This is a genomic window from Massilia sp. Mn16-1_5, assembly GCF_004798585.1.
Lineage (GTDB): Bacteria > Pseudomonadota > Gammaproteobacteria > Burkholderiales > Burkholderiaceae_D > Telluria.
Genome location: NZ_PPXQ01000004.1, coordinates 1 through 225,468 on the forward strand (window position 1 = coordinate 1; position 225,468 = coordinate 225,468).

General features: G+C 66.7%; 212 protein-coding genes (1 of these 212 only partly in view). 115 read left to right on the top strand and 97 right to left on the bottom strand.

Going from position 1 to position 225,468, the window contains the following annotated elements:
- The 5 genes from C2862_RS05330 to C2862_RS05350 form a co-directional block, all read left to right on the top strand.
- Window positions 1-311 (top strand): aldehyde dehydrogenase family protein (locus tag C2862_RS05330; RefSeq protein ID WP_136219079.1); only part of this gene is annotated, 311 nt, incomplete at its 5' end.
- Window positions 312-344: 33 nt separating this feature from the next.
- Complete coding sequence (locus tag C2862_RS05335) at window positions 345-731, top strand: DUF779 domain-containing protein (RefSeq protein WP_136219080.1); 387 nt, start codon at window positions 345-347, stop codon at window positions 729-731.
- A 29-nt stretch (window positions 732-760) separates the two neighbouring features.
- Window positions 761-2,509: a PQQ-dependent methanol/ethanol family dehydrogenase gene (locus C2862_RS05340; protein ID WP_267873521.1), complete on the top strand. Its 1,749-nt coding sequence runs from the start codon at window positions 761-763 to the stop codon at window positions 2,507-2,509.
- Window positions 2,510-2,603: 94 nt separating this feature from the next.
- A complete protein-coding gene (locus C2862_RS05345) occupies window positions 2,604-4,706 on the top strand; it encodes a 4Fe-4S binding protein (RefSeq protein WP_229467299.1) in 2,103 nt (700 codons plus the stop codon).
- Window positions 4,706-5,683 carry an FAD:protein FMN transferase gene (locus C2862_RS05350; protein ID WP_136219082.1) on the top strand — a complete coding sequence of 326 codons (978 nt, stop codon included), beginning with the start codon at window positions 4,706-4,708 and terminating at the stop codon, window positions 5,681-5,683. The genes C2862_RS05345 and C2862_RS05350 overlap by 1 nt, the downstream gene beginning before the upstream one ends.
- Window positions 5,684-5,688: 5 nt before the next feature.
- Here C2862_RS05350 and C2862_RS05355 read toward each other — a convergent pair whose 3' ends face one another.
- Window positions 5,689-7,605 (bottom strand): sigma-54-dependent Fis family transcriptional regulator, encoded by a 1,917-nt coding sequence (locus C2862_RS05355; RefSeq protein WP_229467300.1) that lies wholly within the window; start codon window positions 7,603-7,605, stop codon window positions 5,689-5,691.
- A gap of 218 nt (window positions 7,606-7,823) precedes the next feature.
- A complete protein-coding gene (locus C2862_RS05360) occupies window positions 7,824-8,729 on the bottom strand; it encodes a LysR family transcriptional regulator (RefSeq protein WP_136219359.1) in 906 nt (301 codons plus the stop codon).
- Between the two features lie 120 nt (window positions 8,730-8,849).
- Here C2862_RS05360 and C2862_RS05365 point away from each other — a divergent pair, with 120 nt between their 5' ends.
- From C2862_RS05365 to maiA, 8 genes are all read left to right on the top strand, one after another.
- Window positions 8,850-9,836, top strand: a complete 987-nt coding sequence (locus C2862_RS05365) for an FAD-binding oxidoreductase (protein WP_136219083.1) — start codon at window positions 8,850-8,852, stop codon at window positions 9,834-9,836.
- A gap of 25 nt (window positions 9,837-9,861) precedes the next feature.
- Entirely contained in the window at window positions 9,862-10,905 is a 1,044-nt protein-coding gene (gene gtdA, locus C2862_RS05370) for a gentisate 1,2-dioxygenase (protein WP_373888247.1), read from the top strand.
- Window positions 10,906-10,926: 21 nt separating this feature from the next.
- Entirely contained in the window at window positions 10,927-11,637 is a 711-nt protein-coding gene (locus C2862_RS05375) for a fumarylacetoacetate hydrolase family protein (RefSeq protein ID WP_136219084.1), read from the top strand.
- A 22-nt stretch (window positions 11,638-11,659) separates the two neighbouring features.
- Window positions 11,660-12,925 carry an aromatic ring-hydroxylating dioxygenase subunit alpha gene (locus tag C2862_RS05380; protein ID WP_136219085.1) on the top strand — a complete coding sequence of 422 codons (1,266 nt, stop codon included), beginning with the start codon at window positions 11,660-11,662 and terminating at the stop codon, window positions 12,923-12,925.
- Window positions 12,926-12,928: 3 nt separating this feature from the next.
- Window positions 12,929-13,405, top strand: coding sequence for an aromatic-ring-hydroxylating dioxygenase subunit beta (locus tag C2862_RS05385; protein ID WP_136219086.1), 477 nt, complete (start codon window positions 12,929-12,931; stop codon window positions 13,403-13,405).
- Window positions 13,406-13,415: 10 nt separating this feature from the next.
- Window positions 13,416-13,727 (top strand): non-heme iron oxygenase ferredoxin subunit, encoded by a 312-nt coding sequence (locus C2862_RS05390; protein ID WP_136219087.1) that lies wholly within the window; start codon window positions 13,416-13,418, stop codon window positions 13,725-13,727.
- A gap of 217 nt (window positions 13,728-13,944) precedes the next feature.
- Complete coding sequence (locus C2862_RS05395) at window positions 13,945-15,300, top strand: MFS transporter (RefSeq protein WP_136219088.1); 1,356 nt, start codon at window positions 13,945-13,947, stop codon at window positions 15,298-15,300.
- A 15-nt stretch (window positions 15,301-15,315) separates the two neighbouring features.
- Window positions 15,316-15,954, top strand: a complete 639-nt coding sequence (gene maiA / locus C2862_RS05400; RefSeq protein ID WP_136219089.1) for a maleylacetoacetate isomerase — start codon at window positions 15,316-15,318, stop codon at window positions 15,952-15,954.
- Here the strand turns inward: maiA and C2862_RS05405 are convergent, their stop codons facing one another.
- Window positions 15,955-16,530, bottom strand: a complete 576-nt coding sequence (locus C2862_RS05405) for a YceI family protein (protein WP_168710008.1) — start codon at window positions 16,528-16,530, stop codon at window positions 15,955-15,957. It abuts the gene before it with no gap.
- A 212-nt stretch (window positions 16,531-16,742) separates the two neighbouring features.
- On the opposite strand from C2862_RS05405, the gene C2862_RS05410 reads away from it, so the two are divergent.
- From C2862_RS05410 to rnk, 3 genes are all read left to right on the top strand, one after another.
- Window positions 16,743-18,866 carry an FUSC family membrane protein gene (locus tag C2862_RS05410; protein ID WP_136219090.1) on the top strand — a complete coding sequence of 708 codons (2,124 nt, stop codon included), beginning with the start codon at window positions 16,743-16,745 and terminating at the stop codon, window positions 18,864-18,866.
- Window positions 18,867-18,971: 105 nt separating this feature from the next.
- Window positions 18,972-19,178, top strand: a complete 207-nt coding sequence (locus C2862_RS05415; RefSeq protein WP_136219091.1) for a hypothetical protein — start codon at window positions 18,972-18,974, stop codon at window positions 19,176-19,178.
- A gap of 28 nt (window positions 19,179-19,206) precedes the next feature.
- Complete coding sequence (rnk, locus tag C2862_RS05420) at window positions 19,207-19,614, top strand: nucleoside diphosphate kinase regulator (protein WP_136219092.1); 408 nt, start codon at window positions 19,207-19,209, stop codon at window positions 19,612-19,614.
- Here the strand turns inward: rnk and C2862_RS05425 are convergent.
- Both C2862_RS05425 and C2862_RS05430 read right to left on the bottom strand, forming a co-directional pair.
- Window positions 19,602-20,210 carry a response regulator transcription factor gene (locus tag C2862_RS05425; protein WP_136219093.1) on the bottom strand — a complete coding sequence of 203 codons (609 nt, stop codon included), beginning with the start codon at window positions 20,208-20,210 and terminating at the stop codon, window positions 19,602-19,604. The two genes, rnk and C2862_RS05425, sit on opposite strands and share 13 nt — an antisense overlap.
- Window positions 20,200-21,795 carry an ATP-binding protein gene (locus tag C2862_RS05430; RefSeq protein WP_136219094.1) on the bottom strand — a complete coding sequence of 532 codons (1,596 nt, stop codon included), beginning with the start codon at window positions 21,793-21,795 and terminating at the stop codon, window positions 20,200-20,202. The genes C2862_RS05425 and C2862_RS05430 overlap by 11 nt, the downstream gene beginning before the upstream one ends.
- 172 nt (window positions 21,796-21,967) lie before the next feature.
- Here C2862_RS05430 and C2862_RS05435 point away from each other — a divergent pair, with 172 nt between their 5' ends.
- From C2862_RS05435 to yddG, 5 genes are all read left to right on the top strand, one after another.
- Window positions 21,968-22,348 carry an HPF/RaiA family ribosome-associated protein gene (locus tag C2862_RS05435; protein WP_136219095.1) on the top strand — a complete coding sequence of 127 codons (381 nt, stop codon included), beginning with the start codon at window positions 21,968-21,970 and terminating at the stop codon, window positions 22,346-22,348.
- Between the two features lie 27 nt (window positions 22,349-22,375).
- Window positions 22,376-23,074, top strand: coding sequence for a universal stress protein (locus C2862_RS05440; RefSeq protein ID WP_136219096.1), 699 nt, complete (start codon window positions 22,376-22,378; stop codon window positions 23,072-23,074).
- 124 nt (window positions 23,075-23,198) lie between these two features.
- Window positions 23,199-23,387, top strand: coding sequence for a hypothetical protein (locus C2862_RS05445; RefSeq protein WP_136219097.1), 189 nt, complete (start codon window positions 23,199-23,201; stop codon window positions 23,385-23,387).
- Between the two features lie 205 nt (window positions 23,388-23,592).
- Window positions 23,593-25,800, top strand: coding sequence for an OsmC domain/YcaO domain-containing protein (locus tag C2862_RS05450; protein ID WP_136219098.1), 2,208 nt, complete (start codon window positions 23,593-23,595; stop codon window positions 25,798-25,800).
- Window positions 25,797-26,708: an aromatic amino acid DMT transporter YddG gene (gene yddG / locus C2862_RS05455; RefSeq protein WP_136219099.1), complete on the top strand. Its 912-nt coding sequence runs from the start codon at window positions 25,797-25,799 to the stop codon at window positions 26,706-26,708. Before C2862_RS05450 ends, yddG begins: the two co-directional genes overlap by 4 nt.
- A gap of 574 nt (window positions 26,709-27,282) precedes the next feature.
- Here yddG and C2862_RS05460 read toward each other — a convergent pair.
- Window positions 27,283-27,645, bottom strand: a complete 363-nt coding sequence (locus C2862_RS05460; RefSeq protein ID WP_168710009.1) for a TIGR01244 family sulfur transferase — start codon at window positions 27,643-27,645, stop codon at window positions 27,283-27,285.
- Between the two features lie 100 nt (window positions 27,646-27,745).
- Here C2862_RS05460 and C2862_RS05465 point away from each other — a divergent pair, with 100 nt between their 5' ends.
- Genes C2862_RS05465 through C2862_RS05485 form a run of 5 tightly spaced genes read left to right on the top strand, consistent with a single transcriptional unit; the run spans window position 27,746 to window position 30,519 of the window.
- Window positions 27,746-28,078 carry a metalloregulator ArsR/SmtB family transcription factor gene (locus C2862_RS05465; RefSeq protein ID WP_136219101.1) on the top strand — a complete coding sequence of 111 codons (333 nt, stop codon included), beginning with the start codon at window positions 27,746-27,748 and terminating at the stop codon, window positions 28,076-28,078.
- Entirely contained in the window at window positions 28,075-28,506 is a 432-nt protein-coding gene (locus C2862_RS05470; RefSeq protein ID WP_136219102.1) for a YeeE/YedE family protein, read from the top strand. Before C2862_RS05465 ends, C2862_RS05470 begins: the two co-directional genes overlap by 4 nt.
- An 18-nt stretch (window positions 28,507-28,524) precedes the next feature.
- A complete protein-coding gene (locus tag C2862_RS05475) occupies window positions 28,525-28,962 on the top strand; it encodes a DUF6691 family protein (RefSeq protein WP_136219103.1) in 438 nt (145 codons plus the stop codon).
- Window positions 28,963-28,990: 28 nt separating this feature from the next.
- Window positions 28,991-29,782: a sulfite exporter TauE/SafE family protein gene (locus C2862_RS05480; protein WP_136219104.1), complete on the top strand. Its 792-nt coding sequence runs from the start codon at window positions 28,991-28,993 to the stop codon at window positions 29,780-29,782.
- 35 nt (window positions 29,783-29,817) lie between these two features.
- The gene (locus C2862_RS05485; protein ID WP_136219105.1) at window positions 29,818-30,519 is read left to right on the top strand and encodes an MBL fold metallo-hydrolase; all 702 of its coding nucleotides are present in this window, start codon (window positions 29,818-29,820) and stop codon (window positions 30,517-30,519) included.
- Between the two features lie 336 nt (window positions 30,520-30,855).
- On the opposite strand, the gene C2862_RS05490 is transcribed toward C2862_RS05485, so the two are convergent.
- From C2862_RS05490 to C2862_RS05525, 8 genes are all read right to left on the bottom strand, one after another.
- Window positions 30,856-31,557: an ABC transporter ATP-binding protein gene (locus tag C2862_RS05490; RefSeq protein WP_136219106.1), complete on the bottom strand. Its 702-nt coding sequence runs from the start codon at window positions 31,555-31,557 to the stop codon at window positions 30,856-30,858.
- 23 nt (window positions 31,558-31,580) lie between these two features.
- Window positions 31,581-32,336 carry an ABC transporter ATP-binding protein gene (locus C2862_RS05495; protein WP_136219107.1) on the bottom strand — a complete coding sequence of 252 codons (756 nt, stop codon included), beginning with the start codon at window positions 32,334-32,336 and terminating at the stop codon, window positions 31,581-31,583.
- The gene (locus tag C2862_RS05500; protein WP_136219108.1) at window positions 32,333-33,355 is read right to left on the bottom strand and encodes a branched-chain amino acid ABC transporter permease; all 1,023 of its coding nucleotides are present in this window, start codon (window positions 33,353-33,355) and stop codon (window positions 32,333-32,335) included. The genes C2862_RS05495 and C2862_RS05500 overlap by 4 nt, the downstream gene beginning before the upstream one ends.
- A gap of 2 nt (window positions 33,356-33,357) precedes the next feature.
- Window positions 33,358-34,230: a branched-chain amino acid ABC transporter permease gene (locus C2862_RS05505; protein ID WP_136219109.1), complete on the bottom strand. Its 873-nt coding sequence runs from the start codon at window positions 34,228-34,230 to the stop codon at window positions 33,358-33,360.
- Window positions 34,231-34,294: 64 nt separating this feature from the next.
- Window positions 34,295-35,470, bottom strand: a complete 1,176-nt coding sequence (locus tag C2862_RS05510) for an ABC transporter substrate-binding protein (protein WP_136219110.1) — start codon at window positions 35,468-35,470, stop codon at window positions 34,295-34,297.
- 20 nt (window positions 35,471-35,490) lie between these two features.
- The gene (locus tag C2862_RS05515; RefSeq protein ID WP_136219111.1) at window positions 35,491-36,276 is read right to left on the bottom strand and encodes an alpha/beta fold hydrolase; all 786 of its coding nucleotides are present in this window, start codon (window positions 36,274-36,276) and stop codon (window positions 35,491-35,493) included.
- A gap of 7 nt (window positions 36,277-36,283) precedes the next feature.
- Window positions 36,284-37,873 (bottom strand): benzoate-CoA ligase family protein, encoded by a 1,590-nt coding sequence (locus C2862_RS05520; RefSeq protein ID WP_136219362.1) that lies wholly within the window; start codon window positions 37,871-37,873, stop codon window positions 36,284-36,286.
- A gap of 97 nt (window positions 37,874-37,970) precedes the next feature.
- Window positions 37,971-38,462, bottom strand: a complete 492-nt coding sequence (locus C2862_RS05525; RefSeq protein WP_136219112.1) for a DUF4863 family protein — start codon at window positions 38,460-38,462, stop codon at window positions 37,971-37,973.
- 209 nt (window positions 38,463-38,671) lie between these two features.
- On the opposite strand from C2862_RS05525, the gene C2862_RS05530 reads away from it, so the two are divergent.
- The 5 genes from C2862_RS05530 (at window position 38,672) to C2862_RS05550 (ending at window position 45,075) form a co-directional block, all read left to right on the top strand.
- Complete coding sequence (locus C2862_RS05530) at window positions 38,672-39,574, top strand: helix-turn-helix transcriptional regulator (RefSeq protein ID WP_229467302.1); 903 nt, start codon at window positions 38,672-38,674, stop codon at window positions 39,572-39,574.
- A 250-nt stretch (window positions 39,575-39,824) separates the two neighbouring features.
- Window positions 39,825-41,483: a 2,3-epoxybenzoyl-CoA dihydrolase gene (boxC, locus tag C2862_RS05535; protein ID WP_136219114.1), complete on the top strand. Its 1,659-nt coding sequence runs from the start codon at window positions 39,825-39,827 to the stop codon at window positions 41,481-41,483.
- 22 nt (window positions 41,484-41,505) lie between these two features.
- Window positions 41,506-42,933 (top strand): benzoyl-CoA 2,3-epoxidase subunit BoxB, encoded by a 1,428-nt coding sequence (boxB, locus tag C2862_RS05540; RefSeq protein ID WP_136219115.1) that lies wholly within the window; start codon window positions 41,506-41,508, stop codon window positions 42,931-42,933.
- Window positions 42,934-42,988: 55 nt separating this feature from the next.
- Window positions 42,989-44,239, top strand: a complete 1,251-nt coding sequence (gene boxA, locus C2862_RS05545) for a benzoyl-CoA 2,3-epoxidase subunit BoxA (RefSeq protein ID WP_136219116.1) — start codon at window positions 42,989-42,991, stop codon at window positions 44,237-44,239.
- 29 nt (window positions 44,240-44,268) lie between these two features.
- Window positions 44,269-45,075 (top strand): enoyl-CoA hydratase/isomerase family protein, encoded by an 807-nt coding sequence (locus C2862_RS05550; protein WP_136219117.1) that lies wholly within the window; start codon window positions 44,269-44,271, stop codon window positions 45,073-45,075.
- Window positions 45,076-45,143: 68 nt separating this feature from the next.
- On the opposite strand, the gene C2862_RS05555 is transcribed toward C2862_RS05550, so the two are convergent.
- Window positions 45,144-46,067, bottom strand: coding sequence for a LysR family transcriptional regulator (locus C2862_RS05555; protein ID WP_136219118.1), 924 nt, complete (start codon window positions 46,065-46,067; stop codon window positions 45,144-45,146).
- Window positions 46,068-46,215: 148 nt separating this feature from the next.
- Here C2862_RS05555 and C2862_RS05560 point away from each other — a divergent pair, with 148 nt between their 5' ends.
- From C2862_RS05560 to C2862_RS05570, 3 genes are read left to right on the top strand one after another with little or no spacing between them, the layout of a single operon-like run.
- Complete coding sequence (locus tag C2862_RS05560) at window positions 46,216-47,568, top strand: acyclic terpene utilization AtuA family protein (RefSeq protein WP_136219119.1); 1,353 nt, start codon at window positions 46,216-46,218, stop codon at window positions 47,566-47,568.
- On the top strand, window positions 47,555-47,917 hold the full coding sequence (locus tag C2862_RS05565; RefSeq protein WP_136219120.1) for a hypothetical protein: 363 nt from the start codon (window positions 47,555-47,557) through the stop codon (window positions 47,915-47,917). Before C2862_RS05560 ends, C2862_RS05565 begins: the two co-directional genes overlap by 14 nt.
- On the top strand, window positions 47,914-48,906 hold the full coding sequence (locus C2862_RS05570) for a tripartite tricarboxylate transporter substrate binding protein (RefSeq protein ID WP_136219121.1): 993 nt from the start codon (window positions 47,914-47,916) through the stop codon (window positions 48,904-48,906). Before C2862_RS05565 ends, C2862_RS05570 begins: the two co-directional genes overlap by 4 nt.
- Window positions 48,907-48,928: 22 nt before the next feature.
- On the opposite strand, the gene C2862_RS05575 is transcribed toward C2862_RS05570, so the two are convergent.
- A complete protein-coding gene (locus tag C2862_RS05575) occupies window positions 48,929-49,906 on the bottom strand; it encodes a tripartite tricarboxylate transporter substrate binding protein BugD (protein ID WP_136219122.1) in 978 nt (325 codons plus the stop codon).
- A 147-nt stretch (window positions 49,907-50,053) separates the two neighbouring features.
- Window positions 50,054-51,028 carry a LysR substrate-binding domain-containing protein gene (locus C2862_RS05580; RefSeq protein WP_229467303.1) on the bottom strand — a complete coding sequence of 325 codons (975 nt, stop codon included), beginning with the start codon at window positions 51,026-51,028 and terminating at the stop codon, window positions 50,054-50,056.
- Between the two features lie 88 nt (window positions 51,029-51,116).
- On the opposite strand from C2862_RS05580, the gene C2862_RS05585 reads away from it, so the two are divergent.
- Genes C2862_RS05585 through C2862_RS05600 form a run of 4 tightly spaced genes read left to right on the top strand, consistent with a single transcriptional unit; the run spans window position 51,117 to window position 55,214 of the window.
- Complete coding sequence (locus tag C2862_RS05585; RefSeq protein WP_136219123.1) at window positions 51,117-52,019, top strand: MaoC family dehydratase N-terminal domain-containing protein; 903 nt, start codon at window positions 51,117-51,119, stop codon at window positions 52,017-52,019.
- Window positions 52,016-53,176 carry an acyl-CoA dehydrogenase family protein gene (locus C2862_RS05590; RefSeq protein ID WP_136219124.1) on the top strand — a complete coding sequence of 387 codons (1,161 nt, stop codon included), beginning with the start codon at window positions 52,016-52,018 and terminating at the stop codon, window positions 53,174-53,176. The genes C2862_RS05585 and C2862_RS05590 overlap by 4 nt, the downstream gene beginning before the upstream one ends.
- A gap of 9 nt (window positions 53,177-53,185) precedes the next feature.
- Window positions 53,186-54,364 carry a CaiB/BaiF CoA-transferase family protein gene (locus C2862_RS05595; protein ID WP_136219125.1) on the top strand — a complete coding sequence of 393 codons (1,179 nt, stop codon included), beginning with the start codon at window positions 53,186-53,188 and terminating at the stop codon, window positions 54,362-54,364.
- A 16-nt stretch (window positions 54,365-54,380) separates the two neighbouring features.
- A complete protein-coding gene (locus tag C2862_RS05600; protein WP_136219126.1) occupies window positions 54,381-55,214 on the top strand; it encodes a CoA ester lyase in 834 nt (277 codons plus the stop codon).
- A gap of 18 nt (window positions 55,215-55,232) precedes the next feature.
- Here C2862_RS05600 and C2862_RS05605 read toward each other — a convergent pair whose 3' ends face one another.
- Window positions 55,233-55,589, bottom strand: coding sequence for a translation initiation factor Sui1 (locus C2862_RS05605; RefSeq protein WP_136219127.1), 357 nt, complete (start codon window positions 55,587-55,589; stop codon window positions 55,233-55,235).
- 58 nt (window positions 55,590-55,647) lie between these two features.
- On the bottom strand, window positions 55,648-57,429 hold the full coding sequence (ilvB, locus tag C2862_RS05610; RefSeq protein ID WP_136219128.1) for a biosynthetic-type acetolactate synthase large subunit: 1,782 nt from the start codon (window positions 57,427-57,429) through the stop codon (window positions 55,648-55,650).
- Window positions 57,430-57,504: 75 nt separating this feature from the next.
- Between ilvB and C2862_RS05615 the strand changes: the two genes are divergently transcribed.
- The 10 genes from C2862_RS05615 (at window position 57,505) to C2862_RS05660 (ending at window position 68,698) form a co-directional block, all read left to right on the top strand.
- Window positions 57,505-57,990, top strand: a complete 486-nt coding sequence (locus C2862_RS05615) for an Lrp/AsnC family transcriptional regulator (protein WP_136219129.1) — start codon at window positions 57,505-57,507, stop codon at window positions 57,988-57,990.
- Between the two features lie 111 nt (window positions 57,991-58,101).
- Complete coding sequence (locus tag C2862_RS05620; protein WP_136219130.1) at window positions 58,102-59,730, top strand: AMP-binding protein; 1,629 nt, start codon at window positions 58,102-58,104, stop codon at window positions 59,728-59,730.
- 3 nt (window positions 59,731-59,733) lie between these two features.
- Window positions 59,734-62,127, top strand: coding sequence for a bifunctional salicylyl-CoA 5-hydroxylase/oxidoreductase (locus C2862_RS05625; protein WP_136219131.1), 2,394 nt, complete (start codon window positions 59,734-59,736; stop codon window positions 62,125-62,127).
- 1 nt (window position 62,128) lies between these two features.
- Entirely contained in the window at window positions 62,129-62,911 is a 783-nt protein-coding gene (locus tag C2862_RS05630; protein WP_136219132.1) for an SDR family NAD(P)-dependent oxidoreductase, read from the top strand.
- 15 nt (window positions 62,912-62,926) lie between these two features.
- On the top strand, window positions 62,927-63,445 hold the full coding sequence (locus tag C2862_RS05635; protein WP_136219133.1) for a MarR family winged helix-turn-helix transcriptional regulator: 519 nt from the start codon (window positions 62,927-62,929) through the stop codon (window positions 63,443-63,445).
- A gap of 20 nt (window positions 63,446-63,465) precedes the next feature.
- A complete protein-coding gene (locus C2862_RS05640) occupies window positions 63,466-64,320 on the top strand; it encodes an enoyl-CoA hydratase family protein (RefSeq protein WP_136219134.1) in 855 nt (284 codons plus the stop codon).
- A 2-nt stretch (window positions 64,321-64,322) separates the two neighbouring features.
- Entirely contained in the window at window positions 64,323-65,495 is a 1,173-nt protein-coding gene (locus tag C2862_RS05645; RefSeq protein WP_136219135.1) for an acyl-CoA dehydrogenase family protein, read from the top strand.
- Window positions 65,488-65,934, top strand: a complete 447-nt coding sequence (locus C2862_RS05650) for a thioesterase family protein (RefSeq protein WP_136219136.1) — start codon at window positions 65,488-65,490, stop codon at window positions 65,932-65,934. The genes C2862_RS05645 and C2862_RS05650 overlap by 8 nt, the downstream gene beginning before the upstream one ends.
- A 4-nt stretch (window positions 65,935-65,938) precedes the next feature.
- Complete coding sequence (locus C2862_RS05655; protein ID WP_136219137.1) at window positions 65,939-66,343, top strand: RidA family protein; 405 nt, start codon at window positions 65,939-65,941, stop codon at window positions 66,341-66,343.
- A 102-nt stretch (window positions 66,344-66,445) separates the two neighbouring features.
- Window positions 66,446-68,698, top strand: coding sequence for an ATP-binding protein (locus tag C2862_RS05660; RefSeq protein WP_136219138.1), 2,253 nt, complete (start codon window positions 66,446-66,448; stop codon window positions 68,696-68,698).
- A gap of 290 nt (window positions 68,699-68,988) precedes the next feature.
- Here the strand turns inward: C2862_RS05660 and C2862_RS25200 are convergent, their stop codons facing one another.
- Both C2862_RS25200 and C2862_RS05665 read right to left on the bottom strand, forming a co-directional pair.
- Window positions 68,989-69,162 (bottom strand): hypothetical protein, encoded by a 174-nt coding sequence (locus C2862_RS25200; RefSeq protein ID WP_168710010.1) that lies wholly within the window; start codon window positions 69,160-69,162, stop codon window positions 68,989-68,991.
- A gap of 57 nt (window positions 69,163-69,219) precedes the next feature.
- Complete coding sequence (locus C2862_RS05665; protein WP_136219139.1) at window positions 69,220-70,734, bottom strand: FAD-dependent oxidoreductase; 1,515 nt, start codon at window positions 70,732-70,734, stop codon at window positions 69,220-69,222.
- Between the two features lie 220 nt (window positions 70,735-70,954).
- Here C2862_RS05665 and C2862_RS05670 point away from each other — a divergent pair, with 220 nt between their 5' ends.
- The 16 genes from C2862_RS05670 (at window position 70,955) to C2862_RS05745 (ending at window position 93,336) form a co-directional block, all read left to right on the top strand.
- Window positions 70,955-72,184: a zinc-dependent alcohol dehydrogenase gene (locus tag C2862_RS05670; RefSeq protein WP_136219140.1), complete on the top strand. Its 1,230-nt coding sequence runs from the start codon at window positions 70,955-70,957 to the stop codon at window positions 72,182-72,184.
- Between the two features lie 10 nt (window positions 72,185-72,194).
- Window positions 72,195-73,979, top strand: a complete 1,785-nt coding sequence (locus C2862_RS05675; RefSeq protein ID WP_136219141.1) for a thiamine pyrophosphate-requiring protein — start codon at window positions 72,195-72,197, stop codon at window positions 73,977-73,979.
- Window positions 73,980-74,094: 115 nt separating this feature from the next.
- On the top strand, window positions 74,095-75,045 hold the full coding sequence (locus C2862_RS05680; protein WP_136219142.1) for a LysR substrate-binding domain-containing protein: 951 nt from the start codon (window positions 74,095-74,097) through the stop codon (window positions 75,043-75,045).
- 115 nt (window positions 75,046-75,160) lie between these two features.
- A complete protein-coding gene (locus C2862_RS05685) occupies window positions 75,161-76,126 on the top strand; it encodes a glycoside hydrolase family 43 protein (protein WP_136219143.1) in 966 nt (321 codons plus the stop codon).
- A 66-nt stretch (window positions 76,127-76,192) separates the two neighbouring features.
- On the top strand, window positions 76,193-77,482 hold the full coding sequence (locus C2862_RS05690; protein ID WP_229467304.1) for an extracellular solute-binding protein: 1,290 nt from the start codon (window positions 76,193-76,195) through the stop codon (window positions 77,480-77,482).
- An 8-nt stretch (window positions 77,483-77,490) separates the two neighbouring features.
- Complete coding sequence (locus C2862_RS05695) at window positions 77,491-78,378, top strand: carbohydrate ABC transporter permease (protein ID WP_136219144.1); 888 nt, start codon at window positions 77,491-77,493, stop codon at window positions 78,376-78,378.
- Entirely contained in the window at window positions 78,375-79,208 is an 834-nt protein-coding gene (locus tag C2862_RS05700; RefSeq protein WP_136219145.1) for a carbohydrate ABC transporter permease, read from the top strand. Before C2862_RS05695 ends, C2862_RS05700 begins: the two co-directional genes overlap by 4 nt.
- A gap of 14 nt (window positions 79,209-79,222) precedes the next feature.
- On the top strand, window positions 79,223-80,362 hold the full coding sequence (locus C2862_RS05705; RefSeq protein WP_136219146.1) for an ABC transporter ATP-binding protein: 1,140 nt from the start codon (window positions 79,223-79,225) through the stop codon (window positions 80,360-80,362).
- Window positions 80,363-80,496: 134 nt separating this feature from the next.
- On the top strand, window positions 80,497-83,250 hold the full coding sequence (locus C2862_RS05710) for a TonB-dependent receptor (protein ID WP_136219147.1): 2,754 nt from the start codon (window positions 80,497-80,499) through the stop codon (window positions 83,248-83,250).
- 13 nt (window positions 83,251-83,263) lie between these two features.
- The gene (locus C2862_RS05715; RefSeq protein WP_136219148.1) at window positions 83,264-84,223 is read left to right on the top strand and encodes a glycoside hydrolase family 43 protein; all 960 of its coding nucleotides are present in this window, start codon (window positions 83,264-83,266) and stop codon (window positions 84,221-84,223) included.
- 73 nt (window positions 84,224-84,296) lie between these two features.
- Entirely contained in the window at window positions 84,297-85,901 is a 1,605-nt protein-coding gene (locus C2862_RS05720) for an NAD(P)/FAD-dependent oxidoreductase (RefSeq protein ID WP_136219149.1), read from the top strand.
- 1 nt (window position 85,902) lies between these two features.
- Window positions 85,903-87,684, top strand: a complete 1,782-nt coding sequence (locus tag C2862_RS05725; protein WP_136219150.1) for an amidohydrolase — start codon at window positions 85,903-85,905, stop codon at window positions 87,682-87,684.
- 166 nt (window positions 87,685-87,850) lie between these two features.
- On the top strand, window positions 87,851-88,066 hold the full coding sequence (locus C2862_RS05730; RefSeq protein ID WP_136219151.1) for a hypothetical protein: 216 nt from the start codon (window positions 87,851-87,853) through the stop codon (window positions 88,064-88,066).
- 121 nt (window positions 88,067-88,187) lie between these two features.
- A complete protein-coding gene (locus C2862_RS05735; RefSeq protein ID WP_136219152.1) occupies window positions 88,188-88,949 on the top strand; it encodes a peptidylprolyl isomerase in 762 nt (253 codons plus the stop codon).
- Between the two features lie 32 nt (window positions 88,950-88,981).
- Entirely contained in the window at window positions 88,982-92,047 is a 3,066-nt protein-coding gene (locus C2862_RS05740; protein ID WP_136219153.1) for a peptidase domain-containing ABC transporter, read from the top strand.
- Complete coding sequence (locus C2862_RS05745; RefSeq protein ID WP_136219154.1) at window positions 92,044-93,336, top strand: sigma-54-dependent Fis family transcriptional regulator; 1,293 nt, start codon at window positions 92,044-92,046, stop codon at window positions 93,334-93,336. The genes C2862_RS05740 and C2862_RS05745 overlap by 4 nt, the downstream gene beginning before the upstream one ends.
- 143 nt (window positions 93,337-93,479) lie before the next feature.
- On the opposite strand, the gene C2862_RS05750 is transcribed toward C2862_RS05745, so the two are convergent.
- The 11 genes from C2862_RS05750 to C2862_RS05800 all read right to left on the bottom strand — a co-directional run bounded on the left by C2862_RS05750 (window position 93,480) and on the right by C2862_RS05800 (window position 97,881).
- Window positions 93,480-94,235 (bottom strand): PP2C family serine/threonine-protein phosphatase, encoded by a 756-nt coding sequence (locus C2862_RS05750; protein ID WP_136219155.1) that lies wholly within the window; start codon window positions 94,233-94,235, stop codon window positions 93,480-93,482.
- Between the two features lie 28 nt (window positions 94,236-94,263).
- Window positions 94,264-94,545, bottom strand: a complete 282-nt coding sequence (locus C2862_RS05755) for a hypothetical protein (protein WP_136219156.1) — start codon at window positions 94,543-94,545, stop codon at window positions 94,264-94,266.
- Between the two features lie 86 nt (window positions 94,546-94,631).
- The gene (locus tag C2862_RS05760) at window positions 94,632-94,910 is read right to left on the bottom strand and encodes a hypothetical protein (RefSeq protein WP_136219157.1); all 279 of its coding nucleotides are present in this window, start codon (window positions 94,908-94,910) and stop codon (window positions 94,632-94,634) included.
- A 28-nt stretch (window positions 94,911-94,938) separates the two neighbouring features.
- Complete coding sequence (locus C2862_RS05765) at window positions 94,939-95,190, bottom strand: hypothetical protein (RefSeq protein WP_136219158.1); 252 nt, start codon at window positions 95,188-95,190, stop codon at window positions 94,939-94,941.
- A 68-nt stretch (window positions 95,191-95,258) separates the two neighbouring features.
- On the bottom strand, window positions 95,259-95,534 hold the full coding sequence (locus C2862_RS05770; RefSeq protein WP_136219159.1) for a hypothetical protein: 276 nt from the start codon (window positions 95,532-95,534) through the stop codon (window positions 95,259-95,261).
- Window positions 95,535-95,582: 48 nt separating this feature from the next.
- Window positions 95,583-95,864 (bottom strand): hypothetical protein, encoded by a 282-nt coding sequence (locus C2862_RS05775; protein ID WP_136219160.1) that lies wholly within the window; start codon window positions 95,862-95,864, stop codon window positions 95,583-95,585.
- A 428-nt stretch (window positions 95,865-96,292) separates the two neighbouring features.
- On the bottom strand, window positions 96,293-96,478 hold the full coding sequence (locus C2862_RS05780) for a hypothetical protein (RefSeq protein ID WP_136219161.1): 186 nt from the start codon (window positions 96,476-96,478) through the stop codon (window positions 96,293-96,295).
- A 238-nt stretch (window positions 96,479-96,716) separates the two neighbouring features.
- Complete coding sequence (locus C2862_RS05785) at window positions 96,717-96,914, bottom strand: hypothetical protein (protein ID WP_136219162.1); 198 nt, start codon at window positions 96,912-96,914, stop codon at window positions 96,717-96,719.
- Window positions 96,915-97,001: 87 nt separating this feature from the next.
- Window positions 97,002-97,253 (bottom strand): hypothetical protein, encoded by a 252-nt coding sequence (locus C2862_RS05790; protein ID WP_136219163.1) that lies wholly within the window; start codon window positions 97,251-97,253, stop codon window positions 97,002-97,004.
- A 13-nt stretch (window positions 97,254-97,266) separates the two neighbouring features.
- A complete protein-coding gene (locus C2862_RS05795) occupies window positions 97,267-97,542 on the bottom strand; it encodes a hypothetical protein (RefSeq protein WP_136219164.1) in 276 nt (91 codons plus the stop codon).
- Between the two features lie 45 nt (window positions 97,543-97,587).
- The gene (locus tag C2862_RS05800) at window positions 97,588-97,881 is read right to left on the bottom strand and encodes a hypothetical protein (RefSeq protein WP_136219165.1); all 294 of its coding nucleotides are present in this window, start codon (window positions 97,879-97,881) and stop codon (window positions 97,588-97,590) included.
- Between the two features lie 343 nt (window positions 97,882-98,224).
- On the opposite strand from C2862_RS05800, the gene C2862_RS05805 reads away from it, so the two are divergent.
- Window positions 98,225-100,276: a serine/threonine protein kinase gene (locus tag C2862_RS05805; protein WP_229467305.1), complete on the top strand. Its 2,052-nt coding sequence runs from the start codon at window positions 98,225-98,227 to the stop codon at window positions 100,274-100,276.
- On the opposite strand, the gene C2862_RS05810 is transcribed toward C2862_RS05805, so the two are convergent.
- Entirely contained in the window at window positions 100,277-101,362 is a 1,086-nt protein-coding gene (locus C2862_RS05810; RefSeq protein ID WP_229467306.1) for a formylglycine-generating enzyme family protein, read from the bottom strand.
- Between the two features lie 146 nt (window positions 101,363-101,508).
- Between C2862_RS05810 and C2862_RS05815 the strand changes: the two genes are divergently transcribed.
- The 6 genes from C2862_RS05815 to C2862_RS05840 are packed head-to-tail and all read left to right on the top strand — an operon-like array spanning window position 101,509 to window position 108,730.
- Window positions 101,509-101,994 carry a DUF4399 domain-containing protein gene (locus C2862_RS05815; RefSeq protein WP_136219167.1) on the top strand — a complete coding sequence of 162 codons (486 nt, stop codon included), beginning with the start codon at window positions 101,509-101,511 and terminating at the stop codon, window positions 101,992-101,994.
- A gap of 20 nt (window positions 101,995-102,014) precedes the next feature.
- Complete coding sequence (locus tag C2862_RS05820) at window positions 102,015-102,434, top strand: DUF4399 domain-containing protein (protein ID WP_136219168.1); 420 nt, start codon at window positions 102,015-102,017, stop codon at window positions 102,432-102,434.
- Between the two features lie 5 nt (window positions 102,435-102,439).
- Entirely contained in the window at window positions 102,440-104,401 is a 1,962-nt protein-coding gene (locus C2862_RS05825) for an HD domain-containing phosphohydrolase (protein ID WP_229467307.1), read from the top strand.
- The gene (locus C2862_RS05830; protein WP_229467308.1) at window positions 104,398-105,816 is read left to right on the top strand and encodes an efflux transporter outer membrane subunit; all 1,419 of its coding nucleotides are present in this window, start codon (window positions 104,398-104,400) and stop codon (window positions 105,814-105,816) included. The genes C2862_RS05825 and C2862_RS05830 overlap by 4 nt, the downstream gene beginning before the upstream one ends.
- On the top strand, window positions 105,816-107,348 hold the full coding sequence (locus tag C2862_RS05835) for an FHA domain-containing protein (protein ID WP_229467320.1): 1,533 nt from the start codon (window positions 105,816-105,818) through the stop codon (window positions 107,346-107,348). Before C2862_RS05830 ends, C2862_RS05835 begins: the two co-directional genes overlap by 1 nt.
- A complete protein-coding gene (locus C2862_RS05840) occupies window positions 107,345-108,730 on the top strand; it encodes an HlyD family efflux transporter periplasmic adaptor subunit (protein WP_210735894.1) in 1,386 nt (461 codons plus the stop codon). The genes C2862_RS05835 and C2862_RS05840 overlap by 4 nt, the downstream gene beginning before the upstream one ends.
- Here the strand turns inward: C2862_RS05840 and eutC are convergent.
- The 5 genes from eutC to C2862_RS05865 form a co-directional block, all read right to left on the bottom strand.
- Window positions 108,711-109,502 (bottom strand): ethanolamine ammonia-lyase subunit EutC, encoded by a 792-nt coding sequence (gene eutC, locus C2862_RS05845; protein ID WP_136219171.1) that lies wholly within the window; start codon window positions 109,500-109,502, stop codon window positions 108,711-108,713. The two genes, C2862_RS05840 and eutC, sit on opposite strands and share 20 nt — an antisense overlap.
- A 9-nt stretch (window positions 109,503-109,511) precedes the next feature.
- Window positions 109,512-110,903: an ethanolamine ammonia-lyase subunit EutB gene (locus C2862_RS05850; protein WP_136219172.1), complete on the bottom strand. Its 1,392-nt coding sequence runs from the start codon at window positions 110,901-110,903 to the stop codon at window positions 109,512-109,514.
- 87 nt (window positions 110,904-110,990) lie between these two features.
- A complete protein-coding gene (locus tag C2862_RS05855) occupies window positions 110,991-113,045 on the bottom strand; it encodes an NAD(P)-binding protein (RefSeq protein ID WP_136219173.1) in 2,055 nt (684 codons plus the stop codon).
- Between the two features lie 85 nt (window positions 113,046-113,130).
- Window positions 113,131-113,769 (bottom strand): NUDIX hydrolase, encoded by a 639-nt coding sequence (locus tag C2862_RS05860; RefSeq protein WP_136219174.1) that lies wholly within the window; start codon window positions 113,767-113,769, stop codon window positions 113,131-113,133.
- Between the two features lie 11 nt (window positions 113,770-113,780).
- Window positions 113,781-114,155 (bottom strand): group III truncated hemoglobin, encoded by a 375-nt coding sequence (locus C2862_RS05865; RefSeq protein ID WP_136219175.1) that lies wholly within the window; start codon window positions 114,153-114,155, stop codon window positions 113,781-113,783.
- Window positions 114,156-114,293: 138 nt separating this feature from the next.
- Here C2862_RS05865 and C2862_RS05870 point away from each other — a divergent pair, with 138 nt between their 5' ends.
- Together C2862_RS05870 and C2862_RS05875 are read left to right on the top strand one after the other, a co-directional pair.
- The gene (locus tag C2862_RS05870) at window positions 114,294-114,593 is read left to right on the top strand and encodes an antibiotic biosynthesis monooxygenase (protein WP_136219176.1); all 300 of its coding nucleotides are present in this window, start codon (window positions 114,294-114,296) and stop codon (window positions 114,591-114,593) included.
- A gap of 3 nt (window positions 114,594-114,596) precedes the next feature.
- A complete protein-coding gene (locus C2862_RS05875) occupies window positions 114,597-115,283 on the top strand; it encodes an SOS response-associated peptidase (protein WP_136219177.1) in 687 nt (228 codons plus the stop codon).
- An 86-nt stretch (window positions 115,284-115,369) separates the two neighbouring features.
- Here C2862_RS05875 and C2862_RS05880 read toward each other — a convergent pair whose 3' ends face one another.
- Window positions 115,370-118,918: an indolepyruvate ferredoxin oxidoreductase family protein gene (locus C2862_RS05880; RefSeq protein WP_136219178.1), complete on the bottom strand. Its 3,549-nt coding sequence runs from the start codon at window positions 118,916-118,918 to the stop codon at window positions 115,370-115,372.
- Window positions 118,919-119,064: 146 nt separating this feature from the next.
- On the opposite strand from C2862_RS05880, the gene C2862_RS05885 reads away from it, so the two are divergent.
- The 3 genes from C2862_RS05885 to C2862_RS05895 all read left to right on the top strand — a co-directional run bounded on the left by C2862_RS05885 (window position 119,065) and on the right by C2862_RS05895 (window position 123,600).
- The gene (locus tag C2862_RS05885; RefSeq protein ID WP_136219179.1) at window positions 119,065-119,532 is read left to right on the top strand and encodes an Lrp/AsnC family transcriptional regulator; all 468 of its coding nucleotides are present in this window, start codon (window positions 119,065-119,067) and stop codon (window positions 119,530-119,532) included.
- 105 nt (window positions 119,533-119,637) lie between these two features.
- Window positions 119,638-120,954 (top strand): MFS transporter, encoded by a 1,317-nt coding sequence (locus C2862_RS05890; protein ID WP_136219180.1) that lies wholly within the window; start codon window positions 119,638-119,640, stop codon window positions 120,952-120,954.
- A gap of 120 nt (window positions 120,955-121,074) precedes the next feature.
- On the top strand, window positions 121,075-123,600 hold the full coding sequence (locus C2862_RS05895; protein ID WP_136219181.1) for an EAL domain-containing protein: 2,526 nt from the start codon (window positions 121,075-121,077) through the stop codon (window positions 123,598-123,600).
- Window positions 123,601-123,607: 7 nt separating this feature from the next.
- Here C2862_RS05895 and C2862_RS05900 read toward each other — a convergent pair whose 3' ends face one another.
- Window positions 123,608-124,249, bottom strand: a complete 642-nt coding sequence (locus tag C2862_RS05900) for a hypothetical protein (protein ID WP_136219182.1) — start codon at window positions 124,247-124,249, stop codon at window positions 123,608-123,610.
- Between the two features lie 143 nt (window positions 124,250-124,392).
- On the opposite strand from C2862_RS05900, the gene C2862_RS05905 reads away from it, so the two are divergent.
- Window positions 124,393-125,337: a cupin-like domain-containing protein gene (locus tag C2862_RS05905; RefSeq protein ID WP_136219183.1), complete on the top strand. Its 945-nt coding sequence runs from the start codon at window positions 124,393-124,395 to the stop codon at window positions 125,335-125,337.
- Between the two features lie 50 nt (window positions 125,338-125,387).
- Here the strand turns inward: C2862_RS05905 and C2862_RS05910 are convergent, their stop codons facing one another.
- From C2862_RS05910 to zwf, 11 genes are all read right to left on the bottom strand, one after another.
- Window positions 125,388-126,083 carry a trimeric intracellular cation channel family protein gene (locus tag C2862_RS05910; RefSeq protein WP_229467309.1) on the bottom strand — a complete coding sequence of 232 codons (696 nt, stop codon included), beginning with the start codon at window positions 126,081-126,083 and terminating at the stop codon, window positions 125,388-125,390.
- Between the two features lie 172 nt (window positions 126,084-126,255).
- A complete protein-coding gene (mqo, locus tag C2862_RS05915) occupies window positions 126,256-127,845 on the bottom strand; it encodes a malate dehydrogenase (quinone) (protein WP_136219184.1) in 1,590 nt (529 codons plus the stop codon).
- A gap of 132 nt (window positions 127,846-127,977) precedes the next feature.
- Window positions 127,978-129,468: an MFS transporter gene (locus C2862_RS05920; protein ID WP_136219185.1), complete on the bottom strand. Its 1,491-nt coding sequence runs from the start codon at window positions 129,466-129,468 to the stop codon at window positions 127,978-127,980.
- Between the two features lie 51 nt (window positions 129,469-129,519).
- Entirely contained in the window at window positions 129,520-130,116 is a 597-nt protein-coding gene (locus C2862_RS05925) for a TetR/AcrR family transcriptional regulator (protein WP_136219186.1), read from the bottom strand.
- A gap of 49 nt (window positions 130,117-130,165) precedes the next feature.
- Window positions 130,166-130,750, bottom strand: coding sequence for a DUF308 domain-containing protein (locus C2862_RS05930; protein ID WP_136219187.1), 585 nt, complete (start codon window positions 130,748-130,750; stop codon window positions 130,166-130,168).
- Between the two features lie 45 nt (window positions 130,751-130,795).
- A complete protein-coding gene (locus C2862_RS05935) occupies window positions 130,796-131,563 on the bottom strand; it encodes a molybdopterin-binding protein (RefSeq protein WP_136219188.1) in 768 nt (255 codons plus the stop codon).
- Window positions 131,556-132,362, bottom strand: coding sequence for a cytochrome b/b6 domain-containing protein (locus tag C2862_RS05940; protein ID WP_210735896.1), 807 nt, complete (start codon window positions 132,360-132,362; stop codon window positions 131,556-131,558). The genes C2862_RS05935 and C2862_RS05940 overlap by 8 nt, the downstream gene beginning before the upstream one ends.
- A 159-nt stretch (window positions 132,363-132,521) precedes the next feature.
- Complete coding sequence (locus C2862_RS05945) at window positions 132,522-133,154, bottom strand: hypothetical protein (RefSeq protein ID WP_136219369.1); 633 nt, start codon at window positions 133,152-133,154, stop codon at window positions 132,522-132,524.
- A 129-nt stretch (window positions 133,155-133,283) separates the two neighbouring features.
- Entirely contained in the window at window positions 133,284-133,868 is a 585-nt protein-coding gene (locus C2862_RS05950) for a TetR/AcrR family transcriptional regulator (RefSeq protein ID WP_136219190.1), read from the bottom strand.
- Window positions 133,869-133,960: 92 nt separating this feature from the next.
- A complete protein-coding gene (locus tag C2862_RS05955; protein WP_136219191.1) occupies window positions 133,961-134,308 on the bottom strand; it encodes a hypothetical protein in 348 nt (115 codons plus the stop codon).
- Between the two features lie 46 nt (window positions 134,309-134,354).
- Window positions 134,355-135,833, bottom strand: coding sequence for a glucose-6-phosphate dehydrogenase (gene zwf, locus C2862_RS05960; RefSeq protein ID WP_168710011.1), 1,479 nt, complete (start codon window positions 135,831-135,833; stop codon window positions 134,355-134,357).
- 112 nt (window positions 135,834-135,945) lie between these two features.
- Here zwf and C2862_RS05965 point away from each other — a divergent pair, with 112 nt between their 5' ends.
- From C2862_RS05965 to C2862_RS05980, 5 genes are all read left to right on the top strand, one after another.
- Window positions 135,946-137,778, top strand: a complete 1,833-nt coding sequence (locus tag C2862_RS05965; RefSeq protein ID WP_136219192.1) for an acyl-CoA dehydrogenase — start codon at window positions 135,946-135,948, stop codon at window positions 137,776-137,778.
- Window positions 137,778-138,368 (top strand): hypothetical protein, encoded by a 591-nt coding sequence (locus tag C2862_RS05970; RefSeq protein ID WP_136219193.1) that lies wholly within the window; start codon window positions 137,778-137,780, stop codon window positions 138,366-138,368. Before C2862_RS05965 ends, C2862_RS05970 begins: the two co-directional genes overlap by 1 nt.
- Window positions 138,365-138,505, top strand: coding sequence for a hypothetical protein (locus C2862_RS25205; RefSeq protein ID WP_168710012.1), 141 nt, complete (start codon window positions 138,365-138,367; stop codon window positions 138,503-138,505). Before C2862_RS05970 ends, C2862_RS25205 begins: the two co-directional genes overlap by 4 nt.
- Before the next feature lie 129 nt (window positions 138,506-138,634).
- Entirely contained in the window at window positions 138,635-140,164 is a 1,530-nt protein-coding gene (locus C2862_RS05975; RefSeq protein ID WP_136219194.1) for a dienelactone hydrolase family protein, read from the top strand.
- 67 nt (window positions 140,165-140,231) lie between these two features.
- Window positions 140,232-140,840 carry a PH domain-containing protein gene (locus tag C2862_RS05980; RefSeq protein ID WP_136219195.1) on the top strand — a complete coding sequence of 203 codons (609 nt, stop codon included), beginning with the start codon at window positions 140,232-140,234 and terminating at the stop codon, window positions 140,838-140,840.
- A gap of 48 nt (window positions 140,841-140,888) precedes the next feature.
- Here C2862_RS05980 and C2862_RS05985 read toward each other — a convergent pair whose 3' ends face one another.
- From C2862_RS05985 to C2862_RS06030, 10 genes are all read right to left on the bottom strand, one after another.
- A complete protein-coding gene (locus tag C2862_RS05985; RefSeq protein ID WP_136219196.1) occupies window positions 140,889-141,596 on the bottom strand; it encodes a hypothetical protein in 708 nt (235 codons plus the stop codon).
- Between the two features lie 166 nt (window positions 141,597-141,762).
- On the bottom strand, window positions 141,763-143,103 hold the full coding sequence (locus C2862_RS05990) for an MBL fold metallo-hydrolase (protein WP_136219197.1): 1,341 nt from the start codon (window positions 143,101-143,103) through the stop codon (window positions 141,763-141,765).
- Window positions 143,104-143,169: 66 nt separating this feature from the next.
- Window positions 143,170-143,904 carry a DUF2076 domain-containing protein gene (locus C2862_RS05995; protein WP_136219198.1) on the bottom strand — a complete coding sequence of 245 codons (735 nt, stop codon included), beginning with the start codon at window positions 143,902-143,904 and terminating at the stop codon, window positions 143,170-143,172.
- Between the two features lie 77 nt (window positions 143,905-143,981).
- The gene (locus C2862_RS06000) at window positions 143,982-145,157 is read right to left on the bottom strand and encodes an acyl-CoA dehydrogenase (protein ID WP_210735898.1); all 1,176 of its coding nucleotides are present in this window, start codon (window positions 145,155-145,157) and stop codon (window positions 143,982-143,984) included.
- A gap of 24 nt (window positions 145,158-145,181) precedes the next feature.
- On the bottom strand, window positions 145,182-145,883 hold the full coding sequence (locus C2862_RS06005) for an ABC transporter ATP-binding protein (protein ID WP_136219200.1): 702 nt from the start codon (window positions 145,881-145,883) through the stop codon (window positions 145,182-145,184).
- Window positions 145,876-146,589, bottom strand: a complete 714-nt coding sequence (locus C2862_RS06010) for an ABC transporter ATP-binding protein (RefSeq protein WP_136219201.1) — start codon at window positions 146,587-146,589, stop codon at window positions 145,876-145,878. Before C2862_RS06010 ends, C2862_RS06005 begins: the two co-directional genes overlap by 8 nt.
- Complete coding sequence (locus C2862_RS06015) at window positions 146,576-147,529, bottom strand: branched-chain amino acid ABC transporter permease (RefSeq protein WP_136219202.1); 954 nt, start codon at window positions 147,527-147,529, stop codon at window positions 146,576-146,578. The genes C2862_RS06010 and C2862_RS06015 overlap by 14 nt, the downstream gene beginning before the upstream one ends.
- Window positions 147,526-148,398 carry a branched-chain amino acid ABC transporter permease gene (locus C2862_RS06020; RefSeq protein WP_136219203.1) on the bottom strand — a complete coding sequence of 291 codons (873 nt, stop codon included), beginning with the start codon at window positions 148,396-148,398 and terminating at the stop codon, window positions 147,526-147,528. The genes C2862_RS06015 and C2862_RS06020 overlap by 4 nt, the downstream gene beginning before the upstream one ends.
- Window positions 148,399-148,469: 71 nt before the next feature.
- A complete protein-coding gene (locus C2862_RS06025; protein WP_136219204.1) occupies window positions 148,470-149,627 on the bottom strand; it encodes an ABC transporter substrate-binding protein in 1,158 nt (385 codons plus the stop codon).
- Between the two features lie 121 nt (window positions 149,628-149,748).
- Window positions 149,749-150,555: an IclR family transcriptional regulator gene (locus tag C2862_RS06030; protein WP_136219205.1), complete on the bottom strand. Its 807-nt coding sequence runs from the start codon at window positions 150,553-150,555 to the stop codon at window positions 149,749-149,751.
- A 317-nt stretch (window positions 150,556-150,872) separates the two neighbouring features.
- Here C2862_RS06030 and C2862_RS06035 point away from each other — a divergent pair, with 317 nt between their 5' ends.
- The 7 genes from C2862_RS06035 (at window position 150,873) to C2862_RS06065 (ending at window position 159,255) form a co-directional block, all read left to right on the top strand.
- Complete coding sequence (locus C2862_RS06035; RefSeq protein ID WP_136219206.1) at window positions 150,873-152,984, top strand: 3-hydroxyacyl-CoA dehydrogenase NAD-binding domain-containing protein; 2,112 nt, start codon at window positions 150,873-150,875, stop codon at window positions 152,982-152,984.
- 60 nt (window positions 152,985-153,044) lie between these two features.
- The gene (locus C2862_RS06040; RefSeq protein WP_136219207.1) at window positions 153,045-154,226 is read left to right on the top strand and encodes an acetyl-CoA C-acyltransferase; all 1,182 of its coding nucleotides are present in this window, start codon (window positions 153,045-153,047) and stop codon (window positions 154,224-154,226) included.
- Window positions 154,227-154,235: 9 nt separating this feature from the next.
- Complete coding sequence (locus tag C2862_RS06045; RefSeq protein WP_136219208.1) at window positions 154,236-155,444, top strand: acyl-CoA dehydrogenase family protein; 1,209 nt, start codon at window positions 154,236-154,238, stop codon at window positions 155,442-155,444.
- Window positions 155,445-155,454: 10 nt separating this feature from the next.
- Window positions 155,455-156,597 (top strand): acyl-CoA dehydrogenase family protein, encoded by a 1,143-nt coding sequence (locus C2862_RS06050; RefSeq protein WP_136219209.1) that lies wholly within the window; start codon window positions 155,455-155,457, stop codon window positions 156,595-156,597.
- Window positions 156,594-157,391: an oxepin-CoA hydrolase, alternative type gene (locus C2862_RS06055; protein ID WP_136219210.1), complete on the top strand. Its 798-nt coding sequence runs from the start codon at window positions 156,594-156,596 to the stop codon at window positions 157,389-157,391. Before C2862_RS06050 ends, C2862_RS06055 begins: the two co-directional genes overlap by 4 nt.
- A gap of 15 nt (window positions 157,392-157,406) precedes the next feature.
- The gene (locus tag C2862_RS06060; protein WP_136219211.1) at window positions 157,407-158,612 is read left to right on the top strand and encodes a CaiB/BaiF CoA-transferase family protein; all 1,206 of its coding nucleotides are present in this window, start codon (window positions 157,407-157,409) and stop codon (window positions 158,610-158,612) included.
- 253 nt (window positions 158,613-158,865) lie between these two features.
- Window positions 158,866-159,255 (top strand): CzcE family metal-binding protein, encoded by a 390-nt coding sequence (locus C2862_RS06065; protein WP_229467310.1) that lies wholly within the window; start codon window positions 158,866-158,868, stop codon window positions 159,253-159,255.
- Window positions 159,256-159,257: 2 nt separating this feature from the next.
- On the opposite strand, the gene C2862_RS06070 is transcribed toward C2862_RS06065, so the two are convergent.
- The 5 genes from C2862_RS06070 to C2862_RS06090 all read right to left on the bottom strand — a co-directional run bounded on the left by C2862_RS06070 (window position 159,258) and on the right by C2862_RS06090 (window position 163,846).
- Window positions 159,258-160,439 carry an ABC transporter substrate-binding protein gene (locus C2862_RS06070; protein WP_136219212.1) on the bottom strand — a complete coding sequence of 394 codons (1,182 nt, stop codon included), beginning with the start codon at window positions 160,437-160,439 and terminating at the stop codon, window positions 159,258-159,260.
- 70 nt (window positions 160,440-160,509) lie between these two features.
- On the bottom strand, window positions 160,510-161,217 hold the full coding sequence (locus tag C2862_RS06075; RefSeq protein WP_136219213.1) for an ABC transporter ATP-binding protein: 708 nt from the start codon (window positions 161,215-161,217) through the stop codon (window positions 160,510-160,512).
- Complete coding sequence (locus C2862_RS06080; RefSeq protein WP_136219214.1) at window positions 161,204-161,968, bottom strand: ABC transporter ATP-binding protein; 765 nt, start codon at window positions 161,966-161,968, stop codon at window positions 161,204-161,206. Before C2862_RS06080 ends, C2862_RS06075 begins: the two co-directional genes overlap by 14 nt.
- Window positions 161,961-162,983: a branched-chain amino acid ABC transporter permease gene (locus tag C2862_RS06085; RefSeq protein ID WP_136219215.1), complete on the bottom strand. Its 1,023-nt coding sequence runs from the start codon at window positions 162,981-162,983 to the stop codon at window positions 161,961-161,963. Before C2862_RS06085 ends, C2862_RS06080 begins: the two co-directional genes overlap by 8 nt.
- Window positions 162,983-163,846 (bottom strand): branched-chain amino acid ABC transporter permease, encoded by an 864-nt coding sequence (locus C2862_RS06090; protein WP_136219216.1) that lies wholly within the window; start codon window positions 163,844-163,846, stop codon window positions 162,983-162,985. The genes C2862_RS06085 and C2862_RS06090 overlap by 1 nt, the downstream gene beginning before the upstream one ends.
- A gap of 496 nt (window positions 163,847-164,342) precedes the next feature.
- On the opposite strand from C2862_RS06090, the gene C2862_RS06095 reads away from it, so the two are divergent.
- Window positions 164,343-165,161: an IclR family transcriptional regulator gene (locus C2862_RS06095; RefSeq protein WP_136219217.1), complete on the top strand. Its 819-nt coding sequence runs from the start codon at window positions 164,343-164,345 to the stop codon at window positions 165,159-165,161.
- Window positions 165,162-165,187: 26 nt separating this feature from the next.
- Here the strand turns inward: C2862_RS06095 and C2862_RS06100 are convergent, their stop codons facing one another.
- The 5 genes from C2862_RS06100 to C2862_RS06120 form a co-directional block, all read right to left on the bottom strand.
- The gene (locus C2862_RS06100) at window positions 165,188-165,640 is read right to left on the bottom strand and encodes a PaaI family thioesterase (protein WP_136219218.1); all 453 of its coding nucleotides are present in this window, start codon (window positions 165,638-165,640) and stop codon (window positions 165,188-165,190) included.
- A 99-nt stretch (window positions 165,641-165,739) separates the two neighbouring features.
- On the bottom strand, window positions 165,740-166,861 hold the full coding sequence (locus C2862_RS06105) for a porin (RefSeq protein WP_136219219.1): 1,122 nt from the start codon (window positions 166,859-166,861) through the stop codon (window positions 165,740-165,742).
- Window positions 166,862-167,182: 321 nt separating this feature from the next.
- Complete coding sequence (locus C2862_RS06110; RefSeq protein WP_136219220.1) at window positions 167,183-168,688, bottom strand: tripartite tricarboxylate transporter permease; 1,506 nt, start codon at window positions 168,686-168,688, stop codon at window positions 167,183-167,185.
- A gap of 11 nt (window positions 168,689-168,699) precedes the next feature.
- A complete protein-coding gene (locus C2862_RS06115) occupies window positions 168,700-169,164 on the bottom strand; it encodes a tripartite tricarboxylate transporter TctB family protein (protein ID WP_136219221.1) in 465 nt (154 codons plus the stop codon).
- 133 nt (window positions 169,165-169,297) lie between these two features.
- On the bottom strand, window positions 169,298-170,272 hold the full coding sequence (locus tag C2862_RS06120; RefSeq protein ID WP_136219222.1) for a tripartite tricarboxylate transporter substrate binding protein BugD: 975 nt from the start codon (window positions 170,270-170,272) through the stop codon (window positions 169,298-169,300).
- 247 nt (window positions 170,273-170,519) lie between these two features.
- Here C2862_RS06120 and C2862_RS06125 point away from each other — a divergent pair, with 247 nt between their 5' ends.
- Both C2862_RS06125 and C2862_RS06130 read left to right on the top strand, forming a co-directional pair.
- Window positions 170,520-171,773, top strand: a complete 1,254-nt coding sequence (locus C2862_RS06125; RefSeq protein WP_136219223.1) for a sialidase family protein — start codon at window positions 170,520-170,522, stop codon at window positions 171,771-171,773.
- A 146-nt stretch (window positions 171,774-171,919) separates the two neighbouring features.
- A complete protein-coding gene (locus C2862_RS06130; protein WP_136219224.1) occupies window positions 171,920-173,320 on the top strand; it encodes a GntP family permease in 1,401 nt (466 codons plus the stop codon).
- A 25-nt stretch (window positions 173,321-173,345) separates the two neighbouring features.
- Here the strand turns inward: C2862_RS06130 and C2862_RS06135 are convergent, their stop codons facing one another.
- From C2862_RS06135 to C2862_RS06175, 9 genes are all read right to left on the bottom strand, one after another.
- Entirely contained in the window at window positions 173,346-174,506 is a 1,161-nt protein-coding gene (locus C2862_RS06135; RefSeq protein ID WP_136219225.1) for an efflux RND transporter periplasmic adaptor subunit, read from the bottom strand.
- Window positions 174,503-175,963, bottom strand: coding sequence for an efflux transporter outer membrane subunit (locus C2862_RS06140; protein ID WP_136219226.1), 1,461 nt, complete (start codon window positions 175,961-175,963; stop codon window positions 174,503-174,505). Before C2862_RS06140 ends, C2862_RS06135 begins: the two co-directional genes overlap by 4 nt.
- Before the next feature lie 5 nt (window positions 175,964-175,968).
- Window positions 175,969-177,480, bottom strand: coding sequence for a DHA2 family efflux MFS transporter permease subunit (locus C2862_RS06145; RefSeq protein ID WP_136219372.1), 1,512 nt, complete (start codon window positions 177,478-177,480; stop codon window positions 175,969-175,971).
- A 60-nt stretch (window positions 177,481-177,540) separates the two neighbouring features.
- Complete coding sequence (locus C2862_RS06150; protein WP_136219227.1) at window positions 177,541-177,987, bottom strand: MarR family winged helix-turn-helix transcriptional regulator; 447 nt, start codon at window positions 177,985-177,987, stop codon at window positions 177,541-177,543.
- A gap of 206 nt (window positions 177,988-178,193) precedes the next feature.
- Complete coding sequence (locus C2862_RS06155; RefSeq protein WP_168710013.1) at window positions 178,194-181,463, bottom strand: EAL domain-containing protein; 3,270 nt, start codon at window positions 181,461-181,463, stop codon at window positions 178,194-178,196.
- 177 nt (window positions 181,464-181,640) lie between these two features.
- Window positions 181,641-182,231, bottom strand: coding sequence for a cyclopropane-fatty-acyl-phospholipid synthase family protein (locus C2862_RS06160; RefSeq protein ID WP_136219229.1), 591 nt, complete (start codon window positions 182,229-182,231; stop codon window positions 181,641-181,643).
- Window positions 182,232-182,267: 36 nt separating this feature from the next.
- Window positions 182,268-183,662 (bottom strand): APC family permease, encoded by a 1,395-nt coding sequence (locus C2862_RS06165; protein WP_136219230.1) that lies wholly within the window; start codon window positions 183,660-183,662, stop codon window positions 182,268-182,270.
- A 203-nt stretch (window positions 183,663-183,865) separates the two neighbouring features.
- On the bottom strand, window positions 183,866-184,411 hold the full coding sequence (locus C2862_RS06170) for an FMN-binding negative transcriptional regulator (protein ID WP_229467311.1): 546 nt from the start codon (window positions 184,409-184,411) through the stop codon (window positions 183,866-183,868).
- A gap of 8 nt (window positions 184,412-184,419) precedes the next feature.
- Window positions 184,420-185,067: a LysE/ArgO family amino acid transporter gene (locus C2862_RS06175; protein ID WP_136219231.1), complete on the bottom strand. Its 648-nt coding sequence runs from the start codon at window positions 185,065-185,067 to the stop codon at window positions 184,420-184,422.
- 72 nt (window positions 185,068-185,139) lie between these two features.
- On the opposite strand from C2862_RS06175, the gene C2862_RS06180 reads away from it, so the two are divergent.
- Window positions 185,140-186,036 (top strand): LysR family transcriptional regulator ArgP, encoded by an 897-nt coding sequence (locus C2862_RS06180; protein WP_136219232.1) that lies wholly within the window; start codon window positions 185,140-185,142, stop codon window positions 186,034-186,036.
- A gap of 6 nt (window positions 186,037-186,042) precedes the next feature.
- On the opposite strand, the gene C2862_RS06185 is transcribed toward C2862_RS06180, so the two are convergent.
- From C2862_RS06185 to C2862_RS06200, 4 genes are all read right to left on the bottom strand, one after another.
- Window positions 186,043-187,620, bottom strand: a complete 1,578-nt coding sequence (locus tag C2862_RS06185; protein ID WP_136219373.1) for an aldehyde dehydrogenase (NADP(+)) — start codon at window positions 187,618-187,620, stop codon at window positions 186,043-186,045.
- Between the two features lie 29 nt (window positions 187,621-187,649).
- Window positions 187,650-188,564: a 5-dehydro-4-deoxyglucarate dehydratase gene (kdgD, locus tag C2862_RS06190; protein WP_136219233.1), complete on the bottom strand. Its 915-nt coding sequence runs from the start codon at window positions 188,562-188,564 to the stop codon at window positions 187,650-187,652.
- Window positions 188,565-188,864: 300 nt separating this feature from the next.
- On the bottom strand, window positions 188,865-189,614 hold the full coding sequence (locus C2862_RS06195; RefSeq protein WP_136219234.1) for a FadR/GntR family transcriptional regulator: 750 nt from the start codon (window positions 189,612-189,614) through the stop codon (window positions 188,865-188,867).
- 81 nt (window positions 189,615-189,695) lie between these two features.
- Window positions 189,696-194,036 carry a DEAD/DEAH box helicase gene (locus tag C2862_RS06200; protein ID WP_136219235.1) on the bottom strand — a complete coding sequence of 1,447 codons (4,341 nt, stop codon included), beginning with the start codon at window positions 194,034-194,036 and terminating at the stop codon, window positions 189,696-189,698.
- 202 nt (window positions 194,037-194,238) lie between these two features.
- On the opposite strand from C2862_RS06200, the gene C2862_RS06205 reads away from it, so the two are divergent.
- The 3 genes from C2862_RS06205 to C2862_RS06215 all read left to right on the top strand — a co-directional run bounded on the left by C2862_RS06205 (window position 194,239) and on the right by C2862_RS06215 (window position 197,225).
- Window positions 194,239-195,102, top strand: coding sequence for a creatininase family protein (locus tag C2862_RS06205; RefSeq protein WP_136219236.1), 864 nt, complete (start codon window positions 194,239-194,241; stop codon window positions 195,100-195,102).
- 86 nt (window positions 195,103-195,188) lie between these two features.
- Window positions 195,189-196,370, top strand: coding sequence for a YncE family protein (locus C2862_RS06210; RefSeq protein ID WP_136219374.1), 1,182 nt, complete (start codon window positions 195,189-195,191; stop codon window positions 196,368-196,370).
- A gap of 54 nt (window positions 196,371-196,424) precedes the next feature.
- The gene (locus C2862_RS06215; RefSeq protein ID WP_136219237.1) at window positions 196,425-197,225 is read left to right on the top strand and encodes a ferritin-like domain-containing protein; all 801 of its coding nucleotides are present in this window, start codon (window positions 196,425-196,427) and stop codon (window positions 197,223-197,225) included.
- On the opposite strand, the gene C2862_RS06220 is transcribed toward C2862_RS06215, so the two are convergent.
- Window positions 197,194-198,420, bottom strand: coding sequence for an MFS transporter (locus C2862_RS06220; protein ID WP_136219238.1), 1,227 nt, complete (start codon window positions 198,418-198,420; stop codon window positions 197,194-197,196). The two genes, C2862_RS06215 and C2862_RS06220, sit on opposite strands and share 32 nt — an antisense overlap.
- 107 nt (window positions 198,421-198,527) lie before the next feature.
- On the opposite strand from C2862_RS06220, the gene C2862_RS06225 reads away from it, so the two are divergent.
- From C2862_RS06225 to C2862_RS06235, 3 genes are all read left to right on the top strand, one after another.
- Entirely contained in the window at window positions 198,528-199,436 is a 909-nt protein-coding gene (locus tag C2862_RS06225; RefSeq protein ID WP_136219239.1) for a LysR family transcriptional regulator, read from the top strand.
- Complete coding sequence (locus C2862_RS06230; protein ID WP_136219240.1) at window positions 199,433-200,011, top strand: flavin reductase family protein; 579 nt, start codon at window positions 199,433-199,435, stop codon at window positions 200,009-200,011. Before C2862_RS06225 ends, C2862_RS06230 begins: the two co-directional genes overlap by 4 nt.
- Before the next feature lie 156 nt (window positions 200,012-200,167).
- Window positions 200,168-200,869, top strand: a complete 702-nt coding sequence (locus C2862_RS06235) for a pirin family protein (protein WP_136219241.1) — start codon at window positions 200,168-200,170, stop codon at window positions 200,867-200,869.
- 44 nt (window positions 200,870-200,913) lie between these two features.
- On the opposite strand, the gene C2862_RS06240 is transcribed toward C2862_RS06235, so the two are convergent.
- Entirely contained in the window at window positions 200,914-201,825 is a 912-nt protein-coding gene (locus C2862_RS06240; RefSeq protein WP_136219242.1) for a LysR substrate-binding domain-containing protein, read from the bottom strand.
- Between the two features lie 396 nt (window positions 201,826-202,221).
- Here C2862_RS06240 and C2862_RS06245 point away from each other — a divergent pair, with 396 nt between their 5' ends.
- From C2862_RS06245 to C2862_RS06255, 3 genes are all read left to right on the top strand, one after another.
- Entirely contained in the window at window positions 202,222-203,274 is a 1,053-nt protein-coding gene (locus C2862_RS06245; RefSeq protein ID WP_229467322.1) for a TRAP transporter substrate-binding protein, read from the top strand.
- An 82-nt stretch (window positions 203,275-203,356) separates the two neighbouring features.
- Complete coding sequence (locus C2862_RS06250; protein ID WP_136219243.1) at window positions 203,357-203,941, top strand: TRAP transporter small permease subunit; 585 nt, start codon at window positions 203,357-203,359, stop codon at window positions 203,939-203,941.
- Window positions 203,938-205,878, top strand: coding sequence for a TRAP transporter large permease subunit (locus C2862_RS06255; protein WP_136219244.1), 1,941 nt, complete (start codon window positions 203,938-203,940; stop codon window positions 205,876-205,878). The genes C2862_RS06250 and C2862_RS06255 overlap by 4 nt, the downstream gene beginning before the upstream one ends.
- Window positions 205,879-205,977: 99 nt before the next feature.
- Here the strand turns inward: C2862_RS06255 and C2862_RS06260 are convergent, their stop codons facing one another.
- Window positions 205,978-207,075: a branched-chain amino acid aminotransferase gene (locus tag C2862_RS06260; protein WP_136219245.1), complete on the bottom strand. Its 1,098-nt coding sequence runs from the start codon at window positions 207,073-207,075 to the stop codon at window positions 205,978-205,980.
- A 144-nt stretch (window positions 207,076-207,219) separates the two neighbouring features.
- Between C2862_RS06260 and C2862_RS06265 the strand changes: the two genes are divergently transcribed.
- The 4 genes from C2862_RS06265 to C2862_RS06280 all read left to right on the top strand — a co-directional run bounded on the left by C2862_RS06265 (window position 207,220) and on the right by C2862_RS06280 (window position 211,176).
- Entirely contained in the window at window positions 207,220-208,089 is an 870-nt protein-coding gene (locus tag C2862_RS06265; RefSeq protein ID WP_136219246.1) for a MaoC/PaaZ C-terminal domain-containing protein, read from the top strand.
- 81 nt (window positions 208,090-208,170) lie between these two features.
- Complete coding sequence (locus C2862_RS06270; protein WP_136219247.1) at window positions 208,171-208,647, top strand: acyl-CoA thioesterase; 477 nt, start codon at window positions 208,171-208,173, stop codon at window positions 208,645-208,647.
- Between the two features lie 185 nt (window positions 208,648-208,832).
- Window positions 208,833-210,398, top strand: a complete 1,566-nt coding sequence (locus tag C2862_RS06275; protein ID WP_136219248.1) for a S8 family serine peptidase — start codon at window positions 208,833-208,835, stop codon at window positions 210,396-210,398.
- Between the two features lie 109 nt (window positions 210,399-210,507).
- Window positions 210,508-211,176, top strand: coding sequence for a glutathione S-transferase family protein (locus C2862_RS06280; RefSeq protein WP_136219249.1), 669 nt, complete (start codon window positions 210,508-210,510; stop codon window positions 211,174-211,176).
- Between the two features lie 7 nt (window positions 211,177-211,183).
- On the opposite strand, the gene C2862_RS06285 is transcribed toward C2862_RS06280, so the two are convergent.
- Window positions 211,184-211,909, bottom strand: a complete 726-nt coding sequence (locus tag C2862_RS06285) for a siderophore-interacting protein (RefSeq protein ID WP_136219250.1) — start codon at window positions 211,907-211,909, stop codon at window positions 211,184-211,186.
- Window positions 211,910-211,944: 35 nt separating this feature from the next.
- On the opposite strand from C2862_RS06285, the gene C2862_RS06290 reads away from it, so the two are divergent.
- Window positions 211,945-212,433: a MarR family winged helix-turn-helix transcriptional regulator gene (locus C2862_RS06290; protein WP_136219251.1), complete on the top strand. Its 489-nt coding sequence runs from the start codon at window positions 211,945-211,947 to the stop codon at window positions 212,431-212,433.
- Window position 212,434: 1 nt separating this feature from the next.
- Here C2862_RS06290 and C2862_RS06295 read toward each other — a convergent pair whose 3' ends face one another.
- From C2862_RS06295 to C2862_RS06315, 5 genes are all read right to left on the bottom strand, one after another.
- Entirely contained in the window at window positions 212,435-212,806 is a 372-nt protein-coding gene (locus C2862_RS06295; protein ID WP_136219252.1) for a cytochrome c family protein, read from the bottom strand.
- Window positions 212,803-213,447: a TetR/AcrR family transcriptional regulator gene (locus tag C2862_RS06300; RefSeq protein ID WP_136219253.1), complete on the bottom strand. Its 645-nt coding sequence runs from the start codon at window positions 213,445-213,447 to the stop codon at window positions 212,803-212,805. Before C2862_RS06300 ends, C2862_RS06295 begins: the two co-directional genes overlap by 4 nt.
- A gap of 7 nt (window positions 213,448-213,454) precedes the next feature.
- Window positions 213,455-213,934: a hypothetical protein gene (locus tag C2862_RS06305; protein WP_136219254.1), complete on the bottom strand. Its 480-nt coding sequence runs from the start codon at window positions 213,932-213,934 to the stop codon at window positions 213,455-213,457.
- Window positions 213,935-214,022: 88 nt separating this feature from the next.
- Complete coding sequence (gene leuA / locus C2862_RS06310) at window positions 214,023-215,696, bottom strand: 2-isopropylmalate synthase (RefSeq protein WP_136219255.1); 1,674 nt, start codon at window positions 215,694-215,696, stop codon at window positions 214,023-214,025.
- A 375-nt stretch (window positions 215,697-216,071) separates the two neighbouring features.
- Window positions 216,072-216,422, bottom strand: coding sequence for a hypothetical protein (locus tag C2862_RS06315; protein WP_136219256.1), 351 nt, complete (start codon window positions 216,420-216,422; stop codon window positions 216,072-216,074).
- Between the two features lie 150 nt (window positions 216,423-216,572).
- Here C2862_RS06315 and C2862_RS06320 point away from each other — a divergent pair, with 150 nt between their 5' ends.
- The gene (locus tag C2862_RS06320; protein WP_136219257.1) at window positions 216,573-217,094 is read left to right on the top strand and encodes a GNAT family N-acetyltransferase; all 522 of its coding nucleotides are present in this window, start codon (window positions 216,573-216,575) and stop codon (window positions 217,092-217,094) included.
- 58 nt (window positions 217,095-217,152) lie between these two features.
- Window positions 217,153-218,280, top strand: a complete 1,128-nt coding sequence (locus C2862_RS06325; protein WP_136219258.1) for a branched-chain amino acid ABC transporter substrate-binding protein — start codon at window positions 217,153-217,155, stop codon at window positions 218,278-218,280.
- A gap of 10 nt (window positions 218,281-218,290) precedes the next feature.
- Here C2862_RS06325 and C2862_RS06330 read toward each other — a convergent pair whose 3' ends face one another.
- Entirely contained in the window at window positions 218,291-219,367 is a 1,077-nt protein-coding gene (locus tag C2862_RS06330) for a serine hydrolase (protein ID WP_168710014.1), read from the bottom strand.
- 205 nt (window positions 219,368-219,572) lie between these two features.
- Here C2862_RS06330 and C2862_RS06335 point away from each other — a divergent pair, with 205 nt between their 5' ends.
- On the top strand, window positions 219,573-221,672 hold the full coding sequence (locus C2862_RS06335) for a bifunctional diguanylate cyclase/phosphodiesterase (RefSeq protein WP_136219260.1): 2,100 nt from the start codon (window positions 219,573-219,575) through the stop codon (window positions 221,670-221,672).
- A 14-nt stretch (window positions 221,673-221,686) separates the two neighbouring features.
- Here the strand turns inward: C2862_RS06335 and C2862_RS06340 are convergent, their stop codons facing one another.
- The 3 genes from C2862_RS06340 to C2862_RS06350 form a co-directional block, all read right to left on the bottom strand.
- Complete coding sequence (locus C2862_RS06340; protein WP_229467312.1) at window positions 221,687-222,193, bottom strand: ankyrin repeat domain-containing protein; 507 nt, start codon at window positions 222,191-222,193, stop codon at window positions 221,687-221,689.
- Window positions 222,194-222,203: 10 nt separating this feature from the next.
- The gene (locus tag C2862_RS06345) at window positions 222,204-222,740 is read right to left on the bottom strand and encodes a M23 family metallopeptidase (RefSeq protein WP_136219262.1); all 537 of its coding nucleotides are present in this window, start codon (window positions 222,738-222,740) and stop codon (window positions 222,204-222,206) included.
- A 109-nt stretch (window positions 222,741-222,849) separates the two neighbouring features.
- A complete protein-coding gene (locus C2862_RS06350; RefSeq protein WP_136219263.1) occupies window positions 222,850-223,242 on the bottom strand; it encodes a hypothetical protein in 393 nt (130 codons plus the stop codon).
- A gap of 230 nt (window positions 223,243-223,472) precedes the next feature.
- Here C2862_RS06350 and C2862_RS06355 point away from each other — a divergent pair, with 230 nt between their 5' ends.
- The 5 genes from C2862_RS06355 to C2862_RS06375 form a co-directional block, all read left to right on the top strand.
- Window positions 223,473-223,829, top strand: coding sequence for a YciI family protein (locus tag C2862_RS06355; protein ID WP_136219264.1), 357 nt, complete (start codon window positions 223,473-223,475; stop codon window positions 223,827-223,829).
- Between the two features lie 108 nt (window positions 223,830-223,937).
- A complete protein-coding gene (locus C2862_RS06360; RefSeq protein ID WP_136219265.1) occupies window positions 223,938-224,372 on the top strand; it encodes a YciI family protein in 435 nt (144 codons plus the stop codon).
- A gap of 10 nt (window positions 224,373-224,382) precedes the next feature.
- A complete protein-coding gene (locus C2862_RS06365) occupies window positions 224,383-224,922 on the top strand; it encodes an SRPBCC family protein (protein WP_136219266.1) in 540 nt (179 codons plus the stop codon).
- 25 nt (window positions 224,923-224,947) lie between these two features.
- Entirely contained in the window at window positions 224,948-225,358 is a 411-nt protein-coding gene (locus C2862_RS06370; protein ID WP_136219267.1) for a VOC family protein, read from the top strand.
- A protein-coding gene (locus C2862_RS06375) for an RNA polymerase sigma factor (protein WP_136219376.1) crosses the window boundary here: on the top strand, window positions 225,358-225,468 show its beginning. The gene runs 1,161 nt beyond the window's last position; only the first 111 of its 1,272 coding nucleotides appear in the window; the start codon lies at window positions 225,358-225,360; the stop codon falls past the right edge of the window. Before C2862_RS06370 ends, C2862_RS06375 begins: the two co-directional genes overlap by 1 nt.

Genomic DNA, 225,468 nt, shown 5'->3' on the forward strand with positions numbered 1-225,468 from the left:
TCGGGCCGGTGGTCTCGGTCACGACGTTTAAAGACGAGGCCGACGCGCTGCGCATCGCCAACGACACCTTGTACGGTCTCGGCGCCGGGCTGTGGACGCGCGACGCCTCGCGTGCCTTCCGCATGGGCCGGGCGATCCAGGCCGGCCGCGTCTGGACCAACTGCTACCACCTGTATCCGGCCCACGCCGCGTTCGGCGGCTACAAGCAGTCGGGCATCGGTCGCGAGAATCACAAGATGATGCTCGACCACTATCAGCAGACCAAGAACCTGCTGGTCAGCTACGGTTCAAAGGCGCTCGGCTTCTTCTGACCAAGCCGCTTCAGGACGCTTCGGAGGCTCACCATGACGACTTCGCTCGAGCGCGTCAGCGCGACGCCGGCGGCACTCGCATTCATCGAGGAACTGCGGCAGCGCCATGGCCCGCTGATGTTCTTCCAGTCCGGTGGCTGCTGCGACGGCAGCGCGCCGATGTGCTATCCCGCGGGCGAATTCGACCTGAGCGACAGCGACGTCTATCTGGGTAATCTCGGCGGCGTCCCGTTCTACATGGGTCTCGAGCAGTTCGGCTACTGGGAGCACAGCCAGCTCACCGTCGACGTCGTGCAAGGCAAGGGCGGCATGTTCTCGCTCGATAACGGTACCGGCCGCCGCTTCCTCACCCGCTCGCGCCTGTTGACCGATGACGAATGCGCGCTGCTGCGCCTGCAGCCACCGCACCAACCTGCTTGACAAGCACCACAACAACAAAGGAGACGATCGTGCAAAAAACCATACTCGGGCTGCTCGCCAGCCTTGCGGCCTGCGGCGCCGTCCAGTCGGCCGAGGTCACCACCGCCATGCTCAACAGTGATGCGAAGGACACGAAAAGCGTCCTCTCGTTCGGTATGGGCACTGAAGGGCAGCGCTATTCGCCGCTCACCCAGGTCAACACCAAAACCGTCGCCGGGCTGGTCCCGGCCTGGTCGTTCTCGTTCGGTGGCGAGAAGCAGCGCGGCCAGGAATCACAGCCGTTGATCCACAACGGCAAGATGTTCGTCACCGCCTCGTATTCGCGCATCTTCGCGGTCGACCTCAAGACCGGCGCCAAGCTGTGGAAGTACGAGCACCGCCTGCCGGACGGGATCATGCCCTGCTGCGACGTCGTCAATCGCGGAGCCGCCCTGTACGGCAACCTGGTCATCTTCGGCACGCTCGACGCCCAGCTGGTCGCGCTGGACCAGGATACCGGCAAGGTCGTCTGGAAGGAAAAGGTCGACGACTACGCAGCCGGCTATTCGATGACGGCCGCTCCCCTGATCGCCAACGGCACGCTGCTGACCGGCGTGTCGGGCGGCGAGTTCGGCGTCGTCGGCCGGGTCGAGGCGCGCAATCCAATGACCGGCGAGCTGCTCTGGATGCGCCCGACGGTCGAGGGTCACATGGGCTACCGCTACGACAAGGACGGGAAGGAGATCGCGAACGGCGTCACCGGCACCGTCAACAAGAGCTGGCCCGGCGAACTCTGGAAAACCGGTGGTGCGTCGACCTGGATGGGCGGGACCTATGACGCCAGTACCGGCCTGGCGTATTTCGGGACCGGCAACCCGGCGCCGTGGAACAGCCACCTGCGCCCCGGCGACAACCTGTACTCGTCGTCGACGGTCGCGCTGGACGTGAAGACCGGCCAGATCAAGTGGGCCTACCAGAACACCCCGAACGACTCCTGGGACTTCGACGGCGCCAACGAGTTCGTCACCTTCGACATGAACGGCAGGCGCTATGGCGGCAAGGCCGACCGCAACGGCTTCTTCTACGTGATCGATGCCAGGGACGGCAAGCTGCAGAACGCCTTCCCGTTCGTGCGCAAGATTACCTGGGCCAGCAGCATCGACCTGAAGACCGGGCGTCCGAACTTCGTCGCCGCGAACCGCCCCAGCGACCCGACCAAGGGCAACGGCGACGGCAAGAAGGGGTCGACCGTGTTTGCCGCACCTGCCTTCCTGGGCGCGAAGAACCAGATGCCGATGGCCTACAGTCCGCAGACCGGCCTGTTCTACGTGCCTGCCAACGAATGGGGCATGGATATCTGGAACGAGCCGATCAGCTACAAGAAGGGTGGCGCCTTCCTCGGTGCGGGTTTCACCATCAAGCCGCTGTTCGACGACTACATCGGCGCCCTGCGGGCAGTCGACCCGAAGACCGGCAAGATCGTCTGGGAAGCGAAGAACAACGCACCCCTGTGGGGTGGCGTGATGACCACCGCCGGCGGCCTGGTGTTCTACGGGACCCCGGAAGGCTATCTGAAAGCGCTCGACGCGAAGACCGGCAAGGAACTCTGGAAATTCCAGACCGGTTCCGGCGTCGTGGCGCCGCCGGTCACCTGGGAGGACGGCGGAGTCCAGTATGTGGCCGTGGTCTCGGGCTGGGGCGGCGCGGTCCCGCTGTGGGGCGGCGAGGTGGCCAAGAAGGTCAACTTCCTGGAACAGGGCGGTTCTGTCTGGGTATTCAAGCTGGCCACCAAGATCTGACTACGAGTTAGTGTCTCCAAGCGCCGCCGGCATGGGCGGCGTTTCCTGACGGCTGCGGCCGTCAGCTTTTTCTCCTCGTCGCGCCGGGCGCAACATGAACAAAGAGATGGCATTGAAGCTGCTCCTGCTGTTCTGGGCGCTGCTGCTGTGCGCGCCTCGTGCGCAGGCCGGGGTCCTGTCGCGCGCGGAGCTTGCACGCCGCTTTCCAGCCCCGCTCACCGTCGGCGAGCTCGCCGCCGACCTTCCGGCCTGGCCGCTGTTCAAGCAGAACGGGACCGCGACCGAACTGGTGGGCTATGCGTTCGAGTCCATCGACCTGGCGCCGATTCCCGGTTTCGCCGGCGTTCCAATCAACCTGCTGGTGGCCATCGATCCGCAAGGGGTGTTCCTCGACGTCGCCGTGCTGTCGCAGCATGAACCGGTGTTCCTGGACGGCCTCGGCGAAGCGCCCTTGGCGCAATTCGTCGGCCAGTACAAGGGCGCGGCCCTGGCCCAGGGTATCGAGGTAGACGGTCCCGGCGGCGCTGGCCGCGTGCGCCTGGACGGCGTGTCGAAAGCCACCGCATCGGTACGCATCATCAACCAGAGCGTGCTGTCGGCGGCCTTGCAGGTGGCGCGCGCCAAACTCGGCTTCGCCGCCGGACGCGACCCGAGCAGGATCGCGCGCATCCGCACCGACCTGTTCGAGCAGATGGACCTCGAGACGCTGCGCGCGGCGGGCCTGCTTGCCCACCTGCGGGTGCGCAACCGCGATGTCGAGGCGCTGTTCGCGGGCAGCGCGGGCGAGGGCCTCGATCCGCAGGCGCTGGCAGAGCCAGACGCCGTGTTCATCGACCTTTGGCTGGCCTGGGCGTCGGTGCCGTCAGCTGGGCGCAACCTGCTCGACGCGCCCAGCTGGCGCCGGCTCGCCAATCGCCTCGAACCGCAGGATCACGCGCTGGTGGTGCTGAGCGCGGGACGCCACGGCATTCTCTCCGACGAGTTCGTGCGCGGCAGCGTGCCGGAACGCATCGTACTCAGGCAGGACCGCTTGCCCTTCGAGCTGCGCGACCTCGACCTGGACCTGAAGCCGGCGCCCTCGGCCGCGCTGCCCGCGACCGAGCTGGTCGCGCTGCGCGTGATCGCCCAGGCCGGGCTGGACCCGGCGCAGCTGCTCGAATTCGCGCTGCCGGTCACACGCAGCAAGGGGATCGTCTATCCGGAACGGATCACGCGCGAGCTGCGCCTGCGCTACCAGTTGCCGGCACGCTTTTATACGAAGCCGGAGCAGGCAGCGCCCGCGTGGCAAGCCAGCTGGCGCACCCGTTTGCCGGATCTGGCGCTGCTGGGCATCGCGCTGGTGGCGCTCGGGCTTACGCTGGCACTGCCGAGGCGTCTGGCGGCCAATGCCGCGCGCCTGGCCTGGCTGCGCCGCGGCTGGCTGCTGTTCACGGTCGTGTTCATCGGCTACCGTGCGCAGGCCCAGCTTTCCATCGTCAACATCACCGGCGTGCTGCAGGCGCTGCGCGAAGGACGCGGCCTCGGCTTCCTGCTGTTCGACCCGATGACGCTGGTGCTGGCGGGCGCCGTGCTGGTGTCGCTGCCGGCCTGGGGACGCGGCGCCTTTTGCGGCTGGCTGTGCCCCTACGGCGCGCTCCAGGAACTGACGGGACAGCTGGGCCGGCGCCTGCGGCTGCCGCAACTGCGCGCCGGCCGCCGCCTCGACCTGCACTTGAAACGCGTGAAATACGGAATGCTGGCCGCCATCGTTCTGTCGGCCCTGCTGTTTCCGGCACTGTGTACGGCGCTGGTCGAGATCGAGCCGTTCAAGACCGCCATCACGCTCAACTTCGAGCGCGCCTGGCCGTTCGTGGCCTGGGCAGCGGGGCTGCTGGTGCTGTCGATGGTCTCCTACAAATTCTTTTGCCGCTACCTGTGCCCCTTCGGCGCAGCCTTGGCGCTGCTCGGCAAGCTGCGCCTGTGGAATCCGATTGCGCGCCGCGTCGAATGTGGGACGCCTTGCCAAACCTGCCGTCACCGCTGCGCCTACGGCGCCATCGATGCAGGCGGCAAGGTGGATTACGACGAATGCTTCGCCTGCATGGACTGCGTGGCGATCCACGAAAGCGACGCGCTGTGCGCACCGCGGATTATGGAAAAGAAGCGGACACGGACGATTCCGATCGTGTCCGCCCAGATGGCAAACGGGAAAAAATGATGCGGCGACGACGGTTCATCGCAGCGGGCTTCGGGTCGATCGCGCTCGGGTCCGGGGCCACGCAGGCGGCGCATGCGCCGCAGCACAAGGCGACGGCACTTGCCTTCGGTACTACGGTCGGCATCACCTTGCGCCATCCGGATGAGCAGGTGGCGCGCCGGGCGATCGACGACGCGCTGGCGGCGGTGCGCAAGGTCGAGGGCCTGATGAGCATCTACGACCCCGACAGCCAGGTCTACCGGCTGAACCGCGACGGCTTCCTGGCGCGGCCCGACCCGCACCTGCTGGCGGTATTGCGCCATGCCCGCGACCTGTCTCGGCTGACCGCCGGCGCGTTCGACATCACGGTGCAGCCGCTGTGGCAGGCCGGACGGCGCGCCTTCGACGCCGGCATTCTGCCGTCGCCGGCGGAGCGCGAGCGCGCACGCGCGCTGGTCGGCTGGAACCTGGTCGATGCCGCGAGCGAACGCGTGATGCTGCGCAAACCGGGGATGCGGATCACGCTCAACGGCCTGGCGCAGGGGTATGCCGCCGATCTGGCGCTGCGCGCGGTGCGCGCCCGTGGCGTGGTGCACGCGCTGCTCGACACCGGCGAGTTTGCCGCGCACGGCGATGCGGGCGGACGCGACTGGCAGCTTGGCGTGCCCGACCCGCGCGTACCTGGCAGGGTGGCCGCGGCCGTTCGGGTGGACGGGCGCTGCGTCGCCACTTCGGGCGACTACGAAGCCGCGTTCACGAGCGACCGCATGCACCACCATATCTTCGATCCGGCGACGGGCGATTCGCCGCTTGAACTTGCCAGCGTCACGGTGCTGGCGCCGACGGCGATCGAAGCGGACGGCCTGTCGACCGCCTTCATGGTGCTGGGCAGCCGCTGCGCCCATGCGCTGGCGGCGCGCCTGCCGGGCGTCGACCTGCTGACGATCGACAAGCTTGGGCGCAAGCGTTGCTCGCCCTTCCTTCCGCAAGCGCTATGACGGGCCTATTTCGCCTGCGGCAGCTTGCGGTAAATGGTATTGCGCGACACGCCGAGCGCACGTGCGGTCGCCGATACGTTGCCGCCGTTTGCCTCGAGCGATCTCAGGATGGCGCTCATCTCCATCTGTTCGAGATTCGTGATCCCGGCAGGCATGTGCGCGGTGACGGCCGCCAGCGCGGCTGGCAACTCCCCATCGCCAGCGTCGCCGTTGCCGATATCGTCGAGGAAGTCGTCCGGCATGTGGCACAGGCCGATTTCGCTTTCCTCGCCAGCCATGATGACGGCCGTGCGCAGGAGATTGGTCAGCTGGCGGAAGTTGCCCGGCCATTTATGCTGGCGGAACAGGCGCAGCACCTGTTCGGAGACGGTGTAATGGCCGCCGCCGGACTCGGTCGCCAGGATCTTGCGCACGACGGTTTCCAGGTCGGTGCGCTCGCGCAGCGGCGGCAGCTTGACCACCAGGCCGTTCAGGCGGTAGTACAGGTCTTCGCGGAACAGGCCCCTTGCGATCCGCTCGCGCAGGTTGTGGTTGGTGGCGCAGATGAGTTCGACGTTGATCGGGACCGACTTGCCGCTGCCGAGCGGCGTGACCGTCCGCTCCTGCAGCACGCGCAGCAAATGCGCTTGCAGGCTGACCGGCATGTCGCCGATCTCGTCGAGGAACAGCGTGCCTCCGTTCGCCTGCAGGATCTTGCCTGTCGCCCCCTTCTTGCGCGCGCCGGTAAAGGCGCCTTCCTCGTAGCCGAACAGTTCGGATTCGATCAGCGTCTCGGGTATCGACGCGCAGTTCACCGCCACGAACGGACCCTGGGCACGCGGCGAATCGTTATGGATGGCCTGCGCCAGCAACTCCTTGCCGGTGCCGGTCTCGCCCATGATCAGGATCGGAATGTCGCGCCCGAGCACCTTGCTCACCTTGGCGATCACCTGCGCCAGCTGGGGATCGCCCGTGTCGAGGTAGCGCAGCCCGGACAGGCGCCGCGGCCGCGCAGCGGCGGGCGGAGACACCGGCGCCGCCGCTTCCTGCGGGCTGGTCAGTGCATGCAGCCCGCTGCCCAGCTGCAGCTGGGCGCGGCCACGCACGCGTACCCCATTGTGCATCGACAGGTCGAGCAGGCCCGGCGCCGCTGTGCGGTAGTGGTCGAACAGCGCCGAGACGGGCAGGCCGAACAGGGAACTGAAGGTATGCGACTGCAATGCGGGGTAGGACAGGCCGAGCTGGAACAGGCCGTTGCGGTTCGCCGCAAGGAAGCGCCCGCCCGGGCTGAACGACGCGATCCCCTCCATCAGGGTGCCGATGAATTCGGGGCGGGCGTGGAAGTGCAGGGTGATCGCATGCTCGAACGTGGCCGCGAACAGCTGGTTTTCAATCATCAGCGCCGACATGCGCACCAAGGCCATGGTGTGCTTGTGAAAGCTGCGCTGGTCGCCGCTGACGTCGAGGACGCCAACAACCCGTCCCTGGTGATCGGTGATCGGCGCGGCGGAGCAGGTCAGGAAGTGGTTGGCCGCCAGGAAGTGCTGGTCCGCATGGACCAGGGCAGGGGCTTTTTCCGCGATCGCGGTGCCGATCGCATTGGTTCCCCGGCGCTCCTCGGACCAGGCCACGCCTGGGGTCAGGGCGACGCGGTGCGCCTTTTCGAGGAAGTCGGCATCGCCGATGGAGTGCACGATGACGCCCTGGGCATCGGTCAGCAGCACCATGTTGTGGGTGTTGACGATCTGCTGGTAGAGCGTCTCCATGGTCGGCAGCGCATGGGCGTGCAGCATGCGGTTCTGCTCGACCAGCAGCGACAGGTCCTGGTGCGCGAGCGGGTCGTAATCCGGCCGGGCGCCGGGACAGAGGCCATACGCTTCCGAGCGCCGGTGCGAGGTTTCGATCACGGCGCCCATCTCCCCGTTCCAGTTGGCGACCGGCATAGGCGCGCCGGCGCCTTCCGGTCGTGATGCAGAGTATCCGTACAACATTCCATGTCTCCTTTGCGGCCCTGGCTTGCGGCTCTCGTGCTGGAATAGTGTTCCATAATGTAACACCTGTACCTGAACGGAACAACCGTCGGTCAGCTCGACCGCGCAATCGCAAGGTGGCGGCGCTACAGCCTGTCCTAAGCAAATGCAGTGCCACCAGGACCAGGGAATCAGTGCGTCTCTGCCAGCCCCGCCAATTCATTGCGCAGCCACTGGCTGCCCGGCTCCTTGTGGAACCTCGCATGCCAGAACAGGTTCACGTCGAACTCCGGGAAGGGCACCGGATGCGGCAAGTATTTCAGCCCGAATGGCTTCATACCTTCGCGCACGTAGCGCTCGGGCGCGGTCGCAATCAGGTCGGTGGTCGAGAGGATGTGGCCAAGCGCGACGAAGTGGGGCACGCTCAGGCGCACGTCGCGCTTGACGTTGCGGCGCGCGATGGTGTCGTCGACGATCGCGTGGCCGGTGCCGCCGGCCACCACGACGATGTGCTGCGCCGCTTCGAAGTCTTCCAGCGACATCGATTCCCTGTCGAGCGCATGCCCTTCGCGGAACAGGCAGACATAACGCTGGCGGAACAGCAGGCGCTGGAAGAATCCGCCTTTCAGTTGCGGCAGCAGTCCGAGCGCCAGGTCGACCCGGCCCGCTTCGAGTTCGTCCGCGAGGTTGACGGCCGTGTTCCTGACCGTGCTGATCGTGACCCCGGGCGCCACCTCGCCGAGGCGCCGCATCAGGCGCGGCAGGAAGTGGATTTCGCCGAGGTCGGTCATCGCGATCGTGAACTTGCGCGTGCTGGTAGCCGGATCGAATTCCAGCTGGCGTTCCAGCGTATCGCGGATCCGCGCCAGGGCCTCGGCGATCGGCTCGGCCAGCTGGACCGCGTAGGGCGTCGGCTCCATGCCCCGTGCGCTGCGCAGGAACAGCTCGTCGTTCATCATCTTGCGCAGGCGCGCCAGCGCATTGCTGACCGCCGGCTGGGTCAGGCCCAGCTGCTCGGCCACGACCGATACGCGGCGCTCCCGGTACAGCTCCAGGAAGACCACCAGCAGGTTCAGGTCCACGTCTCTCAGGTTCAGCATCTCGCCTCCGTCGCATTCATCAAATCTATATCGCCGATTCACGGGATTTTATATTTTTATTTTACTGCACTTCCTATAATTGACTCCATAACGAAATCATAAGATTCGGAGACAAGCATGGAGCTGCACATTCCCGCGCTCGGCCGGGTGCTACCCGCTGCACCGGGCGCCAACCTCCTCGCCACCCTGCGCGAGCACGGCGTCCCCATTTCCTACAGCTGCACCGCCGGCCGCTGCGGCACCTGCCGCTGCAAGCTCATTGACGGCAAGCTCGGCACCACCGACGGCCAGCCGGTCGCCGATGAAGAGGAAGGCGGCCGCTATGTGCTGGCCTGCACCAGCGTCCTGGTCGACTCCTGCACCATCGAGGTGCCCGAACTCGACGAAGTCATCACCCATCCTGCGCGCATCCTGAAGGCGACCGTGACCGCGGTCGACCGGCTGACCCACGACGTACGCCGCCTGCGCCTGCGTCCCGCCAAACCGCTGGCATTCTCGCCCGGCCAGTACGCGACCCTGCAGTTCACGCCGGAGCACATCCGCCCCTATTCGATGGCCGGCCTGGCGACGGACGACGAACTCGAATTCCACGTGCGCGTCGTCCCGGACGGGCGGGTCACTGGCTACATCGACCGCGAGCTGAAGGCGGGCGACACGGTGCGCGTCAGCGGCCCGCTCGGCACCTCCTACCTGCGCCGGAAACACGAAGGGCCGATGTTGTGCGTCGCCGGCGGCACGGGCCTGGCGCCGGTGCTGTCCATCGTGCGCGGCGCTTTTGAAGCCGGCATGCGCAACGACATTCACCTGTATTTCGGCGTGCGCGGCCCGCGCGACGTCTACGGTCTCGACACGCTGACCCGGTTGGCGGCAGAACACCGCAACCTGCACCTGCACGTGGTCGTCGCCGAAGGCGCTGCCGGTGAGGGCATGCGCAGTGGTCTGGTCACCGACGCCGTGGCCCAGGACTGGACCTCGCTCGCAGGCTGGCGCGCCTACCTGTGCGGTGCGCCGCCGATGGTCGATGCCGCGACCCTGGTCGCAAGCGAACGCGGCATCGCGTTCGAGCACATTTACGCCGACGCCTTCTACGCCAAGGCGGCTTGAGATAAACGGAGGAGACCGAATGGACATGAACATGAGCGGACAGGACGCGGTAAAAGAGGAACGCGCCCGGTACTACCGCCGCATCAGCGGCCAGAACATGACGCCGCTGTGGGAAGTGCTCGGCGCACTGGTGCCGAAGGCGCCGAAGTCGCCGGTGGCGCCAGCCCTGTGGCGCTATGCCGAAGTGCGCGAACACGTGATGGAAGCGGGCCGCCTGATCACGGCCAGCGAAGCGGAGCGCCGCGTACTGGTGCTGGAAAACCCCGCCATGCGCGGCAATTCCTCGATCACGCAGTCGCTGTACGCGGGCCTGCAGCTGATCATGCCGGGCGAAGTGGCCCCGGCGCACCGCCACACCCAGTCGGCCCTGCGCCTGGTGCTGGACGGCGAGGGCGCCTACACGGCCGTCGACGGCGAGCGCACCACCATGCGGCGCGGCGACTTCATCATCACCCCGTCCTGGACCTGGCACGATCACGGCAACCTCGGCACCGAGCCGGTGGTCTGGCTCGACGGCCTGGACATCCCGACGGTGCGCTTCTTCGATGCCGGTTTCGCCGAACACGGTGCGGCCGCTTCGCAGCAGACGGCGCGCCCGGAAGGCGATTCGCTGGCGCGCTACGGCCACAACATGGTGCCGCTCGACCTTGACCAGAAAGCCTCCGAGCCGACCAAGGTCTTCGTCTATCCGTTCGCGCAGACGAAGGAAGCCTTGACCGGCATCGCCCGCACCGCGCCCGACGCCCACTTCGGCCACAAGCTGCGCTACGTGAACCCGGCCACCGGCGCCTCGCCGATGCCGACCATCGGCGCCTTCGCCCAGCTGCTCCCCGGCGGCTTCGCGAGCGCGCCTTACCGCTGCACCGACGCCACCGTCTACGTCTGCCTGGAAGGCGCGGGCAGCGCCGTCATCGGCGACACGACGTATACCTTCGGCCCGAACGACGTCTTTGTCGTGCCGTCCTGGCACACCCTGAGCCTGCGTGCGGATGAAGACACAATCCTGTTCAGCTTCTCGGACCGCCCGATGCAGCAGGCGCTCGGCCTCTGGCGCGAAGAAAAAATCTAACCTACTTACCTGGAGATCATCATGGAATACGCAGTTGCGCCGGCCCCGGTGTACACCCTGCCGGTTGCCGGCAGCGAGCAGCAGTTCCCCGTCAACCGTCTCTTCTGCGTCGGCCGCAACTACGCCGCCCACGCGCGCGAGATGGGCCGCGATCCGGACCGCGAAAAGCCTTTCTTCTTCATGAAGCCGGCCAACGCCGTCGTCGCGGTCGGGAGTAATGCGGGCGAGGGCGAGGTGACGATCCCGTATCCGCCGAAGACCGCCAACTTCCACCACGAGATCGAACTGGTGGTCGCGATCGGCAAGGGTGGCGCCAACATCCCGGTCGAGCAGGCGCTCGAACACGTCTACGGCTACGCCGTCGGCCTGGACATGACCCGCCGCGACATCCAGCTCGAAGCGCGCGACAAGGGCCGGCCGTGGGAGTTCGGCAAATCCTTCGCGCAGTCGGCGCCAATTGGGCCGATCCGCCGCGCTTCCGAAGTGGGCCACGTCGTCGAAGGCGAGATCGCCCTGACGGTCAACGGCGAAGCGCGCCAGAAATCGGATGTCAGCAAATTGATCTGGTCGGTCGCCGAATCGATCGCCTACCTGTCCGAGTACGAGACCCTGGAGCCGGGCGACATCATCATGACCGGCACCCCGGAAGGCGTGAACGCGGTCCAGCGCGGCGACCTGATGGTGGGAACGGTGGCGAACCTGGACGCGATCCGCGTCCGCGTCGCCGGCTAAACAACAAAAGGAGGAGACGGCCATGGGAGACGCGCCAAAAGTATTCCCGATTCGCCCTGAGTGGGAATCGAAAGAAGCCAGCAGCCGGATTCCGTTCTCGGTCTATACCGACGACGCCATCTACAAGCGCGAACTCGAGCGCCTGTTCTACCACGGCCACTGGTGCTATGTCGGGCTCGAGGCCGAGGTGCCGAACGAGGGCGACTTCAAGCGCACCGTCATCGGCGAGCGTTCCGTCATCATGGTGCGCGGCGCCGATGGCGCGATCAACGTGGTGGAAAACGTGTGCGCCCACCGCGGCATGCAGTTCTGCCGTGAGCGCCACGGCAACAAGAAGGAATTCGTCTGCCCCTACCATCAGTGGAACTACAAGCTGAATGGCGACCTGCAGGGCGTGCCCTTCCGGCGCGGCGTCAAGCAGAATGGCAAGGTGCAGGGCGGGATGCCGAAGGAGTTCGATACCAAGGAGCACGGCTTGACCAAGCTGAAGGTCGCGGCCCGCGGCGGCGTCGTGTTCGCCTCCTTCGACCATGCCGTCGAATCGCTGGAAGACTATCTCGGCCCGGACATCCTCGGCTACTTCGACCGCCTGTTCAACGGGCGTCAACTGAAAATCCTCGGCTACAACCGCCAGCGCATTCCCGGCAACTGGAAGCTGATGCAGGAGAACATCAAGGACCCGTATCACCCGGGCCTGCTGCATACCTGGTTCGTCACCTACGGCCTCTGGCGCGCGGATAACAAGTCGCAGCTGGTGATGGACGAGCGCCACCGCCACGCGGCGATGATCTCGACCCGCGGGACCGGTGGCGCCAAGTCGGAAGTCACGGCCGGCGTCACCAGCTTCAAGGAGAGCATGGAGATCCAGGACAAGCGCCTGCTCGACATCGTGCCCGAAGCCTGGTGGGGCGGCCCGACGGCCGTGATGATGACCGTGTTCCCGAGCGTGATCTTCCAGCAGCAGGTGAACAGCGTCTCGACGCGCCACATCCAGCCGGACGGCAAGGGTTCCTTCGACTTCGTCTGGACCCACTTCGGCTTCGAGGACGACACGCCCGAGATGACCGAGCGGCGCCTGATCCAGGCCAACCTGTTCGGACCGGCGGGTTTTGTATCGGCCGACGACGGCGAGGTGATCGAGCTCTCGCAATACGGCTTCGAGCAGAAACCCTTCCACCGCGCGGTGGCGGAATTGGGCGGCCACGAGGTCGGCAACACCGACCACATGGTGACCGAGACCCTGATCCGCGGGATGTACGAGTACTGGCGCAGCGTGATGGAGGACTGAACGATGAACGACCAATTCCAGGCGCTGCTGCAGCTGGCGCAGCTGAATGCCGACTACGCGGCGGCGATCGACGCCCAGGACTGGGAGCGCTGGATCGACTTCTTCGTGGACGACTGCAGCTATAAAGTCCAGCCGCGCGAGAACCACGAACGCGGCTTCCCGCTGTGCACCCTGGCCCTGATCAGCAAGGGCATGCTGCGCGACCGCGCCTACGGCATCAAGGAGACTCTGTTCCACGATCCCTACTACCAGCGCCATGTGGTGAGCCTGCCGCGCATCCTGCGCATCGACGGCGACCTGATCGAGGCGGAGACCAACTACGCCGTCTTCCGCACGAAGCTGAGCCAGGAAACGACGGTGTTCAACGTCGGCCGCTACCTGGACCGCGTGCGCATCACGCCCGAGGGCCTAAAGTTCGAGGCACGGGTCTGCGTGTACGACACCGAGATGATTCCGAATTCCCTGATTTATCCGATTTGAAGAGGCAAAGATGAGCAATTGGTTAGAGGTGACGGCACACGACGAGGTGCCCGAAGACGACGTGATGGGCGTGCAGACGGCGGGCAAGGACCTGGCCCTGTACAGCGTCGACGGCCAGGTCTACGCGACCGACAACATCTGCACCCACGGCCACGCGCGCCTGTGCGACGGCTTCCTGGAAGGCTTCGAGATCGAGTGTCCGCTGCATCAGGGGAAATTCGATATCCGCGACGGCAAGCCGATGTGCGAACCGGTCACCGAGGCGGTGCGCACCTATCCCGTCAAGATCGAAGGGGGAAGGGTATTCGTCGACGTGGGCTGACGCTACCCTCTGGTGTTCGTCGACGCCGGCTATACCCGCCTTTGTAGGGTGGGCACTCCGTGCCCACGCGGTAGAACGCGTGCATGTCGCAAGGCGAGCTCCAAGCGGTGCGGTATGCCGAGGTACGACCGCGTGGGCACAGAGTGCCCACCCTACGAAAAACCAGCGCCAGGCAGCATAAGACCGCCGCGCTCCAAAACAACATCAGGAGATACACATGTCCAGCACAAGCAGCACAAAACGCATCGATGTCCAGCAGCTGATCGATTCCGGCCGCTTCACCGGCTACCAGTTCCTGGTCGCCTTCCTCTGCTTCGTCGTGATCGCCCTCGACGGCTTCGACACCGCCATCATCGGCTTCATCGCGCCTTCGCTGAAATCCGAATGGGGCCTGTCGCCAACCCAGCTCGGACCGCTGCTGTCCGCCGGCCTGGTCGGCCTGGCCGCCGGGTCCTTCGTTGCCGGCCCGCTGGCCGACCGCATCGGCCGCAAGATGGTGCTGGTCCTGTCCGTGCTGTTCTTCGGCATCTGGAGCCTGGCCTCGGCCTATACCGATTCGCTGGCCATGCTGGCCTTCTTCCGCTTCCTGACCGGCCTGGGCCTGGGCGGCGCGATGCCGAACGCGATCACGCTGACCTCCGAATACGCGCCGACGCGTACGAAGTCGGTGGTCGTCACCATCATGTTTTGCGGCTTCACCCTCGGCTCGGGCCTGGGCGGCGTGCTGGCCGCGCACATGATCCCGGCCTACGGCTGGCGCAGCGTGCTGCTGTTCGGCGGCTACGTGCCGATGGTGTTTGCCGTCGTGCTGCTGTTCCTGCTGCCGGAATCGGTCCGCTTCCTGGTGCTGCGCCGTCCCGGCAGCGACAAGATCAAGGCCATCATCCGCCGTATCACTCCGACGGCCAAACTGGAAGGCGCTTCCTTCTACGTTCCCGAATCGCCAAGCGCCGTCAAGCGCTCGCCGGTGGCGCAGCTGTTCGCGAAAGAGCTCAGCTTCGGCACGATGGCGCTGTGGGGCGCATTCTTCATGAGCTTGCTCATCGTCTACCTGCTGACCAACTGGCTGCCGACCCTGTTCAAGGACGCCGGCTTCCCGATCGCGAAAGCGGCGATGGTCGCCGCCATGTACCAGGTCGGCGGCACCGTCGGCGCCATCGTGCTCGGCTGGGCCATGGACCGCTACAACGCCTACAAGGTGCTGGGCATCTCCTACCTGACCGCGATCCTGTTCATTGCCCTGATCAGCTTCCAGTACACCGATCTGCTGATCCTGAATATCGCTGTCTTCGGCGTGGGCTTCTGCATCAGCGGCTCGCAGATCGGCGCCAACGCGCTGGCGGCCTCGTTCTACCCGACCAGCAACCGCGCCACCGGCGTCAGCTGGGCGCTGGGCATCGGCCGTTGCGGCGCGATCCTGGGTTCGATGATGGGTGGCGCGCTGCTCGGCGCGGGCCTCGGCTTCTCGACCATCATCATGCTGCTCGCCGTTCCGGCCCTGCTGGCATCGATCGCGATCTACGCCATGTACGGCAAATACGCCAACCAGCAGGTGCGCACCGCCGTCGCCTGATTACCTGACAAACCCATGAAACTCTACAGCTTCTTCAACAGTTCGACCTCGTTCCGCGTGCGCATCGCGCTGGCCCTCAAGGGCCTGCCCTATGAATACGCGGCCGTCAACCTGCGCGCCGGGGAGCAGGGCGCCGACGAATATCGCGCCCTCAGTCCGGCCGCGATCGTGCCGACCTTGATAGACGGCGAGGTCAAGCTGACCCAGTCGCTTGCCATCATCGACTACCTGGATGCGCGCTATCCGGAACCGCGCCTGGTGCCGCAGGACCGTTTGACGCGCGCGCGGGTGCTGGAAATCGCGCAGACGATCGCCTGCGACATCCACCCGATCAACAACATTCGGGTGCTGAAGTATTTGAGCGGACCCTTGAATGTGAGCGAGGCCGACAAGTCGGCGTGGTACGCGCACTGGGTGGAGGAGGGATTGAATGCGGTGGAGCAGCTGCTGGCGGCGGGGCCGAAGAGCAGCTATTGCGTCGGCGAGACGCCGACGCTGGCGGACTGCTGCCTGGTGCCGCAGGTGGCGAACGCGCAGCGCATGGGCTGCGACCTGTCGCGTTTCGAGAAGGTGATGGCGGTCTACGAGACCTGCATGGCGCAGCCGGCCTTCAATGCGGCCGCGCCCCGGAACCAGCCAGACTACCTTGGCTGATTACTGCTTCAGCGCTTCGACCTGGATCGCCAGCTTGACGGTCGGGTTGAAGCCCATCTGCACGCCGTAGTCGATGCCGAAGTCGCTGCGGTTGAAGGTGGCGGTCGCATCGGCACCGCAGGCTTCGCGCTTGAACATCGGGTGCTGGATGCACTTGAACTGGTTGATGCTCAGCTTCACCGGCTTGGTCACGCCGTGCAGGGTCAGTTCGCCGTCGACCGACACCGGCGTGTCGCCCTTGAAGGTGATCGACTTGGATTTATAGGTCGCGGTCGGGAATTTGGCGACGTCGAACATGTCGGCGCTCTTCGCGTGCTCGTTCATCTTGGCGTGGCCGAAGTCGATGGTGCTGGCATCGATGGTGATGTCGACCGTGCCGGTCCTGGCCTTGCGGTCGAGGGTGATGCTGCCGCTGGTGTTGGTGAACTTGCCGCGCCAGACCGACAGGCCGCCCATGTGGTCGGCTTCGAAGCTCGGGTAGGTGTGGTTCGGCTCGATGGTATAGGTGTCGGCGGCGAAGGCGCCGGCGGCCGCGGTAACGGTGGCGATGGCGGCGATGATGTGCTTGATCTGCATGCTGTGCTTTCCTGGTGAAGGTGATGCGGTGTTGACAGCCATAACTTTAACTGTTGCGGAAAGCGAGAGTAAGCCTCCGGATTGGATAACACTGTTCCATTTTCCGGTTTAATCCGGCGTCTCTCGCGTGCGGGTCCGGTCCCGGAGCAGCGTTATAATTCACTCATCATTCCCCACGCGCTGACCCGTCCGGAAAGCGAGCGATCCAACCCATGCAATACGCCCTCGCTCCCCGCACCTTCCTCTTCAGCCACTACTTCGCCACCGGATTGCGCATCGCCACCGGCATCATCGGCCTGACCTTCCTCACCTATTACGTCGCCGACCTGCCGACCGCGGTCGCCGTCGCCATGGGCGCGCTGTGTACCAGCCTGATGGACATGCCCAGTCCCTTGCGCCACAAGTTCAACGAGATGCTGGCCGGCGTGCTGCTGTGCTCCGTGGTGGCGCTGCTGGTCAGCCTGTCCTCGCAGGTTCAGTGGCTGCTGTTCACCGTGATCGTGCTGGTCTCCTTCCTGGCCAGCATGATGGTGGTCTACGGCCGCAAGGCGATGCCGCTGCAGTTCGCGGCGCTGTTCGTGATGATGCTGTCGAGCGAAGCGCCGTCCACGCCCTTGCAGGCGCTGCGCCACGGCGCGCTGTTCTTCGCCGGCGGCGCCGGCTACATGGCGTATGCGATGGTGGTGGTCTGGCGCCTGCAGCGCCGCCTCAAGCAGCAGGTGCTGGCCGAGGCGCTGTACGAGCTGGCCAACTATACGAACATGAAGGCCGGCTGCTACGACATCGAAGCCAGCCTGCCGGCGCAGATGGAAAAGCTGGTGCGCGAGCAGAGCGTGCTGGCCGAGCGCCAGCAGGCCTCGCGCGACCTGATCCTGCGCGGCAAACCGGCACCAAGCGAGGAGATCCTGGTGCAGGTGCACTACGCCATGTTCGACCTCTATGAACTGGTGCTGGCGACCCACACCGACTACGAGCTGCTGCGCCAGCATTTCGCGAAGGGCACGATCCTGCCGCTGCTGGGTGACCTGATCGGCAAGGCGGCGCGCGATATCGAGGCGGTGGCGTATGCGATGACGCGCAACCAGCCTTCGCGTCCGAACGCCGACTACGGCCCCGAGCTGGCCGCGCTCGACGCCGTCCTGCGCGACGTTCCGGTAGGCGAGGGCGAAGACTACGATGCCCAGGCCGCGCTGCGCGCCACGGCCAACAAGATTCGCGACGTGATCGCGATGATCGGGCGCCTGCATGCGGCCACCCAGGCCTCGCACGGCGCCTTGCCGCTGGTGCCGCACACCGACATGACGCCCTTCCTCACCCAGCAGCGCTACAGCCTCGGCATCCTGGTATCGAACCTGCGCTGGTCCTCGCCGGTGTTCCGCTTCGCCCTGCGGGTGGCGATGGCGATCCTGGTCGGCCTGCTGGCCTCGCGCTGGCTGCCCTACACCTCGCACGGTTACTGGACGGCGCTGACCATCGCCGTGATCCTGAAACCGAGCTTCAGTTTGACCAAGCAGCGCCGCGCCGACCGCCTGGTCGGCACCCTGATCGGCTGCCTGATCACGGCCGTGATCCTGCACTTCGTGCACACCCCGGCGATCCTGATCGGCTTCCTGTTCGTCGCGACCGCGGCAGCGCCGGCCTTTTTGTCGATCAAATACCGCTACACGGCGGTCGCCGCCAGCGTGCAGGCGCTGCTGCTGATCGGCTTGACGGTACCGCACGGCGGCACGGGTGTGAGCGAGCGCCTGCTCGACACGCTGCTCGGCACCCTGATCGCCACCTTCTTCAGCTACGTGTTGCCGAGCTGGGAGTACCAGAACCTGCCGCGCCTGGTGAATGCGGTGCTGGACGCCAACCGCAAGTACATCGACGCCGCCGCCGACCTGCTTTTACAACGCACCGGCGACGACGTCCATTACCGCATCAGCCGCAAGCGCTTCATGGACAGCCTCGCCACGCTCAGCGCGGCCCTGGGACGCATGCTCGACGAGCCTGCCGACAAGCGGCGCGCGCCCGACGAACTCAATCGCTTCACCGTGCAGAACTACCTGCTGGTGGCGCACATGGCGGCGCTGCGCCTGCTGATGCAGCGCTACGCCGAGAACCTGCCGGCCAGGGAAGTCGAGGCTGCGCTGGAGGGCATGTTTGCGCAGGTACGCGCCAGCCTGGGCGCGGCAGCCGATGCAGCCCCGGCGCAGGCGGCGGAGCAGACGACCTGGATCGCCGCATGGCCCGGCTGGGCGCCGCTGCAGCGGCGCCTGCGCCTGCTGCAGCGCGACGCCGCCCAGGTGGCGCTGAGCCGCGCCGCTATCGGCACCGCGCTCGCCCGCGACTGACAGGGGCAAGTGCCCATCAGGGAAACCCTTACGCAAGCCCCCGATGCGCCCGGCAGCACGGCCGGCCATACTCCTCCCTGAAGCCGAACCAACAGGGAGAGTCCAATGAACCGCCGCAGCCCGTCGTTCGAGCGCGACGCCGGCACCCATGCGCAGTCGCGCATGGAACGCCGCAGCAAGCGCCGTCTCGCCAAGCACCTCGTCTCGCGCGGGGTGCGCCAACGCCGCGGGCTGGCGCGCCTTGTCCTGTCCGGCGGCGCCGTCGCGGCGCTCGCCGGCGCCGCCTCGCTGTTCGAAGCCGCGCTCTGGTAGCGCGCGAAAAGTAGAAAGGAGAGACACCATGTATCACTCGAATCGCCCCATCGTGTCCTCGCACGACCTCGAACGCATCGAGGCGCTGCTGGACGCCACGCCCGAACGCACGCTGCCGGGCAAGGGCGCCCTGATCGAGGAGCTGGACCGGGCCGACATCCGCGAGCCGGACGACATCCCGCCGGACGTCGTCACCATGAACTCGACCGTCCGCTTCGCGATGGCGGTGCCGCCCAAGGAATTTTGCCTGACACTGGTGTATCCGGAAGACGCCGACGGCACCGACCGCCTCTCGGTGCTGACGCCGGTCGGCAGCGCGCTGCTCGGCCTGGCCGTGGGCGACGCGATCGAGTGGCCGCGGCCGCGTGGCGGCATGCTGCGGGTCGACGTGCTGGAAGTGCTTGCGCAGCCGGAGCGCGAGGCTTACGCGCCGTAGAGCAGGTGCTGGCGCACCAGGTCGGCCACGCTGGCCGCTTCCAGCTTTTCCATCATGCGCGTCTTGTGCACCTCGACGGTGCGCACGCTGATGCCCAGGTCGCGCGCGATCTCGCGGTTGTGGCGGCCGGCCACGACCAGCCCCATGACTTCGGCCTCGCGCGGGGTCAGGCTGGCGTAGCGCCTGGCCCAGGCCGCGTGCGCCGGGCTGGCGCGCGCATCGCTGGCCTGGCGCTGGAAGGCTTCCTCGATCGCCGCCACCAGCTGCTTTTCCTGCAGCGGCTTTTCCAGGAAGTCGACGGCTTGCGAGCGGAACGCCTCGCGCGCCGAATCGACGTCGCCATGGCCGGTGATGACCAGCACCGGCAACCGGCTGCCCATCTCGCGCAGGGTCTTCTGCAGGGTCAGGCCGTCCATGCCAGGCATGCGGATATCGAGCAGCATGCAGCCGCGCAGCAGCGGCGTCCACGCCTGCAGGAAGGCCTCCGCATCGGCGAAGAAGGCGGTCCGGTAGCCGTTCAGGCTCAATAGCAGGCCGAGCGCGTCGCGCACGGCGGCATCGTCGTCGACGATGTAGACGGTGTTTTCACTGCTCATGTTCACTCCTTCCTTGCGCCCGCGCCGGCTGCGCGGGCAATGTCATGACAAGCACCGCATGCGGGCCTGGCGCGGCAATCAGCGTGCCGCCGTGCGCCTCGACGATCGAGCGGCTGATCGCGAGGCCGAGCCCGAGACCGCTCGACTTGAGCGAGACGAAGGGCTCGAACAGGCGGTCGCGGATCTTCTCGGCGATGCCGGGTCCGGTGTCGGCGACCCGGATCCAGACCTGGCCACTCTTGACTCCCGCATCGACCATGATGCGGCGCCCTTCATCTGCGGGCGCCGCCGCCAGCGCCTGAAGGGCGTTCGCCAGCAGGTTGCGCAGGACGATGTCGAGCTGGATACGGTCGCCCAGCAGCGGCGCATCGGGAATCTCCCCGACCTGCAAAGCGACGCCTGCATCGCGCGCCTGGCCGGCGAATGCGGCGACGCTGCCGTGCACCAGTTCCGCCAGCGACAGCGCATCGAGCGCGATCGCGCCGCTGCGGAAGAATTCGCGCAGGCGTTTCAGGACGTTCGACGCGCGCTGCGACTCGGCCGCCATGGCGTCGATGGTCCGGTGCAGCAGCGGATCGCCGCCCTCGCGCAGCACCAGGCGCTGGCAGGCGCTGCCATAGGCGGAGAGGGCGGTCAGGGGCTGGTTCAGCTCGTGGGCCACGGCGGCCGCCATTTCGCCGGCGGCGGCCATGCGCAGCGAGTGGCGCAATTCCCGGCTGGCGCGGCGCGCGACGTCGACCGCGATGCCGATCAGGAAGCCGGACAGGATCAGGGTCAGCACCAGCATCTGCACGTTCGGCATATGCTCGAGGTCGGACACCGGCCACAGCGCGGCGACGGTCACGCCGGCTTCGAGCACGATGGCGGCACTGACGGCGCCCGCCATGCCCTGGCGCGAGGCGGCCCAGGCCAGCGGCAGCATCAGCAGGTAGTAGGCGAGCGAGGCGGGCGCCGGACTTTGCAGCGCGATCCCCAGCAACAGGGCGATGACGGCCGTGTAGGCGGCCGTGTCCCAGTTGCGCACGCGCTTGAGGAAGCCGGTGCGCAGCTCGGGGTCGAAGACGAAGCAGGCGGCGGGCACGATTGCCAGCATGCCGGCCGTCTCGGCAATCGCGTAGCGGCTCAGCACCTCGATCCAGGCGAGGCCGGCGGAACCGGCAGGCGTGCGCACCATCGCCGCATACAGCAGGCCGCTGGCCAGGCTGCCCAGCGCCACCACGGCGGCCCAGAGCAGCATGCCGCGGTGGCTGGCGAAGAAGGCGCCGCGCGGCAGCGTGCGCCGCGTGAACAGCGCCAGCGCCAGGTAGACCGGGACCGGCAGCAGGCCGCCCAGCAGCGACAGCGCCGGCCGCGCCGGCAGGGCGGGCGTGAGGCTGGCCGCCAGCAGGGCTGCGGCCAGCAGCGGCAGCAGGGCGCGCCGGCCGTGGCGCATCGCCGCATACAAGGCCAGGCCGGCGGCCGGATGCCAGACCGGCGCGATCGCCTGGTAGCGCGCTTCGGGGCCGCTCAGCATGTCGCAGGCCACGTAGGCGGCGACGAAGGCGCAGGCCTGCAGGAGCGGGCGGGTGGACAGTGCGTCTTTCATGAACAGGATCTGCGCAAGGGAATGGACGCATTATCGCCGCTTCGCCCTAAAAGGCTGCCAAGTACGCGAAACCCGTAGGGGACTTGGCGAATTGCCAGGCGCCGCGCGGCGGGCGAGACTGGCGCCATGCCGCCGATGTGGTGGCTGAAGCGAACGACGACAGGAGAGTCCCATGGAAGTCCATCTGCTTGCAAGACAGTTTCCCCTCACGCCAGCCCTGCGCAGCTATGCGCAGCGGCGCCTGCGCCATGCGTTTTCCTTCGCCCGCGACAAGGTGGGCGACGTGGTGGTGCGCCTGGGCGACATCAACGGGCCGCGCGGCGGGCAGGACATGCAATGCCACATCCTGGTGGCCGTCCCCGGAAGGCCAACGCTGGTGGTGCGCGACGTGCAGGACAACCTGTACACGGCGATCGACCGCGCCGTGAAGCGGGCCGCCTACAAGGTGCGCCAGGCGTTGATGCAGCGGCGCTCGCTGGAGCGCTGGGGCCGGCGCGGCCTGGCCAAGGGGCGCCGGGACACCCGGCGCGACGATCCGGACGCCGAGGCCTGAACGCGGCATTCGACAGGGAGAAGGCGCATGTTACACGGCATCCTGGTGGCGACCGCATTGTCCGGCCGGTCCGCCGATCCAACGAGAACGGACACCCTCGATCATCTGCAGGCGGCGCCGGGATGGTCCGGCCTGGTCGTGCAGGGCTGGCATGCACCGTCCTGGCTGGGCCGCCTGCGCAATGCCTGGAGCTTCGGCGCGATCGCACGGCGCACCAGCGAACCGGTGCTGGTGCTGCGAAATCGGGCACCGCGGCCGTATGCGCGGGTGCTGGTCGCGGTCGACTTTTCCGACGCCGCGCTCGAGACCGTGCGCGCGGCGGCGCGTTGCGCGCCAGGCGCGCGCTTCACGCTGCTGCACCCGCTCGACACCGGCATGGAAGGGTATATGCGCCGCGCCGCCGTGGCCAGCCGCTTCATCAAGCGGCACCGGCGCCGGCTGCAGGCAGAGGCCCGCGCAGCGTTCCGGCGCTTTGTCTATCAGCTGCGTTTGCCGGATGTGCAATTTGCGCTGCGCATGACACCGCACCCGGAACGGGTTGCCCTGCGCGTCCATGCCGCCCGCGAGAATCCGGACCTCGTTGTCGTACGGAAACCACAGGACGGCCTGCTCGGACGCTGGCTCGGGATCTCCGCCGCGCGCGAAGCCCTGGCGGCGACGCGATGCGACTTGTTGCTCGTTACCGCAGGCAGAGGCCTGTTCCGTCCACGTTCCAACGCTGCTTGACGGCGACCGCAGCGATGTTCCTTCGACAGTTATGCGCCGTATGAATGCTGATTATCTGAAACCATGATTTGATTTCTATCTGAAAGCGCCCATACTGGAGACATCACACACAGCGAGGAACATCATGAACACTCAAAAACAACAAGCTTCGAACAGCGTCCTGTCGACCTTCGCCAACTCGATCAAGCGCCTGTTCGCGCATGACGCAACGAGCGGCGGCAGCGACCTCATGCAGCTCTACCTGCTGTCGCGCGGTTCCGATTCCGTGCGTCCGGCCGTCATCCGCAAGCTGCACGCCGCCGCGCAGAACTGATTCCCGCCCGCGGCACCAGCCGCAGCGGCGAGACAGGCGGTATGCCGATGTGAGACAATGTCCGGTCTAGCGCCGGAAAGTACATCATCGGCTCGGCCGCCCAGCAGTGCGCGGGAATGCGACTTTCCATGCGACGCCTGTTTTGATCCATAAAGCCCTGTCCCGACAGGGCTTTATGTTTTTCGTATTGGATTGGAATTCTCCCATGGAAATCAAAGTCAACTTCCTCGACAAACTGCGCCTGGAGGCCAAGTTCGACGACTTCACCGTCATCGCCGACCAGCCGATCCGCTACAAGGGCGACGGTTCGGCGCCCGGCCCCTTCGATTACTTCCTGGCCTCGTCGGCCCTGTGCGCGGCCTATTTCGTGAAGTTGTACTGCAATACCCGCGATATTCCGACCGAGAATATCCGCCTGTCGCAAAACAATATCGTCGACCCGGAGAACCGCTACAAGCAGATCTTCAAGATCCAGGTCGAGCTGCCGCACGATATCTCCGAGAAGGACCGCCAGGGCATCCTGCGCTCGATCGAGCGCTGCACCGTCAAGAAAGTGGTGCAGGAAGGGCCGGAATTCGTGATCGAGGAAGTCGAGAACCTCGACGCCGACGCCCAGGCGCTGCTGACCCTGAATCCGGCCGCCGAGGCCTTGACCTATATTCCGGGTAAGGACCTGCCGCTGGAACAGACCATCGCCAACATGTCCGCGAAGCTGGCCAGCTGGGGCATCAAGATCGAGATCGCCTCCTGGCGCAATATCGTGCCGAACGTGTGGTCGCTGCATATCCGCGACGCGCATTCGCCGATGTGCTTCACCAACGGCAAAGGCGCGACCAAGGAAAGCGCGCTGGCCTCGGCGCTGGGCGAATACATCGAACGCCTGAACAACAACCACTTCTATGCCGGCGTGTTCTGGGGCGAGGACATCGCCCGCGCCGACTTCGTGCACTATCCGAACGAGCGCTGGTTCCAGCCGGGTCCGGACGATGCGCTGCCGCCGGAGATCCTCGACGAGTACTGCATCGGCATCTACGACCCGGACGGCGAACTGCGCGGCTCGCACCTGGTCGACACCAATTCCGGCAACGCCGCGCGCGGCATCGTCTCGCTGCCCTTCAAGCGCGAGTCGGACGGCGAGACCGTCTGGTTCCCCTCGAACCTGGTCGAGAACCTCTACGCCAGCAATGGCATGAGCGCGGGGAATACGCTGGCCGAGGCGCAGGTGCAGTGCCTGTCCGAGATCTTCGAGCGCGCGGTGAAGCGCGAAATCCTGGAGGGCGAGCTCGCCTTGCCCGACGTGCCGCAGGAGGTACTGGCCAAGTATCCGGGCATCGTCGCCGGCATCAAGGGCCTGGAAGAGCAGGGCTTCCCGGTCCTGGTCAAGGATGCGTCGCTGGGCGGCCAGTATCCGGTCATGTGCGTCACCCTGATGAACCCGCGCACCGGCGGCGTGTTCGCCTCCTTCGGCGCGCACCCGAGCTTCGAAGTGGCGCTGGAACGCAGCCTCACCGAACTGCTGCAGGGACGCAGCTTCGAGGGCCTGAACGACCTGCCGCAACCGACCTTCGCCAGCGAAGCCGTCACCGAGCCGTATAACTTCGTCGAGCACTTCATCGATTCCAGCGGCGTGGTGTCGTGGCGCTTCTTCAGCGCCAAGTCAGACTACGATTTCGTGGAGTGGGATTTTTCGGGCGAGGGCAAGGATTCGAACGTGCAGGAAGCGGCGACCCTGCTCGGCATCCTCGAGGACATGGGCAAGGAAGTCTACACGGCCGTGTACGACGAACTGGGCGCTGTCGCGTGCCGCATCGTCGTGCCAGGTTACTCGGAAATCTATCCGGTGGAAGACCTGGTGTGGGATAACACCAACAAGGCCCTGCTGTTCCGCGAAGACATCCTGAACATCCATCGCCTGGACGACGACGCCTTGTCCGATCTGCTCGATCGCCTGGAAAACAACGAGCTCGACGAGCATTCGGATATCGCCAGCCTGATCGGCATCGAGTTCGACGAAAACACCGTGTGGGGCCAGCTCACCGTGCTCGAACTGCGCCTCCTGATCAACCTCGCGCTGAACGAATTCGAAGCGGCCCACGAGCTGGTCGGCGCCTTCCTGCAGTACAACGACAATACCGTGGAGCGCAAGCTCTTCTACCAGGCGCTGAACGTAGTGCTGGAAGTGGCGCTGGACGAGGAGATGGAGCTGGACGACTATGTCGCCAACTTCCGCCGCATGTACGGCAACGGGCGCATGGATGCGGCGCTGGGTTTGGTGGACGGCAGCGTACGCTTCTACGGCCTCACGCCGACCAGCATGCAGCTGGAAGGGCTGGACCGCCATCATCGCCTGATCGACAGCTACCGCAAGCTGCATGCGGCGCGCGCGAAGGCGGCTGCATCGAAGCAGGCGTGACCAGGAGCAAGGCGACCCTGGTCGGGCTCCTTGCCGTCCTGCTGTGGAGTTCCATCGTCGGCCTGATCCGCAGCGTCAGCGAGCACCTGGGGCCCACCGGCGGCGCGGCCATGATGTACAGCGTGGCCTCGGTCTTCCTGCTGCTGTCGGTCGGCTGGGTCGGCCTGCCCGACTTCCCGCGCCGCTATCTTGTCTGGGGCAGCCTGCTGTTCGTGAGCTACGAGCTGTGCCTGGCGCTCTCGATCGGCTACGCGGACACGGGGCGCCAGGCGATCGAGGTCGGCATGGTCAACTACCTGTGGCCGACCTTCACCATCGTGGCCGCCATCCTGTTCAACCGCCAGCGGACCAATTACCTGATCGTGCCCGGCTTCCTGCTGTCGATCGCGGGCATCTGCCGGGTGCTGGGCGGAGAGCAGGGCTTCGATGCGGCGGGGATGCTGGCCAACGTGCGCGGCAACCCGCTCAGCTACGGCCTGGCCTTCGCCGGCGCCCTGATCTGGGCGGCCTACTGCACGGTCACGGCGCGCATCGCCGGCGGCAAGAACGGCGTGACGGTGTTCTTCCTCCTGGTCTCGATCAGCCTGTGGGTCAAGTACCTGCTCGAGGGCGGCGGCCAGATGGACTTCAGCATGGAGGCCGTGATCTACCTGGTTTTGGCGGCCGCCGCCATGGGCTTCGGTTACGGCGCCTGGAATGTCGGCATCCTGCACGGGAACGTCACGGTGCTGGCGGGTGCCTCCTACTTCATCCCGGTGTTCTCGGCGGCGCTGTCCACGCTGCTGCTGCGCACGCCCTTGTCCGGCGCCTTCTGGCAAGGCGCGGCCATGGTCTGCGGCGGCGCCATCCTGTGCTGGCTGGCGACACGCGCCAGGCGAGTCGGGCACGTGAAAGCTGTAGCGGATTAAAAACTGAAATTGCTAATAGTGCAACAATGGCGGACACTGAGCCGTTTTGACAAGCCGCTATCGGGCCAGGAGCGGACGTAGCGCAGGGTTACATCTTAATCTCGCGAGTTATTCAATCCAGGCCTTCATGGACAGGTGGCAAACACGAAGCCATTGCTGGTGCGCCGCTTGGCTCGGGGTGCAGCCAGGCGACGGCAAGGACCGATTCGATGCAGTTGGGCTTGGCAATCATCGAGATACTGAAGGCTGGTTAGCCAGCTGCGATCAGTAACATCTGCAATAGGCCCGCAACCGGTCAATAGCAGAGGTTATGGAAGCTGAACTCGACCGCAGTACTTGCTAGCTTGCTGGCGATTGGCCTTTATCCACAGCACATGAACGCAATGGTTAGCCCCAACGCACGCGTACCAGAGCCGCTTCACTCAATCGTTGACGCAGTGCCAACTTGGAGTCATCCGTGTTCGACCACTAATGCGCGCTACGAACTCTATGTACAGCAATTTACTGAACGACACCTAAGATCGCTAGCACCCTGTTGCCCAACGACGATTTCGCGACGATCCAGGCGCCAAGCTTATTGTTCTTTGATTTTTTGCGAACCATTCCGAAGGCCTTCCGAGAGCTGCCACAGGGTCTCGGCACGCAGTCCTGTTCGACAGTAGGCCAATACGGGCTTGGGCGAGTCGGCATACAGCGCGGCAAAAGCCTCGACATCGCTCGGGGTGATCTTTCCAGGCACGACCGGCAAGTAATGCGCTTGCACGCCGCACGCGGCCGCCTGCTCTGCCACCGCGGCGAACGCTGGCTGGTCGCCAGCCTCGCCGTCGGGGCGATTGCAAATGATGGTGGCAAGACCCGCGTCGCGCAGCCCAGGCAAGGATTCAGGCGACACTTGCGAGGTAATCGCAAAGTTCTTATCAAGGTAACGGATGCTCATGTGATCTCCTGTTCGTGGCATTCAACAACAATCTATTGAAATATAGATCGTCGATGCATATAATATCCCCAGGGATAACGAAACACAAGAAGGATTCACGATGAGCGATGGACAAAAACTGGACTTGCAAGCGATGCAATCTGCGGCGGCTCAAGCCTGCGGCCTGCTGAAAGTACTGGGCAACCCCGATCGGTTGCTGCTGCTTTGCCAACTGACACAAGGCGAGTTTTGCGTCAGCGAGCTCGAAACGCTGCTGCAAATCCAGCAGCCAACGCTGTCCCAGCAGCTTGGGGTACTGCGCGAGGAAGGTCTCGTCAGCACCAGGCGCGAAGGCAAGCAAATTTTCTACAACATCGACAGCCACGAAGCCACGGCGATCATGCAGGTCCTGTATGAGTTGTTCTGCCAGCCAGGCAAAGGAGAAACGAAATGACGATTGACTGGGTACATTTCACGCCGCAGGCTGCGCTTGCCGGCGGCGTGCTGATCGGACTGGCCGCGGCGGCCTTCATCCTGTTGAACGGCAGGATCGCCGGCATCAGCGGCATCTTGGGCGGTCTGCTGCGCCCGGTGCGTGGCGACATTGGCTGGCGCGTCGCCTTCCTGGCTGGCCTGATTGCCGCCCCGATCGTGTACGGCCTGTTCGCAACGCTGCCCGAGGTGACGGTCGATGCCGGCGCCGGCACGCTGGTGGCGGCGGGCCTGCTGGTCGGTGTCGGCACGCGTTACGGCGCAGGCTGCACCAGCGGCCACGGGGTCTGCGGCATTTCACGCATGTCGCCCCGATCGCTCGTCGCGACGGCGGCATTCATGTTCGCCGGCTTCGTCACGGTCTACCTCGTACGCCACGTCTTAAATTGAACATTTGAAGGAATCGACATGCAAATCTTCATGGCATTACTGGTCGGCCTCCTGTTCGGCATTGGCCTGATCGTCTCTGGCATGACCAATCCCGCCAAGGTCGTCGGCTTTCTTGACCTCGCCGGGAGCTGGGACCCGTCGCTCGGCTTCGTGATGGGTGGAGCGATCCTGGTGGGGGGGTTCGCCTTTGGCCTCGCCCGCAACCGCAAACGTTCGTTCCTTGGTGAACCAATGCGCCTGCCGACGGCGACAGCCATCGACCGCCGCCTTGTGCTCGGCTCGCTCGCCTTTGGGGCCGGTTGGGGATTGGGTGGATACTGCCCCGGTCCGGCTCTCGCGTCGCTCGCTTCCGGCGGAGACAAGGCATTGCTCTTCACCTTGGCGATGCTGGCCGGTATGGCGCTGTTCGAGGTGCTTGAGCGGATCTCCGCCGCACGCACACCGGGCAAGGCCTGAACATGAACAGGAAAAACCGGAGGCTGGCATGCTGACCAGTGTCGGACTTGGCCTGGTGGTGGGACTGATCCTCGCCCTGACCGGCGCCGGCGGCGGCATCCTGGCCGTCCCACTGCTGATTTTTGGAACGGGCGCCAGCGTTGCAGAGGCTGGGCCGATCGGGTTGATGGCGGTCGGCATGGCTGCGGCGCTGGGGGCGGTACTGGGCCTGCGTGCCGGGATCGTACGCTACCGCGCCGCGGTGCTGATCGCAGCCACCGGCATGCTGCTCTCGCCGGCCGGCCTGTGGGCAGCCCGGCAAATCGATGGCCGCTGGCTGGCCGTGCTGTTCGCGCTGGTGCTGCTGTTGGTCGCTTTAAAAACGTTCAGGCAGGCGTCCGGGAAGGGCTCTGCCACCACCGCCGAGCATGTCGTGTGCAAGCGGAACGGCGAGTCCGGCCGCTTTATCTGGACCCGCCCGTGCGCCGTGGCCATGAGCCTGTCAGGGGGCATGGCCGGCCTGCTGTCCGGGCTGCTCGGCGTAGGCGGCGGCTTCGTCATGGTGCCGGCCTTGCAACGCTATACAGACCTGCCGATGAAATCGGCCGTCGCGACCTCGCTGGCCGTCATCGCCCTGATTTCGCTGATGGGCGTGGCCACTACCGCCGCCAGCGGCCATCTGAACTGGGCGCTTGCCCTGCCGTTTTCGGCCGGTGCGCTGGCGGGAATGCTCGGTGGCCGCTCGCTTGCCTCCCGTCTCGCCGGCCCGCAGTTGCAGAAGGGTTTTGCATTCGTCTCCGCCCTTGTCGCCATCGCGATGATCGTCAAGGCAGTGTCGTAAAACAAGTCCCGTTACCATTTATCGAGGAAACCAAGATGAACCTGAATCCCATCCAGCTGTTCGATACCGAATCGTCGACCTTCACCTATATCCTGACGGCGCCGGGGTCGAACCAGGCGGTCATCATCGATCCGGTCGACCACCACTGGGAACGCGACCTGCGCCACCTGGAGCGCCTGGGACTGCAACTGGTCTATGTATTGGAAACGCATGCACACGCCGATCACGTCACTTCCGCCGGCAAGCTGCGTGAACTGACCGGCGCGCAGGCGGCGGTGCCGAGCGGCTGCGGAATCGCGCCAGCCGAACTGCAATTGAATGATGGCGACGTCATCCGCTTTGGCGAGGCCGAGGAAATCAAGGTACTGCATACGCCGGGCCACACTGCCGGCAGCATGAGCTATGTCTGGCGCGGCAACGCATTCACCGGCGATACGCTACTGATCGACGGCTGCGGCCGCACCGATTTCCAGAGCGGCAGTAGCGACGCGCTTTACGACAGCGTGACTGCGAAATTGTTTGCGCTGCCGGATGAAACGCGCATGTGGCCGGGGCACGACTACAAGGGCCAGGCAGTCTCGACGATCGGCTGGGAAAAGCGGCACAACGTCCGTCTGGCCAATCGCAGCCGCGAAGATTTCCGCAAGCTGATGAGCGAACTGAATTTGCCCAAGCCGAAGCTGATCGACGTCGCCGTGCCGGCCAACCAGAACCTCGGCCTGCCGCACGGCGCCTGACTCCAATCCATCCACGCAGGCGGTAAGGCCATGATCTTCCGCCAACGCTTCGAGGTCGTGTCCAGCATCTATAGACTATGTGCGGCAGCCAATGCATCGAAGCGGCAACTTGGCAACGTCCGCTTCGGGGCGGTTAGCGGCTTGTTTTGTGCCGTTGTGGCCCCAACGCGTCGCCTAAGTTAAATCGCGAAAAAAAAGCCCACCTTCGCGGGTGGGCTTGAATCCAATTCTTTTCTGAGGAGAGTTGGAGGAGACAGGTGCAGTATGCTGCGCCACAGCATATTCGTCCACTTTTCATTTGGAATGCCAGACATGCGTTTTGCGCATATCTCCTCCTTAGACCCCGAGATAGCGCGCCAGCGTCTCCGGCTGCGCCAGCAGATCCGCCGAGCTGCCGCCCGCCACCACCTGTCCCTTTTCCAGCACCACCGCCGAATCCGTATGCGAGAGCACGGCGTGGTAATTGCGATCCACGATCAGGGTGCTGATCCCGGTCGTGCCGATCCGGGCGATCACCTTCCAGATCTCGGCCACGATCAGCGGCGCCAGGCCTTCGGTGGCCTCGTCCAGGATCATCAGGTCGGGATTGGTCATCAGCGCGCGGCCGATCGACAGCATCTGCTGCTCGCCGCCGGAGAGCTGGTTGCCGCCGTTGTCGAGGCGCTCGGCCAGGCGCGGGAAGGTGTCCAGTACCCGCTCGTAAGTCCAATCGTTGCGGCCAGTGGGCCCGCGGCGCGCGCTCATCACCAGGTTCTCGCGCACCGACAGGTTGGGGAAAATGCCGCGGCCCTCGGGCACGTAGCCGATGCCGAGGCGTGCCATCCGTTCGGGCGGGCAGCCGGTGACGTCGCGGCCCTGCCACGCGACTTTTCCCGACGCCGCCGGCACATAGCCCATCAGCGAGCGGATCAGCGTGGTCTTGCCCATGCCGTTGCGGCCCAGCAGGCCGACGGCGGTGCCGGGCGCGATCGCCAGGTCCACGCCTTGCAGGATGTGGCTGTCGCCGTAGTATGTATTGAGTGAGCTAATCTGCAGCAAGGCGGGCCTCGTCTTCGTAAAAGTTAAGCATGGCCTTCGCCCAGGTAGGCGCGCTGCACCTCCGGGCTGGAACGTACGGATTCGGGGGAGCCGCTGGCGATCACGGCGCCGTTGACCATCACCGTGATGCAATCGGCCACGCGGAACACGGCGTCCATGTCGTGCTCGACCAGCAGGATGGCGTGATCAAGGCGCAGGCGCTCGAGCATGGACAGCATGCGTTCGCTCTCTTCAAAGCCCATCCCGGCCAGCGGTTCGTCCAGCAGCAGCACCTGGGGCGCGGTGGCAAGGCACATGGCGATCTCCAGCTGGCGCTTTTTGCCGTGGCTCATGCTGCCGGCCGGGAGGTGCTGGGCATCGGCCAGGCCGGCGGCGTCCAGCGCGGCGCGCGCCGCTTCCAGGCTGGCGCGGCAGGATTGGGCGCCTTCCCACAGTGTCCATGGGCGCTGCTGCGCGGCCTGCGCGGCGAGACGGCAGTTTTCCAGCACCGGCAAGGTCGGGAAGATCGTGGTGCGCTGGTAGCTGCGGCCGACCCCGGAACGGGCGCGGCGCGGCTGCGACAGGCCCGTAATGTCGCGGCCAGCCAGGCGGATCTCGCCCGAGGACAGCGGGATCTCGCCGGACAGCAGGTTGATCAGGGTGGACTTGCCGGCGCCATTGGTGCCGATCACGGCGTGGACCTGGCCGCGGTGCAGGTCGATCGAGACGCCGTCGACCGCAACCAGGCCGCCGAAGCGGCGTGTCAGGCCGGTCGCCTGCATCAGGGGCGTGGTGTTCATGCTTTTCTCCGCTTGAAGGTGAGACTGCGCCCGATCCCGATCAGGCCCTTCGGCATCAGCGCAACAAACGCGATCATGGTCAGGCCCAGGGTCAGCTGCCAGCGGCCGGCAATCGCAGGACCGAGCAGGGCTTCGGACGAATAGAATTCCTTCAGCAGCACGAAGGCCGCCGCGCCGATCACGGCGCCGCGCAGGGAACCGAGGCCGCCCAGGATGATCATCATCAGCACCGCGCCCGACTCGTGCCAGGACAGCAGTTCAGGATTGACCACGCCGTTCTTCGACACGTAGAGGAAACCCGCCACGCCGGCCAGCGCGCCGGCCAGCACGAAGGCCGCCAGCTTGTAGCGGTAGGTCTGGAAGCCGGCCGCGCGCATGCGCTGCTCGTTGATGCGGATGCCGGTCAGGGCGTGCCCGAAGCGCGAGCGCAGCACCAGCGCCAGGAAGGCGTAGCACAGCACCAGCAGGCCGAGCGCAACGAAGTACAGGTGGCGTGGCTGTTCGAAGTCGATCAGGGTCGTGCCGCCGACCGCCAGCACGGGACGCATCATCAGGTACATGCCGTCGCTGCCGCCGCCGATCGGCGTGTCGTGGAAGACGAAATAGGCCATCTGGGCAAAGGCCAGCGTCACCATGATGAAATACACCTCTTTCGTGCGCAGGCTGAGGGCGCCGACGAAGAGCGCATAGACGGCGGCCGCCAGCATCGCCAGGGCCAGCAGCAGGACCGGATTGCCCGCTTCGTACTGGGGCGCGGCCAGCGCGGTGACGTAGGCGCCAAGGCCGAAGAAGGCGGCGTGCCCGAGGCTGACCAGGCCCGTGGTCCCGGCCAGCAGCTCCAGGCTCAAGGCGAAGATCGCGTAGATCACGATCTTCATCACCAGGTCCTGGTAATAGGTTTCCAGCACCAGCGGCGCAAAGGCCAGCAGCACGGCGACAGCAACCGGCACCAGCCAGCCGTGCGAGCGGCGTAGCGCCGGCTGGGCGCCGGCGACGCGGGGAAGGGCGGAGGTATGCATGTTCAGAATCCTTTGTTGCGCAAGCCCTGCGGACGCCAGATCAGGATCACCGCCATCAGCACGTAGACGCCGATGCCGGCCAGCTGGGCGAAGAAGACCTTGCCGAAGGTGTCGACGAAGCCGACCAGCAGGGCCGCGATCAGGGCCCCAGAAATCGAGCCGATGCCGCCGATGACGACCACCACGAAGCACATGATCAGGACGCTGCCGCCCATGCCCGGATAGACCGAGGCGGCGGGCGCGGCGATCATGCCGGCCAGCGCGGCGAGCGCCACGCCGCCCGCGAACACGGCGCGGTAGAGGAGGCGGATATTGATGCCGAGGCCGCGCGTCATGTCGCGGTTGCTGGCGCCGGCGCGGATCATCATGCCCAGGCGGGTGCGGTTCACCACCCAATACAGGGCAAAGGCGACCACCAGGCAGGCGCCCGATGCGAACAGGTTATACACGGGATAGGTCATCACCCCGCCCAGCGAGACGCCGCCCGACAGCCACTCCGGCGCCTTCACGCCGTGCACCTCGTTGCCGACCAAAATGCTGCGCAGCTCCTCGAATACTAAAATCAAGGCATACGTCATCAGGACCTGCTGCAGGTGGTCGCGCCCGTACAGGAAGCTGAAGAAGACCCACTCGAGAAGGAAGCCGAAGATCGCGGACAGCAGCATCCCCGCCAGCAGCATGATGATGAAGTTGTCGCCGAACAGGGGCGCCAGCACATAGGCCATGTAGGCGCCGATCATGTAGAAGCTGCCGTGCGCCAGGTTGATCACGCCCATGATCCCGAAAATGAGCGTCAGGCCGCTGGCGACCAGGAACAGGAGCAGGCCGTACTGGACGGAGTTCAGGCACTGCACCAGGAAAGTCGATATATCCATCGCGTTCTTCTTGCAAGGGTTGAAGCGGCGCCGCCGCGACCTGCGCGGCGGCGGAACAACTAACTTAGAACGGACGGCAGCCGCGTGCCGGATCGGCCAGGCCCTTGATCGCCACGCCTTTCACCACGTTGTCGGTGCCCGACACCTGGCGCAGGTAGATGTCCTGCACCGGATTGTTCGCAGCCGACAGGGTGAACTTGCCGCGCGGGCTGTCGATGGTCGCCGTGTGCATGGCTTTCAGCATGGCGTCGCGCTTGCCGCTGAAGTCGCCGCCGACGCTCTTCATGCCGGTCGCGAGCAGCTGGGCGGCGTCGTAGCCCTGCACCGCGTACACGTCGCCGTCGCTCTTGTAGGCGGCCATGAAGGCCTGGCGGAAGGCGTTGTCCTTCGGGGTGTTCAGCTTGTCGGCGTAGTGCAGGGTGGTGTACAGGCCCTGGGCGGCGGCGCCTTGCGCCTCCAGCGTGCCGTCGGTCAGGAAGCCGGCGCCGTACAGCGGAATGGTCTTGTTCAGGCCCGCGGCCACGTAGTCCTTGACGAATTTGACGGCGCCGCCGCCGGCGAAGAAGACGTAGACGGCATCCGGCTTTTCGGAAGCGATCTGGGTCAGCAGCGCCTGGAATTCGACGTTCGGGAAGGGCAGCGTCAGGTTGCCCACGACCTTGCCGCCGCCCTTTTCGAACGCTTCGGCGAATCCTTTGACGGACTCCTGGCCGGCCGCGTAGTTCCAGGTGACGGTCATCGCCTTCTTGTGGCCGCGCTCGGCCATCACCTTACCCATGGCGAAGGCCGGCTGCCAGTTCGAGAACGAGGTGCGGAAGATGTTCGGGCCGCACATCGGGCCGGTGATCAGGTCGGCGCCCGCGTTCGGGATGATCAGGATGGTGTTGCTCTCCTTGGCCGCCTTGGCCATGGTCTGCGCCACGCCCGAGTGAACGGTACCGACCAGCACGTCGACCTTGTCGCGCTTGATCAGTTTATTCACGTTGTCGGCCGCTTTGGCCGGATCGGATTCGTCGTCGACCTTGAAGTACTGGACTTCGCGGCCGCCGAGCTTGCCGCCCTGTTCCTGCACGTGCAGCTTGAAGCCGTTTTCGATCATGGTGCCGAGGTTGGCATAGGTGCCGGTCGCGGGCAGCATGAAACCGACCTTGAGCGGGGCATTGCCCTGGGCGCCGGCGAGGCTGGCGGTGAACAGGGCAACCGCGGCGGCGGTCGTACGCAAAGTGGCTGAAAGGGTCATGGCGTTGTCTCCTGATGTTTTTAATGTGCCCGGTCGATGCCGGTCATGAATCGAGTGGCCGCGTCGATCAGCCTCCCGGCTTGGTCACGGTGGGGCGAGTGACCGCATTGCGGCAGCACGAGCAGTTGCGTCTGGGGCGCCAGTCTCGCGATACCGTAAATCTGTTCCAGTGTGCCATACTCGTCGTCCTCGCCCTGGATTGCCAGCAGCGGCGCCGTGATCGCGGGGAGATGCTCACGGATGTCCCAGGCGCGAAAGGCGGGATCGAGCCAGATGTCGTTCCAGCCCCAGAAGGCGGAGTCGATGTCCTCGTGGTAGCGCGCCAGGCGCTCGCGCAGGCCGCCTGCCAGATAAGCCTCGCGTGCCTGCTCGATCGACTCGACCGAGATGTCTTCGACGATGATGTGGGGCGCGGCGACGATCAGTCCCGCCACCGGGAAGCGTGCCGCATGCAGCAGCGCGATCGAGGCGCCGTCGCTGTGGCCGAACAGCCAGGGCTGGTCGATCCCGAGCTCCTGCAGCAGCGCCGGCAGCACCTCCCAGGCCTGGCGGTGCATGAAGCCGACCGGCCAGCGCTGCTCATGCGGACGCGGCGTCGAGCGGCCATAGCCTTCGCGCGAGAAGACCAGGCCGCGCATGCCGGCGGCCCGGCACAGCTGCTCGGGAAAATCCTTCCACAGCGCGATCGAACCGAGACCCTCGTGCAGGAAGACGACGGTCGGGTGCGTTGAATCGGGTACGCCGACCCACTGGTATTCAAGGCGCACGGGCGCGCCTTGGAGGCTCAGGTGCGCGAATGCAGACATGCCCGCCTCAGACCGCATTGGCTGCCGCATTGGCTTGATCGCGCAGGCGGTAGCGCTGGATCTTGCCGGTCGCCGTCTTCGGCAGGTCGGGCACGAAGACCAGCTCGCGCGGATACTTGTGCGGCGCCAGGCGTCCCTTCACGAAGGCCTTCAGTTCGTCAGCCAGGCTGTCCTCGGGCTCGCGGCCCTGGCCCAGCACCACGTAGGCCGCGGTCTTGGTCAGCCCGTCGCCATCGATCTTGCCAACGACGGCGCATTCGAGCACGGCGGGATGCGCGGTGAGCGCGGCCTCGACCTCGATCGGCGAGACGTATTGGCCGCTCACCTTCAGCATGTCGTCGCTGCGCCCGGCATAGGTGAGATAACCCTGCTCGTCGCGGCTGTACTTGTCGCCGCTTTTCAGCCATTCGCCCTGGAAGGTGCTGCGGCTCTTTTCGCGGTTGCTCCAGTAGAGCAGGGCCGCGCTGGGGCCGCGCACGTAGAGGTCGCCGATCTCGCCGGCGACGACAGGATGGTTGTCCTCGTCGCGCAGCTCGACATCGTAGCCTGGCACCGGCAGGCCGGAGCTGCCGTAATGGACGTCGCCGGCGCGGTTCGACACGAAAATGTGCAGCATCTCGGTCGAGCCGAGGCCGTCGAGGATGTCGCAGCCGAAGTGCTTGCGGAAGGCTTCGCCGACTTCGCGCGGCAGCGCTTCGCCGGCCGAGGCGCAGACGCGCAGCGCGACCTGTTCGCGCGGCGGCAGGTCCGGCGAGGCCAGCATGGCCACGTACAGGGTCGGCACGCCGGCGAAGACGGTGGCGCGGTGCGTCGTCAAGCGCTTGAACACGGCCGGCGGCGTCGGACGCTCGGCCATCAGCACCACGGTCGCGCCCACGCTCAAGGGGAAGGTCAGGGCATTGCCGAGGCCGTAGGCGAAGAACAGCTTGGCGGCGGAGAAGACGATGTCGTCCTCGCGGATGCCGAGCACCGGCTTGGCATACAGCTCGGCCGTCCAGAACAGGTTGGCGTGCGAGTGGACCGCGCCTTTCGGACGGCCGGTGGAACCCGAGGAATACAGCCAGAAGGCGAAGTCGTCGGCGCAGGTGTCGGCATAGGCTTCGGGCGCCAGCGGCGCGGTGTCGAGCATGGCGCCGACAGTCGGCAGCGAGCCGTCATGGTCTCCCGCGACGATCAGTTCGGGCTTACCGCGCGCCGCTGCCAACGCTTCACGCACGCAGGGCAGCAGCGGCGTGCTGGCGATCACGGCGCGTGCGCGGCTGTGATCGATCATGTAGGCATAGTCCGTGGCCGGCAGCAGGGTATTCACCGGTACCGGGATGACGCCGGCGAACATCGCGCCCAGCAGGGCCACCGGCAGGTCGACGGTATCCTGCATCACCAGCAGCACGCGCTGCTCGGGCTGGATGCCGCGCGCCAGCAGGGCTGCAGCAAAGCTGCGCACGCGGCGGTCGAGCTGTCCGTAGGTGATGTGCTCCCTGTCGTCGATATAGGCAAGCTTGTCGGCGCGGCCCGCGTTCAGGGCCAGGATGTGCTGCGCGAAGTTGAACTGCTGCGCGAGTTGCTGTGAACCGACACTGCTTTCGTAATCCATCATGGTCTCCTTCAGCGGGATCGCGCCGTGCACGTCCCGTGTCTTGTATGGAAAAACATGCCGGCCGGGGCCGGGTGCATCTGGTCTTGCAGCGCGCGCTTCAGGCAGCGGCGGTGTCGGATGTGCTTGCAGGTGAAAACTGGATCGCGCCCTGCGGCAGCAGGTAGAGCACCAGCGCGCGGCCGCGGGTGACGGTCGGCGCATGGGCGCTGCCGGCTTCGTACACGCACCAGCCGGCCGGGCGTCCGTCGAAGCAGGCGTCGGCGGTCAACGGCATGATCAGGTCGATCTCGCCGTTTGGATGCACGTGATGGGGGCCGGCGATGTCTTGCATGTCGACCACGTCGACGCTGAAACCGTGGGTGGCCTCGCTGGCCTTGAGCACCCGGCCGTAGCGGATGCCGCCGCCTTCGCGATTGCATAGCCAGCCGTCGCGCACACCCGCCTTGCAGGCGTCGAATAGCTGTTCGTACAGGTCGGTGCCGGCGCCGTGCTGCGCGTTGAGGTGGGATTCGAGTGCGGAACCGAGTGGGATGCCGGCGATTTCTTCCGTCACCCGCGACACCAGTTGCTGAAAAGCTGAAACGTCCATCGACAACCCCTAAGTTTGAGTGCAACAAACTGCATGTCGGAAGAAGCGGAGATATAGTGCTTTTGATCGGAGTGTAGGTGTAATATCTTGCATACGTCAAGCCTTGTTTGAGTTATATTTCATGTGCGGCCTCGTCACATGCACTCGCTTTTGCGATAATCGGCACCCTGTTCCTGCCACGGAACATTGCCCCTTCAATGGAATCGAGAATGACAGCAGCACAGCTCAGCACGGCACCAGTGTCCGAAGAAGAAAAAGATCCGTTCCTGATCGCGCTCGGCGAGCGCCTGCGCGCCTTGCGCTCGCGGCGCGGCTTGACCAGGAAAGCCCTGGCCAAGCTGGCCGACGTTTCCGAGCGCCACCTGGCGAACGTCGAGTCGGGCGTCGGGAACGCCTCGATCCAGCTGCTGCGCCAGATCACCACCGTCCTCAACTGCACGCTGGCCGAGATGATCGGCGACGAGACCGCGACCTCCCCGGAATGGCTGATGATCCGCGAGATCCTGCGCGGCCGCAGCGACGAGGAGCTGGCCCAGGCGCGCGCGGCGCTGGCCAGCCTGTTCGACGCCCCGACCAGCGAAGGCGCGCGGCGCCAGCGCATCGCCCTGATCGGCCTGCGCGGGGCAGGGAAGTCGAGCCTGGGACGCATGCTGGCGGACTACTGGATGGTGCCTTTCGTCGAGCTCGGGCGCGAGGTCGAGATCCTGGCCGGCTGCGACATCGCCGAGATTCACGCGCTCTACGGCCCGAACGCCTACCGCCGCTACGAGCGCCGCGCCCTCGAGGACATCATCGGCCGCTACCCGCGCGCCGTGATCGCCACCCCGGGCGGCATCGTCTCCGATCCGGCCACCTACAACCTGCTGCTGTCGCACTGCTACACGGTCTGGGTCAAGGCCGCTCCAAAGGACCACATGGCGCGCGTGCTGGCCCAGGGCGATACGCGGCCGATGATGGGTAATCGCGAGGCGATGGAAGACCTGAAAAGCATTCTCGAGAGCCGCGCGGCGTTTTATTCGAAGGCGGACTTGTCCTTCGATACGAGCGATATGACGCAGGAGACGGCGTATGTGGCCTTGCTGGAGCAGTTGCGGGATAACGTGATGCGCTAAAGCTCTATGCTTTCTACAGAGCCGGCCTTCGCGCCGGCTTTTTTTTGTAGGGCGGGCATGCCCGCCGGATACGCACCGGCCCCGATATCGCGCACGATGGTCTGCCCGCCACATATCACGGCGGGCATGCCCGCCCTACGGTACGCGCCAACCGACAAATGCAGTTTTTTTCTTGACATGCCCCTTGAGCTGCAATAAAGTGCATCTACCGCTTCAAGAATGCACCATATTTCACCAGGGGACATATCAAATGAGCACCTCGCCGCAAGTCGATTACGCCACTTCTCCAGAGCGCTACAAGCACTGGACCCTGTCAGTCGATGGCGAGATCGCCACCCTGACCATGAACATCAACGAGGACGCCGGCCTCAGGGAAGGCTACAAGCTGAAGCTCAACTCCTACGACCTCGGCGTCGACATCGAACTGCACGACGCCGTCCAGCGCATCCGCTTCGAGCATCCGACGGTGAAGACCGTCGTCGTCACCAGCTCGAAAGACCGCATCTTCTGCTCGGGCGCGAACATCTTCATGCTCGGCAAATCGAGCCACGCCTGGAAGGTCAACTTCTGCAAATTCACCAACGAGACCCGCAACGGCCTGGAAGACTCCAGCCGCCACGACGGCCTGAAGTTCGTCGCGGCCGTCAATGGCGCCTGCGCCGGCGGCGGCTACGAGCTGGCGGCGGCCTGCGACGAGATCATCCTGGTGGATGACCGTTCCTCGTCCGTCAGCCTGCCGGAAGTGCCGCTGCTGGGCGTCTTGCCGGGCACGGGCGGCCTGACCCGCCTGACCGACAAGCGCAAAGTGCGCCATGACCTGGCCGACATCTTCTGCACCACCTCCGAAGGCGTGCGCGGCCAGAAGGCCAAGGACTGGCGCCTGGTCGACGAAGTCGCCAAGCCGGCCCAGTTCGCCCAGGTCGTCCAGCAGCGTGCCCAGGCGCTGGCCGCAGCGAGCCGCCGTCCAAGCCAGGCCAACGGCGTGAAGCTTACTCCGCTCGAACGCACGCAGACGCCGGATGCGATCGACTATGAATACGTGAGCATCAAGATCGACCGCGCAGCCCGTAACGCGACGCTCACCGTGCGTGCGCCGAAAGCGGCCCAGCCGACGGACGCGGCCGGCATCGAAGCGGCCGGCATCAAGTGGTGGCCACTGCAGATGACGCGCGAACTCGACGACGCGATCCTGCACCTGCGCACCAACGAAACCGACATCGGCACCTGGATCCTGAAGAGCAGCGGCGACCCGCACACGGTGCTGGCCGTGGACGAAACCCTGGTCGCCAACGCCGACAACTGGCTGGTGCGCGAAACGGTCGGCCTGATGCGCCGCACGCTGGCGCGCCTGGACGTCTCCTCGCGTTCGCTGTTCGCCTTCATCGAAGAGGGTTCCTGCTTCGCCGGCTCGCTGCTGGAAGTGGCGCTGGCCGCCGACCGCATCTACATGCTGGCGCTGCCGGACGAGCCGGAAAAAGCGCCGAAGATCGGCGTGAGCGAGATGAACTTCGGCCGCCTGCCGATGGTAAGCAGCCAGTCGCGTATCGCCCGCCGCTTCTATGAAGAGGAAGCGCCGATCGCGGCGGTGCGCGCAACGCAAGGCCACCTGCTCGACGCCGACGAGGCGCAAAGCATCGGCCTCGTGACCTTCGCCAGCGACGACATCGACTGGCCGGACGAGACCCGCATCGCGCTGGAAGAGCGGGCCAGCATGTCGCCCGACGCCTTGAGCGGCATGGAAGCGAACCTGCGCTTCAACGGCCGCGAGACGATGGAAACCCGGGTCTTCGGGCGTCTGTCTGCATGGCAGAACTGGATCTTCATCCGCCCCAACGCCGTCGGCGAGCTGGGCGCACTGAAGGTCTACGGTTCGGGCAACAAGGCCCAGTTCGATTTCAACCGCGTCTGAAAACCAATCTGAGGAAATCACCGTGAGCTCGATTAACTACACCGACAAGATCCCGAACAACGTCAACCTCTCGGAAGACAAGACCCTGCAGCGCGCGTTGGAACACTGGCAGCCGAACTACCTGCAATGGTGGAACGACATGGGCCCGAACGGCTCGAACCAGATGGATGTCTACCTGCGCACCGCGGTCAGCACCACGCCGGACGGCTGGGCCCATTTCGGCCACGTGAAAATGCCGGACTACCGCTGGGGCATCTTCCTGGCCCAGGCCGAGAACGACCGCAAGATCAACTTCGGCGAAGAGAAGGGCCGCGCCGCCTGGCAGGACGTGCCCGGCGAGCACCGCGCCAACCTGCGCCGCATCATCGTCACCCAGGGCGACACCGAGCCGGCCTCGGTCGAGCAGCAGCGCCACCTGGGCCTGACCGCGCCCTCGCAGTACGACATGCGCAACCTGTTCCAGATTAACGTGGAAGAGGGCCGCCACCTGTGGGCCATGGTGTACCTGCTGCACAAGTACTTCGGCCGCGACGGCCGCGAGGAAGCCGAAGCGCTCCTGCATCGCAACTCGGGCGACCAGGACAACCCGCGCATCCTCGAGGCCTTCAACGAAGAGACGCCGGACTGGCTGGCCTTCTACATGTTTACCTATTTTACGGACCGCGACGGCAAGTTCCAGCTGAACGCCCTGGCCGAGTCGGGCTTCGATCCATTGTCGCGCACCTGCCGCTTCATGCTGACCGAAGAGGCGCACCACATGTTCGTGGGTGAATCCGGCGTGGCGCGCGTGATCCAGCGCACGGTGGACGTGATGCGCCAGCACGGCGTGGAAGACCCGGCCCAGGTGCGCGCGCTCGGCGTGATCGACCTGCAGACCATCCAGCGCTACCTGAACTTCCACTTCAGCGTGACGGTCGACCTGTTCGGCGCCGACCAGTCTTCGAACGCGGCCACCTTCTACAGCTCGGGCCTGAAGGGCCGCTACGAGGAAACCAAGCGCGACGACGACCACCTGCTCAAGGGCCAGCACTACCGCATCCTGGAAATCGCCGACGGCAAGCTGCAGGAGCGCGAAGTGCCGATGCTGAACTCGCTGAACGAGGTGCTGCGCGACGACTTCATCCGCGATTCGATCGCCGGCATCGGCCGCTGGAACCGCGTCATCGAAAAGGCCGGCCTGCCGTTCCGCCTCAGCGCACCGAACAAGGCATTCAACCGCCACATCGGCGGCTTCGCCGGCCACCGCGTCTCGCCGGACGGCCGCGTGCTGTCGGAAGCCGAATGGGCGGCGAACGAGCGCAACTGGCTGCCGAGCGAGGAAGACCGCGCCTACGTCGCCTCGCTGATGGGCCGCGTGATCGAGCCGGGCAAGATGGCGAACTGGATCGCGCCGCCGCCGGTGGGCATCAACAAGCAGCCGATCGACTTCGAGTACGTCCGTTTCAACTGAAGTGTCTGTTTTGGACCGGGCGCGACCCGGTCCGTTTTTTCGAAGCGAGCCAGCCATGAACGCACCCGTACCGATCGCCCTGATCCGCCAGCACCTGATCGATCCCGAAGTCTGCATCCGCTGCAATACCTGCGAAGAGACCTGTCCGATCGACGCGATCACCCACGACAGCCGCAACTACGTGGTCGACGCCGACATCTGCAACGCATGCGGCAACTGCGTCTCGCCTTGCCCGACCGGCGCCATCGACCACTGGCACATGGTGCCGAAGGCCGCCGCCTATCCGCTGGCGGAGCAGTTCAGCTGGGACGAGCTGCCGCCGCAGCAGTCGCATCCGGAACCGCTGCTCGAGCAGATGGAAGCGGCGAACGAGGCGGCCGGCGCGGTCGCCGAGGAAACCGTGCAGGCGAATGCCGCGACCTCCGTGTCCTCGCCGATTCCGCCCTGGTCGGCCGCCCACCCGTACGCCCACCTCTACACGCTGAAGAACCCGGTGCAGGCGACGGTCGCCGGCAACTACCGCCTGACGGCGCCGGACGCCGCCAGCGACATTCACCACATCGTGCTCGACTTCGGCACGCAGATGTTTCCGATCCTGGAAGGCCAGTCGATTGGCATCATCCCGCCCGGCGTCGACGAGAACGGCAAGCCGCACTACATGCGCATGTACTCGGTCGCCAGCGCGCGCGGCGGCGAGCGCGACGGCTACAACAACCTGGCCCTGACGGTGAAGCGCGTCGTCGAAGACCACGCCGGCCAGCCTGTGCAGGGCGTCGCTTCCAACTACCTGTGCGACCTGCCCAAGGGGGCACAAGTGCAGGTGGCCGGACCCTTCGGCGTGAACTACCTGATGCCGAACCACGCCGGCTCGAACATCATGATGATCTGTACCGGCACCGGTTCGGCGCCGATGCGCGCCATGACCGAACACCGGCGCCGCATGTACGCGGCCGGCAAACCGCATGACGGCAAGCTGATGCTGTTCTTCGGCGCCCGCAACCCGGCCGAGTTGCCGTATTTCGGCCCGCTGCTGAAACTGCCGGCCGACTTCATCGACATGCACCTGGCCTTCTCGCGCTTGCCGGACCAGCCGAAAGCCTACGTCCAGGACAAGATCCGCGCCGCCGGCCCATCGGTCGCGCAGCTGCTTTCCGGCGACACCTACCTGTATATCTGCGGCCTGAAGGGCATGGAGACCGGGGTGCTGGAAGCGTTGGGCGAGGTCTGCGCGCAAGCCGGCATCGACTGGCCGTCCCTGCAGGCGCGCATGGTGGCCGAAGGACGCTTTCATGTCGAAACGTACTGAATAAAGCCACTTATTGATGAGGAATCTGCATGAATCGTGACATCGCCGTCGATACCAAAAGCTTCCGCGTCTTCGTCGACCCGCAGGGGATCGCCCACCTCGTCTTCGGCCCCGAGGGCACGATGCCCGTCACCGACATCGCCGGCCATGCCGCGCTGGGCACGATCTGGCGCGCGCTCGATGCCGATCCCAAGGTCAAAGTCATCCTCGTGCGCAGCGAAGGCAAGGGCTTTTGCGCCGGCGGCGAGATGGCGATGGTGGAAGAAATGCTGGAATCCGAAGCGGCGCGTGCCCGCGTGATGCGCGAGGCGCGCGACCTGGTGCGCGGCATGATCGACTGCGGCAAGCCCATCGTCTCCGCCATCAACGGCGCGGCGGTCGGCGCCGGCCTGGCGGTGGCGCTGATGGCCGACATCCCGGTCGCCGCGCGCAACGCCAAGCTGATCGACGGCCACACCAAGCTGGGCGTGGCCGCGGGAGATCACGCGGTGGCGATCTGGCCCCTGCTGTGCGGGATGGCCAAAGCCAAATACTACCTGCTGCTGTGCGATGTCGTCAGCGGAGAGGAGGCCGAGCGCATCGGCCTGGTCAGCCGCGCGGTGGACGCCGAGGCATTGCAGGACGAGGCATTGAGCATCGCGCAGCGCCTGGCAAGCGGCAGCGCTTCGGCACTCGCCGGCACCAAGCGCGCGCTGAACGGCTGGCTGCATGCGGCCTGGCCCGCCTTCGAGGCGTCGCTCGGCGCCGAGTTCATGGACTTCGGCGGGCTTGACGCGCGCGAGGGCGTGGCGGCGATCAAGGAAAAGCGCAGTCCGGTCTTCGGCGGCGCCCGATGACAGTCGCCGGATCGCTGCCAGTCTCGTTCCGGTGATGGCCGTGGCCGATCCCGGGCGCCAGGGCGCATTCAGGGCGCCGTGGTCTTGCTGCGAACGGCGCCCGGCCCGATGCGCTGCTCGATCAGCTCGAGCATGCCCGCGGCCGCAATCGACAGTGTTTCGTCCTTGCGCCTGACCACCAGGATCGGACGCGTCTGCGCCTGCGTTTGCAGGGGAATGGCGGCGAGGTCCAGCAGGCGGAACTGGAACAGCGTCAGTTCCGGGACCAGGCTCACCCCGAGGCCTTGCTCCACGAGGCCTGCCACCGTCGCCAGGTGTTCCACCTCGAAGCCGGAATGCACGGCCGCCACATCGCGCAGCAGCAGGTCGACATACTGGCGTACGCTCGACGACTTGGCGAGATGGATGATGGGCTGGCCGGAGAGATCCGTCGGCCGGACGCGGCGCTTCTTCGCCAGCGGGTGGTCGCGCCGGCATACCAGGTAGAACGGATCGCTGCCCAGCACCCGCGTTTCGAACTCGGCCAACTCCGTGCCGGGCGCGGTCAGCACCAGGTCGGCCTTGCGCTGGCGTAGCAGCGACAGGCACTGGTCCGACAACGCGTCGTGCAGCGACACGGCCACGCCGGGATACAGGCGCCGGTACTCGGCAATCACCGCCGGCAGCGCGCGCGCCGCCAGCGAGGGCAGGGCCGCGATGGAGACCCGTCCGCGCTTGCGCGCGACGTAGTCAGCCATGTCGTCGAAAGCGGCTTCGATGTCGGCGATCAGCGAGTGCGCCACCTCCGAAAACAGTTCGCCTTCCGGCGTCAGCGTGACCTTGCGCGTGTCGCGCTCGAACAGCCGGGTTCCGGCCGCGTCTTCCAGCTTGCGGATCATCGCGCTGAAGGCCGGCTGCGAGGTATGGCAGCGTTCGGCCGCGCGCGTGAAGTGGCGCGATTCCTCGAGCGCCACGAAGGCGTACAGCAGCCGGGTCGAAATATTGGTCGTCATCGCAGGCACACGCTCACCCGATTCATCGGTTTATCGAATCAATCGATCCGAACTTACCATTGTACTTTATGAATCGGCGGCGCCACACTGGGACCTGCCGCTCCTGATTTGACGCAGTGGGGCGGCCTGCATATTCAGGAGAGCAGCGATGAAACGAATCAGGATCGGCGCCGGCGCCGGTTATTCCGGCGACCGCCTCGAGCCGGCCGTGGAGCTGGCGGAGAAGGGCGATATCGACTATCTCGTTTTCGAGTGCCTGGCCGAGCGCACGATCGCGCTGGCCCAGCGCGCCCGCATGCTTGACCCCGCCGCGGGCTACGATCCGCTGCTGGCGGAGCGCATGCATGCCGTGCTGCCGCTGTGCAGTGCGAAAGGCATCCGCATCGTCACCAACATGGGCGCGGCCAATCCGCTGGCCGCCGCCGCCAAGGTGCGCGAGATCGCGCGCTCGCTGGGCCTGCATGCCCTGAAGGTCGCGGCAGTCGTGGGCGACGACGTGCTGGACAAGGTGCGCGCCGGCGGCTACGCCGACGACACCGGCCAGCCGGTGGAGCGCTTCGGCGCGCGCCTGCTGTCGGCCAACGCCTATCTCGGAGCAGGGCCGCTGGTCGATGCGCTCGCCGGCGGGGCCGACGTCGTGATCACCGGGCGCGCCGCCGATCCCGCGCTGGTGCTGGCGCCCCTCATCCACGAATTCGGCTGGGCCATGGACGACTGGGAGCGGCTGGGGCAGGGCACGCTGGTGGGACATCTGCTGGAATGCGCGGGGCAGATCACGGGCGGCTATTTCGCCGATCCCGGCTACAAGGACGTCGCCGGCCTGGCGCGGCTGGGTTTCCCGATCGGCGAGGTGGGCGAAGACGGCACGGTCGTGATCACCAAGGTGCCCGGCAGCGGCGGCCAGGTCACGGCCGCCACCTGCAAGGAGCAGCTGCTCTACGAGATCCATGACCCGCGCGCCTACCTGACCCCGGACGTGGTGGCCGATTTCTCGAACGTGCAAGTCGTCGAGATCGGCCCCGACCGGGTGCGGGTCAGCGGCGCCACAGGCCATCCGCGGCCGGATACGCTGAAGGTCTCGGTCGGCTACGTCGACAGCTATGTCGGCGAAGGCCAGATGTCGTATGCCGGTCCCGGCGCCCTGGCGCGGGCGCGCCTGGCGCTGGCGATCGTCGAGGAGCGGCTGCGGATCACCGGCGTGCAGGCGAGCGAGCTGCGCTGTGATATCGTGGGCCTGAACGCCATGCACGGCGAGCGCCTGGCAGCCTCCGAGCGCGAACCGTACGAGGTGCGCATCCGCGTTGCCGGGCGCACCGACAGCCTGGGCGAAGCGGTCCGCATCGCCAACGAAGTGGAAAGCCTGTACACCTGCGGCCCGGCCGGCGGCGGCGGCGCCTTCAAGTCGGCGCGCGATATCGTCGCCGTGGTGTCGGTTTTGCTGCCGCGAGGCGCCGTCCATCCATCCGTCCACTTCGAGGAGAGCGACCATGCTGCTGCGTGAGATTGCCCATGCACGGGCCGGCGACAAGGGAAATATCTCGAATATCTCCGTGATCGCCTACGACCCGAAGGATTACCCGCTGCTGGAACACTGGCTCACCGCCGAGCGCGTGAAGGCGCATTTCGCCGGGATCGCGGCAGGCGAAGTGCGGCGCTATGCGCTGCCGGCGCTCGGCGCCCTGAACTTCGTCCTGCACCAGGCCTTGAGCGGCGGCGTCACCCGCTCGCTGGCCCTGGACGCCCACGGCAAGACCCTAAGCTCGGCAATGCTCGCCCTCGAGTTGCCCGACCAGGCAGCAGCAGAATTCACCCCACCATCACAAGAACGACTTCAAGGAGACCTGTCATGAGCTTCACCAAGCTGCCGAAGGTGGCCATCCGCGCCATCCCGGCCCTCTGCCTGGCATTCACGGCCACAGCTTCGGGCACTGCGGCCGCCGCCGGCTTCCCGGAAAAACCGATCCGCTTCGTCGTGCCCTTTGCCGCCGGCACCGCCACCGACCAGCTGGCGCGCGCGCTGGGGCAGGCGATCACGCTGGAGACGAAGCAGCAGGTCATTGTCGACAACCGGCCCGGCGGCAACGGTTTTATCGGCGCCAACGAGGCGGCGCGCGCGGCGCCGGACGGCTACACGGTCCTGATCGCGACCAACACGACCCACGCCGCGGCCGAGCACCTGTACAAATCGGTGCCCTTCGATCCGGTCAAGAGCTTCGCCCCGATCACCGCGCTCGGCAAGGGAGGGCAGATCATGGTGGTGAATGCGGCGTCGCCGGTAACCAGCGTCGGCAGCTTCATCGCCCTGGCGAAGAAGGAACCGGGCAAGGTCAGCTTCGGCAGCGGCAGTTCCTCGAGCAGAGTCGCGGGCGAACTGTTCCAGCAGATGGCCGGCGTGCAGCTGCTGCACGTGCCCTACAAGAGCAATACCTATGCGGTGACCGACCTGCTGGGCGGCCAGATCCAGATGATGATCACCGATACCGCGACCGGCCTGCCGCACATCAAGAGTGGCAAGCTGCGGGCGCTCGGCTACTCGGGCAGCACGCGCTCGCCGCTCCTGCCGGACGTGCCGACGATCGCCGAAGCGAGCGTCAAGGGCTACGACGTGGGCTACTGGTTCGCCGCCTATGCGCCGGCGAAGACGCCGCCGCCGGTGGTTGCCCGGCTCAACGAGCTGCTGACCCGCGCCGCAAAGAGCCCGACCGCGCACAGCGGCTTCTATGCGCTGAGCGGCACCAGCATCTTCCTGACCTCGCCCGAGGAGCTGACCCGGTTCCAGCTGGCGGAATCGAAGAAGTGGGGCGAGATCATCCGCAAGGCGGGGATCGAAAAGGAATAGAGAAAGGAATAGAAGCGCGGCTTCAGTCCGCGAACGCGCCCGCCTTCTTGTAGATCGGCCCCCACTTGTCGATCTCCGCCTTCAGGTGCGCCTGCAGTCCCTCGGGCGTGGCTTTTTCCGCCGGCACGGTTTCCGCGCCGAGGTCGGCGAACTTGGACTTCACGTTCGGATCGGCCAGCGCCTCGCGCAAGGCGGCGCCGAGCTTCGCGATCACCGGCTTCGGGGTGCCTTTCGGCGCATACAGGCCGTGCCACACATACATCTCGAAGCCGTTCATGCCCTGCTCGGCGAGCGTCGGGATGTTCGGCAGCGAGGCGACCCGCGCTTTCGTCGTCGCACCATACACCTTGACCTTGCCGGCGCGGATGTGCGACGTGGTCGACGTGGTCTGGTCGCACAGCAGGTCGATCGTGCCGCCCAGCAGGTCGTTCATGGCCGGTGCCGTGCCCTTGTAGGGGACGGTCGTGAGCGGCGTGCCGATCGCACTGAGGAACAGCATGCCGCACTGGTGCGAGACGGCGCCCAGGCCGGCGTTGCCCATGGTGAGCTTGCTCTTGTTCGCCTTGACGTAGTCGATCAGTTCCTTGAGGTTGTTCGGCGGCAGGTCCTTGCGCGCCACGAGCACCATCGGCACGTCGGCCACCTGCCCGACGTATTCGAAATCGGTAAGCGGATTGAAGGCCAGCTTGCGGTACATGGCGGGACTGGTGGCCATGCCGTTGTGATGCAGCAGCAGCGTGTAGCCGTCCGGCTCGGCGCGCTTGACCTTGCCGGCGGAAAGCGTGCCGCCGGCGCCGGTGGCGTTTTCGACGACGACGGGCTGCTTGAGCGACTTCGCCATGGTCTGGGCCACGATGCGGGCAATCGTGTCGGTCGGCCCGCCGGCTGCGAACGGAATGACCATGGTGACGGTCCTGTCCGGGAAATCGGCCGCCAGAAGGGAACCGGAAGCGAGCAGGGCAGTGGTGGTGGCAGCGGCGGCAATCAGTTTCTTCAACATCGGCGTCTCCTCGACAGGTTGATCGGGATCCGGGACGATCCCTTGTTACCTCTTTGTCCAACCATCGTAGGAGCTTATGGGAGCGAATGTGAAATAGCATTTCCTGATGCCAGGATCAAGGAACGGCATGGCTGCGCCGCCACCCCTTCAGCGTCCGACCCAGGCCGCGCCGGGCCAGGCCTCGGCCTGCACCATCTCCTTCATCAGCGCAACCAGCTCGGCGGCGACGGCGACACCGGCGGGCGAGGGCCGGCGCGCAGCCGAGCGGGCCAGCACGATCCGGCGCGACAGCTCGGGCGAGCCCACCGGCGCGCCCGACAGGCTGCCTTGCTCGAATTCGTCCAGCACCGCCGAGCTCGGCAGGATGGTGTAGCCAAAGCCCTTGGCCACCAGCGACTTCTGCAGGTCAAGGGCATTGGTCTCGGCCACCACATCGACCGTGATGCCGGCCACGGCGAGGGCGTGCTCGATGCTGCTGCGCAGGCCGTGCGACACGCTCGGAAACACCATCGGCCGGTCCTCCAGCGCCTTCAGCGGGAAGGGTTCGCCGGCCGCGATCTCGCCCGGCGGGCCGATCACATACAGGCGCTCGTCGAGCAGGGCCTCGACCTGCAGGCCGGTCGAGGAGCGGGTGTCGTACAGCAGTGCCAGCTCGACTTCGCCGGCCTCCAGCCACTGCACCACATTGCCCGAGTAACCGACGTTCACGCTGAGCGAGACGCGCGGATGCCGCGTGCGCAGGCGCGCCACCAGCTCGGCCGCCAGCAGCCGGCTGGTACTGGCCAGCAGGCCGATTGCCACCCGGCCTGCAATCGCGTTGGCGGCGGGCCCGATTTCGGCCCGCGCCTTGTCGAGCTCGCGCAGCGCGCGCCGTCCGTACTCCACCAGGGTGCGGCCGGCGTCGGTCAGCACCATGCCGTGCCGTTCGCGCTCGAACAAGGGCACGCCGCATTCCTCTTCGAGCATGCGGATGTGCCGCGACACCGCCGGCTGCACGAGGTGCAGCAACTCGCCGGCGCGCGTGGCGCTGCCGGTCTCGGCGATCGCGATCAGGGTGCGGATCTGCTTGATGTCCATGGGTCCGTTGAAATGGATGGCCGGGCCATGCCGGAACGTGATCATGGTATCAAAGTTTTCTATTTCACTATGCATTCCATCGAATTCTATGATGAATGAACTTTGAACAAGCGCGAGCCTGGCTCGATCGACCATGAACCCTGAAGAACTCGACGCCGGCCACCTCCAGCAGTGGGTCGGCAAGACCGAAGTGATGCACGAGGTGGTGCGCCCGGAAGTGGCGGCGGCGCTGGCGGCGACGCTCGAGCATGCGGACGTGCCGCACGCGGGCGATCCCTTGCCGCCGCTCTGGCACTGGACCAACTTCAACGCGGTCGTACCGCAGTCGCAGATCGGCGCCGACGGCCACCCGCGCCGCGGCGGCTTCCTGCCGCCGGTGCCGCTGCCGCGCCGGATGTGGGCAGGCGGTCGCTTCGTATTCCACGCGCCGGTGCCGATCGGCGCCGAATTGACGCGCACCTCGACCATCGCGAGCGTCCAGGCCAAGACCGGTTCCAGCGGCCGCCTGGTCTTCGTCACGGTGCGCCACGCCATCACCCGCGACGGCCAGCCGGCCATCACCGAGGAACACGACATCGTCTACCGCGACCTGGCGGCGCCGGGCAGCACGCCGCCGCCGCCAAAGGCCGCCCCACTCGAAGCGCGCTGGTCGCGCACGATCCACCCGGATCCGGTGCTGCTGTTCCGCTATTCGGCCCTGACCTTCAACGGCCACCGCATCCACTACGACCGCAGCTACGTCACCGAAGTGGAGGGCTATCCGGGCCTGATCGTCCACGGTCCGCTGATCGCCACGCTGCTGCTCGACCTGGTGCAGCGCGAGCTGCCGGAGCGGACGATCGCCAAATTCAGCTTCCGGGCGCTGGCGCCGCTGTTCGACACCGAGAGTTTCGACGTCTGCGGCACGCCCGCGGCCGACGGCGACACCGTCAGGCTGTGGGCCCGCAACCAGCGCGGCGAGCTGGCGATGGAGGCACAGGCCATCCTGCATCCCGCCGCCGCCCACGCAACTTCCCCCAACGGAGAACCAGCATGATCCACCAGGACCAATCGCACCAGGACATCCGCGATGCCGTGCGCGCGCTGTGCGCCGAATTCCCGGCCGAATACTTCCGCCGAATCGACGAGGCGCGTGGCTATCCGGAGGAATTCGTCGATGCGCTGACCAAGGCCGGCTGGATGGCCGCGCTGATCCCACAGGAATACGGCGGCTCCGGACTCGGGCTGACGGAAGCCTCGGTCATCATGGAAGAGATCAACCGCGCCGGCGGCAATTCCGGCGCCTGCCACGGCCAGATGTACAACATGGGGACCTTGCTGCGGCACGGTTCGCAGGCGCAGAAGGAACGCTATCTGCCGAAGATCGCCAGCGGCGAGCTGCGCCTGCAATCGATGGCCGTGACCGAACCCACTACCGGCACCGACACCACCCGCATCCGCACCACCGCCGAGCGCCGCGGCGACAAGTACGTGATCAACGGCCAGAAGGTGTGGATCTCGCGCATCCAGCATTCGGACCTGATGATCCTGCTGGCGCGCACCACGCCGCTGGACCAGGTGACGAAGAAGTCGGAAGGCATGTCGATCTTCATCGTCGACCTGGTTGATGCGATCGGCAAGGGCATGAGCGTGCAGCCGATCCTGAACATGGTGAACCATGAGACCAACGAGCTGTTCTTCGAGAACCTCGAGATCCCGGTCGAGAACCTGATCGGCGAGGAGGGGAAGGGCTTCAAGTACATCCTCGACGGCCTGAACGCCGAGCGCACCCTGATCGCGGCCGAGTGCATCGGCGACGGCTACTGGTTCATCGACAAGGTAACGAAGTACGTGAACGAGCGCGTCGTGTTCGGCCGCCCGATCGGCCAGAACCAGGGGGTGCAGTTCCCGATCGCCAAGGCCTACGTGAACCTCGAGGCGGCCAACCTGATGCGCTATAAAGCCTGCGAGCTGTTCGACGCGCACCAGGCCTGCGGGGCGCAGGCCAACATGGCCAAGATGCTGGCGGCCGACGCTTCCTGGGAAGCGGCCAACGCCTGCCTGCAGTTCCACGGCGGCTTCGGCTTCGCGGCCGAATACGACGTCGAACGCAAGTTCCGCGAAACCCGGCTCTACCAGGTGGCGCCGATCTCGACCAACCTGATCCTGGCCTATGTCGGCGAGCACGTGCTCGGCATGCCGCGCTCGTTCTAGGAGACTGCCATGAAACCCCTCGATGGCGTCACCGTCGTCACCCTCGAACACGCGATCGCCGCGCCGTTCTGCACGCGCCAGCTGGCCGACCTCGGCGCGCGCGTGATCAAGGTCGAGCGGCCGGGCGTGGGCGACTTCGCGCGCGCCTACGACGACCGCGCGCGCGGCCTGGCCTCGCATTTCGTCTGGACCAACCGCTCCAAGGAAAGCCTCAGCCTGGACGTCAAGCACGAGGAAGCCGCGCGCATCCTCGAGCAGTTACTGGGCGGCGCCGACGTGCTGGTGCAGAACCTGGCGCCGGGCGCGGCGGCCCGCCTGGGGCTGTCGTACGAGGCCCTGAAGGAACGCTTCCCGCGCCTGATCGTCTGCGACATTTCGGGTTACGGCGCGGATGGTCCCTACCGCGACAAGAAGGCCTACGACCTGCTGATCCAGAGCGAGTCCGGCTTCCTCTCGATTACCGGTTCGCCCGACGAGCCGGCCAAGGCCGGCTGTTCGATCGCCGACATCGCGGCCGGCATGTACGCCTATACGAACATCCTGGCGGCCCTGATCGCGCGCGGCCGCACCGGGCAGGGCTGCCGGATCGACGTCTCCATGCTCGAGGCGATGGCCGAGTGGATGAGCTATCCGCTGTATTACGCGATCGACGGCGCCAGCCCGCCGCCGCGCGCGGGCGCCGCCCATGCGACCATTTATCCCTACGGACCGTTCCCAGCCGGCGACGGCAAGACCGTCATGCTGGGACTGCAGAACGAGCGCGAGTGGGAGCAGTTCTGCGCCCGGGTGCTGGAGCAGCCTGCGCTGGCAAAGGACCCGCGCTTTGCCTCGAATGCCGCCCGCACCGCCGCGCGCGCCGAGCTGCGCGCCATCATCGTCGAGACCTTCTCGCGCCTCACGGCGGAGCAGGTGATCGCACGTCTCGACGCCGCCCAGATCGCCAATGCGCACATGAACGACATGCACGACCTGTGGCGCCATCCGCAACTGCAGGCGCGTGGACGCTGGACCGAGGTCGACACCCCGGAGGGCAGGATACCGGCCCTGCTGCCGCCGGGCGTCACGGACGCGCAGGCCGTGCGCATGGATGGCGTGCCGGCGCTGGGCCAGCACACCGAGGCCATCCTCGCCGAACTCGGCTACGACGGCGCGGCGCTGCAGACCCTACGCGCGGCCGGCGCGATCTGACGTGAACGGACTGCCCATGACTACCTTGCTCCCCCGTTCCTACCTGTTCGTTCCGGCCAACCGGCCGGATCGCTTCGACAAGGCCTGCCAGGCCGGGGCCGATGCGGTGATCGTCGACCTCGAGGACGCGGTGCCCTGCGCCGACAAGTCCGCGGCGCGCGCGGCGCTGGCGGCCTGGCTGGCGCCCGCGCATCCGGTCTGCATCCGCATCAACGGCGCCGACACCGAATGGTTCGCCGAGGACCTCGCCCTGTGCTCCCTGCCCGGTGTGAGCGGCGTCGTCCTGTCGAAAGCGGAAGAGGCCGGGGACCTGGCGCGGCTGCATGCCGCCGCCGCGCCCGCCGCCGCGCTCCTGCCGCTGGTCGAGAGCGCAGCCGGCATCCGCAACCTGGACGCGCTGGCGCGCGCGCCGGGCGTGCAGCGCCTGCTGTTCGGATCGATCGATTTTCAGCTCGACATGGGTATTCGCGGCGAGCGCGAGGAATTGCTGTTCTTCCGCTCGCAGCTGGTGCTGGCATCGCGCCTGGCCGGCATCGGCGCGCCGGTCGACGGCGTCACGCCGGCCATCGACGACAGCGTGCGCCTGCGCGACGATGCCGGGCATGCGCGCCGGATGGGCTTTGGCGGCAAGCTCTGCATCCACCCGCGGCAACTGGACGCAGTTCATCGCTGCTTCAGTCCCGACGAGGAAGAGCTGGCCTGGGCGGCGCGCGTGGTGGAGGCGGCCGCGCGATCGGATGGGGCGGCGGTGGCGCTGGATGGGAAGATGATCGACCGGCCGCTCATCCTGCGCGCCCGCCAGATTCTGGACGAAGCGGCGGCCCGGCGCGGCTGCCCGAACAGCGACTGAGGGCAGGCGGGGCCGGACTCAGGCTCCCGCACGCTTGGGATCGTGTCCCTGTTTCCCGAGCACCTCCATCACCAGCTCGCAGTGGTCGCCCTGGATCTCGATCACCCCGTCCTTCACGGTCCCGCCCGAGCCGCAGGCCGTGCGCAGCTGCTTGCCCAGCACGGCCAGCGCCGCCGCATCGAGCGCGACCCCTTTTACCAGCGTGACCGTCTTGCCCCCGCGGCCCTTGGACTGGCGCGAGACGCGCACCACGCCGTCGCCAACGACGGCCGGCCTGGCCTTGCACGCGCATGCCGTCACCGGCTGCGCGCATGCGGGACACATGCGTCCGTGTTCGGTCGAATAGACGAGGCCACCTTTGGCGCTGCTTTTCATGTGCTTACTCTTGCGTACGGAGATCTTGAGACCCGCGAGTGTAGCAGCAGCTGCGCCGTCACGGCAGCTCCTCGTACATGCGCTCTTTCGACAGCATGACCTCGTTGTGCGCGCGTCCCGCTGGAATCATGGGGAAGCAGTTCTCGGCCTGCTCGACCGCGACGTCGAGCAGGAAGGGACCATCGGACGACAGGCACTCGCGCAGCGCCGCTTCGAGATCGGCGGCCTGCTCGACCCGGCGCGCGCGCCAGCCAAAGGCCCGCGCCAGCGCGACGAAGTCAGGCAGCGCTTCGGACCAGCTGTGGCTGTAGCGCCCGCCGTGATGCAGTTCCTGCCACTGGCGCACCATGCCCATGCAGCCGTTGTTCGACAAAATCAGCTTGACCGGGCAGCGGTGCTGGACGGCGGTGGCAAGCTCCTGGATGTTCATCAGGATCGACGCGTCGCCGCTGACGCAGGCCACCAGCCGGCCGGGATGCGCGACCTGGGCGCCGATCGCGGCGGGCAGGCCGTAGCCCATCGTGCCGGCGCCGCCCGAGGTCAGCCAGCGGCGCGGCCGGTCGAACGGGAGGTACTGGGCCGCCCACATCTGGTGCTGGCCGACGTCGGTGGAGACGATGGCATCCTTGCCCCGCAACTGCTCCGCGAGCGCATGCATCAGCATCTGCGGCGAAATGGCCGGCGCGCCGGACGCGAAGCCGAGACAATCCGCATCGCGCCAGCGCTGGATTGTGCGCCACCAGTCGCGCAGCGCGGCCGGGTCCAGCGCGTGCGCCTGCAGCTTCCTTTCCAGTTCGCCCAGGACCGCGCCGCAATCGCCGACCAGGCCCACGTCCGCCTGCACCAGTTTGTTGATCGAGTCCGGATCGATGTCGATGTGGACGATCTTCGCGTGCGGGCAGAACCCGTCGAGGCGCCCGGTGACGCGGTCGTCGAAGCGGGCGCCCACGCACACGACCAGGTCGGCGCCGTGCATCGCCAGGTTCGCTTCGAGGGTACCGTGCATGCCCAGCATGCCGAGCCAGCGCGGATCGGAAGCGGGAAAGGCGCCCAGGCCCATCAGCGTGAGCGTGCAGGGCGCGTCCTTCATCCGGACCAGGCGGGCGAAGGCGGCGCAGGCCTCGCTGCCGGCATTGACCAGGCCACCGCCGCCGTAGAAGACGGGCCGGCGGGCCGCGGCGATCAGGGCCGCGGCCTGCGCCAGTTGTGCGTCGGCGGCCTGCGCCGGGCGCTCGGCGGGCAGGAGCGAGGAGTTGGGTGAGGTCTCTGCCTGGACGGCGAATTCCCGCGCCTGGATGTTCTTCGGCATATCGACCAGCACCGGCCCCGGCCTGCCTTGCGTCGCCTGGCGGACCGCTTCGCGCACCGTGTTCGCGATCTCGCCATAGGTCCCGATCTGCGCATTCCACTTGGTCACGCTGCGCGAAATGCCGAGGGCGTCGCACTCCTGGAAGGCGTTGGTGCCGATCAGGTTGGTAGCGACCTGTCCACTGAGGCACAGCACGGGCACCGAATCGCACAGCGCGTCGAGCAATCCGGACACCGTGTTGGCGATGCCGGGGCCGGAGGTGACGAAGACGACGCCGAGGCGGCCGGTCGACCGCGCATAGCCTTCGGCCGCGTGCACTGCGGCCTGTTCGTGCCGCACCAGTACGTGGCGCAGGCGCGGTTCCTGGTGCAGGGCGTCGTAGAGCGGCAGCACGGCGCCGCCGGGGTAGCCGAACACGGTGTCGACGCCCGCGTCGATCAGGGTGCGCAGCAGCACCTGGGCGCCGCTCAGGGTGGTGCGCTGGCCGGGCGCAGGCAAGGGAAGGCCGGGTAGGGTGGGTAAACTGGTCATGCGGAAAGTTTATCGACCCGGGCGCGGAAAGTGCTTCATAATTTCAGCCTAATTTGGCCTGAGAGTGAAAATCTTATGGAAAATAGCGAGGAATTAGGAAAATCCTTCGACCGGCTCGATCTGGCGATCTTGCGCATCCTGCTGACTGACTCGCGCACGCCCCTGCAGGAAATCGGCAAGCAGGTCGGCTTGTCGACCACCTCGTGCTGGAACCGCATCAAGCGCATGACCGATAGCGGCGCCATCGCGGCCTATACGGTCAAGGTCGACCTGGCGCAGATCGGCTACCAGGATTCGGTCATCGTCCAGGTCACGCTGGGCAGCCACAGCCAGGAAACGCTCGACGCCTTCGGGCGCGCGCTGCAATCGATCCCCGAGGTGCTCGAAGCCTTCCTGATCTCGGGCGACTACGATTACTTCATCCGGATCGCGGTGAAGGACACGCGCGACTATGAGCGGCTCCTGCGCGAGAAGCTCTACATGATTCCCGGTATCCGGCACAGCAAGTCGAGTTTCGTCTTGCGCACATTGAAGAAGGAAGACACGCCGCTGACCAGCTGAGTTCGCAGGCTTTCCGGCCACCGTCAATGAATCGCTTGCGCCGCAAACTACTTTAGGCTTAAAGTATGTGCGCAGTGTAGCAAACAATTCACCTGGCTGGCCGGAGACCCCATGAACGGAACCGCGTACCTGGACACTTTTGCGAACGACAACCTGCCGCCGCGCGAGCAGTGGCCCGAGCTGCTGTTCGAGCTCGACGAATTGCAGTACCCCGCGCGCCTGAACTGCGCGCACGAACTGCTCGATGCGATGGTCGCGCAGGGCCATGGCGAGTCGATCGCCGTCCGTGGCGCCGGCGTCAGCTGGACCTATGCCGATCTGCTGGACAAGGTCGACCGCATCGCCGGCGTCCTGCAGAAGGAACTCAAGCTAGTGACCGGCAACCGCGTGCTGCTGCGCGGCGCGAACAACCCGATGATGGCGGCCTGCGTACTGGCGGTCTGGAAGGCGGGTTATGTCGCGGTGCCGACCATGCCGCTGCTGCGCGCGAAAGAGCTGAGCACCATCATCGGGCTGGCGCGGGTGGATGCGGTGCTGTGCGCCGCCGACCTGCGTGCGGAACTCGACCAGGCCTGCAGCGAAGCCGAAGTTCCGCCGCGCGTGCTCTCCTTTAACGACGGCGGCCCCGGTTCGCTCGACGCCCTGATGGCATCGATGCCTTCACACTTCGAGGCGGTCGACACGGCGGCTGAAGACGTGTGCCTGCTCAGCTTCACCTCCGGCACCACCGGCCGCCCCAAAGGCACCATGCACTTCCACCGCGACGTGCTGGCCGTTTGCGACTGCTTCCCGCGCTCGCTGCTCGCCACGCAAGCGGACGACGTCTTCATCGGTACGCCGCCGCTCGCCTTTACTTTCGGCCTGGGCGGGCTGCTGCTGTTCCCGCTGCGGCATGGCGCCTCGACCGTGCTGCTGGAGAAGCTCACGCCCGATGCGCTGCTGGCGGCGATCGCCCAATACCGCGCCACCGTCTGCTTCACCGCGCCGACCTTCTATCGCCAGATGGCGCCGCTGGCGAGTAAATACAACCTGTCCAGCCTGACGCGCAGCGTCTCGGCCGGCGAAGCGCTGCCATTGCAGACGCGCCAGGCCTGGCAGCAGGCCACTGGCCTCGCGATGATCGACGGGATCGGCTCGACCGAGATGCTGCACATCTTTATCTCCGCCGCGGGCGAGGACATCCGCCCCGGCGCCACCGGCCGCCCGATTCCCGGCTACCGCGCCTGCATCCTCGACGACGACGGCAAGCCTGTGGAAGCGGGCGTCGTCGGCCGGCTCGCCGTCAAGGGCCCGACCGGCTGCCGCTACCTGGCCGATCCGCGCCAGCTCGACTACATCTGCAATGGCTGGAACCTGACGGGCGACGCCTACCGGATGGACGAAGACGGCTATTACTGGTACCAGGCGCGCACCGACGACATGATCATCTCGGCCGGCTACAACATCGCCGGGCCGGAGGTCGAGGACGCGCTGATGCAGCACCCGGCGGTGGCCGAATGCGGCGTCGTGGGCGCGCCCGATGCCGAGCGCGGGCAGCTGGTGCTGGCCTATGTCGTGCTGCGGCCCGGCCATGAAGGCACCCCGGAGATGGCCAAGGCGCTGCAGGACCACGTCAAGCAGACCGTCGCCCCCTATAAATACCCGCGCAGGATCGAGTTCCGCGCCGCCTTGCCGCGCACCGACACGGGCAAGCTGCAGCGTTTCAAGCTGCGCCAGGAAGCAAAGCAACTCTCGGAGTAAGCCATGAACATCGTTTGCATTGGCGGCGGTCCCGCCGGCCTGTATTTCGCCCTGCTGATGAAGAAGCAGGACCCTTCCCACGAGATCACGGTCATCGAGCGCAATCGTCCCTATGACACCTTCGGCTGGGGCGTCGTCTTCTCCGACCAGACCCTGGGCAACCTGGTCGCGGCCGACGAGCAGACCGCACGCACCATCCTGCAATCCTTCAACCACTGGGACGACATCGACGTCCACTTCAAGGGCCGCACCGTCACCTCCGGCGGCCACGGCTTCTGCGGCATCGGCCGCAAGCGCCTGCTGAACATCCTGCAAGCGCGCTGCGAAGAGCTGGGTGTGCGCCTCGTGTTCGAGACCGACGTGTGCGACGACCAGGCGCTTGCACGCCAGTACGGCGCCGACCTGGTGATCGCCAGCGATGGCCTGAACAGCCGTGTGCGCACCCGCTACGTCGACACCTACCAGCCCGACATCGATACCCGCAACTGCCGCTTCGTCTGGCTCGGCACGAAGAAGAAGTTCGACGCCTTCACCTTCGCCTTCGAGAAGACGGAGCATGGCTGGTTCCAGGCCCACTGCTACCAGTACGACGGCGACACCTCGACCTTCATCGTCGAGACCCCGGAAGAGGTCTGGCGCAAATCCGGCCTGGAGGGCATGAGCCAGGAAGAGGGCATCGCCGTCTGCGAAAGGCTGTTCGCCAAGTATCTGGACGGCCACCCCCTGATGAGCAATGCCTCGCACCTGCGCGGCTCGGCCATGTGGATCAAGTTCCCGCGCATCGTCTGCCGCGAATGGGTGCACTGGAATACCATCGATGGCCGCCGCGTGCCCGTGGTGCTGATGGGGGACGCCGCCCACACTGCCCACTTCTCGATCGGCTCCGGCACCAAGCTGGCGCTGGAAGATGCGATCGAGCTGGCGCGCTGCTTCGAGCGTGATGGCGCGGCCGGCATCGAGAAGGTATTGGAGGATTACCAGGCCGTGCGCGCGGTCGAGGTGTTGAAGATCCAGAGCGCTGCGCGCAACTCGATGGAGTGGTTCGAGAACGTCGAACGCTATACCGCGATGGAAGCAGAGCAGTTCGCCTACTCGATGCTGACCCGCAGCCAGCGCCTGTCGCACGAGAACCTGCGCGTGCGCGACGCAGCCTATGTCGGCCAGTTCGAGGAATGGATCGCCAGCCGTGCCTTCGAGCAGGCTGGGATACCAGTACCGGCGAATGCCGGCAGCATTCCGCCGATGTTCACGCCCTTCCGCCTGCGCGGCACCCTGCTGAAGAACCGCATCGTCGTCTCGCCGATGGCCCAGTATTCGGCGGTGGATGGCGTCGCGGGCGACTACCACCTGGTGCACCTGGGCGCGCGGGCGCTGGGCGGCGCGGCGATGGTGTGCGCGGAGATGACCTGCGTCTCGGCCGACGCGCGCATCACGCCGGGCTGCCCCGGCATGTATACGCCCGAGCACACGGCCGCCTGGACCCGCATCGTCGACTTTGTCCACGCCAACAGCGACGCGAAGATCGCCCTGCAACTCGGCCACGCCGGCGCCAAGGGTTCCACCAAGCGTGCCTGGGACGGCACCGACCAGCCGCTCGACGACGGCAACTGGCCGCTGGTGTCGGCCTCGCCCCAGCAATACCTGGAAGGCGTATCGCAGGTGGCGCGCGAAGCCACGCGCGAAGACCTGGAGCGCATCAAGCTCGACTTCGTGCGCGCGACCGGCGAGGCCGCCAAGGCCGGTTTCGACTGGCTCGAGCTGCACTGCGCCCACGGCTACTTCCTTTCCAGCTTCATTTCGCCGCTGACCAACCAGCGCCAGGACGAATACGGCGGCAGCGTCGAAAACCGCTGCCGCTATCCGCTCGAAGTCTTCCACGCGATCCGCGCCGTCTGGCCGGAAGACCGGCCGATCAGTGTGCGCCTGTCGGCCCACGATTGGGTCGAAGGCGGCCTGACGCCCGACGACGCCGTCGAGGTTGCGCGCCTGTTCAAGGAGGCCGGCGCCGACATGATCGACGTCTCCTCGGGCCAGGTCAGCAAGAAGGAAAAGCCGGTGTATGGACGCATGTTCCAGACCCCGTTCGCGGACCGCATCCGCAACGAGGTCGGGATTCCGACCATCGCGGTGGGCGCCATCTTCGAGGCCGACCACGCCAACAGCATCATCGCCTCCGGCCGTGCCGACCTGTGCGCGATCGCGCGGCCGCACCTGGCCGACCCGGCCTGGACCCTGCACGAAGCGGCGAAGCTGGGCTATACGCCGGTGGCGTGGCCGAAGCAGTACTACGCCGGCAAGCTGCAGCTGGAGCGCAACCTGGAACGCGAACGCCAGCTGGCCGCCGCCAGCAGCGGCCTCACGCCGCAGCAGGTCGCGGCCAAGCTGCTGGAGGGCTGAGATGAAGGCAAATGACAGCCTGGCCGGGCGCCACGCCCTGGTCACCGGCGGTGGACGCGGCATCGGTGCCGCGATCGCGGGGGCCTTGCTGGAACAGGGCGCCCGCGTCACCATCACGGGCCGCAAGCGCGAGGCGCTGGCCGCTACCGTGGCCGACCTGTCCATGCTGGGCGAGATTGCGTCAGAGGCGATGGACGTCACCAGCGCGGAGTCGGTGGCGCAGGCCTTCGCCGCGGCCGAGGCGCGCTTCGGCCCGGTGAGCGTACTGGTAAATAATGCAGGGCAGGCCGCATCCGCGCCACTGCTGAAAACCGGCGAGGACGTCTGGAACCAGATGCTGGCCGTGAACTTGACCGGCACCTGGCACTGCATCCGCGCCGCGCTGCCCGCCATGCTCGAAGCGCGCTGGGGCCGCATCGTGAACGTCGCCAGTACGGCGGGGCTGACGGGCTACGGCTACGTGTCGGCCTACTGCGCGGCCAAGCACGGCGTGGTCGGGCTGACCCGTTCGCTGGCGCTGGAAGTGGCGGCCAAGGGCGTGACCGTCAACGCGGTCTGCCCCGGCTACACCGAGACCGACATCGTGCGCGAGGCCGTGGCGAACATCGTCGCCAAGACCGGCCGCAGCGAAGAGCAGGCGCTGGCCGAACTTGCCTCCACCAATCCGCAGCGGCGGCTGGTGCAGCCGGACGAGGTAGCGAACGCCGTCGTCTGGCTCTGCATGCCGGGCGCAGGCGCGATGAATGGACAAGCAGTCGCCGTCGCCGGCGGCGAAGTCATGTAAAACGAGGAAGCAAGCATGCCACGAAAACACGCCGCATTGGCGGTCGCCACCACCGAAAACGACGAGGTGCTCGACGTCGAGAGCCGCCTGACGGACGACAATCACCAGTCCCTGAAACTCTGGCTGCGCATGCTCTCGTGTACGACCCTGATCGAGACCGAGATCCGGTCGCGCCTGCGCCTTGAATTCGGCATCACGCTGCCGCGCTTCGACCTGATGGCGCAGCTCGACCGCCATCCGGAGGGCCTGCGCATGGGCGAACTGTCGAAGCGCATGATGGTCACCAGCGCCAACGTCACCGGCATCGTCAACCTGCTCGAGCAGGAAGACCTGGTCGCGCGCGACGCGGTGCCGGGCGACGGCCGCGCCTACAGCGTGCGCCTGACGCCGGCCGGGCGCCGGAGTTTCAAACGCATGGCGGCGCGCCACGAAGCCTGGATCATCGAGCTGATGTCCGGCCTGCAGGAAGACGAACGTGCGGCGCTGATGGCGACGCTGTCCACATTGAAGCGGGGCTTGAGCGCCGCCGACTGACCAGAACACCAGGAGAAACCATGCGTTACCTACCAGGCGAACCGCAGCAACTGCCGGGCAACCGCGCCAGCTTTGGCGACCACCAGCCGCAGCACTTCCTGTTCGCACTCGAAGCCGGCGTGGCCACGATCACGCTGAACCGCCCCGAGCGCAAGAACCCGCTCACCTTCGACTCCTACGCCGAGCTGCGCGACCTGTTCCGCGCACTGGCCTATGCCGACGACGTCAAGGCGATCGTCGTCACCGGCGCCGGCGAGAACTTCTGTTCCGGCGGCGACGTCCACGACATCATCGGCCCGCTCACCAAGCTCGACATGCCGGGCCTGCTGGCTTTTACCCGCATGACGGGCGACCTGGTGAAAGCGATGCGCGCCTGCCCGCAGCCGATCGTCGCCGCCATCGACGGCGTCTGCGCCGGCGCGGGCGCGATCCTGGCGCTGTCCTCGGATATCCGCTACGGCACCGCGCGCAGCAAGACGGCCTTCCTGTTCACCCGCGTCGGCCTGGCCGGCTGCGACATGGGCGCCTGCGCGCTGCTGCCGCGCGTGATCGGCCAGGGCCGCGCCGCCGAACTGCTTTATACGGGACGCAGCCTCGGTGGCGAGGAGGCCGAGCGCTGGGGCTTCTTCAACCGCCTGTGCGCGCCCGAAAGCGTGCTGGCGGATGCGCAGGCTTTCGCCGCCTCGCTGGCGAGCGGCCCGACCTTCGCCCACGGCATGACCAAGAAGATGCTGCAGCAGGAATGGAACATGGGCGTGGACGAAGCGATCGAAGCCGAAGCCCAGGCCCAGGCCATCTGCATGGCCACCAACGACTTCCATCGCGCCTACCACGCGTTCGTGGCGAAGGAAAAACCCCAATTCGAAGGGAACTGAGCATGGCCGATCTTGAATACCTGAACTGGCCCTTCCTCGAAGGCCGCCACCGCGAACTGGCGCAGAGCCTGGACGCCTGGGCCGCGCAGCACATCCCGCAGCATCACGACCACGACGTCGACGCCGCCTGCCGCGCGCTCGTCAAACAGCTGGGTCAGGCAGGCTGGCTGAAGCACGCGATCGGCGGCACGGCCTACGGCGGCGCCAGCGATGCCATCGACACGCGCGCCGTCTGCCTGATCCGCGAAACCCTGGCGCGCCACTCGGGCTTGGCCGACTTCGCCTTCGCCATGCAGGGCCTGGGCAGCGGCGCCATTACCCTGTACGGCAGCGAGGAGAACAAGCGTGAGTACTTGACGCGCGTCGGCCGCGGCGAAGCCATTTCCGCGTTTGCGCTGTCCGAGCCGGACGCCGGCTCCGACGTGGCCGCCATGGCCTGCGCCGCCACGCTCGACGGCGACCACTATGTGCTGAACGGCGAAAAGACATGGATCTCGAACGGCGGCATTGCCGACGTGTACGTCGTCTTCGCCCGCACCGGTGAGGCGCCCGGCGCGCGCGGCATCTCGGCCTTCATCGTCGACGCCGGCCTGCCGGGATTCGAGATCGCCGAGCGCATCGACGTCATCGCCCCGCACCCGCTGGCGCGCCTGCGCTTTACGAATTGCCGCGTCCCGGTCTCGAAGCGCCTGGGCGAAGCGGGGCAGGGCTTCAAGGTCGCGATGGCGACCCTCGACATCTTCCGCACCTCGGTCGCCGCCGCCGCACTGGGCTTCGCCCGCCGCGCGCTGGACGAGGCGCTGGCCCGCACTACCAGCCGCAAGATGTTCGGCAAGACCCTGGCCGACTTCCAGCTGACCCAGGCCAAGCTGGCGCAGATGGCGACCGGCATCGACGCCGCCGCCTTGCTGACCTACCGCGCCGCCTGGCAGCGCGACCAGGGGCGCCGCGTAACGAAAGAGGCCGCGATGGCCAAGCTGACCGCGACCGAAACGGCGCAGCAGGTGATCGACGCCGCGGTGCAGATGTTCGGCGGCCTGGGCGTCGTGAGCGAACAGCCGGTCGAGCGCCTGTACCGCGAGATCCGCTCGCTGCGCATCTACGAGGGCGCGACCGAGGTGCAGCAGCTGATCATCGCGCGCGAGCTGCTGGCGGAGGCGGTGCCGCGTGGCTGACGAGCGCATCTTCGCGCGCGAGGTGCTGGTGCGCTTTGGCGACTGCGATCCGGCGGGTATCGTTTTCTATCCGCGCTACTTCGAGATGTTCAACAACCTGGTCGAGGACTGGTGCGCACAGGGCCTGGGCGCCAGCTTCCGCGAGCTGCACCAGGAGCGGGGACTCGGCGTGCCGACCGTGAGCATCCAGACCGAGTTCGTCGCGACCAGCCGGCTGGGCGACGTGCTGCGCGCCGAGCTGTCGGTCCTGAAGATCGGCGGCGCATCGATCACGCTGGCGATCCGCCTGGTGGGCGAAGACGGCGCCGATCGCGTGCGCGCGACGCTCGTACTGGTGCTGATGGAATTGACGACAAAGCGGGCCGCGCGCATTCCCGACGCCATGCGTTCGCGTATCGCCGCCTATGCACCCGCAGAACAATCTGACCAAGAAAGGTAACCCCATGGACTTCCTCCAACCAGAAGGCTGGCCCCGCCCACGCGGCTACTCCAACGGCATCGCCGCCTCGGGCCGGATGGTTTTCGTCAGCGGCATGATCGGCTGGGACGCCGACGGCGTCTTCCAGACCGACGACTTCGCCGGCCAGGTGCGCCAGGCGCTGCAGAACATCGTCGCGGTGCTGGCCGAAGGCGGTGCCAAACCTGAGCACATCGTGCGCATGACCTGGTATGTGCTCGACAAGAAGGAATATGTGGCGGCGTATCCGGAGATCGGGGTGGCCTACCGCGAGCTGATCGGGAAGCATTTTCCGAGCATGACTGCGGTGCAGGTGGCGGGGCTGGTGGAGGACAGGGCGCGGGTGGAGATCGAGGTGACGGCGGTGGTGCCACCCGAAACAACATACTGAGCATGGTCTCCTCTGTAAGCTATCGAACATAGAAGTTCATCAATTCCGGGTAGGATGAATGATTCAAAGATCAACGGGGCCGTGCGCCCCTCCCGGAACTTCATGAGTACTTCTGGTGCAACCCTCGACTTGTCCAACTGCGACAAGGAGCCGATCCGTACGCCTGGAACGATCCAGCCCCATGGATTCCTGCTGACGCTATCGGACGCGCTCGACGTTCTGCAGGCGAGCGAGAATGTCCTCGACCTGGCGGGTTGCAGCGCCGAGTCGGTCATCGGGGGTGCGCTGGATGCGGTCATTGGCGCGCCGGCGGCGCAGCAGCTGGCGCCAGGGCTGTCCGCGCAACGCGAATCCCGTCCAGCCTACGTCGGTACTGTCACCGCGACAAACGGGCGTCACTTCGACGTGACGGCGCACCGCTGGGATGCATTGCTCATCGTGGAGTTCGAGCCGGTGGGCCGGCCCGCTCCCGCCGACTTTCGCGAACTCTATCCCTTGATCGGCGACTTCCTGCTGAAGGTGAACGACACGGCGTGCCTGGAGTCGCTCGCCCGCTCGGCATGCCAGCACATTCGCGCCGTCACGGGCTTTGGCCGCGTGCTCGTGTACAAATTCGACGCCGACGGTCATGGGCACGTGACCGCCGAAGCGAAAGAAGAGAGCTACGCGTCGTACATGAACCAGCATTTTCCCGCGTCGGACATTCCCGCGCAGGCGCGCGAGCTGTATGCGCTGTCGCGGATTCGCCTGATCCAGGACGCCAACTATCGGCCTTCACCCCTGGTACCGCCGGCCAACCCCAGGACCGGGCGGCCAAACGACCTCTCGTTAGCGGTCCTGCGCAGCGTTTCTCCGTTCCATTTGCAATACATGCGCAACATGACGACGATGGCGTCGATGTCGGTTTCCCTGATGGTCAAAGGCAAGCTGTGGGGCCTGGTGTCCTGTCATAACGAGGATCCCAAACCGGTCTCTTTCGAGAAACGGACTGCGTGCGAACAGCTCGCCCAGATCCTTGCCTTGTGCATCGAGTCGCGCGAGGATGCCGCCGAACTGCAGTTCCGCCTGGACGTGCGGCGCACCATGCTGTCCGTGCTGGCCGAGCTGACGCAGAACGGCGACTTCGTCGACAACCTGTCCAGGGTGTTTCCCGACCTGCTGCGCTTTGCGCGCGCCTCCGGAGCGGCGGTGGTGGTGGACGAGCGTATCCTGACGCATGGCGACACGCCCGGGCGCGAAGAGATCCAGGGGCTGGTCGAGTGGCTGTCCGGGCACGATGGCGGCGAATTGTTTCATACCGACCGGCTTTCGGCGGTCTATGCGCCGGGCACGGCCTTGATACGTAATGCGAGCGGCTTGCTGGCCATGCCGATTTCGCGTATCCACAAGCACTACCTGCTCTGGTTCCGGCCCGAGTATGTCCATACGATCGAATGGGCAGGTTACCCGCACGACAAGCTGGTCCAGGCCGCGGCGGAACAGGAGGACTTGCCCATGCAACTGTCGCCGCGCACCAGCTTCGCTGCCTGGCGCGAGACGATCCATGGCATCAGCCGGCCCTGGCATGGCGGCGAAATCGAGCTGGCTGTGGAATTTCGTAGTGCGCTGCTCGGGATCGTCCTCGAGCGCGCCGAACAGATGGCGGCACTCGCCAGCGAGCTGGGACGCTCCAACAAGGAGCTGGAAGCCTTTTCGTATTCGGTCTCGCACGACCTGCGCGCGCCCCTGCGCCACATCGTCGGTTTCTCGGACTTGCTGCTCGAATCGGCCGGCAGCGAGGGCATGCAACAGCGGCAGCGCTTCCTTTCGAATATCAAGGAATCCGCGCGCATGAGCGGCAAGCTGGTGGACGACCTGCTGTCCTTTTCGCAGATGGGACGGGTTGCCCTCCATCCGGTGGCGGTCGACATGAACGCCATGGTGGCGCGCTGCCTGGAGAAGCTGGAGCCGGATTTCTCCGGCCGCCAGATCGAATGGGATATCGCCCAACTCCCCCGGGCGTGGGCGGACCCTGCATTTCTGGAGATGGCCGTATTCAACCTGCTGTCGAACGCGATCAAATTCACGGCGCGCAAAACGCCGGCCCGCATTCGCGTGTCGGGCGAAGACTTGCCGGACGAGACCGTTTTTCACGTCACGGACAATGGGGTCGGTTTCGATATGCAGTACGTGCATAAACTCTTCGGTGTGTTCCAGCGCCTGCACCGCATGGAGGATTTCGAGGGCACAGGTATCGGGCTGGCCAACGTGCGCCGCGCGGTGGAAAGGCATCATGGCCGTGCGTGGGCGAAATCGGAGGCGGGCGAAGGGGCGACGGTTTCCTTTGCGTTGCCAAGGCAGCCTGCTGGCGCCTGACGCTCCCTTCGCAAAGCATCGATTACCAGAAGTGAGGTACTGCTCTGGTGGGGGGGCAGGTCTGGCATGTGGACACGATCTCAACAACACAATTGCCGACGGAGACCGTAGGAATTTGGCCTGAGGTTTGCCGGTCCAGTCCTGTGACAAGCGCGCTTTCTCCCCGCCCCGGGCAACTACCGACTCGATCACCCCACTACGCGTCGAGCGCCATCACCTGCAGCGGCTCGAGCGCCGGCAGCGTGTCTTTGCCATGTCCAGCCATGGCGTGCTTTGGTGCGACCTCGCGTTTAGTGCTTGCCCGAACCGGATTTCTTCCCGCCACCCGAGATCTTGTTTTCGGTGGCCCAGGCCCGGCGCTTGGCTTCGTCCTCCGAAACGCCCTTTTTCTCGTAGCCTTCCTCGATGTGCTTTGCTTGTCGTTTCTGCTTGTCGGTGTAAGCCGATTTGTCGCCTTGGGTCATGGTGTACTCCTTTTCGGTCAACATGCTTTCGTTGGAATGGGGCCAGGCCGGTGCGGTTCAGGTCCCCTTGTTTACGTCGACGGCAACTGCCTGCAACGGCGCCAGCGCCGGCCCTTCCAGCACGGTGCCATCCGGCGCGAAGCGGCTGCCATGACAATTGCAGTCCCAGCTGCGCTCGGCGTCGTTCCAGTTGATGTCGCATCCCATGTGCGTACATTTCCCGGCCACCGCCCGTAGCGTGCCATCCGCGCTGCGGTAGACGGCGACCGGCTTGCCGGCGACCTCGATCTTGCGCGCCTGGCAGGGCGCCAGGTCCGCCAGCCCGGCCTTCTGCGCAGCGTCCAGCGCCGGCGCCGAGCCGGAGTCCGTCGGTTCGGTTTTCTCGTGCTCGAAGCCTTCGGGCCGCTCTTCCTGGGCCGCCCGTCCAACCTGGTACAGCGCGGCCCACGGGTTGTTGCGTCCCAGGATGGCATCGGTCAGCAGCATGCCGGCCAGTGTGCCGTAGGTCAGGCCGTCCCCCGAGAAGCCGGTGGCGATATAGGTGCGGGCCGCATCGACATTGAGGCCGATGTAGGGCAGCTTGTCCTTGGCGCGGTAGCGCTGGGCCGACCAGCGGTATTCGACGTCGCCGACCTGGAAGTGCTTGCGGGCGTACTGCTCCAGGTTCTGGTAGCGGTCGCGCCCGATGTCTTCGTCGCCGGTCGAGTGCGCGCTGCCGACCGCGACCAGGTAGCCGAGGCCGTGCTGGGTAAAGCCGCGCAGCGAATGGCGCTCGTCGCCGATGCTCCAGTAAATGCCCGGTGCGGGGACGGCGTCGTTGCATTGCAGGGCGACGCCGTATTCGCGCACGACTTCGAGCTTGGCCTGCACCAGATGGATGCCGACCGGGCTATGGGTGGCCAGGATCACGTGCTCCGCATGCACGCTGCCATGCTCGGTGCGCACCAGCCCGGCGGCGTCGTCGACCGCCAGTACCCGCGTGTGCTCGAAGATCAGGCAGTCCTCGCTGCCGATGTGCTGGGCCAGGTGGCGCAGGTAGGCGAGCGGCTGGAACTGAGCTTGGCCCGGCACCCGCAGGGCGCGGGCGCAGGGGACGGGGAGGACGATGCTGTCGACCAGCTCGGCGTCCAGGCCGGCGCGCTTGACGGCCGCTGCTTCCTCCTCGATCTGCTTGACGTGGGCGGCGTCGGCCGCGACCAGGTGCCAGGGCGCGCGCTGGAAGCCGCAGTCCATCCCAAACCTGCCGACCGTAGACTCGATCAAGTCGACCGCTGCCGCGCGCGAGGCTAGTACCTGGCGTGCGACCTCAAGGCCATGCGCCTGCTCCAGCGTATGCACGCCCAAGTCGAGAGTCGCATACAGGTTGCCCGTCGAGTTGCCGGTGCTGCCGTCGCCGACCTTGTCCGCTTCGAGGATGGCGACGCGCTTGCCGGCTTCGACCAGCAGCATCGCGGCGCTCAGGCCGGTGATGCCGCCGCCGACGATGGCGACGTCGACCTTCAGATCGGCCTGCAGGGTCGGCAGGCAGGCTGTCTTGGCCGCGGTGCCTTGCCAGAGCGATGAGGTATCCATGCGTGTGCCTTTCTCGGGTCAGGGACGAGCGCGACCGACGGCCGCGCACGCTCGAATGATTCCGCGAATTGCAGGCAGATGGCGCGCTGTTGACCACAATAAAGACCGACCAATTACCAGAAGTAACGTGCGGCTCGACCACAAATCCCGGTGCTAAGCTGGCCCTCCCATGCCCGCCCCGATGCCGGCGCGGCGCCATCCCACCAGCGAAAGGACCGCAATGAAAGCCGTTGTTTTCCACGATATTGGCGACATCCGCCTCGACGACGTCCCCGAACCGAAGATCGAACAGCCCCAGGACGCCATCGTCCGCATCACCACCAGCGCCATCTGCGGCACCGACCTGCACTTCGTGCGCGGGACCTTCAGCGGCATGAAGCAGGGCACCATCCTCGGCCACGAGGCGGTCGGCATCGTGGAACAGCTCGGCAGCAACGTGCGCAACCTCTCGGTCGGCGACCGCGTCGTGATCCCCTCGACCATCGCCTGCGGCTACTGCTCCTATTGCCGTGCCGGCTACTACGCCCAGTGCGACAACGCGAACCCGGGCGGCCCGACCGCTGGTACCGCCTTCTACGGTGGCCCCGAAGCGACCGGCCCCTTCAACGGCCTGCAGGCGGAAAAGGCGCGCGTCCCCTTTGCCAACGTCAACCTCGTCAAGCTGCCGGCCGAGGTCACGGACGACCAGGCAATCCTGCTGTCGGACATCTTCCCGACCGGCTATTTTGGCGCCGACATGGCCAACATCAAGCATGGCCACACGGTCGCTGTGTTCGGCTGCGGCCCGGTCGGCCAGTTCGCGATCGCGTCCGCCAAGCTGATGGGCGCGAGCCGCGTGCTCGCGGTCGACCACGTGCCGGACCGCCTCGACATGGCGCGGCGCCAAGGAGCGGAGGTGATCAATTTCGACGAGGAAGATCCGGTCAAGACCATCATGGAGCTGACCGGCGGGATCGGGGTGGATTGCGCCATCGATGCGGTCGGCGTCGATGCCCAGTGCCCACACCACGGCCCCGCGGCAGCCGAGGCGGCCAAGAAAAAGGAGCAGTTCCAGCAGGAGGTCGAGAAGGTCGCGCCCGAGCAGCATCCGGACGGCGAAAACTGGATACCGGGCGATGCGCCGTCCCAGGCCCTGCAATGGGCGGTGCAGACGCTGGCCAAGGCTGGCACGCTGTCGATCATCGGCGTCTATCCACCCGCGGACGACAGCTTCCCGCTCGGCGCCGCGATGAACAAGAACCTCACCATCCGCATGGGTAACTGCAACCACCGCAAGTACGTGCCCGACCTGGTCGAGCTGGTGCGCACCGGCGCCATCGACCCGACCGCCATCGTCACCAAGCGCGAAGAGATGGATTCGGTGATCGACGCCTACAAGGAATTCGACCTGCGCCGTCCGGGCTGGCTGAAGGTCGAGCTGATCGAATCGCGCGACGGCCGCGTCGGCTGAGGAGGCCGGCATGGCGGAACAAGAAGACAAGCAGACAGTCGGCGAATTCCTGGTCGAACGCCTTGGCGCATGGGGCGTGAACCGCATCTTCGGTTATCCGGGCGACGCCATCAACGGCATCCTCTCGGCCCTGCGCAAGCAGGACCGCATCGCCTTCGTGCAGGCCCGCCACGAGGAGCTGGCTGCCTTCATGGCCTGCGCCCACGCCAAGTACACCGGCGAGGTCGGGGTGTGCCTGTCGACCTCCGGTCCGGGCGCGATCCACATGCTGAACGGCCTGTACGACGCCAAGCTGGACCACCAGCCGGTGGTCGCCATCGTCGGCCAGCAAAAGCGCGCCTCGCTGGGCGGCGACTACCAGCAGGAAGTCGACTTGGTATCGCTGTTCAAGGACGTGGCCGGCGCTTACGTGCAGATGGCGGCCAGTCCCGAACAGATCCGCCACCTGATCGACCGCGCCTTCCACATCGCCAGGACCGAGCGCCGGCCCACTTGCGTGATCGTGCCGCACGACCTGCAGACCATGGACGCCGTACCGGTGCCGCCGCGCGAGCACGGCAGCGTCCTGTCGGGTATCGGCATGGTCGCCCGCAGCATGGTGCCGCAGCCGGATGCGCTGCGGGCTGCTGCCGACATCCTGAATGCCGGCAGCAAGGTGGCGATCCTGGCCGGTGCCGGCGCCCATGGCGCGGCTGACGAACTGATCCAGGTGGCTGAGCTGCTGGGCGCAGGCGTGGCCAAGGCCCTGCTGGGCAAGATGGTGCTGCCGGACGACTTGCCCTTCGTGACTGGTTCGATCGGCGTGATCGGCACCCAGGCCAGCTTCAGGATGATGAACGAGTGCGATACCCTGCTGATGGTCGGGTCCAGCTTCCCGTATTCGGAATTCCTGCCACCGGAAGGCAAGGCGCGCGGCGTCCAGATCGACATCGACGGCACGATGGTCAGCCTGCGCTACCCGATGGAATGCAGCCTGGTCGGCGACAGCAGGGCGACGCTGCAGGCCTTGATCCCGCTGCTGCAGCGTAAGGAGGAGCGCAGCTGGCGCAACCAGATCGAGTCGGACGTCAAGGAAAGCTGGGCGCTCCTGGAGCGCAAAGCCATGAACCCGGACGCACCCGCGGTCAATCCGCAACGCGTGTTCTGGGAGCTGTCGAAACGCCTGGCGGACAATGCCGTGCTGGCCGGCGACTCCGGCACGGTGGCCTCCTGGTACGCGCTCGACATCAAGGCCAAATCCGGCATGCTCGGTTCCCTGTCCGGCGGCCTGGCCACCATGGGTTCGGCGGTGCCCTATGCCTACGCGGCCAAGCTGGCCCATCCCGAGCGGCCGGTGATCGCCCTGGTCGGCGACGGCGCGATGCAGATGAACGGCATGAATGGCCTGATCACCATGGCGCGCGACTACAAGGAGTGGAAGGACCCGCGCATCGTCATCGTGGTGCTGAACAACCGCGACCTCAGTTTTGTAACCTGGGAACAGCGCGGCATGGCCGGCGAGCCGAAGGTCGAGGAGTCGCAGCAGCTGCCCGACGTGGCCTACGCCGACTACGCAAAGCTGCTGGGCCTCGATGGCGTGCGGGTCGAGCAGCCGGAGCAGATCGCCGCCGCGCTCGACGCCGCCTTCCGGAGCGACCGGCCCTTCGTGATCGACGTGCTGAGCGATCCCAACATGCCGCCGCTGCCGCCGCACATCACGCGCTCGCAGGCCGAGCAGTATTACAAGGCGATCGAGGCGGGGGATGCGGAAGCCGATGCGGTGCGGCGGGCGCTGGAGGTGCAGGGCGGCGAATGATATCCCTGGCGGACAGGGCGCCGGCGTTGCCGAATGGTGACACGGCACCCACGGCGATTTGACGTTTTCTGAGCGCATGCTTTATGATTTTATAAGAAAAATTTCATAATGCGGCATGCGCGATTCCTCCTCGACCCGGTTCATCCGCTTCCACCTCAAGACGCGCCACCTGGTCCTGCTGGTCGAACTCGGCCGCCATGCCTCCATCGTCCACGCCGCCGAAGCGGCAGGCCTGACCCAGCCCGGCGCCTCGAAGCTGATCGGTGAACTCGAACACGCTCTCGGCGTGACCCTGTTCGAACGCCTGCCGCGCGGCGTGGTGCCGACCTGGTATGGCGAGGTGCTGATCCGGCGGGCCGGCGCGGCGCTGGCCGAGATGGATGCGGCGCACCAGGAGATCATGATAGGCGTCGCCGGGATCGGTGGACGGGTGTGCATCGGCAGCGTGCTCGGGCCGGCGGCGTCCCTGGTGCCGCAGGCGATCAAGCTGCTCAAGGAACGCAGCCCGCGCACCCAGGTGGCGGTATCGGTCGACACCAGCAGGACCATGGTCGAACAGCTGCGCAGCGGGGAGCTGGACATCGTCATCGGCCGCGTCAATGATCCTGCCGCCGCGGCCGAACTCGATTTCGAGCCGCTCGCCGACGAACCGCAGCACCTCATCGTGCGTGCCGGCCACCCGTGGCTGGGGCGGCGCGACCTCGCCCTCGACGACCTGGCCGGCGCCGCCTGGATCCTGCCGGCGGGAGGGAGGGTGCGCGACCAGCTGATGGCGCTCTTCGTCAGCAAGGGGCTGGAGCAGCCCTTCGACATCGTCGAGACCATCTCGCTGCCGCTGGTGCCGCGCCTGCTGCTCGATAGCGACCGCATCGTCGCACTGCCACGCGAACTGGTGCAGGCGCAGCTGGAGGCGGGCACATTGGCCTTGTTACCCTTCGATATCAAGCTGCGCGCCGACGTCTATGGCATCGTGACGCGCAAGCGCCATCACCTGTCTCCCGCCGCCGAGGCGATGCTCGGGGCCCTGCGTGAAGCGGCGGCCTTCGGGCTGGTACCGGCCCGATGAATACGGAATTGGCATATCTCCCGCGCGTTTGGTTATTGGAATCCGCCTGCCGCGGATCGTATGATCTCTGCCATGACATGCGCGGCCTTGATCCGCGCGGGGGAGACCATCGTCCATGAACCGTTTTTCGATCGCGCGCGTGCCGGCTTCGTTTGCTGTGGCGCTGCTCGCCGCAGGCTGCGCAAGCACCGCTCCCCCCGCCAGCTCGCTGGGCGACTTCCCCGATCCCTTCATCCTCGCAGACGGTGGCGGCTACTACGCCTACGCGACCAATGCCAACGACAGGCACGTCCAGTTGCGGCACTCGACGGACCTGAGAACCTGGCGCGCGCTGCCCGATGCGATGCCGGCGCTGGCGTCCTGGGTGCGCCAGCCGGTGCCGCACGTGTGGGCGCCGGAGGTGATCAAGCTGGGCGAGCGCTACGTCCTGTATTACACGGCGCATGACCGCGCATCGGACCGCCAGTGCGTCGGCGCCGCCGTATCGAGCTCGCCTGCCGGTCCATTCGCCGACAGCGCCGCCAAGCCCCTGGTCTGTCAGGCCGACCTGGGCGGCACCATCGACGCCAGTCCCTTCCTCGACGGCGGCCGCCTCTACCTCTACTTCAAAAGCGACGGCAACTGCTGCGGCAAGCCGACCCACATCTTCGCGCAGGAGTTGCGACCCGACGGCCTGGCAGTTATCGGCACGCCGACCCGCCTGCTGACGAATGGCCGCACCTGGGAAGGCAAGGTGATCGAAGCGCCGACCATGGTGGTCCGCAACGGCAAATACGTCCTGATGTATTCGGCGAACGACTTCGGCGACGGCACCTACGCTGCCGGCTATGCCAGCTGCGCCGGACCGGTCGGACCCTGCGAGCCGGTCGGCGACGCGCCCTTCCTGAAGAGCATGGAGGGCAAGCTGTATGGGCCGGGCCATCAGGCCATATTCCGCGTCGGGGAGCAGGACTACATCGCCTATCACGCCTGGGAGCTGAAACCGAACGGCAAGCGCGCGGACCGGCGCTTTCTCTACATCGACAAACTGGATTGGGTGGACGGCAAACCGGTCGTACAGGGCACGACCCTGGTCAGGTAGGCGGCATAATACGCAGAAGACGGGCCGGTACAGGTCCGGCGCGACAAGACATACGGAGACAAAGTGGTGCAACGCAGACGTGTACTCGCCGCCTCGGCCCTGGCGCTGCTGACGCCCGCGGCCAGGGCGCAGCCGCGGGTGGAGGTCCGCCTGTGGACCCTGCTCAGCGGCGGCGACGGCGCGCGCATGCGGGCCCTGATCGACAGTTTCAATGCCAGCCAGCGCGGCGTGCGCGTGGTCAGCACGACCCTGAAATGGGGCGAGCCCTTCTATACCAAGCTGATTACCTCGACCGTGGTCGGGGAGGGGCCGGACATCGCCACCGTCCACCTTTCGCGCCTGCCGAACCTGGCCGGCGGCGGCGTGCTGCGTCCGATCGGCGCGCTCGAGCTGGCAGCGGCCGGCCTGCAAGGCAGCGATTATTTCCCCCGGCAGTGGGAGAAGTCGCGCTATGCGGGCGCGCCCTACGCGATACCGCTCGACCTGCATCCGCTGGTCCTCTATTACAACAAGAAGCTGGTGAGCCAGGCCGGCCTGCTCGATGCCGGCGGCCAGCTGAAGCCGATCGTCGGCTACGATGCACTGAGCGCTGCTTTCAGAGGCGTCAAGGAACGCACCGGCAAGGCCGGGCTGGCGATGGAGGCGGGGCAGGGCTCGTATGCTATCTGGCGCCTGTGGGTGTCGCTGCTGGCCCAGCGCCGGGTGCCGATCATCGAGAACGGGCGCTTCGTGTATGGCGCGGCGGGCGTCGAGGAACTGGCCAGGGTCAGCGCCTGGTTCACGCGCGGCTACGCGCCTGCGGGGCTGGACTATCCGGCTTCGACCAGCCAGTACATGGGCGGCGGCGCCGGCTTCATGATCAACGGCGTGTGGGAGGTGCCGGAAGTCGTACGCGCCACGAAAGCCGGCACGCTCGGCTTCGAGTACGGCATCGTCCCTCTGCCGCGCCTGTACCAGGACGCCAGCGTCTGGACCGACTCGCATGCCTTCGCCATCCCCGCCAATGAAGGCCGCCCGATGGCGCCGGAAAAGGTGAGGGCGGTGCTGGCTTTCGTGGCCTACGTCAGCCGCCATTCGATGGGCTGGGCCGAGGGCGGCCACGTGCCGGCCTACCGTCCCGTGGCCGAGTCGCGCGAGGCGCGCGCCCTGATGCCGAACGCGCTGTATGCGGAGGCAGCCAAAAACGTCGTCTACGATCCGGACGGCTGGTACATGGGCGCCGCCGGGCCGGTCGAGGCGATGGCCTCCAAGTTCATGCCGGGCGCCTTGTCCGGCCAGCTGACTCCGCAGGAGGCGCTCGGGATGTTCGAGCGCGAGGCCTCGCGCCTGCTGCGCAAGAAGCCGCCGCGTTATTGAGGCCCCTGATGGAGATGCCCGTCACCACCACCACCGCTTTCCGGCCCCAGGCCATGCGCGAAGGCTTGCCCGCCGCGCTGCTGCTGGCGCCGTTCGCGCTGGTTTTCCTGCTGTTCTTCCTGGCGCCGGCGGCCCAGACCTTCTATCTCAGCCTCACCGAGAGCAGCCTGACGCGCACCAGCGCCTTCGTCGGCCTGGCCAATTACGCGACCCTGGTGCAGGACCCGTCCTTCTGGGCTTCGCTCGGCACGACCTTTTATTTCGCGCTGCTGACGGTGATCCCGCTGACCGCGCTCGGCCTGGTGATGGCGCTGCTCGTGCATCGCTTCGTGCGGGTGCAGGGCTGGCTGCAGGGCGCCTTTTTCCTGCCCTATGTGCTGCCGATCTCGGTGATGACCCTGATCGCGGACTGGATGCTGCAGCCTTCGTCGGGCGTGATCAACCACCTGGTCGGCGGCCAGCGCGCCTGGCTGTCCGACGTGCACTGGGCGCTGCCGGTGGTGGCGATCGGCACCGTCTGGTGGACCGTCGGTTTCAATATGCTGATGCTGCTGGCCGGCCTGCGCAACATTCCGGCCGAGCTGTACGAAGCGGCGGCCCTGGACGGCGCACGCGGTTTTACCTTGTTCCGCGCGATTACCTGGCCGGCCCTGAAGCCGGTGGTCGGCACGGCGCTGCTGCTGCAGCTGATCGCGTCCCTGAAGGTCTTCGGCCAGACCTATATTCTTACCAGCGGCGGGCCGTACAACACCAGCCGGGTCACCCTGCACTACATGTACGAAACCGCGTTCACGCAGAGCGACGCTGGTTATGCCGCCGCCGTGGCGATGGCCTTCATGCTGGTCGTGATCGCGCTGTCGCTGCTGGCGCGCGCAGTTGCAAAGAGGGCCGCATGAACAATCGCTCCCAGCTCGGCTGGACCATTGCCGCGGTCACAGCCGCCGTACTGCTGGCGCTTCTATGGGCCTTCCCGCTGCTGTGGGCCGCGTCCACGGCGCTGCGGCCGGAGCACGAAACCGTCTCCAGCGTGTTCCACTGGCTGCCCCAGACCTGGACCCTGGATGCGTTCCGCACCACCCTCAGCGCCGGCAACATGCCGCGCTGGCTGTTCAACAGCGCGCTGGTCTCGCTGCTGGTGACGCTGGTGACGATGGCGCTGAGCCTCTGTGCGGCCTACGCCTTTTCGCAGCTGCGCTTCCGCGGGCGCGGCCTGCTGTTCGGCCTGGCGATGCTGGCCTTCCTGCTGCCCTTCGAAGCCTTGCTGGTGCCGCTGTTTCGCACGATGCACCAGCTCGGGCTGATCAACAGCTATGCCGGCCTGGTGCTGCCGCAGGTGGTGTCGCCGGTCGTGATCTACGTATTCAAGCAGTTCTTCGATGCGATTCCCGCCGACTTCCGCGAAGCGGCGGTGATGGACGGCGCCAACCCGCTGCGCATCCTGTGGAGCGTCTACCTGCCGATCTCGGGGAACATCGTGTGGGCGATGGCGATCGTCACCTTTATCGGGGCCTGGAACAACTTCCTCTGGCCCTTCATCATCGTCACCTCGAACGAGATGATGACGATCCCGCTGGGCCTGACCCAGACCTACGACGCCTTCGGCGTGCGCTACGCCCAGCTGATGGCGGCCGCGCTCCTCGGCGCGCTGCCGGTGGCGCTGGCCTACATCGCGTTCCAGCGCCGCGTAACGCAAGGCTTCCTCGCCGCGAGCGGACTCAAAGGATAAACAAGGAACAAGACATGGCATCCGTGACCCTGCGCGGCATACAAAAACAATACGATGGCAACAGCGTCATCAAGGGCATCGACCTCGACATCCTGGACGGCGAATTCGTCGTCTTCGTTGGGCCCTCCGGGTGCGGCAAATCGACCCTGCTGCGCATCATCGCCGGCCTGGAAGACATCAGCGCCGGCACGCTGGAAATCGGCGGCCGCATCAGCAACGAGGTCGAACCGGCCAAGCGTGGCATCGCGATGGTGTTCCAGAGCTATGCCCTGTATCCGCACATGAGCGTGTTCGAGAACATGGGCTTCGCCCTGAAGCTGGCCAAGGTGCCCAAGAGCGAGATCGAGGAGCGGGTGCGGCGCGCCGCCGCCATCCTGCAGATCGAGCACCTGCTGGACAGGAAGCCCAAGGCGCTGTCCGGCGGCCAGCGCCAGCGCGTTGCGATCGGCCGCGCCATCGTGCGCAAACCCGAGGTCTTCCTGTTCGACGAGCCGCTTTCCAACCTGGACGCCGCGCTGCGCGGCCAGACCCGGGTCGAACTGGCGCGCCTGCACCGGGAACTGAAAAGCACGATGATCTACGTTACCCATGACCAGGTCGAGGCGATGACGCTCGGCCAGAAGATCGTGGTCCTGAACGGCGGGCGCATCGAGCAGGTCGGCACGCCGTCGGACTTGTACGAGCGCCCGGCCAACAAGTTCGTGGCCGGCTTCCTCGGCTCGCCGCGCATGAATTTTTTCGAGGCGACGCTGGCCGGGAAGGCGGGCCGCAGCGCCAGCATCGCGCTGGCGGGCGGCGCGCGCGTGCAGGTCGCGGCCGACGTGGCGCGTGCTGCCGGGGCAGGGGAGCGTGTCACGCTCGGGGTGCGTCCGGAACACCTGCAACTGGTGCGCCCGGGGCAGGGCGACGGCATTGGCGCCACCGTGGCCCTGGTCGAGTACCTGGGCGACGTGACCCTGGTCTATGCCCAGGTCGAGGGCAGCGAGGAGATGGTGGCCGTGAAAAGCGACGCCGATACCGCGCCGCCGAGCCTGGGTAGCCGGGTCGAGCTGGTGTTTCCGGCCACGCGCGCCTTCCTGTTCGACGAAGGGGGCGACGTGTTCGCCCCCGCCTGGACCGAGAACGCGGCCGAACCGCTGGCGCGGATGCCTTGATGCGCATGCCATGACGTTTTCGGATAGCTCGCGCGCGTTTCGTTATTGGTGGCGCATGCAGTGCTCTTTTACCATGTGTCGAGGCATCTGAAGCGGCGACGACCGCTACCTTCCGACGACACCAGGAGACATGCATGACCCCATTCCAAGTCAAGCCGATCTGCGCCGCCATCATGCTGATGACGGCATACGGGGCGCCCGCGCTGGCGCAGACCACCGATACCGCCGGCACCGACGCCGCAGCCCAGCCCGCGCCCGCCGTGGTCCAGGTCACCGGGATGCGCCAGGCCCTGCGCTCGGCCGAGGCGATCAAGCGCGATTCGCTGCAGGTGGTCGACGCCATCAACGCAGACGACATCGGCAAGTTCCCCGACCGCCAGGCCGGCGACGCGCTGCAGCGCGTGGCCGGCGTGCAGGTCGGGCGCGACCGCGGCCAGACCGACGTGGTGATCATCCGTGGCCTGCGCGACGTCGCCACCACCTTCGACGGCAACGAGATCTTCACCGCCGCCGGGCGCCGCCTGTCCTACCAGGACCTGCCGGTGCAGTCGATCGGCGGCATGGAAGTCTACAAGTCGGCGACCGCCAACCAGTTCGAAGGGGGCATTGCCGGCGCCGTCAACATCCGCCTGCGTTCGCCTTTCGATGCCAAGGGCCGTACCGCCTCCGGCTACATCGAGGACCGCATCAACAAGACCAACGGCAGCAGCGAGACGGAGAACAAGCACAATCCGGGCGCCGGCTTCCTGTTCAGCGATCGCTGGCAAACCGGCATGGGCGAGATGGGCGCCCTGATCGACGTCACCTTCAAGCGCGACGATTATGCCTATCCGGTCCAATGGGTGGACCGGCCGACCAATGTCTTCTCGGTGCGCCCGGACGGCACCGCGACCCGCATCGGCAACACGCCGCCCTTCGCGGCGGCGCCGGGCGAGGTGCTGGGCCAGCTGCCGAACATCGGCGGCGTCTACTACAACGGCAAGCGCAAGCGCGAAAGCATCCACGGGGCCTTCGGTTGGAAGATCAACCCGAACCTGGAAGCGAGCGCGCAATACCTGGGCATGGGCTACCAGGGCCGCAATGCGGTCAACTACATTCTCGACATCGTCACCTGGGCGCCACGTCTCACCAACGTGGTGCTGGCGCCGCAGGGTGCCCATTGCAGCACGCCGCTGGGCACGATCTGCCCGATCCTGTCGGCGAATGCCGCTGCCGCCCAGTTCAGCCCCAACGCCTACGACTGGGACCCGTACACCGCGACCAGCACCTGGGGCGAGAACGAGCGTACCAACACCCATTACCTCGACCTCGGCCTGAAGTATTCGGACGGTCCGCTGACCGTCAATTCGCACCTGGCCTATACCCGCTCGAAGTTCGTCAACGACACCGTCATCGTCGACCAGCAGATTCCGGGCGCCAGCTCCAGCGTATACGCCTATGGCGACGACGGCCACGGCGGCTACACCTCCGTGACGACACCGACCAGCGCCAACGCCTTGCGCGACCCGAGCCAGTTCGTGCTGCGCGGCCTGGTGCAGAACTGGAACGAGCAGTCCGGCAGCCAGTTCCAGTGGCGCTCCGACGCCACCTACCGACTCGGCGGCGACAACTTCTTCACGGCCCTGTTGGGTGGCATCCGCCTGTCCTCGCGCAAGGCCAGCTACCACGGCGCGGAGGGGCACTCCGACTTCAGCGGCGCGGTCCGCCCGACCCCGGTCGGCACCTTCGGCGAGTCCTTCGAGCAGCTGGTGCCGGGCATCGACCGCCTCGGCGGCCCCTGGTACACGCCCGCGTCGGACTTCCTGATCGACCGGGCCGACGCCGTCCGTAATGCCTATGGCGCGCCGAACGGCCGGGTGCCGGACGACCCGACCCGCCTGTTCGAGCAGCGCGAGCGCAGCGCCACCCTGTACCTCTCCGGCCGCTGGAAGACGAACCTGGCCGGGGTGTCGGTGGAGGGCGAGGCCGGCGCGCGCGTGGTGCGCCTGAACCGCAAACTGCGCGGCCAGAGCCGGATCGGCGACGTGGTGAGCGACGTCGACCTCTCGACCTCCGAGACCAATGTGCTGCCGAGCGTATCGGCGATCGTGTCCTGGACCGAGCAGTGGCAGTCGCACCTTTCCGCCGGCAAGACCATCACCCGTCCGGGCTTTCGCGAGATGAATCCGGCGCTGTCGCTGGTTCCGCCGACCGTGAATGCGCCCGGCAGCGGCAGCGCCGGCAACCCGAACCTCGATCCGACCAAGTCGACCAACCTCGACGCCACGCTCGAGTATTATTTTGCGAAGAACGGCTTCGCCCAGGTTGCGCTGTTCCACCGCGATATCGACGGCTACCTGCAGAACTTTACCCAGGACGAATCGATCGGCGGGCAGACTTACCGCGTCTCGCGCCCGCAGAACTCGGGCAAGGGTACGCTCAAGGGGATGGAATTCACGACCCAGAAGTTCTTCGACTTCCTGCCCGGCCCCTGGAGCAACTTCGGCGCCCAGTTCAACTACACCTGGACCGATGGCGAGAACGAAACCAAGACGAGCCTGAACAGCAGCGCATTCACGAAGACACGCCTGATCGACGTCGCCAGGAACAGCTGGAATCTCGCATTGCTGTACGAGGGCCATGGCATCACGGGCCGCCTGGCCGCCACCCGCCGCGGGGATTACGTCGAACAGATCGCCGAGGCGCCCTTCGACCAGGACCGCGTGGTCAAGGCCACGACCTTCGTGGACCTGAGTATCGGCTACGAGCTCAATCGCAACCTGTCGCTGCACTTCGACGGCATCAACCTGACGAACGCGAAGTACGAAAGCTCGCTCGGCCCTTACCAGCCGCGCGACATTCGCTACAACTCGGCTACCTATGGCCTAAGTCTTCGCTATAAGCTGTAAAAGGGAGGCGCGCTTGGCACGCACGTACCAGAATCCGGTTTATCCGGATACCATGGCCGATCCCTTCGTTCTCAAGCACGAAGGGGTTTATTACGCCTACGGCACTGGCCCGGGCGGAACGGACGGCCGCCAGGTGCCGGTGCTGCGCTCGCGCGACCTGGTCGACTGGGAGCCGCTCGGCCACGCGCTCCTGCCGAACGGCGCCGCGCACTACTGGGCGCCGGAAGTGGCCTTCCACGAAGGGCGCTTCTACATGTACTACTCCTCGGGTTCGGCCGACGAGGGCACGGACCAGAAGCTGCGCGTGGCGGTGTCCGACGATCCGGCCGGCCCCTTTGCCGACACCGGCGCCATCCTCGTGCCCGACCAGGCGTTCTCGATCGACGCCCATCCCTATCGGCACACGGACGGCGAGTGGTACCTGTACTACTGTGTCGACTTCCTCGAGCTTGCGGACGACCACCGGATCGGCACCGGCATCGTGGTCGACCGCCTGCTGGACATGAGCACGCTGGCGGGCAATCCGCAGGTGGTGGTGCGTCCGCACCAGGACTGGCACGTGTTCCGAAAGGGCCGCAGCATGTACGGCGGCGTCTACGACTGGCACACGGTGGAGGGCGCGTCCGTGCTGGTGCATGAAGGCCAGGTCCACTGCTTTTACAGCGGTGGGGCCTGGGAGCGCGAGAACTATGGTGTCAGCTATGTGGTCGCCGAACATCCGCTCGGACCGTATCGCCGCCCCGAAGGCGGGCACGAGGCGCTGCTGATGCGCAGCCGGCCCGGCGCCGTCATCGGCCCCGGCCACAATTCCTTCACGACCTCGCCCGACGGCAGCCAGACCTGGATCGTCTACCACGCCTGGGACGTGGGGCAGACGGCACGGCGCATGTGCATCGACCGGCTGGACTGGGAGGACGGTCGGCCGGTCACCGCCGGTCCGACGCACGGACCGCAGGAAGCCCCAAGCGGCTGAACCTCTTCACACTGGCAGGTGCGCAGGCCGCCGGAGCGGCGCATAATGCTCGTGTTACCCGAGGAGGAAACAGATGCGCGACGCAATCGTGATCGGAGGGGGCCACAACGGCCTGGTCTGCGCCTTCTACCTGGCCCGCGCCGGGCTGAAGGTGACCGTGCTGGAGGCGCGCCAGGTGGTCGGCGGCGCCGCCGTCACCGAGGAATTCCACCCGGGTTTCCGTAACTCGGTCGCCGCCTATACGGTCTCGCTGCTGAACCCGAAGGTGATTCGCGACATGGACCTGGCTGCGCATGGCCTGCGCATCGTCGAGCGGCCCCTGTCCAACTTCCTGCCGCTCGAGGACGATCGCTACCTCAAGATCGGTGCCGGCCGCACCCAGGCCGAGGTGGCGAAGTTCTCCGAACGCGACGCCGCGCGCCTGGAGCCCTACAACAGCCACCTCGACAGCGCGGCCGACCTGCTGCGCGAACTGGTGCTGCAGACGCCGCCGAACCGGGTGCAGGGCAGCTGGCTCGCGGCGCTTCCGGAACTGATCAAGGCCGGCAAGCTGGGCAACCGGATGCGCGCGCTCTCGCTGTCCTCCCAGCGCGAGCTGCTCGACCTGTTCACCAAATCCGCCGGCGACTACCTCGACGGCTGGTTCGAGAGCGCGCCGATCAAGGCGGTGTACGGCTTCGACAGTGTGGTCGGCAACTACGCCAGTCCCTATGCGCCGGGTTCGGCCTACGTGCTGCTGCACCACGTGTTCGGGGAGGTCAACGGCAAGAAGGGCGCCTGGGGCCACGCGATCGGCGGCATGGGCGCGATCACCCAGGCCATGGCCAGGGCAGTGCAGCAGCTCGGCGTGGAGATCCGCACCGGCTGCGCGGTGCAGGAGGTGCTGCTGGAGAAAAGCAGCGCCAGCGGCGTCGTCACCGCGAAGGGCGAGCGACTCGCTGCGCGCGTGGTGGTGTCGAACCTGAATCCGCGTCTCCTCTACACGAAGCTGGTCGACCCCGGCGCGCTGCCCGGCGACTTCCTGCGCCGCATGCAGGCCTGGCGCTGCGGGTCCGGCACCTTCCGCATGAACGTCGCGCTGTCCGAGCTGCCCAGCTTCCGCTGCCTGCCCGGCCTGGAACCGGCCGAGCACCACGGCAGCGGCATCATCCTCGCGCCCAGCCTGCAGTACATGGAGCGCGCTTACCACGACGCCCGTAGCTTCGGTTGGTCGCGCGAACCGATCGTCGAGATGCTGATTCCATCCACCCTGGATCCGACCCTGGCGCCCCCGGGGCAGCACGTGGCGAGCCTGTTTTGCCAGCACGTTGCGCCGCAGCTGCCCGACGGGGCCAGCTGGGACGACCACCGTGAGGAAGTAGCCGACCTGATGATAGAGACGGTCGATCGATGGGCGCCGAACTTCAAGCGCTCGGTTATCGGCCGGCAGATCATGAGTCCCCTCGACCTCGAGCGGACCTTCGGCCTGGTCGGCGGCGACATTTTTCACGGCGCGTTGGGACTGGACCAGTTGTTCGCGGCGCGTCCGATACTGGGACATGCGGACTACCGCGGCCCGATTGCCGGCCTATACACCTGCGGCTCGGGCACCCATCCGGGTGGCGGCGTTACCGGCGCGCCGGGCCACAACGCCGCGCGCGAGATCTTGCGCGACTTCGGCCGGCGCCGGGCCGCCTGAGATGCTGCGGCGCGCACTGTTGCTGTTGCTGCTGTGCGCAAGCGCCGCGTCAGGCGCGGCGCAAGGTCCTGCCGATCTGGTCTACCGCAATGGCGCCGTCCATACGCTCGACAGCGCGGACAGCGTGCGCCAGGCGCTGGCCGTACGTGCGGGACGCATCGTGTATGTCGGCGACAATGGCGGCGCCGCTGCCCTGGTTGGCAAGCGCACGCGTGTGGTCGATCTGCAAGGCCGCATGCTGATGCCGGGCCTGGTCGACGCCCACATGCATCCACAATCGGGCGGGAGCCGGCTGCTGAACTGCAGCCTGGACTACCAGCGCCTGACGGTTGACGAGCTCCAGACGCGCATCCGCGCCTGCCTTGCACGCGACAAACACCAGGACCCGCGCCGCTGGCTGGTCGTGGTCAACTGGTTCCAGCAGGGCATGCAGCCGGAAGGCGCGTCCGTTACCGCGGCGACGCTGGACGCGCTCGGCACGAAACGTCCGATCCTGGTGCGCTCCTCCTTCGGGCACTCGGTCCAGCTCAATTCGAGGGGCATCGCGCTGGCCGGCATCCGGCAGGAGACGCCCGATCCGCCCGGCGGAAAGATCGTGCGCGACGCCGCCGGCCGCGCGACCGGCCTGCTCGAAGACGCCGCGCAGGATCTTGCGATGCGCCTGCTGCCGCCGCTGAGCGTGGCGGAAAACCTGGCGGCCTCGCGCGCGGCGCTGGCGGCAATGCGCGCGCAGGGCATCACCAGTTTCCTCGATGCCTGGACCGACCCGGAGACGATGACGGCCTTCAGGACGCTGCAGCGGCAGGGCAAGCTGACGGCGCGCGCCCACTTCGCGGTGCTGATCGACCTCGACAAAGGGGCAACGCCGAAAAGCGCAGTTGCGGACTTACTCGCGCAAAAACGCCGGTTCGACCAGGGGACGATCAGGACGGCGCCCTCGCTGCAGGTCCGCCACGCCAAGCTGTTCATGGATGGCGTGATCGCCGCGCCCGCGTTCACCGGCGCCATGCTCGAACCCTACCTGGTCAACAAGGGCACGGCGGAGCAGCCCGACTGGCAGCCGGGCGAAAGTAGCGGGCCAAATAGCTATTTCAGCGCCGAGGCCTTGCGCGCCACGCTGGTCGAGCTGGCAAGATGGAAGATCGATCCGCACATCCATGCCGACGGCGACCGCGCGGTGCGCGATTCGCTCGATGCGATCGACTGGCTGCGCACACTCAAGCAGGGCAGGGATGTGCGGCCGGCGCTGGCCCACGCCGAAATCGTCGCGCCGTCCGACTATCCGCGCTTCGCCGCGCTCGGCGTGACGCCCGTGCTCTCCTTCCAGTGGGCCAAGCCGGCGCCCGACACTGTCGGCGCGCTGCGCGACTACCTCGGCCCGACCCGCCATGCCTTGGTCGAGCCGCAGGCGCTGCTGCAGAGCGCCGGTGCCCGTATTGCCTACGGCAGCGACTGGCCCGTCGACCCGCTGAACGCCTGGTTCGCGCTGAAGGTGGCCGTGACCCGCAGTGCCGCGCCGGATGCGGGACCGGAATTCGCCGGCCGGTTGACGGCGCAGCCCGGCATGCCGCGCGCCGCCGCGCTGCGCGCCGCGACCATCGATGCGGCCTGGACCCTGCGCCAGGAAACGCAGGTCGGCTCGCTGGAGGTCGGCAAGCTGGCCGACTTCATTGTCCTCGACCGCAACTACTTCACCATTCCCGCCGAGGACATCGCCCGCATCCGGGTGCTGCAGACGGTCGTCGGAGGCAAGCGCGTGTACCAGGCCGGCGAACTGCGCTAGCGCCCGGTGTTGGGTGCGGCCCACCACGTCGGGCGCGCACTGTTGGTCCCGCCATCACGCCCGAATGCGTCACGCCCCGCACAAAACCTGGCACGCTCCATGCATCGCTGATGGCGAGCGCCAATCCGGCGTTCTTCCATTCAATCACCGCATCGAGGAGCACATCATGAAAACCCTGCTGATCAAGGACCTGGCCATTGTCCAAGCGTCGGGCCAGACTAAGGCCGACTCCAGCCGTTCGCTGTCGCGCGCAGAAATGCGGCGCGTCCAGGGCGGCCGCGCCATCTCCGTGCTCGTCGACGGACGGCCCGGCGGCGTGGTCGACGACTTCCAGTTGGAGATGGCGATCTTCAAGGGCGACATCGGCGTGCGCGTCGTTTAGTCCGGCACAACGAGTACGCGCATCGAACGCCCGCACGGCCGGCCGTGCGGGCGGAACAAATCCCCCGAATGGAAGTCCCATGCAAAGGGGGCACATCGACGAAACGTGTTGGGGAGAACCCATGGCTGGGATCGTACGCATCGACGATGAAGTCATCGACACCGATTACTTCATCAGGACATTGAAGCTCACCGGACAGTTCGAGGGACTCGTCGAGCAGCTGGTGCGCGAGAAGCTGACCGTGCTGGCGGCCAGGAAGAGCGGCGTGCGCCCGGCGCCCGACGAAATCCAGGAGCGCGCCGACCAGTTCCGCCGCATCCAGGGCCTGCACCGGGCGGCCGACATGAACAACTACCTGGACGCACTCGGCATCAGCCTGGACGAATTCGAGGACTTCGTCACCGATGGCCTGGTCCACGAGAAGATGATGGAGCAGGTGTGCAGCACGCAGGCGGTCGAACAGTACTTCAAGCTCAATTCGCCGCGCTTCGACAGCGTCGAGATCAGCCATATCGTGCTCGATTCCGAGGGCAAGGCGAAGGAGATGATGTCGGCCCTCGGTGACGATCCCGACAGCTTCGCCGAGATGGTGGCCGAGCACTCGGTCGGCGAGGCGCGCGAGAACGGCGGCGTGATCGGCCGTGTGCTGCGCGGTTCGCTCAGGCCCGACCTCGAGGCGCGCGTCTTCAATGCCGCGCCGGGCGACCTGCTCGGCCCGTTTCCCAGCGCCGACCGCACGCTGTTCGAAATCTACGCCGTGAACGCGCGCCATCCGGCCACGCTGGACGAGGAGACTGCAGTCGAGGTGCGGCGCCTGCTGCGCGAGGAATGGCTGGCGGCGCGCGCCCAGGAACACATCATCGAGGCCGTCACGGTGCGCTAAGCGTGCGCTGACCACTGGCGCATCCCTTCTCCATGGACGTCTCGACGGAACCGAAGCAGGGCGCGAGCGCCTTCCTGGCGAATGTCGAAATCCTGTCGGCATTCACGCCCGACGAGCTGGAGCAGCTGGCCGCGGCGATCGAAACGCGCAGCTATGCCTTCGGCGACGCCATCTGCAGCGCCGGTGACGCCGCCGAGGGCCTGGCCGTGATCAAGTCCGGCTCGGTGCGCGTGTTCGGCGAAGAGCACGGCAAGGAAATCAGCATGGGCGTGCGCAAGACGGGCGAGGTCTTCGCCGAAGTCGCCATGCTGCGTCCATACCGCCACGAGCTGTCGGCGCGCGCGGCGCTCAAGACGGAACTGTGGATCATTCCGCGCAGTGCGATCGAGCCGGTCCTGGCGCGCAATAGCGCCGCGCTCGACTTCATCAACCACTATGTGGCGATCAGCTCGGCGGGCGGCCTGGTGGCGCGCCTGTTCGACCTGCGCGGCAAGGTCGACAAGCCGGAGCTGGAGGAATTCGTGCGCAGCGTCGGCGTCAAGCGCGTCGGCCCGGGCAAGGAAATCCTCAAGCAGGATGCGCGCGACGACCGCCGCCTGTACGTGGTGCGCCAGGGCCAGGTGAAGGTCGTGCGCCGCGACGGCGAGGACGAGTTCGTGCTGGCCACGCTCGGTCCCGGCGAGATCTTCGGCGAAAAGGCGTGTTTGATGCGCCAGGAGCAGCCGGCCTCGGTCGTCGCGGCCGGCGAAGCGACCCTGCTGGTGATCCCGGAAAAGTCGGCCCAATTCATCCTCGAGCGTAACGCCAGATTCCGTGAGGTGATCGAGGAGCGCGTGCGCTTCTTCGAGCGCGAACTGCAGCGCCAGAAACGCCTGGCCGAGCGCCGCAAGCGGCCCGTGATCCTGGATCTCGCCTCGAAGCCGAAGGCGGGCGAACGCATCATCAAGCGCTTCGCCCTGGTCGAGCAGGCCGAGGAGATGGATTGCGGCGCCGCCTGCCTGGCCATGCTGTGCCGCCACTATGGCATCAACATGACACTCGGTAAGCTGCGCGAGCTGGCCAACGTCACGACCCAGGGCGCGACGCTCGACAGCCTGGCGCGCGCCGGCGAGGCGCTGGGCTTTGGCGCGCGCGGGGTGCAATGCACGTTTGACGCGCTGCTCGGCTTCGAGCTGCCCTTCATCGTGCACTGGGAGGGCTACCACTACGTCATCGTCTACGGCGTGGCGCGCGACCAGGTCTGGCTGGCCGACCCGGCGGTGGGCTTTCGCAAGATGAGTGTGGAGGAATTCGAAAAGGGCTGGAGCGGCACCTGCCTCGTCTTCACGCCCGGCCAGCAGCTGGCCCAGCAAGAAGTGGCGCGCTCGCCATGGCTGCGCTTCGTCGGCTACCTGCGGCCCTATCGCAAGATCCTGCTGCAGCTGTTTTTGGCCACCTTCGTCATCCAGATGCTGGGCATCGTGCCGCCGATGATCATCCAGAACATTTTAGATGGCGTGCTGGTGCACCAGAACATCGGCTTGCTGCACCTGCTGATCCTGGGCCTGGTGATCTCGACGGTGTTCACCCAGATCATGACGACGGTGCGCGCCTACCTGTCGAACTACATGGTGCGCAACCTCGACTTTTCGATGATGGCGCAGTTCTTCAAGCACACCATGTCGCTGCCGTACTCCTTTTTTGCCAAGCGCAAGACGGGCGACATCATGGCGCGCTTTTCCGAAAACCAGACCATCCGCGCCTTTCTCACCGAGTCGACGGTCACCACGCTGCTGAACCTGCTGATGGTGTTCATCTACTTCACCATCCTGTTTCTCTACAACGTCAAGCTGACCCTGCTGCTGATCGGCTTCGTGATCCCGATCATCGCGCTGACCGTCGTGGTGACGCCGAAGATCAAGGATTATGCGCGCGAGGTCTTCAATGCCTCGACCGACGCCCAGTCCTTTCTGATGGAGGCGCTGGGCGGCATCGAGACGGTCAAGGGCATGGGCAGCGAGCGTCCGGTGCGCCTGAAATGGGAGCGCAAGTACGTCAAGGCGCTGGAAGTGCAGTACCGTTCGCAATCCTTCAACATCGTGGTCGGGCTCGCGAGCCAGGTCCTGAACTCGGCGACCACCATCGTGATCCTGTGGGCGGGCGCCACCCTGGTACTGGCGCGCGAACTGACGATCGGCCAGCTGATGGCGTTTAACGCCTTGATGGGCAGCGTGCTGGGGCCGCTGATGGGACTGGTCGGCCTGTGGAGCCGGATGGCCGACGCCACGGTCGCCATGGAACGCCTGGGCGACGTGCTCGACATCGAGCCGGAACAAAAAACGTCCGAACTGGCCTCGCGCGTGGTCCTGCCCGACCTGCAGGGCGAGCTGAAGCTGGAGCGCCTGTATTTCCGCTATGGCGGCGAAGACACGCCCTGGGTGCTGGAAGACGTCAGCATCGACATCAAGCCGGGCGAGCTGGTGGCCATCGTCGGGCGCAGCGGCTCGGGCAAGACCACGCTGGCCAAGCTGCTGGTCGGTTTCTATCCGCCCAGCGACGGACGGATCGTGGTCGACGGCTACGAGATGGCGGCGATCGACAAGGATTACTACCGAGCGCAAGTCGGCTATGTCATGCAGAGCAACCTGCTTTTTTCTGGAACGATTGCCGAGAACATCGCCAGCGGCGACGACAGCCCGGACCGGAGACGGATCGAGGAAGTGGCGAAGATGGCCGACGCCCATGCCTTCATCAGCAAGATGCCGCTCGGTTACGAGCAGGTGGTGGGGGAGCGCGGCCTGGGCTTGTCGGGCGGCCAGGTGCAGCGCCTGTGCATCGCCCGCGCCCTGTACCACGATCCGCGCCTGCTGGTCTTCGATGAAGCGACCTCGGCGCTCGACACCCAGTCGGAGAGCAACATCATGGCGAACATGGAAGCGATTCTCGCAGGGCGCACGGCTGTGATCATTGCGCACCGCCTGAGCACGATCATGCGGGCCGATAAGATCGTGGTGCTGTACGAAGGAAAGGTGGTCGAGCAGGGACGGCACGAGGAGCTGCTGGCGTGCCGCGGCATGTACTACGAACTGGTGCAGAAACAACTGGGTGCAGCGGAATGAAACTCTACAACCCCGGCGGCGAACGCGGCTCGGCGATGTCCTACGCCGGCCTGCTGGAAAAGATCGAGATCATGCGCTCGACGCTGCGCTGGGCGACCCGCCTCGAGCGTCCGGACGTCGACAAACTGCTGCGCCAGGCGAACACGCTGCGCGACGAGGTGATGGGGCTGTCGCACAAGGAGCGCTTCGTGCAGGCGGTCAGCGGTAAGGTGCCGGTGGAGCGGCGCATTGACTCCGCCGCCGAACCCGTCGTCGAGCCGCCCACCGGCGAACGCCGCCGTGCGCTGCTGGCGCGCAGCTTCGTCTTCGAGGGTACCTTCGGCGACAACCCGAAATTGCTCGACGCCCTCGAGATCGCCGAAAAGGCGGCGCCCACCGACTTGCCGGTGCTGGTCGACGGCGAGAGCGGCACCGGCAAGGAGTTGATGGCCAAGGTGATCCACGCCAACGGCTCGCGCGCCGACAAGCCCTATGTCTCGGTCAACTGCGGCGCCATTCCCGACAGCCTGCTCGAATCGGAACTGTTCGGCCACAAGAAGGGCGCCTTCACGGGCGCGGACAAGGACCGCAAGGGCAAGTTCGAAAGCGCGCACAAGGGCACCATCTTCCTCGACGAGATCGGAGAATTGCCGCTGCCGGGCCAGGTCAAATTGCTGCGCGTGCTGCAGTCGCACGAGATCCAGCGCGTCGGTTCGGACGAGACCATCTCGGTCGATGCGCGTATCGTCGCCGCCACCAACAAGAACCTGCGCAAGCTGATCGAGCAGGGCAGCTTCCGCGAAGACCTGTTCTACCGTCTCAGCGTGATCCACGTGACCCTGCCGCCGCTACGCGAGCGCAAGGACGAGATCCCGCTCCTGATCGCCTATTACGGCGACGAGGCGGCCGAAGCTCTGAAACGGGCGCCGGTCGCCCTGACGCCGCGCCTGCGCGGCTTCTTGCTGCGCTATGCCTATCCCGGGAATATCCGCGAGCTGCGCAACATCCTGTACCGCTTGTCCTGCCTGGCCGGCGAGACGGCCGACCTGATGCACCTGCCGGAAGACATCCGGCCCGCCTTGCCTTCTGCCGCCGTGCCTGCTGCCTCGGCGGCGGCCGAATTGTCCCTGGCGGAGGCCAAGCGCGTGGCCAGCGACGAGGCCGAGCGTGGCTGCCTGGAGCGGGGCCTGCAGGAAGTCGGCGGCACGGTGGCGGAGCTGGCGCGGCGCTGGGACATGAACCGCTCGCACTTGCAGATTCTGCTGAAAAAGCATGGTCTGCATTCGAAGGACTTCCGCAAGGAGCATTGAATGTAGGGGGGCATGCCCACGCGTAAACGTCGCACGGTGTTGGCTTCGTTTGAGGAAGGACCCCGCCAACAAGATGCGAGCGTCACGCGTGGGCATGCCCGATGAGGCCGTGGGCGAGGCCATTGGCCTCGCCCACCCCTACATCACAAAGCCGGGTTGATGACCGTCTTGTCCGCCCCGAGATCGTCCACCCGCAGCACGATCACCGTGATGTTGTCGCGCCCGCCGCCGGCGAGCGCCAGGGCGATCAGCTGCTCGCAAGCCTGGGTGCAGTCGCCCGGCGCCAGCGCGGCCAGGATCGCACCTTCCCCGACCGGCGTGCTGAGGCCGTCGCTGCACAGCAGGAAGATGTCGCCGTCCTGCGCCACCAGCGTCGTCACCTCGAATTCGATGCTGTCGGCGGCACCCACGGCGCGCGTGATCATGTTCGGGCTGACGGCCGCCGCCGCCAGGTCGCCGCGCGCCTTCAGGTCCTCGACACGGCTGTGGTCGCGCGTCAGCTGCTGCAGGCGGCCCTGGCGCAGCAGGTAGATGCGGCTGTCGCCGGCCCACAGGCAGGCCAGGTCGTAGCCGCAGGCGAGCAGGGCGGCGACGGTGCTGCCGATTACCGGCACCTGGCGCGCGCTCGCTTCAAGACGCAGCGTGTCGTTCACCTCCGTGAGGCGGGCGCGGGCGAGGGCGATCAGCTCCTCGAGGGTCGCCGGCAACGGCAGGCCGGCGAGGGCATCGACGACGGCGGCGCTGGCGACATCGCCGAACGCGTGGCCGCCCATGCCGTCCGCCACCGCCCACAGGCCGCGCTGGGGCTGCGCAAGGAGGGCGTCCTCGTTGCGGCTGCGTACCAGGCCGACGTCCGTGCGTGCGGCGCAGGTCCAGTGCAATGTCGTCTCGAAGCCCATCGCAGCGTCCAGGCTGAGCCTCCGTTTGCTATAGCACCGCCTTGTTGAGGCTATTTGCGTCCACCACCACGTTCAGCGCGGCATTCGCGCACGCATTGTTTACCGAGACCGACTGGAACTGGTTGATCATCTGGTCGGCAAAATTATTGATCTGGTAGAAGTTGATCACCGGCGTGAAGCCGGGACCGGCCGCGACGAAAGGCTGGATCCAGCCGAAGACCCAGGGAGCGCCGGCGCCGCGCACGGCCGCCATCGCCTTGCGGTCGAGGGTGGCGCTGCGTGGCAGGTCGCGAATACTGATGCTGGCCATATGCGTCTCCTTGTTGATAGAGGAGCCTGCACTGGAGAGAGCGGGTGGTCCCTCCAGTGTAGACGAAATCGAGCCGCTTAGTGCCGTTAGCGCCGCACGATCTTGTTGTCGCCGCGCTGCGCGACCTTGCTGTCGACGTGCACGCCGTCGACGAAAGCCGAACCGTTGGCGGTGGCGGTGAGGACTTCCTGCATCTGCGCCAGGTTCTGGGTGGCGGTGATGGAGCTGTCCTCGCTGCCGGCAAACGTCAGGTCGTGCGACACGTAGGGCGTTGCGCCCATTTTCCAGCCGCCGCGCACGGCAGCCATGGTCGGGCGATCGAGCTGTTCGCTGCGCGCCAGGTCGGTGATGGTCAAGGTTTTCATGTCAATTCTCCTGGTATCGGCAAGGGACTCAGAACTCGAACCGGTTGTCGGCCCGTAGCGGCGCACTCAGGTCGATGTGCGGACCCTGGAAGCCGGCGCCGATCACGCCATTGTTGTTGAGGACGTTGATGCCGATTTGCTGGAACTGGGCAATCTGCTGGTTGACGTTCAGGTTGACGTTGACGTTCGGCTTTGCGCCGTTGCCGCCTGCTACCTTGGCCATGGCTTGCTGGTCGAGACGGGCGCTGTGCGCCAGGTCCTTGACGATGATGGATGACATGCTGTTCTCCTTGGATGGGGTGGGTGCTGTACGGCGGCGCATCGGTTGACGCGCCGCCGTGCGCTGCCTTAGCCGACGATCTTGTTCTCGCCGTTCTGGCGCACGTCGCTGTGCACGTCGACGCCGTGGAGGAAGGCCGAGCCGTTGGCGGTCGAGGTCAGCACGCTTTGCTGTTGCAGCAGGTTCTGCGTGGCCTTGATCGACGAGTCGGTGGACGGCATGTAGCTGACGTCGCCCAGCTTGTAGTTCGTTGCCAGCATGCTCCAGCCGCCGCGCACGTTCGTCATGGCGCTGCGATCCAGTTGTTCGGTGCGGGCCAGGTCTTTGATGGTCAGGGTTTTCATGATTTTGCTCCTTGAAAGAATGGATAAGTGATTGAATGAAGCGGTGAATCAGGAACGGCGCACGATCTTGTTTTCGCCATGCTGGTCGACGTCGCTGTGGACGCTGACGCCGCCCAGGAAGGCCGAACCGTTGGCGGTGGCGGTCAGCACCTCCTGCGCCTGCGCCAGGTTCTGGGTCGCGGTGATCGACGAGTCGAAGGACGGCGCGTAGTTCACGTTGCCGAGCGGGTAGCCGGGCGTGCCCATCTTGAAGCCGCCGCGCACGCTTGCCATGGCAGTGCGATCCAGTTGTTCGGTGCGGGCCAGGTCGGTGATGATCAAGGTTTTCATGGTGATTCTCCTGAAGGTGTGAGTGGTTTGAGTGAGGCATTTTGTTTGCGCTCGATGGACATATAGCGAGAGGCGTGCCAGGTGGCGGGGAATCGCGATTTGATCGCGCAAGTCTCTGAATTTACTAGGTATTTCCTTGGTCTCCTGCTCGGTTCGCCTGCGCGGCCCCGGACGGCGGGTGGCGGGTGCCGACCAACAGGTTTGCGCGACCTGTCCGGGGCGACGCAACAGGCAGGCGTGCCCGGACATACGGCCTGTGCGTGCGTGTGCCGGCGCCCGGGCGCGGCGCCGGTCACTTGATGCGAGAGATGAAATGCCCGGAGGCGGGCGCGGACTGCGGAGGGAAAGCGGGGGGTACTGCCAGGGAGGGGACTGCCAAGAAGGGAAGCTGCGGACAGCCGCGCAGGCGCGCGGCTGTCCACGCGCGCTCACGCCTGACGTGGCAGCGTGGGTGCGCGCACGACGACGGCGCGGGCCTCACGCACCGCGTTGTCGCGTGCCACCGAGGCCACGTTCTCGTCCGCCTCGCGCAGGCTGTCGTAGGCGAAGGTGCCGGTGGTCACGACGACGAGGGTGACGACGAAGATGGCTTCCATGTGCTTGTGGATGTTCATGATGTTCCCCTTGAATGGATGGTGGCTGAAAGTGCGGAGCGCTTGCCGGCGCTCACGGACATCAATGGAGCACGAGGCGTGCCAGCCGCCCTTACAGGGAAAAAGGGCAATAAGCACCGCAATCTGTCGGACCGGGAGCAACAGAGCGGGTATGCGTGTTGGTCCCGGTCCGTCATGAAGCCGTGTCCGCGGACAAAAAAAAGCCGTCCGGCTGGACGGCTTGTGGTGCACGCGCTGTTCAGCGTGCCGGCGGCCGCGGCGTTGCCTGTCCGGCGGCGCTGCGCCCCGGCGCCGGGTCGTACAAGCGCACCCTGCGCACGACCGGGCGCAGCACGCCGGCGCTGGCGCGAAAGCGCGCGCCGCCGGCGATCGCATGCATTGCCTGGCGATCGAGCTCGGTGTTTTCCTGCAAATCCTTGATGACGATGGTAGCCATGCTGCCTCCTGTAGTTTCAAACGTAAAACGTTAACGGACTCCATCCCGTTGCCGGGATGGAGGGGTTGGAATGGCGGGTGGCAAGCTTCAGACCACCGCCTTGTTCTCGGCAAAGAGCTTCGCGGCGACGTCGATGTCGGGACCCTTGAAGCCGGCGCCGATCACGCCGTTGTTGTTGAGGACGTTAATGCCGATCTGCTGGAACTGGCCGATCTGCTGGTTCACGTTGACATTCACGTTGACGTCCTTGCCGAAGGCGAAGCCGCCCTTGACGCGTGCCATCGCGTGGCCGTCCAGTTCGGACACGGAGGCCAGGTCCTTGACGATGATGGAAGACATGATCGTGTCTCCTTCAGCCGACGATCTTGTTCTCGCCGTTCTGGTGCACATCGCTGTGCACGTCGACGCCGTGGAGGAAGGCCGAGCCGTTGGCCGTGGCGGTCAGCACCTTCTGCTGCTGCAGCAGGTTCTGGGTGGCCGTGATCGACGAGTCGAACTTCGGTGCATAGGTGACGTCGCCCAGCTTGTAGTCCGGCGCCTGCATGCTCCAGCCGCCGCGCACATTCGCCATGTCGCTGCGATCCAGTTGTTCGGTGCGGGCCAGGTCTTTGATGGTCAGGGTTTTCATGATGATGCTCCTCTGATTCGAAATGGTGAAGTGGTGAAATCGAGTTTAGACAGCCAGGGAAGGACGGCGCACGATCTTGTTTTCGCCATGCTGGTCGACGTCGCTGTGCACGCTGACGCCGCCCAGGAAGGCCGAACCGTTGGCGGTGGCGGTCATCACCTCCTGTGCCTGCGCCAGGTTCTGGGTCGCGGTGATCGACGAGTCGAAGGACGGCGCGTAGTTCACGTTGCCGAGCGGGTAGCCGGGCGTGCCCATCTTGAAGCCGCCGCGGACGCTTGCCATGGCAGTGCGATCCAGTTGTTCGGTGCGGGCCAGGTCGGTGATGATCAAGGTTTTCATGGTGATTCTCCTGAAGTAGTGAGTGGTTTGAGTGAGGCATGTGGTTTGCGCTCGATGGACATATTGCGAGAGGCGTGCCAGGTCCGCGCGGTGTGTTGCGATCCGCTTCCAAGTCATTGAATAATTGGGGCTTTCTTTGGTGCTCGAGGTGCTGTGCGGTCGAGCCTGCGGCACGTGCCGGCAGCGCGGGTGATGGGGCCTTTCCAACTGCTTTCGAGATGATGTCGGGTCCTGCCCAACACGTGGCGTGGCCTGGCCGGATTGAGGTGCCGCAAGGGCTTGATCAATCTCCGCATCATGCTAGTCTCACCCTAAGGTCTTGGGATGTTTATATCGTCAAACCATGGACAGTTTCGCCCACGCGATCCATCAGTTGCAGAGCGGCGCCTTGCAGCATCCCGAGTTTTTCGCTCAGCTCGATCGGGTGCTCGCCAGCGCCCCGGAGAGTCCCGGCCGCCTGCTCGAGGTGCTGAGCGAAGAGCACGCGCGCCATCCCTTGCCGGCCGACCTGTACGCGCAGGTGCAGCAGCGCATCGGGCGCATGCTGGCCGCGCGCCGCCAGCAGGGTGGCGACGACACGTTTGTACAGACCGAGCCCGGCGCCGTCACCTCGCAGCAGGGGCAGCGCGGTCCGGCGCCACGTGCGGACCCATCCTTCGGCGCCGAGCCCGAGCGCATGAAAGGCGTGGGCGAAACCCTGAACGGCCGCTTCGTGCTGGAAGAGTGCATCGGCTTCGGCGGCATGGGCACCGTCTACAAGGCGCTCGATCTGCGCAAACTCGAAGCCTCCGACCGCAAGCCCTACATCGCCATTAAGGTGCTGAACGTTCAGTTCCGCGGCCATCCGAAGTCGCTCATCGCGCTGCAGCGCGAAGCGCGCAAGGCGCAGGCGCTGGCGCATCCGAACATCGTCTCCGTCTACGATTTCGATCGCGACGGTCCGATGGTCTATCTCACGATGGAGTATTTACCAGGCAAGCCCCTGAGCCAGGTGCTGCGCGCCCCCGGCTTCAACGGTTTGCCCTATGCCAAGGTGCTGCCCATCGTCACCGGCATGGCCAACGCCTTGTCCTATGCGCACGGGCGCGGTTTCGTGCATTGCGACTTCAAGCCGGGCAACGTGATCCTGACCGATTCGGGCATTGTGAAAGTGATCGATTTCGGCATCGCGCGCGTATTCCAGAAGACCGAGGAAGACGTCGACGCCACCGTCTTCGACCCGGGCAGCCTGGGGGCGCTGACGCCGGCCTACGCCAGCCCCGAAATGCTGGAGCAGCGCGACCCCGACCCGCGCGACGACATCTATGCGCTGGCATGCATCACCTACGAGTTGCTGACCGGACGCCATCCCTTCAACCGCCTGTCTTCGGCCCAGGCGCGTGGCACCGGCATGAAGCCGCTGCGTCCGCCCAATCTCGGCCGCACCCAGTGGCATGCCCTGAAATGCGGCCTGGCGCTGGAACGCGATGCGCGCACGCCGAGCGTGGCGCGTTTCCTGGCCGGCTTTGCCACCAGTGGCCTGAAGTCGCGCGCCGGCTTGGTGGCGGCGGCCAGCGTGGCCCTGCTTGCCGTCGGCGTGCTGGGCGTGGGCGGCTGGCTGTATCTGGGACGCGACAAGGCCGCGGCGCCGGCGGCGGTCGCACAACAAGAGGCGCCTGCGCCCACGCCGGCGGCCGAGCCGGCGCCGCCGGTCGAACCGATCCTGGCGCCGCCGTCCACCCAGGCGATCGCGGCGGCGCTGGGGCGTATCCCCTGTTCGGCCCTGGCCGCCATCGTGCGCGGCGACACCGTGCGGATCGAGGGCGTGGTCGGGAAGTCGCCCGGAGCGGCCGGCGTGCAGAACATGCTCGCGGCCTTGCCGGGCGTGGCGGTGGTGAAGAGCGAGGTGCGCGAGGTCGCCGCAAGCGAGTGCCGACTGGTTGCGGCGCTGGCGCCGTACTGGCTGGCGCATCGCCAGGCGGGGGGAGGCGCGGCCTTGCGCCTGGCGGGCGCCGCCGGGGTAAAAGCGGACACGCGCCTGGCCGAGGGCGACTCGCTGATTGTCGACGTGAGCACTCCGGGTGCGGAGTCGTTCATGAACGTCGACGCCTACCTGGCCGACGGCAGCGTGATCCACCTGCTGCCGAACGCGCTCGCGCTGGATAACCGGGCGCCGCCGAAACATCGCACGACCATCGGCCGTCCCGGCGACTGGCAGATCGGCAAGTCGGCAGGTTCCAGCCTGCTGGTGGTGCTGGTGACGACGCCGACGCCTCTGTTCGATACCTTGCGGCGCGAATCGGAGCCGGGCACGGATTACCTGGCCGACCTCAGCGCCAGCCTGGCCCGAATCCGCGCGCACAGCGGACCCGGCCGGATCGGTGTCGCTTTCCTGCCAGTGGCGATCAAGCGGTGATCAGAAGCTGCGCGCCACCCTGAACCCGTTCTGCGACTGGCGCACGCCGGCGTCGTACTTGAAGCGGGTGGAAGCGACCATATAGGCGGCCCCTTCGCGCCAGGAACCGCCGCGAATGACGCGCACCCGGCAACCGGGTTCTTCCCAGGAGGCGCCGTCGTTCGGGGCGCCTTTAAAATTGTTGTGCCAGCAGTCGGCCACCCATTCCCAGACGCTGCCGCTGGTGTCGTGCAGGCCAAAGCCGTTGGCGGGGAAACTGCCCACGTTCAGCGGGCGGTCGGCGTGCCAGGGCTGGCCGCAATCCTTGCAGTTCGCCTTCCCGGTGGCCATCTTGTCGCCCCACCAGTAGGGCGTCGCAGCGCCGCCGCGGGCCGCGAATTCCCACTCGGCCTCGGTCGGCAGCCGGTAGGGCTTGCCGCTGACCAGGCCGATCCACTTCACGTACTGCTGCGCGTCCTCCCAGCTGACGTCGCGCATCGGCGAGGTCGGGCCGGCATCCGGCGCCTGGGCCACGCGGGCGCAGCCGTTCGCGGTCACGCAGGCATTCCACTCCTGGACCGTGACCTCGTATTTGCCGATCGCGAAGGGCGCGTCGATGACGACCTGGTGCGCCGGCCGTTCGCTGGGATCGCTGGCATTGCTCCCCATCGTAAAGGTGCCGGCGGGCAGGGACACCAGCACCGGGCAGGACTGGCAATCGCGGATCTCGCCGCTGGCGCGCGCCCGTGCCGCTGCGATCGCCGGCGATGTCGGCTTGGCCGGGGGCGGTTTCGGCTTCGTGGCAGGCGGACTCTGCGCCGTCTGAGGGCGCGGCGCCGGCGTCGCGGCCGGTGCCTGCGCCGCGGCGGGTGGCTGCGCAGGCGCACGCAGGCGCGCGATCCGGGCTTGCGCCAGGGCGGCGAAGCGTCCCTTCGGATAGGCCTTCAGGTAGGCCTCGTAATCGCCGGCGTGGGTGCTGTCCTTGATCGAATTCCAGAACGCGAGCTCGAACTGTTCCGGACTGGCCCTGGGGACGATGCCCCCAGATTTGTTCCCGGTTGCAGGCTCTTGGGCGTGGACGAGGCCCGTGCAGGCCGTTGCTGCCAAGCTGCAAACCATCAATAGCCTCTGCCACATGTCTGCTCCCTAAGGTCTTGCGTTTGATAGGAATTGACTTGCGATCTGCCTGCGAGTGTGACAGATTTGGAGGTATCGATGCGCACCTCCGTTCGACCTGACGGGAGTTTTGCACCATGCGCCACACCATCGTCCTCGCAGCCTTGTCGGCTGTTTCTCTGGTTGCGGTCGTGCCGGCAGGCGCGGCAGGTCAGGGCGCGCAGGACAAGCCTGCGGCCCAGCCCGCCACGCAGACGTCCACCACGGCAGCAACGAATCCCTCGGCGCCCCAGGTCTACTTCATCTGGCCCTACGACGGCAGCGTCATCAATGGCGGCAAGTTCTGGGTCCGCATGGGACTGCGCAACATGGGTGTCGCACCCAAGGGGACGACGGTGCCGAATACCGGCCACCACCACCTCCTGATCGATACCGAACTGCCCTCGATGACGGAGGCGATCCCGAGCGACCGCAACCACCTGCATTTCGGCGCCGGCGAGACCGAGGCCAGGATCGAGCTCCCGCCCGGCAAGCACACGCTGCAGTTGCTGCTCGGCGACATGAACCACGTGCCGCACAAGCCGCCCGTGCTGTCGAAGAAGATCACCATCACGGTGCGTTGACCGGCCTCGGGGAGAAGCGCATGCGCACACTTCTTGCTTCCTTTGCCCTTGTGTCCCTGCTGGTTGGCGGGCAGGCCGCCGCAACCAAGGCGCCGACGAATGCCTACTGCTACATCGGCTGGCCGAACGACGGCCAGGTGCTGCAAGCCGGGAAGCCGTTCCGCGTGTGGTTCGGCCTGCGCCACATGGGCGTGGCGCCGAAAGGCGTGGCCTTCGAGAACACCGGCCACCACCATCTGCTGATCGACACCGATTTGCCGCCGGGAGGTCAGCCGATTCCGAATGACCGCAACCATCTGCACTATGGCGCGGGCGAGACGGAAACGATGATCGAGCTCCCGCCCGGCAGACACACGCTGCAGTTGTTGATGGGGGACGAGAATCACGTGCCGCACGAGCCGCCCGTCACCTCGAAGAAGATCACGATCACCGTCAAGTAGACTGTATGGAAGCGAACGCCCCTTTTGCCGACACGCTTGACTCCGCCAGCGATCCGGTGCGGGCCTATATCGAATGGGTGGGGGCGAGCACCCCGGGGCCAGCCGTGTTCCCCCTGCATGAAGAGGCGGTGTTGGGGCGCGACAAACAGGATGCGTTGGCCTCCAACCGCTACATCTGCATCCTTGACCCGACCATCAGCCGCCGCCATGCGCGCATCCGGCGCCGCGGCGCCAATTATTTCGTGGAAGACCTCCACTCGCGCAACGGCACCTTCGTCTGCGGCGAACGCCTGGCGCCCGGCGCCTGGCACCTTCTGCGCGACGGCGACGAGCTGGCGCTGGCCTCGGCCCAGCTGGTGTTCCACTCGCTGATGTTGCCCGAGGACGGCGGCTCCACAACCGTCATCACGCGCTCGGTCGACGCGACCCGCTTCGCGCCCGTGGTCGATGCCGCCCATGCCGGACGGGGCGAGCTGGAAAAGACCGTGCACCAGCTGCACGCGATGGCGCAGGTCAGCATCGCCCTGGGCGCGGTGACCGACCAGGAGACCCTGGTCGAAAAGCTCATGAACTTCATTTTCGACCTGTTCCCGCTGGCCGAGCGCGCCTTCATCATGCTGTGCGGCGCCGAAGGAGATTCGCCGCGGCCGGTCGCCGCGCGGCGCCGCGGCGGGAAAGCCGAGGATCCGTCCCAGATGCGCATCTCGCACACCATCGTCGACCAGGTGTTGGTGAAAAAGCGCGCGATCCTCTCGGTCGACACCCTGTCCGACCGCCACTACGCCGCGCACGCATCGATCGTCGCGCAGGCGATCCACTCGGTCATGTGCGTGCCGCTGATCTTGGGTGAGGAGGTACTGGGGCTGATCCAGGTCGATACCTCGTCCGATCCGCGCGCCTTCCAGGAAGCCGACCTCGAAATCCTCAGCGGCGTCTGCGCCGAAACCGCGGTGGCGCTGAAGAACTTCCAGCTCTACTCCAGCATCAAGGGCTTGCTGGACGGTTTTGTCTGCGCCTCGGTGCAGGCGATCGAGGAGCGCGACCCGGTCACGGCCGGCCACTCCTTCCGCGTCGCCACCTACGCCGAGAACCTGGCGCGCGCGATCGAGCATGCCGGGGACGCGAGCCTGCGCCGCGCCGCCTTCACCCAGGCCCAGCTGCGCGAGATCCGCTACGCCGCGCTGCTGCACGACTTCGGCAAGGTGGGCGTACGCGAGCACGTACTGCGCAAGGAGAAAAAGCTGCACCATGCCGACATGCGCCTGCTCGAACAACGCTTCCGCTACGCGCGCGCCTGCCTCGAGCGCCATGCCTGGGGCGGCCTGGCGCGGCGCCACATGCAGGAGGAGCTGGGCATGTCGGCCTTCCGCCGCGAAGCCGAACGCATCGAAGCCCAGATCGAGGAAGAGGGCGCGCGCCTGGACGCCTTCTTCGCCGCCATCGTGCGCGCCAACGAGCCCTCGGTCTCGCACACGGAACCCGTGCGCGAACTGGCGGCGATTCGCGACCACGCCTGCCACGGCACCGGCGAGCCGGGTTTCAGGCTGCTCAGCGAGGACGAATTCGGCGCACTGAACATCGGCAAGGGCTGCCTGACACCGGACGAACGGCGCCAGATCGAGGCCCACGTGGCCGACTCCTACTCCTTCCTGATCCTGATTCCCTGGACGCGCGAGCTGGCCGGGGTGCCGGCGATCGCCCACGGCCACCACGAAAAGCTCGACGGCTCGGGCTACCCGATGGGTTTGAAAGGGGACGAAATCAGCATCCAGACACGGATCCTGACCATCAGCGACATCTACGATGCGCTCACGGCGCGCGACCGGCCCTACAAGGAAGCGGTGCCGGCCGAACGGGCGCTCGACCTGATCGCGGAGGAATGCCGCATCGGCCACCTCGATGCGCGCCTGTTCAAGGTCTTCGTCGATTCCAGGGCATGGGAGGTGCGTGCGGGAGTCAGTCCATGAAGGCGCGCATTGTTTTCCCGGTCGTCCTCGTCGGGCTGCTGTCCGGCTGCCCGGACGTCAGCATGAAGCCCTACCGCCAGCCCGAGACGCCGGGCAAAGGGGCCTGGTCGAACCAGAAGGATTTGCCGGTGGCGCCGAGCGAGATGATCGCGCCCGACTGGTGGAAGGGCTTTCGCGATCCCTACCTCGACGGCCTGGTCGAACGCGCCCTGCGCGCCAACTTCGACCTGAAGATACTGGCCGCACGCATCCGCGTGGCGAGCGCCGAGATCGGCGAAGCACGCGCCGGCGCCTTGCCGAGCCTGGATGCCGGCGCCGGCGCCAGCTTCGAGAAAAGCACCGGCCAGAAGTTCAGCAAGCAGTTCAATCTCGGCACCCAGGTCAACTGGGACATCGACATCTGGGGCCGCGTGGCCAAGGGCGTGGAGGCGCAGACGGCGGAGTTTCGCGCCACCGAGGCCGACTGGCGCGCCGGCTACCTGACCCTGGTCTCGGACGTCTCGACGACCTACTTCCAGATCCTGCAGTTCGACGAGCAGATCCGCCAGCAGGAGCAAACGCTGGAAAAGAACCGCAACATCCTGGTCACTTTCGAGGCAATGATGGGGCAGGGCCTGCTGCCGCAGACGCGGGTGCTGCAGCAGCGCGCCGAGATCAACCGCATGAGCACCGACCTGATCGAGCTGCGCCGCCTGCGCGCCCTGGCCGGCAATGCGCTGTCCACGCTGCTGGGCATTCCGGCGGGCGAATTCACGGTGCCGCCGGGCGCCCTGCAGGGGCGCGTGCAGCTGCCGCTTGTCCCCGAAGGCCTGCCTTCGCAGCTGCTCAAGCGCCGTCCCGACATCGTCGCCGCCGAGTACCGGGTGCTGGTGTCCTACGACCTGGTCGGACAGGCCAAGCTGGCCCAGCTGCCCTCGGTCAGCCTGACGGGACGCGGCGGTACGGCCAGCTTCGCGCTCGGATCGCTGCTGAAATCCTTCACCTTCGGCCTGCTCCCGTCGATCAACTTCCCGATCTTCGACCCCAGCGTCAAGGCGCGCATCAAAACCTCGGAGGCGCAGACCGGGGTGGCCGAGAACGAGTACCGGCGCGTGGTGATGGCCGCCTTCGAGGAAGTCGAGAACGCGCTGGTCAACCTCGACGCGCACCGGCGCCAGCGCGAGGAGCTGCAGCAGCAGTCGGAACGGCTGGCGGTGGTCGCGGCCCAGGTCCAGGCGCAGCTGAAGGAAGGCATGGTGTCGCAGCTGGAGGTGTTCGAGGCCGAACGCACGCTGCTGGCGTCGCAACTGGCGCTGCTCGCGAACCACCAGCAGATCCTGTCCGATACGGTAACGCTCTACAAGGCGCTGGGCGGCGGCTGGCCGGCGGTGGATGTGCGCAATGCCGCCGACACTTCCGGCCGGAGCAGGCCGTGATGACGCTCGGTGCGATGCTCGCCGACCCGCGTTCGGCCCAGGCCAGCCGGCTCATGATCGTGCTCGTCCCGGTCTCGCATCCGGAACTGGCGCCGATCCAGATCCGCGACAACCTGTTCGCCATCGGCCGCCTTGAAGCGCCTTTCGATCATTACCCGGAAGGCCTGGCTGCCGACCTGTCGCGTCGCCACGCGCGGATCTTCTGCGAACATGGCGCCGTGTATTTCGCCGAACTGGGAAGCAAGAACGGCAGCAGCGTGAACGGCGCTCCGGTCCGGCAGGGCATCGTCGCGCTGCAGGACGGCGACTTGCTCGGACTCGGCAAGACGCTGTCCTACCGGGTGCAGTTCGAACGCGCCGCGGTGCAGCCGCACGCCCGGCTGGCCAGCCTGACCCTGCTGCCGGAACACGGCGCAAGCAGCCTGCAGCCGATCGTCGTCACCGAGTTCCCCTTCCTGGTCAGCAAGGCCGACGACACCTTTTCGCGCTACCGCGATTCCGACGCCTCGCAGGTGAACTACCTCTCGCGCCGCCACGCCCACATTTTCCTGAAGGGCGGAGAGCTGCACATCGAGGACCTGGGCAGCACCAACGGCACGTTTGTGAACGGGATCCGCCTCGACGAGCATGCGGTGGCGCTGGCCGATGGCGACCTGCTCGCCTTCGGCGGGCGTCACTTCGTCTACCGGGTCGCGCTGGCCTGGGAAGCGCCGGCGCGCGACCCGACGCTCACGCGCCTCGGCGCCGTGAAGCCCGCACCGATGCTGGACGCGGACCGCACGACATTTGTGGCGGCGGCCGATTCCTTCCTCGATATCTTCTGCGTCGACGCGGCGGCGCCGGGAGCCGAGGCAGCGGATGCGCCAGTCGAGCCGCCCTCAAGCGAGAAGGCCCAGCCGCCGCAGGGCATGCTGGCCAGCCTGTACGCAGCATTCGGTGGCGAGCAGCGGCCCGATGCGCTGCGGCTGCGACGCTGGGGCTTGGCGGCGCTCGCCTGCGTGGCCGTGCTGGCCGGAGCCTTATTCGCCATCGGCCGCTCCGAGCGCGAAGCGGAGCGGCTGATGGACGCAGGCGCGTATGCCCAGGCGGCCGTGGTCGCCGGTGACGCCCTGGCAAACGATCCCGGCGACGCGCAGCTGACGGCGCTGCACACGGAAGCGCTGCTCAAGGCGAACGTGCCGACCTGGATGGCCGCGCTCAAGGCCGGCCAGTTTCCGCGCGCCGCGCAGCAACTGGCCGGCATGCGCAAGCAGGTGCGCTACAACCCCGGTCTGGCGCCGCTGCTGGACGAACTCGACTGGATGCTGAGACTCGAAACCTTCGTCGCCGCCCGCGGCGGGGCGCAGGTGCCGGTGCGCGACGCGCAGGACGGCGCCCGGATCGCGCAGATCCTGCGCCAGTGGGAAGAACAGGGCGAGGCGCACCAGCGCGCCTTCGAGATCATCTCCGCCCACGTACCGGCCTTCCGCGACGCCTATGCCGACGCGCTCAGCGACGTGCGCCGGCTGGCGCTGGCCAGGAGCGGATCGTGAAGCGAGATCTCTTCAAGCCACATACGCTGACGCCCCTATCCGAAGCGCTGGAGGAGCACAGCGCGGAAGGCATCTCGATCCTCACCGCCGACCCCTGGCGTTTTACCCGGGCGCTGGTGTACTCGATGGTCGCCCTGGTGCTGGCGGGCCTGGTCTGGTCCTTCTTCGGCCACGCCGACGTGCTGGTCACCGCCAACGGCACCCTGGCGCCGGCCTCCGAAGTGCGCCGCCTGTACGCGCCGATCGATGGCGAGCTGTCCAACATCTACATCGCCGAGGGACAGCCGGTGAAGGCGGGCGACGTCGTGGCGCGGATCTATGCGCGTGGCGCGATCGAGGCGGCGCGCAATGCGCTGGAAGCGCGCCTGAAGCTCGAGGACGCGGAGCGCGAGTGGAAGGAATTCCCCGAGAAGAAGGCGCTCCTCGAGCGCAACGCCGCCGCGCTGCGCGAAGCGGCCGCCGTCGAAGAGCGCCAGCACCAGCGCCGGCTGGCGGAGGGAACGAGCCAGCTGGCCCAGGGCCAGAGCGCCCAGCAGCAGGAAGCGCGCACCAACGTCGAGGACGCGCGGCGCGCCCGCGATGCGGCCAAGCTGGAGGCGGACAAGTTCGCGCGCCTGTTCGCCCTGCCGGGCGGCGGCGGGGTCTCGCAGTTGCAGGTGGAGGGCAAGAAGAACGCGCTGGAGGCGGCGGAGAACGCGCTGCGGGTGGCGCAGGCGCGCAGCACCGAGCTGGCGGCCAGGCAGAGCCTGGAGACGACCCAGGCGCGTTCCAGCCTGGAGACCAGCGGCCAGGAACTCGACAAGCTGCGCCTGCAATCGGCGGCCGCCGACCGCGAGGTGGCGAACGCCGAGGACAAGTTGCGCCTGCAGGTACAGACTGCGCGCCTGGTCGCCGACGCCGCCGCGCGCATCAAGTTCGAGAATATCGACAAGGAGAATTTCCTGCGCATCGTCGCGCCGGTGGACGGTGTGATTACCGACGTCACCTCGACCCAGCCGGGCGACAAGATCCAGGCGAATGCGCCGCTGGGCGGCATCGCGCCGAAGAACGCCAAGCCGATCCTGAAAATCGAGATCGCCGAGCACGACCGCGGCTTCCTGCGCGAAGGCCTGCCGGTGCAGATGAAGTTCAACGCCTTTCCCTACCAGAGATATGGCCTGATCCGCGGCACTTTGCAATTCATCTCGCCGGCCACCAAGCCTTCGCTGCAAACCAAGCAGCCCGTGTACGAGGGACGCGTGTCGCTCGACCGGACCCAGTACACGGTGGGCGAGACGGTTTATCCGCTGCGCTACGGGATGACGGCGGTAGCGGAAATCGTCGTGCGGGAGCGCAGGATGATCGACCTGGCGCTGGATCCGTTCAGGGATATTGGCGGGTGAGGGAAAACGTCGGACCGGCTTGCGCCAATGTCGGTGTGTGCTCCGTCTCGTCCTTGAGTTCGACCCCGCTGAGTTGACGCCTGCGCGCTTCCTGGAGCAGGTAATGCAGCTTGATTGCCGCGTCCTGCACGGCCAGGCCGGCCGGCCGCACGTTCGAGATGCAGTTGCGGCGCTCGTCGGTCAGGCCCACACGCGGTGCCCAGGTGAGATAGAGGCCCATGCTGTCGGGCGAACTCAGGCCCGGCCGCTCGCCGATCAGGACCACGACCATTCTCGCCTTGAGCAGTTCGCCGACCTCGTCGCCGATGGCGACGCGGCCTTGCTCGACGATGCACAGCGGCGCCAGGGTCCACTTGTCGTGCGCCAGCCGTGAATGCAGCGCCGCCAGGAAGGGCGTGGCGTTCAGTTCGATGGCCAGGGCGGAGAGGCCGTCGGCGACGACGATGGCTAGGTCGTAATCTTTGGTGTGCGGGGCCAGGAGGGCGCGCGACGGTGCGTCCAGGCGGCGGCCGAGATCGGGGCGTTGCAGGTAGACGTTGCGGTTCTCGGCCGCGCTGTGCAGACACAGCGGTTCACCAGGCCAGGCTGCCGCCAGTGCCGGCGCCAGGCTGGCCGTGTCGAGCGCCTGGTGCACGGCGTCGCGCGCACGCGCATGGGCCAGCTGGAAGTCGAGCTGGACCTGAGTCGGCTGGCTGATGCCGGTGTGGCCGAGGGCGATGCGCGCGGCCGTGAAGCGGCGCAGGGCTTGCCATGGATCGGGAGGGATGATCATGGAGGCTCCTCAGGTCAGCTGCGCCAGCGCGCGCTGGAAGGGGGCCGGCAAGGTGCGTCCCAGTTGCACCTGGCCGTCGCCGATAAAAATGCCCATGCCGCGCAGCCAGGCGTCGAACTCGGGCGCCGGCTGCAGGCCGAGCGCGCGGCGCGCGTACAGGGCGTCGTGGAAGGAAGTGGTCTGGTAGTTCAGCATGATGTCGTCCGCGCCCGGCACGCCCATGATGAAGCTGCAGCCGGCCGTGCCCAGCATCGTGAGCAGCACGTCCATGTCGTCCTGGTCGGCCTCGGCGTGGTTGGTGTAGCACACGTCCACCCCCATGGGCAGGCCGAGCAGCTTGGCGCAGAAGTGGTCCTCGAGGCCGGCGCGCGTGATCTGCTTGCCGTCGTAGAGGTATTCCGGGCCCATGAAGCCGACCACTGAATTGACCAGCAGCGGTTCGAATGCGCGCGCGACGGCATAGGCGCGCGCTTCGCAGGTTTGCTGGTCGAGGCCGTGGTGCGCGTTGCTCGAGAGTGCGCTTCCCTGGCCGGTTTCGAAGTACATCAGGTTCTCGCCCATGGTGCCGCGTCCCAGCGACAGCGCCGCCGCGCGCGCTTCGGCTAGCAGGGCCAGGTCGATGCCGAAGCTGGCGTTCGCGGCCTGGGTGCCGGCGATCGACTGGAACACCAGGTCGACCGGGGCGCCCCGCTCGATCGCGGCCAGCGTATTGGTCACGTGGGTCAGCACGCAGGACTGGGTCGGAATGGCGTAGCGGCCGATGATCTCGTCCAGCATGGTGACCAGCTTGACCACCTGCGCGACGTTGTCGGTGGCCGGGTTGATGCCGATGACGGCGTCGCCGCAGCCGTACATCAGGCCGTCGAACAGGCTGGCGGCAATGCCGGACGCATCGTCGCGGGGATGGTTCGGCTGCAGGCGCGTGGACAGCGTCCCGGGCAGGCCGATGGTATTGCGAAAGCGCGTCACGACGCGGCATTTGCGGGCGACCAGCACCAGGTCCTGGATGCGCATGATTTTCGAGACGGCGGCCGCCATCTCGGGCGTGATGCCGGGGGCGAGCCGTGCGAGCGCAGCGGTGTCGGCCTCGTCGCCGAGCAGCCAGTCGCGCAGGGCGCCGACGGTCAGGTGGCGGACGGGGGCGAAGGCGTCGTCGTCGTGGCTGTCGACGATCAGGCGCGTGACCTCGTCAAGCTCGTAGGGCACGACGGCTTCGTTGAGGAAGGTGGTCAAGGGCAGATCGGCCAGGGCCATCTGCGCGGCCACGCGTTCCTCGCTGCTGCCGGCCGCGACGCCGGCCAGGTAGTCGCCCGAACGCGCCGGCGAGGCCTTCGCCAGCAGCTCGCGCAGGCTGGCGAAGGTATAGGTGTGGCTGGCGACACGGTGGGAAAACTGGCTCATGGCGCGCTCCGCTGTGCTTGCACCATATTGGTGCATCCAAGCTGATGCCGCGACTCGGCATCAGCTGGAATCCTGCCACATTTTCAGTCACTGCGCGAAGTCGCTGTCGCCGGGAATCGTGGCCGGATAGCCGGAGATCGCGCGTGCCGCCTGCATGCCGCTCATGACCGCCGCTTCCACGCAGCCGGAATCGAGCCCAGTGCGCAGCCAGTCGCCGGCCAGGAACAGGTTCGACAGGCCAGAGCCGGCGGTACTCAGCCGATATGCGCTGCTGCCCGCCACCGACAGCACATAGCGTTCGGACGGGTCGACATTCGCGCGCCAGTACTGGCGCTCCATGCGCGCGATGCCGCTCGCCTGTTCGGGATCGGCCAGCCACTGCCACGGAAAATCGGGACGCGCCTCGGGCCAGAGTGCGCCGATCCGATTGCTGAACAGGTCGAGCGCGTTCTCCCGGGCTTGCGCGGTGGCGCGCGCCGGAAAGCCGGTGTCGGACCGCGGTGGCATGTCGGGCAGGGCCATCGCGCCGCAGAAGTACTGGACGCTGGCCGGTGCCGCCGCTGCCGGCCAGTCCTCGGCGGGCAGCACCTGGCTCATCGCCGCCCAGGTGTCGTAGGGCTGGCTGAAGTTGGTGACGATCGGTTCCTCGCCGTTCGGTGCGAAGGTCCAGCCCAGCTCGCGCGTTGGCCGGGTGAGCCAAATTTGGCAGGCCTGGGTCGGCACCGAGCGCAGGGCCGCGGCGGCGTCGCGCAAGGGACTGCTCGCGGCCAGCAGGGCCGGCGCCGTCAGCGCCAGCGAGGCCACGGGCAGGCCGCAGACGAGATGGTCGAAATCGCGTCCGCGCAGCAGGGTGCGCTCGGGCAGGCCGGCACCGAAGGCCTGCCGGTGCAGCTGCGGCCAGTCGCTCCACCAGGACTCGAGGTCGACCCCATGCTCGCGCATCACCGCCGCCTGGGCCGGATCGATCTGATCGAAGTCCGGCGCGCTCGGCCAGCACGGCAGACCCTTGACGGATACCAGCGGGCGATAGCTGCCCTCGCGGAGCTCGGCCTGCCTGGTAAGGCGCACCATGTCCACCGCACCGTCGGCATCGGGCAGCATCGCTTCCACGCGATGGAAGAACTCGAAGCGCACGCCGCGCGCGGCCAGCAGCTCGTACAGGGGCGCGAAGACGGCATCGCCCATCCCCGCCTGCATCCGGTAGAACACGCTGCCGCGGTAGGCGAAGGACATGCGCATCATCCAGCGCAGCGCGGTGCCGGCTTCGATATTCGGCCGCGCCGGATCGCCGTCTTCGAACGCGAACAGTTGCGAGTACATGGCCGCCACCGGCGCCGAATCCACGCACAGTTCCGGGTCGCCGCCGTGGCGCCGCAGCCAGGCGCGCAGGTCGAGGTCGTTGATGGCATCGAAGCCGCGCGTGAAGACGCGGTCGGCCAGCATGCCGCGGATGGTCGTGATGCCGATGCTCAGGCCGATCAGCTTGCGGCGCGTGGCGTCGTCGTCGATCAGGGAAGGCGTGGCGGGTAGCTCGCGGCCGGCGCGTTCCAGCAGCGCCAGCAGGCGCGCGCGCTCGGCATCCGTGTGCAGGCCGGCGTCGCGCGGCAGCGCATGCGCGATGCCGGCCGCCTCATCGAGTGAGTTCCCCAGCGCAAGCGAGCCGGCCCGCAGCTCGCTTTGCCAGCGCCGCAGCCAGGTCAACGCTTCCAGGGCCATCTGCCAGGGCGTCACCGGATCGCTCCCGGTACCCGGTTCGCCGGGCCGCTGCGGCAGCACCAGGTGCCAGGGGCGCCAGTCCTCGCCCACCGCTTCGGCCAGCACGAGGTAGTCGTGGGGCCGGAAGGCCTGGTCCCAGGTCGCCAGCGGCGCACCAAGGGGGCGTGCCAGTTCGGCGTACACCGCGCGGATCATGGCGAAGGCGTGCGCGTAGAAGCCGAACCAGATGTGCAGGCCGTACTCCTCGATGCGCTGCCCCAGCCGCACGTTGCGCCCGCTCGCGCCCTTGCCGCCGAGCCGCCAGCCCTGCTGGTAGACCGTAATCTCGTAGCGCTCGCGCCAGCCGGGCTGCGCGCTCAGGTAAAAGGCCGCCGCCATCGATGCGGCGCCACCGCCGAGGATGGCGATTTTCTGTGCCTGGGCCATGGTGATCCTCCCTATGGATTGGTCCAATAAACCAGTCTAGGGAAGCGGATCTACCGATGTGTTCGCCAAGATCAAGGAAGCGCTGTCAAGCAGCGAGCCAGTGCTCCAGCGCGTCGATCACCACTGCATCGTTCGGATGGATTGCCACCTGCCGGAGTTGCGCCAATGGAACAAGATGCACCGCCTGCGACTCCCAGCCCATGCGTGCCGGGGTGCCGCCGACGCGGCGCGCGACGTAGTAGCGGGTGTGGGTTTGGGTCCGTGTCGCGTCGAGCAGGAAGCCGACGATGCGGATCTGCAGCCCCGACTCTTCGTAGGCTTCGCGAACGCTGGCGCAGGGCAGGCTGGTGCCGGGATCGACGCGGCCCTTCGGGAAGGTCGCCGCGTAGCCGCCGAAGCGGTTCGATGGTGCGACCAGCCATACGCGGCCGTCGTCTTCCAGGATTACCGCGCCCGCTGCGGCCGCGTAGCCGGGCTTCAGGATGTAGCGCGGCTCGTCCAGGTCAGGATAGACGGCGCAGGCGCTCCATTCCTGGCTCGTGGCCGGCGCATCGTCCCAAGGTGAGAGCGGAATGCCGTTCAGTACCGCGGGCAGGGCGCCGCCGGGGACGACGGTCGCGACCTGGGCCGGATCATCCCAGGCGGCAAGCGAGGTCGGCGTGGAAGGCTGGCGGATCACGACGGCGTCGCCGTCGTCGTTGGGGAAGGGGTGAAAGGTGGGCATAGTTCGCGGGCTCACGCCACTTCGAGACGGCCGAAGAAGCCGTACTGCAGGCTGGCGGCGATGCGCCGCGCCGCCGCCATGAATCCTTCCGCCACCTCGGGCTGGAACAGGCGCCGCACGTGGCTTTCGAACAGGCTTAGCCAGCGCCGGAAGTGCTCGGGCTCGATGCCCTGCAGGGCCATATGCTTGCCGTAGACATTGCCCTTGAATTCGGCGCTGGAGAGCATCACGGAGCACCAGAAGTCGACCATGCGGGCCAGGTGGGGCTCCCAGTGGTCGCCGATGGCGGTGTCGAAGACCGGTTGCAGCAGGCTGTCGCGGCGGATGTCGGCGTAGAAGTCGTGGACGAGAGTGGTGATCGCGTCGCGGGTGGGTTCGGTATACATGATGCAGTGTGTCAAGCAGGGATGAGGCAAGCTTACCGGGAGAGTGCGATGGTCCGCGCTCCCAACATCGGCATTCTCTCATGGCATAATCGCATTCGGCGCCAAGCGCGCACTTTACGTCAACAAAGAAAGACATCCATGGTCCTCGAAAGCGCCGAACTCCTGATCAAACCCGGCATGGAAGCCGAATTCGAAGCCGCCGCGCGCCTGGCCACGCCGCTGTTCCAGCGCGCCCGCGGCTGCGCAGGCATGCAGCTCCAGCGCGGCATCGAGAATCCGCGCGCCTACCGGCTGCTGGTGCGCTGGCAGACGGTGGAGGACCATAACGTCCACTTCCGCGGCAGCGAGGATTTCCAGGAGTGGCGGCGGCTGGTCGGGTACTGCTTCGATGGTGCGCCCAGCGTCAGCCACCTGGAGACGGTGCTCGAGGGCTTCTAAGTCATGTGCGTGAATTATCGTCCGCCCACGCCCGAGCAGTTCGGCACGCTGGGCGCCTTTAGCGATTTGCCGAAGGACTGGCACTGGCCGGAGGAGACCTGGAAGGATTACGTTGCGCCTATCCTGCGCCGTGACGCCCACGGCCGGCTGGAAGCGCGCCTGGCGACCTATGGCATGGTGCCGCGACGACGGATTCCGCCCGAGGTCAAACCTTTCGATACGATGAATGCGCGCGCCGAGTCGATCGGTGAACGGCGTTCGTTTGCGCTGGCCTGGCGCCGGCTGCAGCTGTGCGCGGTGCCGATGGCGTGGTTCTATGAGCCATGCTACGAGAGCGGGCGCGCGGTGCGGCATGGGATCGGGATGGCGGACGAGTCGCTGTTCTTCGTGGCGGGCTTGTGGCGCGACTGGCCGGAGGAGGATGGGACGGCTTCGACTTCGTTCACGCAGATTACGATCAATGCGGATGAGCATCCGCTGATGAAGCGGATGCACAAGCCGGAAGATGAGAAGCGGTCGCTGGTGATTTTGCCGCGGGATGAGGTGGATGAGTGGCTGGGATGTACGGATCTGGAGGTGGCGCGCAGCTTTTTGCGGCATTATCCGGCGGAGATGATGCGGGAGTGGGCGGCGCCGAGTGCGCCGGTGCGCAAGGCGCCGGCGCTGTCACTCAACCTGGAGCTGTTCTAAATAGATCGCGAATAGCCCACGCTGACTACCGCGTGGGCATGCCCACCCTACAAAACCCGATGCGGAACCGCATCGGATTCTTCTCGTCAACCTGCGCGACGGATCTGGATGACGTTGGCCGGCGCCTTGAACTGCTCGACCAGGCGCTTCTGCTCGTCGCGTACCTTCTCCAGGTTCGCCAGCTTGACGTGCCCATAGCCGCGGATCTTCTCCGGCAGCTGCGCCAGCTTCAACGCCGCCTCGCGGTTATGCAGCGTCAGGTTCGATGCGAAAGTCTGCACCAGCGCGATGTAGTCGTCGCGCAGCGCGCGCTCGGTGCGGCGCTCGTCGGTGTAGCCGAACAGGTCGAAAGGCGTCGCGCGCAGGAACTTCAGGTGGCGCAGCACTTCGAAGCCCTTCATCATCCAGGGGCCGAAGCTGCGCTTGGCGGGGATGTCGGTGCCCGGGCGCTTCTTGGACACCAGCGGCGCGGCCAGGTGGAACTGTAGGGTGTAGTCGCCGTCGAACTGCTCGGCGATCATCTTTCGGAAGGCCGGGTCGGCATGCAGGCGCGCGACTTCGTACTCGTCCTTGTAGGCCATCAGTTTATAGAGGCTGCGCGCCACCGCGCGGGTGATCGGCAGCTTCGAGGTGTCGCCTGCCACCTCGCGCTCCTTGCGCTCCACGGCATCTACCAGCTCCACATAGCGCTGCGCATACGCGGCGTCCTGGTAGGCCGTCAGCTGCTCGCGGCGGAAGGCCACCATCTCTTCGAGCGACTTCGGCGCGGCGAACTGGATGATCTTCGCATCCGAGCGCTTCAGGCGCGCCAGCGCGTCCTTGTCGGCGGCCAGCACGCGGCCGACGGTGAAGGCGCGCTTGTTCATGTCGATCGCGACGTTGTTCAGTTCGATGGCGCGCATCATCGCCGGCAGGCCGACCGGGATCAGGCCGAGCTGCCAGGCATAGCCCATCAGGAGGATGTTGGCGACGATCGAGTCGCCCAGCACCTCGAGCGCCACGTCCTGCGCGTTCAGCACGAAGGTGCCGGCTTCGCTGCCGGAGGCGCGCAGCTTGGCCAGCAGTTCTTCCTTCGGCACGATGGCGTCCGGATTGGCGGTAAAGTCGGCGGTCGGGATCTCACGCTCGTTGGCCACCACGCGGGTGACCTCGCGCTGCATCACCGCCAGCGCGTCCGGCATCGCGGCCACGACCAGGTCGCAGGCGAGGATGGCGTCGGCCTGCTGCAGGTCGATGCGCACCTGGTTCAGGTGCGCCGGCGAGGCGGCCAGGCGCACGTGCGACATCACGGCGCCGCCTTTCTGGGCGAAGCCCATGAAGTCCAGGGTCGAGGCGCCTTTGCCTTCCAGGTGCGCGGCCATCGTGATCAGGGCGCCCACCGTCACCACGCCGGTGCCACCGACGCCGGCGACTAGCATCTCGAACGGGCGCGCGAAGTCGTGCCCTGCGGGCAGAGGATGCTTGGCGAGGATCGCTTCCAGGTCGGCCAGCGTGATCGTCGCCGCGGCAGGCTTACGCAAGGTCCCGCCCAGCACCGATACAAAACTCGGGCAGAAGCCTTCGACGCAGGAATAATCCTTGTTGCAGGAGGATTGCTCGATCTGGCGCTTGCGGCCCAATTCGGTTTCCAGCGGCAGGATCGACAGGCAGTTCGACTGCACGCCGCAGTCGCCGCAGCCTTCGCAGACGGCCGGGTTGATCACCATGCGCTTCGCGGGATCGGGGAATTCGACGTGGCCGTTCTTGTTCTTCTTGCGGCGGCGGCGCTTCTCGGCGGCGCAGGTCTGGTCGTAGACCAGCACCGTCACGCCCTGCATCTCGCGCATCTGGCGCTGGATGGCATCGAGTTCGCTGCGATGGTGCACCTCGACGCCTTCGGGCAGCTTGATGCCTTCGTATTTCTCCGGCTCGTCGGTGACGACCACGGCGTGGGCCGCGCCTTCGCTGACGACCTGCTGCAGGATCTGCGGCACGGTCAGCTTGCCGTCCACCGGCTGGCCGCCCGTCATGGCGACCGCGTCGTTGTACAGGATCTTGTAGGTGATGTTGGTGCGGGCGGCGATGGCCTGGCGGATGGCCAGGTAGCCGGAGTGATAATAGGTGCCGTCGCCCAGGTTCTGGAACACGTGCTTCTCGTTCGTGAAGCGCGAGGCGGCGACCCAGGGCACGCCTTCGCCGCCCATCTGAGTCAGGCTGACAGTCGAGCGGTCCATCCAGGTCGCCATGAAGTGGCAGCCGATGCCGGCCAGGGCGCGGCTGCCCTCGGGGACCTTGGTCGAGGTGTTGTGCGGGCAGCCCGAGCAGAAATAGGGCGTGCGCTTGACGCCGTCGCCCTTGTTCGACAGGGCCTCGGCCTTGCAAAAGCTGGGCAGGTGCTGCTCCAGCGCCAGCGCCGGGAAGCGCGGCGCCAGCCAGTGAATCAGGGCCGGCGCGATGCGCGAAGGGCGCAGCTCGCCCAGGGCGGAAAGCAGCGGTGCGCCATCGAGGCGGGTCTTGCCGAGGATGGCCGGGCGCGATTCGGCCGGCAGGTTGTAGAAGGCGCTTTTCAGCTGCTCTTCCATGACCGCGCCTTTTTCCTCGACCACGAGGATCTCTTTCAAGCCTTGTGCAAAGGCGAGCAGGCGCGTGCGCTCCAGCGGGTAGGTGAGGCCGGGCTTGTAGATGCGCACGCCGAGTTCTTCCAGGCGCGATGTGGAGAGGCCCATGCGCTCGAGCGCTTCCATCAGGTCGAGATAGGCCTTGCCGGCGCTGATGATGCCGACTTGCGCGTTCGGTGCGGCGACGACAGTGCGGTCGATCGAATTGACGGCGGCGAAGGCGGCGACGGCGCGCAGCTTTTCTTCCAGGCGCGCTTCGAGTGCGAGGCTGGGAAGGTCGGGCCAACGCATGTGCAGGCCGTCCGCTGGAGGCACATAGTCGGGCTTGGCGGCGAAGGGAGCCGGCAGGCCGGCTTCGATGACGGCGCCGCCTTCCACCGTTTCCGAGATCGCCTTGAAGCCGACCCAGTTGCCGGTGAAGCGCGACATGGCCCAGCCGTACAGGCCGAAGGCCGTGTATTCCTCGATGTTCGCGGGATTAATGACGGGCATCGACCAGGCCATCATGACCTGCTCGCTCTGGTGCGGCATCGAAGAAGAGACGCAGCCGTGGTCGTCGCCGAGCACGACCAGCACCCCGCCGAGCGGCGAGCTGCCGTAGGTATTACCGTGCTTGAGTGCGTCGCCGGCGCGGTCCACGCCCGGTCCCTTGCCGTACCACATCGCGAACACGCCATCGACCTTGCGCTGCGGGTCGGCGCCGACCTGCTGGGTGCCCAGCACGGCGGTGGCGCCCAGCTCCTCGTTGATCGCCGGCAGGAATTCGATGTCGTGTGCCTGCAGCACCTTGCTCGCGCGCCAGGCTTCCTGGTCGACCGCGCCCAGCGGCGAGCCGCGGTAGCCGCTGATGAAGCCGGCGGTATTCAGGCCGGCACGTGCGTCCATGCGCTTTTGCATGATGGCGATCCGCAGCAGGGCCTGGGTGCCGGTGATGAACACGCGGCCGTCCTCGCACACGAGGTTGTCGTCGAGGCGGTAGTCGGGATAGACGAGGCCGGCTGGCTGCTGCGGATTGAAATGCTTCGGGATGTCTCCCATGTGATCTCCAGTATTTTTTCCTTGTGCGGACGCGCGCGTGCGCCCGCGGGGCTGGAACCATCTTATTGAATTCGTCAGAATTAATTTGCCGGTTTTTGCTTCCGTGGGGCTAGAATAGGCAAACCATTTCTAAACCGGCAGAAAAAATGGCAAATCCTACCCTCGACAAGCAATCCATCAAGATCCTGCGTGAATTGCAGGCCAACGGCCGCATTCCCTCCGCCGAGCTGGCCGAACGGGTGGGGATGTCGACCTCTCCCTGCTGGCGGCGCCAGAAGGAGATGGAGGAGACCGGTGTCATCGAACGCTATGTCGCACTCGTGAATCGGAGGAAAGTAGGCTTGTCGGTGATCTGTTTCCTGCACATCTCGCTGACCGGGCATACCGAGGGCACCGTCAAAACCTTCGAGGACGCGATGAACGTGCGACCCGAAGTGCTCGAGTGCTACGAAGTCACCGGCACTTTCGACTACACGGTCAAGATGGTGTTCTCCTCGATGGACGATTACCACGACTTCCTGCACAACGTACTGGTCAAGCTGCCCGGCATCTCGCAGATCAATACCAGCGTCGCCCTGCGCGAAGTGAAGTACGAGACGGCTTTACCGCTCTAAATTTTTGCCCCGCTGTGTTTCCCATTGCACGGTTCCGAGGGGATATTTACGCGACACTGGCGGCAACGGGCCAAGGAGGCGCGCATTCACATGGAGAACAACACGATGTCCGCATCAACAGTCACCGTGGAGCAGGGCATCCACATCGCCGGCGTCGGCCGCTTCCAGTACCGGCTGTTCCTGATCTTCGGCCTGGTGTGGATGGCCGACGCCATGCAGGTGCTGTCGATCGGCTTCAGCGCGCCCTCGATCGCGAAGACCTTCGGTGTCAATGTCCCGCAGGCGCTCGAGACCGGCACCCTGTTCTTCGTCGGGATGCTAATCGGCGCCTTCGGCTTCGGGCGCCTGGCCGACCGCATCGGCCGCCGGCCGGTCCTGATGGCAGCGGTGCTGGTCGATGCCTGCTTCGGCGTGGCGTCGGCCTTTGCGCCCGATTTCACCTGGCTGCTGGTGCTGCGCTTCCTCACCGGGATCGGCGTCGGCGGCACGCTGCCGGTCGATTACACGATGATGGCCGAGTTCCTGCCCGCCGAGCGGCGCGGGCGCTGGCTGGTGCTGCTGGAGTCCTTCTGGGCGGTCGGCACCATCCTGCTGGCCGTGCTGGCGCTGATTGCGCTGCGCTGGGGTGACGACGCCTGGCGCGTGATCTTTTTTGTCACCGGGATTCCGGCCCTGGTCGGGGTCGTGCTGCGCCTGTCGATCCCGGAGTCGCCCATGTACCTGAACCGCAGCGGCAACGCGGAAGGCGCGCGCGCCGTGCTGGAGCGGATCGCGCGCGTCAACGGCACCGATGCGGCCATCCCGGCCTTGCAGCCCGAGCATCCCGTCAAGCGTTCGCTGGCCGCGCTGTTCGACGGCAGCCTGCGCCGGCGCAGCGTGGCCCTGTTCCTGGCCTGGGCGCTGATCTCGATCGCCTATTACGGCGTGTTCGTCTACCTGCCGGTGCGCCTGAGCGCGGAAGGTTTCGGCTTCATGCGGGGGCAGGAATTCCTGATTTTGCTGGCGCTGGTGCAGCTGCCGGGCTTTGCGCTCTCGGCCTACGGCGTGGAGCGCTGGGGTCGCAAACCGACCCTCGTCGGCTTCCTGCTGCTGAGCGCCGTGGGCTGCCTGTGCTACAGCCTGGGCAGCACGACGCCGGTGGTGGTCGGCTCGACCCTCCTGATGAGTTTTGCGCTGCTGGGCACCTGGGGCGCGCTGTACGCCTTCACCCCGGAAGTCTATCCGACCGAGCTGCGCGCCAGCGGCATGGGCACGGCAGGGGCGGTCGCGCGTTTCGGCGGCCTGTTCGCGCCCGCCATCGTCGCGCCCGTGATGGCGACCCGGTTCACGCTCGCGCTGGCGATGCTGGCCGCCTTCCTGGCCGCGGGAGCGGTGGCGATCCTGTGCGTGGACGTCGAGTCGCGCAACCGCGCGCTGGAGTAAAAGGACCTTGGTCGCAATGGCGATGTTGATTATATAATTGACATATCGGCTAGAAGGGCGGGGCGGCCGACACCGTGTCTGCCATAGGCGGAACCTCGTCCAACACATCCAGTAAAGCCGATGACTTCGCCTCCGCACGATCCTGCACCCGCCACACCCACCGCCTCCGCCCTGGGCGAAGCGATCGAGTCCAGCGTCTTTTCCTTTCTCCAGCACCGCATCCGCGACGTCATCTTCGTGCTCGAGGTGACGCCGCCGGAACGCTACCGCTTCATCTACGTGAACGCGGCCTTCGAAGCGACTACCGGCATTCCGCCTTCGGCGGTGGTCGGCAAGTGGGTCGAGGAAGTGATCCCGCCCGAATCGATCGCCCTGGTGCGCATGAACTACCGGCGCGCGCTCGACAGCGGCGCCAGTGTTCACTGGGACGAAATCTCGGAGTATCCGACCGGGCGCAAGGTGGGCGAAGTGACGGTGACGCCGGTTCCTGCAGCGGACGGCAAGGGCAGCATGTTGATCGGCACGGTGCACGACGTGACCGAGCGCCACCAGGCCCAGGCGCGCCTGGGCGAGCTGGAAGAACGCTCGCGCCTGGCGCTGGAGGCCGCGGGCGCGGGCTCTTTCGACTGGCATGCCGCGGACAATCTGGTCTTCGTCTCCGAGAAATGCCGTCAGCTGCTCGGCTTTGCCTCGGACAGCTACGACCTCGACACCCTGAAGCTGCCGCGCCTGGTGCATCCCGACGAGCTGCCGCTGGCGCTCTCGACGCTCGCCGGGCTGCGCGCGGGCGCCACCGACACCTTTTCGCTGGAACTGCGCATGCGCCACCTGTACGGGCACTGGATCTGGCTGCGCTGCCAGGGCCGCGCCATGCGCGGCGCGGACGGCCGCCTGGCCCGGGTCTTTGGCGCCTGCTCCGACATCACGCGTGCGAAGGAGGCCGAGGAAGCGATGGAGCGCGCCTCGCTGGTGTTCGCGCACAGCAGCGATGCGATCGCCATTTCCGACAGCGCCGGCCGCATCATCATGATCAATCCGGGTTTTACGCGCATGCGTGGCTACGAGCGCGACGAAATCATCGGCCAGACCGGCGAGGTCTACGACGCCGGCATGGAGCGCGAGGGCCGCCACGAGGCATTGCGCCTGCAGGCGCTGCAAACGGGACACGCCCAGGGCGAAGTTTGGAGCCGCCACAAGGATGGCCACCCGATCGCCGAGCAGCGCTCGCTGACCGCGGTGCGGGTCGCCGACGGCGCCGTGCGCCATTACATCGAGATCGCTAGCGACATCACCAAGGCCAAGAAGGACGAAGAGCTGCTCTGGCGCCAGGCGAACTATGACAGCCTGACCGGCCTGCCGAACCGCCACCTGTTCCTCGACCGGCTGCGCCAGGCGATCCGCAACACCCACCGCGGCGAGCACCCGGCCTTCTCGCTGCTGTACATCGACCTCGATCAGTTCAAGGAAGTCAACGACACGCTCGGGCACCCGGTCGGGGATCAGTTACTGAAAGAGGCGGCCCAGCGCCTGCTGCGCTGTACGCGCGAAACGGACACCGTGTCCCGGATCGGCGGCGACGAGTTCACGGTGCTGCTGGTCGACCTCGACAGCCTGGACAACGAAGATCCGCACGTGATCGAGCGCGTCGCGCACGATATCATCAGGGCGATGTCGGAGCCGTTCCTGATCGAGGGCGAAACCCTGCACGTCTCGGCCAGCATCGGCGTGACGCACTTTCCGGCCGACGGCGGCGACGCCGACAGCCTCCTCAAGCACGCCGACCAGGCGATGTACGCGGCCAAGCACCTGGGCCGCAACCGCTTCGCCTACTTTTCGCCGGCGATGCAGGCGCGCGCCCAGGAGCGCCGCCGCACCAGCGAGGAACTGCGCCAGGCGATCGCACGCGAGGAGCTGCAAGTGCACTACCAGCCGATCGTCGAGCTGGCGACGGGACGGATCGTCAAGGCCGAGGCCCTGGTGCGCTGGCGCCATCCGGAGCGCGGCTGGGTCAGTCCGGTGGAATTCATTCCGCTGGCCGAGGAGACGGGCCTGATCTTCGATATCGGCGAATGGGTCTTCCGCACGGCGGTGACCGACGCTGCGCGCTGGCTGGGCGAGGGACGCGAGATCCAGGTCAGCATCAACGTCTCGCCGCTGCAGATCGCCAAGGGCGGCACCAGCTTCGCACGCTGCATGGACTTCCTCGCATCGCAGCGCCTGCCGCGCCACGCGATCGTGGTCGAGGTCACCGAAGGCACGCTGCTGCAGCACGACCGCAACGTGGAAGAGCGCCTGCGCGAACTCGAGGAATACGGACTGGCACTGGCGCTCGACGACTTCGGCACCGGCTATTCCTCGCTCTCCTACCTGCAGCAATACCGCTTCGAATTCCTGAAGATCGACCGCGCCTTCGTCGGCAACATGCAGACCGGCAGCCGCCAGCTGGCCCTGTGCCGCACCATCATCGCGATGGCGCATACGCTGGACATGCGTGTGATCTCGGAGGGTATCGCCGACGAACAGGCGGCCGAGCTGCTGCGCAACGCGGGCTGCGACTATGGCCAGGGCTTTTATTTTCACCAGCCGATGCCGGCGGCGTCATTCGAAGCGCTGCTGCGAGCGCGCGACCTGCCGGCGCGGCATTGAGCGTAGTTCAGCGCAGGTCGGCCGTCTCGTAATAAACCGTCCCGGTCGCCGGCACCTGGCGCGCCAGCGCCGGCAGGTCGGCCTCCACGCCTTGCTTGGCGACCTCGACCGGACCGGCGGCCGGGCGGCCGAGCAGCACGATGTGCTCGAAGTCGGGCCGGCTGTCGACCAGCTTCACCAGGAAGCGGCCGACCGGCAGGTAGCGCGCGACCGTCTGCACGGCCGGCTGCGGCGACAGGGTGCGGTACAGGAGCACCTTCTCGACGACCAGCGCCGCATCGCGTTCGCGCGTGACGCCCTCGCGTTCGAAGTGGCCCTCGACCACGTTGGCGCGGAAGTTCTCCAGCGGCCGTGCACTGTCGGGCGCCAGCCGGTGCAGGGCGAAGGCTTCGGGTTCCAGCGTCCACAGGGCGGTCTTGCCGTCCAGGCGGGTGCGCATGGCGCGCTCCAGCGCCGGATCCGCGAAGCGCACTTTCAACACGACCTGGTTGTCGTGCGGCGCATGAAACAGCGGCAGGTGCGAGGCATACAGGCCCTCGCTGCCGCCGAACAGCACCATGCCGTGCACGCCGTGGCTGGGCTCGCGGGCGGCCAGTTGGAAGGGCAGGAGGAACAGGAAGAGGACGAGCAGGCGGCGTGCGAAGTGCATGGTGAACGATGGCCAAGGATGAAACCGTGCATGGTAGAAGTCATCGGCGCACGAGTAAAGACAATTCGCCGCTTGAACAACTGGCTGATCGTCACGTGATGCGCTATGCTGCTGCCCCGATCGAAGAAACGCGGCGAGGAAGCATGGTGGAGAAAGACGAGGCGCAGGAACCGGAAAACGCATTGGAGCGCCTGCCGCCCCTGCTGGCGACGACCCTGTCGGGCGCTGACGCCCAAAGCAAGCTGGAGGCAAGAGCGCGCCGCGACGCCCAGATGCGCGGCGTCGCGTCGATCGAGGCGATGCGCGCAGCGATCAAGGACGCCTCGCGACACTTGCCGGCCCTGGCCGCCATCCCGCGCCTGGGCAAGCTCGACGCCGCCGCTTTCCGCCGCAAGGCCGCGGAGGGTTTGCCTTTCCTGATCCCGGGGCTGGCCGCACGCTGGCCGCTGGCTGCGCTCACTCCGGAAACCCTGCGCGAACGTTTTCCGGCGCTGCCGGTGCGCGCCCGCGTCGGCGACTACGTCAACACGGCCTTCGCGCCGGACCGCGCGATGCAGGACATGTCGATGCGCGACTACCTCGACCTGGCGGCCAGCGGCGCCGAGGAACTGCCGCCTTACCTCGGCAACCTGGAATTGCGTGAACTGAACCGCTACTGCCACTGGCCGGCGTACTTCGACAAGCCCGGCCCGCCGCGCTTCTGGCTGGGCCCCGCGGGCACGGTAACGCCGCTGCATGCCGACTACGACGACAACATTTTTGTACAGATCTGGGGCAGCAAGCGCATCTTCCTGGCGCCGCCGCATCACGACGTCTTCCTGTATCCGAAGGAGGCGAACGCGCTGCTGTTCGGCTCACCCTTCGATCCCGAAGCGCCGGACTACGAACGCTTCCCGCTGGCGCGCCAGGCGGCGCTGCTCGAACTGACGGTGCAGGCGGGCGACCTGCTCTACGTGCCGGCCGGCTGGTATCACCAGGTGCGCTCGCTGACGTTTTCCCTGTCCTCGAACCGCTGGTCGCGCACCAGGCCGATGTTGCTCGACACGGCGCAGCGTGGAGGCGGGACTCCACCCTACGCATCGAGATAATCGTAGAGTGGAGTCCTGACTCCACGCGTTTCGCAATGTAGCCCGAAGGCCTAACGGTTGTCGTCGCGCTCGTCCACCTCGCGCTGGGTGCCGGTGTGCTCCGGCACGCGTGCGCGCGGCAGGTGCCAGTCGAAGCGTACGGCCAGCATGCGCAGGCCGAAGCAGAGCAGGGCGCCGGCGATCGCGGTCGGCGTGGTCGGCAGGTGCAGCGCGTCCCCGATCACGACGACCGCGGCACCGGCGAGCGCAGCCACCGCGTAGATGTCGGACCGGAACACGGCCGGCACGTTCGACAGCAGCACGTCGCGCGCGATGCCGCCGCCGATCCCGGTGAGCATGCCGAGCAGGGCCGCCATCATCGGCTCCAGGCCATACACCAGCGCCTTCTGCGCGCCCGCCACGCAGAACAGCGCCAGCCCGACGGCGTCGAAAAACAGCACGGGACTGTGCAGGCGGTTGATCAGCGGGTACCAGAAGAAGATGACGACGCCGGCCAGCATCGAGACGGCGAGGTAGCGCCAGTCGCTGATCGCAGCCGGCGGCGCCGCGCCGATCAGCAGGTCGCGCACGATGCCGCCCGAGTTGGCGGCGACAAAGGACAGCACCAGCACCCCGAAGATGTCGAGGCGGCGGCGCGCGCCGGCGGTGGCGCCACTGAGGGCGAAGACAAAGGTGCCGACCAGGTCGAGGGTCAGCACCAGGGTTTTCATGGCGGCTCCCATGTCGAGGGAGAGGACGTCAAACACGATTACGGGCCTTGTTCATTGCGTTGCGTGGAACGGAACCCGTCATGATAACGCCCCGCGCCGTCCATACAAAACAAAAGGCTGTAGGGTGGGCATTCATGCCCACGCAGTACAACGCATGCATCTCGAAATGCAAGCGTACGACCGCGTGCGCACAAGTGCGCACCCTACTTTATTGCTGTGCGACGGCGACTGGCACGTCCAGCGTGATCGCCTTCAGGCCCAGGGCTGCGCTGCTGTCCTGGCGGATGCGGTTGGCCAGCGCCGGATCGTTATTGAGCTTCTGGCCGTACGAAGGCACCATCTCCTTCATCTTGGCCTGCCAGCCCGGGGTCTCCAGCTGGCCCTTGAAGGCCGACTGCTTGAGCACCTTGAGCATGATCGGCGCGGCGGTCGAGGCGCCCGGCGAAGCGCCGAGCAGGGCCACGATGCTGCCGTCGGCGGCGCCCACGACTTCGGTACCGAACTGAAGCAGGCCGCCCTTCGGCGAATCTTTCACGATCTGCACACGCTGGCCGGCGGTGGCCAGGGTCCAGTCTTCCAGCTTGGCGTTCGGCAGGTATTCCTTCAGCGTCGCCAGACGGTCTTCGGGATTGAGCATGACCTGCTCGACCAGGTACTTGGTCAGCGGGATGTTGTCGTAGCCGGCCTGCATCATCGGACGGATGTTACCGGTGCCCATCGAGGCCGGCAGGTCGATCCACGAACCGTTCTTCAGGAACTTGGTCGAGAAGGTGGCGAATGGCCCGAACAGCAGGGTCTTCTTGCCGTCGATGATGCGGGTGTCCAGGTGCGGCACCGACATCGGTGGCGAACCGACCGAGGCCTTGCCGTAGACCTTGGCGTAGTGCTGGTTCACGAGTTCCGGGTTGTTCGTCACCAGGAACTGGCCGCCGACCGGCACGCCGCCGTAGCCTTTGGCTTCCGGGATGCCCGACTTTTCCAGCAGCGGCAGTGCGCCGCCGCCGGCGCCGACAAAGACGAACTTCGCGCGCACGGTCTGCAGCTTGTCGCTGGCCAGGTCCTTGACGGTGACGTTCCAGATGCCGTCGACGCCGCGCTTGATGTCGCGTACTTCATGGCGCAGGTGCAGGCCCATGTGCTTCTTCTCGGTCAGGTTCCGGACCATGGTGCGGGTCAGGGTGCCGTAGTTGACGTCGGTGCCGATTTCCATGCGGGTCGCGGCCACCTTCTGGTTCTTGTCGCGGCCGTTCATGACCAGCGGCGCCCACTTGGCGATCTGGGCGTGGTCTTCGCTGTACAGCATGCCCTTGAACAGGTTTTCCTGCTGCAGGGCGGCGTAGCGCTTGCGCAGGAAGTTGACGTTCTCGTCGCCCCACACGAAGCTCATGTGCGGCACGTTATTCACGAAGCTGCGCGGGTCGGCGATGTAGCCCTGGCGGACCTGGTAGGCCCAGAACTGTTTCGACACTTCGAACTGCTCGTTGATGTCGACCGCTTTCTTGGTCTCGATCGTGCCGTCCGGCAGGTCGGGTGTGTAGTTCAGTTCCATGAACGCGGAGTGGCCGGTGCCGGCATTGTTCATCGCGTCCGAGCTTTCGGCGGCGACGGAATCGAGGCGCTCATACATCTCGACCTTCAGGTCGGGCTGCAGTTCGGTGAGCATGGTGCCCAGGGTGGCGCTCATCACGCCGGCGCCGATCAGGAGCACGTCGGCTGGCTTGTCGCTGCCGGCGGGTGGCGCTTTCTCGCAGGAGGCGAGCATCGAGCAGGCGAGTACAACTGGAAGCAATTTACGCATGAAGCTGATTTCCGAATAATTCTGATTGCAGGGATGTGTGGTCTCCGTTGCAGTCGGTGGGTGCGTGTCGCCCCAGCCTTGTTATCGGGAATCATTCTAAGCGTAAACATTACATTTATGTAATATCGGATACTACTGATCGCCATGATGTACCCGGGCGGGGATTGATCCGCCGGGTACCCCGCCCCGGGCGGCAGGCGCGGCGCCGGCACGCCGGGCCAACGTCATGCTCAGTACCGTCCCCGCCGCGAGGCAGGCGGCGATACACAAGGCGGCGGCGACGAACGCGTGGGCAATCGCCGCCGGGTCCGTACGGCCGGCCAGCACCGTGTAGAACACGCCGCCGATCAGGGCGACGCTGAGCGCCGTGCTCACCTGCAGGGTCGAACTGGCAATGCCGGCGATCATGCCGGCGTAAGCCGGGGCGACGCGGCCGGTGATCATGCGCATCAGCGTTGGAATCCCGAGCCCCTGTCCGAAGCCGATCGCAAAGAGCAGCACGGCCAGCGGGCCGGATGCGGGCGCCACGCCGCCTGGTGCCGCAGCGATCAGCCAGGCGAGGCCGAGTACCCCGGCCGTTTCCAGTCCCATGCCGATCGGGTTGACCCAGTCGCCCAGGAAGCGCCTGCAGAAGGGCGTCGATAGCGGTCCGAGCAGGTAGCCCAGGCCGAAAGGCAGGAAGGCCAAGCCCGCGTCGAGGGCGCTGGTGTGCAGCGCGTTTTGCAGGTACACCGAGAACAGCAGGAAAAAGCACCCGATCGAATAGAACGACACCGCGACCAGCAGCGCGCGGCCCAGCCCGGGCGCGCGCAAGGCGGCGGGGTCGACCAATGGTGCGCCGCCGCTGCGCGCCAGGCGCGTTTCGTGGCGCCAGAACAGCGCCGCCAGCACCGGCGCGGCGGCCAATGAGATCCAGGACCACAAGGGCCAGCCGGCCTCGCGCCCTTCGGTCAGCGGCACGATCAGCAAGGCCAGCGCGAGCATCGACAAGCCCATGCCGGCCGGATCCAGTCTCCCGCGCGCCTGGCTGCCCACCTTCTTAAGGAGGGGAAGGCCGAACGTGATGACCAGGATGGCCACCGGCAGGTTGACGAGGAACACCATGCGCCAGCCCATGCCGAACAGGTCGAGCGAAATCAGGACGCCGCCGAGGGCCTGCCCGATCACCGCGGCCAGGCCGAACACGGCGCCGTACAGGCTGAGCGCAAGCGGCTTTTCCGACTCGGGGAAAATCGCCTGGACCGAGGCCAGCGCCTGAGGCGCCATGATCGCCGCGGTGACGCCCTGCAGGGCGCGTCCGGCGACCAGGGCCCAGGGCGACCAGGCCAGGCCGCACAGCAGGGACGCGGCGCTGAAACCGATCAGCCCGAGGAAGAACATGCGGCTGCGGCCATACAGGTCACCCAGGCGTCCGCCCGTGATCAGGGTGACGGCATACAGCGCGGCGTAGGACGAGATGACCATCTGTTCGGCCGAGGACGAGGTGCCGAGTTCGGCCTGGATCGACGGAAGGGCGACGTTGACGATGAAGAAGTCGAGCGGCGGCAGGAAGGAGCCAACCAGCAGCACGATGAACATGGCCCAGCGCCGCGGCTCGGGAACTGCTGCATTTTGTTGAGACATGGGTGCTCCTTACGGAACCATTCGGTTCCAAAATGGGTAAAAAAAGGTGGTTCAGTCGAGGGCGCGCAGCGCGATGTCGACCAGCGCAAGCATGTCGCTCTCCGACGCTCCGGTTTTTCCGAGCACGCGCATGCCCTGGACCTGGCAGACCAGGAAGCGCGCCAGCGCCTGCTCGTCGCCCTCGCGGAACTCGCCGCTCGCCTGGCCACGCACGATCGCCCCGGCGTACAGCTGTTGCAGGCGCCGGAACATGCGCCCGGTCCGTTCCGCGATGTCCGCATCGTGGGCGGCCGACTCGGTGGCCATGGCGACGACCAGGCATCCGCGCCGGCCTGCATCGCCCGACGAGAGCGCGACATAGCGCAGCAGCGATGCGTGGATCGCGGCCCTGGCGCTGCCCGGCTGGGACAGCAGGTCCGCGGTCGCCTTCAGGCCGGCGGCCATGTACTGGTCCAGCGCCGCCAGCAGCAGTCCCTTCTTGTCGCCGAACGCCTTGTACAGGCTGCCGCGCGACTGGCCTGTGCCTTCGATGAGGTCGGGCAGGGAAGCCCCTTCATAGCCGCGGTCCCAGAAAACGTTCATCGCAGCGCGCGCCGCGTCGTCGAGCGCGAATTCGCGCGGACGGCCTGGCCCTTCCTGACTTGCCATGATTGTCCTCCCTGCATCACTATATATGAACCGATTGGTTCCGATATTATCACCGACTTCTTCGGGTCGCAAGCGCTTGCGACGAACGCCGTGCCAGAAGCAGCGCGGAGAGGAGGAAGTAGAAGGCCCCGAAGCCCGCGTATCCTGCGAGGACGGTGATCGGCGGCGCGACAGGCATCCGGGCCTGCGCGAGGAAGAAGGCGCCGGCCAGCGCCGATTGCGCGCCACTGAGGATCATCGCCCATTGGGCGCCATTTTTCGTCCAGCGCAGCTGGGCCGCCCGCAGTTGCAGCAGGCCCGAGAGGATGGCCCACAGGCCGAACACCGCGAACACCTGGTGCATGTCCGGCACGACAAGGGCGAGCAGGAGGGCGACGAGGCCACTGACGACGAGGTTCACGAGCTGCGTCCGATTGACCGCGAGTCCGCCGCTGCGGCGGCCGTCGAGGAAGTTGGCGGCCGCGTCCCACGCGGGGTAGCAGACCAGCAGGATGGCGCCGGCGATCGGGGAGCTGCGGGCCGTGGCCACGAGCGCCAGGACCCAGGCGATGGAGAATGCGGCGCGGGTGAAGTAGTAGCGCTTGAGCCAGCCCTCCTGGCGGGCGCGATCGGGAACAGCATCGGGACGTTTCATTGTTTGCTCCTTGAGTTGGATGTCGATGTAGCGTGCGGTGCGGGATCAGATGCCGGCGTACCACTCGTAGCCGCGGTCTTCCCAGTAGCCGCCCTTGCCGCCCCAGAGCGCGTCGAAGCTGCCAACGACCTCGATGCGCATCAGGTACTTGGCCTGCTTGTAGCCGAGCTGCCGTTCGACGCGCAGGCGCAGCGGCGCACCGTGCCCGACGCCGAGATCGGCGCCGTTCATGCCGTAGGCAAGCAGGGTTTGCGGGTGGAAGGCGTCGACCAGGTCGATGCTCTCGTAGTAGCGCCCGCTGCCATCGAGCGTCTGCTCCAGCTCGTCCGCGCAGTGGAAGACCACGTAGCGTGCGCCCGGCAGCAGGCTGACCGAGCGCAGCAAGAACGCGAGCGGCACGCCCGTCCACTTGCCGATCGCGCTCCATCCCTCCACACAGTCGTGGCGCGTGATCTGCGTACGCGAGGGCATGAGTTTGAGTTCGCGCAGCGAGAAGGCGCGCGGCCGCGCCACCATGCCGCCGACCTGCAGCTTCCAGTCGGCGAAGCCGTTGGCGAGCAGCGCCGCATATTCCTCGCTGTCGGGCATGCTCGTGCCGTTGACGCGGAAATGCGGCGAAATGTCGGCCTCGCCGAATTCGCGGGCCAGCGCGCCGCGGCCCAGCAGCAAGCGCTGGGCCTGCAGGGTCAATCGTTCGGTGCCGCGCAGGGCAGTGCCGACGTCGGCGCTCTGCCCGGGCAGGTCGCAGCCGGCAAGGGCCAGGACGCCGGCGCCGAGGAGGAAGCGGCGCCGGCCTGGATGGACGTCATTCATGGATCGACTCCTTCGTGATTGCATAGCGCCCAGTTACCATCGAGCGCAGGTTGTTCCACAGCCCCGACACGATCACCATCGCGATATGCACGACGACGAACAGGACCAGGAAGCTGGCGGTAATGAAGTGCAGCGTGCGCGCGGACTGGCGGCCGCCGAACAGGTCGAGCAGCCAGGGACAGGCCGCGCCGACGCCTGGCGACATGGTCAGCCCCGTGAGCACCATCAGGGGAAGCAGCACGCCGATCACGCCGAGGTAGCTGAGCTTCTGCAGCGCGTTGTAGTGACGCGCCCGTTCGTCTTTCGGAAAGCGCAGGCGGGCGTGCTCAACCACTTCATGCCACAGGTGCGCAGGCCGCAGCTCGCCGCGCCGCGGCATCAGGTCGCGCCGCAGGTGTCCGCTGAACAGGCTCCAGGCGAGGTAGGCCAGGCCGTTGAGGACGAAGCACCAGGCGAAAAGGAAGTGCCACTGGCGACCCGCGGCCAGGTGCTGGTAAGCGGGAAGGGTCAGCCAGCCGGGAAACGCGCGCCGGACCTGGTCAGCGCCGGAGTGTGATACGCCGAGTACGCCCGTCGTGGTGAGCGAGATCGCACCGATGCGCAGGAAACCGGCCGCGTCGCCGTGCGTGGTCGTCGTACCGATCTCGAGGACGGCGTCCCCGGCCTCGGCGCCGGCCTGGCCCCAGTACAACTGCGGCCAGGCGTTGAATATCTGTAGCCCGCTTGCCAGCAGAAAGCAGAGGCAGACGGCATTGAGCCAGTGGGTCAGGCGCGTCGGCAAGGAGTGCCTGCGGATCATGACGATCCTTCGCTGCGCGTGCCCCGGCGCTGCTCGCCCGTTGTCGGAAAGGTGGTTTTTCATGGGATCTCCACGTCTGGCGGCAGGCGCGCAAAGCGGGCAATGCCGTTCGGGACGGGGACCGGGCCGGACCACATGGGCCCGGTACCGGTCCGAAACTTACATCGGCGGCACGACGCCGTTGGTGCCGACCACGACCTGCTGGGCGACGAGGCCGCCCCTGGCGTCCTTCATGGCCGGGACAAAGACGACGGCGCCGGGCTTCAGGTCGCCGGGCGTTGCCGGGCCGAGGGTCACGATCGGGGTGCCATCCGGAATCGCGATCTTCTTCTCCTTGCCGTGGTAGGAAACCGTCACGCTGTGGCCGTCCACATCCTTCACGGCGTTCGCGACCGTCGCGTTCGTCATATTGCTGTTCGGCTTGAGGTCCCATGCGTAGCTGCCCTCGCCGAGGCCCTTCATCGCGGGCGGGAAGACGAGCACCTCGAGCGCGCCGTCGCCGCCGGCGGCCTTGGGCAGGGAGGCGATCCCGACGAATGCGCCGGGCTTGATGTCCGCCATGCTGGCACGGGAAACACCCGCTACTTTCCAGCCTTCGGCCAGCGTGATGTTCAACTTCTTGCCGTCGCGGCTTGCGACCACCAGGGCATTGCCTGCCAGCGTGACGACTTTGCCGCGCACGTTGGCCTTGTCGGCAGCCTGGTCCGCGGCCTGGGCTGCAGGCAGCAGGGAAGCCATGCCGGCGCCGAGGACAGTGGCAAGGGCGAGGGCAGGGGAGAGACGACGGAACATGGATTTTTTCATGATATACCTACTAGAAGGTAGAGTGGGTGCTGCAAAAAATACCGATCCGGGGCGATATCGACGGGATCGGTAACGGTACTGTGCCGGCCTCGGGCCGCACAGCAAATTCCTATATGCTCAGCAGGGCCTGGACAGGCGCTCCAGCTGGGTCCTCGCGATCGTGCCGAAGACCGCGGTATCGCCGTAAGCGCGGGCCGAGAGCATGGCGCCGTGAACGCTCGCCATGAAGACCTCCGCCTCGACCTGGGGAGCATGGGTCAGGTGGATCGATCCCTGCTGCGCCCCGCGCTCGAGCACCGAGGCGATCCAGCCCGACAGGAAACGGAAATACGCGCGCACTTCCACGGCCACCTCTTCGGGCAGGACGGGCAATTCGCCGGCCAGCAGCGCGCAGACGCAGAACGGTGCACTGAAGTCGCCGATGCAGCGTTCCCAGTGCCCGACGTAGGCGCGCAGTTGTTCCAGCGGATCCGCTATGGCCTGCTGCATGCTGGCGACGCCTTCGGCGGTGCGCTCGCGGTGCTGCACGACGAGCGCCTTGACGAGGTCGACCTTGCTCGAGAAGTGATGATGGATGCTGGCCTTGCGGATGCCGACCACTTCCGCGATGTCCGCGTAGCTGAATCCGTTATATCCGCCGGCGACGATCAGGCCGCGTGCGCAGGCCAGGATCTCTTCCGAGGTGTTGGACAATTTGTTCATGCAGGCATCCTACCTTCTAGTAGGTGGAGGTGTCAAGCGCCAAAGGCCGTCGTGGACAAAGACCTGCTTTCCTTATTGCGGTCGTGGAAACGCTAAATCCCGCGCGATCGTTTGCGGTCCACGATCCGGCGGGAAATAGACACGGCGGACAAGCTTGTGATGATCGGAACGACGAAGCCCACGGTCGTTACAAGCGTCTGGTGTTCCGTGTACGGTACTGGCGCCAGTGCCCAGTCCGCAACGGCTAATCCCGCGATGCAGGCCGCCATTCCGATCAGGCGATAAGGTCTCGCGGCCCTCCAGAAAAGCAGAAAGAGAACGCAGAGCGCTACCGACAGAAGCTGGGCGTAGATCGAGACGAGCACTTCTTCGCCATGGGCTTGGGCAATCTGGCTCGTCGCAGCCAGGCAAAGAAAGCCGAGGCAACGCTTGTGTTTCAAATACGCCTCCTCGACCGGGAACAGGGAAGACGGTGTCTGCCCGCGCTCATTCCACCCAGCTGAACCCGTCGCGTGCCAGCAGCGCGAACGACTCCGACGGTCCCCAGGACCCGGCCGCATACGGATGCGGCTTCTCGCCCAGGGTCGCCCAGCCGTCGATGATCGGATCGGCCCATTCCCAGGCCGCTTCCAGTTCGTCGCGGCGCATGAAGTGGGTCAGGCGGCCGCGCACGACGTCGATCAGCAGGCGCTCGTAAGCTTCGGCGCGGCGCTGCTGGAAGGCGGACTGCAGGTCGAGGTTCAGCGCCACCTGCTGCATCTGCATGCCGCTGCCCGGCTGCTTGGCCATGATCTGCAGCTTGATCGCTTCTTCCGGCTGCAGCTCGATCACGAGCCTATTCGCGACGCCGCCAGGGGCACCGGGGAAGAGCGGGAAGGGCGGATTCGCGAATTCGACCACGATCTTCGAGGAGCGGCGCGCCATGCGCTTGCCGGTGCGCAGATAGAAGGGCACCTTCGACCAGCGCCAGGTGTCGATGTGGGCGCGCAGGGCGACGAAGGTTTCGGTGCGGGTGTCTGGCGGGACGTTCTTCTCCTCCAGGTAGCCCGCGACTTCCTGGTTGCCGCTGACGCCGTGGCCGTACTGGCCGCGCACGGTGTCGCGCGCGATGTCGGCCAGGCTGAAGCGGCGCAGCGAGCGCAGCACCTTCAGCTTTTCGTCGCGCACCGCGTCCGGCGACAGCGAGGTCGGCGGCTCCATCGCCACGATGCACAGCAATTGGAGCAGGTGGTTCTGGACCATGTCGCGCATCGCACCGGTGCCGTCGTAGAAGCCGGCGCGGCTGCCGACGCCGACTTCCTCGGCCACGGTGATCTGCACGCTCGAGATGTTCGGTGCGCGCCAAATCGGTTCCAGGATCGAGTTCCCGAAGCGCAGCACCATCAGGTTCTGCACGGTCTCCTTGCCGAGGTAGTGGTCGATGCGGTAGATCTGCGACTCGGCGAAGTGCTTGCCGACCGCTTCATTGATCTCGATGGCCGAGGCGAGGTCGGTGCCGAGCGGCTTTTCCAGCACCACGCGCGCATTGGCGTCGACCAGGTTCGATGCCGCGAGCTTGTCGCAGATCGTGGTGAACAGCGAGGGCGCGGTCGACAGGTAGAACACGCGCTCCGCGCCCTGGCGCGAGGCCGCGGCCAGGCTTGAAAAATCGGGCGCGTTCTGCACGTCGAGCTCGACGTAGTGGAGTAGCTGCAGGAAGCCGTCCCAGGTCTTGTCGTTGAAGTTTCCCTTGGCGATGAAACCGCGTGAGTGCTGTTCCACATGCGCCAGGTAGGCTTCGCGGTCGATGTGCTGGCGGCCGGTGGACAGGATGCGGGTCGAGCCGGGAAGGTTGCCGTGCAGGTAAGCCATGTACAGCGCCGGCAGGAGCTTGCGCATGGCCAGGTCGCCCATGCCGCCGAAGATGGTCATGTCGAGGGGCAGGGCATTGTCGGGTGCGGATGCGGATGCGGATGCGTGGGTCATGGTCGGGTTCGAGCAGGTTTCGGTGGCGCTTACTATAGCCTAGATTGCAATGCACGATCGTCCCGTGGATCGGTTATGCTTTCGTCAATCGAACGACAATAACAGGGGACCCATGCAATCGACCATCCTGAACCGCCGCGACATCGACTTCCTGCTCCACGAATGGCTGAACGTCGAATCCTTGACCAGCCGCGAGCGCTACGCGGACCACAGCCGCGAGACATTCGACGCCGCGATCGACTCCGCCGAGCAGATCGCGACCGACCTGTTCGCCACGCACAACAAGAAGAGCGACGCCCAGGAGCCGCATTTCGATGGCGAGCGCGTGACGATCATCCCCGAGGTGAAGACCGCGCTCGACGCCTTCTGCGCGGCCGGTTTCATGGCGGCCGGCCAGGACTACGAGTACGAGGGGATGCAGCTGCCCTACGTGGTCGCCAAGGCGGCCACGGCGTATTTCACCGCCGCCAACGTGGCCACTTCCGCCTACACCTTCCTCACCATGGGCAACGCCAACACGCTGCTCAAGACGGCCACGCCGCGCCAGGTGGAGCGCTTCGTGCGCCCGCAGCTGGCCGGGCGCTTCTTCGGCACCATGTGCCTGTCCGAACCGCAAGCGGGCTCCAGCCTGTCCGACATCACGACCCGCGCCGAGCCCGACCCGGTCGAGGGACCCGAGGGTGAGCGCCAGTACCGCCTGCGCGGCAACAAGATGTGGATCTCGGCCGGCGAGCATGAACTCAGCGAAAACATCGTGCACCTGGTGCTGGCCAAGATTCCCGGCCCCGACGGCAAGCTGATTCCCGGTGTGAAGGGCATTTCGCTCTTCATCGTGCCGAAGTATCTCGTCAACGAGGATGGCTCCATCGGCGAGCGCAACGACATCGCGCTGGCGGGCCTGAACCACAAGATGGGCAACCGCGGCACCACCAATTGCCTGCTGAATTTCGGCGAGGGCAGGTTCAAGCCCGCAGGGAAGGCCGGCGCCATCGGCTACCTGGTCGGCGAGCCGCACAAGGGCCTGGCCAACATGTTCCACATGATGAACGAGGCGCGCATCGGCGTCGGCCTGGGCGCCACCGTGCTCGGGGCGACCGGCTACCTGCACGCCCTCGACTATGCGCGCAATCGCCCGCAGGGCCGCCACCCGGCCGAGAAGGACCCGGCCAAGCCCCAGGTCGCGATCATCGAGCACACCGACGTGCGCCGCATGCTGCTGGCCCAGAAGGCGTATACCGAGGGCGCGCTGGCGCTGATCATGTACTGCGCGCGCCTGGTCGACGAACAGAAGACCGGCGAGTCGCCCGACGCCCAGGCCCGTGCCGGCATGTTGCTCGACTTCCTGACCCCGATCGCCAAGTCCTGGCCCTCGCAGTGGTGTACCGAGGCCAACTCGCTGGCGATCCAGGTCCACGGCGGCTACGGTTACACCCGGGAATACAATGTCGAGCAGTTCTACCGCGACAACCGCCTGAACCCGATCCACGAAGGCACGCACGGCATCCACGGGCTCGACCTGTTGGGACGCAAGGTGTCGATCCAGCAGGGCGCCCTGTTCAAGGCCGTGAGCGAGGAAGTGGCCGGCACGATCGGGAAGGCACGCGCGGCCGATTCCTCCGACCTGGCGGCGTATGCCGGCCAACTGGAAGCGCTGTGGCAGCGCATCGGCCAGGTCACACAGGTGCTGTACGGCGCCGGCGACATGAACAAGACCCTGGCCAACGCCAGCCTCTACCTGGAAGCGGTCGGCCACGTCGTGATCGCCTGGATGTGGCTGGAACAGGCCCTCGTCGCGGCGCGGAACGGCGATGACGATTTCTACCGCGGCAAGCTGCAGGCCTGCCGCTACTTCTTCAACTGGGAACTGCCGAAGTCGGCCCAGCAGTTCGACCTGCTGGAGACGATCGACACGACCACCCTCGATATGCAGGACGCGTGGTTCTGATGGCGCAAGAGTTCGTCCTGACCCTGAACGACATCGACATCGGCGCGCGCCTGGTGGAGGCGCTGGTGCACCACGTGCGCAAGAATGGCGCGCAGCCGATCGGCTACGCCGAGCTGCTGGAACTCGGACGCTTCCTCGATCCGAAAGACGCGGCCATGGACCGCGCCGAGGTGCTCGGCATCGGAGCCAAGCTGCGCTTCGTCTCAAGCTTCTGCGCCGCGCACGGCTATCCGGACCTGGCGCGCCTGGCCGTGCATGCCGCGACGCAGCGGCCAAGCCCGGACAGCGCGGATTGGGAAGCCGAGCGCCGCGCACTGGCCGGCTTCGACTGGTCGCCGGTGGCGGGAACGCTGCCCGCCTACGTGGAAGTGGCGCGCACCGCGGTGCCGGTTCGCTTCAAGCCGCGCAACGAGCGCCCGGCGGAGGTGTCCTGGTACGCCTACTTCTGCGCGCACCGCGAGGCCTGCAAGAACATCACCTCGGGCGACAAGAAGGAAGTCGTCAACCTGGTAATGGCGGGGCTCGACCCGGAGACGGCGCTGCGGCGCTTCCTGGCGGCGAAGGCCGCGTTCGAGGGGGCCGTGCCATGATGGGCATGGGCCTGATGTTCGCGCTGCTCGTCGTGTTGCTGGTCATCTGGGTGCTGCGCCGGAATGCGCAGGACCGCGACACCTTCGAAAAGGAGCTCGAGGACGAGCTGCGCGAGGACGGCGACACGGCCGACTGAGGCGGGGCCTTGGCCCGGCTGTTCCATTTCTTCGCGTTTCAGTCCCGCATTTCGACAGTTCGTCGCGCGGCCCGGGCGGGCGCCTGATGACGGGGTTACTGTTAAGCATCACATAACAGGATAAGCCCTATGAAGCTCCGTGCCTTTCTCGTTCTCCTCGTCGTCGCCGGCAGTGCCCAGGCGGCCGTTTCTACGTCCGCCTCGTCGGGTCTGATTCCCGAGGCGGGTCCGCATGCCGTCGGCCTGCGCATCGTGCAGCAGTACGACTACAGCCGCGTACTCGAACCGCAGGTCGACGCCTTCGGGAAGGCGGCGCCCGCCGCGCCGGGGCGACCGATGCAGACCCTGGTCTGGTATCCGGCCAAGCGCACGAGCGCCGCGCCGATGCTGGTGGCCGACTATCGCCAGGCCAGCCTGAGCGACACCGATTTCTCCGCGCCGGCCGCCGCGACGGCGCAACAGCGCGCGGCCTGGCTGGCAGGACCGCAAAAGGCGGTCTACGGCGCGGCCACCCTGGCCGTGCGCAACGCGCCCGCCGTGGACGGGCGCTTCCCGGTGGTGATCTACGCCCCCAGCTTCGCCTCCTTCGCGCACGAAAACCTGGACCTGTGCGAATACCTCGCCAGTCAGGGCTACGTCGTGATCGCCAGCCGCAGCCTGGGTGCGCGCACGCCAGTCATGACCGACGACATCGACGGCATCGAGGCGCAGGCGGCCGACATCGCCTTCCTTGCCAACTATGCGCAGACGCTGCCGCAGGCCGACGTCAGCAAGATGGCGGCCGCCGGCTTCAGCTGGGGCGGCATGGCCAACGTGTTCGCGGCCGCGCGTTCGAACCGGATCAAGGCGCTGGTGAGCCTGGACGGCTCGATCCGCTTCCATCCGAAGATCTGGGGCGCCGCCACCTACGTGCGGCCGGCGCGCACCGCCGTGCCGATGCTGTTCCTGGGCGCCCGCGCGCCGACGGCTGAAAGGATGGAGCGTGACGACAAGCTCGGCGCCAGCTACCTCAACACCATGAAATATTCGGACGTCTACGTCACGACCGCGCCCCCGATGACGCACTCGGACTTCGCCTCCTGGCAGCTGCGCTTCTCGCCGGACGCCGCTTTCGGCGACTACCGGCGTGACGAGGTGCTGCAGGCTTACCGCAGTGTTGCCCTGTACACGCACCGCTTCCTGGATGCCTATCTGAAGGAAGACGCCGCCGCGCAGGCCTTCCTGAAAGTGTCGCCGGCGCAGCATGGCATCCGCCCGCAGACCCTGTCGATGGAGTTTCAGCCTGCCGGCGCGGTGCTCCTCGGCGAAGGCGACTTCCTGCGCGCCTTCGCACAACGCGGATACAAGGATGCGCAGGCGATCTACGCCGATATGTCCGCGCGCTCGCCCGACTTCAGGCTCAGTCCCGTGAACCTGAACAGGCTGGGCTACCAGCTGCTGGGCGCGAAGAACGCGCACGCCGCGGTACAGCTGTTCAAGCTGGCCACCCATATCGAACCGAAGTACGGCAATGCCTTCGACAGCGAGGGCGAGGCCTACGAGGCGCTCGGCGAAACGGCGCTGGCGATCGCGGCCTACGAAAAGGCGGTCGCCGTGGACAAGAAGCAGATCAACGCCATGGGCCGGATCAAGGCGCTGCGCGCCGGTGCGGCAAAGTAAGCGAAGAAACCCGCTTTCAATAATTAAACAGTGCTACTGTCGCTGTTTTCATCACACGAGGACGAACATGTTCAAGAAACTCGCGGCGGAAGCGCTGGGCATCAGCGATATCGGCGTCATCGTCGGGCCGGCCGACTACAGCAAGGTCGATGCCGACGACTACCTGTTCAACGAAGACGGCGAGCAGATCTTCTTCCTCATCAAGAGCAAGAAGGACGAGTACTGCTTCACCAACCTGGCCCTGATCCACGTCGACGGCGACTCCGCCGTGTCGTCCAAGCGCACCATCAAGCGCTACGACTATTCGTCGCACCAGATTTCCGGCGTCAGCATCGAGACCGCCGGCACGCTGGACATGGACATCGAGCTCAAATTCAGGATGGACAACACGGCCTTCTCGATCGACATCAAGAAGTCCTACATCGAACAACTGAAGGACATCTACAAGGCCCTGATCACGATCGGCAAACAGCAGCAGCGCGATGCCGTCTCGCGCGAGAACGCCCTACGCACGCTGGATGCGACGGCGTCGGTACACAAGCTGAATATCGCACCCGGCGAGGGTGGCCTGGTGACCCAGTTCAACGACCTGCTCAAGGCGCTGAACACGGCCATGTTCGACACGCACACCAGGCGCGATTTCAGCGAGGTGTTCGCGAAGTACATCCACAACTAAGCGAACGTCTGGACAGGGCCGGATCGTGGTGACGCCGGCCCAAATCAGTTAATGACCCAGTAGCCGCAGACTGCGCTCCCATTCGTCGCGCCACGGGTTCAGAAATTCATGCGCCGCGAACGCCCGCGACAGCCCGCGTAGCGGCACCCGGTACACGTCGTGCAGCCCGAGCGCCAGCACCACCGGATTCCAGACGATCTTCGATTTCGCCTTCTTGGTGCTGGCCTTGATGCGCGCGCCGTCGTCGCCGAAGATGCCGCCGCCACCCGTCAGCGCCGTGTCGAGGTTCATTTTCACCAGCGGCGCGAAGGCGGCCAGCGCCTGTTCCTTGTAGATGCCGGCCGTTGATTCGGCGGCCGCCTTCGGCTCGGGCTGCGGCTGGGACGCGCGCTCGAGAAGCTTGACCAGCTTTTCCAGGTCCTTCTTCTGGAAACGCAGCTCGTGCAGCTGGCGCCGGAAGCCCGGCTCGGGCAGGCGCGCGACGATTTTGTAGGCGTCCTTGGTGATTGTGATCAGCACGTCCTCGCTGCCGGCAGCCAGGCGCGCCGTGTCGCCCTCGTAGAAGATCGGCGCGGCGTAGCCGCCGTTGGCGTCGCCGAACAGCTCCGGATAGTTGGCGTCGTAGTCGAGCCAGACATAGGGCGTGACCTCATGTTCGATCAGGCGCGCCAGGGTCCAAGGCGTGCCGGTGTTCGCTTCCAGCCAGTCGCAGGCTTGTTCGAGGGTGGCGCGGTAGGGCAGGATGGTGATGGTCATTGAATTGCTTTCAGCCGGCGCAGCTGCGCGGCTTGGTAAAGTCGATTAAGCGTCATTGAAGCTGGCCCTTCGCAACAGTTATGATCACTGCTTCAGCCGGCGCAGCTGCGCGGCTTGGTAAAGTCGATTAAGCGTCATTGAAGCTGGCCCTTCGCAACAGTTATGATCACTGCTTCAGCCGGCGAAGCTGCGCGGCTTGGTAGGCGCCGAAGGCGTCGTTGAAGAGGCAGCGGATCAGGGGATCGTCGACCAGTTCGGCCGTTTCCAGGTCGGATTCAAGCGTGTCGTCGAAGCGGGTATCGTTGATCCGCATGTACATCGAGGTCAGGGACTCGCCCAGTTCAAGGCCGGCATACAGTTTCGCGGCCGGGATCTCGGTGGTCCAGCCGAGCGGGCCGGCGCTCGGCGCCACCGCTTCGATGCTGTCGCCCTGCACCCGATAGTGCCAGTGTGTGCCGTCGCCCGCGTGGTCGAACACGGACAGGCGCCAGATGCGGGGCTGCTCGAAATAGCTGTCCTCGGGCAGTTCCATGCTGCGGTAGCGCGCCAAAAGGCCGGTGCGGCAAAAGGCGGCCACGCGTTCGGCCTCCTCGGCGTTCAAGGGCGCGAAATGCCGCGCGATGTCGCCGGTCGCCGGCGGCGGCAAGGCCGGATCGTAGTCGTAGTCGACATCCTGGTCGCCGAGCGGCACGACCCAGTCCAGCGCAGGGGCCGGCGCGAGGCCATCCGCATCCAGGCGCAGCGACACGCCCGGATTCATGCGCACCACGCGCGCGTCCGGCAGCGCCGCTTCGACCTCCTGGGCGAACTGGCGGTAGGTGATCGGGAAGAAGGCCCGGTTGTACCAGGACCAGGGCTCCTGCAGGAACTGGCAGGAACTCGGCACGACGTAGCGTGGGTTCAGCACGCGCAGCTGGGCTAGCCACTCCTCGGGCAGAGATGGCGGCGCCGGCGTGGCGCGCGAGGGCGACAGCACCTCGATCTCGCGCATGGTCTGGAAGGGCCACAGGACCATGTCCCAGGGACCGTAAGACGCGAGCGCCGGCAGCGTGTCCGGATCGATCCAGGAATCGACCACGTTCAGTACCTTCAACCCGACCGCCTCGACCTGGAACATCGAGTCGACTTCCTCGTCCATCGCGATGCGCGGCGTGACCGTGAACGGCCCGACCTGCACAGGTACGTCGAGCGCCAGGGGCCGCACGTTGGTGAAGCCGAGCGCGCGCACCATGTCGAACAGTTCGTCGAAGACGCAGTAGAGGTGGATGGGCGTCGCGCGATCCAGCAGGTCCAGGCTCTCGAGCGAGCAGTGGTCGTCGTGGAAGTGCGAGATGAAGACGGCATCGAAGCGCTGCGCGCGAATCCGCTCTTCGTCGAAGCGAACCGGCGGGAAAGCATGGCAGTTGCGGCTGAAGGGATTCTCGAAGATGGGGTCGAAGGCGATGCGCGTGCCCTCGCATTCGAAGAGGTAGCCGGCGTGGAGAATCCGGGAAATCTGAAGCGGCATAAAAGCGTGGTGATGTGGGGCAGGGCCTGGCCCTGCCAATCCATCATGCTAACACGCGGCCAGCCTTCAGCTGAACAGGCCGTCGTCCGAGCCGCCGTCGAAGTTGTCGCCGGCGAAGTCGTCATTGCCCAGGCCGGGGTCGTCGAGCAGGCTGGCCGAGTCGTGGTCGGTGTTGCTGTCGCCGAGCAAGTTGTTCGAGCTGTCGTCCGCCCCGGCGCTGCGCTCGTAATCGGCGATCGGATCGCGCAAGGAGGCAAAGCCCTCGTCGTTGCCGAGGAAGCCGTTGCCGTCGTGGTTGCCGTGGCCGAGCAGGTTGCCGAGACCCTGGAACAGGAAGGCGCCGGCTGCCACGCCTGCCGCCGTCGAGGCGATGTTGCCGAGCGCGCCACCCATGCCGCCGCCCATCCCGCCGCCGCGGAAGAAGCCGCCGAGCCGGCTGGACACCGGCGGCTGCTGGTAGGGCTGCTGGTACTGTTGCTGCGGATAAGGCTGCTGTTGGCCGCCATAAGCCTGGGCCGGCTGGCCGCGCCCGGCGCTGTTGCCCCAGGCATTCGGGTCAAGGAAGCCGCCGGATTGCGATCCGCCTTGCAGCTGTTGCTGCAGCCGCGCGATCTCGGCCTTGGCATTGTCGAGCGCCTGCTGTTGCAGGAGCGCGCGCTGCACGAGCAGGTAGGCGGCGTCCGGCTGGTAAGCCACGGCCTTCTGGATCATGGCCTCGGCCTCGGGATCTTTCGGCAGGCCGCGCGCCTGCACGAGCTGGTTCAGGAAATCCTGCAACAGTTGGGAATCTTGCGGACTCATGAAAAAACCCTCCACAGTGGTCAATATGGAACCATTGTGGAGGGTTTCGAAAATTGCGGGCGCGCGCCCGCAGTCGCTTAGAACGCCGCGATACCCGTCTGGGCTCGGCCCAGGATCAGCGCATGGATGTCATGCGTGCCCTCATAAGTATTCACGACTTCCAGGTTGACCATGTGACGGATGATGCCGAACTCGTCCGAAATACCGTTACCGCCGAGCATGTCACGCGCCGTACGGGCCACGTCCAGCGCCTTGCCGCAGGAATTACGCTTCATCATCGAAGTGATCTCGACAGCGGCGGTTCCCTCGTCCTTCATGCGGCCCAGGCGCAGGCAGCCCTGCAGGCCGAGCGTGATTTCGGTCTGCATGTCGGCCAGCTTCTTCTGCACCAGCTGGTTCGCCGCCAGCGGCTTGCCGAACTGCTTGCGGTCCAGCGTGTACTGGCGTGCGGTATGCCAGCAGGCTTCCGCGGCGCCCAGCGCGCCCCAGGCGATGCCGTAGCGGGCCGAATTCAGGCAGGTGAACGGGCCTTTCAGGCCGCGCACGTCCGGGAAGGCGTTTTCTTCCGGGCAGAACACGTTGTCCATGACGATTTCGCCGGTGACGGAGGAACGCAGGCCGAACTTGCCGTGAATCGCTGGAGCGCTCAGACCTTCCCAGCCTTTTTCCAGGACAAAACCGCGGATCGCGCCTTCGTCATCCTTGGCCCAGACGACGAACACGTCGGCCACCGGCGAATTGGTGATCCACATCTTCGAACCGGTCAGCGCGTAACCGCCGTCGACCTTGCGGGCGCGGGTGACCATCGACCCTGGATCGGAACCGTGGTTCGGCTCCGTGAGACCGAAGCAGCCGATCCACTCGCCGGTCGCCAGCTTCGGCAGGTATTTCTGCTTTGTGGCTTCGTTGCCGAACTCGTGGATCGGCACCATCACCAGGGACGACTGCACGCTCGCCATCGAGCGGTAGCCGGAGTCGACGCGCTCGATTTCGCGCGCGATCAGGCCGTAGGCCACGTAGTTCAGGCCCGGGCCGCCGTATTGTTCAGGGATGGTCGGTCCCAGCAGGCCGAGTTCGCCCATCTCGCGGAAGATCGAGGTGTCCATCTGCTCGTGGCGGAAGGCTTCGAGGATGCGCGGTTGCAGCTTGTCCTGGCAGTAGGAAGCCGCCGCATCGCGGATCATGCGTTCGTCGTCGGTGAGCTGGCTGTTCAGGAGCAGGGGATCGTCCCAGTGGAAAGCGGCTTTGGTCATGATGGTCTCTTTAGTAATAGGTAATCAACGTGCGAAGTAGAGGTCGTGCAGGTGGTCGAGGCTGACCTCGGATGCGGCCTGCGACAAGACGACTTTCCCGCTCTGCATCAGGTAAACGTGGTCGGCGACACCGACCGCGCGCTGGGTGTTCTGTTCCACCAGCACGATGGTACGCCCGTCGCCTTTGAGGCGCCCGAGGATCTCGAACAATTCGTTCACCATCACCGGCGCCAGGCCGAGCGAAGGTTCGTCGATGATCAAGAGTTTCGGGTCGCTCATCAGGCCGCGCGCCATCGCCAGCATCTGCGCCTCGCCGCCCGAGAGCGAACCGGCCAGTTGCTTGCGGCGTTCGCGCAGGCGCGGGAACATCACGTACGACTTTTCCAGGTTGGCGGCCGCGTTGGCCCGGTGCTGCGGCGCGAACGCGCCCATCATCAGGTTTTCCTCGACCGTCATGTCGCGAAAGACCATGCGGCCTTCCGGAATCATGGCCATCGAGACCAGGTTCATGTCCCATGTCGCGGTGCCGTTGAGCGGCTTGCCGTTCAGCGTGATCGAACCCTGGTCCACCGGCACCAGGCCCATGATGGCGCGCAGCAGCGTGGTCTTGCCGGCGCCGTTGGGGCCGATGATGGTGGTCAGCTTGCCCGGCTGGACGCTGAGGGACAGGTCCCACAGCACGTTGATCGCGCCATAGCCGGCGCGCAGGTTGCTAATCTCAAGCATGGTCCGCTCCCGTGTAGCTCTTCACCACCTCCGGATTGCTGAACACTTCCGCAGGCGTGCCTTCGGCGATCAGCTGGCCGAAGTTCAGCACCGCCACCCGTTCGCACAGGTTGCTGATGGTCTCGATGTCGTGCTCGATGATGCAGATGCCGACCCGGAACTGCTCGTGCAGGCCCTTCAGCATCTTCATGAAATTGCGCTTGCCGTTGGTCTCCAGGCCCGCCAGCACTTCATCGAGCAGCAGCAGCTTCGGGTCGGTGGACAGGGCTTTCGCCACTTCCAGCGCCTTCAGTTCCGTCAGCGCGAGACCCGTGGAGGCGTCGCGCTCGGCCTTCGCGGTTAGGCCGGTGAAGGCCAGGATCTCGTCGATCCGCTTCTCGTCCAGGCGTCCGGTACCGAAGCGCTGCGACACCTGCAGGTTCTGGCGCACCGTCAGCTCGTGCATCGGCTGCGGGATCTGGAAGGTGCGGCCGATGCCCATGCGGGCGCGCTGGTACATCGGCGCCTTCAGGACGTCGATGCCGTCGAAGACGATGCGGCCGGCGGTCGGGCGCACCAGGCCCGAGATCGCATTGAACAGCGTGGTCTTGCCGGCGCCGTTCGCGCCGACCAGGCCGACGACGTCGCCGGTGCCGATGTTCAGGCTGACGTCGTTCACGGCGGTGAGGCCGCCGAAGCGCACGGTCACGTTTTCAAGCTGTAGCATCTTTTTTCCTCATGAACTTCTTCACCAGACCGAACAGGCCGTCGGGACTCGCGATGATCATCGCCACCAGCACCACGCCCAGCACCAGCTGGTGACCGGTCGGCATCAGGTTCTTCACGAACAGCTGGTCGACCAGGTAGACCACGACCGCGCCTACCAGCGGTCCGGTGATCGTGCGATAGCCGCCGAAGATCGCCGCGACGATCGGGATCGTCACCCAGCCGGCGCTGAACGCGTAGTCCGGCTCCAGGAAGTTGATGTAGTGGGCGTTGAAGGCGCCGACCACCCCGCACATGAAGGCCGACACCAGCAGCATCAGCCCCTTCAGCAGGGTGTTGTTGACACCGACCACGCGCGTCGCATCCTCGCTGTCGTGCATGGCGCGCAGGGCCAGGCCGTGCGGGCTGCGGCGGATCGCATCGTAGGCCCCGGCGAACAGCAGCACGATGGTCAGGATCACCAGGTAGTTGCCGACCTTGGAGCTGAAGTCGTAGCCGAACAGTTCAGGCAAACGCGGGATGCTGGCGATGCCGCCCGAACCGCCCGTCACCGACTGCCACTCGGTGGCCAGGATGCGGAAGATGTGGGCGTAGGCCAGGATGGCCAGCGCAAAATAGGGACCGCGCAGGCGCAGCACCGGCAGCATCACGATGGCCGCGACCACCGCGCCGACGCCGCCCAGCACCACGCCGAGGAAGACCGGCACCCCGTGCTGCATCGACAGCACGGCCGAGGTATAGGCGCCGACGCCGAAGAAGGCCGCGTGGCCGAAGCTCACCATGCCGCCCAGGTTGCCCAGCAGGGCCCAGGACAGGGCGATGCCGCCGATGACGAGCGAGGCGATTACCAGGCTCATGACGTAGGCGTTCGCGCCCAGCAGGAGCGGTACGCCGATGTAGGCGGCCGCCAGGATTACGATGAGGAGTTTATTGGTTTTCATCCGCGCCTCTTGGTCGCACCGAACAGGCCATTCGGCATTACAAACAGAACGAGCAGGAACAGGCCCATGCCGGCCAGTTCTTGCAGGGCCGAGCTGGCCAGGGTCACCGTCAGCGACTCGGCGATGCCGAGCAGGACCGCGCCGATCAGCACGCCGGGGATCGAGCCGATGCCCGCCAGGACCGTGATGATGAAGGCCTTCACCGTCAGCACGCTGCCGGTGGCCGGGGTGATGGTGCCGTAGCTGAACAGGGCGACGCCGGCAAAGGCGGCCAGGATGCCCGCCACCAGGAAGGAGACCAGTTCGGTGCGGCCCGGGTTGATGCCCATGAGCTTGGCGGCGTCGCGGTTGCTGGAGACGGCGCGCACGGCGCGGCCATACCAGCTGCGCGAGAGCCACCACCAGAGGGCCACGATCAGCACGATCGACACGCCGAAGAACAGCACTTCGCTGCGCATGCTGTAAAGCTCGCCGACGACGAAGGCTTCCTGCATCCAGCTCGAGCTGGTGGCGCGCACGTCGGCGCTCCAGATCATCAGGACCAGGTTGGTCAGGATCACGCCCACGCCATAGGTGAGGGTGAGGGAATTGATTTCGCGGTTGGTCTTGATCTTGCCAACCACGAAGTAGAGGAGGGCGGAGGTGAGGCACACGATCACCACCGCGATCGGAATCGCCATCGCGGGATTCCAGCCCATTCTCGTTTCGACCGTGTAGGCGATGTAGGCCGCCAGCAGCACCAGCTCGCCGTGGGCCAGATTGATCACCTTCATGGCGCCGAACACCAGCGCCAGTCCCAGGGCGATCAGCGCATACGAGCCGCCCTGCAGCAGGCCCGAATACACGGCCTGCATTATTAATTCCGTCATGTCTGCATTCCAGTTGAGTTCATGCGGGGGAAACGCGGCGAATAGCCGCGTTTCCGACTACGGTCCTACGCTTACCAAGGAACGCCCGGGAAAACCGGCTTGCCGTTCGCGGACTCCTTCGGCCACACGAGCACGACCTGCTTGCCCTGGTGCTGGCCCATGCGCTGCACGAAGTTCGGGTTGTCGCCCTTGGCGTTGAACTGGACGCGGCCGATCAGGGTCTGCTTGTCGGTCTTGCGCAGTTCCTCGATCACGCCGCCCTTCTTGAGGGTGCCCTTGTCGGCAGCGCGTGCGATCGCTTCGAACAGCAGCATCGACTGCACGTAGCCGAACTGGCCCAGGTAGTCGGGTTCCTTGTTGTGCAGCTTCTTGTAGCCTTCGCCGAAGGTCTTGCCTTCAGCCGTGGTGAAGTTGACCGGGAAGGGCAGGACAGCGGTGCCGTACACGTTCGGCATCAGGTCCGGGAAGTCGGCCGCCATCTTCGGCGTGGCCAGCGACCAGACGCCGGCGATCGCTTTCACCGTGGTCGGCTTCAGGACGCGCGCGGCGCGCAGGATGCCGACGTAGTCGTTCTCGTAGCCGACCATGGCGATGAATTCCGAGCGGTCCTGCAGCTTGACCTTGTTCAGGATCGGCTTGAAGTCGGTGATGGCGGGATCGAACGCATGCATGCCGACCTTGATGCCCTTGGCACCGAGGGTTTTCTGGACGTCGGTCGCCAGGCCTTCGGTGGCATCCTTGGTCGAGTAGATGATCGAGACCGACTTGACGCCCAGGTCGCTGATCAATCCGACCAGGGCCTTCTGGTAACCGGCGGTGTTATTAATGCGGAAGAAGTTCTTGCGGCCGGCTTCGACCAGGCCGTCGTCGACGCCGCCCGAGGTGATGTAGGCCAGGCCCAGCTTGCCGGCAGCGTCGGACGCCGGCGAGATGTTGTTCGAGCCGTAGCCGCCGGTGACGGCGACCACGCCTTCGCTGGCCAGCTTCTCGACCGCTGCGACGGCTTTCGCCGGGGCCGACTCGTCGTCGACGGTCACCAGCTTGATGGTGTGCTTGCCGTTGGTCTTGTTGAAGACTTCGGCCGCGACGCGGATGCCTTCGTTGGTGCCCATGCCGACGCGCGCGAGCGGGCCGGTCAGGGGAATCTGGACGCCGACCAGCAGTTCTTCCGCCTGCACGCTGCCGCAGACTGCCATGATTGCCAGGGCGATGCTTGTTGCCTTCTTCATGTCTCCACCTTTTTCAGTTATCTAAACGGTTTTTGCTGCAATTCTCCGGACAAGCCGGGGGCAACGCCGCGCAGTGCACGGCCTTGCATATTCGATTCGGGGTCGCGGCCGCGCCGCGTGCTCAACCCAGGTTGCGTCCCATGCTCATTTCCACGTTACGCACCAGTTGCACCAGGCGCGGGCCCAGGTCGTCGATCAGTTTTTCCTGCGGCAGCAGGAAGGAGGGGCCCCCGCAATTGAAGGCCATGGTCTTGTTCACGTCCGGATCGATCAGCGGCACGCCGACGGCACTGATGTTGGCGTCCCACAGGCCCGAAGAGAGCACGAAGCCGCGGTCCTGGTAATCCTTGAAACCCTGTTCCAGGTCGGCCTTGATCTTCGGCCAGTTGGTTTCCGTCTGCAGGCGGATGTGGTCCATCAGGAAGTCGCGGTCGTTCTGCGGCAGGCCGCACAGATAGGCCTTGCCCATCGCGGTGGTCGCCAGCGGGATGCGCGAACCGGCATCGCGGCGCAGGGTGACGGCGGCGCTGCCGCGGCAGGCTTCGACATACACCATCGACAGGCGGTCGCGGATGCCGATGGCCACGCTGCACTGCGCGTATTCGGCCAGCTCCTGCATGGCCGGACGGGCGAGCTTACGGACGTCGAGATTGGCGAGCAGCGTATAGCCGAGGGCCAGCACGGCCGCGCCGAGCTGGTAGCGGCCCTGGTCGGGCGAATAGGTGAGGTAGCCGAGCTTGGTCAGCGTGTAGGTCAGGCGCGAGATCGTCGGCTTCGGCATCGCGGTGCGCTTGGCCATTTCGCTGTTCGTCAGCCAGGTCTCGCCGGGACGGAAGCAGCGCAGGATCTCCAGGCCGCGCGCCAGGGCCGTCACGAACTGGCGGTCCTTGGCTGCATCGTCTTCGAATGACTCGATCTCGTGTTGCATGAATTCCTTCGTTGTCTCGTTGCCCGGCATCTTGTGGTGTTCTCGGCCAGGTCTGAGCGGATATTCACACAACGGAAAGTCGAGTGTCAACTGTTTCGTGAAATGGTCGTTCGCAGTGCGAAACGCAGCGAACTCTGCCCTATGAGCGCATGAAAGCCCCAATGGATGAGCCCAGGGAATGCCCCGCGTACGTACTGTAAAGACGTCGTAATCGAGGGATTTACAGGACCGTGAAAAATACGGTATGGTTGATTTCGCTGAAATCTGCAAAACACTATTCCGCAGAGCGAAACATCAAAATAAAGGAGACAGGCTTGATGAATACCGCCGCAAACGCCGCCGTAGCAAGCACCCGCCATGAGGACATCCTCGTCGTCACCATCGACAATCCGCCCGTGAACGCGCTCGGCGTCGACGTGCGGCGCGGCCTGCTGGAGGCCATCGAGGCCGCCGACGCCGATCCGGCCGTGAAAGCCGTCGTGCTGCTCGGCGCCGGCCGCAACTTCCTCGGCGGCGCCGACATCCGCGAATTCGGCAAGCCGCCGCAGCCGCCCGCGCTGCCGGACGTTTGCAACCGCATCGAAGCATCCACCAAGCCGGTTATCGCCGCCATTCATGGCGCCGCGCTCGGCGGCGGCCTGGAGGTGGCGCTCGGCGCCCACTACCGCGTGGCCCTCGGCAGCGCCAAGCTCGGCCTGCCGGAAGTCCTGCTCGGCCTGCTGCCGGGCGCCGGCGGTACCCAGCGTACGCCTCGCCTGATCGGCGCGCAAGCGGCACTCGAACTGATGCTCAGCGGCCGCCACATCGGCGCCAAGGAAGCGGCGAAACTCGGTCTCGTGGACCGCGTCGCGGAAGGTGAAGATGTCGCTGCCGCCGGCCTGGCCTATGCCCGCGAACTGATCGCATCGAACGCCGCCCCGCGCCGCACCAGCGAAGGCAGCGCACTGGCTGACCGCGCCGCCACCCAGGCCGCGATCGATGCCGCCCGCGCCGACACCGCGAAAAAGGCGCGCGGCCTGTTCTCGCCACTGAAAATCGTCGACGCCGTGCAAGGCGCGCTCGACCTGCCGTTCATCGAGGGCCTGGCGCTGGAACGCAAGCTCTTCATCGAATGCCTGGAAAGCCCGCAGCGCGCCGGCCTGGTGCACGCCTTCTTCGCCGAGCGCGAAGCGGCCAAGGCCCCGGAGACCCGCGACGCCAAGGCGCGCGCGATCGCCAGCGTCGGCATCATCGGCGGCGGCACCATGGGCGCCGGTATCGCGGTGGCCGTGCTGGACGCCGGCCTGCCGGTGACCATGATCGAACGCGACGAGGAAGCACTGGCGCGCGGCCGTGCGAATGTCGAGAAGGTCTACGACGGGTTGATCGCCAAGGGCCGCATCAAGCCGGAGGCGAAGGACGCCATCATGGCCCGCTTCAATGGCAGCACGGCCTACGACGCACTGGCGCAAGTTGACCTCGTGATCGAAGCCGTGTTCGAAGACATGGCCGTGAAGCAGGCCGTGTTCAAGGAACTCGACCGCGTCTGCAAGCCGGGCGCCGTGCTGGCCACGAATACGTCCTACCTCGACATCAACCAGATCGCCGCATCGATCAGCCGTCCGCAGGACGTCATCGGCCTGCACTTCTTCTCGCCGGCGAACATCATGAAGCTGCTCGAGATCGTCGTGCCGGCGAAAGTCTCGGCCGACGTCGTCGCCACGGCATTCGAGCTGGCGAAAAAACTGAAAAAGACCGCGGTGCGCGCCGGCGTCTGCGACGGCTTCATCGGCAACCGCGTGCTGGCCGTGTACGGCGCCGCCGCGCAAGCCATCATGGAAGACGGCGCGTCGCCCTACCAGATCGACAAGGCGGTGCGCGACTTCGGCTATCCGATGGGCCCGTTCCAGGTGTCCGACCTGGCCGGCGGCGACATCGGCTGGGCCACCCGCAAGCGCCGCGCCGCCACGCGCGATCCGAAGGCACGCTACGTCCAGATCCCGGACCGCCTGTGCGAACGTGGCTGGTTCGGCCAGAAGACGGGCCGCGGCTACTACCTGTATCCGGAAGGCGCACGCGTCGGCACCCCGGATCCGGAAGTCGAAGCCATCATCGATGCCGAGCGCCAGCGCGCCGGCATCACCCCGCGCAGCTTCACGGACGAGGAAATCGTGCGCCGCTACTTGGCCGCGATGATCAACGAAGGCGCGAACGTCGTGCACCAGAAGATCGCCCTGCGTCCGCTGGACGTGGACGTCACCTTTGTTCATGGCTACGGCTTCCCGCGCTACCGCGGCGGCCCGATGCACTATGCGGACACGGTCGGCCTGCCGAAGATCCTGGCCGACATCCAGGAATTCGCAAAAGAAGACCCGCTGTTCTGGAGGCCGTCGCCGCTGCTGGTCGACCTGGTTGAACGCGGCGAAAACTTCGCGAGCCTGAATAAGTAAACAAATCAGTAAACAAATAACTAAGCAAATAAAGAAGCAAGACCTAACAGGAGACTCGCCATGCGCGAAGCCGTCATCGTATCCACCGCCCGCACGCCGCTCACGAAAGCGCACCGCGGCGAATTCAACATCACCACCGGCCCGCAGCTGGCCGCCTATGCCGTAAGCGCTGCCGTCGAGCGCGCCGGCATCGACCCGAACCTGATCGAGGACGCCATCCTCGGTTGCGGCTACCCGGAAGGCACGACCGGCCGCAACGTCGCGCGCCAGACCATCATCCGCGCCGGCCTGCCGATCACCATCGCCGGCACCACCGTCAACCGCTTCTGCGCCTCGGGCCTGCAGGCAATCGCCATCGGCGCCGGCCGCATCGTGGTCGACGGCGCCCCGGCCGTGATCGCGGGCGGGGTCGAGTCGATCTCGCAGATCCGCACCCGCGACAGCGGTGACTCAGGCATGGACCCGTGGATCCTCGAGAACAAGCCGGCCCTCTACATGCCGATGATCGAGACCGCCGACATCGTCGCCGCACGCTACGACATCTCGCGCGAAGCGCAGGACCGCTTCTCCTTCGAATCGCAGCGCAAGACGGAAGAGGCGCAGCTGGCCGGCCGGTATGCGGAGGAGATCGTCGCCTGCACCACGACGATGGCCGTGACCGACAAGGAGACCAAGGAAGTCAGCAAGCGCGAAGTCACCGTCTCGGAAGACACCTGCAACCGCCGCGGCACCACCTACGAAGGCCTTGCAAAACTGGCGCCGGTCATGGGCGAAGGCAAATTCATCACCGCCGGTAATGCTTCTCAGCTGTCGGACGGTGCCTCGGCCTGCGTGATGATGGAAGCGAAAGAGGCCGAGCGCCTCGGCTTGAAACCGCTGGGCGCCTTCCGTGGCCTGGCCGTGGCCGGCTGCGAGCCGGACGAAATGGGCATCGGTCCCGTGTTCGCCGTGCCGAAACTGCTGGCGCGCTTCGGCCTGAAGGTGGAGGATATCGACCTGTGGGAGCTGAACGAAGCCTTTGCCTCGCAAGCCATCTACTGCCAGCAGCGCCTGGGCATTCCCGACGAGCGCCTCAACGTGAACGGCGGCGCGATCTCGATCGGCCACCCGTTCGGCATGACCGGCGCCCGCCTGGCCGGCCACGTGCTGCTGGAAGGCCGCCGCCGCAAGGCGAAGTACGCCGTCGTCACGATGTGCATCGCGGGCGGCATGGGCGCCGCCGGCCTGTTCGAGATTTACTGAGGAACTGCCATGGATTTGAATTTCACCCCGCAAGAAGAAGCCTTCCGCGCCGAAGTGCGCGCCTTCCTGGCCGAGAAGCTGCCAAAGCGACTGTCCGATAAAGTCGCCGAGGGCAAGCACTTGACCAAGGCCGACATGGAGGAATGGCACGCCATCCTCAACGAGCGCGGCTGGCTGGCGAATCACTGGCCGGAACAGTACGGCGGCCCGGGCTGGACCGCCGTCGAAAAATTCATCTTCGAGAACGAGAGCGCCATCGCCCATGCGCCGCGCATCGTGCCTTTCGGCGTCAACATGCTCGGCCCGGTCCTGATCAAGTACGGCAACGAGGCGCAAAAAGCCTACTGGCTGCCGCGCATCCTGAACGGCGACGACTGGTGGTGCCAGGGCTATTCGGAACCGGGCGCCGGCTCCGACCTGGCGGCCGTGAAGACCATGGCAGTGCGCGGCACCGACGCTGAAGGAGAACACTACATCGTCAACGGCCAGAAGACCTGGACCACGCTCGGCCAGCACGCCAACATGATCTTCTGCCTGGTGCGCACCGACCGCGAAGCGAAGAAGCAGTCGGGCATCAGCTTCCTGCTGATCGACATGAATTCGCCGGGTGTCGAGGTGCGCCCGATCATCACGCTCGATGGCGAACATGAAGTCAACGAAGTCTTCTTCACCGACGTGCGCGTGCCGGCCGAGAACCTGGTCGGCGAGGAAAACGCCGGCTGGACCTGCGCCAAGTACCTGCTGACCTATGAGCGCACCAACATCGCCGGTGTCGGCTTCTCGGTGGCGGCCCTGGCGCGCTTGAAGAAGATCGCCGCAACCCAGACCCGCAACGGCAAGCCGCTGTCGGAAGACCCGGCCTTCGCTGCGCGTCTGGCGCGCGTCGAGATCGACCTCGAAAACATGAAGACGACGAACCTGCGCGTGATCGCGGCGGTCGCTGGCGGCGGCGTGCCGGGCGCGGAGAGCTCGATGCTGAAGATCCGCGGCACCGAGATCCGCCAGGAGATCACCTCGCTGGCGCGCCGTGCGATGGGCGTGCATGCGCGTCCGTTCACCCAGGACATGCTGGATGCCGACTACCAAGGCCCGACTTTCGGCCCCGACTTTGCGCCGGCAGCCTCGGCCCAGTACTTCAACAACCGCAAGCTGTCGATCTTCGGCGGCTCCAACGAGATCCAGAAGAACATCATCTCGAAGATGATCCTCGGGCTGTAAAGGAACGACCATGAATTTCGAACATACCGAAGAACGGCGCATGCTCGCCGACAGCCTGAACCGCTTCATCGCCGAGCGCTATGGTTTTGAAGTCCGCAACAAGATCGCCGGTAGCGCCGAGGGCTACTCGCCCGAGATGTGGAACCACTTCGCCGAGCTGGGCGTCATCGGCGCGCTGATGCGCGAGGAAGACGGCGGATTCGGCGGCGGCGGTTTCGACATCGCCGTCGTGTTCGAGGCGCTGGGCCGCGGCCTGGTGCTCGAACCGCTGCTGGCCAGCGCCGTGCTGGCGGCCGAGGCGATCGCGACCGCCGGCAACGAGTCGCAGCGCGCCATCCTCGAATCGATCGCCGACGGCAGCACCATCGCCAGCTTCGCGCACGACGAGCCGGACACCCACTACGAACTGGCGCGCGTCAGCCTGATGGCCCCGCGCGAAGGCGAAGGCTGGGCGCTGGATGGCGTCAAGTCGGTCGTCGCGCTGGGCGAGCAGGCCGGTGTCTTCGTGGTCTCCGCGCGCACCGCCGGTCCGGTCGACGAGCAGAACGGGATCTCGCTGTTCCTGGTCCCGGCCGGCACGCCTGGCCTGACCGTGACGGGCACGCCGACCATCGACGGCGGCCACGTGGCCGAACTGCGCTTCGAGAACGTGCTGCTGGACGGCGGCGCGCTGCTGGGCGAAGAGGGCGCGGGCTACGCGACGCTGGAACGCGCCGTCGGCCGCGGCATCCTGGCCCTGTGCGCGGAAGCGCTGGGCGCGATGGAAGCGGCCAAGGAAGCGACCCTCGACTACCTGCGCACCCGCAAGCAGTTCGGCGTCCCGATCGGCAGCTTCCAGGCCCTGCAGCACCGCATGGCCGACCTGCTGCTGGAAATCGAGCAGGCCCGTTCCGCCGTGATCAACGCGGCTGCGGCGCTGGACAGCGAAGACCGCATTACGCGCGAGCGCGCGCTGTCCGCGGCCAAGATGTCGATCGGCCGCATCGGCACCAAGGTGGCGGAAGAATGCATCCAGCTCCACGGCGGTATCGGCATGACCTGGGAACTGCCGCTGGCCCATTATGCCAAGCGCCTGGTGATGATCGACCACCAGCTCGGCGACGAAGACCACCACCTCGAGCGTTACATTGCGCTCGGCCGGCAGGCTGCATGAGCGGCCTGTTAGTGCGTACCGAGGGCGCCGTGCGCGTCCTCGTCAACAGCAACCCGGCGGCGAGGAATGCGATCACGCCGGCGCTGTATGACGCGCTCCCGGCTGCGCTGGAAGAAGCCGCGGCCGACCCAAGCATCGGCGCCATCGTCCTCACCGGCGACGGCGACTTCTTCTGCGCCGGCGGTGATCTGCGCCAGCTGGCGACGCGACGCGAACTCACCGTGCCTGAGCGCCTGGAAAAGATCGGCCGCCTGCACGAACAGATCCGCGCGCTGCGTGCCTGCCCGAAGCCGGTGATTGCGGCGGTGGAGGGCGGGGCGGCGGGCGCCGGGATGTCGCTGGCGCTGGCCTGCGATTTGCTGGTCGCGGCCGAGAATGCCTTCTTCACGATGGCGTATATCAAGGTCGGACTGAGTCCGGACGGCGGCGCGACCGCTTTCCTGTCGGAGTTCCTGCCGCGCCAGCAGATGATGGAGCTGTGCCTGCTGGGCGAGCGGATTCCCGCCGCGCGCCTGCATGCGCTGGGCGCGGTCAACCGACTGGTGGCGCCGGGCACCGTGCTGGACGAGGCGTTGAAACTGGCTGAGCGCATCGCCGGCGGCCCCGCGAATGCTGGCGCGCGCATCAAGCGCCTGTGCGATCATGCCGGCCACGCATCGCTGGGCCAGCAGCTCGACCTGGAAGCCCAGCTGATGGCCGAATCGCAGGGCGACGACGAGGCGCAGGAAGGCATCAAGGCATTCTTCGAGAAGCGTGCCCCGGATTTCGCGTCCCTGCGCGGACGCAAGCAATAAAGACGGAGACTGAACGTGACAACAACATCCAAGCTGCCGCTGGCCGGCGTGCGCGTCCTCGACCTGTCGCGGGTGCTGGCCGGACCCTGGTGCGCGATGGTGCTGGGCGACCTCGGCGCCGAAGTGATCAAGGTCGAGCACCCGCAGCGCGGCGACGACACCCGCGATTGGGGCATGCGTGTCGGGAATACCGAAACGGCCTACTTCAACAGCGTCAACCGCAACAAGCGCTCGGTCTGTCTCGACCTGAAGACGCCGGAAGGCCGCGACATCGCGCGCGACCTGATCCGCAAGAGCGACGTCGTGATCCAGAACTTCAAGTTCGGCGACATCGAGCGGCTCGGCCTCGGCTACGAGGATCTGAAAAAAGAGCAGCCCGGCTTGATCTTCTGCTCGGTGACGGGCTACGACCGCACCGGTCCGGAAGCGGCGCGGCCCGGCTACGACCTGGTGATCCAGGGCGAGGCCGGCCTGATGGCCCTGAACGGCGAGCCTACGCAACCGCCGCTGAAATTCGGCGTCGCCGCCGTCGATATGATGACCGGCATGTACGCGGCCCAGGGCGTGCTGGCGGCGCTCTACGACCGCGAAAAAACGGGCCTCGGCCGCCATATCGGCATGGCGCTGTTCGACTGCGGCCTGATGATCACGGCCTATTACGGCCTGGAAGCGCTGCTGCGCGGGAACGATCCACCGCGCTTCGGCAATGCCCATCCGTCGATCATGCCCTACGGCGTGTACGAGGCGGAGGATGGCCCGCTGGTGATCGCGGTCGGCAACAACAGCCAGTACCTGCGCTTCTGCACGGAAGTCATCGAGCGCCCCGACCTGGCCGAGGACGAGCGCTTCAAGACCAATCTGGAGCGCACCAAGCACCGCGACGAACTCGTTCCCCAGCTGCGCCAGGCCGTCGGCGCGCGCAAGCGCAAGGAGCTGCTCGAACGCATGACGAAGGTTGGCATTCCCTGCGGCGAAGTAGCCGGGCTGTACGAGGCGATGACCTCGCCGCGCGCGGTCGAGGCCGGGCTGGTGAACAAGATGGCGCACCCGGTGGCGGGCGAGGTCGATGTGATGTCGCCGCCGTACCGTTTCGATGGCGAGCGGCTACCGGTGCGCAAGGCGCCGCCGACGCTGGGGGAGGGAACGAAGGACGTGCTGGCGGAGTTGCTGGGGCTGTCGGAAGACACCCTGAAGGGCTTGAAGGAACGTGGCGTCGTGTGATGCTTGGGCCGCCTCCGTGCGGACTCTGTCAACGCGCGGGCATGCCCGCCCTACGGTGCGCACCGGTTAACGGTTACCCCCAGTGTTGGCGGTAGCGAGACGTAGGGCGGGCATGCCCGCGTGACCATGTGGGCTGCCACCAGCCAACATTCCCACCGCCAACGCGCGAAATTATTCCTTCCTGCCGCGCTTTTATTCTGCGCTCTAAAAGCTAGAGTGAATGTAGATCCATCAGCCTCGTGGAGCGCTCATCATGTCTACTCGTCCTCTACTTCCGGCCGTCAGCCTGACCCTGCTGACGGCCTGCATGTCGGCCACGGCGGTCACGCCGCGCGCCGACCTGCTTGGTTCGCCCGTGCCGGCGCATGCCGCCACCCGCGTCGTCAACCTGAACCAGGGCATGCAATCGATTAATGTGGTTGCCGGCGATACCGTTCGTTTCGTGAACGGCAGCGGCGAATTCGGCTGGAGCTTTAACACCAGCCCGATCGTCCAGACCTTTGATCTGAACCAGGTGGCCCCGAACGGAGCCTTGGGACACCCGGTGCGGGTGTACGTGGCGCCCAGCCCCTTGTATTCGGAGCGGGCGCAGTTCAACGATAATGACCGCCAGGATACAAGGCTCCCGGCGGTCATCCGTTAGGCTTATTTCCCAGCGTTCAGAGCTCGCAGGAACTGACCCTTGATCTTGCCGCCCTCGACCGTGCCCAGGATGGTGTTGGCGATGGTACCGCCCTTGCTGTCCAGGCCGTCGATGTCGTTCGGGTTGTACATCGCAGGCAGGGTGGTGAAGGCTTTTTCCATCTGCGCGCGGATCGCCGTGGCGTCGGTCGTGGTGCCGGCCAGCTTCATGGCGGCCACGGTCGCGTGCACGGTCGAATAGTTCAGGCTGATCTCGGTGCTTGGGTCCTTGCCCGGGTTCAGCTTGCGATAGCGCTCCACAAAAGCGACGGCTTCCGGACGGTTGTCGTTCGCCAGCGGCATCACGCCGATCGCGCCTTCCAGCGGCGCGATGCCGCCCATGACCTTGGCCATCTCGTCGAGCTTGGCCTGGTCGAGCACGATGAAGCCGCCCTTGAAGCCAAGTTCGCGCGCCTGCTTGGCCACCAGCGCGGTCGGCTCGGACGCGCCGCCGATGAAGAGGACGTCCGGTTTCGCCTGGATGGCGCGGCTCACACCGCTGTAGAAGTCGGTGGCCTTGTTATAGGACATTGGATTTTCGGCGACGATCTTGCCGCCGGCACCTTCCCACACCGGCTTGAAGGCGGCCGACCAGGCTTTCGCATAGTCGTGGTCGGCCTGCACCATGGCGACGTTCTTGCCGAAGCGCGTCATCATGGCCTTGGTGAACGGAGCGATGTAGCCGGTGAAATCAGGCGGAATGCGGATGGTCAGCTTGTTGCCGCGCTCGGTTACCTGCGGCAGGCTGGTGTAGGCCAGCAGCAGCAGGTTGGCTTTCTCGTTCATGCCCTGCACCGCGAACACGCCGCCCGAGTGCGGGACCAGCACGGCGGCGGTCTTGTGCTGCTGCACCAGGCGCTGCACGTTGATGCCGGTTTCGGCCGGGTTGTATTTGTCGTCGAGCGCGACGATCTCGACCTTGTAATTCTTGCCGCCGATCTGCAAGGGCTTGGCATTGATTTCGGCGGCGGCCATTTCCATGCCGCTCAGGACGTTCTTGCCGTAGAGGGCAGCGCCGCCGGAGAGCGGTCCGGAGTAGCCGATCTTGATGACCTCCTGGGCCTGGGCGCCGCCGGCGGCGAAGGCGAGGGTGGCGGCCGCAGCGGCCAGCAGGGTGCGGCGGGTGAACTTGGCTTGCACTTTCATCTTGCGTCTCCTAAGTTTTTGCTTGTTGTGGTTACTGCTGGGGTGGGTCGGGATCTATGCCCCGCTGGTTCTATGCTCCGATATACGCTTTGCGGACTTGTTCGTTATTCAGCAGCTCGTCGCGGCCGCCTTCCATCACGATATGCCCCTGTTCGATCACGTAGGCGCGGCTGGCGATGTTCAGCGCCGCATACGCGTTCTGCTCGGCCAGCAGCACCGTGGTGCCGGCCTTGTTGATGCGTGCGATGACCTCGAACATCTGCTTCACGACCAGCGGCGCCAGGCCCAGCGAGGGTTCGTCCAGCAGCAGGGCTTTCGGCCGGCCCATCAGCGCACGGCCTATCGCCACCATCTGCTGCTGGCCGCCCGAGAGCGAACCGGCCGCCTGGTCCTTCTTCTCATGCAGGATCGGGAACAGTTCGAAGACTTCGTCCAGGGTCTTCTGCGTGCCCTTGCTGTCGCGCCGGTGCACGTAGGCGCCCAAGGTCAAATTCTTCAGCACCGACATGCCGGGGAAGAGCTTGCGGCCTTCCGGGCAGTGCACCAGCCCGTCCGCCACGATCTGCGAAGGCTTGCGCCCCACCAGCTCGTGGTTGCCGAAGCGGATGCTGCCCGTGCTCGCCTTCTGCAGGCCGCTCATGGTCAGGAAGATCGAGCTTTTACCGGCGCCGTTGGAGCCGAGCAGCACGACCAGTTCGCCTTCGTCGGCGTGGATCGACACGTCGTGCAGGGCGCGGAAGCTGCCGTAGGAGAGGGAGACTTTATCAAGCCGCAGCATGTTCGCTCCCCAGGTAGGCTTCGATGACGACCGGATTGGCGCGGATCTCGGCGGGTGTCCCCTCGGCGATCTTCTCGCCGTAGTTCAGCACCAGGATCTTGTCGGCGAGGTTCATGATCATGTCCATCTTGTGTTCGATCAGGCAGACGGTAAGGCCGCTGTCGGCCATTTTGCGAATGAGATTGGCGAGACCGACCGTCTCCTCCGGATTCACGCCGCCCGCCGGTTCGTCCAGCAGCAGCAGGGTCGGGTCGGTGGACAAGGCCAGCGCGAAGGCGACGCGCTTCCTTTCCTCCTGCGAGATGTCGCCGGCGATGCGGTTCTCGACGTGCGACAGCCCGACGAAGTCGAGCGCGGCGCGCGCCTTTTCGCGGCAGACGCGTTCCTCGTCTTTCAGGCGCTTCGAGCCGAGGATCACATCGAGCAGGCCGGACTGGGTGCGCAGGCGGTGGCCGACGATCAGGTTGTCCAGCACGGTGGCCGTGTCGAACAGGGTCGTCGACTGGAAGGTGCGCGCCATGCCGAGGCGGGCGACCTGGTCGGCGCGCAGGCCCGTCACGTCGCGACCGTCGAAGACCACCTTGCCGGACGTCGGTGCGATCGCGCCGCTGACCAGGTTGAAGAAGGTCGTCTTGCCGGCGCCGTTCGGGCCGATGATGGCGTTGATGGTGCCGCGCTTGAAGCTGACGCTGACGTCGTTGACGGCGGCCAGGCCGCCGAAGCGCTTGGTGAGCGAGCTAATCTCAAGCATGGGTCGCTCCTTTCGCGCCGGAGATCGGGGTGACGTTGCGCGGCGCGGCGGGAGCGGCCGCTTGCGCCGCCAGCGCTTCCTTGCGACGCTTGCGGTTCATGTAGGTGCCGACGATCCCGTACGGCAGGAAGATCACCAGGATCACCAGCAGCGGGCCGAAGACGACGAAACGGTAGTCCTGCAGCACCTGCAGGTACTGGGTCAGCCAAGGCACGCCGATCGCGCCCAGCAGGGGGCCGAGCAGGGTGCCGATGCCGCCCACCAGCATGTACATGGTCATGTCGAAGGTGTGCTCGACGCTGGCCACGCCCGGACCGATGAAGCGCACGAAGCCCGCGTACAGGGCGCCCGCCAGGCCGGCGAAAAACACCGACAGCATGAAGGCCAGCAGCTTGTTGCGCATCAGGTTGATGCCCAGCGCCTGGGCCAGGTCGTCGCCGTTACGGATCGCCATGAAGGTGCGGCCCAGCAGCGAACGCACGATGCGGTGCATGATCCACAGGCTCGCGACCAGGAAGAACAACACCAGGTAGTACTGCGGCCGCGGCGACGTGAAATCGATGCCGGCGATGTCGGGCGGCGCCGGGATGCCGATGATGCCGACCGTGCCGTGGGTCAGGCTTTCCCATTTCTCGATCACGAGGTACATGATGTAGCCGACGCAGAGCGTGAAGATCGAGAAGAAGTGGGTTTTCAGGCGCAGCGACACGATCCCGACAAAGAAGCCGAGGAAGGCCGCGAACACGCCCGCCAGGAAGAAGGCGATCCAGAACGGCACCTGGTGGTCCACCGTCAGGATGCCGACCGTGTAGGCGCCGACGGCCATGAAGCCGCTGTGCGCCAGGTTGTACTGGCCGGTGTAACCGGTGATCAGATTCAGGCCGATGGTGGCGATGGCGTAGATATAGGCGGTCGACATCACGGTCAGGTGATAGTCGTTCCCGGCCAGGAAGGGGAAGGCGACGGCCAGCGCCAGCAGCGCCAGCCAGCCTGTGGTCGAACTAAAGAGTTTCATCAGTGCGCTCCCTTCGCGAACAGGCCCTGCGGCCGCACAGAGAGGATCAGGACCAGCAGCGCGAAGGCGATGATGTCCTTGTAGTCGGTCGAGATGTAGAAGGCGCCGAAGGCTTCGGCAAAGCCGATGATCAGGCCGCCGACGATCGCACCCGGCACGCTGCCCATCCCGCCCAGCACGATGATGACGAAGGCCTTGGTAATGACCAGGTTGCCCATCGAGGTGTAGACCAGGTTGATCGGCGCATACAGCACGGCGGCCATGCCGGCCAGCGCGCCGGCGATCGCGAAAGTCATCATCGCGACGCGGGTGGCGTCGATGCCGACCAGGGCCGCGCCTTCGCGGTTCTGGGCCATCGCGACGATGGTCGCGCCGGTGACGGTCTTCTTCAGGAACAGCTGCAAGAGGCCGACCAGCAGGAAGGCCGCGACGATGATCAGGAGGCGCTGGGCCGGCAGGGTCAGGCCGCCGAACTCGAGCAACTGCGTGTACGGCGTGTCCATGCGGTGGAAGTCCGCGCCCCAGATCGCCTGCGCGCCCGCTTCCAGGAACAGCAGGATGCCGATCGAGGCGATCATGTGGTGCAGGTAAGGTGCTTTACGCAGCGGATGGAAAACCAGGCGTTCGGACAGCACCGAGATCAGGGCCACGACGACGGCGGCGCCCAGCATGCCCCACCAGTAGTTCAGGCCCAGCTTCGTCATGATGAAGAAGGCCGAGTAGGCGCCCGCCATGTAGAAGGCGCCGTGCGCGAAGTTCGGCACGTGCAGGATGCCGTAGACGAGCGTGAGCCCGAGTGCCACCAGGCTGTAGACCCCTCCAAGGGTCAGCCCGTTGAGGACTTGTTGCAGGAAAAGCTCCAAAATCGTGTCTCCATTATTGGTGTGATCGTGTGTGATTTGGATGCCGCGGGCGTGGCGAGTCTTACTGCATGACTGCACCTCGTTGCGCTAGAGCGGTCTGTGGAAGAGAGGAGCGGATGGCGCTGCCGGCAAGCCCGGATACGGCCTGCGTCGCCATCGATTTCGCCAGCACATGATGCGTGAACATGCGACTCCTCGGAGTGGGCGCGCATGGGGCGCACCCGGTGGGTTCAGCGATTTTAGTTTTACTCTGCAAAACTGCAGGGTGTAAAATGGAACAAAAAAAGGATACGATAATTTCAGATGAGTAGCAACGTTTTGTTCTCATACCGAAAATCGGCGCCGGTCGGCGCTGTGTGAGGGCGACGGGCCTGCTGGAACAGGCATCTCATCGGTGCGAACGCACGGCCAGTGTGCCATGCCTTGCGCTTCCCGGCAAAGCCTCTTTTACGCGAGGGGCGGGCCCGTATCCGCAACGTCCAGACAGGGGACCAGAATGCAGGCGATCGACAGCGACACGGTTGGGCAGGACCCCGAGGGCACCGAACACCTCGACCCGGCGCGCAAGAACGAAGAGCGCTATTTCATCACCGCCCTGGCGCGCGGGCTGGAAGTGCTGGCCTGCTTCCGTTCGGCCGACAAGGGCCTGACGAACCAGCAGATTGCGGAACGCTGCGGCCTGCCGAAATCCACCGTCACGCGCTTCACTTATACGCTCACGCGTCTCGGCTACCTGGTGCAGGACACGGGCGGGCGCTACATCCTTGGCACCGCCACCCTGGGCCTGGGCAGCGCGATGCTGGCGCGGCTCGACATCCGCCAGCTGGCGCGCCCGATGATGCAGGAGCTGGCCGAATTCTCCGGCACCACGGTCTCGATCGCGGTGCGCGACCGCCTGTCGATGATCTACATCGAGGTCTGCCGCAGCACGGCGGCGCTGGCGCTGGCGCTGCAGGTCGGCTCGCGCATGCCGCTGGCGGTTTCCGCGATCGGCCGCGCCTACCTGGTCAAGGCCAGCGAACAGGAACGAGCGGACATCCTGGCACGCTACCGCGAGCTCGACGAAATCGCCTACGAGGCGGTCCTTGCCGCCATCGCGCGCGGTGAGCGCGACTACGCGCAGTACGGTTGCACCACTTCCTTCGGCGAGTGGCAGAAGGACGTCAACGGCATCGCGGTGGGCTTCGTGCCGATCGGGGGCAACCAGCTCATGTCGATCAACTGCGGCGGGCCGTCGTCGAGTGTATCGAAGGAGTTCCTGCTGGATGAGGTGCGGCCGCGCCTGATCGAGATCGCGGGGCGGCTGGAGAGCTAGGGCTCATGCGCTGCCCACCCTACGAGTTAGTACCCCGCATCCAGCTGCGCCGCCGTCAGTGGCTTCATCACCGCAAACACGCCGCTCGCGCGCAGCACGCGCCGTTCGCCCGCCATCAGCACGCAGTCGGCAAAGGCGACGCGCGAGCCGATGCGGCCGATGTTGATCTCGGCCTCGATCCAGTCGCCTGGGCGGGCGGCGTCGAGGAAGTCGGTGCTCAGGTTGACGGTTACGAAGGAGTGCCGGTTGTCGCAGGAGAGCGCCAGGCCCAGGCCCAGGCTGGAATCGGCCAGGCTGGCCAGCATGCCGCCGTGGACGATGCCGCGCATGTTGGTGTGCTGCTCGGCGACGCGCATCGCGATCGTGATCTTGCCGTCCTCGCGCTTGCAGTAGAGCGAGCCCAGGCCGGCCATGTAGGGGCCGCCGCGCTTGAGGCGTTCGAAGCCCGCGGGGACGGCGGTGTCGTCGTGTGGTGTCATGTCAATACGATCCTGTGCTACAAAAAAATACGGCGGCCCGAGGGCCGCCGCGGCGCATGAATTAACAGCGCATCCTACTCTGTCAAGCCGAAGCCTGCATCAGAACATGTGCATCACGCCGACCGTGAAGCGGTTGGCCTTGTCGCTGCCAGGAGCGACCACGCCTTGCGCCAGGTTGATGATGCCGGCGCCGAAGCCTGCCGCCGTGCCCGAAGCCAGGTCGACGACGTTGCTCGTGTTGGCGCGGGTATAGGCGGCATAGATGGTGCTGCGCTTGCTCAGCGCGTAGCGGCCGATCAGGTGGTATTGCTGGGAGTCCTGGTCGAACTGGTCGCCGTAGCGCTTGGTGTTGTACACCGCTGCCGTCAGGGTCATTGCCGGTGCGACCGGAACGTCCACGCCCACGCCGGCCACCGCGATCGTGCGGTTGGTGCTGTCGACTTCGTTACGGATGTAGGTGCCCTTGATCACGGCGCGTGCCATGGTGTACTTGGCGCCGACGCCGTAGGAGGTCAGCAGGTCGGTGTTCAGGTTGTTCTTCATGCGGGCGTAGGCGCCGGCGACGCCGATCGGGCCGCCGTTGTAGAAGGCCGAGACGCCCGAGTAGGACGAGCGCTGAATGCCGCCGGCTTGCTCGCCGAAGGCGTGCATCAGGCCGAAGCCGAAGCCGCCAAAGCTCGGCGAAACGTACTTGACCGAGTTGGACTGGCGCAGGGCGCTATTGCCGGCGCCGTTGGTGCCGAAGGCGCCGTAGACAGCACCGAAGTTCATTGCGCCGAACAGCACGTTCGGGCTGGTAGCGGCGAAGGCCAGGCCCATCGGGTCGGCCAGGCCGACCGAGCCGATACCCAGGAGATTCTGGCGGCCGAGGTCGATCGAGCCGAAGTTGCCGGCGATGCCGACGCTGGCTTCACGGTCGAACAGCGAGGTCGATGCGGGCGTGCCGGTGTTGACGCCGGCGGCGCCGGTGTCGTTCAGCAGGGTGCCTTCGAGTGCGAAGCGAGCCTTCAGGCCACCGCCCAGGTCTTCGGTGCCCTTGAAGCCCCAGCGCGAGGTCTGCATCTGGCCGGCTTCGACGGTGTTGCGGTCGCCGGTCGGGCCGTCGTTGGTGGTGTGGGCGATGCCGGCGTCGACGATGCCGTAGATGGTGACGCTGGTCTGCGCCGAGGCGGTCGACATGCAAGCTGCCAGTGCGGCCATTGCAAGGATGGTCTTCTTCATATTAATGCGGTCTCCTGGTTTTCAAGGTGCTCCGGCCCCGACGAGGCCGGACGGCGGGTACTGCGATAGGGCAGGTATAGCGGCGGCGTTTCTCTTGGTGGAACTCAGCCATCTATTCTGAAACTGTATTTTCTTGCATCAATACTGTCAACAACTTCATGCCACTTGCGAAGCCTTTGTGCAATTTCGCACAAGAAGTGTGTTGAATAAGCGATAGAAGTGGACAAGAAGGTCCGATTCGGCGCGGCGCACCAATGGAAAACGCCCCCGGCATCTGCATGGCGGGGGCGTTCATGAGGATCACAGGATCCGCTCAGGCGATCAGTCTTCCTCGTGGAAGGCTTCCTCGCGTTTCTTCCTCAGCGACGGCAGGAGCACCACCGTCATCGCCGCCACCGCCAGGGCCAGCATGGTGGCGCTGATCGGACGCTGGACGAAGACCAGCGGGTCGCTGTGCGAGAGCAGCAGCGCGCGGCGCAGGTATTCTTCCATCATCGGGCCGATGATAAAGCCCAGCAGCATCGGCGCCGGCTCGGCGCCCAGTTTCGCGCAGATGTAGCCGAACAGGCCGAACAATGCCATCAGGTAGACGTCGAACTGGCTGTTGTTCAGGCTGAACACGCCGATCGCGCAGAACATGAGGATGGCCGGATACAGGCGGTGGTAAGGCACCATGATCATCTTGACCCAGAGGCCGATCATCGGCAGGTTCAGCACGACGAGGAACAGGTTACCGATCCACATCGAGACGATCAGGCCCCAGAACAGGGCAGGCTGCTCGGTCATCACGGCCGGACCCGGCTGGATGCCCTGGATGATCATCGCGCCGATCATCAGCGCCATCACCGGATTCGACGGAATGCCCAGGGTGAGCATCGGGATGAACGAGGTCTGGGCGCCGGCGTTGTTGGCCGATTCGGGCGCCGCCACACCTTCGATCGCGCCTTTGCCGAAGTTGGCGGAGTTCGGCGAGACCTTCTTTTCGATCGAGTAGGAAGCGAACGAGGCCAGCATGGCGCCGCCGCCCGGCAGGATGCCGAGGGCCGAGCCGAGCACGGTGCCGCGCAGGACCGGCGCGATGATGCGCTTGAAGTCCTCTTTCGTCAGCATCAGGCCCTTGACCTTCTTCATCATCAGCGTGCGGCCCTCGTCGTGCTCGAGGTTGCGGATGATCTCGCCGATGCCGAACATGCCCATCGCGACGATCACGAAGTTCACGCCGTCGGCCAGTTCAGGCAGGTCGAAGGTGTAGCGTGCGGCGCCCGAGTTGACGTCGGTGCCGACCAGGCCCAGCAGCAGGCCGACGATGACCATGCCGATCGCATTGAGCAGCGAACCGCTGGCCAGCACGACCGAGGCCACCAGGCCCAGCACCATCAGCGAGAAGTACTCGGCCGGGCCGAACTTCAGGGCCAGGTCGGCCAGCGGCGGCGCGAACAGGGCCAGCAGGACGGTGGCGACGGAGCCGGCGAAGAAGGAGCCGAGCGCAGCGGTCGCCAGCGCCTTGCCGGCGTGGCCGTTACGCGCCATCTGGTAACCGTCGATGGCTGTCACCACCGAGGACGATTCCCCCGGAAGATTGACCAGGATGGCGGTGGTCGAGCCGCCGTACTGGGCGCCGTAGTAGATACCCGCGAGCATGATGAGTGCCGACACCGGCGGCAGGCCGAAGGTGGCCGGCAGCAGCATCGCGATGGTGGCGACCGGACCCAGGCCCGGCAGCACGCCGACGGCGGTGCCGACGAATACGCCGATCAGGCAGTAGAGCAGGTTGGTAATGGTAAAGGCCGTTTCCAGGCCCAGTCCGAGATTGGTAAAGATTTCCATGTCTGTTCTTCTTAGTTAAAACCGAGCCATGGGCCGAGGATGGGCATCGGCAAGCCGAGCAACTTGACGAAGACGACGACCGCGAACACGGCCAGGCCGACCGCCAGCAGGATCGAAGCGCCCCAGGTGAACTTGGGGCTGGCATAGGCACTCATCAGGATCAGCACCAGGGCCGCCGGCACCAGGCCCGCGCCGCGCACCAGGAAGCCGAACAGAAGGACGGCGACCAGGATCAGGACGATTTCCTTGATGTAGAACTTGCCGATCGCTTCACCCGGACGCAGGAAGGAGCGGATCACGCCGATCAGGCCGATCAGGGCGAGCATGCCGCCCAGCACGGTAGGAAAATATGCCGGACCCATACGGCCGGCGGACCCCATCGGGTAGTCGCGGCCGATGATGATGGCGGCGAGTCCGATGAACAGAAAGATGATGCCGGTCCAAAAGTCCTTTGGATGGCGGATGAATGAAGGCACTGCACGCTCCTTTTATTGCTGTTTGAATGCTGTCCCGCCGTCGCGCCGCCTCAGTCTCCCCCCGAGCGCACGCGCAGGCGCCAGGCCGCCGCGGAGGATCCCCCCGCGGCGGCCTGGTGTTCTTCACGAAGTCTTAGTCGGCGTAGACGCCGGCTTTGCTGATGATGGGCGACCAGCGCTCGATTTCGGCCTTGACGTGAGCACGCAGGGCTTCCGGCGTGGCGCGCTTCTCGGCGACCGGCTCGGTGCCGAGGTCGGCGAAGCGGGTCTTCACGTTCGGATCCTTGAGGGCCGTCTGCAGGGCGCCGGCGAGGGTGTCGACGATCTGCTTCGGCGTGCCCTTCGGCGCGTACAGGCCATGCCAGACGGCGACCTCGAAGCCCGGCAGGCCGGATTCGTTCAGGGTCGGCAGGTCGGGCATGTTGGCCAGGCGGGTCTTGGTGGTGACCGCGTAGGCCTTGATCTTGCCGCTCTTGATCTGGCTGGTGGTGTTGGTGGTCTGGTCGCACATGATGTCGACCTGGCCGCCGAGCAGGTCGTTCATGGCAGGACCCGTGCCCTTGTACGGCACGGTGGTGAGGTCGGTGCCCATGGCGGTCATGAGCAGCATGCCGCACAGGTGCGAGGCCGAGCCGACGCCGGCGTTGGCGTAGGTGACCTTGTCCTTGTTGGCCTTCACGTAGCTCAGGAATTCCTTGATGTCCTTGGCCGGGAAGTCCTTGCGTGCGACGATGGTCATCGGCACGTCGGTGACGAGGCCGATCGGCTCGAAGTCGGTCTGGGCGTTGTACGAGAGCTTGCGGTACAGCGAAGGCGCGGTCGAGTGGCCGATATGGTGCAGGAACAGCGTGTAGCCGTCCGGTGCCGCCTTGGCGACGCGCGCGGCGCCGATCGTGCCGCCGGCGCCGCCGACGTTCTCGATGATGATCTGCTGCTTGAGCTTGTTGCCCATGGACTGGGCCACCAGGCGTGCGACGGTGTCGGTCGGGCCGCCGGCCGCGAACGGCACGATCATGGTGATCGTCTTGGTCGGGTAGGTCTGGGCGTGGGCGAAGGCGCTGCCGAACAGTGCCAGGCATGCGGCGGCGCGCATCAGGGTGATCTTCATGGTGTCTTCCTCGGTCTCTGTTTATATGTGTTGTGCTGCCGTCCACCTGTGCCCCCGTAGCCGGGTGTTGTTTAACAGGTATGTACGCAGCCTCGGTTGTACCAGTAAATAGTTCGGTTGGCAACTAAGGGAAAACCGCAATAGCCAGTTGGGGAAATGCTCATCCATATTAGCGCGGAGCGCATTTTTCCGCCCTGCGCGTGGCCTCTCGCGTGCGCAGGATGCTAGGCTGGAAGCGGAGGCCATCATGCTGCGCACACTTTTTGCCGCACTCGCGCTGGGCGCCGCCCCGGGCTGGCAGGACACCGTCGAGATCGCCGCGGGCGGCGGCGAAAAGGGGCCGTGGCGCCAGAACCTGTCGCGCTACGACTACGTCGACGACGCCACCGTCGCCCCCAGGCCCGGCGGCGGCCAGCTGGTCGCCTGGGTCGAGCAGGGCGGCAGGGACGTCTGGCTGCGCGCCGTGCCCGAAAGCGGCCGCCCCGGTCCGCCCGTCAATGTATCGCGCAGTCCCGCGACTTTTTCATGGCTGCCGCGCATCGCCGCTGACCCGCGCCGACCCGGCCACGTCTACCTGCTGTGGCAGGAAATCATTTTCTCCGGCGGCTCGCACGGCGGCGACATCCTGTTCGCGCGCTCGCGCGACGGCGGCAAAACCTTCTCCGCACCCCTCAACCTGTCGCGTTCGCGCGGCGGCGACGGCAAGGGCCGGCTCAGCCGCGACGTCTGGTCGAACGGCAGCCTCGATCTCGTGGCCGCAAACGACGGCAGCCTGGTGGCCGCCTGGACCGAATACGAGGGCGCCTTGTGGGTCGCCCGCTCGCGCGACGCCGGCGCAAGCTTTTGGGCAGCGCGCGTGGTTGCCGGGGATGGCAGGCAGCCGGCGCGTGCGCCCGCGCTGGCGGCCGGTGCGGGCGCGACCGTCTACCTGGCCTGGACCGTGGGCGAAGACGCCGCGGCGCGCATCCGGGTGGCGCGTTCGACGGATGGCGGCGCCAGCTTCGGCGCGCCGCTGCTGACCGGCGCAGAAGGCCGCGCGGATGCGCCCAGCCTGGCAGTCGACGGCGCCGGCAGGCTGCACCTGGCGTATGCGCTGCATGCCCCCGGCCGCCGGCCGGAGGTCCGCTACACGAGCCTGCGAGCCGGCGGCTTCGCGCCGGCCCGTACCGTCTCCGCGCCCGGGGCCGCCTATCCCATGCTGGCGGGCGACGGCCGGGACGGCCTCGCGCTCGCCTGGGAAAACCTCGGCCCGTCGGAGCGTCCGGTCTCGCTCGGCCTGGCCGTCTCGCGCGACGCCGGACGCAGCTTCACGGAGCCTGCCGCCGTGCCCGGCAGCGACGCGCCGGCGGGCGGCAGCAACGGCAGCCAGCAGGGGCTGCTGGGCCGGAAGCTGGCGGTGGATCGCGCGGGACAGATGGCGCTTGTCAACAGCAGCCTGGTCCCGGGGGAGAGAAGCCGGGTGTGGCTGATGCGTGGCCGGCCCGACGCGTCAGTACGGTAATTCTACGTATTTCAAATCCGGCAACGATCGCCAATAATCATGCCGCCCGTCGCGGCCGCCATCCGCGCGCCCATCGCGGGCGCACGCAGTCGCAATCCACCGCCCCGCAACACGCGGGCGGACCATAAAAGAGAAGAGGAGCACCCTTGTCATTTCTGATCGTACTCGCCGCCCTGGCGTTCCTGATGTTTGCCGCCTATCGCGGCTACAGCGTCATCCTGTTCGCACCGATCGCCGCCCTCGGCGCGGTCCTGCTCACCGACCCGGCCGCCGTAGCGCCGGTGTTTTCCGGCATCTTCATGGAGAAGATGGTCGGCTTCGTGAAACTGTATTTCCCGGTCTTCATGCTGGGCGCCGTCTTCGGCAAACTGATCGAGCTGTCGGGCTTTTCCGAGTCGATCGTGGCCGCCGCCGTGCGCTATATCGGCCGCTCGCGCGCCAACGCCGTGATCGTCGCCGTCTGCGCGCTGCTGACCTATGGCGGCGTGTCGCTGTTCGTGGTCGTGTTTGCCGTGTATCCGTTCGCGGCCGAGCTGTACCGCCAGTCGAACATCCCGAAGCGCCTGATGCCGGGCGCGCTGGCCCTCGGCGCGTTCTCGTTCACCATGGATTCGCTGCCGGGCACCCCGCAGATCCAGAACATCATCCCGACTACCTTCTTCAAGACTACCTCCTGGGCCGCGCCCATCCTCGGCACGATCGGCTCGCTGTTCATCATCGTGGTCGGCCTGTCCTACCTGGAATGGCGCCGCCGCGCCGCGCTGGCCGCGGGCGAGGGCTACGGCAGCAACCTGCAGAACGAACCGGAGCGCGCGCAGGCAAAGTCGCTGCCAAATCCCTTGCTGGCCCTGCTGCCGCTCATCGTGGTCGGCGTCGCCAACTTCGCGCTGACCCGCATGATCCCGCAATGGTACGGCGCCGAATTCACGGTCGCGCCGGAGATCCTGCCGGGCCTGAAGGCGCCGGTGACCACCCCGATCAAGACCGTGGTCGCGATCTGGGCGGTGCAGGGCGCGCTGCTGATGGGCATCCTGTTCGTCGTGTTGACCGCATTCGGCCGCATCAAGGACCGTTTCGCGGCCGGTTCCAAGGCCGCCGTCGGCGGCGCGCTGCTGGCGGCCATGAACACGGCCTCGGAATACGGTTTCGGCGGCGTGATCGCCGCGCTGCCGGGCTTCGTCGTGGTGGGTAACGCCCTCAAAAGCATCCCCGACCCGCTGATCAACGCCGCCGTCTCCGTCAGCTCGCTGGCCGGCATCACCGGCTCGGCCTCGGGCGGCATGAGCATCGCGCTGGCCGCGATGTCGGACCTGTTCATCGCCGGCGCCCAGGCGGCCCAGATTCCGCTCGAGGTGCTGCACCGCGTGGTGGCGATGGCCAGCGGCGGCATGGACACGCTTCCGCACAATGGCGCCGTCATTACGCTGCTGGCGGTGACCGGGCTGACCCACAAGCAGTCCTACAAGGAGATCTTCGCCGTCACCGTCATCAAGACGCTGGCCGTGTTCTTCGTGATCGCGGTGTACTACCTGACCGGGCTGGTGTAAGCGCCGGGCCAGGTCCAAAGCTGGCTCAGTTGGCCAGGTTGCGGGCGACGATGGCGTCGGTCGCCGCCTGCGCCTGCTGGAGCGGCTGGTTCAGGGCCGTCGTCACGTAGCGGGCCGGCGCGGGGGCGACCGCACCCAGGGCGCCGCCTTCCTTGCGGCTGATGTCCACGTTCACGGTCGCCGACAGGCCGACGCGCAACGGGTGCGCGGCCAGCTCCTTCGGGTCGAGCGAGATCCGCACCGGAACGCGCTGCACCACCTTGATCCAGTTGCCGCTGGCGTTCTGCGCCGGCAGCAGCGAGAAGGCGCTGCCGGTTCCGGCGGCGAGGCCCAGCACCTTGCCGTGGAATGTGACCTTGTCGCCGTACATGTCGGCCTCGATGGTGACCGGCTGGCCGACGCGGATGTCGCGCAGCTCGGATTCCTTGAAGTTGGCGTCGACCCAGAGCTGGTCGAGCGGCACCACCGACAGCAGCGGCGCGCCCGGCGTCACCCGGCTGCCGACCTGCACGCTGCGCTTGGCGACGTAGCCCGAGACCGGCGCGACGATCGCATTGCGGCGCGCGGCCAGCCAGGCCGACAGGTACTCGGCCTTTGCCGCGAGTACGCTCGGATGGTGGGCGGCGTCCACGCCGGCGGTGCCGGCGCGCGCGGCCGCGACCTGCTTCAGGGCGACATCGAGGGCGGCCCTGGCGTCTTCCACCGCGCGCCGCGCGTGCGCCACGTCCTCGCCCGAGACTACCTGCTCGCCGGCCAGCGGCGTGCGCCGGCCCAGGTCTTCGGCGGCCGTCTGCAGGGCGACGCGGCGCTGCGCGACCACCGCCAGCAGCTGCTCGACGTTGGAATAGCGTTCGCGCTGCTGGCGCACCGCGCTGCCGAGGCGCGCCTCGGCCTGGGTGAGAGCGATCTCGGCGTCGCTCGGATCGAGGCGGACGATCTCGGCGCCCGCCTGCACCATCTGTGTTTCGTCGGCGCGGATCTCGATCACGCTGCCGGCGACTTGCGAGGAGACGTTGACCAGGTTGCCGCCCACATAGGCGTTGTCGGTCTCGGCGCGCTGCGACAGCACCAGGGTGGCGTAGGCGCCCCAGGCGATGGCGCCGAGGGCGAACACGCCGGTGATGCCGAGCAGGACGGCCTTGCGTTTGTTCGGGTGTTGGGTGGCTTGGGTGGTTTCGGTGGTCATGGAAGTTGTGTTGTCGATGCGTGAACGGAGGCGGTCTGGCTGGCAGGGGCACGGTAGCCGCCGCCAAGCGCCTTGATGAGGGCGACCTGTGTTTGCAGCTGCGCGTCCTGCAGCTGCAGCGCATCGCCGCGCAGGCGCAGCACCTCAAGTTGCGCCTGCAGGACGGCCGAGCGCTCGGCCAGCCCGCGCGCCAGGCGGGCTTCGGCACTGGCCGCGAGCCGGCCGCTGGCCTGCTCGGCCTGCGCGTGCGCCGCCAGCTCGCGCTCGATGCCTTGCAGCGTCGCGCCTTCCTGGGCCACGTCGCGCACGGCATTCAGCACCGCTTCGTTGTACTCGGCCAGCAGCGCGTCGCGTTCGGCGCGGGCGATGCCGAGGTTCGCGTCGAGGCGGCCGCTGTCGAACAGCGGCAGGTCGAGCACGGCGCCGGCCAGCATCGTGCGGCTGGCGCCGCGCAGCAGCTTGCCGAGCGAAACGGCGTTCAGGCCGAGCGCGCCGGACAGGTTCAGGTCCGGATAGAAGGCGGCTTCGCTGGCGGCCACGCGGCCCAGCGCCGCCTCCACGCGCCAGCGCGCCGCCTGCAGGTCGGGCCGGCGCGCCAGCAGTTCCATGCCAAGCACGCGCGGCAGCGCGGCCTGCGCGGTTTGCGGCAGGCGCCATTCCAGCTGGGGGAAGTCGTCCGGGCCGGCGGCGACCAGCGCGCGCAGGGCTTCGCCTTCGCGCGCCGCCTGTGTCTCCAGCAGGGCCGCCTGTTCGGCCAGCTTGCCCAGCTCCAGTTCGACGCCGCGCTGGGCATCCACCGTGGCCAGGCCATGGGCGAGGCGGGCGGTGCGGTCGGCCAGCAGCTGGCGCTCGACGCGCGCAAGCGTGGCGACGTTGTCAGCGCGCGCCCACAGCAGCTGCAGGCGGAAGTAGCTCTGCGCGACGCTGGCGGCCAGTGCCTGCTGCGCCTGGCCGGCCTGGGCCCGGGCCGCATTCGTCTCGCCGATGGCGGCGGCGACCTGGGCGCGGTGCTTGCCCCACCAGTCGACCTCGTAGCTGACGCGGCCTTGCACCGTGGTGTCGGTGTACCAGCTGCCGCCGATCGGCTCGGGGAAGAAACCGTTGGCGGAATAGCGCTGGCGGTTGATGCCTGTCTCCAGGCCCGCCTGGACGCCGCCGGCGGCGCGTTCGGCGCCGAGCTGGGCGCCGGCCAGGCGCACGCGCGCGGCGGCCACGGCCAGGGTCGGATTGCCGGCGAGGGCCTGGTCCACCAGCCGGTCGAGCTGGGGATCGCGGTAGTCGCGCCACCAGTGTTCGACCGGCCAGGCGTCACGCCCAAGGTCGATGGCCGCGGCGTGCTGGGCACGGGCGAAGTCGGGCGCCTTGGCCGCGTCCTTGTCAGGCGGGACGTGCACGCAGCCGGCGAGCGCGAGCGCCAGGGGAATCAATCGTAAATGTCGCACTAGGTGGTCCATCATCAGGGTTAATCGAGGGCGGCGTGGTCGACAGGCGCGGGACTTGCCTGTGCCTTGGGCGGCCGGATCAGCAGCAGGGCCGGGATCACGGCGGCGGTCAGGATCATCATCAGCCAGTAGTCGTTGGTGTAGGCGATCATCGAGGCCTGGCGCGTGATCTCGCTGTCGACCAGGGCGGCGCCGGCCGCATTGGCGATACTGGCCAGGCTGTAGCCGCCCGCCGGGTCCATCAGGGCCGGATTGGCGATGTTCACCTTGGCCGCCAGCTCGGCATGCATGGTCGCGCTGTTCCGGACCAGCAGCGTCTGCACCAGGGTGATGCCGATGCTGCTGCCGATGTTGCGAATCAGGCTGTACAGGGCCGTGCCTTCGGCGCGCATCTGCGGCGACAAGGTGGCGAAGGTCGCCGCCGACAGCGGCACGAACACCAGGCCCAGGCCGATACCCTGGATCACGCCGGGCCAGACGATGTCGGCCTGGCTCATGACGATGGTGTACTGCGCCATCTGCCACAGCGAGAAGGCGGTGATCGCGAAGCCGGCGCCGAGCAGGATGCGGAAATCGATCTTGCCGGTGACGCGGCCGACCACCAGCATCGCCAGCATGGTGCCCAGACCCGAGGGTGCGGTCACCAGGCCGGCCAGCGCCGCCGGATAGCCCATCAGGCCCTGCAGCATGGTCGGCATCAGGGCGCGCGTGGCGAACAGCACCATGCCGACCGTGAAGATCAGGAACAGGCCGGTCACGTAGTTCGGGTTCTTCAGCAGGCGGTAGTCGAGGAAGGACTGGCCGGCCGGGCGCAGCGCCGTGTGGGCGATGAAGTAGGAGAGGCTCAGGGCCAGCAGCACGGCCTCGATCCAGGTTTCAGGGGAAGCGAACCAGTCGTTCTGCTCGCCGCGGTCGAGCAGCATCTGCAGGGCGCCGATGGCCAGGCTCAGGGTGATGAAGCCGAAGGCGTCGAAACTGACGCGGCGCGTCGGCGCGGTCGGGCGGATGTAGCGCCAGATGCCGTAGAAGGCGATGGCGCCGATCGGCACGTTGATGAAGAAGACCCAGCGCCAGTTGTAGCTGTCGGTCAGCCAGCCGCCCAGGGTCGGCCCGAGGATGGGACCGATCATCACGCCCATGCCCCACACGGCCATCGCCGAGCCGTGCTTTTCGCGCGGATTGATGTCGAGCAGGACCGATTGCGAAAGCGGCACCAGGGCCGCGCCGAACACGCCCTGCAGCACCCGCGCGCCGACGATCTGCGCGAGCGAACCGGCCAGTCCGCACAGGACGGAGGCGATGGTGAAGCCGGCGACCGAGACCAGGAACACTTTCTTCAGGCCGAACCGGTCGACCAGCCAGCCGTTGAGCGGCGTGGCGATCGCGGCGGCGACGATGAAGGAGGTCAGCACCCAGGTGATCTGGTCGGTCGAGGCGGACAGCGAGCCCTGCATGTGCGGCAGGGCGACGTTGGCGATGGTGCCGTCCAGGGCCTGGATGATGGTGGCGAGCATGATCGAGATCGTGATCATGCGGCGGTTCAGGGGCTGTGCCTGGTCCGGCGCGGCCGTTGCGGTCGAAGCTTGCACTGCTTATTCCCCGTTTTCGATGCGCGCGCGCAGGCCTTCGAGCAGCTCGGCGGCCGCCAGCAATGTCTCCTGCGGCAGGCCCGCGAGCATGCTGCTGCGATAGGCGTCGGCTTCCTTGCGCACGCGGGCGTACAGGGTGCGACCGTCCTCGGTCAGGTGGGCCAGCTTGACGCGGCGGTCGTTCGGACTCGGCTCCCGGCGCACCAGGCCGCCGCGTTCGAGGCGGTCGAGCATCGAGACCACGGACGGCCCTTCGATGCCGAGCAGGTCGGCCAGCTCGCGCTGCGAGGGCGGCTGCTTGGCCTTGGCGATCATGGCGATGGTCATCCAGCCGGCCTGGCCGATGCCCAGGTCCTTCAGGCGTGCGTCGATCGCCAGGCGCCAGCTGCGCGCGGTGGCGTGGAGGGCGGCGGAGAAGCGTTCTTCGACGGTGGGAGCTGTGGGCGGCATCGATAGGGACCAAATAGATAGGTGTCTATCTAGTTTATCAAATGAAACCACAACCCGTAAAGCATAGGTTTTGTAGGGTGGGCACTTTTGCCCACGCGGTACGGTGCGTGCCAGTCGACCGCGGTGCGCAATGGCGCCGATCCGTGCCCAAGCAGTGCGGTGTGCAAAAGTACGACCGCGTGGGCAAAAGTGCCCACCCTACGGCACTACGTCACCATTTGCCGTTCTAAAAACGCCTCGAACGCCTCGCGCGGCACGGCCGGCGAGAAATGCCAGCCCTGGATGTAGTCGCAGCCGAGGGCCGCCAGGATGTCGCGCTGGGCGGCCGTTTCGACGCCCTCGGCGATCGCCTCGATCCCGAGCCGGTGCGCCAGGTCGACGATGGCTTCGGTGAGGGCCTTGTCGCTGCCGTCCTCGGTCAGGTGGTTGATGAAGGACTTGTCGATCTTGAGGTAGTCGACGTCGAACTGCTTCAGGTAGGACAGCGAGGAGAAGCCGGTGCCGAAGTCGTCGATCGAGACCCGGGCGCCGGCCGCGTGCAGGGCGTCGAGGCAGCGCCGCACCTGTTCGGCGTCGCTTACCAGCACGCCTTCGGTGATCTCGATGGTGATGCTGTTGGGCGGCAGGCCGGCATTCACGACCCGGGTCAGCCAGGGCAGCCCGGAGCGCTGTTCGAACTGGACCGGCGAGACGTTCACGCTGAGTTCGACGTCGATGCCATAGAGGCGGCGCCAGCGCTCGATGCTGGCGATGGCTTCGACCAGCACCCATTCGCCGATCTCGTGGATCAGGCCCGCTTCCTCGGCCAGCGGAATGAAGCGCGCCGGGCTGACCATGCCGTGCTCGGGATGCAGCCAGCGCAGCAGGGTCTCGGCCTTGCGGATGCCGCCCGTTGCCGTCTCGACGATCGGCTGGTAGTGCACCTGCAGCTGGTTGTGCGCCAGTGCCGCGCGCAGGTCGTTGGTCAGGGACAGCTTGTCGCGCGCGTGCTGCTGCAGCGCGGGCGTGAAGTACTGGAAGCGTCCGCGCCCGGCGCTCTTGGCCAGGTAGACGGCCTGCTCGGCATTGCGCAGCAGTTCGGCCGCATCGCCGCCATCGTCCGGGAACACGCTGATGCCGACGCTGGCCGACACATAGGCGACGATGCCCGGGCCCAGCTCCAGCGGCGCGGCGATCGCGCCGATCACGGCGTCGGCGGTCGTCTCGAGGTGGCGCCGGCCGTCGAATTCGCTCACCACGAGCGCGAACATGTTGCTGCCCAGGCGCGCGATGGTGGCGTCGGGCGGCACGCAGCGCGTCAGGCGCCGGGTCATCTCGACCAGGGCGGCGTCGCCCCGGGCGTGGCCGTAGCTGTCGTTGATCTCCTTGAAGCGGTCGAGGTCGAGCAGCAACACCCCCAGGCCGTGGCCGGCGGCGCCAAGCTTCTTGAGGTCCTGTTCGAGGCGGTCGAGGAACAGGCGCCGGTTCGGCAGGCCGGTGAGGGCGTCGAAGTTGGTCTGGTGCCAGATCAGCTCATCCTTCTGCTTCTGTTCGCTGATGTCGTGGAATTGCAGCACGTGACGGTGCACGCGGCCGTCGGGGTGGCGGATCACGCGGATGTCGACGTAGCTGGCGGCGAATGAGCCGTCACGGTTGCGGTCCAGGATCTCGCCTTCCCAGTGGTCGTTCTTCAGCAGCGCCTCCCACAGGCGGCCGTAGAAGCAGCTGTCGTGGACGCGCGACTCGAACAGCGCCGGCGTCGTGCCCATCACCCCGGCCAGCGTGGCGTCGGCCTGGCGCAGGAAGGCCGGATTGGCGTCGACGATGCGGTTCTCCTCGTCGGTCACGACGATCGCTTCCAGGCTGGTCTGGTAGATCAGGTTTGCCATGCGCATCGATTCCTCGAGCTCGTGGCGCTGGGTCACGTCCTGCACGGTGCCGCGCAGCCTGACCGGCCGCCCGTCCTCGAGCTCGGCGCTGCAGATCGAGCGGATCCACTTGGGATTGCCGGCGCCGCTGACCATCGGCAGTTCGATCGAGAAGGACTTGCCCTGTTTTACCGCCTCGTCCAGGGTCTTGCCGATCAGCTCGCGGTCTTCGTCGCTGTAGCAGGCGGTGCAGGTGGCCGGCGTCAGCGGCAGGTCGGGCGGGATCTCGTAGATGCGGGCCAGTTCGCCAGTCCAGCTGAAGGCTTCGGTCGCGATGTCGATTTCCCAGGCCCCGATCTGGGCCAGGGCGCTCATTTCCTGCAGCATCCGGTCCTGTTCGCGGATCGTGCGCTCCTGCTCGCGCCGGTCGGTGATGTCGCGCGCCACGCCCAGCACGCCGAGCACGGTGCCGTCCGGCTGGGTGACGGGCGTCTTGATGGTCTCGAAGACGCAGTGTTTTCCCGCGTCGCCGGGCGCGCTTTCCTCGACGGTAATCGGGCCGCCTTTGCGCAGGGCCGCCGCATCGGCATTGCGGAACTCCTCGGCGGTCGCGGCATCGAACAGGTCGCTGTCGCGCTTGCCGACGATGTGCTTGCGCGGCCAGCCGAAGACCTTGGCGACCTGGTCGTTGCAGGCCTGGTAGACGCCTTGCAGGTCCTTCAGCCAGACCAGGTCGGGACTGCTTTCGACCAGGGTGCGCAGCTGCGCCTTTTCGCGTTCCAGTTCGCGCGTGCGGACCCGCACCGCGCGCCGCACCGAAGCCAGCCAGGCGGTCAGCAGCACCAGCAGGACGCCGAGCGCCACCAGCCCCTGGATCAGGCGTTCGGCGTAGCGCTCGGAAACCAGGGGGCGGCCCATCCATTTGTCGCGCAGCGCCTCGCGCTCCGCGGCCGTGATGCGCGCCATGCCGTTTTCGACCAGGGCCAGCGTGGCCGTGTCGCCCTTGCGCACGGCGCGCCGCAGCTGGTCGCGCGCGATGTCGAAGGACTTCACGTAGCGCCGGTGCAGGCCGAGGCGGTAGAGCTGGTAGTCGGCCGAGTATTCGTCCAGGCACAGCAGCTTGACGTCCTGGCTGGCCGCCGCAGCCAGCAGCGACTCGTAGGTGGGAAACACGCGCACGGTGTCGATGCCGCCACGCTGCAGCTGCTCGGCGCAGGCGTCGCCCGACTGCACGCCGACCACGAAGCCCTTCAGGCTGTGCAGGTCGTGGATGCCGCTGATCGAGGCGTCGGCGTAGATGCTGGTCGACACCATGGCATAGGCCGGCGAAAAATCGTAGCGCGCGGCGCGGTCCGGCGTCAGGAAGATGGGATCGATCACGTCGGCGCGGCCGTCCTCGAGCGCCGGCAAGACCTGGGCCCAGTTGGCCGGCAGCAGCTGGACCTGGCGGCCGGTTTTCTTTTCCCACAGCTTCCACAGGTCGACCGTATAGCCTTCCAGCTTGCCGTCGGCATTGCGCCAGGAATAGGGCGGGTAATTCTGGTCCATGACCACGCGCAGCGGCGCTGCCGGCGCCAGCGCAGGCAGGACGAGACAGGCGATCAGCAGTAGGCGGATGGATCGCGGCATCGTTTCTCCCGGAATTGCAGTTGGCGCAACGCGACCCGGCCCCGGCCGGCGTGGCATGCGCCCCGCAAATGTTTAGAGTGACGATACCATGAACCTGCTGCCCGGCAGCGCGCCGACTGTGCCGTTGGGTCCGCCTGACCTGCCCAAGGCCCGCGCATCTATGCTGGGGAAGCCGGTTCAGGCTTTGGACGCGCGCTTGTGTGCCTCCTTGATGGTCCAGTAATAAATGGTGCGGCCGTCGACCTGGTCGGTTTTTTCGGGTGGCCATTCCGGCCCCATGTCGAAAGCGTGCGAGACTATGCGCGAGCCCACTTTCAGTTGCTGCCACAGGCGCGGACGCAGGCGCGTGTTGACGTTCGGCAGCAGGTAGAGCGTGACCACGGACGCCGCCGAGACGTCGGTGTCGAACAGGTCGGCCACCTTGAAGTTCACGCGGCTGCCGACGCCGGCCTGTTGCGCGTTCCTGCGCGCCTCGCCGATGCGTTCCGGATCGAGGTCGATGCCGGTGCCGCGCGCACCGTGCTGCTTCGCGGCCGTGATCACGATGCGGCCATCGCCGCAGCCGAGGTCGAATAGCACGTCGTTCTTGCCGACTTTTGCCATTTGCAGCATGCGTTCCACCACGTCCTGGGGCGTGGGCACGTAGGGCACGTCGCGGGCGGACGCGGTGACCGGCTGGGCCAGCAGGCGCAGCGGCAGCAGGCCGGCGCCGGCGGCGCCCGCGGCGCCAATCGTGAGCAAAGTGCGGCGTCGAGATAGCAGATCCATGGCATTCTCCTTGGGGTGTAGTGGGGTGGACGCGGCTCAGGACGCATGGTCGGGCCGGGCGTGCAGCCAGGGCAGGAGCAGCAGGCCGATCGCCAGCACGGCCACGCCGATCCAGGCGGCGTTCAGGCCGCCGAGCTGCTGGCTGTACACATACGACAGGCTGGACCACAGCATCCAGGCGCAGGCGCCGCAGAACAGCAAGGGCACAAGTGGAAACAGCGGCACCCGGAAGGGACGCGCCAGGCCGGGTTCGCGCCGGCGCAGCACGAACAGCGAGAGGCCTGCCAGCAGGAAGAACAGCCAGAACACGGGCGCCGTGAATTCGACCATGGACTTGAAGCCGCTGCCGAAGGCGGCGCCCAGCCCGACCAGCAGCAGGGCGGCGGCGCACTGCACCAGCATGGCGGCGGCCGGCGTGCCGCGCTCGCCGTCCCAGGCGCTTAAGGGGCGCAGGCGTTGCCAGTCCAGCCCCATTGCATAGCTCGAGCGGGCGCCGACGATCATGGTGGCGTTGATCGAAGTGAGCGCGGAGATCGCGACCAGCAGCGAAATCGTCTTTTCGCCGGCGCTGCCCAGGGTCTGGCGCATGACGTCGGCCGCCAGCGTCTCGGAGGCGGCCATGCCCGCCATGCCGAGCGTCTTCCAGCAGGCCCAGGTGACGAGCAGGTAGAGCGTCGTGATCAAGAGGATCGAGAGCGTCAGCGCGCGCACCATGTTGCGCGGCCCGTCGCGCACCTCGGCGCTGATGTAGGCGGCCTCGTTCCAGCCGCCATAGGTGAGCAGCACGAAGACCATGGCCATGCCGAAGGAGGCCGGCGGGCCCGGAGACGCGAACGAGCCGGACACTGCGGGCCCCGGATCGGCAAACAGCGCGGCCGCCCCGGCGATCAGCAGCAGCCCGCCGACCTCGGCCAGGGTCAGCCAGTTCTGGGTGGCCGCGCCGCTGCGCAGCCCGCGCAGGTTAACCAGGGACAGGATTGCGATCACCGCGCCGGCATAGACGACCGGGCCCCAGGCGGCCGGCAAACCGGGCAGCGGCCAGGCCTGCTGCATGTAGTCGCCGAAGACGAAGGCGAGCAGGGCGATGGAGCCGGTGGTGATCACGGAAAAGCGCGCCCAGCCGAACAGGAAGGCGACCGGGCGGCCATACGCGCGGCGCAGGAAGTGGTAGTCGCCGCCCGGATGGGCGCAGGAGGTGGCGAGCTCGGCATAGCACAGGGCGCCGGCGAGCGAGACCAGGCCGCCCAGGATCCACATGCCGAACATGCCCTCGGCGCTGCCGGACAATCCGGCGACGATGGCCGGCGCCTTGAAGATGCCGGCGCCGATCACGACGCCGACGATCAGGGCGACGGTTTCGCGCAGGCCGAGCAGGGGCTGTGGGCCGGCGGCCGCGTGCCGTGTCCCTTCCGTACCGCTCCGATTCTTCATCGCGCGCCTGGCTCCGCGTTGGTGTCGGGGTTCGACGCTGCCGAGCCGTGATTGGTTCCCGTGCCCGACAGGAGGTTTGCGCCAGCGCGCGCGGATGCGGCTCAGCGCGCCTGTGGCGGCAACTCCCGCTCGACCAGCGCCGCCATGGCCGCGGCGTTCGGACAGGCCAGGGCGCGCAAGCCGTGTACGGTGCCTGTCCTGTCCTACAGGTCCTCGTCCTGGCTGGCCTTCAGCTTGCCCTCGAACCGGGTGATCGGAATCTCGATGCCGACGATCGCGCGCAGCAGCTTGTCGGTATAGCCGGGCGGCGCATCCTCGAGGCGCCAGGGCCGGGGCTGCTTCGCTTCGTGGGCCGCGCTCAGGCGCCGCAGCATGTCGAGCAGCCAGTCCCGGTCCTCGACGGCGCGCGCGACGCCATGCACATGCACCACCGCATAATCCCAGGTCGGCACGACCTTGCCGTGTTCCAGTTTGCCCGGATACCAGTTCGGCGTGATATAGGCTTGCGGCCCCTGGAAGATCACCAGCGACGGCGCCTGCGCGTCGAGCGCACGCCAGACGGGGTTGGCACGAGCCACGTGGCCGATCAGGCTGCCGTGGGGACCGCGTTCGCGTTTCAAGAGGAAGGGAAGGTGGTTGGCCACGATCCCCTGCTGGCCGGCCAGCACCCAGGTCCCCAGCGCGTGGGCCTCGACCAGCGCGCGCATGGCTTCGTCGTCGCCGAAGCGGTGGTGTCTGTTGATGTACACGGGCGCTCCTAGAAGCCGAACAGGGCGTGGCGCACCAGCATGGCGCTGAGCGCGAACATGGTCAGGCCGATCAGGCCGTCGAGCACGTGCCAGGCAAGCGGCTTGGCGAACAGGGGCGCGAGGCGGCGCGAGCCGAAGCCCAGCAGGCTGAACCAGGCCACGCTGGCGCTGCTGGCGCCGAGCACGAACCAGCCGCGCAGGTTTGACGGCTGCTGGGCGCCGATGCTGCCGACCAGCAGGACCGTATCCAGGTAGACGTGCGGGTTGAGCAGGGTGAAGGCGGCGGCTTGCGCCAGCACCGCGCCGCGGCCGAGTCGTACGCTGCCGCTTGCCGCTTCGAGCCGGTTGCTCTGGCCGGCGCGTTTCAAGGCGCGCCAGCCGTAAATGCCCAGGAACAGGGCCCCGGCCAGGGCCAGGGTGCGTGCCAGCAGCGGGCTCTGGCCGAGCGCCTGGCCCATGCCGAGCACGCCGGCGGCGATCAGGACGGCGTCGGCCAGGGCGCAGAACAGCACGACGCTGCCGATGTGTTCGCGGCGCAGGCCCTGGCGCAGGACAAACGCGTTCTGGGCGCCGATCGCGACGATGAGGCCGAAGCCGAGCAGCAGGCCTTGCAGGAAGATGGAGAATGAAAGTGGTGTCAGTGAAAAGGTAGTCATGCGCGGATCTTGTCATCCGGTGTCGATGAAGGCAAACTATCTTTTCTTCACATGATTAAGTAACACTAAACCATGCTCGATTACGCCGCCCTGTCCGCCCTGGCCGCCGTCGTACGCGAAGGCAGCTTCGAACGCGCGGCGCAGGCGCTGCACGTGACGCCCTCCGCCGTGTCCCAGCGCATCCGCCAGCTGGAAGAGCGCGTCGGCTGCGCGCTGGTCATCCGCGACCAGCCCTGCCGTCCGACCGAGACCGGCCGCCGCCTGTGCCAGCACGTGGAGCGGGTGCGCCTGCTCGAACAGGACCTGCGCGGCACGCTGCCCGGGCTGGAATTGGGCGGCAGCGCGCGCGTTTCGCTGTCGGTGGCGGTGAATGCGGACAGCCTGGCGACCTGGCTGGCGCCCGCCATCGCCGCCTTTGCCGCGAACCAGCCGGTGCTGATGGAAGTGGCGGTCGACGACCAGGACCACACGGGCGAATGGCTGCGCAGCGGCGCGGTGGTGGCGGCCGTGACCGGCGTGGCCCGGCCCGCCTCGGGTTGCAACAGCCGCGCGCTGGGTGCGATGCGCTACCTGGCGGCGGCCAGTCCCGCCTTCATGCAACGCTGGTTTGCCGATGGCGTGGGCAGCAAGAGCCTGGCCGAGGCGCCCAGCCTGGTCTTCAACACGAAAGACGAGCTGCAGGCGCGCTGGGCGCGGCGCCTGTGCCATCGCCACGTCGAACTGCCGCGCCACACGCTGCCCTCGACCCAGGCGTTCGTCGCCGCCTCGCTGGCGGGGATGGGGTGGGGCATGCATCCGCAGGCGCTGATCGCCCCTTACCTGGCGGACGGCACGCTGGTGGAGCTGGTACCGGGCACGCCGCTGGATGTGCCCCTGTACTGGCAGCATGCGCGCGCCGCCTCCAGCCTGCTCGAAGAACTGAGCAAGGCGGTCCGGGCCGCAGCCGGCACCGCGTTGCTCCCGCCGTAAAAGATCTCAGGCCTTGACCAGTTCGCCGTTGCGGATGCGGTGCAGGCCGAGCGGATTGCCTTCCTGCAGCGCCTCCGGCAGCAGCCCGCTTGGCAAGTCCTGGTAGCTCACCGGACGCAGGAAGCGGTCGATGGCGCCGGCGCCCACCGAGGTGCTGCGGCTGTCGGAAGTCGCCGGGAACGGGCCGCCATGCACCATCGCGTGCGAGACCTCGACGCCGGTCGGATAGCCGTTGACCAGGATGCGGCCGGCCTTGCGCTCCAGGACCGGCAGCAGTGCCTGCGCCGCGTCGCGGTCGGCTTCGTTCAGGAACAGGGTCGCCGTCAGCTGGCCATCGAGGTGCTCGGCCACTTCGACGAACTGGTCCAGGCTGGCGCAACGCACGATCAGCGAGGACGAGCCGAAGATCTCGTCTTCCAGCGCCGGATTGACCAGGAAGTTGGCGGCGTCGGTCTCGAACAGCGCGGCCTGGCCGGCGCACACGGTGCTGCCGCACTGGCCGCGCGCGACCAGGGTGACGCCCGCTTCCTTGCCCAGCTTCTCGACGCCGCTGGTGAAGGCGGCGTGGATACCCGGCGTCAGCATGGTGCTGCCGACTTTCCCCTGGAGGGCCTTGGCGGCCGCCGCACGGAAGTTGTCCAGGGCCGCGCCTTCCAGCGCGATCACGAGGCCCGGATTGGTACAGAACTGGCCGGCGCCCAGCACCAGCGAATCGATAAAGCCGGTGCCGATCTGGGCCGCCTTCTGGGCCAGCGCGTTCGGCAGCAGGAAGAGTGGATTGATGCTGCTCATTTCGGCATACACGGGAATCGGTTCCGCGCGCGCGGCAGCGGTGCGCACCAGTGCCAGGCCGCCCTGGCGCGAACCGGTGAAGCCGACCGCCTTGATCGCCGGATGGGCGACCAGGGCCTGGCCGATGGTGCGGCCATCGCCATGCAGCATCGAGAACACGCCCTCTGGCAAGCCGCAGGCGGCGACAGCGGCCTGCACGGCCTTGCCGACTAATTCGGAGGTGCCGGGATGGGCACCGTGGGCTTTGACGACGACCGGACAGCCGGCCGCCAGTGCGGACGCCGTATCGCCGCCCGCTACCGAGAAGGCGAGCGGGAAGTTGCTGGCGCCGAAGACCGCGACCGGACCGAGGCCGATCTTGCGCAGGCGCAGGTCGGGACGCGGCGGGCTGCGCTCAGGCAGGGCCGAATCGAGCGCGGCGCCGAGGAAGTGGCCGTCGCGCACGACCTTGGCGAACAGGCGCAGCTGGTTCACGGTGCGTCCACGCTCGCCTTCGAGGCGGGCTTGCGGCAGGCCGGATTCCTGCATCGCGCGCTCGATCAGCTGCGGGCCGAGGTCGAGGATGTGCTGGGCAGCCAGTTCGAGGAAGGCGGCGCGCGCTTCCAGACTGGTGTTGCGGTAGCTGTCGAAGGCGGCGGCCGCCAGTTCGCAGGCCTGTTCCACGTCCTCGACGGTGCCGGCGCCGAAGGCCGGTTCGAATTGTTCGCCGGTGGCGGGATTGACGGCGCGGAAGGGCGCGGCGCCGCCTTTGACGGCGCGCGAGCCGATCAGCTGCTCGCCATGGATGGTGATGGTCACGTTGAGTCTCCTGGAACGCAGGCTTACTGCGGGCCGAGCTTGGCGATCAGGGCCGCCAGCTGTTCGTTTTCCTCGCCGGTCAGGTCGGTCAGCGGCGCGCGCACCGGGCCGGCCGAGTGGCCGACGATGGCCGCGCCGGCCTTGACGATGCTGACCGCGTAGCCGGCCTTGCGGTTGCGGATGTCCAGGTAAGGCAGGAAGAAGTCGTCGATCAGGCGCGCCTGCGTGGCATGGTCTTCGGTCCGGACGGCTTCGTAGAATGCGATCGCGGTCTTCGGGATGAAGTTGAACACGGCCGACGAGTAGACCGGCACGCCCAGCGCTTTGTAGGCCGCGGCATAGACTTCCGCGGTCGGCAGGCCGCCCAGGTAGGTGAAGCGGTCGCCGAGCTTGCGGCGGATGGTGACCATGGTCTCGATCTCACCCTGGCCATCCTTGAAGCCGATCAGGTTCGGGCAGCGGTCGGCCAGCTTGAGCAAGGATGCCGCGTTCAGCTTGCAGCGGTCGCGGTTGTAGACGACGACGCCGAATTTCACCGAGGCGCAGACGGCCGCCACGTGCTCGATCAGGCCTTCCTGGCTCGCTTCGGTCAGGTAGTGCGGCATCAGGAGGATGCCGTGGGCGCCGAGGCGCTCGGCTTCCTGCGCGTAGCGGATCGCCATGCGGGTCGGGCCGCCGGCGCCGGCCAGGATCGGCACCTTGCCGCGGCAGGTCTCGACGGCGACCTTCACGACCTGGGTGTAGTCCTCCGGGGTCAGCGAGAAGAACTCGCCGGTGCCGCCGGCCACGAACAGGGCGGTCGCGCCGTACGGAGCCAGCCACTCCAGACGCTCGGCATAAGTATCCGGCTTGAACTCGCCGTTGGCGTCGAAGTCGGTGATCGGGAAGGACAGCAGGCCGGAGGAGAGGATCTCTTTGACGTCTTGTGGAGTGAACATGGTCATGGCTTTCAGGTCGGGTTGTAAGGATGAGGCTGTCTTCGGCCTCACCAGTTATCAGTCATCGTACAACCTAAGATCGGGGTTGGCAAGCGGTCTGATCGGTTAATTGGTGTTGGTCATGCAGCGTGGATGCCTGGCGTACGAAACGCGTGGAGTCGGGACTCCACCCTACGATCCATGGCTATCCGTAGGGTGGAGTCCCGACTCCACGCGTTCGCAAGGCGAGAGCAGCCAAAATCCGTAGGGTGGAGTCCCGACTCCACGCGTGTACAAAGCTTGACCCGCCGTCAGCACGAATCAGGCCCCGGACGCCTCGTTCGCCTCCTGCGCCCGCTGCAACCTCTTCCGGCTATTGCTCAAATGCGTACGCATCGCCTTGCGCGCCGCCTCCGCATCGCCCCGCGCGATCGCGCCATAGATTGCCTCGTGTTCGCCGATCACGCGCTCCAGGTACTGCGCCGGGTCGTCCCGCGCGATCTGCGCCGAATTCAGGCGCGCCCTTGGAATGATGTTGGTCCCGAGATGGCTCAGGATGTCGTGGAAGTAGCGGTTGCCCGAAGCCTGCGCCAGCTGCAGGTGAAAGGCCAGGTCGGGCGCCACCGTCGGCTCGCCGGCGCGCGCGCTGGCCTCGAAGCTGTCGAGGGCCGCGCGCAGCTGGGCGAGCTGTTCGTCGCTACGGCGGGCGGCGGCCAGGCCCGCCGCTTCGGTCTCGAGGCTGATGCGCAGCTCCAGCAGGGCCAGTACGTCGCGCATCGTCAGCACCGTGGCGGGATCGAGTCCCATCGGCGCGGCGGCCGGCGGTTCGATCACGAAGGTACCGATGCCGTGCCGGGTTTCGACCAGGCTGGCGGCCTGCAGATGCGAGATCGCTTCGCGCACCACGGTGCGGCTCACGCCCAGCAGGCGCATGATTTCGGATTCGGTCGGCAGCTTGTCGCCGGGCTTCAGGCTGCCGCCCCGGATACTGTCGGTCAGGTGGGCAACCACGCCCTGGGCCAGGTTGCGGTGGCGTTTCAGTGGTGTGACTGCGGGTGTGGATGGGATCATGTCGGTCAAGGTAAGCGTGCGCGGCCCGGCGGGCGAGGCGATTATACGCCTCGCTCTTGTCTGATGACAGACGACGCGTGCCTAATACGGACGGCCGACCAGGCGCGCATGCAGCAGGTCGCGCTCCGCGCCAGGGTCCAGCAGGTAGCCGATCTTGCCCGCCACTACGGTGGCGACCGGCACGCCGTCGCGGAACAGGATGCGGTTGGCGCCCAGCGCCGGCACCTTCTCGCCCGGCAGCAGGGTGCCGACCAGGTTCAGCGGATCGACGCCGGAGATCAGCACCAGCGCGCCATCTAACGGACGGCGGCGCACCTCGCGCAGCAGGGGAATCGCTTCCGGCAGCGCGAACTGTTCGCCCGAGAAGCCGGCCACGAAACGCCCGCCGCGGATCTCGCCGCGCGCTTCCAGCCGGTGGTACACGGGCAGCAGTTCGCGCCAGGACGGCATCCAGGCCGCTTCGCGTTCGAGCAGGCGCCAGAACATCACGCCGTAGCGGCGCAGCAGGGTCATGGCGACGTGCTCCAGGGTTTCTGGATCGAGCTTGCGGCGGCGCGGCGGTGCGGCCGGTTCGACATCCGGGTCCGGTTCCACGCGCCGCACCAGCGCCCAGCGGCCGGCTTCCTCCATCGTCGGGCCGGCGCCGCGCCGCTTCTTGCGGTCCATGCTGGCGCGTTTGGCCTGCGGCAGCAGCATCGCGCGCAGGCCGGCGAAGCTGTCGGCGTTCACAAAGCCGGTCGCCACCAGTTCGCCCAGCGCGGCCTCCAGTTCGACGGGCAGCATGCGCGCGTCGAATTGCAGCTCGTCGAAGAACATGGCGCCGTGACGGCGCAGGGTCTGCAAGACCTTGTCGGCGCGCGGCGAAATCGCGGGCGGACCGGCCGGCTGCGGCAGCGCATGCCAGAGTCCCACCTGCCGGCGCGGCAGCAGCACGATCGGCGTGCCGCGCACCGGCCCGCCGGCTGCGGCGCGCGGCGCGTCGATGCGGGTCCAGACCACCTTGCCGGCGCGGCACAGCTCGTCGAGCCAGAGCATCGAATAGTCGCGCAGGCGCAGGCGCAGCAGGTCGTCTTCCCACGCGCCCGCGGCCGCTTCATATCCCTCGAGCTGGTTCAGGAGCAGGGGCAGCGTTTGCTCGCCCTGCCACTGGGTGTCGGGGCTGAGGTGCTGCCAGTCGAACAGGAAGCGCATGTAGTCGCGCAGTTCGACCGGCTCGATCTCGCGCCGCAGGCGCTTGATGGTGTAGCGGTGGATGCGCGCCAGCAGGTGGCGCTCGCACCATTCTTCCTCTTCGACTCCCGGCGTGAAGCGGCCGCGCATGACGTAGCCCTCTCTCTCCAGCGCGGCGAGGGCGATCGCCACGCTGCTCTCGGGCAGGGCGAGGTCGGCCGCGATCTGCGCCAGGGACCGCGGTCCGAAGCCGGACAGGCGGGCGCGCACGAGTTCGACGAGCGCCTCGTCGCGCGTCCACGGCGCGCCGTCCTTGCCGCGGTGGCTGGGCGGGACGGTCAGTTCCGGCGAAGTCTCCGCGCCCGGATAAGCGGCCAGCACGCAGTCGAGCCGTTCCAGCGCGACCCAGGCCTGCAGCTTGATGTCGTCGCGGCGCAATCTGGTCGCGCGCCCGGCCTCGGCCAGCTCCTCCAGCCACAGCGGCCAGCCCTCGCGTGCGCGCGCCTCCTGCTGCGTGACGAGCGCGAGCGCGACCAGGGCTTCCTGCACCTCGTCGGCGTTGCGGGCGGCCGGCCAGGCTTCCTCGGCCACGCCGGCGATGGCGTCAAGGTCGAGCGCGCCCATGTCGCTTGTGGTGGCCGGATCGCTCCAGCGCCGGTTGATCACGGCCTGGGTGCGCCGTTCTTCCAGCGGCGCGTCGTCGAGGAAAGCGTAGGGACGGGCATTCAGGATCTCGGCCGCCAGCGGAGAAGGGGCCGGCAAGTCGCGCGCCACCAGATGGATCTCGTTGTTCTCGATACGGCGCAGCAGCGCCAGCCAGCCTTCCGAGTCCATCGCCTCGTGCAGGCAGTCTTCCAGGGTCTGCTCGACCAGCGGGTGTTCCGGGAGCTCGCGTTCGCCCACGATGTTTTCCAGGCAGGCCGCGCCGTCCGGGAAGATCGAGGCCAGCAGGTCGTCGCTCTTCATGCGCTGCAGCTGGGGCGCGACCTTGCGTCCGCCGGCAAAGCGCGGCAGGGCCAGCGCCGTGGTCGCGTTCCAGCGCCAGCGCACGTTGAACAGGGGCGCATCCAGTAAAGCCTGGACCAGGATCGGTTCGGCTGTGGCGGCCTTCAGGTAGCGCCAGACCTCGTCCAGCGGGAAGCTGTGGCTGGTCGAGAGCGAGAGGATGATCGCGTCCTCGGTGGCCGCGGCCTGCAGCTCGAAGTTGAAGGTCCGGCAAAAGCGCTTGCGCAGCGCCAGGCCCCAGGCGCGGTTGATGCGGCTGCCATAGGGCGTGTGCAGCACCAGCTGCATGCCGCCGGATTCGTCGAAGAAGCGCTCCATCACCAGCGTGTCGTGGGTGGGCAAGGCGCCCAGGGATGCGCGCGAACGGGCCAGGTAGTCGACGATCTGGCGCGCCGCGTCTTCGTTCAAGCCCAGGTGCTCCATCAGCCAGTCCACGCCCGCATCCAGCGCCGCCTCGCCGGAGTGAGTGGCCAGCTGCGCCTCGATCTCGGCGCGCAGGCGCGCCACGCCCATCGACAATTCGTCGCTGCGGCCCGGCGCTTCGCCATGCCAGAAGGGGATGTTCGGCACCGCGCCGCCGGCATCTTCGACGCGCACCTTGCCGGCTTCGATCTTCATGATGCGGTAGGAGGTGTTCCCGAGCTGGAAGACGTCGCCCGCCAGGCTCTCGACGGCAAAATCCTCGTTCACCGTGCCGACCGAATCGCCCTGCGGCTCGAGCAGCACCGTGTAGTCGGCATTCTCGGGAATCGTGCCGCCCGAGGTGACGGCCGCCAGCTTGCCGCCACGCCGTCCGCGTATCGACTGCGTCGCGGCGTCGCGGTGGATGTAGGCGCCGCGTACGCCGTGGCGGGTGCTGTAGCCTTCGGCCAGCATGCGCAGCAGGGCGTCGTACTTGCCGCGTTCCAGTTCGGCGTAGGGCGCGGCCTGGCGCACCAGCGCGTATAAATCGTCCTCGCGCCATTCCTGGCTGCCGACTTCGGCCACGATCTGCTGCGCCAGCACGTCGAGCGGCGCACGCGGGATGCGCAGCACATCGAGCTCGCCACGGCGCACGCAGTCGAGCAGGGCGGTGCATTCGATCAGGTCGTCGCGCGAGGTAGGAAACAATCTGCCCTTCGGCGTGCCGCCGACATTGTGGCCGGAGCGGCCCACGCGCTGCAGGAAGGCCGCGATGCTGCGCGGCGAACCGACCTGGCAAACGAGATCCACGTCGCCGATGTCGATGCCCAGTTCCAGCGAGGCCGTCGCCACCAGCACCCGCAGCTCGCCGCGTTTCAGGCGCTGCTCGGAGTCGAGCCGGTGTTCCTTGGCCAGGCTGCCGTGGTGGGCGGCCACGTGCTCGTTGCCCAGGCGCTCGCCGAGGTGGCGGGCGATGCGCTCGGCCATGCGCCGCGTGTTCACGAAAATGAGGGTCGTCCGATGCAGGACCGCGAGCTCCATCATGCGGTCGTAGACGCGTTCCCAGACCTCGTTCGGCAACACCGCTTCCAGGGGAACCGGCGGCAGCTCCAGTCCCAGGTCGCGCGCGCGGACGTGGCCCACATCGACGACGGCGCAGTCGCCGCCGGCGCGGCCGACCAGGAAATCCGCCACCAGCGACAGCGGCCGCTGCGTGGCCGAAAGCCCGACCCGCACGGTGCGCCGGCCGCACAGGGCATCCAGCCGCTCCAGGCTCAGCGCCAGGTGGCTGCCGCGCTTGCTGCCGGCCACCGCGTGGATCTCGTCGACGATCACGGTGCGCACCGTCGAGAGCATCCTGCGTCCGCTGGTGGAACCGAGCAGGACGTAGAGCGACTCCGGTGTCGACACCAGGATGTGCGGTGCGCGCTTCCTCATCGCGTTGCGCTCGGCGGTGGTCGTGTCGCCGGTGCGCACGGCGGTGCGGATGCCATGCGGCGGCAGGCCCATGGCCTTCAGCTGCTCGTCGATGCCTTCTAAAGGCCCTTGCAGGTTGACGCGGATGTCGTTGGACAGCGCCTTCAGCGGCGAGACGTAGAGCACCTGCGTTTCGTCCGGCAGCTGGCCGTCCTCGCTCTCGCGCACCAGCTCGTCGATCGCGGCCAGGAAGGCGGTCAGGGTCTTGCCGGAACCGGTGGGCGCGGCGACCAGGGTGGGGCGCCCGGCCTGGATCAGGGGCCAGGCGCGCAGCTGGGCTTCGGTGGCGGCCGGGAAGCTGGCGGCGAACCAGGCAGCCACGGCGGGGTGGAAGTCGTGCTGCAGTCTCCGGGGTGCGCGGTCGTTCATGGATTACCAGATGGGGACATGTGGGATATCGGCAAGGGAGCTTTGTCAGCCTGGCCATCCGCTTCAACAGGTTTGCAACAGCTTGGGCCAATTTCCGCTCAGCTTACATTCTTGACGCCGCGCTTGCTCTACAATGTTCTGATAGTGATGCGCGGCAAGCCCTCGAGCACGCGCCACATAGCTCTCGGACACGCTCACCCCCATGTTGCATACGAATAAACGTCGCCAGCGCACGGCGTTCGGCGCCGCGATTCTCGCTCTTGGCCTGGCCGCTTCCACCCTGGCGGCCGCGCGCGAACCCGCCAGCGTGTACGTCGAAGACCTGACCTCGCCCGAAGTGCAAGCCCGCATCGACAAAGGCGCCACCACGGTGCTGGTCCCGATCGGCGGCCTCGAACAAAGCGGTCCGCACATCGCGCTGGGCAAACACAACGTGCGCGCCCGCGTGCTTGCCGGCCGCATTGCCCAGAGCCTCGGCAGTACGCTGGTCGCACCGGTCGTCGCCTACGTCCCCGAAGGATTGATCACGCCCCCAAGCGGCCACATGCGCTTCGCCGGTACGGTCTCGATTCCGGACAGCGCCTTCGAGGCGGTGCTGGAAGCCACCGCGCGCAGCTTTTGCCAGCATGGCGTGCGCGCGGTCTTCTTCCTGGGCGACCACGGCGGCTACCAGAAGAATGAGGAAAAGGCGGCGGCCCGCGTCAACCGGCTTGGCGGCTGCCGCGTTCACGCCTTGCTCGAGTATTACGGGGCGACGCAGACGAGCTATGTGGCGGAGCTGAAGCGCCGCGGCCATGGCGAGGCCGAGATCGGCCTGCATGCGGGACTGGCCGATACGGCATTGACGCTGGCGCTCGATCCGGCGCTGGTGCGTACCGAGCTGCTGGCCCCCGGCGCAAGGGCGGGCAAGGCCGGCGGCGTGGCGGGCGATCCGACGCGGGCGAGCACGGCGCTGGGCCAGCTCGGCGTCGATCGCATCGTGGCGGAGTCGGTCGCCGCGATCCGCGCCCAGCTGGCAACGCAGTTGTCAAAACCGGCATTACAGAACCCATCCAGGAAACCCTAGAGAATCCCATCGTGCCATCCAAAAAAGTAGTCGGCGCCATTAGCGCCGCCGTAGCCGTGTCCGTCGTCGCCGGCGGCGCCTTCCTCATGCGCGCCAAGGACACGCCGGCGCCGGTGCGCGCTCCCGTGGCCACGGCGAGCGGCATGCCGCCGGTCGTCGATCCGAACAACCTGTACAGCGAAATCGGCGCGGCGCACCTGAGCCCCGCCGTGCGTGGCGACCTCGAACGCGTGTACGTGCCCAACCTGCGCTCCAACGACGTCAGCGTGATCGACCCGAACACGATGAAGGTCGTGGACCGTTTCAAGGTCGGGATCAGCCCGCAGCACGTGATCCCGAGCTGGGACCTGCGCACCCTGTGGGTGGCGAATAACGCCGAGCGCCAGGACACCGGCAGCCTGACGCCGATCGACCCAAGCACCGGCAAGCCGGGCAAGCAGGTCGACGTCGACGACCCCTACAACATGTACTTCACGCCCGATGGGAAGTCGGCCATCGTCGTCGCCGAGGCGCGGCGCCGGCTCGACTTCCGCGATCCGCACACGATGGCGATGCAGTACAAGATCGACGTGCCGAACTGCGGCGGCATCAACCACGCCGAGTTCTCGATCGACGGCAAGTACGCGCTGTTCACCTGCGAGTTCGACGGGGCGATTGCCAAGATCGACCTCGTGAATCGCAGCGTGCTGGGCTACCTGAAGCTGTCGATGCCGGCCACTCGCGTGCGCGAAGGCTTCGACCCAAGGAACCCCGGCGCCTCCGAGATCTGCACGCGCAAGAAGGGCATGCCGCAGGACGTGCGCATTTCGCCGGACGGCAAGCGCTTCTACGTGGCCGACATGATGGCCGACGGCGTCCACATCGTCGACGGTACGAGCTTCACCAAGGTCGGCTTCATTCCGTCCGGACCCGGCACCCACGGCCTGTACCCGAGCCGCGACGGCAAGTACCTGTACATCACCAACCGTGGCACGCACAAGATCCACGGCAAGCGCAAGGGCCCGGGCAGCGTCGACGTGCTGGAGTTCGCAAGCGAGAAGATCGTCGCCCACTGGGCGATCCCGAACGGCGGCAGTCCCGACATGGGCAACGTCAGCGCCGACGGCAAGTCGCTGTGGCTGGCGGGACGCTTCGACGACGTCGTCTACCGCATCGATACGAAGAGCGGCGACGTACGCTCGGTGAAAGTCGGCGGCGAGCCGCACGGGCTGACCGTCTGGCCGCAGCCGGGCCGCTACTCGCTGGGGCATACCGGCAACCTGCGCTAAACCTGGAAAGGCGGCATTTGCTACACTGCCGCCTTTTATCCCAAGAGATTGACCATGCAAGACGCCCAGGAACTGCGGGCCGCGGCCCTGCGCTGCCTGCTCGAGACCGACCCGCTCGCGAAGACGCTGGGCGTGGCCGCACTGGCGCAAGCCTGGTCCGAGGGCGCGGTCATCCTCGACAGCGCGGCGCCCCTCATTGAAACCGGCACCATTCCCGGCCGTCCGGCCCGACCCGAACTGGTCTCGCCGCGCCTGGTCGGGCGCCGTTCGATGGCGACGGTCGAGGGCCGCGCCATGCTGGCTCACGCGCTGGCCCACATCGAATTCAACGCCGTGAACCTGGCGCTCGACGCCCTGTGGCGCTTCCCCGATATGCCGGCGGCCTACTACGCCGACTGGCTGCAGGTCTCGAAAGAGGAGGCCTACCACTTCACGCTGCTGTCAGACCACCTCAACAGCCTCGGTTACGCCTACGGCGACTTCCCCGGCCACGACAGCCTGTGGGAGATGGTCGAAAAGACGAAGGGCGACGTGCTCGCACGCATGGCGCTGGTGCCGCGCACCCTGGAAGCGCGCGGGCTCGATGCGATTCCGCCGCTGCGCGCCAAGCTGGCGCAGGCCGGCGACATGGCGGCCGCCGCGATCCTCGACATCATCCTGCGCGACGAGGTCGGCCACGTCGAGATCGGCAACCGCTGGTACGGCTTCCTGTGCGAAGCGCGCGGCCTGCCGCTGCGCGCGACCTATGACGAACTGGTGGTCCGCTACAAGGCCCCGGTACTGAAAGGGCCGTTCAACCTCGAGGCGCGGCGCCGCGCGGGCTTCACCGAAGAGGAACTTGCACGTTTCGCGTGATCCGCTGACCCGTCCATTCCCCGATCCACCAGGCCAACGCCGCGGCAGGGAAGGCCAGGCCCGTGAGCAGCGCGGCGTTCCAGCCATGGCGGGCAAACATCCAGGCGCCCAGGGCGGAGCCGATCGCGCCACCGGCGAAGAACAGCGCGAAGAAGATCCCGTTCAGACGGCTGCGCACTTCCGCACCCAAGGCGAAGAGAGCACGCTGGCTCAGCACCAGGTTCGCAGCCACACCCATGTCCAGCACGATCGAGGCCAGCACCAGCAGGGCCAGCGCGACTTCGTGCGAACCCGGCGCGGCCAGGGGCAGGGCGAAGCCCGCCACGCCGAGCAGTAGGGCGCCAGCGGTGGCATATAGCGTGTGGCCGCGGTCGGCCAGGCGGCCGGCAATCGGCGATGCGACGGCACCCGCCACGCCGACCAGGGCGAAGATCGCGATCCCGGTCTGCGACAGCTGGAAGCCGGGGCCGGCCAGTACCAGCGGTGTCACGGTCCAGAACAGGCTGAAGGACGCGAACATCGCCGCGTGGTAAACGGCGCGCCGGCGCAGCAGGGGCGTGGTGCGCAGCAGTTGCCACATCGAGCCGATCAGGCGGCCGTAGGGTAGCGAAGCCTGGGGAACGCGCTGCGGCAGGCGGGCACGCAAGACAAAGGCGAGCAGGGCGACGGCCAGCGCGGCGCCGCCATACACGGCGTGCCAGCTGAAGTGGTCGGCGACCAGGCTCGCCAGCGGGCGCGCCAGCATGATCCCGATCAGCAGGCCGCTGACGACCTTGCCGACGGTCTGGCCGCGCGTTTCCTCGCGCGACAAATGGGCAGCAAAGGGCACCAGCACCTGGGCCGCGACCGAGCCGAGGCCGATGCCGAGCGAGGTGGCGAGGAACAAAGCCGCGCTGCCGGTGAATGCGGCAAGAAGCAGCATCACGCTGGTGGCCAGCAGCAGCACGAAGACCAGCTTGCGGTTCTCGAGCAAGTCGCCCAGCGGGACGATGAACAGCAGGCCGAGCGCATAACCGACCTGGGTCAGCGTGACGATCAGGCCGGCGGCGTCGAGCGAGAGGCCGGTGGCTCGGCTGATCGGACCGACCAGGGTCTGGGCGTAATACAGGCTGGCGACGATCACGCCGGCGGCGATCGCCAGCAGGCGGGTGGTGCCGGGCGAAATGTCGCCGGCGGGGTGGGTTGTTGTTGTCATGACAGCTCCTTGATGGGATGGGAGCCATTCTACGGGCTGCGATTGTAAAGATAATTACCCGCGCAGCCTGCTATACAATTCATTTTTTGTGAACAATCGGAGGGGCCGTGGACCGGATCAAAGCCATGCAGACCTTCATCCGCATCGTGGAGGCCAGGAGTTTTTCGCGCGCCGCCCAGTCGCTGGACCTGCCGCGCGCCTCGATGACGGCCACCATGCAGAACCTGGAAGCCTATCTCGGCACCAGGCTTTTGCAGCGGACGACCCGTTCGGTCTCGCTCACGACTGACGGTGCCGAGTTCTACGCCCAGTGCGTGGAGATCCTGGCCGCGATCGAGGCGGCGGAGGGACGGTTTCGCGGCAAGGACGATGCGCCGCAGGGGCGCTTGCGGGTCGAACTGCCGGGCGCGCTGGGGCGGCGCGTGGTGGTGCCGCGCCTGGCCGAATTCCATGCGCGCTATCCCGGCATCGAACTGGTAGTCGGCCTGGCCGACCGCCTGGCCGACCTGGCGCGCGACGGCATCGACTGCGCGCTGCGCGTGGGCGAACTGGAAGACTCGCGCCTGATCGCACGCCGGGTCGGCAGCATGCGCTTCGTGACCTGCGCCGCGCCCGGCTACCTGGCCACCTACGGTACCCCGGCCAGCGTTGCGGACCTCGACCGCCACCGCGGCGTCGTGCATTTCTCTGGCCGCACCGGGCGCCCCTTCGACTGGGACTTCGCCGTCGATGGCGAGGTCGTGCGGCGCCAGGTGCCCGGTACGATCGCGGTCGACGACGCCGACGCCTACGTGTCCTGCGGCCTGCAGGGCCTGGGCATCATCCAGGCCGCGGCCTACATGGTGCATGAGCACCTGGCGCGCGGCGCGCTGGTCGAGGTGCTGGCAGACTATCCGGGCATGCCGATGCCGGTCTCCCTGGTCCACCCGCAGGGACGCATGGCGACGCCGAAGCTGCGCGCCTTCGCCGGCTGGATCGAGGACGTGCTGGCAGTGCCATTTTTGGAGAACAGATGAACACCCATATTCAAGCCGTCCCGCTGGAAAAAGCATACCGCCTGCTGAATCACGGCCCGACCGTGCTGGTGTCGAGCCACCACGATGGCGTCGACAACGTCATGGCCGCGGCCTGGGCCTGCGCCCTGGACTTCGCGCCGCCCAAGCTCACCGTGGTGCTCGACAAGCAGACCGCCACCCGCGGCCTTGTCGAGGCCAGCGGGCGCTTCGTGGTGCAGGTGCCGACCGTCGCGCTGCTGGATGTCACGAACCAGGTCGGCAACCGCGGCCTGGCCGACAATCCGTCGAAGTTGGCTGACGCCGGTATCGGCCTGTTGCGCCTCGCGGGCGATTCGCTGCCGTTTGTCGAAGGCTGCTCCGCCTGGCTGGCATGCCGCCTGGTGCCCGAGCCGCACAACCAGGCCGCCTACGACCTGTTCATCGGCGAAGTGGTTGGCGCCTGGGCAGACGACCGTGTATTCCGCGACGGCCACTGGCACTTCGAAGAGGCGGGTCCGGAATGGCGCAGCATCCACCACGTCGCCGGCGGCCACTTCTATGCCATCGGCGAGGCCATGCAGGCACGATCGGAGTGAACATTCGAAAATTTCGATGCCAGGCCGGCAAACTACTCGCTTTTTGTTCGCCATGGGGACGCGCATAATGGCCTCCATGCACAGACGGCAGGCGCCACAAATGAACGGCGCCGAGGTTCGAATCCTTCGAATGGCCGATAACAAAAGGAGCGCATCATGTTGAAAGTACGTAAAAGCGAAGACCGCGGCGTCGCCAACTTCGGCTGGCTGGATTCGAAACACACCTTCTCGTTCGGCCACTACCACGATCCGGCCCACATGGGCGTCGGCCCGCTGCGCGTGATCAACGAGGACCGCGTGTCCGCCGGCCGCGGCTTCGACGCCCACGGCCACCGCGACATGGAGATCATCTCCTATGTGCTCGACGGCGCGCTGGAACACAAGGACAGCATGGGTAACGGCTCCGTCCTGCGCTACGGCGACGTCCAGCGCATGAGCGCCGGCCAGGGCGTGGTACACAGCGAGTTCAACCACTCGAAGACCGAGCCGGTGCACTTCCTGCAGATCTGGATCCAGCCCAACCGGATCGGCGAACCGGGCGGCTACGAAGAGAAGCACTTCGACGCGGCCGACAAAATGGGGCGCCTGCGCCTGGTGGCGTCTCCCGACGGCCGCGAAGGCTCGGTCTCGATGCGGCAGGATGCCTCGCTGTACGCGACGATCCTGAACGGCGAAGACCGTGTCGCCTTCCCGCTGCAGGCCGGCCGTATCGCCTACGTCCATGTGGCGCGCGGTGGCCTGAGCGTGAACGGCGTGGCCCTGAAGGCGGGTGACGCGGTGCGCATCGACGCCGAAGAGCAGGTAGTGCTCGACGGCGCGCAGGATGCGGAAGTGTTGTTGTTCGATCTGCCGCAGTAAAGAAGGTAGGGTGGACGGGTTTTCCCGTCCACGCGTCCAACCGGTCAGCGCGGCAGGATCAGGCGATTCAGCGCGTCCGACCCGCGCAGGCGCTCGCGCCACCAGCGCAGCGCGGCGCCTTCTTCGCCGGTGCGCCAGGCGAGATACAGCGTCTCGTCGGGCTTCGGTTCTTCCACGGCCTTGACGATGAAGCGGCCTTGCGCGACGTCCTCGCGCACCCAGGCTTCGGGCAGGAAGCCGAAACCGAGGCCCGCGCGCTGGAAATCGTACTTGGTCTGCATGTCGGGCGCGGTCAGCGTGTCCTGGCCGAACAGCAGGCCCACCGTGCGCGCCTGCAGCTGGCGCGCCGAATCGGACACCGATACCGCCCGCTGCGACGCCAGGTCGCTTTTCGAGAGCGGCCGCTCGATCCCGGCCAGCGGATGACCAGGGGCCACCACGAACACGAACGAGACGGTGGCGATCGGCTCGGCCGTATAGCCGCCGCCCGGCGGTCCCATGCCCGCCGCACCCACCAGCAGGTCGGCCCGGCGCTCGAGCAGGGCTTCCCAGGTCCCCGACAGTTCTTCTTTCACCAGGCGCAGGCGCGTCTGGTCGGCCACGCCATAGAAGGCGGTGATGTCGTCCATCAGCGCACAGGGCGAGAGCATCGAATCGATCGCGATCGTGAATTCCGTCTCCCACCCCGACGCCACGCGCCGCACCCGGCGCTCCAGGTCACCCGCCGCCTTCAGCAGGTAGCGCCCCTCCTTGAGCAGCTCGGCGCCCGCCGCCGTCAATTCCACGCGCGGGCCGAAGCGCTCGAACAGCTGCACGCCCAGGTCTTCCTCGAGTTTCGCCACCGTGTACGAGATCGTCGACGGCACCCTGAACAATTCCTTGGCGGCGGCCGCGAAGGAGCCGCGGCGGGCGATGGTGTCGACGGTGAGAAGGGCGTCCAGGCTGAGTTTGAGCATGCAGGTGGCGGTCGATCGCGTGAAATGGATGCCGGCATGATAACCCGGCAAAGCCGGATGGCGTGATGGATAGTTGATGGCAGTCAATTGATCAGCCTAGCTACAGGAGTATTGCTTGATCCTTCACAAAGCAAAAACGCGCCGCGCTGAGGCCGTGTAAGAAATCCGTAAGAAAACGGGCACATTCTGGGAAATGATGTGCCAGCTTTTCAGCCTCAACAGTATCGATTCAGTCCGTTTTTATAAAAACCAGACAGGAGACATACCATGAAGAAGGGTGAAGGTGTACAGCATGACAGTGCGCAGGGTGGCAAGGAGTCGGGGCAATCCCGGTTGAAACGCAGGAAATTCCTCGGCAGCGCCGCCGGCACCGCGGGCGCCGCGCTGGCCTTCCCGATGATCGCCAGCGCGCAGGGAGCGACGAAGATGCGCTTCCAGAGTACCTGGCCCAGCAAGGATATCTTCCACGAGTACGCGCAGGACTTCGCCAAGAAAGTTAACGACATGACCGGCGGCGACCTGCGCATCGAGGTGCTGCCGGCGGGCGCCGTGGTCCCGGCCTTCGGCCTCCTCGATGCGGTCTCGAAAGGAACGCTCGACGGCGGCCACGGCGTCATGGGCTACAACTACGGCAAGCAGAGCGCGATTGCGCTGTGGACCTCGGGGCCGGCCTACGGCATGGATGCGAACATGGTGCTCGCCTGGCACAAATATGGAGGCGGCAAGGAACTGCTGGCCGAGCTGTACAACGGTATCGGCGCCAACGTGGTTTCCTTCCTTACCGGCCCGATGCCGACCCAGCCGCTCGGCTGGTTCAAGAAACCGATCAGCAAGATCTCCGACCTGAAGGGCATGAAGTTCCGTACCAACGGCCTCGCCATCGACCTGTTCACGGCCATGGGCGCGGCGGTGAACGCGCTGCCCGGCGGCGAGATCGTGCCCGCCATGGACCGCGGCCTGCTCGACGGCGCCGAATTCAACAACGCCAGCTCCGACCGCCTGCTCGGCTTCCCCGACGTCTCCAAGATCTGCATGCTGCAAAGCTTCCACCAGAGCTCCGAGCAGTTCGAGGTCACCTTCAACAAGACCAAGTACAACGCGCTGCCCGCGAAGATCAAGGCGATCATCGAGAACGCGGTCGAAGCCGCGTCCTCCGACATGGCCTGGAAGGCGGTCGACCGCTATTCGAAGGACTACCGCGACATGCAGGCCAAGGACGGCGTCAAGTTCTACAAGACGCCGGACGCCGTGCTGCAGGCGCAGCTGCAGGTGTGGGACGAGGTGGTGGCGAAGAAGGGCGCCGACAACCCGCTGTTCAGGAAGGTCGAGGCCTCGATGCGCGCCTTCGCCGAGCGCGCCATGAAGTGGGACATGGACACCAACAACCCGCGCCGCATGGCCTACAACCACTACTTCGGCCGCAAGGCGCCTGCGCCCAAGAAGGCCTGAGCGTTCGTTGCGATAACAGGGTAGCAGTGAAAGGCGCGCGTCCCGCTGGCCGGGTCGCGCCTGTTTGCGAGCGGAGTTCACCATGCAAGATGTCCTGTTCTTCGTCGACCGGGTCAGCACCATGGTCGGCCAGGCCTTTTCCTGGCTGATCGTGGCGCTGACCTTCCTCGTGACCTGGGAGGTGTTCGCGCGCTATGCGCTCAACACGCCGAACCCCTGGGCCTTCGACCTCATGATCATGCTGTACGGCGCCGCCTTCATGATGGCCGGCGCCTACACCCTGGCCAAGAACGGCCACGTGCGCGGCGACGTGCTCTACAGCTTCTTCCCGCCGCGCCTGCAAGCGGGGCTGGACCTGCTGCTGTACGTCGTGTTCTTCATCCCCGGCGTCATCGCCCTGGTCTGGGCCGGCACCACCTATGCCGCCGAGTCGCTGGCGATCCGCGAGCATTCCACGCTCACCGCCAACGGGCCGCCCCTGTATCCGTTCAAGATGGTGATCCCGCTCGCAGGCATCCTGCTCCTGCTGCAGGGATGCGTCGAGATCGTGCGTTGCGTGGCCTGCCTGCGCCAGGGCGAGTGGCCGGTACGCGAAGCGGACGTCGAGGAAGTCGACGTCGACAAGCTCAAGGCGATGGTGAGCACGGACGAAGGGCGGCCGTCATGAGAAAGGAAATCTGGTTCGGCCTGTCCATCCTGCTGGCGATCGTCGCCGGCCTGTTCGCGCTCATGCCGGCGCCCGCCGACATGACCAACGGCCACCTTGGCCTGCTGATGCTGGCGCTGGTGGTGGTCGCCATCATGCTGGGCTTTCCGACGGCCTTCACGCTGATGGGCATGGGCGTGATGTTTGCCTGGCTCGCCTTCCACAGCAGCGACCCCGCCCAGGCGACCGGCCTGACGCTGGAACTGATGGTGCAGCGCGCCTATTCGGTCATGGCAAACGACGTCCTGATCTCGATCCCGCTCTTCATCTTCATGGGCTACCTGGTCGAGCGCGCCAACCTGATCGAGCGCCTGTTCAAGAGCCTGCACCTGGCGATGGCGCGCGTCCCCGGTTCGCTGGCGGTGGCGACCATCGTCACCTGCGCCATCTTCGCCACCGCCACCGGCATCGTCGGCGCGGTCGTTACGCTGATGGGCCTGCTGGCGCTGCCTGCCATGCTCAAGGCGGGCTACAGCACGCAGCTGTCGGCAGGCTGCATCACGGCCGGCGGCTGCCTGGGCATCCTGATTCCGCCCTCGGTGCTGCTGATCGTGTACGGCGCCACCGCCGGGGTCTCGGTGGTCAAGCTGTACGCGGGCGCCTTGTTCCCCGGGATCATGCTGGCCGGCCTGTATGTCGGCTATGTCCTGCTCGTGGCGAAACTCAAACCATCGGCCGCGCCGCCGCTGCCGGCCAGCGAGCGCGTCGTCACGCTGCCGGCTTACACCGAGGCGATTCCGAACGCCCACGGAAAGATGGCGCTCGCCGGCCTGGCCGGCGCCCTCAAGGGACGGCGTGCCGCGATCGTGCCGGCGCGCACGCTGGCGGCCAACCTGTTCATGGCGCTGCTGCCCGCACTGGCCTTTGTCGCCGTGATGGGCGTGAGTTACCGGATCGTCACGGCGCCCGCGGCCGCCCCAACGGAGCTGGTCGAGATGGGCGCAGGGCCGTCCTTCGACAGCGCGCCGGCGGACGACAGCGGCGACCTGCAGGAGCCCCCAGGCGAAGGCGGGCTGGCCGAGCCGCCGGTGGAAGGGGGATTGGCCGAGCCGCCCGCCGACGGCAGCGCCACACCCGCAGCCGCGGTGGCGCCGGCGGTACCCGAGGCCGCCGCCAGCATCCCGGCCGGCGAGCCGCTGGCACAGCCGGCCACCCGGACGTTCTGGATCGCGCTGGGTGTCGGCGCCGTTGCGCTCGCCATCTTCTACCTGTTTTTCAGCTTCGCGCGCCTCGAGATCTTCAAGATGCTGCTCGGGTCGCTGTTTCCACTGGCGATCCTGATCCTCGCGGTGCTGGGCAGCATCGTGTTCGGGCTGGCGACGCCGACCGAGGCGGCGGCGATGGGGGCCTTCGGCGGCCTGCTATTGGCCATCGCGTACCGTCGCTTCAACTTCGCCCTGCTGCGCGACTCGGCCCACCTGACCGCCAAGACCACGGCCATGGTGTGCTGGCTGTTCGTCGGATCGAGCATCTTCTCGGCCGCGTTCGCGCTGCTGGGCGGGCAGGAAATTATCAACGACTGGGTGCTGGGGATGGAACTGACGCCGGTACAGTTCATGCTGCTGGCGCAGGTGATCATCTTCCTGCTCGGCTGGCCGCTCGAATGGACCGAGATCATCGTCATCTTCATGCCGATCTTCATACCGCTGCTGGGTCACTTCAACATCGACCCGCTGTTTTTTGGCCTGCTGGTGGCGATGAACCTGCAAACGGCCTTCCTCTCGCCGCCGGTGGCGATGTCGGCTTTCTACCTGAAGGGCGTCGCGCCGCCGCACGTGACGCTGAACCAGATCTTCCTGGGCATGCTGCCCTTCATGGGCTTGCAGGTGCTGGGGATCGTGCTGTTGTATGCCTTTCCGGCGATCGGCCTGTGGCTGCCGGGCGTGCTGTACAAGTAGAGAAGGAGTAAAAGGCGAAAAAAAAAGACCACGATCGCTCGTGGTCTTTCGCAGAACAGCCCGCCGCGTGTGCCTTTGGGAGCCTGAGCCCCGCCCAGGTCAAAACACGCGCTGGATCCAGCCGTGCTTGTCTTCGGCGCGGCCGTTCTGGATGTCGAGCAGGGCCGACTTCAGGCGGGTGGTGGTTGGGCCGGCTTCGCCGTTGCCGATCGCGGCTTCGAAGCCGTTGCCCTTGACCTTGCCGATCGGGGTGACGACGGCGGCGGTGCCGCAGGCGAAGGCCTCGGTCAGGCGGCCGCTGGCGGCGTCCGCCTTCCACTGATCGATCGAGTACGGCTCTTCGCGCACGGTGATGCCCATATCGCGCGCCAGCACGATCAGCGAATCGCGGGTGATGCCCGGCAGGATGGTGCCGGTCAGCGGCGGGGTCTGGATCGAACCGTCTTCGAACACGAAGAAGATGTTCATGCCGCCCAGTTCCTCGACCCACTTGCGCTCGACGGCGTCCAGGAACACGACCTGGTCGCAGCCCTGGCGCGTGGCTTCGGCCTGCGCCGCCAGGCTGGCGGCGTAGTTGCCGCCGCACTTGGCGTCACCGGTGCCGCCGGGTGCGGCGCGGATGTAGTTTTCGGAGACCCACAGGGTCACGCCGGCGGCGCCGCCCTTGAAGTAATTACCGGCCGGCGAAGCGAACACGCAGAACAGGTATTCGGCGGCAGGACGCACGCCCAGCGCCGCTTCGGTGGCGATCATGAAGGGGCGCAGGTAGAGCGCCGCACCTTCGGTTTTCGGAATCCATTCGCGGTCGGTGCTGACGATGGCGTGGACGGCTTCCAGGAACAGCTCGTCCGGCAGCGGCGCCATCGCCAGGCGGGTGGCCGAGTTGCGGAAGCGGCGCGCGTTGGCGTCAGGGCGGAACAGGGCGGCGCCGCCGTCTGGCTGCGGGTAGGCCTTCAGGCCTTCGAAGATCTCCTGGGCATAGTGCAGCACCATCGTCGACGGATCGAGCGGCAGCATGCCGCGCGCTTCGACCTTGCCGTCGTGCCAGCCGCGGCCTTCGGTGTAGCGGATCGTGACCATGTGATCGCTGAACGCGCGGCCGAAGCCCGGGTTTTCGAGCAGCGCGGTGCGCTCGGGGGTAGGAAGGGGCATCAGGCTTTGCTGGATCGACAGGGTCGATGGACCAAATTTGTTCATACAATCTCCGAAAAACGAAAGTGCGCGACAGTGCGCTAGTGCGTCGTCAGGCTGTATTATCGATGAAACACGGCATTTTGACAGCGTAATGTTCGCCCGGCCGGGTGAAAGATTGCGCTTGACTCGCGTCCATAGGGAGAAAACGTGCTTCAATCGATCGCCAATGCTTCCACATCAAGCGCTGCACCAGCCTTGCCGCCCATGGGGCCCGCTCTGGTACTTCGGGTCCTGTCCAAGCGCCCGCGCCCCGCCCAGGCAAGCGCGCCCGGTCCCTTGACCTCCAGCTTCACGCTGCCCGCCATCGACGCCGCCCATGTCGCGCGTTACGCCGCAGCGCTTGGTTTCGCGCCCGGCGCCGTGCCGCTCACCTGGTGGTACCTGCCGGTCCAACGCGCCCACATGACGACCATGCTCACGGATGCTTTTCCGTACCGGCTGGCCGGCATCGTCCACGTCGAGAACGAACTGGTGGCGCATGCGGCGCCACCTGCAAACACGCCGATTCGGCTCGATACCCGCATCGACATCCTGCCGCCGACCAGTTCCGGCGCGGTCTATTGCGCACTCGAGACGGCCGGCAGCGCCGGCGGCGAGCGCATTTTTACCTGCACCAGCAAGTACCTGGCCGTGCGCGGCCAGCGTTCCGGGAAAGGGGCGCGCCAGGTCCCGGCCGTCCAGCCCGGCAGCGTGATCGACAGCTGGACGCTGCCGCCGTCGAGCGGACGCGCCTACGCCCGCGTCTCCGGCGACTGGAACCCGATCCACCTGACGCGCTGGAGCGCGCGCCTGCTGGGCCTGCCTGCACCGATCATCCACGGCATGCATTCGGTGGCCCGCAGCTGCGCGGCACTCGAAGCCGCGGCGGGGCGGCGGGTGAGTGCGATGTCGGTGCGCTTCACGGCGCCGGTGCCCTTGGGCTCGACCGTCGTGCTGACGAGCGGTAACGCGCCCGGACGCTATGCGCTGTCCTGCGGCGAGGCACTGGCGGCGGAGGGGGCGTACACCCTGGCCTGAAAAATTGCAGGGCCGAAAGTAAAGACGCGGAAAGCCTCGTACAATGGCCTGTATCTCCATCCACAGACCACCGGGAACGACATGAACGACCACCAGGGAAGACCCATCCACGAACTGACGATGACGGTCCTGATGACCCCCGACATGGCCAATTTTTCCGGCAACGTCCATGGCGGGACCATCCTGAAATTCCTCGACAGCGTGGCGTACGCCTGCGCCAGCCGCTATTCGGGCTCCTATGTCGTCACACTCTCGGTGGACCAGGTGATGTTCCTGCAGCCGATCCACGTCGGCGAACTGGTGACCTTCCTGGCCTCGGTCAACTACACGGGCACCAGCTCGATGGAGATCGGCATCCGCGTCGTCACCGAGAACATCCAGGCGCGCACCCAGCGCCACGCCAACAGCTGCTATTTCACGATGGTGGCGGTGGACGCCAACCGCAAGCCGCAGGCGGTGCCGCCGCTGGTGCCGGAGACGGAAGAGCAGAAGCGGCGCTTCGAAAAGGCCGAGGAACGCAAGGCCTCGCGTAAAGCGCTGCACGGCAGGAAGCCCTGAACTTTCCATGCGAAAACGTGCTTTGCTGCCGAGTCTGTTTTCGTTCACACAATAGACGAGTTGTTTACCCACGCCTGAGTTTTCCAAATACACTTGACCAATCACATTCCTACAAATGTGAGCGGAGAACACGCACCCGCAGCGGCAAGCGGGCGACATCATAGGTATTCACACGGAGAAGACTCATGGCACGTCAAGATACTCGCGCATCGCACTCGTTCAGCATCTGCCTGGCCGCCCTTGTGGCGGCCGGCGTCTTCGGCAGCGCCCAGGCCGCCGCACCCGATACCACCCGCGTCATCGTGGCCTTCAAACCCGGCGCCAAGGCGGCGCTGAAGGGCGTCGTCAGCGCCGCCAAAGGCTCGGTCAAGCACGAGATCTTCGGCATGAACGCGATGGCGATCGAGGTTCCGGCCGTGGCCTTGAAAGGCCTCGAGAACAATCCGAATGTCGAATACATCGAAGAGGACGTGATCCGCAAGCCCTTCGCCCTGACCACGCCGTCGACCGGCACGCCGTATGCGAGCGGCCAGCTGGTCCCCTACGGCATCAAGCTGGTGCAGGCCGACCAGCTGTCCGACAGCGCGGCGGCGAACCGCAAGGTCTGCATCATCGATTCCGGCATCGACCGCAACCATGAAGACCTGTCGGGTAACAACCTGACCGGCGAATACGACGCCGGCACCGGCTGGTGGTACACCGACGAAAACCACCACGGCACCCACGTCGCCGGCACCATCGCCGCGATCAACAACAGCGGCGTCGGGGTGGTCGGCGTCAACGCGAACAAGCAGCTGAAACTGCACATCGTGAAGGTCTTCGGCGCCGATGGCTGGGCCTATTCCTCGACCCTGGCCTCGGCCGCCAACAAGTGCGGCGCGGCCGGCGCCAACGTGATCTCGATGTCGCTGGGCGGCGGGCGCAAGAGCACGACCGAGCAGAAAGCGTTCGACTCCCTGTACGCGAAAGGCGTGCTGAGCGTCGCGGCGGCCGGTAACGACGGCAACCGCGTCGTGTCCTATCCGGCCGGCTATGCCAGCGTCGTGATGGTCGGCGCGCTCGACGAGAACAAGCAGTGGGCCGACTTCTCGCAGTACAACAGCAAGGTCGAACTGTCCGGCCCCGGCGTGAGCGTGCTCTCGACCGTGCCGACTGGCGCCGGCATCGACGCCGCCCTGGCCGTGGGCGGCACCAGCTACGCCGCCGGTGCGATGGAAGGCTCGCCCCTGAAAACGGCGACCGCGCCGCTGGCCGACTTCGGCCTCGGCGACAAGGTCAATAGCGCCGTCTCGGGCAAGGTCTGCCTGATTCAGCGCGGCACGATCGACTTCGCGGTCAAGGTGCAGAACTGCCAGAGCAGCGGCGGCGTCGGCGCGGTCATCTACAACAACGTGGCCGGCGCCTTCGGCGGCACGCTGGGCACCACCGTGACCGGCATCCCTTCGGTCACGGCCTCGGACACCGACGGCGCGGCGATGAAAGCCAAACTGGGCCAGAGCGCGACCGTGACCGTCAAGGCCAGCAACTACGCCTATTACGACGGCACCTCGATGGCGACGCCGCACGTCTCGGCCGTTGCCGCGCTGGTGTGGAGCTACTTCCCGACCTGTACCGCGGCCCAGATGCGCACCTCGCTGGACAACAGCGCGCTCGACCTGGGCACGGCCGGCCGCGACACCAAGTACGGCTATGGACTGGTGCAGGCCAAGGCGGCCTACGACCGTATCAAGTCGCTGGGCTGCGGTAAGTAATCGGCTCGCCCGAAGCGATACAAGGAAGGACGCTTCGGCGTCCTTTTTTCTTGTCGCCGGCATGGTATAAACGGGTTGTCGCATCGATCCCGACCACGAGGCCTGCCTGATGATCACCCTTTTTCACTGCGTCGCCGCGCGTTCCTTCCGGCCCCTCTGGGCGCTGGAAGAACTGGAGCTCGCGTATGAATTGAAGATGCTGCCGTTCCCGCCGCGCGCGCTGGACCGCGGCTACCTGAGCGTCAACCCGCTGGGCACCGTACCGGGATTCTTCGACGGCGAGCTTCGCATGACGGAGTCCAGCGCGATCTGCCAGTACCTGGCGGCGTGTTATGGCGAGGGCCGCTTCGACGTGGCGCCAGGCGAGCCGGAATTCGGCGCCTACCTGAACTGGCTGCATTTCGGCGAGGCGACGCTGACCTTCCCGCAGACGCTGATCCTGCGCTACGGACGCTTCGAGGCGCCTGAACGCCGCGCGCCACAGGTGGTGACCGACTACACGCGCTGGTTCCTGGGCCGGCTGCGCACGCTGGAGCCTGTCCTCGAGGGCCGTACATACCTCTGCGGCGAGCGTTTCACGATGGCCGACATCTCGGTCGGCTACGCGCTGCTGCTGGCGGACTATCTGGGCCTGGCGGACGAATTTGCGCCGGCGCTTGCGCGCTACCTGGCGCGCCTGAAGGAGCGCCCGGCGTTTCGCCGCGCGCAGGAAGCGGAAGCGGCGGCGGCCCGCGAGCAGGGCGTCAGTACGTTGCCGGCGCCACTGACACTCCCATAAGCCCGGCTTACTCCAGGTTTTCGTGGTGGTTGGTGGCGCCACGCTTCCAGTAAGCCGACACCCGCATCGCCTCTTTCGGCAGGGCCTTCTCGCGCACCAGCACCTCGCGCAGGCGTTTCACGGCCTGCGCCTCGCCGGCGGCCCAGGCGAAGCCGTCGCCAGGCGGCAGCGTCAATGCGCTCACGGCTTCGGCCAGCGCGTCGCCATCCTCGATCCAATGCACCTCGGCCGCGCCGGCGAAGGGCAGGCGATCGCTCTCGGGCGCAGCGGCCACCACGATCCCGCGCGCGTTTGCCGGCAGTTCTTCCAGGCGGCGCCGCATCGCCGGCAGCGCGCTCAGGTCGCCCGCCAGCAGGTGCCAGTCGTAGTCGAGCGGGATGATCATCGAGCCTCGCGGGCCGCCGATGATGGCCTGGTCGCCCGGCTGCGCGCGGCGCGCCCAGTTCGCGCAAGCGCCGTCGCCGTGCAGCGCGAATTCGATCGTCAGCTCGCGCGCTTGTGCGTCGAAGCGGCGCGGCGTATAGTCGCGCCGCACCTCCTCGCCGTCCGCGCCCGCGAACATGAATTTCACGTGGTCGTCGAAGGAAAGCGAGAGGAAGCCGGCAAGCGAGTCGGCGTGGAAGGTGATGGCCTTGAAGTGGGCGCCGAGCGGCTCCACGCGCGTGACGACGACTTCGCGCCGATGCAGTTCGTAACGTACGCGCCGGATGGTCCTGCCATGAACCTGTTCCATATGGATCCTGAATTTGGTTGATAATGTCCCCTATTATGAGAAAACCCGTTGATAAAGTCAACCAAAACCGTGTGCCCTCGGGGCAGGACGTGTTCGAGGCCATCCATTCCATCATGCACCTCTACCGTGCGCGCCAGATGCGCGCGCCCGCCGATGCCGATGCCGATGCGGAGGCCGCGCTGACCCACATGGAAGGCAAGGTGCTGGGCTTTTTTGCGCGCCATCCGGATGCGACGCTGAGCGACCTGGTCGCGCATTCGGGGCGCGACAAGGCCCAGCTGACGCGGCTGATCCGCGCGCTGCGCGACCGGGGATTACTGGAGGCGCGCGCCGACGAGGCGGACCGGCGCAGCACGCGCCTGCGTCTCTCCGCCAGTGGCGAAGCGCTGCACGCGCTCCGGCATCGCCACGGCGCGGCGGCGGCCGAGGAGGCGCTGGCGGGCGTGCCGGACGCCCAGCGCGCCAGCTTGCTGGCCTTGCTGGAACGGGTGCGCGCCAACCTCGACGCGACCGGCAAGGATTGAATCAGCGCGCCGGCGGGATACTGCGCAGGTAGGCCAGCAGGTCGCCGACCTGCTTCGCATCGCTCATGCCCCAGAAGCGCATCTTGGTGCCCGGAACCAGGTCGCCAGGCGCATCGAGGAAAGCGGCCAGGGTCTTGTCGTTCCAGACTATGCCCGACTTCACCATGGCCGTCGAATAGCGGAAATCCGGCGTGCTGCCGGCGCGGCGGCCGATCACGGCGTTGAGTTGCGGGCCGAAGCCGGCGCGCGCCGAGGGCCCGACGGCGTGGCAGGACGCGCAGCGCGAGGCGAACAGGCGCTGGCCGTTGGCCAGGTCGGCGGCGCTCGCGGCGAAGGGCGCGCAGGCGAGCAGGAAGAGGGCGATGGTGTTCATGACGCGTCGTCGGGCGGCAGCGGGCGCGCACCGGGCTGGGATCCGGGTGCCCAGGCGCGCAGGAAGGTCGCAACGGCGAACTGGGCGTCCTGTTCGACCTGGCCAGGGCCCGGTCCCGCGCCCTGGTCGAATAACACGCGCTCGAACCAGGGCGCTTCCAGCAGGGCCTTGAATTGCTGGGCGGCGCGGTGCGCGTCGCCGCGCTGCAGGCTGCCTGCATCCATTTGCGCGCGCAGGCAGGCGGCCAGCGCGGCATTGATACGCGCCGCGCCCAGGTCGCGCCAGCGCGGATCGAGCTCGATGCGGCCGGCCGCAGCCACCAGCACGCGGCGCAGGGTGCACACGGGCGCGGACAGCGCAAAGGACAGGTAGGCGTCGGCGAAGCGCTCGAGCGTCGCGCCGATGTCCGCATCGTGCGCGGCAAGCGCCGCCTGCACGGCGCCGACGCCGCGCTCCGTGGCTTCCTCGGCCAGCGCCGTGAGCAGCGCTTCCTTCGAGGGGAAGTAGCCGTACACCGTGGTCTTCGAAAAGCCGGTGCGCGTACCGATGTCGGACATTGCGCTGCGCTCGTAGCCCGACTCCTGGAAGACCTCGGCGGCCGCGGCCAGGATGGCGGTGCGCCGCGCTTCGGTTTTCTTCATCGCGCGCTTACTGGACGCGCGTGACGCGCGCCGTGCTGTTGTGGCCGACGATCTGCAGGAAGTAGGCGCCCAGCAGGCCGCGCGAGACTTGCGCCTTCGGGTTGGTCAGCACGGGGAGAACGGCGTCGCCGTCAACGACGCGCCATACCTGGCCGTTGGCCAAGCTGATGCGGGAGCCGACAGACCAGCCGTCGATCTTGCCGGCCACCGTGCTGTGGATGGTCTCGGCCTGCACTTCCTTCTTCTGCACGGCGGGCCGCAGGCCGAAGCTTTGCTCCGGGGTGGCGGCGACGGCGGGTGCAGCGGCGGGTGCGACAGCGGTTGCGGCAGCCGGTGACGCGGCGACGCGCGCGGCGCCGACCGGCATCGCGTCGTAGCAGGCGAGGCGGCTGGCGGCGTCGGGGAGGGCGCGGCATTTCAGGACGGCGGCGTCGTCGGCCAGGGCGGAAAGGGGCAGCAACAACAGCAGGGACAGGGCTTGTTTCATCGGCTGGTTCCGGAAAAGGACGTACCGGGCCGGGACGGCGCGGCTGCGCCGATTATACCCATGTCCCGGTTCGCATCTTTCCCTGTGCTCAGGCCGCCATCGCCGGTACGGCCGCCAGCTGCCGGTTCACGGCCGAGAGCACGGCCTTGAACGAGGCGGTGACGATGTTGCTGTCGATACCGGCGCCGAACAGCGTCGGGCCGCTCCCCACGCGCAGCTCGACATAGCAGGCCGCCCGCGCATTCGCGCCCGAGCCGATCGCGTGCTCGTGGTAGTCCATCAGGCGCACGTCGAGACCGAGGGCATTGACGAAGGCGTCGATCGGACCGTTGCCGCTGCCGCGCAGGGCGCGCTGCACCTTGCCGTCGATGGCGCTGACTTCGACCTGCACCGGTTCGCTGGCGGCCGTATTTTCGCTCATGCGGTGCGAGACATAGCGGTACGGCGCTTCCTGTTCCAGGTACTCGCGCGCGAACAGGGCGTGGATGTCGCCGGCGGCGATTTCGCGGCCGCTGCTGTCGGCCAGTTGCTGCACCACGCGCGAGAATTCGATCTGCAGGCGCCGCGGCAGCTGCAGCCCGTATTCCTGCTCCAGCAGGTAGGCCATGCCGCCCTTGCCGGACTGGCTGTTCACGCGGATCACGGCGTCGTAGCTGCGTCCGAGGTCGGCCGGGTCGATCGGCAAATAAGGCACTTCCCAGATGCCGTCCTTCGGCTGCACGGCAAAACCCTTCTTGATCGCGTCCTGGTGCGAGCCGGAGAAGGCGGTGAACACCAGGTCGCCCGCATACGGATGGCGCGGGTGCACCGGCAGCTGGTTGCACTCCTCGACCAGCTGGCGCACGCTGTCGATGTCGGAGAAGTCCAGGCCCGGGTGCACGCCCTGGGTGTAGAGGTTCAGGGCCAGCGTGACCAGGTCGACGTTGCCGGTGCGCTCGCCGTTCCCGAACAGGCAGCCTTCGACGCGGTCGGCGCCGGCCAGCACGGCCAGTTCGGCCGCCGCCACCGCGGTGCCGCGGTCGTTGTGCGGGTGGACGCTGATGACGAGGGAGTCGCGCCGCTCCAGATGGCGGCACATCCATTCGATCTGGTCGGCGTAGACGTTGGGCGTGCTCGCTTCGACAGTCGAGGGCAGGTTGACGATCATCGGGTTGGAGGGCGTCGGCTGCCACACGGCGCTGACGGCGTCGACGATGCGCTTCGAGAATTCCAGCTCGGTGGTCGAGAAGGATTCGGGCGAGTATTCCAGGCCCCATTGCGTCTGCGGGTGCTGCGCCACCAGCTCCTTGATCAGGCGCGTGCCGTTCACGGCGATCTGCACGATCTCTTCCTGTTCCATGCCGAACACCACACGGCGGAACACGGGCGCCACCGAGTTGTAGATGTGGACGATGGCGCGCTTCGCGCCGGCCGCCGACTCGACGGTGCGGCGGATGAGTTCGTCGCGCGCCTGGGTCAGGACGATGATGGTGACGTCCTCGGGAATGCGGTCTTCCTCGACCAGCATGCGCACGAAATCGAAGTCGGTCTGGGAGGCGGACGGGAAGCCGACCTCGATTTCCTTCACGCCGATCTTGACCAGCATCTCGAAGAAGCGCAGCTTCTTCTCCGGGCTCATCGGCTCGATCAGGGCCTGGTTACCGTCGCGCAGGTCGGTGCTCATCCAGATCGGCGGATGGGTGATGGTCTTGCCGGGCCACAGGCGGTTCTCAAGCGCGACGGCGGGGAAAGGACGGTATTTGGCGGATGGGTTGTTCAACATGTTCGTACTCCTGCTAAGTCTTTGGATGCCGGGATCGGCGCGGGAGTGGCGAGAGGCTGCCGGACGGGCCACGAGACGCTAGGCCCGGCAACCGATCGGTAGTTTTAGCAGTAGACGAACGTAGGCACGGGCTGCGATCGGCAGCGAGTGGGACAAGGAGATGGAGTGCTGGAATTCGAACATCGGTGCAAACTTCCTGTGACTACTTTGAACACCGGCAGGGCCGGAACGCGAGGGAAAATCAGGCGCGTAGTAGTAGCGCTAGCGATAGGACGCTGGCGTTTGGCAGGACAGTCGACAGATGCAGTTGGGAGGTCATTGACTTGACTCTAGCCGCGAAGCTGCAAGCCTGTCAAGCGTTTGTTGTGCAGCGCATCACGGTTGCTGCGGTTGGGTCAGAAAGATCCAGGCGACGGCAATCACTACTGTGCCGGTGGCCGTGATGCAGGTCCAGGTATAAAACCAGGCCGACAGCAGCGTCGCCTGCAGGGCCCGCTCGACGAGGAAGCCGAGCGCGAAATCGAGTACGGTGAGGAAGGACCAGCGGCGCATGTAGACCGGCAGGTACTTGCTCATGCGGCGGTTGTGCTGGGTAGCGGCATGGCGTTCGATGGCCGTGCGTGCGCCGCCGACGTCCTGGAACAGCCAGTCGAAAAAGATGAAGCGGTAGAGCAGGGTGCGAAAGCGCAGCTCGGCGCCGGCGCCGCCTGGGTGCTGGGTCGTCATGGAACTCCTTCGGGCGGCGCATCGTGTACCCTGTGGCGCCGCATGCTTCGCTCCAGTATGCCGCAAGCCGCCGCGGCGCCGCGCACGGACCCGCTGGGCAAAGCGGCCGCATCCGGCTAGGATGCTGCCTTTGCCCTCGTCATTCGCTTCATGTCCCACGCTTCTCAAGCCACGCTGCGCCCCGTCCGTGCCGCCGATCTCGACGCGGTCCTGCAGGTGCAGGCGGCCTGCTATCCGCCGGCGATGCAGGAGCCGGCAACGGTCGTAGCGGCGCGCATCGAACAGGCCGGCGACACCTCCTTTGTCGCGGTGCACCAGAATGGTGCAATCCTGGGGTATGTCTTCGCCTACCGCAGCCGCCTAGGCGCGGTGACGCCGCTGGACGCGCACTTCGAGGTCGATCCGCAAGGCGATGCGCTTTACCTGCACGACCTGGCGGTGGCTCCCGAAGCCACGGGCCTCGGCCTGGCCCGCAGGCTGGCGGCGCAGCTGCTGGCGCAGGCGCGCGACACGCGCCTGGACTGGTGCGCCCTGGTCTCGGTGCAGGACTCGCGCGGCTTCTGGGAGCGGCTCGGCTATCGCGTTGCCGGGTGCGATACGCACGCTGCGCGCGCTGCGCTGGCCACCTATCCGGAGCCGGCCCTGTACATGACGCGTCCTGCTCATCCTTGATATCATGCCCCTTTTGGCGCCGCCCGTTCAGCGCGCTACGTCACATCTAGAGGATTGCATGAAGAAGACCCTGGTAGCGGCAGCGCTACTTTCCGCATCGAGCCTGGCATTGGCCCAGGAAGTCGTGAAGATCGGCCACTCGGCCGCCGTGACCGGTCCGGTCGCGTATTTCGGCAAGGACACCGAGAACGGCGCGCGCATGGCGATCGAAGCCCTGAACGCGCGCGGCGTCAGCATCAAGGGCAAGAAGGTCCGCTTCGAACTGGTGGCCGAGGACGACGGCGGCGATCCGAAGCAGGCGACCAGCGTCGCCCAGAAGCTGGTCGATGCGCGCGTCAACGGCGTGGTCGGCCACGAAACCTCCGGCACCACGATTCCGGCCTCGAAGATCTATCACCAGGCCGGCATCCCGCAGATTTCGCCTTCGAGCACCAGCCCGAAATACACCCAGCAAGGCTTCAATACGGCCTTCCGTGTGGTGGCCAACGACATCCAGCTCGGCCGCGCCCTCGGCCACTACGCCGTGAAGGACATGGGCGCAAAACGCGTCGCCGTGATCGACGACCGCACTGCCTACGGCCAGGGCCTGGCCACCGAATTCGGCAAGAGCCTGCAGCAGCAGGGCGCGCAGGTGGTGGCGCGCGAGTTCACGCATGACAAGGCAACCGACTTCAATGCGATTCTGACCAAGATCCGCGCGACCAAGCCGGACCTGGTCTTCTTCGGCGGCATGAGCGCCGTGGCCGGCCCGATGCTGCGCCAGATGAAGCAGCTCGGCCTGAACGTCAGGATGATGGGCGGCGACGGCATCTGCTCGGACGAGATCCACAAGCTCTCCGGCGGCGCCATGCTTGATAACCAGGTGTTCTGCGCCGAGGCGGGCGGTGTCGATGCGGCAGGCCGTGCAGGCCTGGATCGATTCCGTGCCGATTACAAGAAGCGTTTCGGCATCGACGTCCAGATCAACGCACCGTATGCCTACGACGCCGTGATGACGATGGCCGAAGCGATGAGCAAGGCCGGCTCGACGGCGCCGGCGCAGTACCTGCCGGTGCTGGCGAAAATCCAGTACAAGGGCGTCACGGGTCCGATCGCCTTCGACGCGCGTGGCGACATCCGCGACGGCACCATCACCCTCTACACCTTCAAGGGCGGGCGCCGCACGGTGCTGGCCGTCACCAAGTAATCACCGCATCTCACTGCGCCAAGGCATCGAGCAGCGCCAGGGCGATCCTGGCCTGCTCGGACTGCGCCATGTCCGTGTTGTTCAGCAGGACCACCGCGCGCCCATCCTCGGGCGCATAGGCCAGCAAGCTCTTGTAGCCGCCCATCACACCGCTTTCCCATGCCAGGGTGGCGTTCCCTACCTGCTTCACGCGTCCACCCAGCGCATACTCTTCCGGTGCATGCTGCACGGACATCAGTTCGCGCCGCGAGGCGGCGCTCAGCAAACGTTCGCTGTAGACCAGGTCCGCAATCTTCACGAGGTCCTGCGCGCTGCTGTAGACCGTGCCGGCAGCGGCGGCCATCGGCGGCGCGGCCGGCATCTTGCGCGCCGTCCGCTCGCTGCCGTAGGCCAGGGCCAGGCGCGGCGTGCCGGCCGGGTCCAGGCTGGCAAAGCCGGTCTGGCGTACGCCGGCCGGCTCGAGCACCAGGCGCACGACCGCACGCGTGAAGGGTTCTCCGGTGACGCGCTCGACGATGCCGGCAACGATCACCCAATTGGTCGACGAATAGTCGAAGCGCGTGCCCGGCGCGAAGAGTAGCGGCCCGCTGCCGAAGCGCAGGGCCGCTTCCCGGGCCGGGATCATCAGGCGTTCGAGGCCGGGATCGCGCTTGAGCGCCAGCGTCAGCCCGCGCTCGATGCCGCTCGTGTTCGACAGAAGGTGGCGCAGGGTCACCGCGCGGCTGGCCGCAGGCAGTTCCGGCAGCCAGGTCGTAATCGGCTGGTCGAGGTCCAGCTTGCCCTGTTCGGCCAGGCGCAGCACCGTCACCGCCGTGATCCACTTCGAGACCGAGCCGACCATGAAGGGCGTGTCCGCGGCGAAGGCGGCCGGCGTCTCGAATTGCGCCTGGCCCCAGGTCTTGACGACCGGCGCGTCGGCCCGGCTGGCCCGTACCAGCACCACGCCGTTATAGCCGGCCGGAACGTGGGTGTCGAGGATACTGGCCGTCGGCTTCCCGGGAGGCAGCCCGGCGCAGGCGGAGAGGGCGGCCAGCAGGGCGAGTGACAGGCAGCGACGGCGCAGCGGCGCGCAGGAAAGGCGGGACATGGGCATCCTCAATGTTTTGGCAGGCAACAGAGTAGCGTAAATATCTTGCCAAGGCTGCAAGCTGCCGACGCCTGTTGCTGATTTGCAGCGTTTTCACGGTGCGCGTCCTTGACCCGCCGAAACGGGCCACAGTGGCGCTACACTGGCGGCAGCGCATGCGTCCAGCACGGACGGCAGGCGCCCACATCGCTGGAGGACAGGCAGGATGAAGAAACAGCAGGCATCGATCGATGGACCGGCCTCCGCCAAGGCCGCGGAGGTCGATCCGGCGCAGCTGCAGAACCTGTGGACCCTGGTCGACAACCTGGACGCGCTGTTCTACGTGAAGGACCGGAAAGGGCGCTACCTGTTCGCGAACAAGGCGCTGGCCGCGGCCTTCGGCACCGATCCGGCCAGCGTGGTCGGCCAGACCGATGCGCCTTTCGTGGACGTGGCCGTCTCCGATATTGCCGCCACCGACCGCCAGGCACTCGACAGCGGCGAGAAGGTCGACGCCGAGGAAGTGGTGTGCATGCGCGATGGCAGCTGCCGCAGCTTTCGTACCGTGAAGATTCCCCTGTTCGATGCCCGCGGCCGCGTGCGCGGGCTGTGCGGCATCTCGACCGACGTCACCGACCAGCGCCGCGCCGTGGACCAGCTCATCGAGCGCAACGACCTGCTCAACACCATCCTGTCGAACGTCGATGCCGCCATCTACCTGAAGGACCAGCAGGGCCGCTACATGTACGCGAACGGCCCGGTGCTGGCCCTGTATGCGCGCGAGCTGCCCGACCTGATCGGGCGCACCGACCGCGAGCTGATGCCGCCCGAGATCGCCGCGCGGGTGGTCGAATATGATGCCCAGGTGTTCGCCGGCGAAGGGGACGAAGTGCGCGAGGAGACCATCATCGGCGCCGACGGCTGCAAGCACCATTTCCGGTCGCGCAAGGTAGCGCTGCAGCTGCCTGGACATCCGGTCTGCCTGATCGGGTTCTCGACCGAGATCACCGAGCTGCGCGGCCTGCGCACCCGGCTCGAGCACGAACGCATCACCGATTCGCTCACTGGCCTGGCCAACCGCGGCATGTTCGAGTCTTCGCTCGAGGAGCAGCTGGTGATGGCGGCGCTGCACGGCACCCGGCTGGCCGTCGTGATCATCGACTTCGACGGCTTCAAGTACATCAACAACAATTACGGCCAGGGCATCGGCGACCAGCTGATCCAGCTGGTCGGCCAGCGCCTGCAGCAGTGCAACGTGGCGCTGGGCAGCCTGGCGCGCCTGTCGGGCGACGAATTCGCCTTTACCCTGCCGCGCGCCGCCACGATCGAGGAAGTGGCGCGCCAGCTGGAGCAGATTCGGGCCTTCCTGGCCCAGCCCTATACGCTGCTGCGCCAGCCCCTGCACCTGACCTTCAGCGCCGGCATCAGCCTGTCGAACGCCAGCCAGTACGGCGCGGCCGAGCTGCTCGGGCGCGCCGAGGCGGCCATGTACTCGGCCAAGGACAACGGGCGCGACCAGTACCGCTTCTATTCGCCCGAACTCGGGACCACGGTGGCGCGCCGGGTCGAACTCGAACGCGACCTGCGCGCCGCCATGGGTACGAGCGAATTCGCGCTGCATTACCAGCCGAAGATGCGGCGCGACGGCAGCATCGCCGGCTTCGAAGCCCTGATCCGCTGGAACCGGCCCGGCGTCGGCCTGGTCGCCCCCGATAACTTCATCCCGCTGGCCGAACAGCTGGGGCTCCTCCTGCACCTGGGGCGCTGGGTGATCGAGCAGGCCTGCCGCCAGATCGCGGCCTGGCGCGACGCCGGCCTGGGTACGATCCCGATCGCGGTCAACCTCTCGACCAGCCAGCTGACCAGCGCCACGCTGCCCGACTATGTGTTCGACCTGATGCGCGAGCACGGCATCGATCCCGGCTGCCTGGAGATGGAGCTGACCGAATCGATGATGATGTCCGATCCGGATCTGGCCATTGCCATTCTCAACCGCTTGCGCGATGGCGGCGTGGCGCTGTCGATCGACGATTTCGGCACCGGCTTCTCGTCGATGTCCTACCTGCGCCAGCTGCCGGTGAACTACCTGAAGCTGGACCGCTCGTTCGTGCGCAACGTCGCCAGCGACACCAAGGACGCGGACCTGTGCGCCGGCATCATGGCCCTGGCTCACAAGCTCGACATGCACGTGGTGGCCGAGGGTGTCGAGACGCTCGAGCAGCACGAGAAGCTGGCCGCCTGCGATTGCGACCTGTTCCAGGGCTTCCTGTTCAGCCACCCGATGCCGGCGGCGATGGCGACCGAGTTCCTGCGGTCTCGCCACTGAGCGCCACTAGGCCGTCACCTTGGCTCCAGGAGCTGGTTGAGGAAGTCGACCGCTTCGACGGCGCCCATCTTCGCCGCCGCCTCGCGGATCGGCATGCCGGCCGCGTCCACCGACCGCGGGTCGGCGCCATGCCCGATCAGCTGGCGCATCATCTCGACGCGGTTGAACATGGCCGCGATCGTCAAGGCGGTCTTGCCGTTCGGGCCGGCCGCATCGACCACCGCCCCGCGCTCCAGCAGCAGGGCCGCCACGGCGGCATCGCCCTTGAAGGCGGCGCCCGCGAGCGGAGTCTGGCCGGCGTCGTTCAGCAGTTCCGGATCGGCGCCGTGCTCGAGCAGCACGCGCGCCGTCTCCAGGTGGCCGTGGTAGCAGGCCAGCATCAAGAGGCTGTCCCCGCGCTCGTTGCGCAGGTTCGCGGGCAGGCCCTGGGCCAGCAGGTCGGCCAGCGGCGCGGTTTCGCCCGTGCGGGCATACTGGAACACCCTGCGGGCGAAGTCGAGGGTGTCGTCATCAAGTTGCATCATATCTCCTTCAACGCTGTGCAACGGCCCCTTGCGGCCGCAACATCGGATACGGATTGATCGCCCCATCCATCTCGTAGATCCCGTAATGGAGGTGCGGCGGCGTCCCCTTGGCATTGCCCGTCGTGCCGACGTAGCCGAGAATGGTCCCTGGCCGTACGCGCTGGCCCTTGTCGATATCGGCATAGCGGTCCAGGTGCGCATAATAATGCCGCTGGCCGCCCGGCCCCAGGACCCAGACCACCTGTCCGCCGAGCCGGTTGGTCCCCACGCGCAGGACGATCCCTTCGGTCGCGGCCAGCACCGCCGTACCCCGTTTCGCGAAAATGTCGATGCCCTCGTGCCTGCGGCCTTCGCTGCGCGCGCCATGCCAGGTATCGCGCAACTGGCGCGGCGCGACGCCGCGCACCGGCACCGGCAGCGAGGCCGGCACCGGCATCGCCGCCAGCCGCATCGCGTACAGCATCTGCTTGATGTACGGGCCGAGCAGCGCATAGCCGCCCAGCAGCAGGGCGGCGAGGAGGGCGCTGCGGATCAGGATACGCATGGAGCCTCGGAGATCGGCGCGGACGCCGGACGTCACGATGCGAACGCCCGCAGCTCAAACGGGACGTTCGCCGGAATACAGGCGCCCCTCGGGAGCGCGCTGCGCGGGTTTATTGTTCCTTGCCCATCACGTCCTGGTCCAGGCTGTGGCCGAGGCCACCCTGCGCGTTTCCGCTGCCTGATCCGCTCTGCTTGTTGCCGCTCTGGCTGCCGCCCTGGCGGCTTTGATTGTCCTGGCTGCCTTGCTGCCGGCCGCGATTCGAACGGGTGCCGCGGCCGAGGGCCGGCGTGGTGTCGCCGTCGTCGGCATCGTCAAGCTCCGCGGACTGGCGGTTGCCGGCGCGGTTGCCGCTGTCGGAGCTGGACGGCATGCCGATGCCGCCGTCGCGCGTGCCCGTGTTCAGGTTGCCCGTCGTGCCCGTGATGCCGGCGCTGCTCGTGCCCACGCCGGTCAGTTCATCGTAGTTGCGGCCCTTCGTGCCCTTGCCCTTGTTCTCTGCCATGGCTGCCTCCTGCTTGTCGGTGAATGGTTCCTTGATGGTAACCCCGCACTGTGGAGCGACAATAGGCGCATGGGAGGGGGCCTTGTAGGAGGAGTCGGACGCGATCTCATCCTTATCATGGCGCGCACGATTGAGCGAAGCGGGCTTGCGTTGCGGTCCCCGGTGCTTTACTCGACCGCCTGGGCATTGCATACTGCTTGCTCTTATGACCATCTTTCCGGAGAAATTCGATGTCGTACATGTTGCTGATCCACGAAGCCGTCGGCCAGCGCGCCACCCGCACGGAAGAGGAAGGGCGCGCGCTCTACGACCGCATGCTGCGCTTCGGCGACACGCTGCGCGAGGAGGGCGTGCTGCTGGGCGCGCAATCGCTGGCGCCGCAGAGCCGTGCGACCCGGGTGCAGGTGGCCGGCGGCAAGACCAGCGCCGTCGACGGCCCTTTTGCCGAGGCCAAGGAGATGATTGGCGGCTTCTTTCACGTCGACGTCGCCACCCACGAGGAAGCCGTGGCCCTGGCCGCGCGCTGCCCGGCGGCCGAATGGGCGACGGTCGAGGTGCGGGCACTGGCACCCTGTTACGAGTCCTGAATAACTATTTTTGCGCGGCGTGTCGAATTCGGGCCGCCCCCTTCGTCGTGTGCATGTAGACGGTAGAAACGCGGCAGGGGCCGCGTCCCGTTCCTCGAGGAGACCAGCATGCGTTACATGATCATCGTCAAAGCCACCCCCGAGTCCGAAGCCGGCTGCATGCCGGGCGAAGACCTGCTCGCCGCCATGGCCGACTACCACGGCGAACTGGCCCGCGCCGGCGTCCTGCTCGACGCCAACGGCCTGCACCCGAGCAGCCAGGGCTGGCGCATCCGCTACCAGGGCAAGGAGCGCAGCGTGATCGACGGCCCCTTCACGGAGTCGAAGGAAATGATCGCGGGCTATTCCATGATCAGCGTGCGCAGCCCGGAAGAGGCGCTCGAGTGGGCGCGCCGCTTCCCGAATCCGCGCGGCGAGGGGCTCGACGCGGAAATCGAGGTGCGCCGTGTCTTCGAGCTCGAGGACTTCCCGCAAACCGAGACCCTGGAACGCTTCCGCGAGCTGGAAGCCGGTTCCGTGGTCCAGCCGCAGTCCGCGGCCTGAGGAGCGGCCCATGACGACCATCCTGTTGCTGCTTGCGACCCTGGCCGCGATTGCCGCGTTCGCGGCCTGGCGCCGTCCGGACACCTTCCGGATCGAGCGCAGCCTGCACATCGACGCGCCGCCGGAGCGGATCGAGGCCCTGATCGGCGACCTGCGCCGCTTCAATACCTGGAACCCATTCGCCAAGGGAAAATCCCTGACGCTGAGCTACAGCGGCCCGCAGCAGGGAGCCGGCGCCGCCTACGAATTCGCCGGACCCGGCGCTGCCGGGCGCGGTCGGCTGGCGATCGTCGATGCCGTGCCGGGCAAGGTGACGATGCAGCTGAGCATGGCGGCGCCGATCCGCTGCGAGAACACCATCGAATTCCTGCTCGCGCCGGGTGTGCAGGGCACCGGAGTGACCTGGGTCATGTACGGACGCAGCTCCTTCGTCGCCAAACTCATGGGCTTGCTGTTCGATTCCGACCGCATGTGCGGCCGCGAGTTCGAAGCCGGGCTGGCGGCCCTCAAGGAGCAGGCCGAAGCGGCCTCTTCGGCCAAAGCGGCCTGAAACAACAACGGATAAGGATCACGCCATGCACAAACAGATTTTCGTCAACCTGCCCGTCAAAGACCTGGCGCGCAGCCGCGCCTTCTTTTCCAGCCTCGGCTTCGGGTTCAATCCGCAGTTCAGCAACGAGGACGCGGCCTGCATGATCATCGGCGAGAACATCTTCGCCATGCTGCTGGTCGAGCGTTTCTTCGAGGGCTTTACCAGCAAGCCGATCGCCGACGCGCGCGAAGTGACCGAGGTGCTGACCTGCCTGTCCTGCGAGAGCAGGGAGGAAGTCGACGCCCTGGTGGCCAAGGCGCTGGCGGCGGGCGGCCGGGCGCCGAACCCGAAGCAGGACCACGGCTTCATGTACGGGCACGGCTTTGAGGACCTGGACGGGCACGTGTGGGAGCTGTCGTGGATGGATCCCGCCGCGTTACCGCCTCACGCCTGATGCGCGGCGCGGTCGACCAGGCGATCGGCGCCGTCTGGCGCATCGAGTCCGCCAAGATCGTGGCCGGCGTCGCACGCCTGGTGCGCGACATCGGCCTGGCCGAGGAGCTG

Excerpts from the sequence above, each read along its gene's own strand:
- C2862_RS06220 (WP_136219238.1), bottom strand. The coding sequence starts at position 198,420 with ATGACAACAACAACCCACCCCGCCGGCGACATTTCGCCCGGCACCACC.
- C2862_RS05475 (WP_136219103.1), top strand. The coding sequence starts at position 28,525 with ATGCAAATCTTCATGGCATTACTGGTCGGCCTCCTGTTCGGCATTGGC.
- C2862_RS05390 (WP_136219087.1), top strand. The coding sequence starts at position 13,416 with ATGAGCAATTGGTTAGAGGTGACGGCACACGACGAGGTGCCCGAAGAC.
- ilvB (WP_136219128.1), bottom strand. The coding sequence starts at position 57,429 with ATGACCAGTTTACCCACCCTACCCGGCCTTCCCTTGCCTGCGCCCGGC.
- C2862_RS06000 (WP_210735898.1), bottom strand. The coding sequence starts at position 145,157 with ATGACCAAAGCCGCTTTCCACTGGGACGATCCCCTGCTCCTGAACAGC.
- C2862_RS06335 (WP_136219260.1), top strand. The coding sequence starts at position 219,573 with ATGAAGAAACAGCAGGCATCGATCGATGGACCGGCCTCCGCCAAGGCC.
- C2862_RS05335 (WP_136219080.1), top strand. The coding sequence starts at position 345 with ATGACGACTTCGCTCGAGCGCGTCAGCGCGACGCCGGCGGCACTCGCA.
- C2862_RS06040 (WP_136219207.1), top strand. The coding sequence starts at position 153,045 with ATGCGCGAAGCCGTCATCGTATCCACCGCCCGCACGCCGCTCACGAAA.
- C2862_RS05510 (WP_136219110.1), bottom strand. The coding sequence starts at position 35,470 with ATGACCCTTTCAGCCACTTTGCGTACGACCGCCGCCGCGGTTGCCCTG.
- C2862_RS05890 (WP_136219180.1), top strand. The coding sequence starts at position 119,638 with ATGTCCGCATCAACAGTCACCGTGGAGCAGGGCATCCACATCGCCGGC.
- C2862_RS05900 (WP_136219182.1), bottom strand. The coding sequence starts at position 124,249 with ATGCACTTCGCACGCCGCCTGCTCGTCCTCTTCCTGTTCCTCCTGCCC.
- C2862_RS05830 (WP_229467308.1), top strand. The coding sequence starts at position 104,398 with ATGAAGGCGCGCATTGTTTTCCCGGTCGTCCTCGTCGGGCTGCTGTCC.
- C2862_RS06175 (WP_136219231.1), bottom strand. The coding sequence starts at position 185,067 with ATGACTACCTTTTCACTGACACCACTTTCATTCTCCATCTTCCTGCAA.
- C2862_RS05365 (WP_136219083.1), top strand. The coding sequence starts at position 8,850 with ATGGAGCTGCACATTCCCGCGCTCGGCCGGGTGCTACCCGCTGCACCG.
- C2862_RS05895 (WP_136219181.1), top strand. The coding sequence starts at position 121,075 with ATGACTTCGCCTCCGCACGATCCTGCACCCGCCACACCCACCGCCTCC.
- kdgD (WP_136219233.1), bottom strand. The coding sequence starts at position 188,564 with ATGTTCACTCCACAAGACGTCAAAGAGATCCTCTCCTCCGGCCTGCTG.
- C2862_RS05425 (WP_136219093.1), bottom strand. The coding sequence starts at position 20,210 with ATGAGCAGTGAAAACACCGTCTACATCGTCGACGACGATGCCGCCGTG.
- C2862_RS06315 (WP_136219256.1), bottom strand. The coding sequence starts at position 216,422 with ATGACGACCCAGCACCCAGGCGGCGCCGGCGCCGAGCTGCGCTTTCGC.
- C2862_RS05515 (WP_136219111.1), bottom strand. The coding sequence starts at position 36,276 with ATGTCTGCATTCGCGCACCTGAGCCTCCAAGGCGCGCCCGTGCGCCTT.
- C2862_RS06125 (WP_136219223.1), top strand. The coding sequence starts at position 170,520 with ATGCTGCGCACACTTTTTGCCGCACTCGCGCTGGGCGCCGCCCCGGGC.
- C2862_RS05590 (WP_136219124.1), top strand. The coding sequence starts at position 52,016 with ATGATCCACCAGGACCAATCGCACCAGGACATCCGCGATGCCGTGCGC.
- zwf (WP_168710011.1), bottom strand. The coding sequence starts at position 135,833 with ATGACCCACGCATCCGCATCCGCATCCGCACCCGACAATGCCCTGCCC.
- C2862_RS05575 (WP_136219122.1), bottom strand. The coding sequence starts at position 49,906 with ATGTTGAAGAAACTGATTGCCGCCGCTGCCACCACCACTGCCCTGCTC.
- C2862_RS05795 (WP_136219164.1), bottom strand. The coding sequence starts at position 97,542 with ATGAAAACCCTGACCATCAAAGACCTGGCCCGCACCGAACAACTGGAT.
- C2862_RS05835 (WP_229467320.1), top strand. The coding sequence starts at position 105,816 with ATGACGCTCGGTGCGATGCTCGCCGACCCGCGTTCGGCCCAGGCCAGC.
- C2862_RS06205 (WP_136219236.1), top strand. The coding sequence starts at position 194,239 with ATGTTGCATACGAATAAACGTCGCCAGCGCACGGCGTTCGGCGCCGCG.
- C2862_RS05985 (WP_136219196.1), bottom strand. The coding sequence starts at position 141,596 with ATGACCATCACCATCCTGCCCTACCGCGCCACCCTCGAACAAGCCTGC.
- C2862_RS05445 (WP_136219097.1), top strand. The coding sequence starts at position 23,199 with ATGAACACTCAAAAACAACAAGCTTCGAACAGCGTCCTGTCGACCTTC.
- C2862_RS05680 (WP_136219142.1), top strand. The coding sequence starts at position 74,095 with ATGCGCGATTCCTCCTCGACCCGGTTCATCCGCTTCCACCTCAAGACG.
- C2862_RS06095 (WP_136219217.1), top strand. The coding sequence starts at position 164,343 with ATGCAGGCGATCGACAGCGACACGGTTGGGCAGGACCCCGAGGGCACC.
- C2862_RS05815 (WP_136219167.1), top strand. The coding sequence starts at position 101,509 with ATGCGCCACACCATCGTCCTCGCAGCCTTGTCGGCTGTTTCTCTGGTT.
- C2862_RS05800 (WP_136219165.1), bottom strand. The coding sequence starts at position 97,881 with ATGAAAACCTTGATCATCACCGACCTGGCCCGCACCGAACAACTGGAT.
- C2862_RS06020 (WP_136219203.1), bottom strand. The coding sequence starts at position 148,398 with ATGACGGAATTAATAATGCAGGCCGTGTATTCGGGCCTGCTGCAGGGC.
- C2862_RS05460 (WP_168710009.1), bottom strand. The coding sequence starts at position 27,645 with ATGAGCATCCGTTACCTTGATAAGAACTTTGCGATTACCTCGCAAGTG.
- C2862_RS05860 (WP_136219174.1), bottom strand. The coding sequence starts at position 113,769 with ATGCCCACCTTTCACCCCTTCCCCAACGACGACGGCGACGCCGTCGTG.
- C2862_RS05655 (WP_136219137.1), top strand. The coding sequence starts at position 65,939 with ATGGACTTCCTCCAACCAGAAGGCTGGCCCCGCCCACGCGGCTACTCC.
- C2862_RS06365 (WP_136219266.1), top strand. The coding sequence starts at position 224,383 with ATGACGACCATCCTGTTGCTGCTTGCGACCCTGGCCGCGATTGCCGCG.
- C2862_RS05745 (WP_136219154.1), top strand. The coding sequence starts at position 92,044 with ATGAAACTCTACAACCCCGGCGGCGAACGCGGCTCGGCGATGTCCTAC.
- C2862_RS06010 (WP_136219201.1), bottom strand. The coding sequence starts at position 146,589 with ATGCTACAGCTTGAAAACGTGACCGTGCGCTTCGGCGGCCTCACCGCC.
- C2862_RS05565 (WP_136219120.1), top strand. The coding sequence starts at position 47,555 with ATGCTGCTGCGTGAGATTGCCCATGCACGGGCCGGCGACAAGGGAAAT.
- C2862_RS06345 (WP_136219262.1), bottom strand. The coding sequence starts at position 222,740 with ATGCGTATCCTGATCCGCAGCGCCCTCCTCGCCGCCCTGCTGCTGGGC.
- C2862_RS05740 (WP_136219153.1), top strand. The coding sequence starts at position 88,982 with ATGGACGTCTCGACGGAACCGAAGCAGGGCGCGAGCGCCTTCCTGGCG.
- C2862_RS05700 (WP_136219145.1), top strand. The coding sequence starts at position 78,375 with ATGAACAATCGCTCCCAGCTCGGCTGGACCATTGCCGCGGTCACAGCC.
- C2862_RS06075 (WP_136219213.1), bottom strand. The coding sequence starts at position 161,217 with ATGCTGCGGCTTGATAAAGTCTCCCTCTCCTACGGCAGCTTCCGCGCC.
- C2862_RS05485 (WP_136219105.1), top strand. The coding sequence starts at position 29,818 with ATGAACCTGAATCCCATCCAGCTGTTCGATACCGAATCGTCGACCTTC.
- C2862_RS05805 (WP_229467305.1), top strand. The coding sequence starts at position 98,225 with ATGGACAGTTTCGCCCACGCGATCCATCAGTTGCAGAGCGGCGCCTTG.
- C2862_RS06150 (WP_136219227.1), bottom strand. The coding sequence starts at position 177,987 with ATGCCGCCCACAGCTCCCACCGTCGAAGAACGCTTCTCCGCCGCCCTC.
- C2862_RS06215 (WP_136219237.1), top strand. The coding sequence starts at position 196,425 with ATGCAAGACGCCCAGGAACTGCGGGCCGCGGCCCTGCGCTGCCTGCTC.
- C2862_RS05765 (WP_136219158.1), bottom strand. The coding sequence starts at position 95,190 with ATGTCATCCATCATCGTCAAGGACCTGGCGCACAGCGCCCGTCTCGAC.
- C2862_RS05605 (WP_136219127.1), bottom strand. The coding sequence starts at position 55,589 with ATGAAAAGCAGCGCCAAAGGTGGCCTCGTCTATTCGACCGAACACGGA.
- C2862_RS05925 (WP_136219186.1), bottom strand. The coding sequence starts at position 130,116 with ATGGCAAGTCAGGAAGGGCCAGGCCGTCCGCGCGAATTCGCGCTCGAC.
- mqo (WP_136219184.1), bottom strand. The coding sequence starts at position 127,845 with ATGCGTAAATTGCTTCCAGTTGTACTCGCCTGCTCGATGCTCGCCTCC.
- C2862_RS05345 (WP_229467299.1), top strand. The coding sequence starts at position 2,604 with ATGAACAAAGAGATGGCATTGAAGCTGCTCCTGCTGTTCTGGGCGCTG.
- C2862_RS06230 (WP_136219240.1), top strand. The coding sequence starts at position 199,433 with ATGAACACCCATATTCAAGCCGTCCCGCTGGAAAAAGCATACCGCCTG.
- C2862_RS06160 (WP_136219229.1), bottom strand. The coding sequence starts at position 182,231 with ATGGATCTGCTATCTCGACGCCGCACTTTGCTCACGATTGGCGCCGCG.
- C2862_RS06235 (WP_136219241.1), top strand. The coding sequence starts at position 200,168 with ATGTTGAAAGTACGTAAAAGCGAAGACCGCGGCGTCGCCAACTTCGGC.
- C2862_RS05855 (WP_136219173.1), bottom strand. The coding sequence starts at position 113,045 with ATGGCCCAGGCACAGAAAATCGCCATCCTCGGCGGTGGCGCCGCATCG.
- C2862_RS05930 (WP_136219187.1), bottom strand. The coding sequence starts at position 130,750 with ATGAAACGTCCCGATGCTGTTCCCGATCGCGCCCGCCAGGAGGGCTGG.
- C2862_RS06305 (WP_136219254.1), bottom strand. The coding sequence starts at position 213,934 with ATGAAACAAGCCCTGTCCCTGCTGTTGTTGCTGCCCCTTTCCGCCCTG.
- C2862_RS06165 (WP_136219230.1), bottom strand. The coding sequence starts at position 183,662 with ATGAAGAATCGGAGCGGTACGGAAGGGACACGGCACGCGGCCGCCGGC.
- C2862_RS06045 (WP_136219208.1), top strand. The coding sequence starts at position 154,236 with ATGGATTTGAATTTCACCCCGCAAGAAGAAGCCTTCCGCGCCGAAGTG.
- C2862_RS25200 (WP_168710010.1), bottom strand. The coding sequence starts at position 69,162 with ATGACCCAAGGCGACAAATCGGCTTACACCGACAAGCAGAAACGACAA.
- C2862_RS05465 (WP_136219101.1), top strand. The coding sequence starts at position 27,746 with ATGAGCGATGGACAAAAACTGGACTTGCAAGCGATGCAATCTGCGGCG.
- C2862_RS06370 (WP_136219267.1), top strand. The coding sequence starts at position 224,948 with ATGCACAAACAGATTTTCGTCAACCTGCCCGTCAAAGACCTGGCGCGC.
- C2862_RS06140 (WP_136219226.1), bottom strand. The coding sequence starts at position 175,963 with ATGATGGACCACCTAGTGCGACATTTACGATTGATTCCCCTGGCGCTC.
- C2862_RS05720 (WP_136219149.1), top strand. The coding sequence starts at position 84,297 with ATGCGCGACGCAATCGTGATCGGAGGGGGCCACAACGGCCTGGTCTGC.
- C2862_RS05480 (WP_136219104.1), top strand. The coding sequence starts at position 28,991 with ATGCTGACCAGTGTCGGACTTGGCCTGGTGGTGGGACTGATCCTCGCC.
- C2862_RS06055 (WP_136219210.1), top strand. The coding sequence starts at position 156,594 with ATGAGCGGCCTGTTAGTGCGTACCGAGGGCGCCGTGCGCGTCCTCGTC.
- C2862_RS05695 (WP_136219144.1), top strand. The coding sequence starts at position 77,491 with ATGGAGATGCCCGTCACCACCACCACCGCTTTCCGGCCCCAGGCCATG.
- C2862_RS05355 (WP_229467300.1), bottom strand. The coding sequence starts at position 7,605 with ATGCCGGTCGCCAACTGGAACGGGGAGATGGGCGCCGTGATCGAAACC.
- C2862_RS05825 (WP_229467307.1), top strand. The coding sequence starts at position 102,440 with ATGGAAGCGAACGCCCCTTTTGCCGACACGCTTGACTCCGCCAGCGAT.
- C2862_RS06270 (WP_136219247.1), top strand. The coding sequence starts at position 208,171 with ATGAACGACCACCAGGGAAGACCCATCCACGAACTGACGATGACGGTC.
- C2862_RS05640 (WP_136219134.1), top strand. The coding sequence starts at position 63,466 with ATGCGTTACCTACCAGGCGAACCGCAGCAACTGCCGGGCAACCGCGCC.
- rnk (WP_136219092.1), top strand. The coding sequence starts at position 19,207 with ATGTATCACTCGAATCGCCCCATCGTGTCCTCGCACGACCTCGAACGC.
- C2862_RS06105 (WP_136219219.1), bottom strand. The coding sequence starts at position 166,861 with ATGAAGAAGACCATCCTTGCAATGGCCGCACTGGCAGCTTGCATGTCG.
- C2862_RS05615 (WP_136219129.1), top strand. The coding sequence starts at position 57,505 with ATGGAAAATAGCGAGGAATTAGGAAAATCCTTCGACCGGCTCGATCTG.
- C2862_RS05710 (WP_136219147.1), top strand. The coding sequence starts at position 80,497 with ATGACCCCATTCCAAGTCAAGCCGATCTGCGCCGCCATCATGCTGATG.
- C2862_RS05525 (WP_136219112.1), bottom strand. The coding sequence starts at position 38,462 with ATGGACGTTTCAGCTTTTCAGCAACTGGTGTCGCGGGTGACGGAAGAA.
- C2862_RS05500 (WP_136219108.1), bottom strand. The coding sequence starts at position 33,355 with ATGCATACCTCCGCCCTTCCCCGCGTCGCCGGCGCCCAGCCGGCGCTA.
- C2862_RS05785 (WP_136219162.1), bottom strand. The coding sequence starts at position 96,914 with ATGGCTACCATCGTCATCAAGGATTTGCAGGAAAACACCGAGCTCGAT.
- C2862_RS06195 (WP_136219234.1), bottom strand. The coding sequence starts at position 189,614 with ATGATCCCATCCACACCCGCAGTCACACCACTGAAACGCCACCGCAAC.
- C2862_RS06295 (WP_136219252.1), bottom strand. The coding sequence starts at position 212,806 with ATGAACACCATCGCCCTCTTCCTGCTCGCCTGCGCGCCCTTCGCCGCG.
- C2862_RS06065 (WP_229467310.1), top strand. The coding sequence starts at position 158,866 with ATGTCTACTCGTCCTCTACTTCCGGCCGTCAGCCTGACCCTGCTGACG.
- C2862_RS05450 (WP_136219098.1), top strand. The coding sequence starts at position 23,593 with ATGGAAATCAAAGTCAACTTCCTCGACAAACTGCGCCTGGAGGCCAAG.
- C2862_RS05580 (WP_229467303.1), bottom strand. The coding sequence starts at position 51,028 with ATGATCACGTTCCGGCATGGCCCGGCCATCCATTTCAACGGACCCATG.
- C2862_RS05705 (WP_136219146.1), top strand. The coding sequence starts at position 79,223 with ATGGCATCCGTGACCCTGCGCGGCATACAAAAACAATACGATGGCAAC.
- C2862_RS05630 (WP_136219132.1), top strand. The coding sequence starts at position 62,129 with ATGAAGGCAAATGACAGCCTGGCCGGGCGCCACGCCCTGGTCACCGGC.
- C2862_RS05735 (WP_136219152.1), top strand. The coding sequence starts at position 88,188 with ATGGCTGGGATCGTACGCATCGACGATGAAGTCATCGACACCGATTAC.
- C2862_RS05780 (WP_136219161.1), bottom strand. The coding sequence starts at position 96,478 with ATGAACATCCACAAGCACATGGAAGCCATCTTCGTCGTCACCCTCGTC.
- C2862_RS06300 (WP_136219253.1), bottom strand. The coding sequence starts at position 213,447 with ATGAAGAAAACCGAAGCGCGGCGCACCGCCATCCTGGCCGCGGCCGCC.
- leuA (WP_136219255.1), bottom strand. The coding sequence starts at position 215,696 with ATGTTGAACAACCCATCCGCCAAATACCGTCCTTTCCCCGCCGTCGCG.
- C2862_RS06355 (WP_136219264.1), top strand. The coding sequence starts at position 223,473 with ATGTCGTACATGTTGCTGATCCACGAAGCCGTCGGCCAGCGCGCCACC.
- C2862_RS05850 (WP_136219172.1), bottom strand. The coding sequence starts at position 110,903 with ATGAGCCAGTTTTCCCACCGTGTCGCCAGCCACACCTATACCTTCGCC.
- boxC (WP_136219114.1), top strand. The coding sequence starts at position 39,825 with ATGAGCACCTCGCCGCAAGTCGATTACGCCACTTCTCCAGAGCGCTAC.
- C2862_RS05440 (WP_136219096.1), top strand. The coding sequence starts at position 22,376 with ATGTTACACGGCATCCTGGTGGCGACCGCATTGTCCGGCCGGTCCGCC.
- C2862_RS05555 (WP_136219118.1), bottom strand. The coding sequence starts at position 46,067 with ATGACGACCAATATTTCGACCCGGCTGCTGTACGCCTTCGTGGCGCTC.
- C2862_RS05350 (WP_136219082.1), top strand. The coding sequence starts at position 4,706 with ATGCGGCGACGACGGTTCATCGCAGCGGGCTTCGGGTCGATCGCGCTC.
- C2862_RS05385 (WP_136219086.1), top strand. The coding sequence starts at position 12,929 with ATGAACGACCAATTCCAGGCGCTGCTGCAGCTGGCGCAGCTGAATGCC.
- C2862_RS05380 (WP_136219085.1), top strand. The coding sequence starts at position 11,660 with ATGGGAGACGCGCCAAAAGTATTCCCGATTCGCCCTGAGTGGGAATCG.
- C2862_RS05410 (WP_136219090.1), top strand. The coding sequence starts at position 16,743 with ATGCAATACGCCCTCGCTCCCCGCACCTTCCTCTTCAGCCACTACTTC.
- C2862_RS05585 (WP_136219123.1), top strand. The coding sequence starts at position 51,117 with ATGAACCCTGAAGAACTCGACGCCGGCCACCTCCAGCAGTGGGTCGGC.
- C2862_RS05560 (WP_136219119.1), top strand. The coding sequence starts at position 46,216 with ATGAAACGAATCAGGATCGGCGCCGGCGCCGGTTATTCCGGCGACCGC.
- C2862_RS05675 (WP_136219141.1), top strand. The coding sequence starts at position 72,195 with ATGGCGGAACAAGAAGACAAGCAGACAGTCGGCGAATTCCTGGTCGAA.
- C2862_RS05865 (WP_136219175.1), bottom strand. The coding sequence starts at position 114,155 with ATGTATACCGAACCCACCCGCGACGCGATCACCACTCTCGTCCACGAC.
- C2862_RS06330 (WP_168710014.1), bottom strand. The coding sequence starts at position 219,367 with ATGTCCCGCCTTTCCTGCGCGCCGCTGCGCCGTCGCTGCCTGTCACTC.
- C2862_RS05870 (WP_136219176.1), top strand. The coding sequence starts at position 114,294 with ATGGTCCTCGAAAGCGCCGAACTCCTGATCAAACCCGGCATGGAAGCC.
- C2862_RS05625 (WP_136219131.1), top strand. The coding sequence starts at position 59,734 with ATGAACATCGTTTGCATTGGCGGCGGTCCCGCCGGCCTGTATTTCGCC.
- C2862_RS05660 (WP_136219138.1), top strand. The coding sequence starts at position 66,446 with ATGAGTACTTCTGGTGCAACCCTCGACTTGTCCAACTGCGACAAGGAG.
- C2862_RS06350 (WP_136219263.1), bottom strand. The coding sequence starts at position 223,242 with ATGGCAGAGAACAAGGGCAAGGGCACGAAGGGCCGCAACTACGATGAA.
- C2862_RS06080 (WP_136219214.1), bottom strand. The coding sequence starts at position 161,968 with ATGCTTGAGATTAGCTCGCTCACCAAGCGCTTCGGCGGCCTGGCCGCC.
- C2862_RS06210 (WP_136219374.1), top strand. The coding sequence starts at position 195,189 with ATGCGCGCCAAGGACACGCCGGCGCCGGTGCGCGCTCCCGTGGCCACG.
- C2862_RS05685 (WP_136219143.1), top strand. The coding sequence starts at position 75,161 with ATGAACCGTTTTTCGATCGCGCGCGTGCCGGCTTCGTTTGCTGTGGCG.
- C2862_RS05790 (WP_136219163.1), bottom strand. The coding sequence starts at position 97,253 with ATGTCTTCCATCATCGTCAAGGACCTGGCCTCCGTGTCCGAACTGGAC.
- C2862_RS05880 (WP_136219178.1), bottom strand. The coding sequence starts at position 118,918 with ATGGGAGACATCCCGAAGCATTTCAATCCGCAGCAGCCAGCCGGCCTC.
- eutC (WP_136219171.1), bottom strand. The coding sequence starts at position 109,502 with ATGATCATCCCTCCCGATCCATGGCAAGCCCTGCGCCGCTTCACGGCC.
- C2862_RS06320 (WP_136219257.1), top strand. The coding sequence starts at position 216,573 with ATGTCCCACGCTTCTCAAGCCACGCTGCGCCCCGTCCGTGCCGCCGAT.
- C2862_RS05730 (WP_136219151.1), top strand. The coding sequence starts at position 87,851 with ATGAAAACCCTGCTGATCAAGGACCTGGCCATTGTCCAAGCGTCGGGC.
- C2862_RS05645 (WP_136219135.1), top strand. The coding sequence starts at position 64,323 with ATGGCCGATCTTGAATACCTGAACTGGCCCTTCCTCGAAGGCCGCCAC.
- C2862_RS05975 (WP_136219194.1), top strand. The coding sequence starts at position 138,635 with ATGAAGCTCCGTGCCTTTCTCGTTCTCCTCGTCGTCGCCGGCAGTGCC.
- C2862_RS05905 (WP_136219183.1), top strand. The coding sequence starts at position 124,393 with ATGGTGGAGAAAGACGAGGCGCAGGAACCGGAAAACGCATTGGAGCGC.
- C2862_RS05750 (WP_136219155.1), bottom strand. The coding sequence starts at position 94,235 with ATGGGCTTCGAGACGACATTGCACTGGACCTGCGCCGCACGCACGGAC.
- C2862_RS05770 (WP_136219159.1), bottom strand. The coding sequence starts at position 95,534 with ATGAAAACCCTGACCATCAAAGACCTGGCCCGCACCGAACAACTGGAT.
- C2862_RS05755 (WP_136219156.1), bottom strand. The coding sequence starts at position 94,545 with ATGGCCAGCATCAGTATTCGCGACCTGCCACGCAGCGCCACCCTCGAC.
- C2862_RS06120 (WP_136219222.1), bottom strand. The coding sequence starts at position 170,272 with ATGAAGATCACCCTGATGCGCGCCGCCGCATGCCTGGCACTGTTCGGC.
- C2862_RS05665 (WP_136219139.1), bottom strand. The coding sequence starts at position 70,734 with ATGGATACCTCATCGCTCTGGCAAGGCACCGCGGCCAAGACAGCCTGC.
- C2862_RS06290 (WP_136219251.1), top strand. The coding sequence starts at position 211,945 with ATGAGAAAACCCGTTGATAAAGTCAACCAAAACCGTGTGCCCTCGGGG.
- C2862_RS05940 (WP_210735896.1), bottom strand. The coding sequence starts at position 132,362 with ATGATCCGCAGGCACTCCTTGCCGACGCGCCTGACCCACTGGCTCAAT.
- C2862_RS05505 (WP_136219109.1), bottom strand. The coding sequence starts at position 34,230 with ATGGATATATCGACTTTCCTGGTGCAGTGCCTGAACTCCGTCCAGTAC.
- C2862_RS06005 (WP_136219200.1), bottom strand. The coding sequence starts at position 145,883 with ATGCTTGAGATTAGCAACCTGCGCGCCGGCTATGGCGCGATCAACGTG.
- C2862_RS25205 (WP_168710012.1), top strand. The coding sequence starts at position 138,365 with ATGATGGGCATGGGCCTGATGTTCGCGCTGCTCGTCGTGTTGCTGGTC.
- C2862_RS05395 (WP_136219088.1), top strand. The coding sequence starts at position 13,945 with ATGTCCAGCACAAGCAGCACAAAACGCATCGATGTCCAGCAGCTGATC.
- C2862_RS06135 (WP_136219225.1), bottom strand. The coding sequence starts at position 174,506 with ATGACCACCGAAACCACCCAAGCCACCCAACACCCGAACAAACGCAAG.
- C2862_RS05430 (WP_136219094.1), bottom strand. The coding sequence starts at position 21,795 with ATGAAAGACGCACTGTCCACCCGCCCGCTCCTGCAGGCCTGCGCCTTC.
- C2862_RS06245 (WP_229467322.1), top strand. The coding sequence starts at position 202,222 with ATGATCGCCAGCGCGCAGGGAGCGACGAAGATGCGCTTCCAGAGTACC.
- C2862_RS05970 (WP_136219193.1), top strand. The coding sequence starts at position 137,778 with ATGGCGCAAGAGTTCGTCCTGACCCTGAACGACATCGACATCGGCGCG.
- C2862_RS05775 (WP_136219160.1), bottom strand. The coding sequence starts at position 95,864 with ATGAAAACCTTGATCATCACCGACCTGGCCCGCACCGAACAACTGGAT.
- C2862_RS06325 (WP_136219258.1), top strand. The coding sequence starts at position 217,153 with ATGAAGAAGACCCTGGTAGCGGCAGCGCTACTTTCCGCATCGAGCCTG.
- C2862_RS05495 (WP_136219107.1), bottom strand. The coding sequence starts at position 32,336 with ATGAACACCACGCCCCTGATGCAGGCGACCGGCCTGACACGCCGCTTC.
- C2862_RS06360 (WP_136219265.1), top strand. The coding sequence starts at position 223,938 with ATGCGTTACATGATCATCGTCAAAGCCACCCCCGAGTCCGAAGCCGGC.
- C2862_RS05570 (WP_136219121.1), top strand. The coding sequence starts at position 47,914 with ATGAGCTTCACCAAGCTGCCGAAGGTGGCCATCCGCGCCATCCCGGCC.
- C2862_RS05550 (WP_136219117.1), top strand. The coding sequence starts at position 44,269 with ATGAATCGTGACATCGCCGTCGATACCAAAAGCTTCCGCGTCTTCGTC.
- C2862_RS05725 (WP_136219150.1), top strand. The coding sequence starts at position 85,903 with ATGCTGCGGCGCGCACTGTTGCTGTTGCTGCTGTGCGCAAGCGCCGCG.
- C2862_RS06085 (WP_136219215.1), bottom strand. The coding sequence starts at position 162,983 with ATGAAACTCTTTAGTTCGACCACAGGCTGGCTGGCGCTGCTGGCGCTG.
- C2862_RS06180 (WP_136219232.1), top strand. The coding sequence starts at position 185,140 with ATGCTCGATTACGCCGCCCTGTCCGCCCTGGCCGCCGTCGTACGCGAA.
- C2862_RS06340 (WP_229467312.1), bottom strand. The coding sequence starts at position 222,193 with ATGCAACTTGATGACGACACCCTCGACTTCGCCCGCAGGGTGTTCCAG.
- C2862_RS05435 (WP_136219095.1), top strand. The coding sequence starts at position 21,968 with ATGGAAGTCCATCTGCTTGCAAGACAGTTTCCCCTCACGCCAGCCCTG.
- C2862_RS05595 (WP_136219125.1), top strand. The coding sequence starts at position 53,186 with ATGAAACCCCTCGATGGCGTCACCGTCGTCACCCTCGAACACGCGATC.
- C2862_RS05520 (WP_136219362.1), bottom strand. The coding sequence starts at position 37,873 with ATGATGGATTACGAAAGCAGTGTCGGTTCACAGCAACTCGCGCAGCAG.
- C2862_RS06070 (WP_136219212.1), bottom strand. The coding sequence starts at position 160,439 with ATGAAAGTGCAAGCCAAGTTCACCCGCCGCACCCTGCTGGCCGCTGCG.
- C2862_RS05990 (WP_136219197.1), bottom strand. The coding sequence starts at position 143,103 with ATGCCGCTTCAGATTTCCCGGATTCTCCACGCCGGCTACCTCTTCGAA.
- maiA (WP_136219089.1), top strand. The coding sequence starts at position 15,316 with ATGAAACTCTACAGCTTCTTCAACAGTTCGACCTCGTTCCGCGTGCGC.
- C2862_RS06255 (WP_136219244.1), top strand. The coding sequence starts at position 203,938 with ATGAGAAAGGAAATCTGGTTCGGCCTGTCCATCCTGCTGGCGATCGTC.
- C2862_RS05920 (WP_136219185.1), bottom strand. The coding sequence starts at position 129,468 with ATGTCTCAACAAAATGCAGCAGTTCCCGAGCCGCGGCGCTGGGCCATG.
- C2862_RS06025 (WP_136219204.1), bottom strand. The coding sequence starts at position 149,627 with ATGAAGAAGGCAACAAGCATCGCCCTGGCAATCATGGCAGTCTGCGGC.
- C2862_RS06145 (WP_136219372.1), bottom strand. The coding sequence starts at position 177,480 with ATGATCACGATCTCGATCATGCTCGCCACCATCATCCAGGCCCTGGAC.
- C2862_RS05760 (WP_136219157.1), bottom strand. The coding sequence starts at position 94,910 with ATGAAAACCTTGACCATCACCGACCTGGCGCGCAGCGAACAGCTCGAT.
- C2862_RS06275 (WP_136219248.1), top strand. The coding sequence starts at position 208,833 with ATGGCACGTCAAGATACTCGCGCATCGCACTCGTTCAGCATCTGCCTG.
- C2862_RS05935 (WP_136219188.1), bottom strand. The coding sequence starts at position 131,563 with ATGAATGACGTCCATCCAGGCCGGCGCCGCTTCCTCCTCGGCGCCGGC.
- C2862_RS05945 (WP_136219369.1), bottom strand. The coding sequence starts at position 133,154 with ATGTTCCGTCGTCTCTCCCCTGCCCTCGCCCTTGCCACTGTCCTCGGC.
- C2862_RS05470 (WP_136219102.1), top strand. The coding sequence starts at position 28,075 with ATGACGATTGACTGGGTACATTTCACGCCGCAGGCTGCGCTTGCCGGC.
- C2862_RS06240 (WP_136219242.1), bottom strand. The coding sequence starts at position 201,825 with ATGCTCAAACTCAGCCTGGACGCCCTTCTCACCGTCGACACCATCGCC.
- C2862_RS05950 (WP_136219190.1), bottom strand. The coding sequence starts at position 133,868 with ATGAACAAATTGTCCAACACCTCGGAAGAGATCCTGGCCTGCGCACGC.
- C2862_RS06250 (WP_136219243.1), top strand. The coding sequence starts at position 203,357 with ATGCAAGATGTCCTGTTCTTCGTCGACCGGGTCAGCACCATGGTCGGC.
- C2862_RS06030 (WP_136219205.1), bottom strand. The coding sequence starts at position 150,555 with ATGCAACACGAGATCGAGTCATTCGAAGACGATGCAGCCAAGGACCGC.
- C2862_RS06050 (WP_136219209.1), top strand. The coding sequence starts at position 155,455 with ATGAATTTCGAACATACCGAAGAACGGCGCATGCTCGCCGACAGCCTG.
- C2862_RS06285 (WP_136219250.1), bottom strand. The coding sequence starts at position 211,909 with ATGGAACAGGTTCATGGCAGGACCATCCGGCGCGTACGTTACGAACTG.
- C2862_RS06035 (WP_136219206.1), top strand. The coding sequence starts at position 150,873 with ATGAATACCGCCGCAAACGCCGCCGTAGCAAGCACCCGCCATGAGGAC.
- boxA (WP_136219116.1), top strand. The coding sequence starts at position 42,989 with ATGAACGCACCCGTACCGATCGCCCTGATCCGCCAGCACCTGATCGAT.
- C2862_RS06200 (WP_136219235.1), bottom strand. The coding sequence starts at position 194,036 with ATGAACGACCGCGCACCCCGGAGACTGCAGCACGACTTCCACCCCGCC.
- C2862_RS05670 (WP_136219140.1), top strand. The coding sequence starts at position 70,955 with ATGAAAGCCGTTGTTTTCCACGATATTGGCGACATCCGCCTCGACGAC.
- C2862_RS05600 (WP_136219126.1), top strand. The coding sequence starts at position 54,381 with ATGACTACCTTGCTCCCCCGTTCCTACCTGTTCGTTCCGGCCAACCGG.
- C2862_RS05885 (WP_136219179.1), top strand. The coding sequence starts at position 119,065 with ATGGCAAATCCTACCCTCGACAAGCAATCCATCAAGATCCTGCGTGAA.
- C2862_RS06280 (WP_136219249.1), top strand. The coding sequence starts at position 210,508 with ATGATCACCCTTTTTCACTGCGTCGCCGCGCGTTCCTTCCGGCCCCTC.
- gtdA (WP_373888247.1), top strand. The coding sequence starts at position 9,862 with ATGAACATGAGCGGACAGGACGCGGTAAAAGAGGAACGCGCCCGGTAC.
- C2862_RS05530 (WP_229467302.1), top strand. The coding sequence starts at position 38,672 with ATGACAGCAGCACAGCTCAGCACGGCACCAGTGTCCGAAGAAGAAAAA.
- C2862_RS05375 (WP_136219084.1), top strand. The coding sequence starts at position 10,927 with ATGGAATACGCAGTTGCGCCGGCCCCGGTGTACACCCTGCCGGTTGCC.
- C2862_RS05875 (WP_136219177.1), top strand. The coding sequence starts at position 114,597 with ATGTGCGTGAATTATCGTCCGCCCACGCCCGAGCAGTTCGGCACGCTG.
- C2862_RS05965 (WP_136219192.1), top strand. The coding sequence starts at position 135,946 with ATGCAATCGACCATCCTGAACCGCCGCGACATCGACTTCCTGCTCCAC.
- C2862_RS05405 (WP_168710008.1), bottom strand. The coding sequence starts at position 16,530 with ATGCAGATCAAGCACATCATCGCCGCCATCGCCACCGTTACCGCGGCC.
- C2862_RS05635 (WP_136219133.1), top strand. The coding sequence starts at position 62,927 with ATGCCACGAAAACACGCCGCATTGGCGGTCGCCACCACCGAAAACGAC.
- C2862_RS05820 (WP_136219168.1), top strand. The coding sequence starts at position 102,015 with ATGCGCACACTTCTTGCTTCCTTTGCCCTTGTGTCCCTGCTGGTTGGC.
- C2862_RS05980 (WP_136219195.1), top strand. The coding sequence starts at position 140,232 with ATGTTCAAGAAACTCGCGGCGGAAGCGCTGGGCATCAGCGATATCGGC.
- C2862_RS05995 (WP_136219198.1), bottom strand. The coding sequence starts at position 143,904 with ATGAGTCCGCAAGATTCCCAACTGTTGCAGGATTTCCTGAACCAGCTC.
- C2862_RS06110 (WP_136219220.1), bottom strand. The coding sequence starts at position 168,688 with ATGGAAATCTTTACCAATCTCGGACTGGGCCTGGAAACGGCCTTTACC.
- C2862_RS06100 (WP_136219218.1), bottom strand. The coding sequence starts at position 165,640 with ATGACACCACACGACGACACCGCCGTCCCCGCGGGCTTCGAACGCCTC.
- C2862_RS05620 (WP_136219130.1), top strand. The coding sequence starts at position 58,102 with ATGAACGGAACCGCGTACCTGGACACTTTTGCGAACGACAACCTGCCG.
- C2862_RS06155 (WP_168710013.1), bottom strand. The coding sequence starts at position 181,463 with ATGCCGCGATCCATCCGCCTACTGCTGATCGCCTGTCTCGTCCTGCCT.
- C2862_RS06015 (WP_136219202.1), bottom strand. The coding sequence starts at position 147,529 with ATGAAAACCAATAAACTCCTCATCGTAATCCTGGCGGCCGCCTACATC.
- C2862_RS06260 (WP_136219245.1), bottom strand. The coding sequence starts at position 207,075 with ATGAACAAATTTGGTCCATCGACCCTGTCGATCCAGCAAAGCCTGATG.
- C2862_RS05415 (WP_136219091.1), top strand. The coding sequence starts at position 18,972 with ATGAACCGCCGCAGCCCGTCGTTCGAGCGCGACGCCGGCACCCATGCG.